Annotated in this window: 160 protein-coding genes, 1 tRNA gene and 2 pseudogenes (1 of these 163 only partly in view); 78 read left to right on the top strand and 85 right to left on the bottom strand. The window is 53.9% G+C overall.

Annotation, left to right across the window (positions count from 1 at the left end):
- Window positions 1–121 precede the first annotated feature (121 nt).
- The 13 genes from MKJ04_RS01510 to MKJ04_RS01450 all read right to left on the bottom strand — a co-directional run bounded on the left by MKJ04_RS01510 (window position 122) and on the right by MKJ04_RS01450 (window position 20081).
- Complete coding sequence (locus tag MKJ04_RS01510) at window positions 122–1279, bottom strand: glycosyl hydrolase (protein ID WP_241638572.1); 1158 nt, start codon at window positions 1277–1279, stop codon at window positions 122–124.
- Window positions 1280–1815: 536 nt separating this feature from the next.
- Entirely contained in the window at window positions 1816–5220 is a 3405-nt protein-coding gene (locus tag MKJ04_RS01505; RefSeq protein ID WP_241638570.1) for a PA14 domain-containing protein, read from the bottom strand.
- 609 nt (window positions 5221–5829) lie between these two features.
- On the bottom strand, window positions 5830–7053 hold the full coding sequence (locus tag MKJ04_RS01500) for a glycosyl hydrolase (RefSeq protein WP_241638568.1): 1224 nt from the start codon (window positions 7051–7053) through the stop codon (window positions 5830–5832).
- The gene (locus tag MKJ04_RS01495) at window positions 7054–7893 is read right to left on the bottom strand and encodes a glycosyltransferase family 2 protein (protein ID WP_241638566.1); all 840 of its coding nucleotides are present in this window, start codon (window positions 7891–7893) and stop codon (window positions 7054–7056) included.
- An 18-nt stretch (window positions 7894–7911) separates the two neighbouring features.
- On the bottom strand, window positions 7912–9153 hold the full coding sequence (locus MKJ04_RS01490) for a glycosyltransferase family 4 protein (protein ID WP_241638565.1): 1242 nt from the start codon (window positions 9151–9153) through the stop codon (window positions 7912–7914).
- A gap of 12 nt (window positions 9154–9165) precedes the next feature.
- Entirely contained in the window at window positions 9166–10095 is a 930-nt protein-coding gene (locus MKJ04_RS01485; RefSeq protein WP_241638564.1) for a nucleotide-diphospho-sugar transferase, read from the bottom strand.
- Window positions 10096–10135: 40 nt separating this feature from the next.
- Complete coding sequence (locus MKJ04_RS01480) at window positions 10136–11455, bottom strand: O-antigen ligase family protein (protein ID WP_241638563.1); 1320 nt, start codon at window positions 11453–11455, stop codon at window positions 10136–10138.
- Between the two features lie 45 nt (window positions 11456–11500).
- Window positions 11501–12682: a glycosyltransferase family 4 protein gene (locus MKJ04_RS01475; protein WP_241638562.1), complete on the bottom strand. Its 1182-nt coding sequence runs from the start codon at window positions 12680–12682 to the stop codon at window positions 11501–11503.
- A gap of 9 nt (window positions 12683–12691) precedes the next feature.
- Window positions 12692–14245 (bottom strand): lipopolysaccharide biosynthesis protein, encoded by a 1554-nt coding sequence (locus tag MKJ04_RS01470; protein WP_241638561.1) that lies wholly within the window; start codon window positions 14243–14245, stop codon window positions 12692–12694.
- An 86-nt stretch (window positions 14246–14331) separates the two neighbouring features.
- Window positions 14332–16707, bottom strand: coding sequence for a GumC family protein (locus MKJ04_RS01465; protein ID WP_241638560.1), 2376 nt, complete (start codon window positions 16705–16707; stop codon window positions 14332–14334).
- Window positions 16708–16711: 4 nt separating this feature from the next.
- Window positions 16712–17479, bottom strand: coding sequence for a polysaccharide biosynthesis/export family protein (locus tag MKJ04_RS01460; RefSeq protein ID WP_241638559.1), 768 nt, complete (start codon window positions 17477–17479; stop codon window positions 16712–16714).
- Window positions 17480–18065: 586 nt separating this feature from the next.
- Window positions 18066–18293 (bottom strand): hypothetical protein, encoded by a 228-nt coding sequence (locus tag MKJ04_RS01455; protein WP_241638557.1) that lies wholly within the window; start codon window positions 18291–18293, stop codon window positions 18066–18068.
- A gap of 567 nt (window positions 18294–18860) precedes the next feature.
- Window positions 18861–20081 carry a glycoside hydrolase family 88 protein gene (locus MKJ04_RS01450; protein WP_241638555.1) on the bottom strand — a complete coding sequence of 407 codons (1221 nt, stop codon included), beginning with the start codon at window positions 20079–20081 and terminating at the stop codon, window positions 18861–18863.
- A 367-nt stretch (window positions 20082–20448) separates the two neighbouring features.
- Between MKJ04_RS01450 and MKJ04_RS01445 the strand changes: the two genes are divergently transcribed.
- The 6 genes from MKJ04_RS01445 to MKJ04_RS01420 all read left to right on the top strand — a co-directional run bounded on the left by MKJ04_RS01445 (window position 20449) and on the right by MKJ04_RS01420 (window position 28764).
- The gene (locus MKJ04_RS01445) at window positions 20449–22227 is read left to right on the top strand and encodes an aminopeptidase P family protein (RefSeq protein ID WP_241638553.1); all 1779 of its coding nucleotides are present in this window, start codon (window positions 20449–20451) and stop codon (window positions 22225–22227) included.
- 421 nt (window positions 22228–22648) lie between these two features.
- A complete protein-coding gene (locus tag MKJ04_RS01440; RefSeq protein ID WP_241638551.1) occupies window positions 22649–23347 on the top strand; it encodes an exonuclease domain-containing protein in 699 nt (232 codons plus the stop codon).
- Window positions 23344–25251 (top strand): DUF294 nucleotidyltransferase-like domain-containing protein, encoded by a 1908-nt coding sequence (locus tag MKJ04_RS01435; protein ID WP_241638550.1) that lies wholly within the window; start codon window positions 23344–23346, stop codon window positions 25249–25251. The genes MKJ04_RS01440 and MKJ04_RS01435 overlap by 4 nt, the downstream gene beginning before the upstream one ends.
- Window positions 25252–25271: 20 nt before the next feature.
- A complete protein-coding gene (locus MKJ04_RS01430; RefSeq protein ID WP_241638548.1) occupies window positions 25272–25955 on the top strand; it encodes a 2'-5' RNA ligase family protein in 684 nt (227 codons plus the stop codon).
- A gap of 184 nt (window positions 25956–26139) precedes the next feature.
- Window positions 26140–27714 (top strand): T9SS type A sorting domain-containing protein, encoded by a 1575-nt coding sequence (locus MKJ04_RS01425; protein WP_241638546.1) that lies wholly within the window; start codon window positions 26140–26142, stop codon window positions 27712–27714.
- Between the two features lie 138 nt (window positions 27715–27852).
- On the top strand, window positions 27853–28764 hold the full coding sequence (locus MKJ04_RS01420; protein ID WP_241638544.1) for an AEC family transporter: 912 nt from the start codon (window positions 27853–27855) through the stop codon (window positions 28762–28764).
- Window positions 28765–28970: 206 nt separating this feature from the next.
- On the opposite strand, the gene MKJ04_RS01415 is transcribed toward MKJ04_RS01420, so the two are convergent.
- The gene (locus MKJ04_RS01415; RefSeq protein WP_241638542.1) at window positions 28971–29588 is read right to left on the bottom strand and encodes a hypothetical protein; all 618 of its coding nucleotides are present in this window, start codon (window positions 29586–29588) and stop codon (window positions 28971–28973) included.
- 225 nt (window positions 29589–29813) lie between these two features.
- On the opposite strand from MKJ04_RS01415, the gene MKJ04_RS01410 reads away from it, so the two are divergent.
- The 6 genes from MKJ04_RS01410 to MKJ04_RS01385 all read left to right on the top strand — a co-directional run bounded on the left by MKJ04_RS01410 (window position 29814) and on the right by MKJ04_RS01385 (window position 33521).
- Window positions 29814–30353: an RNA polymerase sigma factor gene (locus tag MKJ04_RS01410; protein WP_241638540.1), complete on the top strand. Its 540-nt coding sequence runs from the start codon at window positions 29814–29816 to the stop codon at window positions 30351–30353.
- A gap of 31 nt (window positions 30354–30384) precedes the next feature.
- The gene (locus MKJ04_RS01405) at window positions 30385–30660 is read left to right on the top strand and encodes a hypothetical protein (RefSeq protein ID WP_241638538.1); all 276 of its coding nucleotides are present in this window, start codon (window positions 30385–30387) and stop codon (window positions 30658–30660) included.
- Entirely contained in the window at window positions 30653–31132 is a 480-nt protein-coding gene (locus tag MKJ04_RS01400) for a periplasmic heavy metal sensor (protein ID WP_241638537.1), read from the top strand. The genes MKJ04_RS01405 and MKJ04_RS01400 overlap by 8 nt, the downstream gene beginning before the upstream one ends.
- A gap of 112 nt (window positions 31133–31244) precedes the next feature.
- Window positions 31245–32027, top strand: a complete 783-nt coding sequence (locus MKJ04_RS01395) for a YHYH protein (protein WP_241638535.1) — start codon at window positions 31245–31247, stop codon at window positions 32025–32027.
- 91 nt (window positions 32028–32118) lie between these two features.
- Window positions 32119–32655 (top strand): toxin-antitoxin system YwqK family antitoxin, encoded by a 537-nt coding sequence (locus MKJ04_RS01390; RefSeq protein ID WP_241638533.1) that lies wholly within the window; start codon window positions 32119–32121, stop codon window positions 32653–32655.
- Window positions 32656–32900: 245 nt separating this feature from the next.
- Window positions 32901–33521 (top strand): SCO family protein, encoded by a 621-nt coding sequence (locus MKJ04_RS01385; RefSeq protein WP_241638531.1) that lies wholly within the window; start codon window positions 32901–32903, stop codon window positions 33519–33521.
- Between the two features lie 472 nt (window positions 33522–33993).
- On the opposite strand, the gene MKJ04_RS01380 is transcribed toward MKJ04_RS01385, so the two are convergent.
- Window positions 33994–34521 carry a CopD family protein gene (locus MKJ04_RS01380; protein WP_241638529.1) on the bottom strand — a complete coding sequence of 176 codons (528 nt, stop codon included), beginning with the start codon at window positions 34519–34521 and terminating at the stop codon, window positions 33994–33996.
- Window positions 34522–34898: 377 nt separating this feature from the next.
- On the opposite strand from MKJ04_RS01380, the gene MKJ04_RS01375 reads away from it, so the two are divergent.
- Together MKJ04_RS01375 and MKJ04_RS01370 are read left to right on the top strand one after the other, a co-directional pair.
- Entirely contained in the window at window positions 34899–36020 is a 1122-nt protein-coding gene (locus MKJ04_RS01375) for an alanine racemase (RefSeq protein WP_241638528.1), read from the top strand.
- A gap of 34 nt (window positions 36021–36054) precedes the next feature.
- Complete coding sequence (locus MKJ04_RS01370; protein ID WP_241638526.1) at window positions 36055–36888, top strand: glycoside hydrolase family 25 protein; 834 nt, start codon at window positions 36055–36057, stop codon at window positions 36886–36888.
- 78 nt (window positions 36889–36966) lie between these two features.
- On the opposite strand, the gene MKJ04_RS01365 is transcribed toward MKJ04_RS01370, so the two are convergent.
- From MKJ04_RS01365 to MKJ04_RS01340, 6 genes are all read right to left on the bottom strand, one after another.
- A complete protein-coding gene (locus tag MKJ04_RS01365) occupies window positions 36967–37821 on the bottom strand; it encodes a hypothetical protein (RefSeq protein WP_241638524.1) in 855 nt (284 codons plus the stop codon).
- 195 nt (window positions 37822–38016) lie between these two features.
- Complete coding sequence (locus tag MKJ04_RS01360) at window positions 38017–38289, bottom strand: acyl carrier protein (protein ID WP_241638522.1); 273 nt, start codon at window positions 38287–38289, stop codon at window positions 38017–38019.
- A gap of 127 nt (window positions 38290–38416) precedes the next feature.
- Window positions 38417–41596 (bottom strand): efflux RND transporter permease subunit, encoded by a 3180-nt coding sequence (locus tag MKJ04_RS01355; RefSeq protein ID WP_241638520.1) that lies wholly within the window; start codon window positions 41594–41596, stop codon window positions 38417–38419.
- Window positions 41597–41814: 218 nt separating this feature from the next.
- Entirely contained in the window at window positions 41815–42867 is a 1053-nt protein-coding gene (locus tag MKJ04_RS01350) for an efflux RND transporter periplasmic adaptor subunit (protein WP_241638518.1), read from the bottom strand.
- 19 nt (window positions 42868–42886) lie between these two features.
- Window positions 42887–44242: a TolC family protein gene (locus MKJ04_RS01345; RefSeq protein ID WP_241638516.1), complete on the bottom strand. Its 1356-nt coding sequence runs from the start codon at window positions 44240–44242 to the stop codon at window positions 42887–42889.
- Between the two features lie 79 nt (window positions 44243–44321).
- On the bottom strand, window positions 44322–44798 hold the full coding sequence (locus tag MKJ04_RS01340) for a GbsR/MarR family transcriptional regulator (RefSeq protein ID WP_241638514.1): 477 nt from the start codon (window positions 44796–44798) through the stop codon (window positions 44322–44324).
- Between the two features lie 356 nt (window positions 44799–45154).
- Here MKJ04_RS01340 and glgP point away from each other — a divergent pair, with 356 nt between their 5' ends.
- Window positions 45155–46822 carry an alpha-glucan family phosphorylase gene (gene glgP, locus MKJ04_RS01335; protein WP_241638512.1) on the top strand — a complete coding sequence of 556 codons (1668 nt, stop codon included), beginning with the start codon at window positions 45155–45157 and terminating at the stop codon, window positions 46820–46822.
- Window positions 46823–46940: 118 nt separating this feature from the next.
- Here glgP and MKJ04_RS01330 read toward each other — a convergent pair whose 3' ends face one another.
- Window positions 46941–48404, bottom strand: coding sequence for an aminoacyl-histidine dipeptidase (locus MKJ04_RS01330; RefSeq protein WP_241638510.1), 1464 nt, complete (start codon window positions 48402–48404; stop codon window positions 46941–46943).
- A gap of 294 nt (window positions 48405–48698) precedes the next feature.
- Between MKJ04_RS01330 and MKJ04_RS01325 the strand changes: the two genes are divergently transcribed.
- Window positions 48699–49820 (top strand): glycoside hydrolase family 43 protein, encoded by a 1122-nt coding sequence (locus tag MKJ04_RS01325; protein WP_241638508.1) that lies wholly within the window; start codon window positions 48699–48701, stop codon window positions 49818–49820.
- Between the two features lie 334 nt (window positions 49821–50154).
- Here MKJ04_RS01325 and MKJ04_RS01320 read toward each other — a convergent pair whose 3' ends face one another.
- On the bottom strand, window positions 50155–51822 hold the full coding sequence (locus MKJ04_RS01320) for a cation:proton antiporter (protein WP_241638506.1): 1668 nt from the start codon (window positions 51820–51822) through the stop codon (window positions 50155–50157).
- Window positions 51819–52646 (bottom strand): universal stress protein, encoded by an 828-nt coding sequence (locus tag MKJ04_RS01315; protein ID WP_241638504.1) that lies wholly within the window; start codon window positions 52644–52646, stop codon window positions 51819–51821. The genes MKJ04_RS01320 and MKJ04_RS01315 overlap by 4 nt, the downstream gene beginning before the upstream one ends.
- Before the next feature lie 309 nt (window positions 52647–52955).
- Here MKJ04_RS01315 and mgrA point away from each other — a divergent pair, with 309 nt between their 5' ends.
- Complete coding sequence (mgrA, locus tag MKJ04_RS01310) at window positions 52956–53948, top strand: L-glyceraldehyde 3-phosphate reductase (RefSeq protein WP_241638500.1); 993 nt, start codon at window positions 52956–52958, stop codon at window positions 53946–53948.
- A gap of 127 nt (window positions 53949–54075) precedes the next feature.
- Here mgrA and MKJ04_RS01305 read toward each other — a convergent pair whose 3' ends face one another.
- The 4 genes from MKJ04_RS01305 to MKJ04_RS01290 all read right to left on the bottom strand — a co-directional run bounded on the left by MKJ04_RS01305 (window position 54076) and on the right by MKJ04_RS01290 (window position 58700).
- Window positions 54076–55140, bottom strand: coding sequence for a ferredoxin--NADP reductase (locus MKJ04_RS01305; RefSeq protein ID WP_241638498.1), 1065 nt, complete (start codon window positions 55138–55140; stop codon window positions 54076–54078).
- 131 nt (window positions 55141–55271) lie between these two features.
- Window positions 55272–55661, bottom strand: a complete 390-nt coding sequence (locus tag MKJ04_RS01300) for a VOC family protein (protein WP_241638496.1) — start codon at window positions 55659–55661, stop codon at window positions 55272–55274.
- Window positions 55662–55910: 249 nt separating this feature from the next.
- The gene (locus tag MKJ04_RS01295) at window positions 55911–56735 is read right to left on the bottom strand and encodes a glycoside hydrolase family 16 protein (protein ID WP_245402572.1); all 825 of its coding nucleotides are present in this window, start codon (window positions 56733–56735) and stop codon (window positions 55911–55913) included.
- A 258-nt stretch (window positions 56736–56993) separates the two neighbouring features.
- Entirely contained in the window at window positions 56994–58700 is a 1707-nt protein-coding gene (locus MKJ04_RS01290) for a mechanosensitive ion channel family protein (RefSeq protein ID WP_241638492.1), read from the bottom strand.
- Between the two features lie 633 nt (window positions 58701–59333).
- On the opposite strand from MKJ04_RS01290, the gene MKJ04_RS01285 reads away from it, so the two are divergent.
- The 9 genes from MKJ04_RS01285 to MKJ04_RS01245 all read left to right on the top strand — a co-directional run bounded on the left by MKJ04_RS01285 (window position 59334) and on the right by MKJ04_RS01245 (window position 73410).
- Window positions 59334–61691 carry a hypothetical protein gene (locus tag MKJ04_RS01285; RefSeq protein ID WP_241638490.1) on the top strand — a complete coding sequence of 786 codons (2358 nt, stop codon included), beginning with the start codon at window positions 59334–59336 and terminating at the stop codon, window positions 61689–61691.
- A gap of 94 nt (window positions 61692–61785) precedes the next feature.
- On the top strand, window positions 61786–64383 hold the full coding sequence (locus MKJ04_RS01280) for a BamA/TamA family outer membrane protein (RefSeq protein ID WP_241638488.1): 2598 nt from the start codon (window positions 61786–61788) through the stop codon (window positions 64381–64383).
- Between the two features lie 275 nt (window positions 64384–64658).
- Complete coding sequence (locus MKJ04_RS01275; RefSeq protein WP_241638486.1) at window positions 64659–65135, top strand: GbsR/MarR family transcriptional regulator; 477 nt, start codon at window positions 64659–64661, stop codon at window positions 65133–65135.
- Between the two features lie 59 nt (window positions 65136–65194).
- Window positions 65195–66547 (top strand): TolC family protein, encoded by a 1353-nt coding sequence (locus tag MKJ04_RS01270; RefSeq protein WP_241638484.1) that lies wholly within the window; start codon window positions 65195–65197, stop codon window positions 66545–66547.
- A gap of 29 nt (window positions 66548–66576) precedes the next feature.
- Window positions 66577–67668 carry an efflux RND transporter periplasmic adaptor subunit gene (locus tag MKJ04_RS01265; protein WP_241638482.1) on the top strand — a complete coding sequence of 364 codons (1092 nt, stop codon included), beginning with the start codon at window positions 66577–66579 and terminating at the stop codon, window positions 67666–67668.
- 53 nt (window positions 67669–67721) lie between these two features.
- The gene (locus tag MKJ04_RS01260; protein ID WP_241638480.1) at window positions 67722–70853 is read left to right on the top strand and encodes an efflux RND transporter permease subunit; all 3132 of its coding nucleotides are present in this window, start codon (window positions 67722–67724) and stop codon (window positions 70851–70853) included.
- A 50-nt stretch (window positions 70854–70903) separates the two neighbouring features.
- Complete coding sequence (locus MKJ04_RS01255; RefSeq protein WP_262918038.1) at window positions 70904–71815, top strand: oxidoreductase; 912 nt, start codon at window positions 70904–70906, stop codon at window positions 71813–71815.
- Window positions 71816–72114: 299 nt separating this feature from the next.
- Window positions 72115–72987 carry a TIGR02587 family membrane protein gene (locus tag MKJ04_RS01250; RefSeq protein WP_241638476.1) on the top strand — a complete coding sequence of 291 codons (873 nt, stop codon included), beginning with the start codon at window positions 72115–72117 and terminating at the stop codon, window positions 72985–72987.
- A 6-nt stretch (window positions 72988–72993) separates the two neighbouring features.
- On the top strand, window positions 72994–73410 hold the full coding sequence (locus MKJ04_RS01245) for a hypothetical protein (RefSeq protein WP_241638474.1): 417 nt from the start codon (window positions 72994–72996) through the stop codon (window positions 73408–73410).
- A 50-nt stretch (window positions 73411–73460) separates the two neighbouring features.
- Here MKJ04_RS01245 and MKJ04_RS01240 read toward each other — a convergent pair whose 3' ends face one another.
- From MKJ04_RS01240 to MKJ04_RS01230, 3 genes are all read right to left on the bottom strand, one after another.
- Complete coding sequence (locus MKJ04_RS01240) at window positions 73461–74084, bottom strand: protein-tyrosine-phosphatase (RefSeq protein ID WP_241638472.1); 624 nt, start codon at window positions 74082–74084, stop codon at window positions 73461–73463.
- A gap of 77 nt (window positions 74085–74161) precedes the next feature.
- A complete protein-coding gene (locus MKJ04_RS01235; protein WP_241638470.1) occupies window positions 74162–75007 on the bottom strand; it encodes an arsenite methyltransferase in 846 nt (281 codons plus the stop codon).
- A 48-nt stretch (window positions 75008–75055) separates the two neighbouring features.
- Window positions 75056–75388, bottom strand: coding sequence for an ArsR/SmtB family transcription factor (locus MKJ04_RS01230; protein ID WP_241638468.1), 333 nt, complete (start codon window positions 75386–75388; stop codon window positions 75056–75058).
- 212 nt (window positions 75389–75600) lie between these two features.
- On the opposite strand from MKJ04_RS01230, the gene MKJ04_RS01225 reads away from it, so the two are divergent.
- The gene (locus tag MKJ04_RS01225; RefSeq protein WP_241638466.1) at window positions 75601–75888 is read left to right on the top strand and encodes a hypothetical protein; all 288 of its coding nucleotides are present in this window, start codon (window positions 75601–75603) and stop codon (window positions 75886–75888) included.
- Window positions 75889–76050: 162 nt separating this feature from the next.
- Here the strand turns inward: MKJ04_RS01225 and MKJ04_RS01220 are convergent, their stop codons facing one another.
- Window positions 76051–77037 carry a helix-turn-helix domain-containing protein gene (locus MKJ04_RS01220; RefSeq protein ID WP_241638464.1) on the bottom strand — a complete coding sequence of 329 codons (987 nt, stop codon included), beginning with the start codon at window positions 77035–77037 and terminating at the stop codon, window positions 76051–76053.
- Between the two features lie 110 nt (window positions 77038–77147).
- On the opposite strand from MKJ04_RS01220, the gene MKJ04_RS01215 reads away from it, so the two are divergent.
- From MKJ04_RS01215 to MKJ04_RS01205, 3 genes are read left to right on the top strand one after another with little or no spacing between them, the layout of a single operon-like run.
- Window positions 77148–77960: a TonB-dependent receptor gene (locus MKJ04_RS01215; protein WP_241638462.1), complete on the top strand. Its 813-nt coding sequence runs from the start codon at window positions 77148–77150 to the stop codon at window positions 77958–77960.
- 3 nt (window positions 77961–77963) lie between these two features.
- A complete protein-coding gene (locus MKJ04_RS01210; RefSeq protein WP_241638460.1) occupies window positions 77964–79583 on the top strand; it encodes a TonB-dependent siderophore receptor in 1620 nt (539 codons plus the stop codon).
- A gap of 49 nt (window positions 79584–79632) precedes the next feature.
- Window positions 79633–80856, top strand: a complete 1224-nt coding sequence (locus MKJ04_RS01205; protein WP_241638458.1) for a PepSY-associated TM helix domain-containing protein — start codon at window positions 79633–79635, stop codon at window positions 80854–80856.
- 313 nt (window positions 80857–81169) lie between these two features.
- Here the strand turns inward: MKJ04_RS01205 and MKJ04_RS01200 are convergent, their stop codons facing one another.
- The 5 genes from MKJ04_RS01200 to MKJ04_RS01180 form a co-directional block, all read right to left on the bottom strand.
- Complete coding sequence (locus MKJ04_RS01200) at window positions 81170–82243, bottom strand: NADH:flavin oxidoreductase/NADH oxidase (protein WP_241638455.1); 1074 nt, start codon at window positions 82241–82243, stop codon at window positions 81170–81172.
- 250 nt (window positions 82244–82493) lie between these two features.
- Entirely contained in the window at window positions 82494–84767 is a 2274-nt protein-coding gene (locus MKJ04_RS01195) for a TonB-dependent receptor (protein WP_241638454.1), read from the bottom strand.
- 270 nt (window positions 84768–85037) lie between these two features.
- Window positions 85038–86378 carry a tetratricopeptide repeat protein gene (locus MKJ04_RS01190; protein ID WP_241638452.1) on the bottom strand — a complete coding sequence of 447 codons (1341 nt, stop codon included), beginning with the start codon at window positions 86376–86378 and terminating at the stop codon, window positions 85038–85040.
- A 64-nt stretch (window positions 86379–86442) separates the two neighbouring features.
- Complete coding sequence (locus MKJ04_RS01185; protein WP_241638450.1) at window positions 86443–88497, bottom strand: DUF4331 family protein; 2055 nt, start codon at window positions 88495–88497, stop codon at window positions 86443–86445.
- Between the two features lie 733 nt (window positions 88498–89230).
- Entirely contained in the window at window positions 89231–90694 is a 1464-nt protein-coding gene (locus MKJ04_RS01180) for a M48 family metalloprotease (RefSeq protein WP_241638448.1), read from the bottom strand.
- Window positions 90695–90907: 213 nt separating this feature from the next.
- Here MKJ04_RS01180 and MKJ04_RS01175 point away from each other — a divergent pair, with 213 nt between their 5' ends.
- Complete coding sequence (locus MKJ04_RS01175) at window positions 90908–91369, top strand: DUF4268 domain-containing protein (protein ID WP_241638446.1); 462 nt, start codon at window positions 90908–90910, stop codon at window positions 91367–91369.
- Between the two features lie 32 nt (window positions 91370–91401).
- On the opposite strand, the gene MKJ04_RS01170 is transcribed toward MKJ04_RS01175, so the two are convergent.
- Together MKJ04_RS01170 and MKJ04_RS01165 are read right to left on the bottom strand one after the other, a co-directional pair.
- A complete protein-coding gene (locus MKJ04_RS01170; protein WP_241638444.1) occupies window positions 91402–91716 on the bottom strand; it encodes a peptide-methionine (R)-S-oxide reductase in 315 nt (104 codons plus the stop codon).
- Window positions 91717–91924: 208 nt separating this feature from the next.
- Complete coding sequence (locus tag MKJ04_RS01165; protein ID WP_241638442.1) at window positions 91925–93763, bottom strand: PAS domain-containing sensor histidine kinase; 1839 nt, start codon at window positions 93761–93763, stop codon at window positions 91925–91927.
- 700 nt (window positions 93764–94463) lie between these two features.
- Here MKJ04_RS01165 and MKJ04_RS01160 point away from each other — a divergent pair.
- Together MKJ04_RS01160 and MKJ04_RS01155 are read left to right on the top strand one after the other, a co-directional pair.
- Window positions 94464–95657 (top strand): hypothetical protein, encoded by a 1194-nt coding sequence (locus MKJ04_RS01160; RefSeq protein WP_241638441.1) that lies wholly within the window; start codon window positions 94464–94466, stop codon window positions 95655–95657.
- A 180-nt stretch (window positions 95658–95837) separates the two neighbouring features.
- Entirely contained in the window at window positions 95838–96776 is a 939-nt protein-coding gene (locus MKJ04_RS01155; protein WP_241638439.1) for an NADP-dependent oxidoreductase, read from the top strand.
- Between the two features lie 91 nt (window positions 96777–96867).
- Here the strand turns inward: MKJ04_RS01155 and MKJ04_RS01150 are convergent, their stop codons facing one another.
- Window positions 96868–97830 (bottom strand): NAD(P)-dependent oxidoreductase, encoded by a 963-nt coding sequence (locus MKJ04_RS01150; protein WP_317246691.1) that lies wholly within the window; start codon window positions 97828–97830, stop codon window positions 96868–96870.
- Window positions 97831–97952: 122 nt separating this feature from the next.
- Window positions 97953–100427 carry a penicillin-binding protein 1A gene (locus MKJ04_RS01145; protein ID WP_241638435.1) on the bottom strand — a complete coding sequence of 825 codons (2475 nt, stop codon included), beginning with the start codon at window positions 100425–100427 and terminating at the stop codon, window positions 97953–97955.
- 357 nt (window positions 100428–100784) lie between these two features.
- On the opposite strand from MKJ04_RS01145, the gene MKJ04_RS01140 reads away from it, so the two are divergent.
- Entirely contained in the window at window positions 100785–102113 is a 1329-nt protein-coding gene (locus MKJ04_RS01140; protein WP_241638433.1) for a sugar porter family MFS transporter, read from the top strand.
- A 54-nt stretch (window positions 102114–102167) separates the two neighbouring features.
- A complete protein-coding gene (locus tag MKJ04_RS01135) occupies window positions 102168–103049 on the top strand; it encodes a carbohydrate kinase family protein (RefSeq protein ID WP_241638431.1) in 882 nt (293 codons plus the stop codon).
- A 57-nt stretch (window positions 103050–103106) separates the two neighbouring features.
- Here MKJ04_RS01135 and MKJ04_RS01130 read toward each other — a convergent pair whose 3' ends face one another.
- Window positions 103107–103472: a hypothetical protein gene (locus tag MKJ04_RS01130; protein WP_241638429.1), complete on the bottom strand. Its 366-nt coding sequence runs from the start codon at window positions 103470–103472 to the stop codon at window positions 103107–103109.
- A 478-nt stretch (window positions 103473–103950) separates the two neighbouring features.
- Between MKJ04_RS01130 and MKJ04_RS01125 the strand changes: the two genes are divergently transcribed.
- Window positions 103951–104472, top strand: coding sequence for a DinB family protein (locus MKJ04_RS01125; protein WP_241638427.1), 522 nt, complete (start codon window positions 103951–103953; stop codon window positions 104470–104472).
- A 130-nt stretch (window positions 104473–104602) separates the two neighbouring features.
- Here MKJ04_RS01125 and MKJ04_RS01120 read toward each other — a convergent pair whose 3' ends face one another.
- On the bottom strand, window positions 104603–107209 hold the full coding sequence (locus MKJ04_RS01120; RefSeq protein ID WP_317246690.1) for a M1 family aminopeptidase: 2607 nt from the start codon (window positions 107207–107209) through the stop codon (window positions 104603–104605).
- A 131-nt stretch (window positions 107210–107340) separates the two neighbouring features.
- Here MKJ04_RS01120 and pxpB point away from each other — a divergent pair, with 131 nt between their 5' ends.
- The 4 genes from pxpB to MKJ04_RS01100 are packed head-to-tail and all read left to right on the top strand — an operon-like array spanning window position 107341 to window position 111041.
- The gene (gene pxpB, locus MKJ04_RS01115) at window positions 107341–108084 is read left to right on the top strand and encodes a 5-oxoprolinase subunit PxpB (RefSeq protein ID WP_241638425.1); all 744 of its coding nucleotides are present in this window, start codon (window positions 107341–107343) and stop codon (window positions 108082–108084) included.
- Entirely contained in the window at window positions 108074–109081 is a 1008-nt protein-coding gene (locus MKJ04_RS01110) for a biotin-dependent carboxyltransferase family protein (RefSeq protein WP_241638423.1), read from the top strand. Before pxpB ends, MKJ04_RS01110 begins: the two co-directional genes overlap by 11 nt.
- Entirely contained in the window at window positions 109078–109857 is a 780-nt protein-coding gene (locus MKJ04_RS01105; protein WP_241638421.1) for a LamB/YcsF family protein, read from the top strand. Before MKJ04_RS01110 ends, MKJ04_RS01105 begins: the two co-directional genes overlap by 4 nt.
- Window positions 109854–111041 carry an NRAMP family divalent metal transporter gene (locus MKJ04_RS01100; RefSeq protein ID WP_241638419.1) on the top strand — a complete coding sequence of 396 codons (1188 nt, stop codon included), beginning with the start codon at window positions 109854–109856 and terminating at the stop codon, window positions 111039–111041. Before MKJ04_RS01105 ends, MKJ04_RS01100 begins: the two co-directional genes overlap by 4 nt.
- Before the next feature lie 300 nt (window positions 111042–111341).
- Here the strand turns inward: MKJ04_RS01100 and MKJ04_RS01095 are convergent, their stop codons facing one another.
- Window positions 111342–112370, bottom strand: a complete 1029-nt coding sequence (locus tag MKJ04_RS01095) for a patatin-like phospholipase family protein (protein WP_317246689.1) — start codon at window positions 112368–112370, stop codon at window positions 111342–111344.
- A 444-nt stretch (window positions 112371–112814) separates the two neighbouring features.
- Here MKJ04_RS01095 and MKJ04_RS01090 point away from each other — a divergent pair, with 444 nt between their 5' ends.
- Window positions 112815–113210, top strand: a complete 396-nt coding sequence (locus tag MKJ04_RS01090; RefSeq protein ID WP_241638417.1) for a hypothetical protein — start codon at window positions 112815–112817, stop codon at window positions 113208–113210.
- Between the two features lie 266 nt (window positions 113211–113476).
- Window positions 113477–114628, top strand: coding sequence for a glycoside hydrolase family 26 protein (locus MKJ04_RS01085; RefSeq protein WP_241638415.1), 1152 nt, complete (start codon window positions 113477–113479; stop codon window positions 114626–114628).
- Window positions 114629–114726: 98 nt separating this feature from the next.
- Here MKJ04_RS01085 and MKJ04_RS01080 read toward each other — a convergent pair whose 3' ends face one another.
- Window positions 114727–117804, bottom strand: coding sequence for an adenylate/guanylate cyclase domain-containing protein (locus MKJ04_RS01080; protein ID WP_241638413.1), 3078 nt, complete (start codon window positions 117802–117804; stop codon window positions 114727–114729).
- A 444-nt stretch (window positions 117805–118248) separates the two neighbouring features.
- Here MKJ04_RS01080 and MKJ04_RS01075 point away from each other — a divergent pair, with 444 nt between their 5' ends.
- The 5 genes and pseudogenes from MKJ04_RS01075 to MKJ04_RS01055 form a co-directional block, all read left to right on the top strand.
- Complete coding sequence (locus MKJ04_RS01075) at window positions 118249–118638, top strand: hypothetical protein (RefSeq protein ID WP_241638411.1); 390 nt, start codon at window positions 118249–118251, stop codon at window positions 118636–118638.
- A 70-nt stretch (window positions 118639–118708) separates the two neighbouring features.
- Window positions 118709–119116, top strand: coding sequence for a hypothetical protein (locus MKJ04_RS01070; RefSeq protein WP_241638410.1), 408 nt, complete (start codon window positions 118709–118711; stop codon window positions 119114–119116).
- 633 nt (window positions 119117–119749) lie between these two features.
- Window positions 119750–120001: pseudogene (locus MKJ04_RS01065) on the top strand (SDR family NAD(P)-dependent oxidoreductase); the annotation flags it as partial.
- A gap of 65 nt (window positions 120002–120066) precedes the next feature.
- Window positions 120067–120942, top strand: a complete 876-nt coding sequence (locus tag MKJ04_RS01060) for a polysaccharide deacetylase family protein (protein ID WP_241638409.1) — start codon at window positions 120067–120069, stop codon at window positions 120940–120942.
- A gap of 451 nt (window positions 120943–121393) precedes the next feature.
- Window positions 121394–121615: pseudogene (locus MKJ04_RS01055) on the top strand (fumarylacetoacetate hydrolase family protein); the annotation flags it as partial.
- A gap of 147 nt (window positions 121616–121762) precedes the next feature.
- Here MKJ04_RS01055 and hrpB read toward each other — a convergent pair.
- Window positions 121763–124318: an ATP-dependent helicase HrpB gene (gene hrpB / locus MKJ04_RS01050; protein ID WP_241638408.1), complete on the bottom strand. Its 2556-nt coding sequence runs from the start codon at window positions 124316–124318 to the stop codon at window positions 121763–121765.
- Window positions 124319–124653: 335 nt separating this feature from the next.
- Between hrpB and MKJ04_RS01045 the strand changes: the two genes are divergently transcribed.
- Window positions 124654–125121 (top strand): Hsp20/alpha crystallin family protein, encoded by a 468-nt coding sequence (locus MKJ04_RS01045; protein ID WP_241638407.1) that lies wholly within the window; start codon window positions 124654–124656, stop codon window positions 125119–125121.
- Between the two features lie 115 nt (window positions 125122–125236).
- On the opposite strand, the gene MKJ04_RS01040 is transcribed toward MKJ04_RS01045, so the two are convergent.
- On the bottom strand, window positions 125237–126262 hold the full coding sequence (locus MKJ04_RS01040; RefSeq protein ID WP_241638406.1) for an LLM class flavin-dependent oxidoreductase: 1026 nt from the start codon (window positions 126260–126262) through the stop codon (window positions 125237–125239).
- 358 nt (window positions 126263–126620) lie between these two features.
- Between MKJ04_RS01040 and MKJ04_RS01035 the strand changes: the two genes are divergently transcribed.
- Window positions 126621–127493 (top strand): aldo/keto reductase, encoded by an 873-nt coding sequence (locus MKJ04_RS01035; protein WP_241638405.1) that lies wholly within the window; start codon window positions 126621–126623, stop codon window positions 127491–127493.
- Between the two features lie 393 nt (window positions 127494–127886).
- Here the strand turns inward: MKJ04_RS01035 and MKJ04_RS01030 are convergent, their stop codons facing one another.
- Window positions 127887–129452, bottom strand: a complete 1566-nt coding sequence (locus tag MKJ04_RS01030) for a protein adenylyltransferase SelO (RefSeq protein ID WP_241638404.1) — start codon at window positions 129450–129452, stop codon at window positions 127887–127889.
- 66 nt (window positions 129453–129518) lie between these two features.
- A complete protein-coding gene (gene msrB / locus MKJ04_RS01025; RefSeq protein ID WP_241638403.1) occupies window positions 129519–130004 on the bottom strand; it encodes a peptide-methionine (R)-S-oxide reductase MsrB in 486 nt (161 codons plus the stop codon).
- A 229-nt stretch (window positions 130005–130233) separates the two neighbouring features.
- Between msrB and MKJ04_RS01020 the strand changes: the two genes are divergently transcribed.
- The 5 genes from MKJ04_RS01020 (at window position 130234) to MKJ04_RS01000 (ending at window position 133438) form a co-directional block, all read left to right on the top strand.
- Window positions 130234–131163, top strand: coding sequence for a 2-hydroxyacid dehydrogenase (locus tag MKJ04_RS01020; protein ID WP_241638402.1), 930 nt, complete (start codon window positions 130234–130236; stop codon window positions 131161–131163).
- 1 nt (window position 131164) lies between these two features.
- Complete coding sequence (locus MKJ04_RS01015; protein ID WP_241638401.1) at window positions 131165–131578, top strand: VOC family protein; 414 nt, start codon at window positions 131165–131167, stop codon at window positions 131576–131578.
- 141 nt (window positions 131579–131719) lie between these two features.
- Window positions 131720–131935 carry a hypothetical protein gene (locus MKJ04_RS01010; protein ID WP_241638400.1) on the top strand — a complete coding sequence of 72 codons (216 nt, stop codon included), beginning with the start codon at window positions 131720–131722 and terminating at the stop codon, window positions 131933–131935.
- 122 nt (window positions 131936–132057) lie between these two features.
- Window positions 132058–132516: a hypothetical protein gene (locus MKJ04_RS01005; protein ID WP_241638399.1), complete on the top strand. Its 459-nt coding sequence runs from the start codon at window positions 132058–132060 to the stop codon at window positions 132514–132516.
- Between the two features lie 316 nt (window positions 132517–132832).
- A complete protein-coding gene (locus MKJ04_RS01000) occupies window positions 132833–133438 on the top strand; it encodes a MarC family protein (RefSeq protein ID WP_241638398.1) in 606 nt (201 codons plus the stop codon).
- A gap of 51 nt (window positions 133439–133489) precedes the next feature.
- On the opposite strand, the gene MKJ04_RS00995 is transcribed toward MKJ04_RS01000, so the two are convergent.
- From MKJ04_RS00995 to MKJ04_RS00985, 3 genes are read right to left on the bottom strand one after another with little or no spacing between them, the layout of a single operon-like run.
- On the bottom strand, window positions 133490–134365 hold the full coding sequence (locus MKJ04_RS00995; RefSeq protein ID WP_241638397.1) for a universal stress protein: 876 nt from the start codon (window positions 134363–134365) through the stop codon (window positions 133490–133492).
- 11 nt (window positions 134366–134376) lie between these two features.
- Window positions 134377–136017 (bottom strand): BCCT family transporter, encoded by a 1641-nt coding sequence (locus MKJ04_RS00990; protein ID WP_241638396.1) that lies wholly within the window; start codon window positions 136015–136017, stop codon window positions 134377–134379.
- Window positions 136018–136037: 20 nt separating this feature from the next.
- Window positions 136038–137186, bottom strand: a complete 1149-nt coding sequence (locus tag MKJ04_RS00985) for a hypothetical protein (RefSeq protein WP_241638395.1) — start codon at window positions 137184–137186, stop codon at window positions 136038–136040.
- Window positions 137187–137796: 610 nt separating this feature from the next.
- On the opposite strand from MKJ04_RS00985, the gene MKJ04_RS00980 reads away from it, so the two are divergent.
- The 5 genes from MKJ04_RS00980 (at window position 137797) to ppsA (ending at window position 146005) form a co-directional block, all read left to right on the top strand.
- A complete protein-coding gene (locus tag MKJ04_RS00980) occupies window positions 137797–139227 on the top strand; it encodes an FAD-binding oxidoreductase (RefSeq protein ID WP_241638394.1) in 1431 nt (476 codons plus the stop codon).
- A gap of 83 nt (window positions 139228–139310) precedes the next feature.
- On the top strand, window positions 139311–139754 hold the full coding sequence (locus MKJ04_RS00975; protein ID WP_241638393.1) for a cupin domain-containing protein: 444 nt from the start codon (window positions 139311–139313) through the stop codon (window positions 139752–139754).
- A gap of 225 nt (window positions 139755–139979) precedes the next feature.
- Window positions 139980–140324, top strand: coding sequence for a hypothetical protein (locus MKJ04_RS00970; RefSeq protein WP_410896802.1), 345 nt, complete (start codon window positions 139980–139982; stop codon window positions 140322–140324).
- Between the two features lie 382 nt (window positions 140325–140706).
- Entirely contained in the window at window positions 140707–143436 is a 2730-nt protein-coding gene (locus MKJ04_RS00965) for a cation-transporting P-type ATPase (protein WP_241638391.1), read from the top strand.
- A 160-nt stretch (window positions 143437–143596) separates the two neighbouring features.
- A complete protein-coding gene (gene ppsA / locus MKJ04_RS00960; RefSeq protein ID WP_241638389.1) occupies window positions 143597–146005 on the top strand; it encodes a phosphoenolpyruvate synthase in 2409 nt (802 codons plus the stop codon).
- Window positions 146006–146197: 192 nt separating this feature from the next.
- Here ppsA and MKJ04_RS00955 read toward each other — a convergent pair whose 3' ends face one another.
- Window positions 146198–147034, bottom strand: coding sequence for a restriction endonuclease (locus MKJ04_RS00955; protein ID WP_241638387.1), 837 nt, complete (start codon window positions 147032–147034; stop codon window positions 146198–146200).
- 393 nt (window positions 147035–147427) lie between these two features.
- Here MKJ04_RS00955 and MKJ04_RS00950 point away from each other — a divergent pair, with 393 nt between their 5' ends.
- From MKJ04_RS00950 to MKJ04_RS00925, 6 genes are all read left to right on the top strand, one after another.
- Window positions 147428–149050 carry a hypothetical protein gene (locus MKJ04_RS00950; RefSeq protein ID WP_241638385.1) on the top strand — a complete coding sequence of 541 codons (1623 nt, stop codon included), beginning with the start codon at window positions 147428–147430 and terminating at the stop codon, window positions 149048–149050.
- 20 nt (window positions 149051–149070) lie between these two features.
- A complete protein-coding gene (locus MKJ04_RS00945; protein ID WP_241638383.1) occupies window positions 149071–149412 on the top strand; it encodes a hypothetical protein in 342 nt (113 codons plus the stop codon).
- Window positions 149413–149424: 12 nt separating this feature from the next.
- Window positions 149425–151050, top strand: coding sequence for a DUF4396 domain-containing protein (locus MKJ04_RS00940; RefSeq protein ID WP_241638381.1), 1626 nt, complete (start codon window positions 149425–149427; stop codon window positions 151048–151050).
- Entirely contained in the window at window positions 151047–152285 is a 1239-nt protein-coding gene (locus tag MKJ04_RS00935; RefSeq protein WP_241638379.1) for a hypothetical protein, read from the top strand. The genes MKJ04_RS00940 and MKJ04_RS00935 overlap by 4 nt, the downstream gene beginning before the upstream one ends.
- Window positions 152282–152590 carry a hypothetical protein gene (locus tag MKJ04_RS00930; RefSeq protein WP_241638377.1) on the top strand — a complete coding sequence of 103 codons (309 nt, stop codon included), beginning with the start codon at window positions 152282–152284 and terminating at the stop codon, window positions 152588–152590. Before MKJ04_RS00935 ends, MKJ04_RS00930 begins: the two co-directional genes overlap by 4 nt.
- A gap of 155 nt (window positions 152591–152745) precedes the next feature.
- Complete coding sequence (locus MKJ04_RS00925; protein WP_241638376.1) at window positions 152746–153567, top strand: formate/nitrite transporter family protein; 822 nt, start codon at window positions 152746–152748, stop codon at window positions 153565–153567.
- Window positions 153568–153640: 73 nt separating this feature from the next.
- Here the strand turns inward: MKJ04_RS00925 and MKJ04_RS00920 are convergent, their stop codons facing one another.
- The 6 genes from MKJ04_RS00920 to MKJ04_RS00895 all read right to left on the bottom strand — a co-directional run bounded on the left by MKJ04_RS00920 (window position 153641) and on the right by MKJ04_RS00895 (window position 156585).
- Window positions 153641–153913, bottom strand: a complete 273-nt coding sequence (locus MKJ04_RS00920) for a c-type cytochrome (RefSeq protein WP_241638374.1) — start codon at window positions 153911–153913, stop codon at window positions 153641–153643.
- A gap of 18 nt (window positions 153914–153931) precedes the next feature.
- Window positions 153932–155080: an OprO/OprP family phosphate-selective porin gene (locus MKJ04_RS00915; RefSeq protein WP_241638372.1), complete on the bottom strand. Its 1149-nt coding sequence runs from the start codon at window positions 155078–155080 to the stop codon at window positions 153932–153934.
- Between the two features lie 230 nt (window positions 155081–155310).
- Window positions 155311–155721: a c-type cytochrome gene (locus tag MKJ04_RS00910; RefSeq protein WP_241638370.1), complete on the bottom strand. Its 411-nt coding sequence runs from the start codon at window positions 155719–155721 to the stop codon at window positions 155311–155313.
- A gap of 66 nt (window positions 155722–155787) precedes the next feature.
- Window positions 155788–156069 (bottom strand): DUF5676 family membrane protein, encoded by a 282-nt coding sequence (locus MKJ04_RS00905; protein ID WP_241638368.1) that lies wholly within the window; start codon window positions 156067–156069, stop codon window positions 155788–155790.
- A 5-nt stretch (window positions 156070–156074) separates the two neighbouring features.
- Entirely contained in the window at window positions 156075–156344 is a 270-nt protein-coding gene (locus MKJ04_RS00900) for a hypothetical protein (protein WP_241638366.1), read from the bottom strand.
- A gap of 13 nt (window positions 156345–156357) precedes the next feature.
- The gene (locus tag MKJ04_RS00895) at window positions 156358–156585 is read right to left on the bottom strand and encodes an SHOCT domain-containing protein (protein WP_241638364.1); all 228 of its coding nucleotides are present in this window, start codon (window positions 156583–156585) and stop codon (window positions 156358–156360) included.
- A gap of 211 nt (window positions 156586–156796) precedes the next feature.
- Between MKJ04_RS00895 and MKJ04_RS00890 the strand changes: the two genes are divergently transcribed.
- Window positions 156797–157834, top strand: coding sequence for a type II glyceraldehyde-3-phosphate dehydrogenase (locus tag MKJ04_RS00890; RefSeq protein WP_241638362.1), 1038 nt, complete (start codon window positions 156797–156799; stop codon window positions 157832–157834).
- Between the two features lie 244 nt (window positions 157835–158078).
- Here the strand turns inward: MKJ04_RS00890 and MKJ04_RS00885 are convergent, their stop codons facing one another.
- The gene (locus tag MKJ04_RS00885; protein WP_241638361.1) at window positions 158079–159083 is read right to left on the bottom strand and encodes a potassium channel family protein; all 1005 of its coding nucleotides are present in this window, start codon (window positions 159081–159083) and stop codon (window positions 158079–158081) included.
- Between the two features lie 296 nt (window positions 159084–159379).
- Between MKJ04_RS00885 and MKJ04_RS00880 the strand changes: the two genes are divergently transcribed.
- The 3 genes from MKJ04_RS00880 to MKJ04_RS00870 all read left to right on the top strand — a co-directional run bounded on the left by MKJ04_RS00880 (window position 159380) and on the right by MKJ04_RS00870 (window position 163941).
- Window positions 159380–162172 (top strand): multicopper oxidase domain-containing protein, encoded by a 2793-nt coding sequence (locus MKJ04_RS00880; RefSeq protein WP_410896801.1) that lies wholly within the window; start codon window positions 159380–159382, stop codon window positions 162170–162172.
- Window positions 162173–162458: 286 nt separating this feature from the next.
- Window positions 162459–163256: a hypothetical protein gene (locus tag MKJ04_RS00875; RefSeq protein WP_241638359.1), complete on the top strand. Its 798-nt coding sequence runs from the start codon at window positions 162459–162461 to the stop codon at window positions 163254–163256.
- Between the two features lie 73 nt (window positions 163257–163329).
- Window positions 163330–163941, top strand: a complete 612-nt coding sequence (locus tag MKJ04_RS00870) for a DUF2911 domain-containing protein (protein ID WP_241638358.1) — start codon at window positions 163330–163332, stop codon at window positions 163939–163941.
- 184 nt (window positions 163942–164125) lie between these two features.
- Here MKJ04_RS00870 and MKJ04_RS00865 read toward each other — a convergent pair whose 3' ends face one another.
- The 10 genes from MKJ04_RS00865 to MKJ04_RS00820 all read right to left on the bottom strand — a co-directional run bounded on the left by MKJ04_RS00865 (window position 164126) and on the right by MKJ04_RS00820 (window position 174185).
- Window positions 164126–164752, bottom strand: a complete 627-nt coding sequence (locus tag MKJ04_RS00865) for a DUF305 domain-containing protein (protein WP_241638356.1) — start codon at window positions 164750–164752, stop codon at window positions 164126–164128.
- 306 nt (window positions 164753–165058) lie between these two features.
- Window positions 165059–165523: a hypothetical protein gene (locus MKJ04_RS00860; protein WP_241638354.1), complete on the bottom strand. Its 465-nt coding sequence runs from the start codon at window positions 165521–165523 to the stop codon at window positions 165059–165061.
- Window positions 165524–165576: 53 nt separating this feature from the next.
- The gene (locus MKJ04_RS00855; protein ID WP_410896800.1) at window positions 165577–167700 is read right to left on the bottom strand and encodes a copper-translocating P-type ATPase; all 2124 of its coding nucleotides are present in this window, start codon (window positions 167698–167700) and stop codon (window positions 165577–165579) included.
- A gap of 65 nt (window positions 167701–167765) precedes the next feature.
- Window positions 167766–168434: a DUF2231 domain-containing protein gene (locus tag MKJ04_RS00850; RefSeq protein ID WP_241638352.1), complete on the bottom strand. Its 669-nt coding sequence runs from the start codon at window positions 168432–168434 to the stop codon at window positions 167766–167768.
- Window positions 168435–168582: 148 nt separating this feature from the next.
- The gene (locus MKJ04_RS00845; protein WP_241638350.1) at window positions 168583–169182 is read right to left on the bottom strand and encodes a helix-turn-helix domain-containing protein; all 600 of its coding nucleotides are present in this window, start codon (window positions 169180–169182) and stop codon (window positions 168583–168585) included.
- Window positions 169183–169399: 217 nt separating this feature from the next.
- Window positions 169400–169891: a hypothetical protein gene (locus tag MKJ04_RS00840; RefSeq protein ID WP_241638348.1), complete on the bottom strand. Its 492-nt coding sequence runs from the start codon at window positions 169889–169891 to the stop codon at window positions 169400–169402.
- A 591-nt stretch (window positions 169892–170482) separates the two neighbouring features.
- On the bottom strand, window positions 170483–171598 hold the full coding sequence (locus tag MKJ04_RS00835; protein ID WP_241638346.1) for an MBL fold metallo-hydrolase: 1116 nt from the start codon (window positions 171596–171598) through the stop codon (window positions 170483–170485).
- 1 nt (window position 171599) lies between these two features.
- Window positions 171600–171845, bottom strand: a complete 246-nt coding sequence (locus MKJ04_RS00830; RefSeq protein WP_241638345.1) for a hypothetical protein — start codon at window positions 171843–171845, stop codon at window positions 171600–171602.
- A gap of 614 nt (window positions 171846–172459) precedes the next feature.
- The gene (locus tag MKJ04_RS00825; protein WP_241638343.1) at window positions 172460–173368 is read right to left on the bottom strand and encodes a helix-turn-helix domain-containing protein; all 909 of its coding nucleotides are present in this window, start codon (window positions 173366–173368) and stop codon (window positions 172460–172462) included.
- A gap of 175 nt (window positions 173369–173543) precedes the next feature.
- A complete protein-coding gene (locus tag MKJ04_RS00820; RefSeq protein ID WP_241638341.1) occupies window positions 173544–174185 on the bottom strand; it encodes an MEDS domain-containing protein in 642 nt (213 codons plus the stop codon).
- A 715-nt stretch (window positions 174186–174900) separates the two neighbouring features.
- Here MKJ04_RS00820 and MKJ04_RS00815 point away from each other — a divergent pair.
- A complete protein-coding gene (locus MKJ04_RS00815) occupies window positions 174901–177960 on the top strand; it encodes a PAS domain-containing sensor histidine kinase (protein ID WP_241638339.1) in 3060 nt (1019 codons plus the stop codon).
- The gene (locus tag MKJ04_RS00810) at window positions 177947–178342 is read left to right on the top strand and encodes a response regulator (RefSeq protein WP_241638338.1); all 396 of its coding nucleotides are present in this window, start codon (window positions 177947–177949) and stop codon (window positions 178340–178342) included. Before MKJ04_RS00815 ends, MKJ04_RS00810 begins: the two co-directional genes overlap by 14 nt.
- A 212-nt stretch (window positions 178343–178554) precedes the next feature.
- On the opposite strand, the gene MKJ04_RS00805 is transcribed toward MKJ04_RS00810, so the two are convergent.
- On the bottom strand, window positions 178555–179880 hold the full coding sequence (locus MKJ04_RS00805) for an MFS transporter (protein ID WP_241638336.1): 1326 nt from the start codon (window positions 179878–179880) through the stop codon (window positions 178555–178557).
- A gap of 454 nt (window positions 179881–180334) precedes the next feature.
- Here MKJ04_RS00805 and MKJ04_RS00800 point away from each other — a divergent pair, with 454 nt between their 5' ends.
- A complete protein-coding gene (locus MKJ04_RS00800) occupies window positions 180335–180844 on the top strand; it encodes a hypothetical protein (RefSeq protein WP_241638334.1) in 510 nt (169 codons plus the stop codon).
- Between the two features lie 347 nt (window positions 180845–181191).
- Here the strand turns inward: MKJ04_RS00800 and MKJ04_RS00795 are convergent, their stop codons facing one another.
- The 5 genes from MKJ04_RS00795 to MKJ04_RS00775 form a co-directional block, all read right to left on the bottom strand.
- Window positions 181192–181710, bottom strand: coding sequence for a transposase (locus MKJ04_RS00795; protein WP_241638332.1), 519 nt, complete (start codon window positions 181708–181710; stop codon window positions 181192–181194).
- Between the two features lie 63 nt (window positions 181711–181773).
- Window positions 181774–183519: an ATP-binding protein gene (locus MKJ04_RS00790; protein ID WP_241638330.1), complete on the bottom strand. Its 1746-nt coding sequence runs from the start codon at window positions 183517–183519 to the stop codon at window positions 181774–181776.
- Window positions 183520–183542: 23 nt separating this feature from the next.
- On the bottom strand, window positions 183543–184568 hold the full coding sequence (locus tag MKJ04_RS00785) for an SIR2 family protein (RefSeq protein ID WP_241638328.1): 1026 nt from the start codon (window positions 184566–184568) through the stop codon (window positions 183543–183545).
- A gap of 94 nt (window positions 184569–184662) precedes the next feature.
- Window positions 184663–184893 carry a hypothetical protein gene (locus MKJ04_RS00780; protein ID WP_241638326.1) on the bottom strand — a complete coding sequence of 77 codons (231 nt, stop codon included), beginning with the start codon at window positions 184891–184893 and terminating at the stop codon, window positions 184663–184665.
- A gap of 390 nt (window positions 184894–185283) precedes the next feature.
- Window positions 185284–185355: transfer RNA gene (locus MKJ04_RS00775), tRNA-Glu, on the bottom strand.
- Between the two features lie 196 nt (window positions 185356–185551).
- Here MKJ04_RS00775 and gap point away from each other — a divergent pair.
- The 4 genes from gap to MKJ04_RS00755 all read left to right on the top strand — a co-directional run bounded on the left by gap (window position 185552) and on the right by MKJ04_RS00755 (window position 188912).
- Window positions 185552–186544, top strand: coding sequence for a type I glyceraldehyde-3-phosphate dehydrogenase (gene gap, locus MKJ04_RS00770; RefSeq protein WP_241638324.1), 993 nt, complete (start codon window positions 185552–185554; stop codon window positions 186542–186544).
- A 175-nt stretch (window positions 186545–186719) separates the two neighbouring features.
- On the top strand, window positions 186720–187565 hold the full coding sequence (locus MKJ04_RS00765; RefSeq protein WP_241638323.1) for a universal stress protein: 846 nt from the start codon (window positions 186720–186722) through the stop codon (window positions 187563–187565).
- 103 nt (window positions 187566–187668) lie between these two features.
- Window positions 187669–188568 carry a diacylglycerol/lipid kinase family protein gene (locus tag MKJ04_RS00760; protein ID WP_241638321.1) on the top strand — a complete coding sequence of 300 codons (900 nt, stop codon included), beginning with the start codon at window positions 187669–187671 and terminating at the stop codon, window positions 188566–188568.
- A complete protein-coding gene (locus MKJ04_RS00755) occupies window positions 188565–188912 on the top strand; it encodes a translation initiation factor (protein ID WP_241638319.1) in 348 nt (115 codons plus the stop codon). The genes MKJ04_RS00760 and MKJ04_RS00755 overlap by 4 nt, the downstream gene beginning before the upstream one ends.
- A gap of 91 nt (window positions 188913–189003) precedes the next feature.
- On the opposite strand, the gene kdsB is transcribed toward MKJ04_RS00755, so the two are convergent.
- The 5 genes from kdsB to MKJ04_RS00730 form a co-directional block, all read right to left on the bottom strand.
- On the bottom strand, window positions 189004–189741 hold the full coding sequence (gene kdsB, locus MKJ04_RS00750; RefSeq protein ID WP_241638317.1) for a 3-deoxy-manno-octulosonate cytidylyltransferase: 738 nt from the start codon (window positions 189739–189741) through the stop codon (window positions 189004–189006).
- Window positions 189742–189833: 92 nt separating this feature from the next.
- Window positions 189834–190169 (bottom strand): hypothetical protein, encoded by a 336-nt coding sequence (locus MKJ04_RS00745; RefSeq protein WP_241638316.1) that lies wholly within the window; start codon window positions 190167–190169, stop codon window positions 189834–189836.
- Window positions 190170–190281: 112 nt separating this feature from the next.
- Window positions 190282–190575, bottom strand: coding sequence for a hypothetical protein (locus MKJ04_RS00740; RefSeq protein ID WP_241638314.1), 294 nt, complete (start codon window positions 190573–190575; stop codon window positions 190282–190284).
- 86 nt (window positions 190576–190661) lie between these two features.
- The gene (locus MKJ04_RS00735) at window positions 190662–191462 is read right to left on the bottom strand and encodes a 2OG-Fe(II) oxygenase (protein WP_241638312.1); all 801 of its coding nucleotides are present in this window, start codon (window positions 191460–191462) and stop codon (window positions 190662–190664) included.
- Window positions 191463–191607: 145 nt separating this feature from the next.
- Window positions 191608–192960, bottom strand: a complete 1353-nt coding sequence (locus MKJ04_RS00730) for an NfeD family protein (protein WP_241638311.1) — start codon at window positions 192958–192960, stop codon at window positions 191608–191610.
- Window positions 192961–193011: 51 nt separating this feature from the next.
- Between MKJ04_RS00730 and MKJ04_RS00725 the strand changes: the two genes are divergently transcribed.
- Window positions 193012–193839 (top strand): DUF4905 domain-containing protein, encoded by an 828-nt coding sequence (locus MKJ04_RS00725; RefSeq protein ID WP_241638309.1) that lies wholly within the window; start codon window positions 193012–193014, stop codon window positions 193837–193839.
- A gap of 9 nt (window positions 193840–193848) precedes the next feature.
- Entirely contained in the window at window positions 193849–194796 is a 948-nt protein-coding gene (locus MKJ04_RS00720; RefSeq protein ID WP_241638307.1) for a LysM peptidoglycan-binding domain-containing protein, read from the top strand.
- Between the two features lie 683 nt (window positions 194797–195479).
- Here MKJ04_RS00720 and MKJ04_RS00715 read toward each other — a convergent pair.
- The 4 genes from MKJ04_RS00715 to MKJ04_RS00700 form a co-directional block, all read right to left on the bottom strand.
- The gene (locus MKJ04_RS00715) at window positions 195480–196478 is read right to left on the bottom strand and encodes a beta-ketoacyl-ACP synthase III (protein ID WP_241638305.1); all 999 of its coding nucleotides are present in this window, start codon (window positions 196476–196478) and stop codon (window positions 195480–195482) included.
- A gap of 142 nt (window positions 196479–196620) precedes the next feature.
- Window positions 196621–197562 carry a phosphate acyltransferase PlsX gene (gene plsX / locus MKJ04_RS00710; RefSeq protein WP_241638303.1) on the bottom strand — a complete coding sequence of 314 codons (942 nt, stop codon included), beginning with the start codon at window positions 197560–197562 and terminating at the stop codon, window positions 196621–196623.
- 52 nt (window positions 197563–197614) lie between these two features.
- Window positions 197615–197812, bottom strand: a complete 198-nt coding sequence (gene rpmF, locus MKJ04_RS00705) for a 50S ribosomal protein L32 (RefSeq protein WP_241638302.1) — start codon at window positions 197810–197812, stop codon at window positions 197615–197617.
- A 48-nt stretch (window positions 197813–197860) separates the two neighbouring features.
- A protein-coding gene (locus MKJ04_RS00700; RefSeq protein ID WP_241638301.1) for a YceD family protein crosses the window boundary here: on the bottom strand, window positions 197861–198034 show its final stretch. 369 nt of this gene lie beyond the right edge of the window; the window shows 174 of its 543 coding nt (coding positions 370–543); its start codon lies off the right edge, out of view; the stop codon is at window positions 197861–197863.

The following is a 198034-nucleotide window of genomic DNA, read 5'->3' as shown; positions in this document are numbered from 1 at the left end:
GCAAGTATTCGTCTATTATTGCATAGACGAACACGTCCTGTAAATCGGTGGCGGTAAAGTCGGGCATGGCGGTAATAGATTTAGTTTGGTCACTAAATATTACGTGCCATGCCTTTTTTATTCATAGGATCTCTACCACACAACTTGGGTTATAGTAGTCTTTACTCCAAAAACCAGAGGTATACATCTTAAATCGAGAGCCATCTTCAAACGTAGCAGAATTTACAGCCCTATTGTTATGATAATGGATATTATTACCAGAGGCAATCCCCATACTATAATTTCCAAGATTTACCAGTTGGTTGTTATATGCTTCTACAAATGCAGTACAACTGGATGCATCTCCATCGCCATCACTAAGAATACCACCTCCTGAATATGATATACTAGTAGAAGGAATTGGATATGCCCCTTGAATATAGTTGTCATGAATTTTGATAGGAGAACTAGCTGTTCCTTTTGAGTTGTGAATGCTGATATTATCTTCAACTCGGGATAAGTCCGGACTGTTAATGATTTGATTCCAAGCTATTTCTGCATTAGGTAAATTGCCTCGGAAATTAAACTGGACAAATTGAGAATGATCTTCATTGCCACCGTACACCCGACTATCAATGTTCTTGGCTATGTTGTATCGAATCTTTATTGTTTCATTAGGAGTACCATTGCCTTCATACATTGTCCCTGCATATATACCAGCTGTCTGTTCAAGATAACAGTTCTCGATTACAAGGTTTTTAAAGTTATTTACCGTAACGAATCGTCGTGGCTTTTTGTAGTTTTGGTAAGGAGTTGGAGGTAAGCCATACCCACTCGTGTTGCGAACAACTAAGTTTGCAGAATTGTACCAGCTTTTAATAAGATAACCAGCACCACGGATATTCGAATTCAAGATAATTAATGGTTCAGATGTTTTTATTTCCACAGCTGACACTTCAGAGTCATTGGATTCCCAGTTACCAGTATAGGTCCCTCCTTTAGTGATAACAATAGGACCACTATATGTTTGAGCCTTTAGCTGAAAAGGACATAAAGCTAATGCTATCAAAAATAGCATTAGATAAGACCATACATTATTATTGAAAGATTTCGTCGTTGTGTTTTGATTTGTATAATACTTTGAATTTGTTTTGACTGATATTCCGATCGAATACCTTTGCGAGAGTAGGGTTATCTTTGAATTTAATGGAATATTAGTCCTGAGACCCCTTAAAGGTGCTGAACCATTCAATAGTTTGTTAGAATTTTCTAGCAAATTGTTTTCATAGAAATGTTGCATAAATATTATATTTAAGTTTGTGAATAAAGCATGTCCATGTATTACGAAAATTTGTATAAAAGTTTACAACTGTTGGAGTATATAAATTGAGTTATTAAAACACCACAATAAAATCAGTAAGGGAAATAGATTTTATTGTAATGGACAATTTTATTGCCCTATTTTACAGCAGTCAGGTAAAAAAAGAGATCCATTCTACCTCCTCTCGGTTTAAATACTACGATAGCTATTGATAACCTGTAGACTTTAAAGTTTCATTCCCATCGTTTTTTATACTCAGTTCCTATAGTTTTTTCGCCTGTGCTGTTTTCTCTAATTCATGCGTGATCAGTGCATAACTCTATCCTTTCTGAAGGAGTCAATACCAGAGGCATTAACCGATGCACATTTACCAAAGATTGAAAATGATTCGAAGTAAAAAACAGAACCTCCAAAGAGAGCTTTGGAGGTTCTGACAAAGTAATTATTTTTAGACTAAACTTTCAGAATAGCACATTCAAATCCTATAGGTCTTTATTGCAATCAATAGGTCATTGTTACTTTTTGATGACCTTGATACTGTTTGTCATGCCTGTGTTGTCAGTGTATCGCAGTATATAAAGACCTCTTCTGAGATTGAGGCCGCTGACATTCACTTCAAGCTTATTGTCTACCAGGGTAGGCTCACTTAATCTGTATACCAACTTGCCATCCTGTCCGAAAATAGCTACTTCCGTTAATTCCATACCTGTAGCAGGTAAGCTCAGCGTCAACACATCCGTGAATGGGTTCGGATATGCGGAAGCAACAGACGGTAACGTGTCAAATTCGATGGGCTGTATGGCTTGCATGGCGGCTGCTTTTGTAACAGGCGATAGCCTGTTACCGGCGATCGGTCGCTCCATGCTTCCGTTAGGCAGTTGCCATCCCACGGCCAGGTTGTCTCCGCCAGCCTCTTCCTTGCCCAGGGCCTCGATGTAGTAGCGCTTGCCCGCCTCCAGGGTCACCCTGGCCGACTTCTGGGAGGAGTACTTGTCCCACTCGCGGGGGTTTGTCCAGCCGTTGACGTAGGCGAGCTTGACCTTTCCGCCCGCGTCCTCTGTCGTGCTCAGCCACAGCTCGGCGTTGTTGTCGCCGGCCACCCAGAAGGTGTAGGTGCCCGAGGCGGGGGCGGTGACATAGCCCCGGATGCGCTGCCCGTAGTTGTCGGCCACGTTAGCCGGTGCCTCAAAGGAGGTGAGCTCGGTGGTGGAAGAGGGCGTTTTGGCAAGCGGAATATCGCTTATGCTGCTTCCCTTCACATTCAACCAGGTCTCTCTTATAATCTTGCCTGTTGGCACAATGCTCACGATAGGTGTTGGCACACTCGGCTGCGTTGGAACCGTGCTCTGTACAGGCGATAGCCTGTTTCCAGCGATCGGTCGCTCCATGCTTCCGTTAGGCAGCTGCCATCCCACGGCCAGGTTGTCTCCGCCCGCCTCTTCCTTGCCCAGGGCCTCGATGTAGTAGCGCTTGCCCGCCTCCAGGGTCACCCTGGCCGACTTCTGGGAGGAGTACTTGTCCCACTCGCGGGGGTTTGTCCAGCCGTTGACGTAGGCGAGCTTGACCTTTCCGCCCGCGTCCTCTGTCGTGCTCAGCCACAGCTCGGCGTTGTTGTCGCCGGCCACCCAGAAGGTGTAGGTACCCGAGGCCGGGGCGGTGATGTAGCCCCGGATGCGCTGCCCATAGTTGTCGGCCACGTTGGCCGGCGCCTCGAAGGAGGTGAGGGCAGTAATAGTTGTGGGTGTTTTGGTAAGCGGAATATTGCTTATGTCAGAGCCATTTACATTCGCCCAATATTCTCTAGTGATCGTGCCTGAAGCCGCAGGAGTCGGTGTTGGAGCTGGCGCAGGAGTAGGAGTAGGAGTAGGAGTAGGAGTAGGAGTAGGAGTAGCTGGAGTAGGAACTGTCGCTACCTGGCTTCCAATTGGAGAAAGTCGATTTCCAGCGATCGGTCGCTCCATGCTTCCGTTTGGCAATTGCCATCCCACGGCCAGGTTGTCTCCACCCGTCTCTTCCTTGCCCAAAGCCTCGATGTAGTAGCGCTTGCCCGCCTCCAGGGTCACCCTGGCCGACTTCTGGGAGGAGTACTTGTCCCACTCGCGGGGGTTTGTCCAGCCGTTGACGTAGGCGAGCTTGACCTTTCCGCCCGCGTCCTCTGTCGTGCTCAGCCACAGCTCGGCGTTGTTGTCGCCGGCCACCCAGAAGGTGTAGGTACCCGAGGCCGGGGCGGTGATGTAGCCCCGGATGCGCTGCCCATAGTTGTCGGCCACGTTGGCCGGCGCCTCGAAGGAGGTGAGCTCGGTGGTGGAGGAGGGCGTTTTGGCGAGTGGAATATCATTTATGCTGCTACCCTTCACATTCAACCAAGTCTCTCTTGTTATCTTGCCGCTGCCGATGGAAATTGATGGAACTGCTGCTGCCTCCTGTGCTACCACAGGCACAGTTATGGTTACTGTAATTGCTTTTGAGGTTGACAGTGCACCAGTGTTATCATATGCTCTCGCCGTAAGGTTATAGCTGCCGGCGATTGCCATGTTCCACGTAAGGGTATACGGTGCGCTTGTGTCTTCCCCTATTTTGTCTGCACCAAGGTAAAACGCAACTTTAGAAATACTGCCATCGGAGTCTGATGCTTCTGCTGCCAGCGATAACGCGGTACCAAGAGAAAAGGTCGCGTTGGTTACTGGAGTTGTAAGGCTAACGGCGGGTGCCTGGTTTGGCGGCAGAACCGGTGCTGTGGATCCTGGGCCAAGGGTAATATTGCTTTGCTGCAATTTTTGCAGCCATCGTGTATACTCGTTCTTTTCAGACTGAATAGTTATCGGGTTTGGCAGAAACATATTGTCTTTGAAAGAGGCGTTTTCGGCCACCGATATATCATTGCGGTTTTTGATGTACCCCCAGGCTACAATCCCGATCACATTGTTGTCGATGGAATTGGAGAAAGTGGTGTTCAGACGATAGTAGTCCTTGCTCCACAAGCCTGAGGTATACATGTTATATTTTGTACCATTCTCGAAAGTAGCGGCATTCACTGCTCTATTATGGTGATAGCGGATGTTATTGCCCCCGGCTATACCCAAGGAGTAATTACCCAGGCCCACCAGGTGGTTGTCATACGCCTCTATATAGGCCGGGCATTCAGAGATTCCTGCATTGCCGTCTGTGATGATGCCGCCGCCAGAGTAATTCGTGCTGGAGGCTGATACCGGGAAGGCTCCCTGTATGTAGTTGTTATGAAGACGGATAGGAGAGTCAGCTGTGCCTCTTGTGTTGTAGATATTAATGTTGTCCTCCACAGCTGAGTTGTTAGGCGTGTTGATTACCTGATTCCAGGCTACTTCAGCATGACGGATGCTTTTTCTGAAGTTGAACTGCACAAATTGGGCAAAGGTGGTCCCTCCATAAACGCGGCCATCAATGTCTTTGGCGATGTTGTAACGTATCTTGATCGTCTCCGAAGCAGACCCGTTCCCTTCGTAGCTCTGGCCGATGTAAATCCCTGCGGTGTTCTCCATGTAGCAGTTCTCCACTACCACATTCTTAAACACATCTATACCCAGAAAGCGGCGGGGCTTCTTGTAATTTTTGTACGGGGTTGGCGTAATGCCATACCCGCTTGAATGGCGAACAGTGAGGTTGATTTTGTTGCCAAGGCTTCTGATGAGTGGTCCGGCACCGCGAATGTTGGCATTCTCAATGATAACGGTTTCGCTTGTCTTGATTTCCACGGCAGCCACCTCTGAGTCTCTGGACTCCCAGTTGCCGCTGTACGTGCCGCCTTTGGTGATCACCAGCGGGCCGCTGTAGCTTTGGGCCACTGCGGACTGCGTGGAACATAGTACTAGGGTGAGTGTCAGGAACTGGGCGAGCAAGGCTCCGCCAATCCTCCTGAATTTAGGGGTTACTAAGGATTTCATCTAATTTGGCTAAAAGGTGAAATTGTATTTTAAAAATAATGTCTTTTCTAAAATATCGCTGCTAGCCTCCGTTGGCGCGTTAACAGGCAGAAATTTAAAAGAATCAAAATGTAAACTTGTCTAGCTGGGTATTTTCTGTTTTCGCTTCAAGTATAAGTATGACAAATATATAGATGTAATTTTTATAATAGTATGTGTACACATGCAACCACTGCAAATATTTTAAAACCATAAAAATATTTATATGGTTTAGTTCTTATAAACCCTTGTTAATTGATATATGGTCACAATATGGCTTTTTTAAAAGTTGCAAATTATTTTAGTTTATTGATTTTGTTATAATATAAGCTGTTTTGTAGCTGTGTGCAGTAATTGCATAATGTTTAAGCTGTGTTAGGTAGGGTTTTTGGGAGGTAATTTGGCGGGCTTGATATTAAATTGGGAGTGCCTGAGCCCCTAATGTGTTAAGTAGGTTAATAGGAGGTAGCGGTCTGTTAATAAGTGAATTGGATATGCTGGATAATCAAAATTAAGCTATATAGAATTATATACTAGGCAGGGATTGTTAAGTGTTATAGTTGTAACACGGGTTGTATGGCTGCAGTGGCGCTACTGGATGGGGCCGAGCAGCAGCTGGTGTTTTCGCAACTTTTGCTGCCAGTGCGCATATTCTGCTTTTTCCATGCTTTTGGTTACCGCACCAGGCAAAATGGTGTTGCCATACGTCTCGGCGGCCAGAAATGTGCTGTCCATGATCTCGTTGCGCCAGGTACCCGTCTTTCCTACCACGGCCAGCGTGTTGTGGTGCATGCTGTTGGCAAAGGTGTTTTGCATTTTATAGTAATCCTTCGCCCAAATGCCACTCGTCCAGAAATGATAGGGCTTCTCGTCAGGGAAAGTGGCCGCGACTACGGCCCGGTTGTCATACATCTCGATGTTGTTGCCGCCTGCTATACCCAGGCAGTAGTTGCCGAGGCCCACCAGCTGATTGTTGTATACCTGCACGTAGGCAGTGGATGTTAGCGAGTCGGTGCCGGGAGAGTCCATGATGATGCCCCCGCCGGAGTACTCTGTGGCAGCCAGAGGCATCGGGAAGGCCCCCTGAATGTAGTTGTCGTGAATGCGGATAGGGGAGGCGGGAGTGCCCCGGGAGTTGTAAATATTAATGTTGTCCTCCACGGCAGATGCACCTGGGGCGTTGATCACCTCGTTCCAGGCCACCTCGGCGTAAGGCACCTCACCCCGGTAGTTGAACTGCACAAACTGAACCCGGTCTTTGTCGCCGTATACCCGCCCGTCTATGTTCAGGGCCTTGTTGTACCTGATCGTGATGGTCTGATCAGGGCTGCCGTTGCCCACATACTCCACTCCAAGGTAAATGCCGGCCGTCTGCTCCAGGTAACAGTGCTCTACCGTCACATTCTTGAAAACATCCACGGCAACAAAGCGGCGCGGTTTCTTATAGTCGCTCCATGGGGTGGGCGTGATACCGTAGCCGTTGGTATGCCGCACCGTAATGTCGGCACGATAACCCGCGCTTCTGATGAGCTGGCCCGCGCCCCTGATGTTGGCATTCTCGATGATGACAGGCTCTGCGGTGCGTACCTCCACGGCAGCCACCTCCGAGTCGCTCGACTCCCAGTTGCCGCTGTAGGTGCCCCCCTTCGTGATCACCAGCGGACCATCATACCCGGCAGTAGCCATGCGGGGTGCAAACGGCAGTGCCCGCAGTAGACTCAGAGCACCTATCATACCGAACACCACCACTGCAAACAGCAGCCAGCCTTTGGCTGGGGTATGCGCAGCAGGTGTTATGGATGGCGTGTCCTGCATTTATTTAACCAGGTAGCCGATAATGCGCCGGGCGTAGCCGTTGGCAAGGTAGTATGGGATGTATGGCTTCGGGCAATTCTTCAGCGTGAATCTGGTAAAGTCGCGCAGATTGCCCCCGCCTTTGATATCGAAGAGGTGGTTGTAGAAGTTTTTGATGGATTTGCTCTGCCTGTTCTTGCGCTCGCCGCTTTCCTCGGGGTAGGTATACAGCCGGGCGTCGTAGCTGCAGTACAGTTCAAATCCGTTGCGAAGCGCGGTATGGGTAAAGTCGTAGTCGGCCAGATAGTGCGGAAAGCGGTCCTGGTCAAAAAGCCCGATCTTCTCGAAAACCGGTTTCGGGATGAGGAGGCCGCGGCCCGGAAGCTGCGTGACCTTGTGCAGCCCCACCTGCTTCTCCTTGGACAGCTCCTGCAAGACATAGCGCACGGTGTTCGTCCTGAAGTCGACCACTTCGCCTCCGAAGGCGGGCTCGCGGGTATTGGCGTCCATCTCCAGCGCCCCAATCACAGCCGCTGGTTTCCGGGCCATCCACTTATAGGTGCTCTGGATAAAGTCCGGGGCTACCTCCAGGTCGTTGTTCAGCGTCATCACGTAGTCGGCACCCTGCTGCAAGGCGTGTTTGATGCCCATGTTCACGCTGGCTGTCCAGAAGAGGTTGCCGGCGCTGGTCAGCACCTCCACCTCCGGAAACTCCTCGCGCAGCATGTCGGCTGTGCCGTCTGTGGAGCCATCGTCGACTACGATAGCCTTGTAGTGCTGGTTGGTGCCCCGCTGCAGCGAGAGCAGGCATTCTTTGGTAAAGTGCTTGCGGTTGAAAACAGGTATTACTATATAAATCATCTTCAGGTAAGGGTTGTGTTAAACAGGTTGTTGCTCAGGGTGCGCCTGGGTATACGTACTGTAGAACGCGTTAATGTGTTGTGTTTTGAGGGCCCACGTCTGGGTTTTGGAAAAGGCGTAGCCTGCCTGGCCCATTTGCTGGCGGAGTTCGGGGGCTTGGTAAAGCCGTTCCACAGCAGCGGCGATACGCCCGACTGTCTGCTCCGGCGTGCTCACGGGCACTTTTATACCTGCGGTGTCGGGCACCAGGTTTTTGCCCCCGTGCAGGTCCAGCGTGACGATGGGCAGGCCATAGGCCATGGCCTCGAGGAACTGGGCGGCGCTGGAGTCGCGGAGGCTGCAGAACAGAAACAGGTCACTTTGGGTATACTGGCGCTTCACTTCTTCCCACGGCACCTGGCCTTTCCAGTTCACTTTGCCCTGCAGGCCATACTGCTCCACCCACCCTGGCACATAGTCGTGCATGGGGCCGTCGCCGAGTATGGTCAGCTCGAATTTGGTTGCGGGGGGCAGTTTGCTAAGAGCCTCCAGTACCAGGGGCAGGCCTTTGCGGGCAAACAGACGCCCTACCCACAAGATCTTCAGCATCCCGGACGGAACGCGTACGGGGTATGCCGGTGGGTAAAAGCTTTCGGGCAGGCTGGTGTCCAGAAACATCCGGGCATTTGGCGCGCCGATGCTTTTCGCCATGGTATAGGTGTCCTCGTTGGTGGTGAGCACCAGCGCGGCCTGCCGCATGGTCTTATTCACGTCCGGGTTCACGGCAAGCAACAGTTTGCTGATCCAGGAGCGAACGACCTCTTCTTTCCACCAGGAGTAAAAGTATTTCTTAAAGGCTTTCGGGGCTTCCTGCCCACCACCGGCGGGCCCGAAAATGAGCGGCTTTTGCAAGCGCCACATCGCCGTGCCGAGTTGCAGACTGCCAATCGTGACGTGGTGTACCAGATCAAACCCTATTTCCTTATCCAGTTCTTTGGCTTTGCGGTACGCGTACTGCTGCCATACGATGTAATGCAGGTAAAAGCCCAGGTGGTACTCAAAAGCCTTGTCGACAAGCGGGGGCACGCGCACGAACACGATGTGCAGGTTCGGCAGGTTGAGCCGTTCCACCTCTGCCTCTATGGCCGCTTTCCCCTCTACCGTTGTCAGGCACCATACCTCGTGGCCGAGCAGGGCCGTGTTCAGCGCCCAGTTCCAGCCGTTGCCGAGTTCCGTGCCGCGGTTTGGCTCACAGGCGTATGCGGATAAGAGTAACTTCATAGCGGTATGGCTTTAGAGGCTGAAGCTGAACAGGTTTTTCAGCTTGGCGCTCACCTTGTCGCGCATCATGTAGTTAAAATTGCGGCGGTCAGAGGCGACGTCACGGATCACGAATTTGGGATGGCGCAACGGAAGCTCTATTTCCTGCTCTTTGATCTGCGCCTTCTTGTCGTGCAGGTTGAAGGTATGGGTGGCATCCTCCCCAAACCCGATGTTGCGCACCAGGTTTACCTCGGGCACAATGCAGAGCCCGGAGTTGCTGTATACCGTAAACTCCCACTGGTAATCCCACACATCGCCTTTCTGGATGTTTGTATAGGTTTCATTGAGTTTGCTGAGGCGGTAGGCTTCCTCCATTTTGTTCAGGAAGAGGCCGCTCAGATAGCCCTTCTGCTTCAGCTCGGGGTAGTTGGAGAGCTTGAAATCGTAGTGCTGCCAGGCGCGCCGCCAGGTGGCCCATCCCCAGCTGTTCACCTTGTCGGAGAAGTAATAGGAGTAGTCGGAGTCGCGACGCCAGCCGTTGAGGTAGTTGTTGCCGCTCACGTGCATCACGCGGGTATCGTGCCGGTACTTCTCCAACACCTCCTGGCAATACCAGAAAAAGCTTTTGGACGGCACGCAGTCATCCTCCAGGATGATGCCTGTCTCCTCGTTCTCGAAAAGCCAGGTGATGGACTTGGCAGGCGACACGCCGCAGCCCTGGTTCTCTACCTGAAATAGGGTTTTCACCTCGCAGTCCCAGTCTACCTGGTCCACAATGCGGCGAGTCTCGGCGCAGCGTTCGGCATCGGTGGCATTGCCGGGGCGTGGCCCGTCGGCGGCCACGTACAGCTTTTGGGGCTTTACCTGCCGGATACGGTCAAATACTTTCTGGGTGGTTTGGGGGCGGTTGAATATAAGCAGCAGCACCGGGGTGTGCAGTGGTTCAGTAGGAGTACTCATACAAGTAATAAGGGTTTTATATATAACAGTACTGCTATTTTCAGTGTGGGGTTACTGATCGGAGGTCACTTATTTTGTTTGCCCGTGCATTGCGCAGTGCTTCTTTCCTGCGTCTGACGGATTCCAAGACAAAAGAGTGGTGTGGGACAGCCTGTTCGAGGTATGCGATGGCCAACCCCAGGAACGCGTAGAAAAAATAGGGGAGGATATAGGACACACCGTAAACAAAGCCACTAACGATGAAGGCGAGAATCACGATTTGCTTTTCGTTGAGGACGTTTCTGCCGAACCCTTTTTTGACTACGTAAAACTGCATCATCATGAAAAGTACCATGCCTGTCAGGCCCACGTAAAACAGCACATCGACATAAAAACTATGAAAGTGGTGGCCGTTTCCGTCTTCAAACACAGGCGCATCGATGTCATCGCGGTAAAACTGGATAGGGAGCTCAAAGCCTTCGAAGCGCATGCCCATAAGGAAATTGTCCTGTATAAAAGGCAGATACGACAGAAACTGGTTGTAGCGCCAGCCGCCCGTGGTGCCCTGGCCGCTGGGGTTCTCTATATCGGAGAAGTTCTCCTGGATTTTCGCGATGATTTCGGGGTGTGTGGAAAAAAGGAACGCGCTACTTACCATAGCCAACACCACGATGACAAACGCGATCGGCACTAGCTTTCCGAAGTTTACAGATGTTTCGGCTTTAAACTTAACCAGGTATACATACAATGCCAGGATGCATACCATGCAAACCCATACCGTTCGGTGCTGGAAGAAAATGATTGCCAGTACAACTATAAAGCTCATCGCTAGATTATAGATGCCTCCCTCGAAGAGGTATTTGCTGGCGAAGTACAGGAAAGGTATAACCAACATGTACATGGTGGTGGCGTTCACCCCCCTTTCGTGATGCGTAAAAGATGAAATGCTGAGTGCGTCCGGGTGGATCAACACGACATTGAGCACAAAGCCTATCAGTATAAAATTGATAATATAGCGCAGCTGCAGGTAGTCGTTGTTCTTATAGAAGGTATAGATAAAGAAAACAAAGTAAAACAGGAGCAGCCTTAGAAACACGTGCGGGTATATGAAAAAGCTATTGTACTTATAATAAGACTCCATGCACATGCCAAACACATACAGCGTGATCAACACAAACACGAGGCGCATATATGGCGACATGCTCTGGAACCGATACGCACTATAAAGGAAAGCGATGCCCGCATTCAATTTTACCAAAACGCTTAGAACCGAGCCTAAAGTAGCCTCATCGTTGCCCGACAAAAGCTCCAGGTACATGGGATCAAGAAACATGATCATCATGAGCGGAATGGCAAATATGATACTGTAATTGAACTTCATAATTCTCAGGGTGCTAAAACAGCCGGTTAGGCGGCAGCTTCATTTCTATTTTTGTAATGTGGCAACTGGGCTACAGGCGTTGTTTGTGCCTAGAATCGTGCTGTACAGACTGAGGTGCTTCTCTATCACAACCTCTTCAGAAAAGTTTGCCTTTGCAAATGTGTACGCCTTCGAGGTGATAAGCTCCGCAAAAGAAGGGTCCTTGATCAGCCGCTCTACGCTTTTTGCCATCTCTTCTGCTGAGTTTATGTTGCAGAGAACGCCAGCATCGCCGTTGTTAAGGAGATACGGAACAAAGCCGCTATACATGCCACCTACCACGGGTGTGCCCACAATCATAGACTCAAGCACTGCCATACCGAAGGATTCCTCGACTGAAGGATGCAGCAGGACTTTGGCTGCGGCTACCTGTGGTATAATCTCGGTATGAGCGAGAGGCCCGACGAACTGCACGCCATCCTCCAGGTTATGCTTCCGGGCATACTTTTGCGCGGCTCCCCCCGGTTCCATATCGGCCCCGATAAGGCGGTACTCAAGAGAAGGGAACTTTTGCCTGAGCAAGGCAAACGCATGCAAGGCTTTGGGTATACCCTTGCGCTCGGTAAATCCCATTACCACCGATACGATATAATTTTCTTTTACAACGTTGGCCGGTTTTAAGGTGTCGAGGTATTCGGTGTAAAAGTTATTGAGAACAACCGTTTTCTTTTTATCGCTGGCTGAAAGCTGAGCGTACGTATACATGGAATTGGCAACCAGCCATTTGGCTTTTTGCATGACGATGTAGTTCATGAAAAAGCGCACCAGCCGAAACATATCTGGTTGCTTGAGCAGGATTTTATGCGCGATATCATGTATGCTCACCACTGTAGGGATACCGCTGCTGAGTGCGGCCCAGGCAAATTCATAGGTCCAAAAAGCATAGATGATGTCTGCCGGATGCTCTTGCATGAGTGCCTGCAACTGATCCCGCTCATATTTGAAGAATCTCCGGCCTGGCTGCGGCTTGGTGCAGCCTATGCATACCGTCACCTGCTCGCTTTTTAACACTACAGGCTCCGTGATATCCCCAGAATTGGTATAGGCTATAACAGAGTGGCCGCGCTTGATTAGCGCATTGATAAAATGCGAGGTAAGCGGAAATGAATTTGTTTTGGGTACTGTTTCGTTCTTAAAATCACAGTCTAATAACTCGATGTCGACAGGCCCAGATATTCCTATAACCATAATATTATCTCAGTCTATTCTTTCGGTACTTTTGATTTCCTCTTCGCTGTATCTCAAAAACATTCTGCCATAATAGCTGGATGAGTTTTTGGTGATACCAAACTTTGAAAGCAACATGTGAATCTGCGCTTTCAGGATTCTGTGGGGGAAAAATAGTGTCAGTATAATAAAAAGCAGTGCGCCTGTTGTTATCTGGCAGGCCAGTACGGCAAGATTCGGTAGCGCCATGCTTCGGAGTGCGACGCTAAGGGCATATATAACTGCTGCGATGAGCACGCCGTTCACCAACCCAGGCACGTATACCTTAAGTTGCTCCAGGTAAGACAGCTCCAGAATGCGGTTGAGGACGGTTTGGTAAAAGCCGATCCGAACCAGCTCGCCTGCCAGTATGGCAAACGCAAACCCGATCAGCCCGTACTGCCTCAGCACAAAAAACAACCCGGCTATCACACCGATAAAAACCAGGGTAAGCACAATCTTGATGTTCAGTTCAGCTTTCGCATCGCATACGATTCCCGCGAACATCGTGATAAAGCTCAGCGGGATCGCAAGGCAAAGCACCTGCAACACCGGAATAGACTCTCCCCACTGATCTCCGAGCAGGATGTACACTACCTCTGGGGCAGCAACCATCAAACCGAAGCATGTGGGTATGATAATAGCGGCTAAAAGGGTCGTGCTGGATATATAGGCTTTAGCCAGCTTTTTTGTTTCAGCCTGTAACTTGCTGAAAGAAGGGAATATGACGCGGCTGATCGTGCGGGTTAGCATGTACATGGGCAGGTTAACCAAGCGGTGGGCCCTGTCATAGATACCTAATTTATAGGGGCCGAGTGTCTTGCCGATGAGTATCGTTGCCATGTCCTGGCTCAGGAACTCCAGAAAGCTGATAACAGACATCTTGCTGCCGTAATTGAACAAGGGCTTGTATGCTTCCCACTTTAACAGCGGAATTACATTGTGCCGCGCAATGAGATATGCCCCCAACGCAACAAGCGCAGTTTGGGTGAGGGTGGCGTATACAAGGCTCCAAACGCCGAAGCCCAGATAAGCACATATCACACCTACCCCTAAATAAGAGATGACATACGAAGTTGTTTCCACGATGCTTAATTCCTTAAACCGCATGTTTCGCTCTGATAAGCTCAGTGCCGTAGACGACAGGCCGTTGATGAGGAGCGAGAAAGCCATTATCCGTACAATTGGTGTTACCGCCTCGCTTTGGAACGAGGCATTGTCAAAAAACATGGTGGCAAAAGGAGCTAAAAACCATATCAGCCCTAAAAAGGCTAAACCGAGAAGCGTTGATGAAGTGAAGGCCGCCCGGACGTTATCCTTTGTCAGCTCCTCCTTCTGTATAATTGCCTGCGAGAGGCCCAAATGCGCAAAATAACTGCCGAAACGGAGCACGACGCTGGCGATGGCCACCAGACCGAACGCCTCCGGAGCCAGCAGGCGGGCCATGGCAGAGGTGTAGCCGATCTGCATTACGGCGTTGGCCAGCGTGGCCGCCGATCCCCATTTTAATCCACTGACTGCTTTTGAGGCAATTTCCTTACTCATGCGCTGTATAACAAAGGGCTGGGTGAACCAAGAGCCGGCAAAATGATGCTGGCTCTTGGGGGTAGTATGGTTTCAGGTGAGCGCGTTTAGGCGTAATAATAACTGCCTTTTTTCTTATAACCGTACTCGTAGGTTTTGTCGTAGTTCAGGTCGTTGATGATCATGTACATGTTCTTCACCCGTTTGTCGGCGTACAGCTCGTTTACCTGGTCGAGCAGGTTCTTCTCGGTGTACTTGTGCTTCACAACATACAGGTTCACGTCCATGTGCTGCATCATGATGAAGTATTCTGACACAAAGCCAATCGGGGGCGTGTCAATCACAATGTAATCGTAGCGTTCCTTTAACTGCGCGATCAGCGCATGCATCTTGGGCTGTTCCAGCAACTGTATGGCGCTGACAGGTATCGGGCCGCATGAGATCACATCCAGATTGTCCACCTCAGATGGCTGAATCACGTCCTCCAGCGGCAGATCGGGCTGCGAAAGGAAGGACGACAGGCCCAGGGCATCCGACACGTTGAAGTACTTGCCGAAAGTGGGTTTGCGCATATCCGACTCGATAAGCACGACCCGCTTGCCGGCCATGGCCAGCTCTGAGCTCAGGTTAACCGAGCAGAACGTTTTACCCTCTCCCGAGATGGAGGACGTAACCCCGATGACCTTAAAGCTCTTGTTCCCCATCAGGTACTGCAAATTGATGCGGAGCGACCGGAAGGACTCAGCTATAGCCGACTTCGGGTTGTTCTTCACCGCCAGCTTGTCTGACTTGGTGCCATGTGCCACCACACCCAGGAAAGGGATGTTGGTGATGTTGCCCAGATCATCCTTGCCCTGTATGGTGTTGTCTGCGTTGCTCATCAGCACAATCAGTCCGGCAGGTATGGCCAGGCCAATCATCAGGGCCAGCAGGTAGATCATTTTCGGCTTCACGTTCACGGGGGCGTTGCCCGCCATCGACGCGTGGTCTACCACTTTTTTGTCTGTCGTGTTGGTTGCCAGCGAGATGGCCGCCTCAGCGCGCTTCTCCAGCAGGAAGTCATACTTCTTGTCGATGAAGTCCGACTGGCTCTGCAGGTCGGTCAGGCGGCGCTCGTTCTCCGGCATCTGCGCGATGGCACTCTCTGTTTTGGTGATGCGGTCGTTCACGTCAGCGATGGAGATGTCGGCGGAGCGGATGAGGTTCTTCAGGTTTGCCTCAATGGCCCTGCGGGTGCTAAGGATCTCACTCTCCAGCTTCACCAGTTTCGGGTTGTTCTCCGTTGCGTTCACCTGTATGCCCGCCTTCTCTTTGTTCAGCTCCGAAAGCTGCAGAAACAGGGTGCTCAGGATCGGATTCTGGATGCCGGCCACAGAAGGGGATACAGACTGCGCGATGCCGTTTCCGTTCTGCACCTGGTCCAGGATCGTCTCGAAGTAAGACTTGTCGGTGCGCAGGCGGGCTTTCTCAGACTCCAGCATCGAGAGTTTCTCGAAGCTGATGTTGGACTGCATGCCTACGTTAGAAATGCGCTTGTCGGAGCGGAAAGAAGACAGCGCCTGCTTGCTTTGGTTCAGCGAGTCTGAGAGCGAGGCCAGCTGCCCGTCGATAAACTCGAGGGTTTTGCGGCCGTTTCGGTTTTTCTCTTCCAGGTCGTTCTTCACATACTCCTGCAGCAGCGTGTTCAGGAAGTTTATTTGCTTGTCGGGGATGCTGCCCTTGCTCGTTACCCGCAGCATGCGCGACTCGCGCTCGATCGGGGTGGCCTGCAGCGTGCCCTTGTATTGGTTCACGAGGCTCTCCAGGCTGTTCACCACAAAGTAGTACTTCTTGCCCGGCGCAATCATGCCTGCGTCGCTTTTCTCCAGCGTAAAGCTCATGTACTTGTCGCGATAGGGCTTGCCGAACTCCAGCACTTTCGTGAAGCTCACTTCCGGCAACGATTCCACCACGGTATGGTCTTTCAGGTTATAGCGGGCGATGTGCTCGCCTTCGGCCGTCAACTCATACTGCGTGTCGTTGAGGATACGCACCACCAGCGGCAGGTCCACAAGCTGGTAAGAGGCAGTATCCAGCTTAACGGTATAGGGAGATGACTCATACTGCTCTTCCACCTCAATGTCGGAGATATTATTGAGCCAATGGTTGGTTACCTTATAATAGGCTACGGTATAGTCGAGTTTCTGCAGGGCCTGCTTTACCATCTCATCCGATTGCAGCAGACCGATCTCGTCCTCTACTTTTATCCCTTTGCTCTGCACCTGCAGCACTTCCAGAAGTTCCTGCGCCTTTTTTGAGCCAGTCTGCTGGTCGCCGAGGAGGAGGGTGGCGCTAAAGGCATATACCCGTGGCGACGCTTTTACATATACATATCCTGCCGCCAGTGCCAGCACGGCGAAGGCAAGGAAGAGGTACCACTTCGACTGGAACTTGAAAAGCCAGCTTTTTATATCTATCTCGTGTTCTTTTTTATTTCGTTTCATGCGACTATTTCACAAAAAAATTGACCAACAAAGCCGCCGTCGACACCACACCCAGCACCGCGCTAACAATCACCAGGTTATCGCGCTTCAGCTGCGTTTGACGAGGCTCTACATAGAGGACATCATTTGGCTTCAAGTAATAATATTTTGATTGTACGAGGTTAGGGTCTGTCAGGTCTAAGAGCACAACCTCGTTACCCTCAGGGGTTTGGCGAATCAGCTTCACGTTCTGGCGGTTCGCCCCCCGCGTCAGGTCACCGGCCATGCCCAGGCCCTCCAACAGGTTGGCCCGCTCACTGTAGATATAGAAATATCCCGGTCTGCTTACATCGCCCAACACACTTATCTTAAAGCTGATCATCTTCACCACTACCGTTGCATCGTTTATATAGCGGCTCAACCCGCGCTGTATCAGGTCCTGCGCCTGCGTTGTCGTCATGCCCGCCACCTGCAGCTTGCCCACAGTTGGCAGGTTGATAGACCCCTCGTTGTCGATCGAGTAACCGCTCAGATACATACTGCCCGGGTCCGAAACGCCAAATGCGCTCGAAGGGTTCACAATGTTGAACAACTCAGACATCTCAGGGTCAACGCTCAGCACCTTGATGGAGAGGACGTCGTTTGCCTGTAGTTTGTAGCTGCTGTAAGGTGTGTTGAAGGCAGTGGGGGTTTGCTCTTTCAGGTTGGAGTTTTGCATGTACACGATTTCCTTTTTTGTAAGGCACGAGGTAGTTACAAGCAAAAGCAAGAGAAAATAACAGATACTTCTCATTTTATGTGTTTAAGGGTGGTGTTTGGGTTCAACACAGTTGAAACGTGTGAACGTTGTACAGATAATGTTTCGGACTTAGAATTTTACGGATACCAAAAATTGGTGTAGCCATATATACTTTTCCTTTTCCAAAAGGATACCGTTTTAGATGAAATATTTTAAAGTTTGTATATGTGCCTGTCCGTAGGCCGTGCAGACGCAGTTTTGGGGAGGATATAATGTGCCGGGCGTTTGGTCTGCCCCGATACTTTCGGGTTGCATCGGTCTGCCTGGCGGTGCGGTGTTATTCGGCGATTCGGAGCTGGGTGCCCCTGTTTTTTTGCACAGTTTTTCATGAGGGTGCGCACAGCGTTATCCCTGGCCTGGCGCAAGCAACCTGCAGGGGGAATGTGCATAAATGGGTGTGGGCGGCTGCTGTAAGCTGCCACTATCGCCCGCATAGGGATAAGACAAAGAAGACAGGGAACTGCCCGGGAAGAGAGGGAAGTGAACGGAGAAAGGCGTAAAAAAACCATCTCCAAGCTTTCTTCACGAAAAGACAAGGCCGGAAATGGCTCACACTTTGGCTAAATGTTACGGCAAGGCACTACTCGATCCACTTGGTGCGCCGCTGGCGGGCCGGAGCCTGCACAGGATGCTGCGCGTACTGCTGCTGCAAGCGGATACTATCTTTTGGATGGCGCACGATCTGCTGTGCGTATCCCTTGGTATGCTCCAGAATGGCGCCTTTCAACTTCCAGCCCTTCGGTATAAAGCCTGCTACTTCTGATGCTAATATCTCTAATGTCGGGGCGTTGATAATGTTGTATTCCATGATCTTAAAGCTAACTGATGATCTAAGATAGAGAATAAAAACATAGGTTGTATGGTATCGCTACGAAAAAAATAAAATATTGGCCATATTCTTCTTTATTTTCATGTATTGGCACTAATATTTATACATTTGATAATTTAAATCAATTCAAATTCTTTGTTATGCAAATAAATGTATACTGTATTGAAAATTTAATTTTTGTATATTTCAAATGAATGTATAACCTTTCATATATAAAGCCATACCCTCACGCTCCCCAGACAAGCGAGGAATCAGTGAGAAGTAAGGCTTTGGATATAGGATTAAAATTAGTTGGTGGTAAAATGATTTGCGCCTTTAGTAGCATCTGGCAGCAAAAGCCAGTGCCTGTTTCGGCACATCTACCCCGGCCAAACGCGCGGACAGCCCCAGGATCCGCTATTTGTAGTACACGACCAATTTAATCACCAGAATTAGCGATTGCTTTTATTAGCGATTGCTTTTATATGAATAGAAACGGCTTTTATACCTCATTTTCTAATTCTTGAATTTCTAATTTTTAATTTGGCGAAGCACTAGCTGGCAGCTTTACTCAGCAAGTTTCTTGTTGCGTTTCAGTGCCTCTATATAATAGTAGTCGCCGTAGGTAAGCGGCACGTCTACCTCGGTGCCCCCAGGCAGGTGGCCCACGCTGTGCTTCAGCAGGAAGCCGCCATTGGTGCCGGGAGCAGCTTTATACCTGTCAGCAGACAGGTGCTGCAGGATAGTTTCTGCGGCGCTTTTATACTCCTGGCTTTTGGCCTGCTCCACATACTGGCTCAGCTCAAGCAGGGCAGAGGCCATGATGGCGGCTGCTGAGGCGTCGCGCGGGGCATCCGGTATGTTTGGCGCGTTGAAGTCCCAGTACGGGATCTTGTCTGCTGGCAGGTTGGGGTGCTGTAGCATGAAGTCGGCGATCTGTTGGGCCTGCTGCAGGTATGCCGCATCTTTGGTGGCCCGGTACGTAGCGGTATACCCATAGAGTCCCCAGGCCTGCCCCCGTGCCCAGGCCGATGCGTCGGCTGCGCCCTGAGCCGTTTTTTTCTGCTGGACTTCCCCGGTGGCGGGATTGTAGTTGATGACGTGGTAGGAGCTGTAATCGGGGCGGAAGTGGTGCTTCATGGTGGTGTTGGCGTGCGTCACCGCGAGTTCGTAGTATGCGGAATCCCCTGTTACTTCTGTGGCCCAGAAGAGCAGTTCCAGGTTCATCATATTGTCAATGATCACCAGGAAGTCTTCAGGCTTCGAGTTCCAGGAGCGGATGGCGCCTACCTTCGGGTTAAAGCGGGTCGACAGCGACTTGGCACTGTTCAGCAGGATCTGCTTGTAGGCAGGACTAGGGCTGATGCGGTTGGCATTGCCAAAGCTGTCGAACATCATAAAGCCCAGGTCGTGGGTAGCGGTGTTGAACTGCTCTTTTTCCAGCAACTGCAGCACGCGCTGTGCCTCCTCGAGCAACGCTTTGTCTCCTGTCTCCTCATAGAGGTATAGCAGCGTGCCCGGGTAAAACCCGCTGGTCCACCACCCTGAACCACTGGTCTCGAGCGAGTCGCTTTTCTGATAATAGGTTTTCGGCAACCGGCCTTCGGGCAGCCGTGCCATCAGTACCTTGTATTGGTCAGCGGCCTCCCTAAAGCCTGATTCGGCCATTGTCTCGCTTGCCTGCGTGAGGGGCTGGCCGGTCATCGCTTTGTTTTCGCTGCTGCTGCAGGCCGTGCTCAGGCATACAGCGCTAAAAAGCAGGGCATTGAGGTATAGATTTTTGCTCATCGTGGATTTATAGCGTGCATTATATAGGTTAACAGAAAATTAGTCTAAGAACATGCTGCTGGTGAAGCTACAAAAAGCCAGTGACAGCTATGCCTTGCACCTACGCTGATTGCCTAAAGCCCTCCATCACAGAATCAAAGCAGAAAAGGCATCGAATATCTAATATAGCTTTTTCTCTTCAACTCCCCGCTATTTTTATTTCGGTTGCAGTTATGCTTAGCTCAAAGCGCAGGTATAGCATTCATTGTTTGGAGGCGACTTTTATACCTGCACTGAAGCGAAGCCGCGTAAATTGCCATTAGAAGTGCTTTTGTGCGCATTTCCGCCCATCTTTTCTTAATTTGCCTCAAACCGAAAAACTGAGCAAATGACATATCCAGAAAAATTAGCTGCCATCCGGAGTCAGATGAAAGGGGAGGGCGTTAGCGCATACATCATACCCTCGGCCGACCCGCATATCAGCGAGTACCTGCCAGACCGCTACCAGTGCATAGCGTTTGCCTCCGGGTTTAGCGGCTCGGCAGGGACGCTGGTGATCACCGACGACTTTGCCGGGCTCTGGACCGACGCACGCTATTTTGTGCAGGGCAAGGAGCAACTGGCTGGGAGCGGCTTCGAGCTGGTGCCCCTGCAGCAGCAGCAAGCCCCGGAGTACATCACCTGGCTCGCCGACCGCCTGCCGGAGGGTGCCACCGTCGCTTTCGACGCCAAGCTGATTTCCGTGGGACTTGCCCAACTGCTGGAGGCACAGCTCTCGCCGCGCGGCATCCTGCTCAGCAGCGACCGCGACTACCTCGACCCGATCTGGCAAAACAGGCCCTCCTTGCCTGTTGCCCCGGCCTACTTGGTGGGAGAGGAAACCGTTGGCGAGTCGCTGCAAAGCAAGCTGGAGCGGCTGCGCACTGCCCTGAAAAAGCAGCGCGCCGACTATCACCTCCTCTCGTCGCTCGACGACATGGCCTGGCTCTTTAACCTGCGGGGCTCAGACGTGAAGTGCAACCCGGTGGTGCTTAGCTTTGCCCTCATCAGCCAGGAGGCGGCCATCCTCTTTATCAACACATCCAAGTTAAGCGCCGAAGACCAGCAAACCCTGATCGCCTCGGGCGTGGAACTGGAAGCCTACGAACTGGTGGAAAAGGCCATTGCCGCCCTGCCCGACAAGGCCAGCGTCTTCATCGACCCGAAGCGAAATTGCTATGCCTTATATAAGGAGTTGCCGAAGTCGGTGCGCGTGGTGCAGGATACAAATCCCACCACTTTCTTCAAAGCCGTGAAGAATGAGGTGGAGGTTGCCAATACCCGCAAAACCATGATCAAAGACGGCGTGGCCCTGACCCGCTTCTTCAAGTGGCTGGAGGAGAACATCGGCAAAACCCGCATCACGGAGCTGTCGGTGGCCGACAAGGTGAGGGAGTTCCGGGCGCAGCAGGAGGGTTTTGTGGGCGAGAGTTTCGACACAATTGCCGGCTACAAGGCGCATGGTGCCCTGCCGCACTACCGCGTAACCCCCGAAAGCGACGCCGACCTGCAGCCGGACGGCCTTTTTCTGGTGGATTCGGGCGGGCAGTACCAGACCGGTACCACCGACATCACCCGCGTGGTATCGCTGGGCAACCTGACCGAGGAGGAGCGTATTGATTATACCATGGTGCTGAAAGGCATGATTGACGGATCCACGGCGCGTTTCCCGAAAGGCACGCGCGGCTACCAGATCGACGCCATCACGCGCAAGCCACTCTGGGACCACGCCCGCAATTACGGTCACGGCACCGGGCATGGCGTGGGCTTCTTCCTGAACGTGCACGAAGGGCCGCATGTCTTCAATCCGTCTCCAACACCCGTGGACATTGAGTTGGGTATGATTTCGTCGGTGGAGCCGGGCATTTACCGCACCGGCAAGCACGGCATCCGCATCGAGAACCTGGTACTGACCGTGGAGGATGAGGCAAACGAGTTTGGGCAATTTTATACCTTCGAGCACCTCACCATGGCCCTGGTCGACACCACGCCGGTGAAGAAAGAGTTACTGGAGGCGCACCAGATCAAATGGCTGAACGACTACAACCAGCAGGTAGTGGAGCAGCTAGGCCCATACCTGGATGCGGAGGAACTCGCCTGGCTGAAAGAGAAAGCGAAAGCTATTTAGTTGCTGGTAGTGGGTTGGCAGTAGACTGATTTATATATAAACGTTTCAACCTGTCGATAAAATTAATGCCGCTTTTCCTGCTCATTGAGTGCAGGCAAAGCGGCATTTTGTATGCCTTAATTCAAAAAGCCACCTAACTTTCAGCTATCATAAATACCCCAGGACTTTCGCATCTAATCTAAACACGGAGCGAACGCAGTCTTCAGCCTGCCGTTGTTGTATGTTCTCACCAACAACTTGTTGGTCAAAAGACGCAACAAGGGCAGCTATGCGAAAGTCCTGTACCTAACTCCTGCCAGCCATACTATATTTCCCTGTTTGTTAGCCTATTTTCCTGCCAACTAAGATAAAGACATTTCTGTGTATCTGGTAAATCCGCTGCTCATTTTTCACTTGCCGAATTTATACCTACTTTAAGGCCGTGAGAGAGTATTTACTGTTTATTGATACCGAAACAACCGGTATACCCCAAAACTGGAACGCCCCGTACGCAGACAACACCAACTGGCCCTGCTCGGTGCAGGTGGCCTGGGCCATTTATACCAGGGAGGGAAAGGAGGTAAAGGCGGTGAACTATTATGTGCGCGATGAGGATTTCGAAATCTCGCCGGTCTCTCTCAAAATACACGGCATCACGCAGGAGTTTATACAGGAGCGGGGCGTGCAGCGCGAAGAGGCGCTCCTGCAACTCACCGCCGACCTGCAGGAATACCAGCCGTTGGTGGTTGCTCATTTCATGCAGCTGGATTACCACATGGTGGGCGTGGGCTATCACAGGGCCGGCATGCCAAATCCGCTGCTGGGGCTGCCGCTTTTTTGCACCATGCTCGCCTCCACCGACTTTTTGCTGCGCCCGCATCAGCGTTTCCTGCGTTTGGGGGAGATGTATGAGCGACTCTTCGGGGAGCCCTTCGAGAACCAGCACAATGCCTTGTTCGACGCCAAGGCGACGGCCAGGTGCTTCTTTGAGCTGGTGCGTCTTGGCGACATCAACGACGCCCTGATCGACAGGCAGGAAGCCGTGCCGCCCAGAAAGGATTCCTTCAAAAATAAGACGGGCTGTGGCCTTGTCTTCTTGTTAGTGTTCTTCATCACGCTTTTTATTAGGTACTGGATATGACGGATCAGCTTGAGTTTCTGAAAACGGTGCAGCCCTTCAACGTGCTCTCCGAAGACGTGCTGCTGGGGGTAGCCGAGTTGCTGCAGGAGGTGCGCTATACCAAAGACACGCTCATTTACCACCAGGAGGTGACGAAGATGCGCGGCGTGGACATCATCGTGGACGGGGAGTATGAGGCCTTCTTTTACGACTCCGACCAAAACAAGCGCGTGATCGAGCTGCACCACAAAGGCTACTGCTACGGTGGCGTCTCGGTGCTGCTCAATCGCAAGAAGTCGCTCCGCTCCGTGATCGCCAAGAAGGGCACCTGCGTGTATTTCCTGCATCGCCGCGACTTCCGGGCGCTCTGCCAGACAAACGAGGCGTTCTTCCAGTTCTTCACCGGGGAGTTTGGCAAGCGGATGATGGACGATGAGTATGCCCACTTCGTGAAGAAACCCACCAACTTCGAGCAGAACTACATCGTCTCCGATCAGCTGTATTCGCGCAAGATTGAGAGCATGGAGTATCGGGAGCTGGTGCACTGCCTGCCCGACACGCCTGTTTACCAGGTGGCCAAGCTGATGGCCGAGCAGAAAGTAAGCTGCCTGTTTGTGCAAGACGCGCAGGGCCGGGTGGCTGGCTACGTAACGGACATTACGCTGCGCGACAACGTGGTGGCGCAGCAAGTGGATGTGCACAGCCCCGTCAGCAGCATCATGGACAACCCGATTGTCTCTATCAATACGCAACGGTATGTGTATGAGGCGATTTTGCTGATGTTCCGGACGCAGACGCGCTACCTGCTGCTGGAGGAAAACGGCCAGTATCTGGGCTTTATCAGCCGGAACAAGCTGTTGAGCGAGCAGGCGCAATCGCCGTTCATGTTCATCCAGTCGGTAAAACTGGCCCGTTCTGTAGACGAGTTGCGCCGGCGCTGGCAGAAAGTGCCGGAGATTGTGTACCAGCTGCTGAACCGCGGTGTGAAGCCCGAGATCGTGAACCAGGTCATCACCACCGTGTCGGACACCATTGCCCTGAAGGTGATTGAAAGCGTGATCGACGAGATGGGCACACCGCCCGCCAAATTCGCCTTTATTGTGTTGGGCAGCGAGGGCCGCAAAGAGCAGACGCTCAAAACGGACCAGGACAACGCCATTATCTACGAAGACAAGGCCAACGAGCAGCGCGAGCTGGTGCGGGAGTACTTCCTGAGCTTTGCCGAAGAGGTGTCGGACAGGCTCGACAAGATCGGGTTTAGCTTCTGCACCGGCGGCTACATGGCCAAAAACCCCAAATGGACGCACTCGCTCTCGCACTGGAAGCGCAACTACGTGAGTTGGATGAAAGAGCCGGACCCCGACAGGGTGATGAAGTTCGCCGCGTTTTTCGACTGCCGCTTCATCTTCGGCGAGGAAGCCATCATGGACGAGCTGCGCGGTTTTCTGGACGAGGAGATGCAGAAGCCGCTGGGCCGCTTCCTATACCATATGGCCAACAACGCCATACAGTACGAGCCGCCGCTCACCTACTTCAAAAACATCCGCACCTTTACCGTCGGGAGCCAGGAGGTATTTAACATAAAAAAAGCAATGACGCCCATCGTGGACCTGGTGCGGGTATACGCCCTGCAGCACCGGATCTTCAAGACCAACACCGGGGAGCGGCTGGAGGCCCTCATGCAGAAGGGGGTGTTCACCGAGAACGAGTACCACGAGCTAATGCAGTCTTACTACTACCTGATGAGCATGCGGCTCAAAAAGCAGGCAACCCAGATCATCAGCGACAAATCGGAGCCGGAGAACTTCATCGTCATCCGGAGCCTGACCAAGATTGAGCAGGTAACCCTAAAGGAGATTTTCAAGACCATCGCCAACTTCCAGACCAACATCAAGGTAAAGTTCACGAACGCGCTGTTTGGGTAAGACGACCAACAGAAGAGGCCATGGAGTTAGAGAATCACTATGCCGCGCTTTGGGAAAATTCCCTCCAAGAATTCCGGCTAGGCAGATTTGAAATCGACCCATACCTGACATCGGCGCACGACGACAGGTATGGCATCACGCAGCTTTTCCGGCCGGAAGATGCCGTGAAAAAAAATATCGCAGCGTTCCTGCAGGAACTGAAGCAACTGGAGCCAAACCAGTATTATTACCCGTCCTCCGACATCCATACCACCGTGCTGTCCATTATCTCGTGCCATACCGGCTTCCGGTTGGAGAGCATTGAGGTGGGGGAGTATGTGGCTGTTTTGCAGGAGTGTATGACCGATGTTGCCCCGTTCAGGATTGATTACCGCGGAGTTACGGCTTCTCCGGCCTGTATCATGGTGCAAGGGTTTCCGGAAACGGGCCAACTGAACGCGCTCCGCGACAGGCTGCGGCAGCGCCTGAAAAGCTCCCCCCTGCGCCACAGCATCGACAGCCGGTACGTGTTGCAGACCGCGCACAGCACGGTAGTCCGGTTCAGGGAACCCCTCCGAAATGCGGCGGCTTTTTTAGAAAAGCTTCAGGAGTTCAGAGCCCACGCATTCGGGAGCACGCGGGTGCAGCAGGTGGAGTTGGTGTACAACGACTGGTACCAGCGGCAGGAGGAGGTGCGGAAACTGGGCGTGTTCCGTTTTAAATAACGCTCCGGCAGCGCAACCTTTCTCCCCGATTTGAATACAAGTAGGTGTCCTTCTAGAGGCACCGCGTCACGTTCTTAAATTTTTCCAGGCTATAAAGTGGGTATAAAACACGGCTTGTACGTGTTTTAGAGTGATGGATTGTCTTCTGTCGTGCTGTTTGCTCACTGTTTTACACGTTTTGTCTATGCGTTTCAAGTACTTTCTGACCATACCCCTGCTGGGGCTTACCTTGCTTTCTGCCGCCGCGCAGGCCCAGACTGCGCCGCCTACGGCCTCTGTTACAGTAAAATTGGCCGTGCCGGAAGGTATGCGGGCGGCGCCTTTTAACGTAGACCGCTTTGCCACAGTGCCGCAAAACTTTGGGCTGGAGGTATACGCCCGCGTGAGTGGCGCCCGCTTTATGGCCGTGGCACCCAACGGCGACCTTTTTGTGTCGATGCCCTGGGATGGCAAGGTGCGGGTACTGCGCCCCGATGCAAGCGGCAATATCATCAGCTACGACTACGTGAGCGGGCTGCAGCGGCCACACGACATCGTGTTCCATCAGATCGGGGAGACGCAGTATGTATACATTGCGGAGAAAAACCAGATCAACCGGTATACCTATACCCCCGGCGACCTGTCGGCAAAAGGCCGGGAGATCGTGGTGGCCAACCTGCCGGATGAAACGCTGTCGGAGTTGCAGGGGACGTATGGCCACGTGCTCAAAAACATCGCCCTCGACCGCAACCACAAGCTCTACGTCTCCATCGCCTCTACCTGCAACGCCTGCACGGAAGACACCCAGAGCAACCCGAAGCGCGGGGCCATTTATATGTATGATGCGGACGGAGCGAACCGAAGGCTGTTTGCCGAGGGAATCCGCAACGCCGAGGGGCTCGATTTTGTGCCCGGCACCAACAACCTCTGGGTCACGATCAACAACCGCGACCAGATTGCCTATCCCTTCGATGACGCCTCCGGGATGTATGGGAAGGTGGTGCAGTCGTACGTAGACAATAATCCGCCGGAGGGCTTTACGCTGGTGCGCGACGGCGGCAACTACGGTTGGCCTTTCTGCAACTCCGACGGGCGCAACGGCCTGGACAACATGCCCTTCATTAACGACTACCAGCTTAACCGCACCGGCACCGTGGACTGCGCCGCTATGGATCGCTTCGTGAAAGGCATCCCGGCACACTCTGCCCCGCTCGGGTTCAACTTTACGCAGGGCTCCGCCTTGCCGCAGGCGTTCCGCAACGGGGCGCTGGTGGCCCTGCACGGCTCCTGGAACCGCTCGAAGGCCACGGGATACAAGATCATCTACTTCCCCTGGCAAAACGGCACACCCGGAGATCCGGTGGATGTGGTGGGAGGGTTCCTGAACAGCGACTCTACCGAGGCCTACAGCAGGCCCGTGGACGTGGCGATCGGGAAAAACGGCGAGCTATACATCTCCGACGACAAAGCCCACGCCATTTACAAGCTCACGTATAATGCCCCGCTGGGCACCCAGAACGAAGCATTGGAGCGCGCCATACAGGTATACCCGGTTCCCGCTTCCGGGCAGCTGCAAATTGCCCTGAAAAACCTGAGCGGCCGGGAGGCCCGTTTTATCCTCACAAATGCGCAATCGGCCAACGTGCTGGATGTGCGTAAGTCGCTGAAAGCAGGCGAGAACAGCATCACCCTGCATACCGAAAAGCTGGCCGCGGGCGTCTATTTCCTGCGCATCCTTTCCGGCGACGCCCAGGTAGTGAAGCGCGTTGTGTTGCAGTAGAAAACGAAAGGTATACCATATAGGTAGGGCAGCCCTCTGGCGGGGGCTGCTTTTTTTATACCTCCCTTGTGCGATTACTAAAGGCCGGGGCGTACCTTTGGGTATGATTTGCGCGTTGCACCAGCTATTGACACATGCATGAGTAGTATAATCCTGTTGGTTGGATGTCTGGCGCTGGGCCTTCTGCTGCAAAAGGTCCGTGCCTTTCCGATAAACTCCCCGCTGGTGCTCAACCAGTTCATCATTTATATATCGCTGCCGGCGCTGGCCCTGTATTTCATACCCGAGATCGTGCTGGGCAGGGCGGTGCTGGTACCTGTGGGCGTTGCCTGGATCTGCTTTGCCGCCTCAGCGCTTTTCTTCTGGACGTTGGGGAAAATGTTCGGGTGGTCGCGCAAGTTGGTTGGCTGCCTCATTCTCACCGCCGGCTTGGGCAACACTTCCTTCATCGGCTTCCCCGTTATCGAGGCGCTTTATGGGGCCGAGGGACTGAAAACGGCCATCCTGATTGATCAGCCGGGCACGTTTGTGGTGCTTTCTACCTTTGGGGTGGCGCTGGCCGCCATTTTCTCCAAGGGCCAGCCCGACGTGAAAGCCATCACCCGGAAAGTCCTTCTCTTCCCGCCCTTTCTCTGTTTTTTCCTGGCGCTGCTGCTCAACGTGCTACACATCAGTTTTCCGGACGAGATCAAAGACGTGTTGCAGCGGCTGGGCAGCACCGTGACGCCGCTGGCCCTGGTGTCGGTAGGGATGCAGTTGCGCATCGAGCGGCGCAGCAGACACTGGGGGTTTCTGGTCCTGGGGCTGACGTTTCAACTGGTGCTGGCGCCGCTTCTAATCTACCTGCTCTATGTAAAGGGGATGCGGATAAGCGGCAGACTTGCGCAGATTTCGGTGCTGGAGGCAGCCATGGCCCCCATGATCTCGGCCAGTATCGTGGCGGCATCCTACGGCCTCAAACCCCGGTTGGCCAACATGATGGTCGGCATCGGCATCCCCCTGTCTTTCCTCACACTCGCTGTCTGGTACTGGTTCCTGCAGGGGGTTTAGTTTTTCGTTGATCGTTGTTGGTTGATCGTTGTTCGTGTTTCGTTTTTCGTTTTTCGAGAATTATAGTATTGCATAATGAAGGCTATACCCCAACAGTATAATTTATGCCCTCATTCTGAATACGAAGCACGCGCAACAAATTCAGATCATCCTTATTTTCGAAAAACGAAAAACGAACAACGATCAACGAAAAACGAACAACGAAATCAAAAATGTTTGATCTTTTCAATCAGGAGGTAGTTTTTGAACTGGTGGATGAGGCGGTCCATCTCTTCTTCCTTTTGCCTGAGCGCCTCCACCTCCTCATCAGACTGCAGCAGCACGGGGCGTAGCCGGAACAGGCTGTCCTGAAGCTGCGGGATGGCGGCCTCGATGTGTGGACGCATACCTTCGGGCAGTTCTGTCAGCAGGCTCTGCTCCAGTTCGGCAATGTAGCTCTCCAGAAAAGCCACCATGTCCCAGGGGTTGTTGGGGCGGTTCCAGGTGAAGGTGGTGTTGCAGCGGCGGCAACGGTAGGTGTTGCTCTTCCAGCCCTGGGCATTGCTGGCGACACCATTTTTCTTGAGCAGGTCTGCCTTTTGGCATTTGGGGCACTGTGCCTTGTCTTCTATTATTTTCTCCAGCTGCGCGCGTTTACCCTGTATGGCTGTGCGGTTTTCTGCGTGGTGGTATAGCTGCTTCTCTAAGTTTTGGCAGGCCTCCGACAGTTGCGCGTGCTGCGCACTCAGCTCACCGGAAACGCCTAGCTGCGCACCCCGCTTGCTGAAAAAGCGGATCAGTTTTATCAGTTCTCTCTCGTTTGGTTTCAGGGCGGCGTGGTTCATCCGGCAAAGGTAGACGGAATAAACACGAATTACGAATGCAGTATGAGGAGAATGCGCTGCAGTGTTTCGGTCAGTACCTTAAATACGGGTTGCACTTGCTCCATATTTAAGACAAAGACAAGTGTGAGATCTATCCTCCGTATGGATTCAAAAGAGTTCGAAATCCCATTAATTTTGTATACTTAGGCTCTCCTTTGAAGCAAGAAAATCAATGCTGTTTTAAGAATGACAAGCCAAGCGGAATTCGAGTCCATCTACAGCGAATACAAGAGCCTTGTCTTCAACGTTTGCCTGCATTACGTTTTGAACAGAGAAGATGCCCAGGACCTTGCTCAGGAAGTTTTCGTGAAGATTTATCACCACCTGGGCCAATACGATTCGGAGACGGCATACCTGAAGACCTGGATTTACCGCATCGCCATCAACCAGTCGCTCGATTTTCTGAAAGCGAAGAAGAGGAAAAAGCGGTTCGGGTTTATTACCTCACTTTTTCATCCCGAGTCAAATGAGTTGGCACATGATGTGGCAAAGGTCAGCCACCCCGGTGTGCCGCTGGAAGAGCAGGAGAGTATGGAGGAGCTTTTGCAGATCATTTACGCCTTGCCAGAAAAGCAGAAAACAGCCATCATTTTAGCGAAGATCGAGGATAGGCCGCAAAAGGAAGTGGCCGAGATCATGCACACCAGTGTGAAAGCCGTGGAGTCGCTGCTGCAGCGTGCCAAGCAGACAATCGAGAAAAAATTGAAAGGCAGCGAAGGATTTTGAGTAATAGGTCGTACTACTTATTTTAAATGCTATGGACATCGACAAGAAACTGGATTCACTGAAAAGGATACAACCTGTGGATCCGCCCCCGTTTTTGTACACCCGCATCATGGCGCGCATCGAGTCGGCTGGCAGCCTCCCAGCACCATTTGCCTGGAGGTGGGCTTTTGTTGCGGTATTCATCTTGCTGCTTTCGCTTAATTTTTCTGTCCTTCTCAAGACTTCCGATGAGCCAACCAGCCCGGGTATTGAAGAAGTGATTTACGCAATGGATTTATCCACTACAAACGATTTATACCGTGAGTAAACTAAGGCTGCTGAGTATCGCTGTGATAGGTTTATTGGTGATGAACCTGTTCATGGTCGGATTTTTATTTTTCCGTCAAAGCCCGCACCCGGGAGGAGGGCGGCCACCGTTTGCGCAGGAAGGGCCGAAGCAGAGGATCATCGAGCAGCTGCACTTTGATAAGGCGCAAGTCCTGCAGTATGAAAAACTTATTGACCAGCACAAAAAGGCTATCAAGGGTTTAAATAATCGTGTGAGGGAGACAAAAAGCGAGCTTTACCAGACATTAACTGAAGAGAACACTAGCACCAAAGACTCTCTGATCAAGGAATTGGGGAGATTGCAGCAAGAGATAGAAACAGTGCACTATAATCATTTTGCTGACCTCAGGAAGCTTTGCAAACCTGACCAATTAGGGTATTTCGAGACGTTGACAATCAGCCTCGCGGATTTCTTCGATCCGGCAAAAATTGCCCCCAGGCGTCCGGAATAGCTACTTGCCACGTCTCTGAATAGTCATTTAAAATTAAATTAAAAAAATAAAGTGTCGGGCGAAGGATTGCTTTGAAAAGGTAGTATTCATCTTTATAACAAATCATATACTGATGAAAAACCTCCGTAAACCCTTTGCCCTAACAGTTGCCATGAGCGCGTTGGCTGTCGGCATACTTGTCTCCTGCGACACCGACGACGACGAAGTAACACCTACCACGACCGCTTCGGCCGGAACTGTTTCGATAACCGATGCCGTCAGCTCGAATTTCAAAAGCGCGGTTACTATTTCAGTGGGCACAAACAGTATCGTGCTGAAATCAAATGGAGTGCCTGATCACGTGAGTCCATACTGGGGAAGTGCAAGTGCTTTATACGAGGCGCCTACCTTGACCGGGCAGATTGTAAACCCCGGCTCACTTCAGGAGCAAACATTTGTGATGACAATCCCCATTTTTCCAGCGGAGGCTTCTACTAAAGAGGAGACTTCACTCGGGCCGATAGGTATGGCGCTGAATGGCGTGGCGATTTACAATGATCGGGAGGGTGGCAATGTTCCGGTGGATGCCGGTACCCTTCAATCGTTTGACAGGAGCGGGGCGCACAGCGGGCCAGGTGGTTTATACCACTATCACTTTAACGGCGATTTCACTTCCCTTGACGATGCCAACCTTATTGGGTTCTTAAGAGACGGGTTCCCAATTTATGGGCGTCAAGACAAAGACGGTACCTACCCCTCAGACTTGGATACCAACGGCGGCCATACAGGCGTGACGGCTGATTTCACAACGCCCATCTATCATTACCATACCTCGAATGTCAGCTACCTGGATTCGCGGTTCTATGTTCTAAAGGCAGGCAGTTACAATGGCACAAAAGGCACATTCACGTTTTAGCGTTTTTCCATACAGCCTATTTCTCGTTCTGTTGTTTTGCGTAGGCTGTGCGGAGGATAAAAAAGAAGCAGTCGCAGTTAATTTCGAGAAAGTGGATACCTCTAAAATTCCTGCGGATACTGTTTCTGTTCTTGCACCTGAACTGGCTCTGACAAATGGGGTATACTTTTTCCATGATAAGCCCTTTTCGGGGTTTATCGTGGAGAAGTATGAAAGCGGCGTCCTGAAATCTGTCGGCTCTTATTATCAGGGAAAGCAACATGGGCACACCAAAACCTATTACCCCAACGGAAACCAGAAAGACATCAGAAGCTACCGGGAGAATGTGGGCTTTGGCCGGCATTATGGGTATTGGGAGAACGGGAACATGAAGTTCGATTTCACTTATTACCATGATAAGCGCGAGGGACTTCAAAAGCAATGGTATGAAAGCGGTAGCCCATACGCCTTCCTGAATTTTAAAGACGACCAGGAGCACGGGATGCAACAGGCCTGGCGCGAAAACGGAAAGCCATACATCAACTACGAAGCCAGGGACGGCTTTCGATACGGGCTGCAAAAATCTGCTTTGTGTTATAGCTTAAAGGATGAGGCAGTAAAATTGAAAGTGCTGCAAAAAGCGAATTGAAGCTACCGCTTGCTTATACTTTGAAGAAAACAGCTGCGCCAATTCCCAAAAAGCAACACCGAAAGCCGGTTTGCTGTGAAGAATGTAAGACATATTCTGTCAGGACTTTTGCATCTAATCGAAACACGGAGCGAAAGCAGTCTGCAGCCTGCCGTTGTTGTGTGTTCTCACCAACAACTTGTTGGTCAAAAGACGCAACAAGGGCAGCTTTGCAAAAGTCCTATCTGTATAAAATCGAATACTACATGAATCGTTTAATTGTCCTCTTGTTTACCCTCGTGATGTTCTCCTGCCAAAAATCAGGTAGAGTGCTCCCATACTATGATTCAGCTGACTTCACACCAAAATGGGAATTGCCCGCCAACAAAGAATTTCATCAAATCCGACCGTTTAGCCTGATCAATCAGGAAAACCAGGAATTTACGGAGGCAGACATGGAAGGGAAGATAAGCGTTGTGGATTTTTTCTTCACCTCGTGCCCGGGCATTTGCCCTAAGCTGACCAGCAGCATGACCGATTTGCAGCAGGAGTTTTTAGACAATGACGACATTCTGCTGCTCTCTCACAGTGTAACCCCAGACTACGACAGTGCCGCCGTACTGAAACAATATGCCATTGACAAGGGAGTAGACTTTAAAAGGTGGAAACTGTTAACAGGAGATAGAAGCGAGATCTATGACCTGGGAAGAAAATATTATTTTGTGGAAGAGGATGAGGGTAAAGCGATAGACGAAGATGTGTTTTTGCATACCGAAAACTTTGTGCTCATCGATAAGCAAAGGCATATCCGGGGGATTTATAACGGCCTCGACCCGAATAGTATACAATCCCTGATAGCAGATATTAAGGTGCTTGAATTAGAATAATAACGTGAACTTAGGAGTATTGCGGTTATTTCAAAACTAGAAACCGGTTGTTTCATAGCTTGCTTTGCGCTCCACGCCCGCTGGGGCGCGTTTTCCCGCTCGGCACTGTGCCGTGTCCCTTTGCTCGCTGCGCTGCGCAATACCTCACTCCGTTCGGTACCGGAACCCGCCAAGGTGCCTCTCAGAAAAACTGGGAATCATTTTGCCTTGATCTGACAGTAAAATATCCTCAATGGCAAGAAACTTCATTTTGGGGTTACCTAAACTACAATAATTCCCCAGATGAAGTAATCGAGATGAAGTAATAATGAGTTCTAATTCCAACTCAGAAACGAAAGCGTCCTCTGTAAATCAGCCAGAATAACATGAGTGATTTACAGAGGACGCTTTCGTCATTTTTGTAGCTAACTTTCGCTACACGGCATAGTCAAATTGCCGATTTGCAATTCCCCCTTTCACGTTCCATTATCGCTCATACTTCCCTGACTCTCTTGTAAATCCGGATGGCGAGCATGAGCATGGCCGAGAAGAGCAACAGGCCCAGAATACCCCACAGCATACTCAGGGAGCTTTTGAGCACCACCAAAAACACGATGCTGATCAGAAACAGCGTGGCCACCTCGTTCCAGATGCGCAGTTGGGTAGAGGTATACCTCAGGATGCCCAGTTGCTGCTGTCTGAAAATGCGGTGACAAAGGAAATGGTAGACGTATAGCCCCGCCACAAAGCAAAGCTTCCAGACGAGCCAGCCGGGGATGCTGCCATACAGGTATAGCATGGTTAGCCCGAAAACGAGCGTGAGCAGGGCAGAGGGCCACGTGATGCCATACCACAGCCGCTTTTGCATCAGGGCAAACTGGCGCTGCAGGATGGTTCGCTCCGGCTCCGGTTTCCCGTCTGCCTCGGCATAGTATATAAACAGCCGCACGATGTAGAAAAGCCCGGCAAACCAGGTCACGACAAAAATGATGTGCAGCGCCTTCACGTAGAAAAAACTCATGGCTGTGGTGCTTGTTTTCTGCAAAGGTAAGGCATCCGGCAGAAGCGCACTTCTAAGCGCCTGTATAAATTCTAGGTTTTCAGGTATAAAGTTGCTGCCTTTCTTCTGATTGGCCGCTTTCCCGTTCCGGACTTTCCTGCTGAATGAAGCACGGGGATGCCCGGGTTTTTGCAGCGGACGCTCTCTTTACATTGAGATCTGATATATTAAAATCTGAAAATATTTTTTGGCTAATTACCTGAATTAGCTGCGGCGTAAAGCTGTTGTGCGGGCGGCAGGCAGTGCCGTTTGTCGGGTTAAAGTGCTGCCAGGCGTGACTTTTTGGCTAAACCTGTGTAACTTCACAAGATTTGCCACAAAAACAGTGTTTTTGAATTATGAGAATAACCACACCTACACTACTACTGGATAAGAGGAAGGCCCTGAACAACATCGGCAGGATGGTGCAGAAGGCGAAGGAGAACGGCGTCCGGTTACGACCGCACTTTAAAACGCATCAGTCGGCGCAGGTGGGTGCCTGGTTCCAGGAGTTTGGGATAGACGCCATCACAGTTTCCTCCGTGAGAATGGCCCGGTATTTTGCCAACCATGGTTGGAAGGACATCATGATCGCCTTCCCGGCCAATGTGCTGGAAATGGACGATATGAACGAGCTGGCCACCCGCGTGAACCTGCATCTGCTGGCCGTGAACGTGGAGACAGTGGAGGCGCTGTCCATCGGCCTGAAGCACCCGGTGCAGCTTTGGGTGAAGATAGACACGGGCTACCGGCGTACCGGCGTGCTGGCCAACAACCACAAAGAGCTTGATCGCCTGCTGGGCCAGGTAAAGGAAAGCGGCAACCTGCATTTTGCCGGCTTCGTCGCCCACGACGGCCATACCTACAAGCAAACCGATATATACGCCATCCAGACCATACACAACACCTCGGTATACCTGCTGCAACTTCTGCGCAAGCGTTACAAAGGCCAGTTTCCGAACCTGCAGCTTTCCATCGGCGACACCCCCTCGTGCAGCATCCTGAGCGACCTGAGCGGCGTGGACGAGATAAGGCCGGGCAATTTCGTGTTTTACGACCTAACCCAGCAGCGCATCGGGTCCTGCGGCTTCGATGACATTGCCGTGTGTATGGCCTGCCCGGTAGTGGCCAAGCACCCCAAGCGCGGCGAGATCATTATCTATGGGGGCAGTGTGCATTTCTCGAAAGACGCGCTGGCGCAGGAAGACAGCTCCGTGCTGTATGGCCGCGTGGTAGAGCTCACCAACGACGGCTGGACCACCCCGGTAAACGGCATCGACCTGGTGTCGCTGTCTCAGGAGCATGGCGTGGTCAAAGCCTCGTCCAGGCATTTCGAAAAGTACCACGTCGGCGATATCATCGGGATATTGCCTGTGCACTCCTGCCTCACCGCCGACCTGATGCGGGGCTACATGAGCACCGAGGGAGCGTGGCTGGAGCACCTTTCGGGGGTGCCGCGCCAGGAACTGGTTTTGATATAACGCGTCTGTCTAAGCAAAAATCCCCGGAATAGGTATGGGCATTCCCTCGAACCAGCCAGCGAAACGCGTGCCTCGCCCCAAAGCACAGGCGAAGCCGTTGCCGAAGCAACTTGTAAAACCCAAAGCCAGGCCGAAGAAGAAGCAGAAAAAACCTGTGCCTTACGGTTTCTGGATTGGCCTGGCGGCACTGGCAACGCTGGCGCTGGTGGTGCTGTATGTGGAGTTTTTCGTGGACAAGCCCGTGCCCGTATGGCCTGAGGGACATACAGTATATGGCGTGGACGTGTCGCATTACCAGCGGGAGATTGACTGGCAGCAGGTGCGGGAAAATGAGGTTTCGTTTGCCTTTGTAAAGGCCACAGAGGGCAAGTCGCTGAAGGATAAGTGGTTTGCTGACAATTGGGAGGGTGCCGGGGCGGTGGGCATCGTGCGGGGCGCCTATCACTTTTACCTCCCGTACGTGCAGCCCGAGAAGCAGGCAGAAAACTTCATCTCGATGGTGAAACTCACTTCCGGAGACCTCCCCCCGGTGCTGGACGTGGAGGTGCGGGGCCGGCGGCCGGTGGCCGTGCTGCGCCGCGATCTGAAGGTATGGCTGCAGCAGGTGGAAGCGGCCTACGGCGTCAAACCCATTATTTATACTAACTATACCTATTACAAAGACTATCTGGCAGGGCACTTCGACGGCTACCCGCTCTGGATCGCGCATTACAAAGTGCCCAAGCTGCTGCTCGAGAAAAGCGATACCCTGAAGCTGGCGTTCTGGCAGCATACCGATGGCGGGGCCATCAAAGGGATTGAGGGCGCGGTGGACTGCAACGTGTTCTACGGCAGCATGCGCGAGCTGCGCAGCGTGTGTATCCCATAAATCGGCAAGCCGAGCCAGACACAAAAAAGCGGCGCTACCATTTCGGTAGCGCCGCTTTTTTGTGAAGTAGCCATAGCGCTAATAGCGCTCGCTGTAGTTCCGGTCACGGTCTACGGTGCGTCCTCTGTTTCGGCTCTCCAGGTAGTTTCTGTCTGCGTAGTTGCTGTCGGAGCTCACAAAGCCGCCCTGGGAGTTTCTGTCGCCGTAGCCGCCGCTGTAATAGCCGCTTATTCCATAGGGCTGGTCGTTGCTGTAGCCGCTGTCGCTTCCCCCATACATATCCTGCGCACGGTAGTCAGGGCGGCTTCCGCCATACTCGTGGCGGGAGGTGCGGTTGTAGCCGCTGCCCGTATAGTTGCCCTGCGCGCCGCCATACCCCCTGTGCTCACCACGGCGGGATTCTGTCGCGTCAAAGTTATACCGACCATGGCCCTGGCCCTGAAACCTGCGGGAGGTATCGTCTCCGTACAGATCGCGGTTGTCTCTTTGCTGGCTTCGTGAACTGTTGTAGTCGCGGTGCTCATACCGGTCAAAATCGCTGTCTCCAAAGTGGCTGCGTCCGCTGCCGCCCTGGCCCGATCTGCCCATACCGCTGTAATCGTTGTAGTTGGAGGTGATGCCCTGGGGGCGCTGTGCGGAATAGCCGCCTCTTGCCCCTCCAAAGCCCTGGGCTCCGCCGTAGCTGCCCATGCTGCCAAAGCTGGAGGAGGAGCCATACGCACTGGATGGCTGGTTGCGCCTGCCTGTGTTGCGGGAGCCGCCCATCTCGTTGCCCTGGTTGCCCCAGGTGCCGGCATTGCCCTCGTTTCCGTAGCCGCCGCGCGCCGAAGTGCCATAGTCATCAAATCTGTAGTCGTCCTGTTCCGGGTGTCGGTAACGGTCGGAGCGGTGCGTTTGGTAGTTGCCCCCTCGACCTGAGAAATTACTGTTCATAGCTGCTTTCGTTTAAAAGTGGATAAAACGCTATGGCGCATGTTTAAATTTCGCTTTCAAAAAGACGGATTTTAAACATGCGCCTATAGTAGTCTAAACGAACGCAGCGAGTAGGGGTTAAGCCAGGGCGGGGAATTCTGGCTCGCCGTTCGGTATAAATATTCCCGGCGGCATGCCTGGGTAAGGGTATAGCCGTTACACGCAGGCTTCGCTAAGGGCAGGCTGCTGCTGGCTCTGGATATACCCCACAAAGTCGTCTACAGAGTATACCGGCACCTCGTCGGGGATATTCAGGTGGTAGATTTTCTCCAGTTTCAGGATCACATCCACCACATCCAGGATACTGAGGCCCAGGCTGGTCAGGTCGCGGACTTGCAGGAGGCGGTCAGGCGACACTCGGGTCACGGAACTGATTACTTTCACAACTTCTTTCTCGATCGCCTGTTGGGTGTAGTTTTGTGTATGCATGGCTGTATGAGTTTAATGAAATTATTGCTTTGGCTTGTGCGGCTGCGCACGGGTAGTCCGAAAATGCTGTGCTTTGCGGAAGCCGGAAGCCTCCGCAAAGCACAGGTATACATTCTGGGGGCAGGGCTTAGTACGCGTGGGCGTGGTCCATCTTCTGCTCCTCGAGCAAGGCAGTCTCCCGCTCCATTTCCTCCATGGTTTTGTCTTCCAGCTCAATCACGTTTTTCTTATCCATACCTAACTTGGCCAGGATGCGGTCGAAACCATAGTAGATCACGGGTACCACGATCAGGGTCAGGAACATGGAGGAGCTCAGGCCACCGATCAGAGCCCAGGCCAGACCGTTCTTGGTGGCGGCCACGGAGCCACCAGCCAGGGCAATCGGCAGCATGCCAATCACCATCGCCAGCGTCGTCATCAGGATCGGGCGGAAACGGATTCTCACCGCTTCAATCAGGGCGTCTTTCACAAACACACCTTCGTCCTTCAGCTTGTTGGTGAAGTCTACCACCATGATCGCGTTCTTGGCCACCAGACCGATCATCATGATGATACCCAGGATAGAGAAGATACTCAGCGTCTGGGCAGCCAGCGCCAGGGCCAGCAGGGCACCAATAATAGCCAGCGGTATAGAGAACAGCACCACCAGCGGATACACGTAGGAGTCATACAGTGCCACCATGATCAGGTACACGAAGACGATGGAGGCCAGCAAGGCTAAACCCAGTGTACCGAACCCTTCGCTCTGGTTTTTCAGGTTGCCGCCAAACTCGATACTCACCCCGGCAGGCATGTTCACTTCAGCGATTTTAGCCTGGATGTCGGCACCTACCGAGCCCGACGGACGGCCGATTACCTGTGAGTTCACGTTCACGGAAGTCACGCGGTTATACCGCTCCAACTGCGACGGACCGGTAGACTGTCGGATATCGGCGAACTGCGCCAGGCGCACCAATTGCCCCTGGCTGTTCACAAAAGACAGGTTGCCGATGTCGGTTACGCTGCGGCGGTCAAACTCGTCCAGGCGGATGTTGATGTCATAGTCTTCGGTGCCGGAGCGGAAGGTCACGTCGGAGTTGCCGCTGAAGGCCAGCTGCATGCTCCCGCCCACGTTTTCCAGCGAGAGGCCCACGTTGGCCATTTTATCGCGGTCCACCACCACTTCAATCTCCGGGTTACCGCCCTCTACCGACATGTCCACGTCTACCGTACCGTCCACGCTTTCCGTGATAGCCATCACTTGCTGCGCGAAAGTCATCACCGAGTCCAGGTTTGAGCCAGAGACGATGAGCTGGATCGGCGCCTGGGCGGTTCCTACCAGACCTACCGGAACCGGGGTCACCTCCACATCCGGCAGTTTGCTTTCGATGTCTGCTTTGGCCTGGCGGCTGAACTGGTCGGTGCTGAAGCTGCGCTCCTTCACGTCCACCAGCGTCACCGACACATCGGCTTTATACGCGGTGTTTTGCCCAGCCTGCGAGGAGGAGGTGGTGCCTACCGTGGTAAACACTTTCTCCACTTCAGGTATCGCCTCCAGGTACTTTTCCACTTGCCGGGTGGCAAAGTTGGTCTGCTCTACCGTGGCGTTCTTCGGCAACTCCAGCTGAAGGCTCACCTCACCGCGGTCGCCGGCAGGTATAAACTCAGAACCGATGAAGCCATATGGCACCAGCATAAACGACCCCACCAGCATGAGCAAGGTTACGGCCAGCGTGATAAACTTGTGGTTGAAGGCCCACTTCAGTGTAGCCGTGAAGCCGTCGATGATGCGATCCAGGAAACGCTCGAAAGCAAGTATAAACCTGCCGAAGACGTTTTTATCTGAGATATGCTCCAGTCGTGAGAAACGGCTGGCCAGCAGCGGAATCAGGGTAAAGGCCACGAACAGCGAAATCATGGTTGCCACAGCCACCACCACCGCGAACTGGCGCAGGATGTCCGATACCAGGCCGGAAGAAAGCGCGATTGGTATAAACACAACCACGATTACAAGCGTGATGGATGTTACCGTTGCCATGATCTCCCGGATACCGTCGTAGGCAGCCTGGGCGGGCTTCTTACCCATCTCCATGTGGCGGTGTATGTTCTCGATCACCACAATGGCGTCATCCACCAGGATACCCACCACCAGCGAGAGGGCCAGCAGGGACATCAGGTTCAGGGAGTAGCCAAACAGGTATATAACGATGAACGTGGCCACCAAAGAGGCCGGGATGGAGATCATCACAATCACGGCGTTGCGCAGCGAGTGCAGGAAAAGCAGCATCACCACGGCCACCAGTATAACCGCAATCAGCAAGTCGTGCATCACGGAGTCAGCGGCTTCCAGGGTGAAGTCAGAAGAGTCGCTGGCAACGTTGAAGTGCAGGCCCTGGCTGGCATAGCTTTGCTCCAGTTTGGCAAGCGCTTCCTTTGTCAGGCGGCTTACTTCCACGGCGTTAGCGTCGGACTGCTTCTGAATCGTGATACCCACCGATGGGGCCGAGTTTACGCGGGTCAGCACCTCCGTGTCCTTTTGTGTGTCCTGTACTTCCGCTACGTCTGCCAGGCGCACAATCCCGTTCTGGTCTTCGCGGAGGATCAGGTTACGCAGCTGCTCCAGCGACTGGAACTTACCGGCGAGCCGGATCTGTGTCTGTCCGCTTTCCTGCTTGATCTTACCGGTTGGGAAGTCGAGGTTGGAGTTGCGGATCTTCTGCTGCACCTGCAGGATAGACAGGTTATAGGCCTCCAGTTTGTTGGCGTCGATGTTCACTTTGATCTCACGCTCCTGTCCTCCCAGAATCTTGATGGCTGCCATACCCGGTACCCGCGACAGCTCCGGCTTGATCTTCTTGTCGATCAGGTCATAAAACTCCGTGGCCGACATATTCGCCGTGGCCCCCATTTTGATGATCGGAAGGTCGTCGAAGTCGAACTTGTTCAGGGTAGGGGCGTCCGCGTTTTCGGGCAGCTTGGCCAGGATGGTGTTGATCTTCCGCTGTGCATCCTGCAAACTCAGGTCCACATCGGTGCCCTGGTTCAACTGGATGGTGATGATGGAGAAACTCTCCAGAGAGGTGCTTTTCATCTCCTTCACGTTCTCCAGCGACGACAGGGCGTCTTCAATCTCCTTGGTTACCGAGTTCTCTACCTCGTTTGGCGAAGCGCCCGGATAGATGGTGCTGATGGTGAGCACCGGTGGGCTGAACTTGGGCAGCAGCTCGTAGTTAAGCGAATTGTAGCTGGCAACCCCGAGCAGCGTGAGGACGGTAAAAACCACCACGACCAGAGTAGACCGCTGTATGGATAATTTGGTTATGTTCATTTTATTGAGTTCTCTTGAGAAAGAAGTTATTGCTTTTACAGCTTTAGACATACCGCCAGTTTGAGCGTAGCGGTAACTGGTGGTTGCTATTAGCCGCCAGTTTGTAACTGGCATATTCCTAACTATAGTTTAGCCAGTTACAAACTGGCGCTATGCTCAGCCACAAGTTGCGCTGACGCTAAACTTGCGGCATAGGGGATGATTTTGATGCCGATAAATTAAAGCACCGATACTTTTATACCTTCGCGCAGGTTAATCTGGCCACTTTTAACAATCTGCTCTCCGGGCTGCACACCCTCCAGCAGCTCTACCTTGTCCTGTGTCACGATGCCCACTTTTACTTTGCGTAGGGTTGCTTTCTGGTCTTTCACCACGTACACGCTGGGGTTCTGGATGCTGCCGACAATGGCTTCGCGCGGTAACAGAATGGCCTCGCGCTGATCTGCAACGGCAAATAAGGCGGTACCATACATACCGGCTCTCAGGTTGTTGTTGGCGGCGTTTTTCACTTCTATTTCCACGTCAAACTTCAGGGTAGGGTCCGCTTGTGCGGCGATGGCGGTCACCACGCCCTCATACTCCTGTCCTGCGCCTGCGTCGGCTTGCACCGTCACCTTGTCTCCCTTGTTGATCAGCAGCACTTCGCTTTCTGAGGCTTTCACTTCCAGCTTCAGCTTGTCCACGTTCACGATGTCGTACAGCTTAGTGCTCATACTCAGGTAAGCGCCAACTTCTATGTATATGTTGTTGATTTCGCCGCTGATAGGGGCCACAATGCGCGTTTTGTTCAGGCGCTGGCGGGCAGCTACCAACTGGCCTTGTGTAGACTTCACCGCCATGCGGGCGTCTTCCAGTTGTCTTTGCGTAATGGCATCGCCGGCAGCCAGGTTCTCAAAGCGCTCCAGGTCGCGTTTCGCTTTCTCGGCGTTGGTCTGGGCAGTTGCCAGGTCAGCAGCCATGGTGTTGTTCTCTACCAGCAGCAGCAGCTCCCCGGCCTTCACCTTATCGCCCTTGCGCTTATACACTTTTTGGATCTGCCCCTGTGTCTCCGACAGAAGCGTCAGGCTCTGGATAGGGGCGAAGTTACCCTGTGCCGTGAAAGACTTGTCCAGCTTTGCCGTTTCGATCTCCGTCACGGTCACCGGAATGGCGTCGCTCCTGATTTCGGCTACGGCTGCGTTTGCGGCCATCTGCTCTTTGTTGCTCATCAGCTTAAAGCCAATAGCGCCCAACGCAACAAGTACGACTACTATATAAATTACCTTTTTCATTTTCGTGTATGGTGTGTTTTTACTTGATTAATGTGTTTAGCTCTCCTGTTGCCTGCAGATAGTTCAGCTGGGCGATTTTATACTTCAGTACCTCATTGTTGAGGTTTGTCTGCGACTCCCGCAGCGACACCTCTGACTCCAGCAGGTCGGTGAGCGGCGAGAGGGCCTCTTTGTACAGCTGGTTGGTGGTGTCGTACACCTCCTGGGCCAGGTGCACGTTCTGCTCCTGCGCCTTTATCGCATCCTGGCTGTTTTGCAGCTGGCTGACGGCGTTGCTGAGGGTAGTGGCCGTGTTGGCAGTGAACTTGTCGAGGTCTTCGGTCAGCTTCTTCTGCTCCAGTCGCGATTGCCGGATCTGGGCGTTTTTCTTAAAGCCGTCGAAGATCGGGATGCTCACCTGCAGGCCCACAACCGAGGACTTGAAGTAGGGTATGGAACTATCGAACAGCTCGTTTCGCTGGGTCTGGTAGCCATACTGGCCATAAGCCGAGAGGGTAGGGTAATAGCCCGCCCGGAGGTTTTTCTCCTGCAGATTGGTCAGCTGTTTCTGGGTGTTGAGTAACTGGAACTGTGTTTTGCGGGTAGCGGCAGTGGCGGCGTCCACAGTGCCCGGCACCACGTTTTCGAGCGGGATCACCGCGTCCTGCAGGCTAATCTCCTGCTCCAGGGGCATACCCATGAAAAACTTCAGGATATTCTTCTGCTGCTCAAAAGCGGTTTGCAGGCTCTGCTGCTGGTTCTGCAGGTTGGTGCGGCTCACCTTAATGCGGTTCACGTCTACCTTCTTCACCAGGTCGTTCTCATACTGCAGCTGCATGATCTTCTCCAGTTGGGCCAGCCTTTCCAGGTTCGCCTCGATGGTGTTAAACTGCGCTTTTGTCTGGAGTGCCTGCAGGTAGGCCGCGCCGATATTGTAAATCAGGTCTTCCTGCACCATGGTTTTGCGCAACTGGTAAAGCTCCTGAGTGGTTTTGGCGGCCTGCAGCCCCACAAAGTACGACTTGTTAAAGAGCAGCTGGTTGACCTGCACGGTGCCTTTTACATTATAGTCCTTACCAAACTGCACCGGGATGTCTGTGCCCGGCTGGCCCGCGAGGGCACCCGGCAGAATCTGCGTGGGCAAGGCCGGGAAGTAGTCGAGGCCGCCGCTTGCCGTAACCTGCGGCAGGCCCACGCTCTTCGTCTCACGGATTATCTGGTCAGCGATTTGCTCGTCGTAGCCCGCTTTTTTCACGTCTTGGCTATGCTCCAGGGCGTATCGGATGCTCTCCTCCAGGGTCAACTCCATCGCAGGGTGGTCAGCTGCAGGGCCCTGTGCAAACGCTGGTTGCAGGGAGAGAAGCATCAAACTGATAAAAAAATATTTCTTAATCACTTTGGGTATTGTTTTAAACTGTTTATATTTTATTGTTTGGTTCTGAAATAAAAGAACTATATAGGCTTAAAAAAAGAGGCTACTCTTTTCCCCTGGATTTTTCCCAACGCTGCAGAAGTGACGGAAAGTCTTTGTACAGAAACTGCAGGAAGCTCGTGAACTCCTCTATGTTGCAGTTGAAGTTTGCTGTATTATCTGCCTTTCTTACCTCCAGCACCTCCTGCAGCACATAGCTTATTTTCACCATGTGCTCCATTTCTTCCTGTATCACCTCTCGCCAATTGCCCAGTTTAATCCGGAAGTAGCGCTTGCGGTCGCCTGAAAAGGTGGTATAATCGACGCGGCCCATGTGCATAAGCAGGTTAAGGGCTGTGCTGGTGGCGCTCTTGCTGATGTTCAGGGATTCCCGTATCTCGTCGAAAGTAAGTTCAGGGCGCGGGGACACATACAGAAGACCCAGGATGCGGCCTGCAACCGGCTGAAATCCTTTTTCCTCATTTGCAATGCCGAGCTTCTCAATCAGCGCTTTTCTCCTGTCGTCGAGTTGTATGTTCATAAAGCAGTATCTTTTGTTCTGTTATCCGAACAGTGCAAAGGTAAAGATAGTTCTGTTAGTTCCAACTTTTGAGAACCAAAATTTTGATATACTTTTTTTGAGGCGCAAGAGCAAGAAAAGAAGCCCTGAAGGCATATATCGGAATAATGTAAGGGGAGGAGCAGGTGGGAGGGAATCAGACCGGCAACCAACTACCACCATAAAACCGTAGGCATATACCTGGTAAATGCGTAGGTTTAAGCTATTTATCAGGCCGGTTGAAATTTTATGCCCGAGGCATCGTTGACCGATAGCTCCAGAAAGGCTTTCTGCCCCGGTTTATACCTGACACTTAACAAAAAAAGAAAAGACAGCTTATGGCTTCATCCTATAACAGGTGGTATCACCCCTACGACGCAAACGAGAAGTACACCCGCCGCGCAGCGTATTTCTGCATGGAGTTCGCTATTGACCAATCCCTGAAAATTTACTCCGGGGGCCTGGGCTTCCTGGCAGGCTCGCACATGCGCAGCGCCTTTGATTTGCGCCAGAACCTGGTGGGTATAGGGATGCTCTGGAAATACGGTTACTACGACCAGGAGCGGAACGAGGACCAGAGCATGCGCCCGCACTTCACGCAGAAGTTCTACAGCTTTCTGGAAGACAGTGGCATTACGGTGCGCGTGCTGGTAAACAACCACCCGGTGCTGGTTAAGGCGATGGTGCTGAAGCCCGAAACCTTTGGCACAGCCCCGATATACTTCCTGACCACTGACGTTCCTGAAAACGACCACCTCGCCCGCACCATCACCAACCGGCTCTACGACCCGGAGCCGACCGCGCGTATTGCCCAAAGCATTGTACTGGGTATCGGCGGAGCCAAGGTGATCGAGGCCCTCGGCGGAGCCGAAACATACCATATGAACGAGGGGCACGCGCTTCCGCTCGCCTTTCACCTGTACCAGGAGTATGGCAAGAAAGACGAGGTGCGCCGCCGCATGGTGTTTACCACCCATACCCCCGAGAAGGCGGGCAACGAGGAGCACGACATCCAGATGCTCCACAACATGAGCTTCTTCAACGGCCTTGCCCTGGAGGAGGTGCGGGAACTGACCACCACGCCCGGGCAGATGTTCAACCATACCCTGGTGGCCCTGCGGCTGTCGAAGGTTGCCAATGGCGTGTCCGCTTTGCACGGCGAGGTGTCGCGCGGCATGTGGTATGAAAACGAGAACATCTGCGAGATCAAGTCGATCACCAATGCCCAGAACGTGCCTTTCTGGATGGACAAGCAGCTTTGGGAAGCCCAGGAACACAACAAGGACATGACCATGCAGCGCCGCAAGGCAGAGCTGAAGCGCAGTCTCTTTGAGGAGGTGGCAGACCAGACCGGGAAGCTCTTCAAGCCGGATGTGCTGACTATCGTGTGGGCGCGGCGCTTTGCCGCCTACAAGCGTGCCGACCTGCTGGTGCGTGACCTGGAGCGTTTTGTGAAGTTTGTGAACAAGCAGGATATGCCAGTGCAGGTGATCTGGGCCGGAAAACCATATCCTTTCGATCATAACGCAGTGCACGTGTTTAACAAGCTGGTATACATCTCGCAGAAACTGGACAATGTGGCGGTACTGACGGGGTATGAGCTGGCCCTGTCGCGGAAACTGAAGCAGGGTGCCGATGTCTGGCTAAACACGCCGCGCAGACCTCGGGAGGCGTCCGGCACCAGCGGCATGACGGCAGCCATGAACGGGGCCGTTAATTTATCGGTGCAGGACGGTTGGCTGCCCGAGTTTTCGCGCCACGGGGAGAACAGCTTCGTGTTTCCGGTGGTCGATACCTCGCTGCCCGACGAGCTTCAGGACCAGGAAGATTACGAGAACATGATGAAGATACTGGAGCAGCAGGTGGTGCCCACTTACTACCGCGACCGCGAGCGCTGGATGCGCGTGGTGAAGCAGAGTATGCGCAATGTGGTGCCGCAGTTCGACTCAGACCGCATGGCCCACCAGTACTATGAGCTGATGTATAATTACCAGATGCGAAGCTAGCATCACAAGGCAACCTTTGTCACCATAAGTACACTTTTATACTAATGCGAAAGCCGCTCCGTGCAAACAGAGCGGCTTTCGCATTAGTAGAGTGGTATAAACTCTCCTATTTGTTGGCTCAGGCTTTTTCGGGAATGCGTTGGAGCGTAGCCAGCAGAAAATCCCAGTACTTCTGGACTGAGCTGATCTGCACCTTCTCGTCCGGGGAGTGTGCCCCGCGGATGTTTGGGCCGAAGGAGATCATTTCTATGGCAGGGTAGTTTGCCCCCAGAATGCCGCACTCCAGTCCGGCATGGCAGGCGTTCACGTCCGGTTCGCCGTCGAACTTGGCGCGGTACAGGTCGCGCATCAGCTGTATGATGGCGGCGTCCGGCTTTGGGGCCCAGCCAGGGTATGATCCGCTTAAGGCCACCTGTGCCCCGGCCAGCTCCAGCGCGCACTGAATCGCCTGGGCGAGGTCTGCCTTTTCGCTGTCTACGGAGCTTCGGGTAAGGCACAGGATGCTGTAGGCACCTTCCTTCACCTCTACGCGGGCCAGGTTGTTGGACGTCTGTACCAGCCCTTCCATCTCCGGGCTCAAGCGGTGTATGCCGTTGGGGCAGGCGTAGATCGCCTGCAAGAGCGTGGTAGCGAAGGCGGCGGGCAACACGTTTTCTGGCGCCGCTGTCCGAACTGCGTGTACCTGCAGCTTCGGGTCGGTGATGCGGTACTCTTGCTGCACCACAGCCGCCTGTTCCTCTACAAAACGCTCGAAAGCCCCGGTGTCCGCGTCTGCCACGGCTACATGAGCTGTTGACTCACGCGGGATGGCGTTGCGCAGGCCGCCGCCGTCAATCGCCCCGATCTGCAGCGCAAACTGCCGAGAGGCACCGTACAGCAGTCGGTTCATCAGTTTGTTGGCGTTGGCGCGGCCCAGTATAATGTCCATACCGGAGTGCCCGCCGGCAAGTCCCTTTATGGTAAGGGTATAGCCGGTGCTGCCTGCCGGTGTCTTCTCCGGGGTATAGCTGCCTGTGGCGGTCACGTCTATCCCGCCAGCGCAGCCGATGGTCAGTTCCCGGTCGTCTTCCGTGTCGAGGTTCAGCAGGATGCTGGCCTGTAGCAGCCCCCCCTTCAGCCCGAAGGCACCTGTCATACCCGTTTCCTCGTCAATGGTGAAAAGCGCCTCCAATGCCGGGTGTGGAATATCCTTGGCGGCCAGCAGGGCCATGATCGAGGCAACCCCGATGCCGTTGTCAGCGCCCAGCGTGGTACCTTCTGCCTTTACCCAGTCACCGTCCACGTGCATCCGGATGCCTTCAGCGTCAAAATCAAAAGTTGTGTCGGCGTTTTTTTGGTGCACCATGTCCAGGTGGCTCTGCAGGGCCACTGTTTGCCTGTTTTCCATACCCGGCGTGGCTGGCTTCCGGATGATGACGTTGCCTGTCTCATCCTCGTAAGTGTCGAGACCGAGGCCCTGGCCGAAGTCTTTTATAAACTGAATGACCCGTGCCTCTTTTTTGGAGGGGCGGGGGACGGCGTTTAAATCGGCAAAGTTTTCCCAGAGCGCCTTCGGCTCCAGGTTCCGTACTTCTGAGCGCATAGTATCGTTCGTTTAGTGTCCGTGTATGGCGGCCGCAGCCGCAAGGCCAAAGGTACTACTTTCAGCCAGAAAAGCGGGCACAGGCAGGCTGTAGTGTCCGAAGCGTTACCGAGTTGGAGGAGGGAGGGGATGGGGCCTTGCCGCTAAATTTGCATGAAACCTGTCTGTTGGCTTGCAACCGATTTCACAAAGTAGTATGTTTGGAAACAGGCAGCTGCCCCGGGCCTCCGGCCAAAGGTTGAAACAGGGCGTTTTACTGCCAACTACCAGTACCGCTAACCAACAGATTGACATATGAAAAACAGATCCTATTTCAGGAAAATGACTTTTGCCCTGATGGCCGCCACAGTTTTTTCCGGTGCCTGCCAAAGCAATACCCAGGAAGGTGACGCGTCGGAAAACCAGGATGCAGTGGCTGAAAACCAGGATGCTACGGCTCAGGATGGGCAGTATCTGACGCAGCCACTGGTATCGGATATCTATACCGCCGACCCTTCTGCGCACGTGTTCGATGGCAAGATCTATATATACCCTTCACACGATATAGACGCGGGTGTGCAGGAAAAAGACGATGGCTCGCACTTTGACATGCGCGATTACCACATCTTCTCGATGGACGACCCCAACGGTACAATCACCGATCATGGCGTGGGGCTCGATATCAAAGACATACCGTGGGCGGGAAGGCAGTTATGGGCACCCGACGCGGCTTTCAAAAACGGCACCTACTATCTGTATTTCCCGGTTAAGGACAAAAAAGACGTGTTTCGGATTGGGGTAGCCACAAGTTCCTCGCCCACCGGCCCGTTTACGCCGCAACCGCAACCGATTGCACAAAGCTACAGTATTGACCCGGCCGTGTTTACCGATACAGACGGAACGAGCTATATGTACTTTGGCGGGATATGGGGCGGTCAGCTGCAGCGCTGGAGCTCCGGGGCCTACACCGAAAACGACGAATACCCAGCTGACGACAAGCCAGCCCTTATGCCTAAAGTGGCGCGCCTGAGCCCGGACATGCTCAGTTTCAGCGGAGACGTGCAGGATGTGCAGATCCTGGACAAAGACGGCAAACACCTGCTCGCAGGCGACAATGAGCGCCGCTTTTTTGAGGCCGCGTGGGTGCACCAATACAACGGCAAGTACTACTTCTCATACTCCACCGGAGACACGCACAACATCGCCTACGCCATCGGCGACAGTCCCGTTGGTCCGTTTACCTACCAGGGTGTGCTGCTGAAGCCGGTGCAAGGCTGGACGAACCACCACTCCATTGTGGAGTTCAAGGGCAAATGGTATCTCTTCTACCACGACACGCAGCTGTCCGGCAAGACGCATCTGCGCAACATCAAAATGACTGAGCTCAAGTATAACCCGGACGGTACCATCCAAACCATTACAGCTTACAACGAATAAGCAACCGTAGTTATACACAGAATCCCTGCCCGACTTTATATGCCGGGCAGGGATTTTTTTGCAATAAATAGCCTCTTTATGGCGCAAGCGTCCGCTTGTGCCTCGCATTCCACCCTGCCGGGATTTGCTGATCCCTGTGGTTCTGCTAACGCGGATTAGGAAATCCGCTTCAGGAAAAGTTTCGGATGAATAAATCAGAAACATCTGGTAATTAGATTCTTATACCCTGTGATTTGAGCGCGCATACCTGCTGCACTCAATTTAGTAGCTAGAGGTATAAGCACATTGTTAGGCGCATTGTTATACCTGAATGCAAACGTATACCTCATACCAGTTAGTTTGGCGTGGCGTGTTGGCTGGCCAGTGCGCTCAGGCGATCGACAATGCCGTCGGCGGCCATCGTCAGGGGCACAAGCACGTCGTCTGCATCCTGCTTGCGAAGGCGGGCGGCACTTTTGGCCGTTTTGGCCGTCACCAGTATTTTCCCGGTATAGCCCCGGGTGCGCAGGTGTTTGAGCATGCTTTTCGCCAGGCCCTCATCGGGCACGGTGTTGATGATGTAGGCAGCGGTCTGGCATGGTAGCCGATCAAAGATGTCCGGGTCCTCCAGGTCGCCATATTCCACATCAAAGCCTGCCTCCCGGAATTGCTTAACCACCTTGGGGTCCGTATCGACGCCCAAAAGATTGATCCCGTGCCGGCGAAGGTTCTCCGCAATGGCGCTCCCAAACCTCCCCAGCCCGATAACGAGCGCCTTGTACGGCTCCCTGGTATTCAACGCCAAGACATTTTCTTTGTATGGGCTTTTTCGTTCGAACACCTGCAGCAGCGGGGCAAGCCAGCTATATAAAATATGCGAATAGAGAATCATATAGGTAGACAGGCCTATCGTGATGAGCCCCACCAGCGTGATCAGACCGACCACCTCGGCGCTGATGTGCCCGACGTTATACCCCATACCCGCCAAAATCAGGGAAAACTCGCTGATCTGTGCCACTGTGAGCCCTGCCAGGAAAGAGGTGCGCTTGGTATAGCCCATCACCCCCATGATGATCAGGACAATGACCGGATTGCCAATCAAAACAAAAAACGAGAATACGATGGCCGCGGGCACCTGCGCCTCCAGGGTGGAGAGATCAAGCATGGCCCCGAGGTTGATGAAGAAAAACAGCAGCAGGAAATCCCGCAGGCTTGCCAACCGGGCACTGATAGACTCGCGGAAGGGCGTGGAGGCAAGGCTCACCCCGGCAAGAAAAGCCCCCACCTCGCTGCTGAATCCCAGCAACTGGCTTGCAGAGGCCAGCAGAATGGCCCATGCGATGGAAAACAGCGTGAGTAGCTCCTGCGATTTCGCCAGGAACGTGGTTATAGCCGGTATCACCCACCGCATGAGCAGGTAGATGCAGCCAGCCAACAGGGCGCCCTTCAGACCCGTCCGTGAAAAATCCTCTACCAGCGAGGCGCTCTCGCCTTTGCTGAGCGTCGAGAGCAGGATCATGATCAGGATTACGACCAGGTCCTGCACAATCAGGAAGCCGATGGCGATCTGGCCATAAAGCGAGTCAATCTCCTTTTTATCGGTCAGGAGTTTCACGATGATGATGGTGCTGGAAAACGTGAGCGCCACCGCGATGTACAGGCTGTGGAGTGCCGGGAAACCGAGTGCCAACCCGATCAGGTACCCTGCCACCGACGTGAAGATAACCTGCCCCAGTCCGGTGAACAGCGCTGTTTTGCCGATGGACCTGACCAGCTGCAGGTCCAGGCGGAGGCCAACGATGAATAGAAGCAGCGCAATGCCCACCTCAGCCAGCAAGTGAATTTGGGCCTGCGACTGTATGATGTTCAGGGCCGACGGCCCGATAAGTATACCCAGGGCGATGAACATGACGATGAGGGGCTGCCGGAGGAGCTGCCCCAGGCTGCCCGCCGCCGCCGCCAGAAAAAGGATCACGGCAAGCTCCAGAAACGGGTCCCGGAGGATGTTGGCCAACGAGCTCATTCGGGAAGGATGATCAGGGGCAGGCTCGCGTCGTGTACCAGTTCATTGATGAAGAACTCTCTGAACATATAGTCCGTCATCGCCCTCGACCTCTTCTGCACCACCAGCACCCCATCCGTCTGCGCCTGCATATAAGTCTTTACCTGGTCGAGCGGTTCATTGCCCTCAAAAAGACAGGTATGTACGGCAGGGTGGTCGGAGAAAGTGGCTTTGAGGCTTTCCAGATGGCTGGTCGCCTGCGGCCTGTCATCGTCTTCGGTCAGCACCGACAAAAACACGAGCTTCTCCGCCTTGTCGCCCATGAGTTGCAGGAACTGGTGGAGCGCGCGCGAGTTGAAGGTATAATGATAGTTGACGCTGATATGCAGGGCAAGCTTCTGAAACACGGGCACGTTTTTCGGTATGGTCACGATCGGGACACGCACCATGTCCAACAGCCGGAGAATGGTGCTGCCGATAAAAAGGCGTTTCAGTGTGCCGCGATCGTTCAGGCCGGCAAACAGCAGTTGGGCGTTGTGTTCCCATAGCAGCTGGTTCACGGTTGTGGCCAGGCTGTTGATGGAGATGTGCACGTTTACCGGGTTTATTTCCTCATCTGTCACTTTCTTAAAGCTGCGCTGCACCTTGTTGAACGCCTCTGCCTTGGAAATGGCATGTACCTGCTGCCGCACTTCCTGATCGGACATGGCAGGGGCATAAGAGCCCTCCAGGTTATGCAGCAGGTGCAGCTCAGCCCCCGACCAGGTTGCCCACAGGTGCGCGACGCGCAGCGCCTGCCGGGAGCCGGGAGAAAAATCGTAGAGCACTAAAACGCTTTGGGACATAGGCTTGCTGTTCTATCGGTCATCCATATGGTATACAATTATTTGCTGAAGGCACCTGGTAGCACTACCGCGTTATGGGTGCAGCGCATGGGCAAAAGCACTGTGGCGGGCTGGCGCGACTGATACAGGTTGCCGTTCGGTTATAGGTATACGGTATCTTTTTTTGTTGTTGCCATACTTTTTTGGGTTAATTGTTTGGTTTTGTGTATGTTTTGATGGGTTGGTGCAGAGTAAAGCCAGGGAGTTTTGGCGGAAAGCAAATAATCCCTTAATTTCCCTTTCTCACCTCAAACCTTACATTCGCGATACATGACTTATACCCCAAACCCGGAGCGCTATACCTCCATGGAGTACCGCCGCTGTGGCAAAAGCGGCCTGAAACTGCCTGCCCTCTCGCTGGGCCTGTGGCATAACTTCGGCCACGTGGACGTGCTGGAAAATTCCCGCCAGATGCTGCGCGACGCCTTCGATGCCGGTATCACACACTTCGACCTTGCCAATAACTACGGGCCACCCTATGGCTCGGCGGAGGAGAATTTCGGGAAGCTGCTGAAAGACGATTTCCGGCCATACCGCGACGAGTTGATCATCTCCTCCAAGGCGGGGTACGACATGTGGCCCGGCCCTTACGGCGACTGGGGCTCCAAGAAATACCTGGTGGCCAGCCTCGACCAGAGCCTCAGGCGCATGGGCCTGGACTATGTGGACATCTTCTACCATCACCGCCCGGACCCGGAAACCCCGCTGGAGGAAACGATGGGAGCTCTTGACCTGATCGTACGGCAGGGGAAAGCGCTGTATGTGGGGCTATCCAACTACAAGCCCGCCGAGGCCGCCAAAGCCATCCAGATCCTCCGCGACCTGGGCACGCCCTGCCTGATTCATCAGCCCAAATACTCGATGTTTGTGCGCTGGGTGGAAGAGGAAGGCCTGCTCAGCCTGCTGGAAGCAGAGGGGGTAGGGTGCATTCCGTTTTCGCCGCTGGCACAGGGCCTGCTGACCAGCAAGTACCTGAAAGGCATCCCCGCTGACTCGCGCGCCGCCAAGTCTACCGGCCATTTGCAGGAGGAGGACATCACCGACGAGAAAGTGGGGAAAATCAGGCAGCTGCACGAGATGGCGCAGGCACGCGGGCAGTCGCTGGCCCAGATGGCGCTGGCCTGGCTACTGAAAGATGAGAGGGTCACTTCCGTGCTGATCGGGGCAAGCTCGCCTGCCCAGCTTGCCGACTCCCTGCAAAGCCTCCAGAACAAGCACTTCTCCAGCGACGAGCTGGCACAGATCGAGCAGATTTTGAAGTAGTAATCTGAAGTAGTAAAAGGAGGCATCCATCTGTCCTTCCGGCCAAGGGGTATACCAAGCGCTATACCCTCTTGGCCGGAAGGATTTTTTTATGGCCAGGGGATTGCGCTATACCCAAAAGCCAGGGTCACATTACCTCCAGCACGGCATCGCCGCCCACCGGATAGCCCACACACGAGAGGGTGAGGCCCTGGGCGAGGTCTTTCTCCGTCAGCACCTCGTTGTACGACATCCATACCTGCCCTTGGGTGCAGTGTGCGGCGCAACTGCCGCATTTGCCGGCCTCGCAGCTGTAGGGCAGCGGAACGGAAGCCTTGCGGGCCGCCTGCAAAATCGTCTGGGGATATTGCACCTGTACCCGGTACTCCCGCTGCTTCAGGCGCAGCACCACGGTATGGGCGTCGGTGTCGGGGGGGAGGAGCGGCACCTGCACTTTCGTGGTACTGAAGTTCTCGCGGCGGATATTGTCGTTGGGCACATCCAACTGGCGCAGCGCGTAAAAGCACATGCGCATGTAGGTGGAGGGGCCACAGAGGTAAAAGAGCGCCTCCGGGAAAGCGGCCGCGGCATGCTGGCGCACCAACTGCTGGAGCAGGTCTTTGTACAAGCGGGCCTTGGCCAGGTTGGGGGATACGCTGTAGAGCATTTCCAGCGTAAAACGCTCCGGGTAGCGCCCGGCCAATTGCTGCAGCGCATCCCGGAAGGCCGCCCGCTCGGGCCTGTTGTTGCTGTATATCAGCACCACCTTCACATTGGGGTGGCTGTGCAGCAGCGTCTTGAGTAGGGAGAAGATAGGGGTGATGCCACTGCCCGCCGCCAGCAGAAACACCTGCCTGTAACGGGGCATATCGTTAGGCAGCGTAAAGAGGCCCGTGGCCCCGATGGTATACAGCTGGTCGCCTACCTGCGCCTGATCTATCAGCAGTCTGGAGAAGAAGCCGTTTTCGATGCGCTTTACACCGATGGCCAATGGCTCGTGCAGGTCAGGTGAGGAGGTGATGGAATAGGAGCGGCGCACCTCGCCGTGGCGGGTCTGGTGGGCGAAGGTCAGGTACTGCCCCGCCTCATATGGGATGTCTTTGGCCTCGTCTCCGCCAAAAACAAAGGTTTTCATACCGGGCGCTTCCTCCCGTATTCCGGTGATCGTGATGGGGGTATAGATTGGGTTGACTGGGGTTTCCGCTATTTCCATATGGTACTGACGTACGGGGAATTCCTGAAAAAAGGTCGGGTCAGAACCCGGCAGCCCCAGGTTTTGCGCAGCGCCGGAACAAAGCCTGCAGCACCCGGAAAGTAAAGGGGCATTTCCGTCAGGAGCTGGATTTATACCTCATAGAGTTCCAGCGGCAGTTCGTCCGGGTCGGCAAAGAACGTGAAGCGCCTGCCAGTGTACTCATCCACCCGGATCGGCTCCGTCAGGACGCCGTGCTGCTTGAGTTCCTCCACGGCCACATCCAGGTTTTCGACCGCGAAGGCCAGGTGCCGCAAGCCCGTAGCCTCCGGGCGCGAGGGGCGCTTCGGCGGGCTCGGGAAGGAGAACAGCTCTATCACGTAGCGCCCCTGCAGGGCCAGGTCCAGTTTGAAGGAGTTGCGCTCCTCTCGGTATACCTCCTGCAAAACCTCCAGCCCCAGGATGGCCGTGTAAAAATGCTTTGACTTCTGGTAATCGGAGCAAATGATAGCGATGTGATGGATGTCGTTGAGGTGTAGCATGAGTGAAACGCGTAGTGGTTTTGTTTTATGCCAGTGAGGCAAGGTACGGTATACATTTCAGGAGAAAGTGTAGTAGATGTGCCCTTAGAGCATGTTTAAAATTCATTTTTTGGGCTACAAAACGTCCATCAAGGAACCTGACTTCACCTTTTTATCGCCCCATAGCGCTGCTATGCGGCTCAAAATACGCTTCGTCAGAACCCTTCCTGAACATTTTTCGCTTCCAAAAAATGAAATTTAAACATGCTCTTACTTCTGAATCATGTCATATACCCGGACGTAGTCTATCTCCATGGTTTGCGGGAAGACACCCGGGTCAACGCCCTGGGCTCCGCCCCAGTTGCCACCCACGGCGATGTTCAGCAGCAGGTGAAATTTCTTGTCGAAGGGCCAGGCGCTGTAGCCGGAGCCGTTGTTCACGAAATCGAACATGAGCTCATCATCTATATACCCCCTGATGGCATACGGCGTCCAGTCTACCCGGTAGCGGTGGAATTCGGTGCTGGCGGTTTCAACTAGCTTGCTTTTGCCCCGCTGGGTGCCCTTGGTGTGGTTGTAGGCATCGGTATGGACGGTCACGTGCACCCTGTTTTGGTCGTAACCCACGTGCTCCATAATGTCAATCTCCCCGGACCTCGGCCAGCCGCCGTACGCCGCGTCTGTCGGCAGCATCCAGATAGCGGGCCAGGTGCCGCGCCCGGTGGGCAGCTTGGCCCTGATCTCGAACCGGCCATACAGGAAATCCCCCTTGTCTTTCGACACCAGCCGCGCAGACGTGAACTGCTCGCTGCCCATCTGCTCGATGCGAGCCGTGATGGCCAGCTTCCCGTCCGCCACGCTGGCGTTGGCCGGGTTGTCGGTGTAGTACTGCAGCTCGTTGTTTCCCCAGCCGTTGCCGCCCAGGTCGTAGCCCCATTTGGCGGGGTCCGGCTGGCCGGTGTAGTCGAACTCATCGGCCCAGACCGGCGCCGTTTCGAAGGCCCAGTTTTTGTCCTCTGGCGGTGCCTGCGTTTTCGGAGGAGGGGTTACGGGGCTTGGCGACTCTGCCGACGTGCTGCAGGAGGCGACAAGCATGGCCACCGAAAACAGGAGGGAGAGATGCCTCGCTGCGTGTTTTCCTGCACTTTTTGTTGGGTATAGCATACGAAAGGTCTGGTAAAATCGGTCGGACGGCCACTGCCACTGCGGCTGGCTCCCCGTCTGGAAAGCGCCGCGCTCTTTCACAAGATAGCACATTTAGCGGTGCGTTCCACAGCAGCGGGGCGTTAATTTTTCGGCTTCCGGGGGTATGGATGCTGCGCCACGCTGTTTGCCCCTGCCGTTTTCTGCGCGCTAGGGGGTGGTTGTCTCGGCCCCGTTGGGAGGGTATACGATGGTGTTACGGAGGTTCTGAATATGGTCGTAATCGAAATTGGGCAGCTGCATCTCTCCCTTCTCACGCCAGTGCTGCACCTGCTGCTCCGCCTCCTTGGCTTTGTCGGCAGGGAGCCCCTGGTCCTGGGCAATGTAGAGCGTTTGCGACGGGAAGGCGAAGCCGCTTCCGCTGGCCTCCACCACATCCATCATGCGCAGCAGCAGGTCTTCCTGAACCTCCAGAAACTCGTTGAAGTCGCTGGCGTGCACGTAGGCGAATACCTCCAGGTTCAGGGAGTGCGCCCCCAACTCCGTAAAGCGCACCCGTGCCGGGTTCGGGTCTACTTTGGGGTGCGCGTACAGGATGGCGCGGAGCTCCACCAGCAGGTAGCGGATCTGGTCGGGCGTGGTTTCGTAGCGCAGCCCAAACACCGGATGAAACCAAAAGCGGTCGCGGTGGGCGTAGTTCTCGATATTGTTGGAGGAAAACTCCCCGTTGGGTATGGTGACGATGGTGCGGTTGAGGGTGCGGATGCGCGTGGAGCGCATGCCGATCTGCTCCACGGTGCCCACGGTGTCGCCCACCTTGCAGAAATCCCCCACCCGGATCGGCTGGTCGGCAATCAGGGTCACGCTGCCCACAAAGTTCTCGATTGTTTTCTGCGCACCCAGGGCCAGGGCCAGGCCACCGATACCCAGGGCGGCGATACCGGTGGTTACATCCACCCCAAACGTGCCGAGCGCGGCAATGATGCCGAAGGCTATCAAGGCGAACTTCAGGCCGCGGCGCAGAAACAGCACAGCCGAGATGCCCGCCATGTTGCCACGACGGGTCAGGCGCTTCTCCCCAAAAATGGTCAGCGTATCCACCAGGCGCCACAGCAGCAGCAGAAAAGCCACCAGCCCGATAATGATGGTCATGTCGCTGAAACTCTGCCGCACGACAATGGAAACGCCGATGGCCTGGCTTGACACTACGAAAATCCATACCGCCAGGTAAATCCGGATGGGCAGCGCAAAGGCCCGGATGATGCCCACTGTAGGCTCGGTGGAGGCCTTGTGCCAGGCAATGCGGAGTGCCCATTTGATGACGTGGATGATGAGCAGCGCCAACAAATAGGAAAGCGCCACCAACACGAGCATCAGCAGCCAGTGCCCAATGGGCACGCCGCCCCATTTATTATCGAGCAGGGCTTGGGGCATCAGTTTGTCGGCCATAGGGGCTTCCACAACCTCGTCCACATTAAGCGGCACGCGCTTCACCGTCTGAGACGAGAAGAGCCAGATGGGGCTGCCATCCGGGGCGGCTGATTTCTCCAGCATCAGCTCAAAGGACTCGCCGCTGATGGTGGCCGTGCCCACACGGTCCAGCTCCGCCCCGAGGTTGTCGCCGGTGAGGCCATCTGCCTGGTCGCTGATCCAGGAAAGCGGCATGAGCTTGCCGCTTTTGTCGAGGAGGCGTTGCAGGGCCATGGCATGCGCGGCCGCATCCTCAGCGCTGGCAGTAGAGTCCATTTTCAGGAAACGGGAGGCTCGGGCATAGTTTTCCTCTGCTACCGCACTGATAAAGCCATCGACTGTGCCACGGGGCGTGCGCCTGCCCAGCGAGTCGGGGGCCAGTGCAGCCACCGTGGCGGCACCGGCTGTGTCGGGTGCTGAGGGGAGGAGCTGTGCCTGAGAGGGCAAAAAGGCAACTAATTGTAGAAGTAAGATTAAGCTAAATGAAAACAGGAAGGAAAAGGGGTATGCTTGCTTCTGAATACGTGACATGAACAAATGATATTTCTTAAATGTGTATGTAAAAAATGGGGAAACAGGTTCTGCTTCGGTAGCTTGCGGCCCCTTCCGTATACGCGCCTCCCGGCACTTTTATTGCCTTAATTTCAGGCCTCAGCACCGCACCTCCATTTCCGGGAGCGTATACGGAAAGGAAGCGCTAGCCCAAATCCGTGTACCCCGGAGGTATGGCCGGGGCAACGGAACACGCTCCCGGCCAGCGGACCATTCATGGCGCGATGACATGGGCTCCGGGAACCGTCACCTTCCCTCCACTCAAAAATAGAGAATCAGCAATTAAGCTGCGCCAGGAATCGCTGCAAAAGTATACCTTCGTGTAGGGAACAGGCAGGCTCAGCGCACGCCTGAGAACGCAGCCAAAGCGGCACGCAGTTCCTGGGGCAACAAACAGACGGTAGAAATGTTCTTAATCTGATGCGCTGCGGCCAAAAGGCTATCACAACACAGAAGCGGTTGCGTCGCGTACAAGAAGGCATGTTCTCCTGCGTCAGCGTGCCCTTAACCCATTAACCACAAGACCCATTGAAAAACGAACTGCTTTATACCGGCGCTAACAAGGTGGGGCACAGTCCTGTGGTCGCCACCTTGTCTTTCCGCACGTTTTGGGACGATGTGCGCGCGCAGCGCCATGCCAGCGGTTCGGCACAAGCATACCTGCAGCAGCACCTGTTGCAGGAGCTGGATCAGCACCCGGACTGGCTCGGGGACATCCCCTTGGCGGACAGCAGTGCTTACAAACCTCTGTTCCGGTTGGTGCAAGCCTATCTGCTGCCTCCTTCCATACCCCCCGATGCGCTGCTGTGGGGGCTCGGGCTGCCCATGTCTCCCGCCGTTTTTTTCGGCACCGATGCCCTGTACCGGCTGCTGCACCACTCCCATACCTCTAAAATCTTCTCGGCGGTGCCCGTCCAGGGTATGGAAAACGCGGACCAGCTGAACCTGTTCTACCTCTACTCCTTCCTGCTCGAGCGGTTCTACAACTACGCCTCCAACCTGTCCGAGAAAATTGTCTTCACGCTAAACGAGGAACACACGGGGCTTGTCAAGTACTATAGCCTGGCGCTGAACCTGCAGTTTGTGGAGGTGGAGGTGATAGGCGAGCTGCCTGAGCTCGACCTCAAGGATGTCTATATGGTGGGAGCGTCCTCCTTCGCCTATTTGCAGGAGGTGCTGCCGCTGGGCATGTTCCACTTCAGGGGGTTCACCACCCTCACGGCTACCGACGAAACGGCCCATTATGTGGTGGAGGACATCAAAACGAGCATCATCGGGCAGGATACGGCGTCCTTTATTGAAACCTCGCAGCACGTGCTGAAGTTGTTGCAGGCGGTGGTGGGCACCGACAAGGTCACGTTCGGGCTGCTGCCGTTCGTGGAGCTGAACCACAAGCTGATCGGTTTCCACGACGGGCACCCGCTGAGCCTCCTGATGCAGTGGGGGAGCCCGGACGCTGGAAGCCGCAGCGAGCTGATGGCGTTTCTGGAGGATTTCCGCAAAAAGCCCGCGTGGATGTTCTTCCAAGCCGGCAATGAAAACGCGCATGCATACCCTTTTATCGCCACCATGCTGCAGGAGCGGCAGGGGGCGGGTCTCGTGTTGCTCCCCGTTTTCCGCAACACCCGGTTGGTGGGCATTCTGGAGGTCACTTCGGCTGTGCAGGGCATGCTGAGCGACAAAACGCTGAGTCGGCTGGGGCAGGTGATTCCGTTGCTGGCCGAGCTGCTGCACCGCAGCCTGCATGAGTTTAACGTGCAGCTGGACCGCGTGATCAAGCAAGAGTTCACGCCGTTACAGCCATCCATCCAGTGGAAAGTGAACGAAGTGGCCTGGGAGTACCTGAAGGCCCTGTTGCGGGAGGAAGAGCACCCCGAGATTGGGCCCGTGTCCTTCAGCGAGGTATACCCCCTGTACGGCGCCATCGACATGCGGGACTCTACGGTGGAGCGCAACAGGGCCCTGCGCGCAGACCTGGAGACTGAGTTCGAAATGCTCATCCATACCCTCACCGACCTGAACGGGCATTTCAAACTGAGCATTCTGGACGAGAAGATCGCGACGTGCAGGAAATGGCTCGACAGCCTCTCCGAGTTTCTGAAAATGGGAAGCGATATCGGCATCAACGCCTTTCTGGAGCAGGAGATCCGTCCGCTGTTGCGGCACTACAGGCTGCACTACCCCGAAACGCAACAGCTGATGGAAGCGTACTTCCAGCACATCGACCCGGAGCAGGGAGCGGCGCACCAGCACCGCAGCAGCCTGGAGGAGTCGATGCAGCGCATCAACAAGGCCGTAAACCGCGAGGTGAAGGCCTTTCAGGAGGAGCTGCAGCAGTCGTTCCCCTGCTATATCGAGTCCTTCCGGACAGACGGTGTGGAATATGACGTTTACATTGGCCAGTCCATCACGCCAGCCCGGCCCTTTGCCCTGCTGTACCTGCACAACTTCCGGCTTATGCAGATGGGTTTTATGGCCCGCGTCACCCGGCTCACGCATTCGCTGCTCCCACAGATGCAGGTGCCGATCCGGACCACGCAGCTTATCTTCGCGCACGGCAGCACCATCGACATCAGCTTCCGGAAAGACGAGAAGCGCTTTGACGTGGAGGGAGCCTACAACATCCGGTACCAGATGGTGAAAAAGCGCATCGACAAGGTCCACATCAAAGGCACGGCGGAGCGGCTGACGCAGCCCGGCAAAATCGCGATCGTGTACTTCAGCAACGAGGTGGCCGAGGAATACAAAAGGTATATCGGCTACCTGCAGGAGCGCCAGCAGCTCACCGGCGAGGTAGAGCACCTGGAACTGGAGGAACTGCAGGGCGTGAGCGGCCTGAAAGCCATCCGGGTGAGTGTGGCCACCGATGAGGCGGAAGCGGTATAACCGCCGGGATACAAAAAGAGTATGCCTTATGCAACAGTTAGTCGGCTTCTATATAAATTGAATGCAAATCACGCGACCATCAACCCAAACTACAATGCCCATTCATCACCTGAAAGACACGGTAAAGCGCTGTGTTCTATACCTGTTCCTGTTTGCCTTAGGCGCAACCAGCGCTCCTGCACAACCGCTTGCCCCCGACAGCGTGACCCTTGCCATCGCACCCGAGTATGACGCGGTGAGCCGGGCGCACCGCTTCTGGTTCGGGGAGAATTACCGTGCCCTGTGGGCCACGCCGGTGCAGATGCGGGTTTTCCACCTGAGCCAGGAAAAAGGAGGGATGAAGATCCTGAAGAAAGGCGGGGGCCAGCAAACCAGGTCGCTGCGCCTGCAGGATGCCGCCGGAAACGAGTGGGTGCTGCGCACGGTTCAGAAAGACCCCGGGCTGGCGCTGCCCGAGAACCTGCGGGCCACCGTGGCCAAAGCAATCGTGCAGGACCAGATCTCGGCCTCCCATCCCTTTGCCTCCCTGGTGGTGCCACCGCTGGCCGAGGCCCTGAACGTGCCGCACGCCAACCCCGAGATTGTATACCTGCCCGATGACCCCGCGCTGGGTGAGTACCGGCGGGAATATGCCAATCAGGTATACCTGTTTGAGGAGCGCGAGCCCCTGACGGCCAGGGACACCGACAACACCGAGAAGGTGCTGGAGAAGCTGGAGGACGACAACGATAACCGCGTGGACCAGCGGCTGGTGCTGCGGGCCCGCCTGCTCGACCTCGTGATCGGGGACTGGGACCGCCACGCCGACCAGTGGCGCTGGGTAGAGACCGAGGACGAGGTGGGGGACATGTACCGCCCGGTGCCCCGCGACCGCGACCAGGTGTTCTTCGTGAACACCGGCGTGATCCCCTCCATCGCCTCCCGCAAATGGATTATGCCCAAGTTTCAGGGGTATGACAAGAAAATTAGGGACGTGAAGGGCCTGAACTTCAACGCCCGCTACTTCGACCGCCTGTTTCTGCAGAGCCTGGACGAGGAGGCGTGGCGCGAGGAAATTGGCCTGGTGCAGCAAACCTTGACCGATTCCCTGGTCTACGAGGCAGTGCACCGCATGCCCGCTGGCATCTACGCCCTGTCCGGCGACAAGATTGCCCGCACCATGATCGCGAGGCGGGATAACCTGGAGAAAGTGGCCCTGGACTATTACCGCTTTCTGGCCAAAACCGTGGACATCCCCATATCCGACAAACGGGAGCGTGTGGACATCAACTATACCCAGGCAGACGGGAGCGTTGCGGTAACTGTGCACGATCTTAAAAAAGACGACAGCAACGGCAGGCTTTTATACCACCGCACGTTCCTGCCAAGCGTCACCAAAGAGATCCGGGTTTACGGGAGAGGCGGCGGCGATATTTTCTCGGTGGCGGGAAAAGAGCACTCCCCTATAAAAGTGCGGGTCATCGGGGGGGGCGGCAAAGACGACTTCCGGGTGGAAGAGGGGTTCCGCAACAGCGGTAGACTGCTCCTATATGATCGCTCAGACAAGGAAAACACGTTCCCGAAGGCCTCGCTGGCTACCATCAAGGCCTCCGCCGACACCACTGTGAATGACTACGAACCCAACACATACCAGTATGACATCCTGATGCCGCAGGTGACGGCGGGGTATAACCTGGACGACGGGGTGTTGCTGGGCGCCGGATTCCTGTATACCAAGCACGGGTTCCGGAAAGAGCCCTATGCGGCGCGGCACCGCCTGATGGCGGGGCATGCACTGGCAACCAAAGCCTTCTTTTTTGACTATTCAGGGGAGTTTACCGACGCGATCGGGAAGGCCAACCTGACGGTGGACGTGAATGGGAAGGCACCGAACAACACCAGCAATTTTTTCGGGGTGGGCAACGAGACCGAGTATGTGGAGGTAGGGGATAAGCCGATCCGCTTTTACCGCACCCGCTACGATTTCATCACTTCGCAGGTGCGGCTGCACCGGTCCCTGGGTGAGCACTTCAGTATAAATGGCGGCGTGGCAGCCCAATATTACAGCAACGAGGCCGACGAAAACAACGGGCGCTTCATCATTTCATACCAGGAGGAGAACCCGTCGGAGGCCATCTTCTCCCGGAAGTTCTTCACCGGCCTGGTGGCGGGCCTGGAGTATGACACCCGAAACAACAGCCTGCTCCCGTCGCGCGGGGTGCACTGGAGCACCTCGCTCACGGGCATGCAGCAACTGGACGATAACCGGGAGGCGTATGGGCAGGTACAGTCCGCGTTCAGTTTTTACCTGAGTCCCGGGAGCAGCGGGAACCTCGTGATCGCCAACCGCTTTGGCGGGGGTGCCACCGTGGGGGAGCCGAACTTTTACCAGCTGCTTTACCTGGGCGGAAGCAACAACCTCCGGGGTTTCCGCAACTACCGCTTCGCGGGCGAGCGCATGCTATACCACAACCTGGAACTGCGCCTGAAGCTCTTTGATTTCAGCTCATACCTGTTCCCGGGCTCAGTGGGCCTGCTGGGTTTCAACGATGTCGGCCGCGTGTGGGTCAAGGGAGAGGACTCCGACAAATGGCACGACGGTTTTGGGGGAGGTTTATACCTCATACCGGCCAAGCTCATTCTGCTGCAGGGCGTGATAGGCATCTCCGAGGACGACGTGCTGCCGCATGTGTCGGTGGGGTTTAGGTTCTGACAGTGGCCGCAGCAGCATGTAGAGGTATAACTGGCAAACCTATCGCAGAGAACCTGGCTGCGCGCAGTATAAGCCCAGCCAGGTATAGGTATCTCTTTCTTTTCCGTAACGCGCAGCGCATGGGTAAATTAGCTTATGAAGGCGAAATTAACCCATGCGCTATGGAAACGGACACCAAAAACACGTCACAAAACAGTTATTTAGAAATATAGTTAGTTCAATACTTTGTGAACTAAAAAAACTTTCGTATATTTGTAGCACTAAAGGGAAACAATATGTCTGAAAATAGCATAAAACTTAGGGTAGAGCAAATTGAGCTGTTGGAGAAACTTGCCGTCTTGCTTGAGAAGGAAGGTTTCCAGCCAGCCATGGCTAAAGTGGTGGCCCTTCTGTTAGTAAGCGACCAGACCGAGCTGACTTTCGATCAGATCCAGGATACGCTTAGTATCAGCAAGGGGGCCACCAGTCAGGCGATCAACCAATTGCTAAGTGCGAACAAGATAGAGTATAAAACCAAACTGGGTGAACGCAAGCGCTACTTCTGTAGCCGGGTGATGAGCTGGCAGGAGGACGTGAAGGCGGACCTGAACAACATATCAAACTTTAACAATATTCTGAAGCAGATTTTGCAGCAACGCCCGGACCATACCAAGAACTTTAACCAGAGTATGGAAAGGCTGGTCCAGTTTATGGATTATCTGAACGAAGAGCTGCCTGTGCTGTATCGAAAATTCGAGGAGCAGCACAGTTAAATTTTTTGCCCAGTTTAGTTCACAAAATACTGAACAAAATAAAATAAAAAAACACATATATGAAAAAGAAATTATCTCTGTCACTCTTCCTGCTGCTGCAGCTTTGTCTGCAAGGCTATGCACAGCAAGCAGACACGTTGCGGCTCTCGCTGATTGAGGCGGTGAACCTGGCTGTGGAGCAAAACCCGCAGCTGAAGAGCACTCAGCTTAACGAGGAGAAGAACCGTTACCGCATCAAGGAGGTGAAGGCGGCGGCGCTGCCCCAGCTGAACGGTGACGCCACGTTCACCGACAACTTCCAGCGGGCCACCCAGATTCTGCCCGGCGAGGTTTTTGGACAGCCCGGCACTTCGGTGGCAGTGCAGTTCGGCACGCAGTACCAGATGGGGGTAACGGCACAGGCATCTCAGGTCCTTTTTGATCCCTCGCTCATCGTCGGGATTCGGGCCGCCAAAGAGAGCCAGGGGCTGTACGAGCTGCAGACCTTCCAGACCAAGGAAGACCTGATCTATAATGTGGTGAACATCTATATGCAACTGCAGATGGTGGAAAAGCAACAGGAGCTGGTGAAGGGAAACATAGACCGGATGCAGCAGCTGATCTACATCACCAACGAGCAGTTTAAGGAGGGCATCATCAAAAAAGTGGATGTGGAGCAGCTGAAGGTAAATAACACCAACCTGCTGACCCAACTCTCCAACGCCAACAATACCTATGTGCAGCTGATCAACAACCTGAAAACGCTGATGAGCGTGCCCGCCAGCCAGCCGGTTGCCATCACCGAGGTTGGGGCAGACCCCATACCAGTGCTACAGCAACTGAACCTGGAGGCCAACACCGAACTTGCCCTGCTGGACTATCAAATGAACCTGCAGCGCCTGAACACCAAAAACATCCAGGCCGGGTATCTGCCCAAGCTGTCGCTGATCGCCAACTACGGCTGGCAGGGGCAGACAAACGAGTTGTTTGAGACCGGACAGACGCAGGGCTTTAAGTCCGGTTTATATGGCCTGCAGCTCAGCATCCCCATCTTCGACGGCTTTGCCAAGCGCAGCAGGGTAGTGCAGAGCAACATTGAGCTGCGCCAGCTTGAGCTCAACAAGCAGTACCTGGCCAGCAACATCACCAACGAGTTTGTGACGGCCCGAAACAATGTGCTGCAGAACCAGCGGGTGCAGGAGGCCCAGCAGGAAAACATGAAGGTGGCCGAGGAACTCTACCAGGTGGCCAAGCTTTCCTATACCGAGGGCATTGCGCCGCTCTCCGAGCTGATTAACGCCGAGAATGGCCTCAAAGAGGCCCAAACGCAGTACCTCACCGCCATGCTGCAAATGAACCTGGCCGAGCTGGACCTGATGCAGAGCAGCGGGCAGCTAAGCCAGATCATCAAGGAGACATCCCCAGTTAAGTAACTCATCCATAAAAAGATAACCCAGCGACCATGACTAGCACGAACAAAAAAACCAAGACATCCACTTACGTAGCCATCGGGATCATTGTGGTGGTGGTGGGCTTCATCATCTTTAAGCTCATCGGCAACAAGCAGGTGATTAACGAACGGGCCGAGGCGGTGCCGCAGGGCGTGGAGGCGATGCCCGTAAAAGTGGCGACTGTCACCGAGAAAGAGCTGAACAGCGCCATCACCCTCCCAGGGTCCTTCGAGGCACGCAAGTCGCTGCCCCTGGTGGCTGAGGCGCAGGGCTCCATCATCCAGCTCAACATTGCGGAAGGGCAGCAGGTAAGACGCGGGCAGGTGGTTGCCCGGATTGACCCTACGGCTATCCAGTCGAACCTGGCCACGGCACGCGCCTCTTACAACAACGCCGTGAAAAACAAAGAGCGTTACGAGCGATTGGTGCAGGCTGGGGCCATCAGCCAGAAGCAGTATGAGGATGTGGCGCTGAACGTGGAGAACGCCCGCGCCAACCTGACCGGCATTGAGCAGCAGATGAAGTATGCGGTGGTGTATGCCCCCATGTCGGGCATTGTGGGGGAGGTGAAAGTGGAGCAGGGAAGTTTCGCCACCACAGGCATGCAGCTGGGCAACGTGATCGACATCTCGAAACTGAAGATGGTGCTCAAAGTGCCTGAGGAAGACGTGATCAAGGTTAAGGAGGGCCAGCCTGTCAAGATCATCACCGAAGTATACCCGAACCATACCTTCACCGGCAACATCACGCTCATTAGTGTGCAGGCAGATGCCGGCCGGAAGTATGACGTGGAGGTAGAGGTGGACAACACAAGCCAGTTCCCCCTAAAGGCAGGCATGTTCGGGACCGCCATGCTGAACGCTCAGACAGGAGAGGACAACACGCGGCTGTTTGTGCCCCGAAGAGCGCTTGTGGGCAGCGTGAAAGACGCCAAGGTGTTTGTGCTGCAGAAAGACAACACCGTGGCGCTGCAGGCCATTGAGGTGCAAAACGTGTCTGGGGAGGACGTGATTGTGCTTGGCGGCCTTTCCCCGCAGGAGAAAGTGATCATATCCGGCCAGATAAACCTGCAGCCAGGGGATAAGGTGCGCGTAACGGAGTAACCGGTATCCGCCTGCCCCGCAAATTGATGTTCAGAACCTAAAGAATTGAAATTATGAGTATTACAGACGTTGCCGTAAAAAGACCCACGCTGGTAGTGGTGATCTTCAGCATACTGGTGCTGCTGGGCCTGATCGGGTACAGTACCTTAACCTACGAGCTGCTGCCAAAGATCAGCTCGCCGGTGATCACCATCACCACCATCTACCCGGGCGCTGCGCCCTCCGAGGTGGAGACCGCCGTTTCGAAGCGGATTGAGAGTGCCGTATCGACCCTGGAAAACCTGGAGAGTACCCAGGCCATCTCGCAGGAGGGGGTGTCGGTGGTGGTGGCTACCCTGCTGTACGGCACCGATGTGGATGTGGCCCTGCAGGAGGCGCAACGCAAGGTGAACAGCATCAAATCCACGCTCCCGGATGACGTGGACGACCCGAGTCTGGGCAAGTTCTCCTTCGACGAGATGCCGATCATGCGCATCGGGGCTACCTCCGATATGGATGAGCGCGCCTTCACCACACTGTTCGAGAAAACCGTACAGCCTGAGCTGGCCCGTATAGAGGGCGTGGCGCAGGTGAACATCATCGGGGGCGAGAACCGCGAGATCAAGATCAACGTCGACAACGACAAGCTGCGCTACTACAACCTCTCCATCCTGCAGGTGTCCAACGCCATCTCCCGCGCCAACCTCAACTTCCCGACTGGCAGTCTGAAGAGCACCCAGCAGGACGTACTGGTTCGCCTGAGCGGAAAGTTCACGAGTGTGGACGAGCTGGCAAACCTGGTGGTGGCAACCAACACAGATGGCAGCCAGGTATACCTGAAAGACGTGGCCGAGCTCTATGACACCAAGGAGGAGGCCAGCTCGCTGACGCGCATCAACGGCAGAACCTCCCTGGGTATCCTGATCACCAAGACCAGCGATGGTAACACCGTGGGCATCAGCGACGATGTGAAGGAGGCGATGGCCGAGCTGGAGCAGCGTTACAGCGCCGAGGACATGCAGTTCACCATTGCCAACGACAGTGCCGACTTTACGCTAGAGGCGGCCAACTCCGTAATATTTGATCTCATCATCGCTATTATCCTGGTGGCCTTTATCATGCTCTTCTTCCTTCACAACATCCGCAACGCCCTGATCGTGATGGTGGCCATACCGGTCTCTATCGTGGCAACGTTTGCCGTGATGGCCCTGCTGGGCTTCTCGCTCAACCTCATGACGCTGCTGGCCCTCTCGCTGGTGGTGGGTATCCTGGTGGATGACAGCATTGTGGTGCTCGAGAACATCCACATGTACATGGAGCAGGGTAAGAGCGCCATGCAGGCGGCCATGGACACTTGGAAAGAGATTGGTATCTCCGTGACGTCCATCACCCTTGTGATCATTGTGGTGTTCTTGCCGATTACCTTTGTGTCGGGCGTTGTGTCCGACCTCCTGTTCCAGTTCTCGATCACGGTGGTGGCGGCCACCATTATCAGCTGGCTGGTGTCCTTTACGCTCACCCCGTGGCTGTCAAGCCGCTTCACCAAGCTCTCGCACCTGAGCAACGACAGAATGTTGGACAAACCGCTGATCTGGTTTGAGAGCATGATCAACGGTTTTCAGAGCTTTTTCAAAACCATACTGCTATGGGCGCTGCACCACAAGCGTGTCTCTTTCGCCGCGATCATAGCGCTGGTGATCGCTTCGTTTACACTGATAGGCGGCGGTTTCATCGGCGTGGAGTTTGTGGCCAACGGCGACAACGGCGAGTTTCAGCTGAAAGCCGAGCTTCCAAAGGAGACCCCGCTCGAGCAAACCAACTTCCTGACCCAGCAGATAGAGGAGAAGCTGTTGAATGACCCGAACGTGGTCAATGTGTTTACCACCGTGGGTGCCTCTGGCGGCGGTAGCGTGAGTGCCGGTTCCAGCCCATACATTGCGGAGTTGAACGTGAAGTTGGTGCCTGCCGAGCAGCGCACGCTCTCCAGCAGCGAGTACGCGGCCAAAACCAAGCTGGCCTTGCAGGAGTCGCTGCCAGGTGCCAAGTTCACGGCCGCCCCGGTAAGTATGGTGGGTGGGGCCGGAGCCGCGCCAATCCAGTTCCAGGTGCAAGGCGCCAACCTCGACACGATCCTCGCCTTTAGCGAAAAGCTGATCGCGACCGTGAAAACAGTGTCTGGCACCAGTGAGGTGAAAGCATCCGTGGAGGGGGGTAACCCGGAGATTGCGGTGCAGATAGACCGCCAGCGGCTCGCGGAGCTTGGCTTGTCGCTGGATGTGGTGGGTACCACCATGCAGAACGCCTTTACGGGCAACGACCAGAGCAAGCTGCTGCAGGGCGATGACGAGTACCCGATCCGGGTGCAGCTCGACGCTTTTGACCGCCGCAACATCAACGATATCCGGAACCTCACTTTTCAGAACGATAAAGGCGAGTTGATCAAGCTCAACCAGTTTGCCAGCATCGTCTCCTCGTCCGGCCCCTCCAAGCTGGAGCGGAAAGACAAGATCCCGACCGTGACCGTGGAGTCGCAGGTGGTGGGCCGGCCGGTGGGCACCGTGGGCCAGGAGATACAGGCGCTGATCGATGAGATGAACCTGCCGGAAGGCGTGAACATCAGCGCGGCCGGCGACTTGAAAAACCAGACGGAGGCGTTTAGCAGCCTGCTGCTGGCCCTGATGGCCTCTATTGTGCTCGTATACCTGATCATGGTGGCCCTTTACGATAACTATGTATACCCGCTGGTGGTAATGCTGGCCGTGCCGGTTGCCATGATCGGCGCCTTCCTGGCGCTGGCCCTGACGCTGAGTAACCTGAGTATCTTCGGTATGCTGGGCCTGATCATGCTCGTGGGGCTTGTGATCAAGAACGCCATCCTGATTGTGGACTTTGTAAACCAGCTCAAGGCGGAGGGCATGCCCTCGTACGAGGCGCTGGTGCAGGGCACGATGGCCCGTTTCCGCCCGATCCTGATGACGACCATCGCGATGGTGATTGCCATGATTCCGATTGCCATTGCCACGGGGGCAGGCGCCGAGTGGAAAAACGGCCTGGCCTGGGTGCTGATCGGTGGCCTGACCAGCTCCATGCTCCTCACCCTGATTATAGTGCCGGTGGCCTACCTGGCCGTGGACGTGATGAAGGAGCGGCGCGCTGCCAAAAAAGAACGAAAAGCAGAAAAGAAGCTGGCCTTCCCGAATGCCTAAATATACTGGCGAGCTCCCGCGCGGGCTCCTAAAAATAAGTTTAAAATCCAATGAAAGACAAAACCATGAGAACAGCGATCATAACGGGTGCCAATGTGGGCTTAGGGTATGAAACAGCGCTGGACCTGACGGGCCAGGGGTATGCCGTGGTCCTGGCCTGCCGAAACCCTGAAAAGGCCGCTGCCGCAAAAGAGCGCATGCTCAAGCGAAACCCCTGGGCAACGGTGGAGGCGATGGAGATAGACACCAGCAGCCTGGCTTCCGTAGAAGCCTTCGCCGCGGCGTATCAGCGGCGCTATACCACCCTGGACCTGCTGATAAACAACGCAGGGGTGATGATGTCGCCCTATCAGGTGACGGAAGACGGCTTTGAGAGCCAGCTGGCCACCAATTACCTCGGGCATTTTGCCCTGACAGGCCGGTTGCTGCCGATGCTGCTGCAAACCCCGGGCTCGCGGGTCGTGTCGCTGAGCAGCCTGGCCCACCGCTGGTCGCCCATCCAACTGCACGATCTGCACTTCCAGAAGGGGTATAGCAAGCGCAAGGCCTACGGGCAAAGCAAACTGGCCTGCCTGATGTTTGCCTACGAGCTGGACCGGAGGCTGAAGGAGCACGAGCACCGCACGCTTTCGGTGGCGGCACACCCCGGCCTCTCCGATACTAACCTGGCGCAGCACATGCCGCCGATGCTCAAGTGGCTCAGCCCGATGATCGGGCAAAGCGCTGTGGCTGGCGCACAACCCACGCTATATGCCGCGCTGTCGCCCAACATAAATGGCGGGGAGTACATCGGCCCGAACGGTTTTCAGGAGTGGCGGGGCAAGCCTATTGGCGTACCCTCCAAAGACACCTCGCACGATGAGCGGATGGCAAGCGCCCTCTGGGAGAAATCCGAGGAAATGACGGGCGTGACGTATGGCTTTACACAGCTGCAGCAGCAAAAATCCAGAAAACGACAGTAGAACGTTTCCGGAGCGAAGGAAGAGTCAATTTAAACATCAGCGAGGAAACACGAATGTGACTGAGAATTAGAGGCTAATGAATATTCTTGATTATGAACATCTGGAGCCATCAAAGCCTTGAAGGGATGCCCAGACAAAACTAAAGCAGCCACCCGGCAGAAGGGGCTGTTTCTTAAAATTGGGGTATGGCATAAGCGGCTTTCTGCTAAAGGTATGTTTTCCGCCACGCTGATTGGCTGTAGTGGTGCTGATTGCGTATAGTGACGCGTACATATTTAACAAAAGCGTAGAACTGGTATATGAAAACAAACAGCCTGAGCCGACCGGTCTCGCAATCGCTGAAGGAGTATGCCCGCGGGGTAGCCGGCGGCTTGCTCTTTAGCTTTCCGATGCTGTACACCATGGAGGTATGGTGGGCAGGCTTTATCGCCACTCCCTTTCAACTGATGGTGCTGATTGTGGTCACGTACCTGTTGCTGCTGGGCTACAACCGATATGCCGGCATGCGGCCCGATGCGTCGTGGCGAAGCGTTTTCGTGGACTCCGTGGAGGAGATGGGCCTTGGTGTCATCCTCTCGTTCGGCATCCTGCTGATGCTCAACCGCATCTCCCTGCACGGCATGTCGGTGGAGGAACTGATGAGCAAGGTGATCATTGAGGCCATGGCGATTTCCATTGGCGTGTCGGTGGGCACGGCGCAGTTGGGTGTGGAGCCGGACGATGCGGAAGAGGAAAACGGAGAAGAACAGGACCGCATCAGGCAGGAGCAGAAGCGAGGCTCCGGGAAAATGGCCACCGCCGTGATCGCCTTGTGTGGGGCGATACTGGTGGGCGGCAACGTGGCACCCACCGAGGAGATTCTGATGATCGCCGTCGAAGCCGAGCCCGTGCACATCCTGTCTATGGCGCTCGTGTCACTGGTGCTCAGCACGGTGGTAGTTTCCTTCAGCGATTTTCGCAACACGTCCGCTGTGCTCAACGGCAACGTCGTCTTTAACATACTTTACGATACCTGCATCTCATACCTGATCGCGCTGGCGGCCTCGGCTTTCTCGCTGTGGTTTTTTGGCCGTTTCGATGGGGTGAGCTTCTGGATTGTCACTGCACAGTGCATCACGCTGGGCGTTATCGCCACCCTTGGTGCCTCCGCAGGCAGGCTCCTGATAAAATAACACCCGATGGAAGTAACGAAAGAGAAAGAAAACAAGGAAACAAAGGATCCCAAAAACCTGCTGGAATGGGGCGTTTTCACGGTGGGCCTGGTGCTGGTGCTGGCTATCTTCGCTTACCTGGGCTACGAGACGTACACGCACGCGCCTATGTCTCCGGAGCTTTCGGTGGAATACTGGCCCGCCCCAACCAAGGCGCAGCCATACCGCTACCACGTGTTGGTGCGGAACACAGGGGGAGAAACGGCGGAATCAGTGACCTTGGAACTGGTGATGCAGCAGGGTTCCACTGTTATCGAGCGCTCTGAACTGCAGATCATGTATGTGCCGCAAGAGTCGGAGCGGGAGGGGTGGATAAACTTTTCGCGCAAGCCAGCCACAGCCAACGCCGTTTCCGCCCGGATCATGAGCTATCAGAAACCCTAACCTCAGGAAACGGGCGCTCCGGCCATACCCATACCTGCAAAAAACTCAAATCAGCTGCTGACGGTTTGGAAGGCATACAGCAATTCCCGGCCTATCTGCCGCGCCCGCTCTACGTATTTGGCCTGCTGCTCCGCCGTGCCGTCAAACGCCTTGGGGTCCTCGTAGGTGAGCGGGATTCGGATCTCCGCGCCTGGTATAACGGGGCAGTTTTCGTCGGCGTCCGAGCAGGTCATGATGGCGGCAAAGTTGCTGGAAGGGTTTACCGCGTCCGTCACCTCTTTCGACCATACCCGTGCGGCAGGCAGTTCTGGCGCATACCGGATGCTGTAAACGGGATTGGCCCCCTCGTCAGTTTTCTCAATCCTGAAGCCAAGTTGCCGCATTGCCTCCACGGCATTGGGGTTAAACGCCGTGGCCTCGGTACCCCCCGAAAAGCAGGCAACCGGACCCACGTCATGTTGTGCCGCGGCGGCCAAAGCCCACAATTGCGCCATATGGCTGCGCCGGGAGTTATGGGTGCATATAAAATTAAGCTGTGCGGGCTGCCCACTGGCCTGCTTTTGCCGCACGTACCGGGCCAACTGCTGCAACTGTTGCTTCCGGTTTTCGGGTATCTGGTTGTACTCCTGCTCCAGTTCCTGCACTGTTGCCGAGAGTTCGGGGTATAGCTTCATGTTTTTGGGATGGGTTTCTGTGGAAGATAGGAAAAAAACTTCCCCCGCAGTATAAAACAGTGCGGGGGAAGTAGTAGTTAGCAGCAGCCAGAGCCTGGGGTGCAGCAGGCCGCGCTGGCGGGTTTGTCGCCATACACCGTGATGCTGAAAATGCCGGTGTTGCTGGCGCGGAAAGCGCTTATCTCGTCTTCGCTCAGGTAGTCCTTCAGAATCTCATCGGGCACCAGGATTGCCTTCTCCTTTTGCACCGTCACGTTCTCAAAGCCCGCTTCGCGGATGATCTGCAGGTAGTCGTCTTTCTGGATAGCGCCCGAAACGCACCCGGCATAGAGTTCGCTCGCCTGCACCAGACCTTCGGGCAAATTGCCCACGAGCACCACATCCGAAATGCTGAAATGGCCCCCTGGCTTAAGTACGCGGTACGTTTCGGCAAAGGCTTTCCGCTTGTCCGGCACCAGGTTCAACACACAGTTGCTGATAACCACATCGGCCCGGTTGGCGGCGATGGGCAGATCCTCGATCTCGCCCTGCCGGAACTCCACGTTGTGGAAACCCAGCTTCTCGGCATTGTCACGGGCTTTGGCAATCATGGCGTCCGTCATGTCCACGCCCATCACCTTGCCCGAGTCGCCTACAATGGCGCGTGCCACAAAGCAGTCGTTGCCGGCGCCGGAGCCAAGGTCCAGCACCACATCGCCGGGCTTGATCTGGGCAAACTCCGTTGGTACGCCACAGCCCAGGCCCAGGTCGGCATCAGGGGTATACCCGTCCAGTTGGGTATAATTGTCCGCAAAAATGGCGTAGTCCACAGTGCAACAGCCCGTTGCCCCACAGCAGGAGGTCTCATTCTGCTCTTTGCTCTGTAGGGCAATCTCACTGTACTTTTCTTTTACAAGTGCTTTTAGTTCTTCAGGATTTTTCATGATCTTCGGTTTTAATCGTTTTATTGCGATTGGTTTAGGTAAATTTTTTTAACAGCAGCCGGTTTGGCAGGGGGTATAAGCGGTGAAGAATGCCTGTAGCAGGTGCTGTGCCTGCTCCCAGGCCCGAGCGTCTATACAGTAACAGACCTTCTTGCCGTCGATGTCGCCCTGTATCAGTCCGGCTTCTTTCAGCTCCTTGAGGTGCTGCGACACCGTTGACTGCGAGAGGGGAAGCTCCTCCACGATGTCGCCGCAGATGCAGGCGCGGCGCTCCAGCAGGAGGCGCAGGATAGCCACGCGGGCAGGGTGCGCCAGCGCTTTGGCGTATTTCGCCAGCACAATGTCAGTTTCGGTGAAGGCCTCGGTTTTGCTTGCTCCCATGATTTGGTTTTATGATCGTAATACTACGATTAAAACGCACTACTTCCAAAAATGTTTGCAGAAATCTCTGTTTTTTGCGCAGCCGTTCTGGAGTCCACTGGTGGTATAGGAAAGCCCGGATATTGGGTATGATCAAGGGAAAATCTTATTTCCGGGTGTATAACTACTTTCAAGCGCTGCCGTATTAAATATAGTATCAATACAATAAATACATGAAAACATTGACCCGATTATACTCAAAGGCAGCGATGGGCGCTGCGGTCCTGTTCTTTCCGGTGCTGGTAGGTTGCTCTGCATTTGGCGGGAGCGGCAGTTTGTCGAACAGCCCGGCTGTGGCAGCCCAGCAGCAGGAGATTGAAATGCTGCAGAGGGAAGTAGACGAGGCGGAGCGCTATAGAAAAGAGGCAGAGCAGCGCGAGAAGGCCGCCAAGAACAGACTGAAGGCCGCTGAGCATGAGCTGAAGGCGCTTGAGTCGCAGGCAAAGGCCAGAGGATATTAACTGTAAAATAATGCAATTTGAGAAAGGGCAGGAGATTAATTTCTTCTGCCCTTTTTTGACGATATTTACCTTTATGTAAGGCATTGCTTTTCTGCGAGAAAGCGTCCATCCGGGACCAACTTACCCCACAGGATACAGAGCGTCAGGTTTACTGCTGCTGGTTCACCGTTTTATCTCGCTCGGCAAAAAGCCGTAGTGCTTTTTGAAAGCCGCCGTGAAGTGCGCCGCTTTTTTATACCCCACCGCATAGGCTATTTCGCCAATGCGCTGCTGAGACTGCCGTAGCAAGTGCCTGGCCTGCTGCATCCGGAGCCATACCACATAGCCGTGCACGGTGTGGTTGTAGCAATACTTGAAGCCTTGCTTCAGGTTGTGCTCATTTATACAAACCAGGCGCGCCAGTTCCTGAATCGTGGGCGGCTTGGCGAAGTTCTCCTCCAGTATGGCTTTGGCCTCTGCGATTCGCAACTCATCATCACCGCGGAGCATCGGGCGGCGCGGCTGCTGCCACTGCTGCCATTGCTCCAACTGCAACACCAGCAGTTCGGCTACTTTTGCTTCTATATACAACCGTTTGAGGGTTGCGCTGTGCTGGCAGTTGCAGATGTCCTGGATCACCCACTTCATTTCGGCCGTAATGTGCAGGGGTTTGCTGCTGAGCCAGGTGTGCCGGCCTTGCAGTAGCTGTGCCGTAAATTCCTGGTGCGGCGAGTTGTGCCGGTGCAGCAGCCGGAAATAAAACTCTTTTGAGAGGATTACCAGGAAATAGTGGTGCCGCGTGGCTGGCTGCAGGGTATACACTGCCTCGAGCTGCGGTGTGTAGCAGATGTGGTGGGCATTGGGGCGGCACGGGCTCTTTTTACCGAACCCCTGGAAGGTGGCTGAAGCGTCTCCTTCCAGGCAAAACGCCAGCATGATGCTCTCGCCGGTTACCTTCAGGTGATCCTGCACCTGCTGCGTAAAGGTCATTTTGGTGTTGATGATAAACAGCCCGCCGCCGCATACCTGAAAGCTTCGCAACGAGGAAATTGCCTGCCCCTGTAGCAGTACCTCCTTTTCCTGCAAAGGCTGGCTGTTGTCGTACCCCATCGGCATATCCGCGCTGCAAATCCAGGCATCCACAGCGTCTACTTTAGAGGTGATCATCATATACATCCTTTTTCGATATTCTTTCTTCCTTTTTCGATACCAGCACGTGCCATCTGTGACCTACTTTTGCCAAAAGTAATTATTTATAATTAGTCTAAATAAAAATAACGATGAAAAATTTTACATTAGCTATATTTCTCCTGCTGTTTTCACACAGCCTTTGGGCGCAGCACCTCGGGGCAACGTTGTATGGGCGCGTGCAGGGGGAGAACGGGAGGCCCGTGGCTGCGGCCAGTATAGTGCTGGAAAACACGCGCTTCAGCACGATCTCCAGCGACAATGGCAGCTTTGAGCTGACGCGATTACCCGAAGGTACCTATCAGGTGCATGTGGTGGCCATCGGGTTCGAAAGCCAGACGGCTCAGGTGACGCTGCGCCGCGGCAAGTCGGAGGAAATCATCCTGTCGCTGCTGGCGAAGGCCAACCAGGTGGCAGAGGTGGAGGTGTTCGGGGAGCGCGACAAGCAGCCCGAGAAGCTCGATGCCATCACGCGCCTGCCGCTCAAGCCCAGCGAGCAGATCCAGAGCATCTCCGTGATATCGGACCGGCTGATAGCGCAGCAGGGGGCGCTGAGTGTACTGGAGGGAGTTCGGAACGTGCCGGGTGTTTATACCTATGCCACGTACGGTGGCGTGCGCGAGAGCATTTCCTCGCGTGGCTTTCGTGGGATCCCGACGCTGAAGAACGGTGTGCGGGTGATGACTGACTTCCGGGGCCAGGGCTTCTCCACCGACATGCAGGGTGTGGAAAGCATTCAGGTGCTGAAAGGCGCAAGTTCCGTAACCATGGGCGCTGCCACCGACCTGGGTGGCCCGGGCGGCATTGTGAACATCGTGACAAAGACACCCAAGTTCGAGAACACTGGCGCTTTGTCGTTGCGAGTGGGCAGCTGGGGCCTTATCCGGCCAACGTTTGATGTGTAGCGCGTGGTAAACGAATCCAAAACGCTGGCCGTGCGCCTGAACGGGTCTTACGAGAACGGCGGAAAGTTCCGGGACCACATGCCCAACGAATCCTATTACATCAACCCATCGGTGGAGTGGCGCCCGAACGCCAAAAGTACCCTGACGCTGGAAATGGATTACTTCGACGAGGCCCAGGGCATCGATGTAGGCACTGTGAACCTGTCGGTGGGCAACAAGAAAAACGAGATATATGACTTGCCGTCGAACCGGTTCCTGGGGTTTGAGACTGATGTGACTGATGTGAGGCACAGCACTTACGCCGCGCGCCTCAAGCACAACCTCAACAACAGTTTATACATACGCGCCGCCGCTTTTTACTCCAGTTACAACGCCGACGCGATTAAAAGCAATCTCTCTGCGCTGAAAACCGATGAGGAGAACAACATCAACGTGGAGCAGCTGAACTGGTATAACCGCTCCATCTCGCACAACTCCAGCCGCGAAGACAAGAACACGGTGCTGCAGCTTGACCTGGTGGGGCAGCAACTGAACACCGGGTTTTTGCAGCATACCTTCCAGATCGGGGCAGATTACCGGTATATGGACCTGTATCAGCCCACGTACAACTCCATCGGCATCGACGTGATCAATGTCTTTGACCCGCAGACCATTCCCAACACCTTGCCGGAAGGCGTGCCCGCTTTTTCGCTTACCAATGAGAATCAATCCTATGACCATCGTTTTGGCGTGACGCTGCAGGATGTGATGCAGCTGACGGAATGGGCGCGGGTATATGGCGGCGTGCGCTACAGCACCAACAAATCCAGGTCAGGCGGGGAGTCTACGTCCACCACCGCGTTCTGGAACCCCCTGGCCGGCGTGATGTTCACGGTACAGAAGAACATCAATATTTTCGGCTCCTACACCAACAGCTCCAACCCACGGTCGGCCTCTCGCCTGGACGCGAACGGCGACCCGCTTGGCTCGGAGCGCATCGACCAGTTGGAGGCGGGTATTAAGTCGGAGTGGTTCAACAACCGCCTGCGCTTTAACCTGACGCTTTACCAGATCAACAACAAAGACATGAACCTGGAAGTGTTCCGGGTGGATGAAACAGGCGCGGTGGTGTCTGCGGGTTACTATACGAAGGGCGGCAACGACGAGCGAAAAGGCGCGGAGTTGGAACTGACCGGCCGCCTGCTGCCAAACCTGGAGATCGTAACGGGCTATGCCTACATCAATGCGCAGTATAAAGAGCACACCACGTTTGTGCCGGGTTCTGCGCCGAACAACACCCCGAAGCACACGGTTAACGCCTGGGCCTACTATACGGTGCCGGAAGGGGTGCTGAAGGGACTGAATGCCGGATTAGGGGCCTATTACCTGGGCAAGCGCCCATACAACGACTGGACACAGGACGGGGTGCAGTACCATGCCATCGAGCCAGACACCGCCCCGTGGTATAACAAGGCCTATACCCTGGTGAACGCGCAGGTTGGGTATGAGTTCCGGCAGCACATCGGTGTTCGGGTGCTCTTCAACAACCTCCTGGACGAAGTAGGGTATGATGCCTACCGTTCCAACTATATCGACAGTGTGCAGCCACGAAACTTGTCTGGCGTTGTAACTTATCGCTTTTAAACTTTTTGTAGATTTTTCACTGATTCTATACAGAATATTGTCTTAACCCATGAAAAGGACCTTCACCTGGCGCAAGCTTTTTAACGACATACACCTCTGGCTGGGCATTGGCAGCGGACTTGTGCTTTTTATCGTGTGCCTCAGCGGCACCATTTACACGTTCCATACCGAAATAGAGCAGTTGCTGGAGCCGGAGAAGTACACGGTGGAGGCGCAGGCACACGTGCTGCCGGTGGATGCGCTGGTAAAGCAGTTGGAGAAGGAACTGCACGGTAAGGTAGTGAGCCTGGATATTCCGGTGGACAGCGAAAGCACGTACCGCGTGAGCGTGGCGCAAGCGGAGCCGGCAGGTAGCGCAGCGGAAAGTCATGGGCCAAGCGGGAACGGTAAAAATGCGCAAGCGGGCAGAGGCGGGCACGGCGGGGGCAACCGCCCGACCACGTACATGGTGGACCCTTATACCGGTGCGGTGAAGGGCACCACAGAAGGCCCGGCCACTGGCTTTTTCCAGACGATGATGCAGCTGCACCGCTGGTTGTTGATTGAAGGGGGTATAGGCAAGATGATTGTGGGCATCGCGACGATTATATTTGTGTTCCTCACCCTGACGGGTTTGGTTTTATGGTTTCCGGTGAAGCGTAAGAACTGGAAACAGGGCTTAAAGATCAAAACCAACGCCAAATGGAAGCGCGTGAACCACGACCTGCACAACACACTCGGATTCTACGCTGCTCTGCTGCTGCTGATTATGGCACTGACGGGCCTTTGCTGGTCGTTTGAGTGGTACCGCAACGGCCTGAGTAGCCTGATGGGCGAAGAGGTATTCAAGGGGAGGCGCGAAAAGCCCATGGCGTCTCATAGGATGGCTGGCCAAACAGCCACGCTTACCTTAGCAGGTTATATATCACGAGCAGAAGCCATTCTTCCGGGAGACGGTAATATCCGCGTGGCTTTGCCGCAGGATGACACAACGGCCGTGGTAGTGACGAAGTCTGGGGCGGGTTTCTTCGCCTTGGCTGCCTCCGACAAAGTACAACTGGACCAGCACACCGGGGAACCGCTGCTCGTGGAGATTTTCTCCGAAAAGCCGCTGAATGTGCAGCTCGTTTCGCTCATCCGGCCGCTGCATCTGGGCGAGGTATACGGCACGTTCTCTAAAATCCTGTACTTTATCTCCTGCCTCATTGCCACCAGCCTGCCCGTTACCGGTACGTTGATTTGGATTAACAAACTGAAGAAAAAACCGAAGAAGAGACTGGTCAACGCCTCGTAATTCGAGTGCGGTCTGGGCGGTTATATATAGCGGTTATATATAAAAGGGCTGAAGAATCATTCTTCAGCCCTTTTATATATGGCCAGCCACTAACTTATACCATTACTGAATGGATTTTGCGGACTGGAGTATTTTTACTTCGTGAATTTGGAGGCGACTAACACTGGCGCAAGCGTCCGCTTGTGGGGCGATGTGCGGCAGGTTGGAATGCGAGGCACAAGCGTCCGCTTGCGCCATAAAGAGGATCTATGCGCTCACATCAATGATATTGGATATACCATTCTCATTGATGTAAGCGCATTGCCTGTATAACCTACCGTCTTGGCTTGGCACGTTCATACTGAACCGGCCATGGGATATCCGCACCAAGTTCTAGGGCGGCATGGAGCGGGAAGTAGGGGTCACGCAGCATCTCGCGCGCGAGGAGCACCAGGTCAGCTTTACCCTCCGCCACAAGAGCCTCGGCTTCGGCAGCGCTCGTAATCATCCCGACAGCCCCCGTCATGATCCCGGCTTCGCGATTCACCTTTTCGGCGAACGATGCCTGATACAGCGGCCCAACCGGGATCTTGGCGTTTGGCACGTTGCCACCAGTGGAGCAGTCAATCAGGTCCACGCCTTTTTCCTTCAGCACTTTGCCCAACTGCACAGAATCATCGCCTGTCCAGCCCCCTTCGGTCCAGTCGGTGGCCGAGATGCGCACAAAAAGCGGGTACTGGGCCGGCCATACCTCCTGTACCGCGGCCACTACTTCCACAAGCAGGCGGATGCGGTTTTCAAAAGAGCCGCCATAGGCATCGGTGCGCTGGTTGCTGAGCGGGGAATAAAATTCGTGCAGCAGGTAGCCGTGCGCCGCGTGTATCTCGATCACTTTGAACCCGGCAGCGAGGGAGCGTTGCGCGGCCCCCCTGAAATCGTCGATCACTTTTTGAATGCCCGCCTCGTCCAGGGCAGTGGGTATGGGCTCGCCTGCTGTGAAGGGCAGGGCGCTTGGGGCCACGGTTTGCCAGCCTTTTTCATCGGAGGGGGCAATGGCAGCGCCGCCTTTCCAGGGGCTTTGGTGGCTGGCCTTGCGGCCAGCGTGGGCCAACTGCACGCCGGGCACGGCACCTTCCGCCTCCAGAAAAGCGGTGATGCGCTGCAGGTTGGCAATGTGGGCGTCTTTCCATATCCCGACATCATCTGGCGTGATGCGGCCCTCCGCCGACACGGCGGTGGCCTCTACCAGCACAAGCCCGGCACCGCCCACGGCGCGGCTTCCCAAATGCACGAGGTGCCAGTCGTTGGTGAAGCCGTCCTCGCTGGAGTACTGGCACATCGGGGAGACGGCGATTCTGTTCCGGAAAGTAATATCTTTAATGGTTAAAGGGGAAAATAATCTAGACATTCTAAACAAGCTCTAATGAGAAAATACGCCGCCCTGCTTGCCCTTCAGGCAGCAGGGCGGCATGTATACCATAACTGCCGGGTGTCCGGAATTGCGGTTATACCAAAACAAGGCCTGCCAGGCAGCTAAAGATAAAATACCGTTTCGCGCCTGTTTTGTTTGGGACAGCTGGAAATCGTAGGTTAGGTATAAAGAGGGTTTGAGGGCCGCGCCCTTTTCAAAATGTGCTGCTTCGGCAGACCTGGCTGGGTTAAAACTTGTATGTGGCGCTTGCCTTTAAATAGAACGGCGTGCCCGGGGTGAAGTGGATTTCGGTAACCGATTCCGGCTCGTTGCGCAACCTCGACTCGGTCTCGAACTGCGCCTCTTTCCACTTCTCGTTCAGCAGGTTCTCCGCGGTGAGTTTCAGCTCCAGGCTTTTAAACGTATAGCCTGCCACGGCATCCAGCAGCAGGTAGCCGGAGGCGGTCAGGCTATAGTCTTCGTTGGCAGGGCGGCTTTTGAGGTAGCGGTAGCGCAGACTCCCGAAAAAGCCATTATCGCTGCGCCTGGTGAGGCCGCCAGTGCCGGTTATGGAAGGAGCCAGGGGGATATAATTACTTCCTTCAGCCGCCTCGCGGGCGCGTGGCCGGGCCAGGCTGACATCCGCGTCGGCGAAAAGAGTGGGAGCCAGTTGATACCGGGCGGTCAGGTCGAGGCCGTAGCGGCGGGTTTTGCCGATGGGCTCCACAATCCCCTCATCCCCCACATACACAAACTCCTGCTCCAGGTCCAGAAACCAGACAGCCGCCTGCAGCACCGCAACCGGGACCGGCTTGTATACAAAGCCAAGGTCAGCGCCGAGGGCCGACGGCAGAATCTCGTTTCGGGCAGCCACCACCGAAACACGCGTGTCGTTGGAGTGGAAGCCCTTGCCGGCACTGGCGTACAGCTGCAGCTGCGGCGAATGGGTATAAAACAGGTTGAGTTTCGGGCTGGCCTTGTGCTGCTGCGCAGTCTGGTGCCTGTAAAGAGAGTCTTGGGTGAGCTTGTCCTGGAAGCCAAACAGAAACTGGTCGAAGCGCAGGACGGCGTTCAGGCTCCAACGCGGAGTGAGGGCAAGGGTATGGCTGGTATAGGCCGCGGCATTCACCTCCTCTATGTCGCCCTTTTTTACCTCTGACAAGGTTACGCGCCTGCCTTTGGTGCGCGACAGCTCAGAATCCTGCACCGCGTCGTAGCGCAGGCTGATGCCTGTCTCGCTTTTGAGTGTTTTCCCGAAAAGCTCACCGCTGTGGCTGTAAGTGCTGCGGTAGCCGTAGATTGACCGGTCTTCCCGCTGCCTGATCTGGTCGCCGTTGCGGCTGTCGCGGAGGAAGAACGTGAAGTTGGAGTATAGCTCAAAATCATACTTCACGAAGTATACCTGGTTTTCCAGCGTCGCCCCGTTGGGTAGGATGGAAGTCAGGATGGCGTTTGCGTTCTGGCGTGATGTTATACCCCCCTCCGTGTCGTCGATGGAGCCGAAGCGGCTGATGGTGCCGTCTTTTATGGCGCGGTTGGGCACCTGGCCGGAGGCATCCCAACGGCTCCGGAACGTGGACAGGGAGACGGACAGGAGCTTGTTGCTGCCAATCATTCCCTGGTAGCGGCCCATGAGGTTGATGCGGTTGAAATTCTGTGGCGATTCAAAATAACCGTTTGTGAACATATACTCCGTGGCCAGGTAAGCGTGCTGCTGCTTTTGCCCGGCGGCTTCGCCAAGCAAATCGAACAGGCCAGCCGCCCGATAGGTATCGAAGCGGCCCGCCTCCAGCGTGATGCTGCTGTTGCTGAGAGAGGGGCGCGTGGCGAAACTGGCATACCCTGCCGTGGCAAAATTGCCCTGGCTCGCCTGGTAAGGGCCCTTTCCATAATCAATCGACTCAATTGTTTCCGGGATCAGGAAATGCAGGTCGGCGTAGCCCTGCCCGTGCGCATGCGACACCATGTTGACGGGCATTCCGTCCACCGTCAGGCGCATGTCGGTGCCATGGTCTACATCGAAACCCCGCAGGAAGATCTGCTCTGCCTTGCCGCCTCCGGCGTGTTGCGCAATAAAAAGCCCCGGCACGCTCCGCAGCACATCCTGCGACGAACGGACAGGGCGCATGGCCACGTCAATGGCGCTGATTGCGTTCAGGGGTTTTTCCTTTCCTCCAGACACAGTGATCTCGGACAGGTCAAACATGCCGCGCTCCAACCGGGGGTGCAGAATGGTGGTTTCCCCGTCCTGCACCTGCACTGTGTACGTGGCGGCGGTATAGCCTATGTAGGAAACCCGAACGGTATATGTACCCGTGGTCAGGTTTGTCAGGGCATACTCCCCGAAGACATCCGTTGTGGTGCCGATACTATGGCTTACAACTGAAACCGAGGCCCCCGCCAAAGGGGTATGATCGGCTTGCCCACGCACGTTGCCTTTTATTATGCCACTGTGGATAAACGCCAGTGCTGACGTGTGGTATAGCAGGGATAAGAATAGAAGTAAGGGTAATTTTTTCACATAGAGTAGGGTAAAAAGGAACTGGGAAATCAGCCTAAACAATACAGAAAATCCTTCTGCGATACATGAGCCAGAAGAATAGATGATATGATGCGGTCGCACTGTTGTTGGGTATCATACCCTAAGCTATCTCAGGCAAAAGCATGGCCGCAGAAAGAAAGGGAACCGCTACCGGTAGAGGGAGACAGGGGAGGAGGGCACCGCCAACTGACAGTAGCGCCTCCTTTATCCTGATGTATACTCCATTGCTTATACCTACCGACATGTTTATTACAAACTTGAAAGCGCGTTGCCCAGGACTTTCTTACCCTCCTTGCTTAGGCTGTTATTCTGGAAAGGGTCCAGCGAAAAGGATTTCTGAAGCAGTGCCTGTCCGGTGGCTTTGTCGCCTTTTTTAAACGTGATCAGGCCATCCAGACACAGCGTGGCGGCGTCCTGCTTTTGGGTGCGCATGGCGCGTTTCATATACGTGTCCGCTTTGGCGTAATCCTGTTTTTTGTAGTAGATCATGGCCAGGGTATTGTTCACGTCAATATTGTTGGGGCGGCGTTTGTACTCTTTCATGGCATAGCCCATGGCCTTGTCATAATCATCGCCCAACTCGGTATGGATGCGTGCCAGCTCCAGGTCTACCACGTGTCCGGCTTCCTGGTCTTCCTCCAGCCCGGCCAGCAGTTGCTTCATCGTCTCAGCAGCCTTCTCTTTCTGTCCGGTTTTCTGGTACAGGCTGGTCAGTTCCTCCTGAAAGGAAAACTCAGGCAGGGTGTTGGCCGCCTGCTCTAAGAGCGCAATGCCTTCCTTATAATTGCCTTTTTTGGCTTCAATTCGACCCAGGCCGCCAGTGGCAAAGGCATAAGACGGACGCTCCTCCAATGCCTGCCGGTACGTAGCCTCGGCCAGCTGCAACTCGCCTTTTTTCTCATAGAGTTGCCCCAGGGTACACTTGGTCCAGGCAGTTTGCTCCAGGCTAGGAGTTCCGGCGCGTGCGGCCATCTCCATCGCCTGTATGGCCCCTTCCAGGTCGCCGTGAATCTCGCGGAGGTATGAGATGCGCGCATACGACTTTAGGTCGGGGCGGATGGCCACCATCTGGTCTGCCATTTCAATAGCCTCGTCGTAATTTCCCAGCTCCACATTGGCGTCGCATAGCACACCGTACACGGTGGCTCTCTTGTCGTTAAGCTTTAAGGCCTCCAGGCCAGTGGCACGGGCTTCCTCAAACTGGTGCAGCGACAGCTGGATGCTGGCTTTGGCTATGATTGCCTCGTAGCGAATGGAAGGGTCCGCGTTTTTACGGTCCAACACTTCGTCCACCAACTGCAGGGCAGCCGGGTAATAATAGGGATGCTCGCCGGTAACGCGGGCTTCCTGCATGTAGGCCAGCGCAAGCAGAAGCTTGCTTTTGGTGTCGTTGCTGTTCTTTCTGAGTTTATATTGCAGGCCCTCAATCGCTGCTTTGGTGTTCAGCCACTCGCTGGTTGTGGAGATGGGGCCGTGACGTTCTTTTAGGGGTGGTATGGGATCTTCGTGGTTTCTGCTGTATAGGTATACACCGGAACCGGCCAGGAGCAGAATAATCAGTACAATGGAGTAAAAAGTCCCTCTTTTCATATAAACATGGTTTAAGGCAGGATAATAAATGCAGGCCAGCTGTTCACTGGCCTGCATTTTATTTTTATTTAGATACTACAATCTTAACGGTTTGTGACTTTCCTTCGCGGTTTTGCATGGTGGCGTAGTAAATGCCGTTACCGAGCTTGCTCACATCGAGGGTCACTTCGTGTACTCCAGCTTTCAACTGCTTGTTGCGCAGCGGCGTAGCCACTACACGTCCGGCAGTGTCAAACACTTTCATCGACACCGCTGTCTCGTTCACGAGGTTGTAGCGGATCGTGGTGCTTTCTGAGGCTGGGTTCGGGTAGGTCTTGATCTCCTCCATCACGATGCCAGCAGGTGCCAGACCCAGGTTCATACCCTGGATGCTCTGCGCCTCCATCATGCCTTTGTCGCCACAGTCGCAGTCGTTGCCCTGCAGGCCGGTCCATGGCTGGGCCACAAACGGGAAGCCTTTCAGGAACTCGGTGTCGTTGGCGTTGATACCGTCGTTAGCCGATGTCAGCACTTTCAGCAGGTCAGGAGTAACAGGGTTCGGGTCACCCGGAGTATAGTCGTCATACCACAGTCCGATAGCGGCCAGCACCACGCCACTCACGGCCATGGTCGAAATATCCACTACGTCATCCTCCAGGCGTCGGCCGTTCGGGAAGCCGTCCATGTTCGGAATGTTCTGGAAGTCAGCGTTGGCGTTAAACCGTGGATCTGTAAGACCCAGCACTGCTGCCTGCACCAGGCCCAGTCTGCTGAAGTCCGGGGAGTCGCGTGGCGTAACCGGCGTAGAAACGTTGATACGCAGCATGTCGCCAAACACTGGCAGGAAGTTGTTTACAAAAGGCTTTCCTTTGGCGAGCGGGTTACCGTTTTTACCTGTGGCCAACTGGTAAGGGGCCAGGTTCGGCACACCTGTCATGAAGATAGGCAGTAAATCCACGGAGCGCGGCGCGGCCTTGCGGAGCAGGTAGTTGCCAAACAGCGCAGGGTCCAGGGCAGTGCCCTTCACAGCCGGGTTGTTCAGCAGCGGGAACAAACCATCCTGTCCGTTGCGGAAGTCATACACGCCCAGCGATTTTGTCTGGAGCGGTAACTGACCCAGTTGCGGCACGGCGTCTCCGAAGGCAGTGTTGTCAATGTAAAGCGCCAGCTCAGGGTTGGTGAAGTACTTCTCGTATTTCGTGTCGTCCTTGTATGGGTTGGCAGAGTTCCACTCATCCTTGCGGCCAATCGGAATAATCACCTCGTTGGTGAGCGGCATACCCAAACGCGACACCTGAACCATCGGTCCCTGGTGCCTCATCTTGCCATTCGGCTCACGCACAGTGATTTTCGGACGGCTGGCAGATGCCCAAACGCCTAACACGAAGTCAGAGTCGAGGATGCTCTTAGCCTGATCCGGGTGCTTGCCGTCTTTCTGCAACACAGAAATCGGGATGTTAAGAGCTAGTGTGTGCACATTGTGGCAGCGAAGGCCGTCCACGGCTTTGTCTGGCCGCAGGTTGCCCAGGTCAGCAAACGCGCCGATGTCGATGAAGAAAGGATCGTCTACCGGACCTACGAAAACCTTTTCGCCGGAAGAAGCGCGCTCGATGCCTTCGATCAGCGACTCCTGGTGGTAGTTAGAGTTCAGACCCACTTTCTCGTTGATAGTGCGGGGACCGGCATAGTATGGAGGCACGGTGCCTTCGGCAATCACTGTAGTGAAGGTGTTTCCGCCGTCTGTACTCTTGCTCAGGGTATACGTCTGCTTCAGGTTCTGCTTGCCCAACCGCGCATAGAAGAAGGTGGTTGGGTCCTCGTTCATCGTCTTGAACTTGAACCGGTACATGATGTCATCGCCCTTTGTGGTGGCGTTGTTCTTGATGTGGATGTCATACGCTACGTCATCTCCGAAGAAATAGTAGTTAGGACCTCCCTGTGGCAACTGAAACGGAATGTAGTTCGCGATGATCACGAGCCTGCTTGGGTCCGTCGGATTCCGGAAGGCATACAGGTCGGTGTTATCCGCCTGCGGGTCGTTGGCGATCATAGGGGCCTCCCTATGACTTGAGGATTCCAGGTAGTTCGTCTGGGAGGCGAAAGCCCCCAGCCCGACCACGGCACATAATGTCAGCCACATCTTTGGACTAACTTTTGTAAAGTTTTTCATAGAATAACATTAAAAATTTAAAATATAAAAATAAAGTGATGCAGCGCTTACCAGAGAAAGGGATATAACTAAGGTAAACTAGGAGGTATAATAGCTTTGGGTGATTGTGTGCTTACTTACGGCGCCTACTCGCGATCAGATTTGGTGGTATAAAATAAAATCTTATAAAGAATTGTTTGTAGATGGAGGGGATTCAGGTAAATATTTTATCAAAAGCTATATATACTTAGTGAATGTAGAATAATATAGGGTGTATGTGGTCTGAATGAAGACTACGAGCAAGAAAAAATATTTTTCAGAGAAAAAAAATCTTAAAAAAACTACACCTTAGCGGCATAACTTCGCTCTTCTGGCAGGTGCAAAGTCATTGACATATAATATTTTATTCATGTCACAGCCATCTCCAGCTGGCATTTTCAAAATGAAGGCATGCTCTAGTTAGGTAGATGGGAACGTGAGGGACCATAAATACATATAGATAGAATAGTATATAATTTATAAATATACATCCAGCAAGAATTAGGTTAGCGGTTGTTAAGTATGAGAAAGCAGAGCGATGTAATAGACCGCTTTACGGGTATCCCACCCTCAATGCACCTGAAGCTGCGGTGAGTCCATGACGCGCACAGTATATAAACAACAAAGGCGCTGTCGCATTTGCGATAGCGCCTTTGTAAGAAATACAGGCCAGGGTATGGCGCTGTTACTTTTCGATGACTTTGATCAGTGTTCCTTTTTCTACCTGGTCGGTAAGCTGCATGCCGTTCAGTATGGCCAGCTCCTCCATCCGGGTGTCTTTCACGTTGTAAGTGCCCAAAACCTGCGCCAGGGTCGCCGTGCGCGGCACCGTTTTGATGCGCACCCGCTCCGGCTTACGATTCAGCTTGTCGGGGTCGCTGAGGGCTTTGAAGGACTCCATGGTGCCGGTAAACGCCGGGAAATAAGTGCTGAAGTTGGCGGAGCTTGATACCCCCAGCAGGTTGTAAATGTTGCCTCCGTACTGGATCAGGTAGAGCAGCACCTTCACATCCTGCTGTTGCTGCTGCTGCTGCTGCTGCTGTTGTTGCGGTTGCGGTGTGGCAATGATCGCGAGCGCGGGGAGTCCGTTTACGGTCAGTTTCTTCGACTCCGTGGCCTGCAGGCCATACCCTTGCAGCTGCTTTTGGGCGGCGGCCTCCAGAGTTTCGCCCGAGGCCAGGGTCAGCGACATCATGGCTTTGCCGTCCTTCGGGGCCATCTGAAACTGCTGCGGGGAGTTCTGGTGGCCCCAACCGTTCGGGATCGGGAACTGGAACTTGAGCTCCGGGTGATAGAACGTGCTGTTCTCCACAAAACCCTGCTTCGGGTCCTCGCCATACACAATGCCGTCTATCATGCGCAGGTAACTGTTGCGGTTTACCTCCGGTTTGGTCAGGTTGAGCTTTTTCTGCCACTCGGCGGCCAGCTTGTTCACGGTTGTATACCGGTCAGCGGGGTTTGGGTGTGTCGACAGGAACCCAGGGATAGCCTGTCCGTTGCCCTCCTGCTGCCGCTGCAGTGTCAGGAAGAAGTCAGCCATCTCATCGGCATCATACCCAATCTTCGAGGAGTACTCTACCCCCAGTTGGTCAGACTCGCGCTCATCGTCGCGGCCAAACTTGAGGAACAGCAGGCCCAGCCCCTGCGAGGCAGCGTCGCCGAGTTGCGCCAGCTCCGGCGAGATGACCATACCGGCAATCAGCCCCACCTGCGCCAGCGTGGACTTGCTCTGCTGCTGGACCGAGTGACGCGCCGTGATGTGCCCGATCTCGTGCCCCAGCACACCGGCAAACTGCGCCTCGTTGTTGAAGTGCGCCATAATGCCACGCGTGAAATAGACGTAGCCGCCCGGCACCGCGAAGGCGTTGATCACTGGGGAGTCCACGACGCGGAACTGATACTCGAGGTTAGGGCGATGTGAGACGGCCGCCATGGCCTGGCCTTTCTGCTGGATAAAGCTTTGGAGCTTCTCGTCCTGGTATAAACCGAACTGGGCCAGCACCGCCGGGTCCGACTGCGCCCCCAGCGCAATCTCCTGCTCCTCCGACATCAGTACCAGGTCTTTTTTGCCCGTGACGGGGTTGGTGGCGCAGGAGTTAAACATAAACAATATGGCGGCTGCGTAGCCCGTGATGGTGAATTTTTTCATGTCAGTTGGTTAGAGCTTTAATGCTGCTGCCTTTGTAGCGAGCAGTGCCATTAAGTAGCCTTCATCCAACGTTTGCGCAAGTTTATTGGTTACAAGCGGTTGCGCCGGTTGCCGTTACCCCGACCTTTTGCGAGTTTATGGCGTGTGCGTTTGCCATGGTGCGGGAGGATACGCAGCTGTGTTTTTTAGAGGCAAATTATTTATCTTGCCCGGATGTATAAGAAAGAGCAAGCGGCACAGCTCCGGCAGGCTTTCTGGACCGCGCTGGGGCAGTATATCGCCCCGCACCCGTCGGCGGATGGCGAAAAGGTAAACTGGCTGAACTACAAAACAGGCCAGAAGCACGTCTATTTCCGGATGCAAGCCGATACCCGCACAGCCTCCATTGCCATCGAGCTCACGCACCCCGACACAGAACTGCAGGAGCTTTACTTCGACCAGTTCAGGGAGCTGAAACGTGTGCTGCACGAGTATCTGGGTGAGGAGTGGGAGTGGGTGTTGCACACCACCGACGAGAACGGAAAAACTGTCACCCGGATATATAAGGAGACAGGCCCTGTCAATATATTCAACCAGGACGACTGGCCACAGCTGATCACGTTTTTTAAGCCTCGCATCATTGCCCTCGACGCGTTTTGGAGCAACGCTAGGTATAGCTTTTCCGGTTTGTGGTAGCGGCAGGTTTATACCCCCGCCAGGCGCATCTGTTATTTCCCTTCTTTGGAGATGGCCTGGGCGCTGATGCAGTAGCGCAATTTAGAGGGAGTGAGCGCATGGGGGAAGAGGTGACCCAGGTGCGTCCCGCACCGGCTACACACCAGTTGGGTTCTGGTTCTGCCATAGCTGTCGAGCTCCTGTTGCCGCACATTGGCTTCGATATGAGCCCAGAAGCTAGGGAAACCGCACCCTGCCTCGAACTGTTTGTCAGCGCTAAAAAGGGGGTTGCCGCAGGTGCCGCACGTGTACTGGCCACCCGCGTTAGCTTGAGGCTGTTTAACATTAAACTTATGCCCGATGCTCATGTGTAAAGATTGGATCTTGAAGCGTAACAGCCAACTTATGCAGAAGATTCCGTCAGGGGCAACCGACCTGAAAGCCGAAACCGGCCCCACCACAGAATCGCTTGGGAATCCTATGAGGGGGCCGACTTCAAACTCGCTTGCCGTGCATTGCTGCTGAGGTAGCGGGCTTTACCGTATCCATACCTGTTTCTCTTGTATAAAAGCGGCGTTAAAAGAGCTCTTTGTTGAAGCGCAGGTAAAATGTCGTGCCTTCGCCAGGTGTGCTTTCCACATTGATGCTGCCACCTAGCGTCTCGATCTGTGCCTTTACCATATACAGGCCAATGCCGCGGCCTTCTGTCTTTTTATCAAACTTGCCATACAGCTTAAAGAGGCTGTTGCCAAAGCGCTGCAGGTCCATACCCATCCCATTGTCACGGAAGATGATGACGTGCTGATCTCCCTCGGTTTTGTAGGAAATGCTTATCCGGAGCTGGCGCTCCAGGTCGCGGTATTTGATCGAGTTCGAAAGCAGGTTATGGAAAATGCTGTACACGTATGCCCTGTTCCCGTGAATGCACACGTCTGCGGGGATGTTCTCGTAAATCTCGGCCCCGGTGGCCTCAATCCGGTCCTGCAGGCTGTGCACCACCTCACCGCATATGTTGTTCAGGCATACCACCTCGCTCAGGCCGCTGTTGTTGCTGTCGCGCAGCGAAAGAATCTCGTCCAGGTCCCGGATCACCATGTCGAGGCCATGGGAGGTCTGGCGGAGCTTGGTGAGTACTTTCACGAAGTTCGCGTTCTTCTCGTCCATGTGCTCGAGCAACGACACCAGGCCCACGATGTTGGCGACGGGTGCCCGCAGGTTGTGCGAGACGATGTAGTTGAACTGCTGCAATTCGCGGTTGTGCCGCATCAGATCCTCAGAGAGCAGGAGCATTTTCTTCTCCGCCTCCTTCCGCTCCGACACGTCATACTGGATGGCAAAATACTGTGATACCTGGCCCTCGTCGTTGAAAATGGGGGAAATGTCCATATGGAACCAGAACTTCTCGCCGTTTTTGCGGTAGTTCAGAATCTCCAGCGAAATAGGCTCGTGGTGGTAGAAGATCTTTTTCATCTCCTGGATGGCGTTCTGGTCGGTTTCGGGGCCCTGCAACAGCTCCCCGGGCTTTTTGCCCAGCGCCTCCAGCATGCTATACCCCGTCACGCGCGTAAACTCGCCGTTTACCCACTCCATTCTTCCTGCAGCATCTGTTATGACCACGCAGCTCACGGCCTTGCTGGCAATGAGCGACAGCTTTTCCAGCTCCTTCAGCGCGATCTTCTCGGCGGAGATGTCTTTGGCGATCACCAGAATGCTCGTAAGCGTATGGTCAGTGCATACCGGTATGAGGTCGAAGTTGAGCGTCCGGACCTTGCCATACTTGTTCACCACTTTCCCTTCCAGCGAGGTCTGCTCGCAGTTATGGGCCCTGCTGATCGCCTTGTTGGCCTCAAAGAAGAAAGACGTCGCGATGAACTTGGTGAAGTGGTCCCCGATAATCTCGGCCTTGCTGTACGACAGGATCTGGCAGATATGGTCGTTCACGTGCTCGAAAATGCCGTCGGGCGTCAGGGTGAAAACGGCGTCCGGGTGCTTCTGCAGGATCGAGTTGTAGAAGTTCTGCCCTCTTTCGAGCGTGTGCTGGGCTTTTTTGTCCCCGGTCATGTCACGGGCCTCGATCACGTAACCGTTCACCTGCGGGTCATCGGTCAGGTTCGAGAGCGTTGCCTCCATCCACCGCCAGCCGCTGTCCTTGGTCCTGAACCGGAACAGGGGCACCTCTACGTCATGTGTTGTCCTGAGCTTGTCAAATGCAGCCTTGATGGTCTGCAGGTCCTGGCTATGGACATACTCCATAATCGTTTTGCCAAGCAGCTCTTCTGGGTGATACCCCGTAATCTTATGGGCTGAATCGCTGATGTATTTGTAGACCCCTGAAACCTCGACAACCGATATAAGGGTTGTGCTACGCCTCACCAATGTCTGGTAGAATTCCGGAGACAGCATTTCCTTAGTCATTTGTTGGTTCATTTGGTCATCCCTTCTTCCGGAAGCATGTGTAAAGATCAATTGTGATTATTAAGCTATTATTTTATTGATTTTGATAAGGTATGGAAATAATGTATAAATAACATATCATACAGCATTACTGCGAGTGAATGTGGAATGTTTTTATATTCGAATAATAAAGTTTTAAGATGTTTAGATGATATTTTTTAAGTGTTGATAATCAAAGGTATATATGGACTATGGGTACAGTTTCTTGAACAATTAATCTGAATTTTGCTGCATAGGCCGTCATTAGGATTCCGCTTCGGGCAGTGGTATGGGGCCGCGTATGTTTAACAGCCAATGCTGTTTTTTCTCTTGCTAAATACAGATTTTATTTGCGGGGAAAGCCTGCATGTTGCGTTTGCCCTTGCTACGGCGGCGCATCGAACTCAAAGCAGATCCGGGCTGTTTAGGCTAAGAGCATGTTTAAATTTCGTTTTTGGAAGCGAAAATTGTTCAGGAAGGGTTCTGGCGAAGCATTTTTTGAGCCGCATAGCAGCGCTATGGGGTGATAAAAAGGTGAAGTCAGGTTCCTTTAGGAACAATTTGCAGCCCAAAAGATGAATTTTAAACATGCTCTAAAGGCAGCAAGGGCATGCTTCCGCTGGGCAGCTATCAAATTTAACAGTTTCAGGCGGCCTACCCAAACCTCAACCTCAAGCACTTCATGAAAAACCGCGCCATTACCCCATACCGCCTTTCAACACCGGGAAAGGCGGTTTATACTCTCCTCCGACTGCTTCGGGCGGCTGTCGCCGCCGCGCTTTTGCTTCTGCTCCAAACGCTGTCAGCTCCCTTGCACCTGGCGGCCCAGTCAGCCCCCATCGCCCTGAAAGCCGAGCCGCTCCCTTTCGTTCCGAAGGAATTTTACATTGCCGATGTGGTGGACGAGCGCGGGGCAGGGAAACCCTTCGCCTATCTGCTCCCTTTGCCTGCCTCGCCCACCAGCCCGCCAGGGAAACCCGTTCCCGTGGAGTTGGCGGGCGGCGGGCTGAAGGCTGTCCGTCAGTTTCTGCAGCAAGGCGCGCCCCGGCAACAGGCGCTGCGCCCGGTGGTGATCCGGGTGAAGGAGTGCCAGGTTACCGAAAAACCCGGAGCCCGCCCCGGACGGGTGGAGGGCCAGATAACTATGGACATGGCCTTTGAATACCAGCGGGGCGAGCAGGTGGTGCCGCTGATGGCCTACCGCGGCGGGGCCCGTTACGACAGGCCCACCACGCAGCAGGACGTGGTAGCGCCCACTCTGCAGCGGGTGCTGGCGGATGCCCTGGTATACCTGAACACCTGGATGGAGCACGAGGCCGGCAGCAACGAAAAGCTGGCTCGGGCACTGCAGGTTACCTTCCGGGACCACACGCACGATGCCGGGGACGACTCTGTTTTCTATAGCCCTGCCCGCCCGCTCGCCTGGGCCGACTTCAAGGGACAGTCCACAAAGCCCACTAAGTTTGCCGCTGCCGTTTTCCCGAGCTTCTCCTACGAGGGCCGCCCCCAGGTTATTGACGGCGTGATCCAGCTCGAGCTGCTGCTGAAAGTGTATGTGCTGAAAAGCTCCTCGTGGGTGAAAGAGCCGGCGCGCAATGCCTATGGCCTGAACCACGAGCAGCGCCACTTCGATATCGTGCGGCTGGTGGCAGAGCGCTTCAAGCAAAAGCTGCACCCCGGCCGCCTCACTCTGGAGGATTATAACAGTATCATCCAATACGAGTACATCGAGTCGTTCCGGGAGATGAACCGCCTGCAGGAGCAGTACGACACCGAAACCCGCCATGGCCTGGACGAGGCCGCCCAGGAGCGGTGGAACAAGCGCATCTCGGAGGAGCTGCGCGCCATACCGCTGGGGCAGGCCTCCTCACAATAGCACGGCGGTTGCGTTCGCGAGGCAGGTATGGCACTTGAAAGAAGCCATTTGGCTGGCAACCGCGTAGGGATATAACGACTAAGCCCTGCAACAGTGCCCGCGCTGGAGCATTGTGCCCGCGCCGCTCTTTCGTAGCACACTTTATCAACACAAAACAAACTTATACTTATGCGAAAAAACATGAAAACAGCCACATACGAAGCGTTTGGTGGACCAGACAAAATAAAAGTAACCTCGCTGGAGGTACCCGAGCTGAAAGAAGGGGAGGTGCTGGTGCGCATCAAAGCAGCCGGGGTGAATCCCGTGGATGCCCTGGTGCGGGAAGGCTACCTGAAGGATTTCCTGCCGTACGAGTTCCCTATTGTTCCGGGCTGGGATATGGCCGGCGTGGTGGAAGAGCGGGGATTCAGTGCCCGGCGGTTTAAGGTTGGCGAGGAAGTATATGCCTATGCCCGGCGCCCGGTGGTGCATGGAGGCACCTTTGCCGAGTACATCGTGCTTCCCGAGAGCTACCTGGCCAAAAAACCGCAGCGCATTTCCTGGGAGGCAGCCGCAGGTATACCCCTGGTTGGCCTTACTGCCTATCAGGCGCTGTTTGATGCCGGGCAGTTGGAGCCAGACCAGACGGTCTTGATTCTGGGGGGCTCCGGCGGCGTGGGAAGCATGGCCATCCAGCTGGCAAAGACGAAAGGAGCCAAGGTGATCGGCGTGGCAAGCCAGAAAAACCATGCCTTCATGAAGGAAAACGGCGCGGATCATGTGCTTGATTACAAAGACACGAATGTAGGCGAAGAAGTGAAGAAGCTATACCCCGCCGGGGTAGACCTGATTTTTGACTGCGCCGGTGGCGATACTCTGCAGCAGAGCCTGGCTGGGTTAAAGCCGAACGGTACTCTGGTCTCTATTGTGCATCAGGGAGAGGGGCTGGACGACGGCATCAACTTCCACTATGTTTTTGTAGAGCCGAACGCCAGCCAACTGGATCAGTTGCGGGAACTGGCCGAGTCTGGCCAGCTGAAAGTGCATGTCAGTGAGACATACCCACTGGAGGATACCGCCAAGGCACTGGACCAGATACTGTCGGGCCATACCACAGGCAAGATCGTGATTGTGCCCTAACGGAGGTTCTTTCACCGGCTGATCGCTAACCGAAAGCGGCCGCCCCTGTATGGGAGCGGCCGCTTTTTGTTTCTGCTGCTTTCAGTTTCTGCTATTGATTCTCCCCGTCATCCGGGAGGTATAGCCGGTAAATGGCCGACAGGTCCTCCTCGCCGAAGCCCTGCTGCTTGGCCTGGGCATACAGCTCTTTCGTGACTTGTAGCGAAGGGAGGGCCACGTTCTGCTCGTAAGCGGAGATGCTGGCCAGATGCAGGTCTTTGTGCATCCACTCCAGCGGAAACTCAGGCGAGAAATCCCTTTTCAGGAGTTTGTCCTGCTTCAGTTTCAGGAAAGGGGCGGCGGCAGGGGTGTTCAGCAGCGTCTGGCAGAGTGTCTCCTCCGAAATGCCCAGGGCAGTGCCCAGCCGCAGCGATTCGGTGAAGGCTGCCATCGCCTGGGCCAGCAGCATGTTGATCACCATCTTCATACTGGCCCCCTGCCCGTTTTCCCCTACATGCACCACGTTTTTGCCCATTACCTCCAGCAATTCCCGCACCTGCGCCAGGTCTTCTTCCGGGCCTCCCACCAAAAAGATAAGCTCGCCTTTCTCCGCCGGTATCAGCGACCCGGAAACGGGGGCATCCAAAAAGCGCAGGCCCATTTTGCGGGCCTGGTGAGCCATCTTCTTCGTGAACGACGGGTTTACGGTGCTGCAGTCCACCCAAAGGGAGTTGCCGGGCAGGGCGCGCAGAAAGCCGTCGGGGCCAACGGCGGTTTCTTCCACCGCATCAGGCGTGGCCAGCATCGTGAATACCAGGCGGCACTGCCTGGCCACCTCTTCTGCCGATGCTGCCCGAACTGCCCCCTGGGCCACCAACTCATCGGCTTTGGCCTGGGTGCGGTTGTATACCACCAGTTCGTGGCCGGCGCGCTGCAAGTTTGTCGCCATGCGGCTCCCCATTATTCCGAGTCCTATAAATCCTACTTTCATCTGTTTATTTGTATATTTTTTTGATATGTCAGGAACAGCTTTCTTCCTCAGGGTACGCAGTGAAGGTGCCTGTGGGTTATACACTGCCGATCGAAGGAGGAATGTATCGTATGCTTCTTTCGGATAAGCAAATCATACTGCCCAAAATCTATAGGATAGTGGGTAATCCTGAACATATGACTGCACTGTTGCTTGCCTGGCTTGCACTACTTGTTTTTCCTGCCGCGTTTCTTTTCTTTCCGGCGTTGCTTCCAGTCTTCTTTCCAGCCTTTGTAGGTCTGCACAGCCTTGTCTTTCACACTGTCAAAAATGCGGTCCACAAAGTTTTGGGGCGGGGCCTCGGCCCGGAAAGAAGCGCAGTCGAGCTGGCCCTGCAGACTAGGGGCGAGCGGTTCGAACTGGCTTTTCATATACCCTGGATAGGCGGGGTCCAGGGCAATGCGGCGCATGAAATCACCCCAGACAGGCAGGGCCGTGCTGGAACCCTGGCCAAGGGCCAGCGTCCGGAAGCGCACCTTCGGGCTCTCGGCACCCACCCATACCCCCGTCACCAGCTTCGGGGTAATGCCGATAAACCATCCGTCTGCGTTGTCCTGCGTGGTGCCCGTCTTGCCCGCGATATCCATCTGCAGGCCAAACTCGGAGCGGAGCTTTGCCGCGCTGCCTTCTTCCACCACGCCCTGCATCAGCGCCAGCATGACAGCCGCGTTTTTGGGCGAGAGGACCGATTTGCCATACCCGTCGGGGCGGTGCTGGCGGATGACATTGCCGCTGCGGTCCGTTATTTTTTCGATGTAAACAGGGGCTACATGGTGGCCATCGTTGGCGAAGGTGGTATAGGCGCTCACCATCTCCAGCAGCGACAAGTCGGCCGTGCCCAGTGCCAGCGACGGCACGGCAGGCAGCTCGTTCTCGATGCCGAACCTGTGCGCCAGGGCCACCGTGCGGTCCACGCCAGCCTCCAGAATCAGCTGAGCAGACACCGTGTTGACAGAGTGTGCCAGTGCGCCCCGCATGCTGTACTCGCCGCCATACTGCCCGGTGGCGTTCTGGGGCGACCAGTTGTCGTACTCCGGGTATGTCTTGCGCACGTTGGGGAAGAAGGTGCAGGGGGCAATGCCTTTCTCCAGGGCGGCGGCATACACAATGGGCTTAAACGTGGAGCCCACCTGCCGCCGGGAGCGCACATGGTCGTACTTGAAAATGTCGTGGTTGATGCCGCCCACCCAGGCGCGGATATACCCTGTGTGGGGTTCCATGGCGAGCAGGCCCGTGTTCAGGAACCGCTCATAGTAGGCCAGCGAATCCATCGGGGTCATTTCCCGCTTGGTGCTTCCTTTCCAACTGAACACGTTCATGGCCACCGGTTGCCCGAAAGCATCCCGGATATCGTTTTCAGAAACACCGGCTTTCTGCATTTTGCGGTAGCGGTCGGAGCGGTACATGGCCGCCTGCAGCACTTTGCTATCCCGGCCCCACGGGGCCCTGCCTTTCCAGTGCTGGTCGAACTTCTGCTGCAGCAGCGCCATGCGGCGGCGTACCGCGCGCTCGGCATGGCGCTGCATGCCTGCGTCCAGGGTGGTATAAATCTTCAGCCCGTCGGTATAAAGGTTATAGGGGTCGCCGTTTCTATTCTTCTGCCGCACGCACCAGTCTTCCAGCTCCAGGCGCAGCTGCTCCCGGAAGTAGGGGGCCAGGCCGTCGTTGTGCGTCACGTAGCGGTAATTGAGCTCCAGGGGTAGTTTTTTCAGCGAGTCGGCGGCGGCTTGCGGAAGGTAGTCATACCGGGCCATCTGGTTGAGGACCACGTTGCGGCGGTGCTGCGCGCGCTCCGGGTTCAGGCGAGGGTTGTAGGTGGTGGTGGCCTTCAGCATCCCGATCAGCACAGCGGCCTGCTCCGTCCTGAGCGAGTCGGCTGAGGTGTTGAAGAAGCGCCTGCTCGCCCGCTCGATTCCGTAGAGGTTGCCGCCCATGGGCACGGTGTTCAGGTACAGCTCCAGCAGTTCCTCTTTGGTATAAATCCCCTCCAGCTTGCGGGCGATGATGATCTCGCGCAGCTTGTTCACGGGCATGTCCCAGAGCTTGTAGTCTTTGCGCGGGTATAGGTTTTTGGCCAGCTGCTGGCTGAGGGTGCTTCCGCCGCCCGCGCTCTCCTGCAACAGCACCGACTTGATCAGCACCCGAAACGAACTCCTGACATCCACGCCGCTGTGCTTATAGAAACGGGCGTCCTCCGTCGCGATCAGGGCCTGGATGGCCGCCGGGGCGATGGCATCGTAGGAAATGTTGGTGCGATCCTGGATATAATAGCGGCCCAGCAGCACGCCGTCAGAGGCGTATACCTCCGAGGCGGTGTTGTTCTGCCGGGCTCGCAGTTCGCGCTTGGAGGGCATGTGGCCGAACACACCCATGAACACGGCCATGTAAAAGAGCGTGAACAGCAACAGCAGCACCAAGCCACCCTTGAAAGCAACCCGGAAGAGGTATAAAAAGTCTGAGCGTTTGGCATCCTTTAGCCTGAAAGCGCGCACCCGGTTCCATTTGTGCTGCCAGTAGGCGCGCGTGAATTTGGACTTTTGGCTCCCGAAAAACAGTTTGAGCTCCCTTTTCAGGAACAGCGTGACCGGAAGGATGATGGTGTAAACTATAAACTTGATGATCTTGATGAGCACACGCTTCATGTGTTGTTTTTATACCTGTTTTTATCGCGCCGTAGCGTCGGCTGCCTCCTTTACCTCAGTTTGAGACTGCGAGTTACAAACGTTTTCTGATTCCCGAAAAATAGGACGGCTTTCCGGCTATCCGCCGAAGTGGCTGGCAAGAATTGCGCCAGACCCTGGGCCGGGGCGGCGGCACGTTTCCCCTATGGTATGCCTTTGGGGCTTCACGCTGCGTGAGCAGTTAATTTCTGCCACAGGAGGGGTATACTCCGCAATTGTTTCCTATCTTGGTTACCAGTTGCAGGCACTGCGCCGTGTTCCGGGCAGCGCGGGCTGGCACACGAAAAAGTATGTGAAGGTATATATAAGCTGATTCAGATGAACAAAAAAGTTTTCTTATGGTCGATTGTGGTGGCCCTGGGCGGTTTCCTTTTCGGCTTCGACACAGCTGTGATTTCCGGTGCGGAGCGGGCCATACAGCAGGTATGGGACCTCGATGTGTTTGAGCATGGGCTCACGGTGTCCATCGCGCTTTTCGGCACCGTGCTCGGCGCGCTCCTCGGCGGGATTCCCTCGGACGCCATGGGCCGCAAGAAAACCCTGTTCTGGATCGCCGTCTTTTACTTCGTCTCAGCAGTGGGCTCTGCCATGGCCACCGACTGGTATCTCTTTTTGATGTTCCGATTCCTGGGTGGGCTTGGCGTGGGTGCCTCGTCGGTAACGGCGCCGCTGTATATCTCCGAGATCGCCCCGGCCAAATCGCGTGGCAGGCTGGTTGCCCTTTTTCAGTTCAACATCGTGTTCGGTATCCTCGTCGCCTTCCTGTCGAACTACCTGATCAGTGGCTCCGGGGCAAACGACTGGCGCTGGATGCTGGGGGCCGAGGCGTTCCCAGCCATCGGTTTCCTGGTCGGGGTGCTTTTTGTGCCCGAGAGTCCGCGCTGGCTTATCCTGAAGCGTAACCGGGTGGAGGAGGCGCAGCGGATACTGCAGATCGCCAACCCCGAGACGGATGCCTCCAAAACCGTGATGGAGATCCTTGTCTCCGCCAAAACGGACGTGACGAAACCCAAGGAGCCCTTCTTCTCCAGCCGCTATCGCAGGCCTATCACGCTGGCCGTGCTGTTTGCTTTCTTTAACCAGCTATCAGGCATCAACGCCATCATTTACTACGCGCCGCGCATTTTCGAGATGACTGGGCTGGGCACCAGCTCCGCCCTCCTTTCCTCGGCGGGCGTGGGTCTCGTCAACTTCCTGTTCACGCTGCTGGCCCTTAACTTCATCGACCGCTTCGGGCGGCGCACCCTCATGTTCATCGGCTCCGTCGGGCTCATCATCACGTTGGGGCTGGTAGCTGTGGCTTTCTACACAGAGAGCTTTCAGGGGTATGCCGTGCCCATTTACCTGTTCGTCTACATCGCCTTTTTCGCTTTCTCGCAGGGAGCAGTTATCTGGGTGTTCATCTCTGAGATCTTCCCCAACCAGGTGCGCGCCTACGGGCAGGCGCTGGGCAGCTTCACGCATTGGCTGCTGGCTGCCGTTATCGCGTTCGCTTTCCCCTATGTGGCCGAAACCCTGGGCGGCGGAACCACCTTCCTTATTTTCTGTATGATGATGGTGCTGCAGCTGGTGTTTGTGTGGCGCATGATGCCGGAGACGAAAGAAACCTCGCTGGAGGAGATCGGCCGGGAGGTGGTGCACCAGTAAGGGAGCTGCCTGGCCCTAAAATTGATTTGATTCGATCTTAAAATCTACTGTGCTATGGATCATAAAATTGTTTGCTTCGGAGAGATGCTCTGGGACATGCTGCCCAGCGGGGAGCTGCCGGGTGGGGCACCCATGAACGTGGCCATCCATATGCGGTACCAGGGCCTGGAGCCAGTGGTGGTAAGCCGCGTTGGCGACGATGCGCTGGGCGAGAACCTGCTGGCTTACCTCACACAAAAGGGAGTGCAAAACCAATGGGTGCAGGTAAACGAGGGGCACAAAACAGGCGTGGTGCTGGTAAACGTGAGCAACCGGAGTGAGGTGAGCTACGACATCGTGCAGCCGGTGGCCTGGGATTTCATACAGTTGCAGGACGGCCTGCGGGAGCACGTGGCCCAAAGCGACTTTTTCATATATGGCAGCCTCGCGGCCCGCAGCAAAACCTCACGCGACACGCTGCACGAGCTGTTGAAGATCGCCAGGCTAAAAGTGTTTGACGTGAACCTGCGCCCGCCATACTATAGTCGGGAAGTGCTGGAACCGCTGCTGCAACACGCCAACATCGTGAAGATGAACCACCACGAGCTGATGGAGATCACGGAGTGGCACCACCCCTTTACCGACGAGCAGGGGTGCATGGCTTTTGTGCGGGCGCATTACGGTGTGCAAACCATCATCGTGACCCGCGGCGAGAATGGCGCGGCCGTGTTGTGCGACGAGGGCTATTTTGAGCAGGATGGCTTTCACGTGGAAGTGGAGAACACCATCGGGAGCGGCGATGCCTTTCTGGCAACGTTTCTCGCCAACCACATCAAAGGCAAAAGTTATCTGGAGGCGTTGCGGCAGGCCTGTGCCGTCGGGGCGCTGGTGGCCACGCAGCGGGGCGCCACACCTGAAATCGCGCCCGAGGCTGTGGCACATCTGTTACAGGGCTAAATGTGGCGCACAGCACCTGGGCCTGGAGCTGTGGAAAAAGGTATGAGCGGAGTGGAGTCAGTTGCGGGCTTTGTTGTATTTCCGGAGCACTTCCAGGTAAGGGATGTTTTCGCCGTAAAACTTGCAAAGCGACTGCCATATCACGGGATGTGGCAGGGCCTTAAATTCCTGGCGCAGCGTAAGCGTGTAGGCCTGCAGCAGCGAGAGCCCCTCTTCCTCCTTCAAAACCGCCAGGGCATAAGCCACCGCCCTGCTGATACCGGCACCGGAGGCAATCAGCACGTTTTTGCCTAGATGATGCTCCAGCAGTATAAAATCCACGCCTCTCCGAAAATCCTTAAGCGAAAAAGGAACATCGTTCTCGGTGGGGATATAAAGGGTATGTATACCCGGGTATTGCTCCAACTCCTCTAACTCCAGCATGGCTTTGATACGATGTGCGTATAAGCCCGGAAGGTTGTGCGTATCCCGGTACTTCCCTATAAATAACCATGGCCGTACAGGATACATAACAGGTTGTTAAAATCACGAAACGGTAGTTTAAGGTGGATGCTCGCTGTTTAAAGGCATCCGCTTATTACTATATACGTGTTTTGGGGTTAAATAATACAATAAATACTTAAAATAGATATATACTATAAGCAGGCTTCGTGCCAGGTATGCCCTGTTATGAAAACCACGGCAATTATTTGCCTGCAAAGCGGCAAGAGAAGGTATTGTGCCACCTTACCAACGCGTTTAACTGCGCGGAACCTGCCTGCCAGGGGTATAATAACCCTTCGAGCTGCAAGATGCGTTTGCGGTATAACGTATGCCAGTCAGCAAGCCTGTGGCAGGTTGTGTTGTTTCTGGCTGCTTGTCAATTCGGTAAGACCGGGATCCTTAAAAAATCAAAACGAAAATGACCTCTGACCCAAAACCTGAAGTATGGCTACGCGGACCGCTGCCCGATATGCCGCCGTTGCTGCAGCCTGTGGCCCATGCGCTGCTGCAGGCCAAAGAAGAAGTAAGCACGCTGATGCTGGGTTTCCCGGACGAGCTGCTTTGGAAACGCCCCGCCGGCGTGGCCTCCGTTGGGTTTCATCTGCAGCACCTCACGGGCGTGCTCGACCGCCTGTTGACCTATGCCCGTGCCGAAGCCCTCAGCCATACCCAGTTGGAGGCACTGGCAACAGAGGGGAAATGCCCAATGCCCACCTGCCATATCCTGGGCCTGGTGCAAATCTTCGACCGGCAGGTAGACCGGGCCTTGAAGCAGTTGCGCCATACCGATGCGCAAACGCTGCTGGAGCCGCGCGGCGTTGGGCGCGCACAGCTGCCGTCTACGGTGCTGGGCTTGCTGGTGCACGCCGCCGAGCATACCCAGCGGCACGTGGGGCAGCTGAGTGTTACCGCCCGCGTGGTGCGCAGCAGGGCGGAATAAAGCGGGTCCTTCCGTTCTGGGAGCCCGAACGTTGCGGTGAACTCTTTGCGACGCTCAGGCTTCCTGTGGCTCCTCATATTTTCACTGGTGGAGGTAGCATGCCATTTCGAGTTATACCCCTTTCCGAAGCTTATAATTCTCCTTGTTCCTGCAACAGCTTCTCAGCCCGGAACAGGTTGTCTGCGGCCTGCAGAATCTTGGCTTTCAGCTTCGGATTATAGTTAGGGTGCTCCGCTAAAAACTCGCGCACAGTCTCGGCGGCGGTAGTGGTCTGGTAGCCTCCAAAAGTAGCCTGGAGCCAAGCATACGGGAAAAAGATGTCGCCTGTCTGCTGAATCTCCTCCAGCAGGTCGAGGCTTTCTTTCAGGTACTTTTCAGAGGTGCTGGCCCGCAGCTGGTGGTGCAGGTATGCCAGCGCGGCGTTCACCCACGATTCCTTCTCGCGGTTTTGCGCCAGTTTCAGCGAAGCGAAAAAGGCGTCCCGCTGCCCTGCCTCCGCCGACAGGGCAGGCATCAGGAACTCCAGGCGCTTTTTGCGGTCCGGGTTTTTGATGCGGGTGAGTTGCTGTAGCAGGATGTCGCCATCGGAAACTGTATAATCCCGCACGGCCAGGGCCAGGGCCAGCGCTGTGTAGTCATCTTCGGTTAGCTTCACGCCGACAGGGGCTTTTTGCTGTTGCCATACATGGTATAGCCTGTCCTTCGCCTCCTGGGTCAGCGCAATGTTCTGGTAAGCCTTGAACAGGAGCTTTTTGGCATTGGTGTCCGTCTGTTGGTGCAGGGCTTTCCAAAGCTCAGCCTCCAGCGTTGGGGCCAAGACGGCGCGTGTGGCAGGCGTGCTGAAATCCCAGAAAATGCTGCCGAGCTGGCTGGTCAGAAGCTTCAGGTTAAGCTCCTCCTTTTCCATAGAAAGCCCTGCCCGGTATACCTCCAGCAATTGTGCTGGCCGTACCGACCGGCCATTCAGCATGTTCTCGTACAGGGTGATGTAGGCCGATGCGCGCGCCACCGGATCCTGGATGGAAAAGAGGGGGGGCAGCATGCGCGCATCCACCGGGAAAACGCCGTAGCCCTGCCCCGAGCTGTTGAAAAGGATATACTCCGGTGCGGCCATACCCGCTGCCGAATCCACGGCAACCGTGCGCTGGCCCATGTGCACCGTCAGCTGCTCCTGCCGATCCGGGTATACCAGCGTGACTTCAAAATACTGGGGCCACAGGCGGTCTGACCCGTCCTCACCCTGCTGCGTTATCTTTAAGCTTTTAATTTTTCCGTTTGCCTCGTTCAGGGTATAAGCAAACTCCGGGCGGCCCGGCTCGTTCACCCATACCTGGTTCCAGGCCTGCAGGTCGGTGGGGGTGCGGGCGTCCAGTATCCGGATCAGGTCGGCCCAGGTGGCGTTGCTGTTCGCATAGATTTTCAGGTACTCCTGCAGGCCCTGCCGGAAGTCGGCCTCCCCCATCAGGCGCTCCAACTGGCGCATCACCACGGGGGCCTTGTGGTAGATGATGCTGCCATACAGCGAGCCCGCGTCCTGCAGGTTACCCAGCGGCTGCCGGATCGGGTTGGCGCCCTCCGTACGGTCCACGCCATACGCAGCCGGAAAATGGTCGATCAGAAACTTGAGGTCATAGTTGGCATTGGCCACCGACACCTGCGTGACCTTGTCGGCCATAAAGTTGGCGAACACCTCCTTCATCCATACATCATTGAACCACTTCATCGTCACCAGGTCCCCAAACCACATATGCGCCGTCTCGTGCGCGATCAGGTTCGAGCGCGCAATTTTCTGGTCCTGTGTGGCTCCTTCGTCCAGAAACAGGGAGGACGCCTTGTAATCAATAGCACCCACGTGCTCCATGCCGCCATACTGAAAGTCGGGTATGGCAATGAAGTCGAACTTCTGAAACGGGTAAGGCAGCTGGGTATACGTTTGCATGAACTCCAGCGCATCGGCGTGTATCCGGAAGATCGGGTCGAGGCTCAGGGCCAGCTTGCTCGCGTCTGTCTCGCGGTGGTAAAAGCGCATTTCCCGGCCATTCATCTCTCGTGTCACCATGTCGAACTTTCCGGCTGCAAACGAGAACAGGTAGGTGCTGATGGTGTCGGAGGGGCCAAAGCGGTAGGTTTTGGCCGAGCCGGTAGTCAGGGTGTCAAGCAGCGGGCCGTTTGCCAGGGCATTCCAACCTGTTGGCACCGTAAGCGTGAGCTTGAACGTAGCTTTCAGGTCCGGCTGGTCGAACACCGGGAACACGGTGCGGGCCCTGTCGGGCACAAGCAGGGTATACAGGTAGTCCTCGTTGCGGTTCAGGGAGAGGTCCCCGGCTAGGAATTCGATGGCGACCTCGTTGCGGCCTTTGCGCAGCCGTCTCGCGGGCAGCACAAGGTGTTCCTGCTGATGTATGATGTCCACCTGCCGTCCGTTTACCGACACGCTTTTCAGATTGGCGGTCGCTTCTTTGAAGTCGAGTTGCAGCGGCGCGGCGTTGTCCTGGAGGTGAAAGGTTATGGTTTCGCTTGCCTGCACAGGCTCCTTTTTTTCGGGCGGTATGTTCAGGTTAATTTCATAGGCAAGCTGGCTAATGAGGCGTTTCCTGTGTGCGGCCAGCGCCTCGGTCACGCCAGTTTCGACGGCGGGGGCATCTGTAGGCGGCATGGTGCGGGGGCTGCAGGAGCAGAGGGCGGCACTGGCGAGCACAAGCCCTGCTGCCAGGCATCGGATCGGTTTTTTCTTCATCGTACCCCAAAAATAGAATTTATATTACATTTACGTGCCCCCACGGGCCACTAATCCGCTGGCCGGACAAAACCAAGCGCACCTGTACCCGTTCGATTGGGAGAAACCAGGTATGCAGCAGCACAAGAACTATGAGAAAGCTGAAAGAGAGCGATATCCCGACCGTACGGCTATACCCCCTCGGAGACGCGGCCGTGGTGGTGCACTTCGGCGACGCGATCGGGGAGGAGACGCACCGCCAGGTGCGGGCGTTTGTGGCCTGTCTCGAGGAGCATCCGTTTGAGGGCCTGGTGGAGTATGTGCCCGCCTTCACCACGGTTACGGTATACTACAACCCCTGGGTGATCAGTGAGAAAGGGGAACTCAACCCTTATACCAAGGTCACCGGGTTTCTGCAGCGGATGCTGCCCCTGATGGGCAAAGGCAGGGCTCCGCTGGCGCAACGGGTGGTGGAGATCCCGGTGGCGTATGGCGGGGAGTATGGGCCCGACCTCGACGCGGTGGCCGCGCACACCGGGCTGCAGCCCGGGGAGGTGATCGCGCTGCATACCCAGCCAGACTACCGGGTATACATGATTGGCTTTGCCCCCGGCTTCCCATACCTGGGCGGAATCTCAGAAAGGCTCGTTACCCCACGCCGAAGCTCGCCACGGCCGGACGTGCCCGCGGGCACAGTGGGCATCGCCGGGAACCAGACCGGGGTATACCCGCTGCAGACACCCGGCGGCTGGCAGCTGATCGGCCGCACACCCATTCCCTTGTTCAACCCGGCCAACACCCCGCCCAGCCTGCTGCAGGCCGGTGACCTCGTGCGGTTTGTGGCCATTTCGGCAGAAAAATACACGGAGATGAGAAAGGAGCAACATGAGTCTTAACATCCTGAGCCCCGGCCTGCTCACCACAATCCAGGACCTGGGGCGGTATGGCTACCAGAAAGACGGGATGGTGGTGAGCGGTGCCATGGACCCCTTCGCCCTGCGTGCCGCCAACCTGCTAGTTGGCAACGAGGAAGGCGAGGCCAGTATAGAGATAACCCTTCAGGGGGCCAAAATCTTCTTTCCCAAAAAGCAGCTGATCGCCATTACGGGCGCAGACTTGTCGCCGACGATAAACAGGAAGCCGGTGAAAGGCTGGCGCCCCCTGCTGGTGGAGGAGGGCAGCATCCTGGAGTTTGGGGCACCGCGCAGCGGCTGCCGGGCCTACATCGCCGTGGCCGGCGGCTTTGACCTGCCTGCCGTGCTGGGGAGCAAGTCCACGTACCTGCGCGGGGGCATCGGGGGGCTGTCGGGAAGGGCGCTGCAGCGCGGCGACACGCTGCTGTGCCGCGACTTCCCCGCCAAGATGGAGGCCTTCCTCCGCGGCCTGACCACCGCGCTGCAGGAAAACCCTCTGTCGCAGGCCAACTGGTCCGTCGACGTGTCGTTGCAGGTTACTTACGATGGCCCGCAGGTTGTCCGCGTGGTCCGGGGACCGGAATACCTGCTTTTCTCAGAACAGAGCCTCCTCGATTTCTGGCAACTGGCCTACCAGGTCACGGCGCAGTCGGACCGGATGGGTTACCGCCTGCTGGGCACCCGGCTGGCGCTGGCCTCCCCTGAAGAGCTCATTTCCAGCGCCGTGACATTCGGCACGGTGCAGGTGCCGCCCGACGGCAACCCGATCGTGCTGATGGCCGACCACCAGACTACGGGAGGATACCCCCGCATCGCGCAGGTTATTTCCGCAGACTTTTCTAAATTGGCGCAGCTCGTGCCGCGGCATAAAATCCATTTTAAGGAAGTGACCCTGGAAGAGGCGCAGGCGCTCTATATCCGGCAGGAGAAAAACCTGGAGAAGATACGGGCAGCCCTTCATTTCAAAACCAAACCATGACGACACACCTTGCGGTAGACCTTAACTGCGATTTAGGCGAAAGCTTTGGGGCCTATCAGTTGGGCAACGATGCCGAATTGCTCCAGTACGTGACCTCCGCCAACATCGCCTGCGGCTTTCATGCCGGCGACCCGGTGGTGATGCGCCGCACCGTGCAACTGGCGCTGGCCCAGGGCGTGGCCATCGGCGCGCATCCCGGCTTACCCGACCTGGTGGGCTTTGGCCGCCGGGAGATGGCCGTAACGCCAGAGGAAGCCTATGCGCTGATGGTCTACCAGATCGGGGCACTGGCGGCGTTTGTGCGGGCCGAAGGAGGTGAGCTCCACCACGTAAAGCCGCACGGGGCGCTCTACAACATGGCTGCCGTGCAACCAAGCCTGGCACAGGCCCTGGCCGAGGCCGTGTATGCCACGCAGCCGGAGGCCATCCTGTATGGGCTGGCGGGCAGCTCCCTCACCGCCGCCGGGGAGCGGATCGGGTTGCAGGTGGCCCACGAGGTATTCGCTGACCGCACTTATCAGCAGAACGGCACCCTGACATCCAGGAAATTGCCCGATGCCCTGATCAAGGATGAAAAGCAAGCCATCAGCCAGGTCCTCCGGATGGTACAAGAGGGGAAAGTGGCCTCGCAGCAGGGGCCGGATGTGGCGATTCAGGCAGACACCGTTTGCATCCACGGGGATGGGCCGCATGCGGTGGCCTTTGCCCGACAGATACAGCAGGCACTCCGCGAGGCGGGCATCGTGGTTCAAGCAAAAGGCAGGGTTTCCGGATGAGGCCAAAACGAAACTGGAGCGTGCTCCTGGGCGCGGCGTTTCTGATGGCGACCTCTGCCGTAGGCCCCGGCTTCCTGACCCAGACCACTGTTTTCACGCAGTCGCTCTCCGCCAGCTTTGGCTTCGTGATCCTGATCTCGATCATCATCGACATTGGCGTGCAGCTGAATGTATGGCGCATCATCGCGGTGTCCGAGAAACGGGCGCAGGACATTGCCAATGCCGTGCTGCCGGGGCTGGGGGCTTTTATCGCTGTGCTTATCGTGCTGGGCGGACTGGCGTTTAACATCGGCAACGTGGGCGGGGCCGGTCTTGGGTTTAACGTGCTGCTGGGCATCTCCCCTGAAGTTGGGGCTGTGCTGGCCGCCGCCATTGCCATCGCCGTGTTTTTAGTGCGTGAGGCTGGCAAGGTGATGGACCGTTTTGCACAGGTGATGGGCCTGCTGATGATCCTGCTGATCGTGTTTGTGGCCATCACCTCGGCACCCCCGGTTGGGGAAGCCTTTGTGAAAACCTTTGTGCCGGATGAGCTGGATGTGATTGCCATCATCACGCTCGTGGGCGGCACCGTGGGCGGCTACATCACGTTTGCGGGAGGCCACCGGCTGCTGGATGCCGGGGTGAAAGGGGAGGCCGCGCTCCCCGAGGTGAACACCAGCGCCGTGATGGGCATCTCGGTTGCCTCCGTAATTCGTATTTTCCTGTTTCTGGCCGCGCTGGGGGTTATCAGCAAAGGGCTGACACTGGACGCCGCCAACCCGCCCGCCTCTGTGTTCCAACTGGCAGCCGGAAACCTGGGGTATAAATTGTTCGGCGTCGTGATGCTCTCAGCAGCTGTCACCTCCGTCATCGGGTCGGCTTATACCTCCGTGTCCTTTGTCAAGTCGTTCCACAGCGGCGTTGCCCGGCACGAGAACTGGGTCATCATTGGCTTTATCGCTGTCTCTACGGTTATTTTCGTCTTCGTGGGCCGCCCCGTCAAACTGCTCATACTGGCGGGAGCGCTCAATGGTCTCATCCTTCCCATCACGCTGGGCACCATCCTGATCGCGGCATACAAAACGAGGGTGGTGGGCCTGTACCGGCATCCCGTTTGGCTCACTGTATTCGGGGTGCTGGTGGTGCTGGTGATGGCCGGAATGGGCGGTTATACCCTTTGGCAGCAGTTGCCAGCCCTGTTTTAACAATAGCATGGAGAGCATAATTAAACTTCAGCTCGGCTCCGCTCGGCTCTTTCGGACTTCCAAGTCCGGAAGCCACCTGCAGGGGATTTCCTAATCCCCGTGGTCCTACTCACGCGGATTAGGAAATCCGCAGCAGGAAAAGTTTCGGATTAAGAAATCCGAAACAGCGGAAAAGACCGGATTAATCCTCTCCTTTCACATTGTCATTACTGAAGTTACAAAAGTTTAAAATTGTACTTCAACTTGTTGCTGTAAATATATGAGTTCACGTCGTCTTTTATGATGTTAAGGCCCACGGCCTTATTCCGGGTTTCTCGCGTGCAGGTAGGCGGCGGTATGCGCCCGGCCGCTGCGCAGCAGGAGTTCTTTCTGGTTGTGTGTCAGTCGTTTTACGCGTGGCGTGATGCCGACAGAAGAAACGGAGATAGTTCTGTCCCAGTCTGCGGCCAGCAGTTGATTGCGGTTCAGGTTCTCGAGGGCAAGGATGTAGAAAGCCGAGACATAGGCCTGCAGGCTGTTAATCTGTAGCGGCACGAGCTCCCGGGTCAGCGCATCGTTTTTGAGCTGCTCATCGGAATCTATCCGCACTCCGAGCGTCTCGCTGTTGGGTATGCGCGACGTCTGGTGGAGTGAATCTGTTGTGATCTGGTCGAACAGCGTGATGGGGAAGTTGCCGAGCAGGCCGCCATCCACCACTATATCCAGGTCATCGTGCGGCTGGCCGTGCTTTTCGTGCACTTTCCCGGTGCTGTCGATAAACACCGCCTCAAAGTAGAGCGGCACCGACATGGAGGCCCGCACCGCGTCTCTCACTTTCATGTCGGGGTAGGTCTCGTGCGAGAACACGTAGAGCTTTTGCCGGTTCAGGCAGGTGGCTGTCACATACAGGTCGGTATAGCCCAGGGCATGCAACTCCCGGAAAGTGATGTCAGGGTTGCCTGTTTTCTGCGCGACGATATTGCCCAGCCAGTCCGCGAATTTCCGGGTGCGGTACCAGCCAAAGCTGCGGTGCAGGCGCAGCAACCCACCGATAAAGAAAAACCTGCCGTCGTTGAACTGCTGGAACTTGGTGTTGTAGATAATGCGCTCCATCTCCGCAGGGGTATACTCCAGCGAAACCATCAGCGCGGTGATGGCGCCAGCCGATGTGCCGCCCACTTTCTCAATGTCCTGTAACACGCCTTGCGCACTGAGTTCCTCCAGCACACCCGCGTAGGCAAGCCCCCTAATGCCCGCTCCCTCAAATACCAGGTTCTTTATTTTCGTATCCTGCGCACAGGCCACGCGAAAGGCAAACGTGAGGAGGCAGAGCGCCATTGTCTTTTTCATAAGGGGTATGTTTTCAATGGATTCGGGTATGGCGTTAGCATGTACAATTGCCGGGAGTAGCCATACTGCAGCCAATCCGGAAGGCAAAGGCAACTGCCGCTCACTGGTTTATACAGGGAATTAACGAATTAAATTAGGAATTGTCATATATTTTCCGTATACTATAGTTATAGGTCGATTCTCGTCAACAATTTTTCGGTTTCACCAGGCCCCAGGCAGTGCCATCCTAAAGTAAAGCGTATACTTTTCGGCAATGCCAGCGTATCTCTAACAGGGGTTGTACCTCCATTACAATTCTTTTCGCACCACTGCGGACGCTGTCAGTCCTGCATTCCGGCGTGCGTTTCTCTGGTCAAACTGGCTATGGAAAAGGGTTCTTCCTATTTATCATACCTGTTGGCATGGTGCCGGCAGCATAATTATTTTTCACTTAAAAAACCATACATGTTACAGTCACGGAAAAAAACAGAGGATTACAATTCATATGCAGAACAAGTTATCAAGTTTGCCCAGAAATCAGGCTACGATAATATCAAGGCCGACTTTACGGGGTATACCTCGCCAGCATCTTTGAGCATGGTGAACACCGACCTTACCTTAACGCCCGATTTCACGGCGCGGCGCGGAAACGACAAGTATTACTTTGAGTTGGTGGTGAAAAACGATCATGAGGAAGAGCAGCGCACCCTGATCAGCAAATGGAAAGTACTCGAATCCGTGGCCCGCATGAAAGGTGGTTGTCTGCGTTTGTTTGTGCCGCGTGGTAGTTACAGGTTCGCCACTACGCTGTTGCAGCAACACAACATCGAGGCGCAGCTGACCAAGCTGGACGATTTATAAGATACCCTCAGCCTCCAAAGTCGGGCTGGAGTTTGCGTGCAAAGGAGCCTGTATTTCAGGATTTCTCCTTTGTACTTCAGTTCAGCTTCAGATTTTACAGAAAGAAGTCCCAAGAGCGCATAATAGTATTTTAGCATACTTTAGTATATACTTTGTATTTTGGCATTAATCCATTTTGTTATTGTGATTTAATGGGATGATAGATGCCTTGGCTTCGTGGATGCCTTGTTAAAAAGCGCGTGTGGTGGTACCTTAACTGCCTCAACATGCAGAAAGCATTCATGAAAAAGCTATTTCTCCTGCCTTTACTGGCCGCGCTGTTTTTGGTGGGCTGCAGCGCCTCTAAACCAATTGACGCAGCGGCTACCAGCGAAACCAAAGCCCTGTACCAAAATTTAGGCAAGCTCTCGAAGAAGCATACCCTTTTCGGGCACCAGCACGCCACTGAGTATGGCCACGGATGGTCCGGCGACCAAAACCGCTCCGACGTGGCTTCCGTCACGGGATCGCACCCTGCGGTGGTCGGCGTTGATTTCAGCGGGTTTTCCGGGCGATCTCCCCAGGCCATTGCACAGGCCAAAGAGGCGGTGCGGCAGAACGTGGTGGATACCTATAACCGTGGCGGCGTGACCACCGCGGCCTGGCATTTTTCGAACCCGGTGTCTCCGGGCGGGTTCTACTGGGTCGATTCGCTCTCGCTGCCTGCCGTGCGCTACATCATACCTGGTGGCGAGGCGCACGCGCAATACAAGGAGATACTGGACGGCATCGGCGCGTGGGCGCACAGCGTCAGAGGGGCCGACGGAAAGCTTGCCCCTGTTATTTTCCGTCCTTTCCATGAGTTTGACGGCGGCTGGTTCTGGTGGGGTAAGCCCTATGCATCCCGCGAAGAGTTTATCTCGCTGTGGCAATTCACGGTGTCCTACCTGCGCGATAGCCTGGATGTGCACAATTTTATATATGCCTTCACCCCGGATAACAAGTTCCGGACGGAGGCCGAGTTTCTGGAGCGGTACCCCGGCGACGCGTGGGTGGATATGGTGGGTATGGACAACTACGGCGACATGGGCCGCGACCGCTATGCTGTCGACACAGCCGCCATGAAGCTGAAAATCGTGTCGGACTACGCCAAAAAGGCCGGAAAGCTGGCGGCCTTCACCGAAACAGGCCTCGAATCCATACCCGATACCGCGTGGTGGACCAACACCCTGCTCAGGACCATGAAGCGCGACGACATGCGCCTTTCCTATGTGCTGGTATGGCGGAACGACATCAGAAGCCCAACGCATTATTACGCCCCTTACCCGGGTCAGGTGAGCATCCCGGATTTCATGAGGTTTTACCACGATGACTATACCCTGTTCGAGAAAGACCTGAACCACATCTACGAAAAGAAGAAGTTTCTGGGCCTTTTTTAACCGAGTCTTTTCCCAAACTGTCCGCAGCCGTAGCTTTCAGAATAATCCCCACCGGATCTCATTTCGGTGGGGATTCTTTGTGTATGGGCATCAGAAGATTAGAGCAAAACAGGGTGCGGCACGATGGCCTCCACAAAGTACATGTCGATGTCGCCTTTGTTTTTTGCCTCTACCTTGCCGCGGTAACTGCACCTGAAATCGTCTTTGATCAGGGTGTAGGTGGCCCCCGAGATATTCACTTTGCCTACCTCGCCGCACGACTCCATGCGGGCTGCCGTGTTCACGGTGTCGCCCCAGATGTCGTAGGCGAACTTGGTGGTGCCCACGATGCCCGCCACCACCGGCCCGGTATGGATGCCGATCCGGATCTCGAACTTGTGATGTTTCAGCCGCTTGTTATCGGGGTTCAGGTTTTGCACAAAGTCCAGAATCTCCAGCCCAGCCTTCACCACATCGGTGGGGGTGTTGGCCCCCGGGTTCGGGATGCCGCCCGCGCACATGTAGGCATCGCCAATGGTTTTGATTTTCTCGATGTTGTACTTGGTGATGATGCGGTCGAAGGCGCAGAAGTAGAAGTCGATGACGGCTACCAGTTCTTCCGGCGTCAGGTGCTCGCTTATTTTTGTGAAATCCTTGAAGTCAGTGAAGAGCACGGTTGCGGCCTTATAGCTGCGGGCCAGGGCACGGCCTTTGGCCTTCAGTTCCTCAGCGGTTTCGGAAGGCAGGATGTTTAGGAGCAGGTCGTCAGACTTCTTCTTTTCTTCCTCCAACTGCGCCGTGCGTTCATGCACGACTTTCTCCAGGCTTTTTTGGGTGGCGATCAGGTGGCGGTGTTTGATCTTAACGAAGCCCCAGATCACCAGGCCATACAGCACCACATACAGGGTATAGGCCCACCACGTCCGGTAAAATGGCGGCAGCGACGTAAACGCAAACGTCGTAGGCTGGTTTACGGTGCCATAGATATTCTTCGAGCGTACCTTAAACACATACGTGCCCTCGTCCAGGCCAGTGAACTCTCTTTTCGTCTCAGTGGTCCAGAGCGACCATTTCTCATCCTCCCCCTCCAGCATATAACTGTAGAGCAGTTGCCCGGGGGCGTCGTAGGAAGTAGCGGTATACTCAAAGCTGATTGATTTAACGGCATGAGGCAGCACAAACTCAAATTGCGGGGTCTGTGCGACGGTGGCTGTGCCTTTGTTGGCAAACGCCCCGTAGAAAACGGTGGAGTCGCCGAGCAGATTGACTTTACGAAGTAAGGTTTTCTGCTGTGTTCTGTAATTCTTCGGCACAAAAGGGTTATAGCTGAAAATGCCTTCGGTGGTGGCCAGCCACACCACACCGGCTGCGTCCGGGTATATGGTCCACACATCCACGCGGGGTACCCTGCTGAGTGGGATGGTATCCCAGGTATAGCTGTTCTGTGCCGTTTTGCGCAACATTCCGGTTCTAAACTCAGAGGTAAGCCATACATTGCCGTTGCGGTCTTCGGTCAGGTTAATGGCCTCCTTGGTGCCGCCTGCAAACCTTTTTCCAAAGGTGGCATCGGGCAGTAAGCGGTATTTCTGGCCATCCTTTTTAAAACTGTAGAGACCTTTGCTGGTGCCAAGGTAAATTTTACCTTTCACAGCATACAAAGGCAACTGATCAAAGTCATTCAAGATGCGTTCCGACAGTTTCAGGTTCAAGACAGGAGGTTTGAGCCCATATTCCTTTGCATCGGCTATAATGGAGATACTGGTATCGCTGGACGCCCAGATTTTGCCTGCCCTGTCCTGCACCAGCGAGGTTACCGGATGTTTCACGGCTTTTATGTTTCCCTCCCATTTCCATTCGCCACTCCGGTGGGTTAGTAAGGCGAGGCCGCCTGAAGTGCCAATGTAAAACCGGGCCGGGTACACGGTGGAGCGGTGGATTGTTTTGTAAGTGATATTCCCCCCAACCGGCGAGACACGGTGCAAAGAACTGTCCGCCAGGGTATAGATGCCTTTTGAGTTGGCAAGCAGCAGGGTATCGCCCGCATCCACTATTTTCCATACCTCCTTCTGCAACAGCGGTAATTTTCGGAAGGTAGGTGTCGGGTCCAGTTCACTCGCAATATGAACTCCGGAAGAAGTGCCAACATACAGTAAGGGGCCTTTCTTGAGTATGTCCAGCACAATGCCGTCGAGTCCGGTGGATTTGTTAAGGTAGGAAATCGGGGAGGGGTAGTCGATGCGGCTGATGCCCTTGTTCAATGCTGCCCAAAGGCCGCCTTCCTGGTCTATGCACAGCGCCATCGCGGTATTATCGTTCAGGCCGGTTTCCTGATCGATCACTTTTTTTACTCGTCCTTCCTGGTCCAGAATCAGTATGCCGGCACCCTGTGTAGCCAAAGCAAAGGTCCCGTCGGACAAACTGATGCCGTGCAAAAAAGATATCTCACTCATAATGGATGTGGGGCTCAATTTTTCCAGGGTATGGTCTCTGTACCTGTACAAACCGCTTTCGTATGTGGCGATGAGAAAATTAAGCGTAGAGGCTTTGGTGGCAGGCAAAGGCAGTAAAGCCGATACCATCAAGCCCTTTATTCCTTCACTACCGGGCAAGGTAAGGAAGCGGTCGTGCTCCAGCAGGAGGATGCCTTTTTCTTTTTCAACCACATAGAGCCTGTTGTGGATCGAGAAAATACGCGAGTAACCCGCTTCGCTGCGCCAGATCCGAAAGTGAGTGCCGGTCCAGCGGAACAGTTTGTTCTCTGTGAGAAAGTATACATCGCGGCTTACGGCAGCCGCTTTTTTAAAGTCGAGGTTGGCCTGATCTCCTCGTAACCGGGGGAGCAAAGAAACAAATTGCATTTTGCCGGCGGAGTCGGGGCTAAGAAAACCCATATCCGTGCTGCTGCAGGCAAAAATCTTTCCTTCGCTGTTCCGGGCGAGCTGGGTGCGCCCAAGCCCCGCCGTGCCAGCCACCATGCGCCAGTTCAGCCCATCATACTCCAGCACACCGCTTGTGTTACTCACATAGATGATCCCACGGTTGTCCTGCACGATGCCCCAGTTCTGCGGGCTCGAGATATAGGCATAACTTTGGTAAGCCGTCGGTGGGAAACTTTGGACGAAAGGGTTCCCTAGCTGTGCCAGCACATAGGTAGACACTAACACGAAAAGGAGAGTGGCAACTATATGTTTTAACATTGTAATATCCTTTGAAGTAATTATATTAAATGTATACTAAATTTATACAAAAATAGGTATCATTTTGTACTTTTAACGTATAAGCAGAAAATACAGCCTGAATATCAGGAGTTAACTATCTAAATATTTGTATTATGCCACAAGGAAAAGTAGTGCCCGTAAAGCCAACAATGACCTCAAGAGTTAGTCAGACAGACGAAGAATCCGTGCAGAACAGCAGCAACACACAACCGACTTCTCCCATAAATAAGTTGCCGGGAACGACTAACACCACAACCAATCCGACAGGTGCGAAGGACGTGGAATCCTAAGACCCAGGCCCTTTCCTTCAGTATCCGAATACCTGCAATTCAGCAGCGGTTTTACCGGCAGTCTGCCTGCCGGATGAGCGTACGCATGCCAATTCTTATGTAAAAATTATCTACTAACTAAAACTATACAGCTATGCCTAGAGGAGTCGTTATTGCCGTTACACCTGGTAGAAAAAAAAGTAAAGATGAAAAAGAAGATAAAGAAGAAATGAGCACAGATTGGATTGAAGGTTTTTTAAGGTTCCTCAATAATAATTTGGATTCTGAAGATGAGCAGCCATCAATATTTGAAAAAACTGAAGAAAATTTGTTAAAAGTAGGTTATGTCGAAAGTTGCGAAGATCATCCTGGTGGTTCTGGAAATTCGCCTGTTCGAAAAAATGAAATAATATTATTTGGTGTTGATGCAAGTCAATACCCTGAAATTTCTTCCGGTTTACCCTGTTCTGATTCTAACTCAAAAAAAATTAATTTTAAAGCGCGAAGGTACAATGTGAAGATAGTTTATGAGATAAAAATGTGAAAAGTAAGTTTTAAATCATATAACGTAAATTTACTTCTAGCTTCATTTAATATATTTCATATCTACCGCCATGCCACAGGGAAAAGTCATTGCCGTTAAACCGTCCTATAAAAGTGTGCAGTTTGCCTTTGAAAACGAGGGTAGGCTATACGAAACCGTCGCATCTGAAAGTACCGAGGACGCATCTCGCAAATCAAACCTGATCCTGATCGGGGTATGCAAGGACGACATTGCCTCGTGCGACACAAGGAAAGTAAAGGCTGTAGTGTGGTATGAAGATGACAAAAACGAATTCGATGTCGGGGACTATGTGGACTTTGACGATGACAAAACGAAGAAGCTGACCTTCGAGGGCGCGAAAAATGTAAAGAAAATAAAACACGGGAAATTCAGGATCCCGGCGTTTCTGTTGTCCAATATTGCCCTGCTGGCATCTGTGTTCCTGATCGGGATGTTGGTAAAAGACAGCAGAAGGTAACAGTTTCGCCCAGTACCCAAACGGCACGAAGCTACCTCTTACCTTTCCAAACCGGGTATGGAAAGGTATAAAGGTAGGAGTTGAGTTCCCGGCGCTCATACCTGGTTTGCCCAAGTGCCCCTACAAGTTTCAGAAGCATCTGGCCTGTATATGCGAGTATACAGGCTTTGTTATGTATGGCCTTCTTGCAGGGGCACCAACATTAGCCGCTATTCATTTACATACACTGCCCCTCATACCTTATCGGGGTTTACAACTTATGCCTACCTACAGGCGCCACTGATTGACTTTTCCGCTAGCGTTTAGGGTTGCTGGCGTTCTTCTGTAAATTTTCCGCTGCTACAATATTATGCTTATATTAGAGCAGGTATAAATCTGATTTTGGAAGCGGGTATTGTTAAGCCAGAATTTTGGCGAAGCATTTTTTAAACCGTATGGCAGCGCTTTGCGGCGATAAAAACATGATTCAGGTTCTATAGCAAATGGCAATTTTTCTCTTTGAGAGAGCATGTGTCATCAGCGTAAACAAAACGAGACTATGTTTCAACTGACGAACCAGTTAGCCGCAGTTTCGGGTGGCGGGAGTGGTATCGAAAAAGCGGAGGCACTTGCCTTTGCCCGGCAGGGGGGCACGACAACATCCGCTGCAACAGTATCTCACCGGCACGGGTCCATACCCCCTTCGTCGACGGTTTTCTGGCCAAAAACTATCCCGGTCAGAACGAGGAGATGTTCGGGAAACTCTCGAAGTCGCAGCCTATCGGCCGCATGGCAAGGCCCGAGGAAATCGCCGGGCTTTTCCTATACCTCTGTTCCGAAGAGGCGGCCTTTATCACCGGAAACGATTACCCGATCGACGGCGGCCTCATCAAACTGAATAGCTAGCCGGCAGAGCTGGATATAAATAATAGGCACCCGGTAAAATAGCAGTGTTAGCAAGATTCAGCTTTATGAATAGGAACTTAGAGCAGGCAGAATACTCCAAAGACGTTAAGTGGCTGATCGTGCATGCCGATGATGCCGGGTTATCATGCTCCGAAAACAGGGCAACGGTACAGGCCCTTTCATACGGCGTGGTGAATTCATACAGTATCATGATGCCTTGTCCATGGGCTCTAGAAATGGTCGATTTCGCCAGAAGCAATCCCCGGTATGATTGCGGCATTCACCTGACACTTACCTGCGAATGGAAGTTCTATAAGTTCAGACCGGTTTTGCCGCCGCAGGAAGTGGCAAGCCTGGTAGACCCGCATGGATACTTCCACAGCAGCCGGGACGCGGTAAAGCGCTATGCAAAACCAGAGCATGTCAGAAAAGAGCTGCGGGCGCAAATCGAGAAAGCCATCGGATTAGGGTTGCGGCCAACGCATTTAGACACGCACATGTTTGCTTTGGGGGCAAGTTCTGAGTTGCTTCAGGTATACAAACAGCTGGGCGAAGAATTCGATTTGCCTATCCTTTTGAGCAGACAGCATCTGGCCGGTTCTGACGAAGCGTTGGGGCTAACTACCAGCAGTGCCGGACTTAGCGTTGACCACCTGTATGTAGGAGAATACAAGTGGTTTGAGAATGAAGGCTTGGCCAGCTACTATGACCAGGTTTTAGACAATATGCAGCCGGGGTTAAACACCATCCTGATCCATCCGGCATTCGACGATGCGGAAATGCAAGGACTCTGTGTGGAGCATCCAAATTTCGGTGCCAGTTGGAGACAAGCTGATTTCGATTATTTCACAAGCGCGCGGTGTGTCCAAAAAATGGCCGCCAATAACATACGCCTCACAACCTGGGCCGAAACACAAGTGCGCCAGGCCAAAACCATATAGCCCTAAACGGAGCAGACAGGGGCAGTTTGATGTAAGAAGTATAAAGCATATATAAATCATTTAAAAAAAGCCTTCCCACCGGAGGAAGCCTAAAAGCAACACGATGAAACTGATATGGAGAACCACCTAAAGAGAAAACAGGAGTAATCCTTGATGATGTGCCCTACGATACAAGCGCGTTTGGGGAAAATTATACCATTATCGAATGGATTCAGCGTACTGGAGTTTTTTCATTTCGTGAATTTTGCAACTGTAAACACTGGCGCAAGCGTCCGCTTGTGCTTTCATATGAAATGCGGCAGATGGGATGCATTGTGAGTCACAAGCGGACGCTTGCGCCATAGAGCGGATCTATGCGTACCAATCAATTGATAATGGTATTAAAATAGACATTTTTTTGAGACCAGCGGCATGGCCCGGCTGGAAGAGTTTCTGGCTGAGCACGAAGACAGGCACCACCGCCAACTTCATCTTCAGAATTCCTTTTCTGGTTTTCTACGTCAGCCAGTTCATGACCCTGCTGCCCGGCGACATCATCTCAACCGGAACACCGGCTGGCGTGAGGCTGGGCATGAAACCGCCGCGCTACCTGAAGCCGGGCGATCTAGTGGAGTTAGGGGTAGACGGACTGAGCAGCTTCAGGCAAGGGGTCAAGGGGTATACCAAAACGTAACGCGTAGCGGCAGGAAATTCAGGCTTTTCTGACTTCTTTATACATAATCAAGGATGTATGATGCCATTATATAAGACAGTAAACCCCCTCTGAAAAGGCAGAAAGCCCCCAGTTGTACCTGTGGGGTATGGCGCAAGCCACTGCATCTTACCGATTCCCTTCCGGGCGCTTTTTTGTGCCTCTTATAGGCGGGGCCGAAAGCGGGTCTTCGGGCCAATGGTGCTTGGGGTAGCGGCCACGCAAGTCTTTGCGGACCTCAAAATAGCCCGATGCCCAAAAGCTCCGCAAGTCGCGGGTAACTTGTACGGGCCTGGAGGCGGGGGAGAGCAGGTGCAGAAGCAGGGGGACGCTGCCCCCGCCAATTTTTGGGGTATCGAGCAGGCCAAACACCTCCTGCAAGCGCACGGCTAAAACGGGCGTTGCCGGGTCTGTGTAATCCAGGGCAATGCGCGAGCCGCTGGGCACCTGCAAATGCGTCGGGGCAAGGCGGTCCATTTCCTGCCGTTTCTCCCAGGGGAGCTCTGCCAGCAGCAGCTCATTAAAATCCAGCCTGGCTACCTGCTCCAAAGTGTGTAGCCCCGGCAGATGGGGCGCAAGCCATTCCTCCAGCGTGTCAGCCAGGGCAGCATCCGATGCATCTGGCCATTGGTCTGGCTGCAGCTGGTTCAGGAAGGCGAGGCGCTGGCGTGTTCGCAGGGCCTCCGCCGACCAGGGCAGCCGGTCTATTCCTTTTTGCTGCAGGGCCTGCAACAAGGCGCGCGCCACTTGCTCCTGGTCAGGGTTTGTTTTCAGCATTTCCTCCAGCACCAGCGCTCCCAGCCGCGTGACCTGCCGGGAGATCACCCGTCCGGTGGTCTCTTCCCAACGAACCTCCTGCACATCTTCCACCAGTTCCTGAAAGTGCAGCAGTATATCCGCTTTGGCGATCGGGGCGGCCAGCAGCACGCGGGCTTGCTTGCCTGTCTCGAGATGGGCCACGGCATAATAATCGCTTTCGCCGAACAGCTCTGTGGCCAGGTTTGCCCGCTGGCCGCTCACTAACCGCACCCGCCCCGACGACTCCCGCTGCGCCAGCCGGTCGGGGTAAGCAAGGGCCGTGAGGATGCCTGCCATCTCGGGGGCCACTTTGCCTGCCGCCTCGCGCAGACGCTGCCGGAGGTTCTGTGCTTGCTCGCGTACCCGACGCAGGGCGTTCTCGTCCGTCACAAAGCCGGGCGTGGGCAACCGCCGACCAGCAAGCAGCTCCAGGCGCAGCGCGAGATCAGGCAGCGGGCTGCTGTAGGGCTGTTGCATTGGTTTCAGGATGTCGCGCTCCGAGAGCAGCGAGGCAAGGGCGCAGGCCGTGGCGCCATACCCCAGGGCGTAGCCGCGCACCACCAGATGCCCCAGCCGGGGCGACAGACCCAGGGCCGCCAGCGCTTTTCCGTGGCGCGTCGCGTTTCCCTGAGGGTCTATCGCCTGCAGCCGGAGCAGCAAATCCTGCGCCAGCGACATCGCCGCCGCCGGCGGGATATCCAGCCAGGATAAAGACGATGCATCCTTCACGCCCCAAATGGCCAATTCCAGGGCAAGGCCGGTCAGGTCGGCCTCGCGGATTTCGGGTACTTGCCGGTCGGGGAGTTGCAGCTGATCAGCGGAAGACCATAGCCGGTAGCAGACCCCGGGTCCCAGACGGCCTGCCCGGCCCCGACGCTGGTCTGCCGCAGCCCTCGAGACAGCGGTCGTTTCTAAGGTGGTGAGCCCGGTGCGCGGAATAAAGCGTGGGGCGCGGGCATAGCCGCCGTCAATCACCACTTTCACTCCCTCTATGGTAAGGCTCGTCTCGGCGATGCTGGTAGCCAGCACCACTTTGCGCTTTCCGGCAGGGGCAGGCTGAATGGCAGCTAGCTGCTTGCTGAGGGGCAGGTCGCCGTGCAGCAGGTGCAGGTCCGTGGCAGCGGGCAGCCTGCCTTCAAGGCGCTGTTCCACTTTGCGCATCTCGCCCATACCCGGCAGAAACACCAGCACATCGCCGTCTGGCTCGGCTGCCATGGCTTGCCGGATGGCCGCGGGCACCAGGTTAGCGAGCCGTTCTGCTGGCCACTTGCCCGCTCCGGCAGCCTCAGCTGGCGTCAGGTAGTGCGTCTCCACGGGGTATAGGCGTCCCTCGCTCCGGATAACGGGCGCTTGCAGCCAGTTGCCCACTGTGGCGGCGTCCAGGGTTGCGCTCATCACCAACAGGCGCAGGTCCGGGCGCAGCACCGCCTGCGCGTCCAGGGCAAGGGCCAGCCCGAGGTCGGCCTGCAGGCTGCGCTCATGAAACTCATCGAAAATAACTGCCGCAACGCCCTCCAGGGCCGGGTCGTCCTGCAGCAGGCGGGTCAGGATACCCTCCGTCACCACCTCGATGCGGGTTTTGCCGGATACCACGTGCTCCATCCGCACCCAATACCCCACCGTTTGGCCCACAGGCTCCCCCAGCAGGTCTGACATGCGCTGGGCAGCTGCCCTGGCCGCCAGCCTGCGTGGCTCCAGCACCAGAATCTTTCCTGTCCGGCACCAGGCTGCCGCCAGCATGGCCAGCGGCACAAGGGTCGTCTTTCCTGCTCCGGGCGGAGCCTCCAGCACAGCCTTCGGGTGGGTGTCCAGGGCGGCCAGCAGGCGTGGCAGCGCTTCCTTTACCGGCAATTCAGGCAGGGTAGGGTAGTTTTCTTGGGATGTCATGGTCCCCCAAAGTTCAGCATTCTTTTCTGAAACTACAGCCCTCCCGTCCGATTCTGTGCAGCTGGCCCGCGCTGCCTTGTGACACCAGTAAGGGTGAGAGGCTGAAGCCAACGCGACACCCATATCCGTATAAAGCCCCCTGCGTGGTAGGGTATACCGCCCACCTGTATAGTGTTGCTAACCTATTGGCTGTGAAAGAAATGTGTGATTGGTTCAACCAAAGTAAAAACCAAATCGTTAAAATAAATATACCTCATGGTATAAAATGCCCTTCGGTACAGCTGTGTTTTGATGATTGTGTAACTATGTTTTTTTGATCTTAAAACCTGAGAACGATGGCAAATTTAATGAAACGAGAGGGCGGCGTTGGAACACCTGCCCGCTCTATATTTTCGGACTTTTTCTCGGATGTGGACCGCATCTTTGACAATGACATGTTTTTGATGCCGATGCCATGGAAGAGAATGGATGCTGGCAGCGTGCCAGCCGTCAACATTAAAGACAATGAGAAAGATTACCTGATCGAGGTGGCTGCCCCCGGCATGAAAAAGGAGGACTTCAACGTGGATATGGACGAGGGTACTCTTACCATCAGCAGCCAGAAGCAGGAAGAGAAAACGGAGGAGAAAGATAACTTCAAAAGACGGGAGTACAATTACAGCTCTTTCAGCCGTTCGTTTGCCCTGCCCGATAATGTGAAAACAGAGGAAATTAAAGCCCAGTATACAGATGGTGTATTACGCCTGACAGTGCCAAAGCGGGAGCAGCAAGAGCGTCCAAAAAAACGAATCAAGATAGACTGAGGGAGGTATGGATTGAGTAAAAGCCGGGGCGGGCGCATGTCATATGCGTCCGCCCCGGCTTTTTTAGCGGCATAAGCACTTTGCAGAAATGCCTTACGAGGGTATGGCCCAAAGATTATACTGCTGGTTGTTTACCCATAAGCTGCGACAGCAACTCGTAGGAATGCAGGCGCGCCGCATGGTCATACACGTTTACAGCTACCATCACCTCGTCTACTTGCGTGGCTTCCACAAAAGCCTGCAACTGCTTTTCCACCGTCTCTTGCGAGCCGATGAAGGTATAGCGCAGCATTTGCCGTACCGCATACTCCTCTGAGGCATCCCAGTGTCCTTCCATGCTTTCTACAGGCGCTTGCATCGGCTTTGCCTTGCCCCGGATCACGTTAAGGAACGAGAGGTAGAGCGAGGTGGCCAGGTGCTGCGCCTCCTCGTCGGTGTCGGCGGCTACCACGTTGATGCCCGCCATGGTGTATGGCTTTTCGAGGCTTTTGGAAGGCCGGAAATGATCGTGGTATACCTCCAGGGCCGAATGGAGCATGCTCGGGGCAAAATGGCTGGCGAAGGCAAAGGGCAAGCCCCGGATGCCGGCCAGTTGCGCACTGAATGTGCTGGAGCCCAGCAGCCAGATCGGGACGTTCAGCCCTTGCCCGGGCACCGCCTTCACGCGGGCCGAAGGGTTGTCGGCCGAGAAATACCCCTGCAGTTCTGCCACGTTCTCCGGGAAATCCTCCCCAGAGCCCCGCAGGTCGCGGCGCAGGGCCATGGCCGTTACCTGGTCGGTGCCGGGCGCGCGGCCCAGGCCCAGGTCAATCCTGCCGGGGTATAGGGTCTCGAGCGTGCCGAATTGCTCGGCCACCACAAGCGGGGCGTGGTTCGGGAGCATGATTCCTCCCGAGCCTACCCGGATGGTGGAGGTGCCACCGGCTATATGCCCGATCAGCACGGAGGTGGCGGAACTGGCAATGCCAGGCATGTTGTGGTGCTCGGCCATCCAGTAGCGGGTATAGCCCCAGTCCTCTACGTGGCGGGCAAGGTCCAGGGTGTTGCGGAACGAGTCGGCCGGGGTCTTGCCATCGAGTATGGGCACCAGGTCCAGAACGGAAAAACGGGTATCAGAAAGATTTTTAGTTGGATTGCTCATGCGGTATACTGCCTATGTTTGACGGTTTTTATACGATGTTTACGTTACGTGCGGAGCGAATATGAATCACGTGGCCAGCCTCCGCATACGCTGCCGTATCCCTATCAACCCAAAAGGGGCGTAATGGTTTTCAACCGGCCGGAATAACCGCCGTAGGAACAAGAACTGAATTTTTAACCTAGAGCATGTTTGAAATTCATCTTTTGGGCTGCAAATTGTTCATAAAGGAATCTGACTTCGCCTTTTTATCACCCCATAGCGCTGCTATGCGGCTCAAAAAACGCTTCGCCAGAACCCTTCCTGAACAATTTTCGATTTCAAAAACGAAATTTAAACATGCTCTCAAAACAACTGAACCATGACAGAAAGCACATCATATACCCAAACGTTTACACTGGGCGGCGAGATGGAGGTAAACCGGATGGGGTATGGCGCCATGCGGATTACCGGCGACGGCATCTGGGGGCCACCTCAGGACAAAGACGAGGCGATCCGGGTGCTGCAGCGGGCGGTAGCGCTAGGCATCAACTTTATCGACACGGCAGATAGCTATGGCCCGAACGTGTCGGAAGAACTGATTGCGGAGGCGCTGCACCCATACCCCGACAACCTGGTGATCGCCACGAAGGGCGGCCTGCTGCGCACCGGCCCCAACGAGTGGCCCATTAATGCGAACCCTGACCATTTACGCGAGGCGCTGGAGGGCAGCCTGCAGCGCCTGAAACTAGACCGCATCGATCTGTACCAATTGCACCGCGTAGACCCCGAGGTTCCGTTTGAGAAGAGCCTGGAGTTTTTGCAACAGGTGCAGGAAGAGGGCCTCATCCGGCACATCGGGCTGTCGGAGGTGTCGGTGGAGCAGATAAAGAAGGCGCAGAAGTACGTAAAGGTGGTGTCGGTGCAGAACAAGTATAGCGTAGACAACCGCGACTGGGAGGATGAACTGGTATACTGCCGCGAGCAGGGTATGGCGTTCATTCCGTGGTATCCCCTGGGTGGCGGAAACCTGGACGCGCTGAAAAAGCTGGAAGCCGTTGCCCACGCTCATGGCGTGACCACCCATCAGGTTGCCCTCAGCTGGCTCTTGCACCACTCCCCAAACATTCTGCTCATACCGGGCACCTCCAAGGTAAAGCACCTGGAAGAGAATTTTAAGTCTGCCACGATTACACTATCGGAAGAGGAAATGCAGACGCTGAATAAAATCAGCGCGGCGCAGGTGTCGGGTTGAAAGGGGAAGTAGTTTGAGTACCCGCCGAAGGGTATAAAACGGAAAAGCGCGTGAGTATAGATTAACTTATACCCTCAATTAAGGTGAACTTGGGCATATAGCGGTTATTTCGACACTCGAAACACCTTGTTTCATAGCCTACTTTGCGCTCCACGCCCGCTGGTGCGCGTTTTCCCTCTCGGCGCTGTGTACATTTCCTGCCTAACGGCTGCCACTGACGTGGCACCGGAAATATACAAGGCGCCTCACGGAAAAACTGGAAATCATTTTGCCTTGATCTAGCTAAACTTTACTTCTCCAAAGCAGAAAAACTTATTCAAAAGCAGGTTAACCTACAGCTATGCCCAAGTTCACGTTAGTTTAGGTTCACGCGCTTTTCGGGTTTTAGAGAGGTCAGGAACTGCAGGAGAGCATGGAGCACCCGGCCTTTTGCGATGCCCATTCCGGGCGCTTCGCGAAAAAGGCGTCCGCATCGGTGGTATACGGCGTTTTGATCGCCTCCTGAAGCTGTCTGAAAAGCTGGTCTTCGCCTCGCTCCAGTTCCTCAATGGCCTGGTGCAGCAGGTAGTTGCGCAGAATGAAGCGCGGGTTGCTTTCCTGCATTAGCTGCAGCGCTTCCGCAGGGGTGCAGATGTTCTCCTGTCTTCGGGCGTCATACCGTGTCATCAACCTGAACAAGGCTGTTGCTCCCTCGTGGTTTGGGGTCTGGTAAAAGCTCTCTGAAAAATGATCGAGCACCGCCTGTGCGTCTGCGGGGTGGGGCGGGAGCGTCATGAGCAACTGGTAGAAGATGGTCATGTCTGGCTTCAGGGTAGCCAGAGTTTCCTCGAACTGCTTGATAAAGGCTTTGTCAGTGTCGCGTACCTCGTCCAAGCCCAGCTTGTTTCCCATCATGGCGTAGTAGTGCCGGTAGAAGCTCTCGCGGTAGGTCTCCAGGGTGGCCACCAGTTTCTCGGTGTCGGGCAGCAGCGGGGCCAGGGCACTGGCCAGGCAGCCCAGGTTCCAGTAGCCGATGGCGTGTTGCTGGCCAAAGGCGTACCTGCGCCCAGGCAGGTCGGTGGTGTTGGGCGTGAAAGCGGGGTCATAGTCGTCGAGAAAAGAGAACGGGCCGTAGTCGATCGTTAGCCCCAGCACCGACATGTTATCGGTGTTCATCACGCCGTGCACAAAGCCCACCCGCAGCCATTCCACCATCAGGCGCGCCGTGCGCTCCACCACTTCCTCAAACCACGCCAGCAGCTTTTCGTCGCGCCCGCCTTGCAGGTGCGGGAAGTACCGGGCCATCGTCCAGTCGGTTAGCTGCCTCAGGTTGTCGAGCTCTTTTCTGGCTGCCAGCAGCTCAAAATTGCCGAAACGCAGGAAGCTGGGGGCCGTGCGCAGCACGATGGCACCCGGTTCGTGGGCCGCGTTGCCGTTGTAGAACATGTCGCGCAGCACTTGGTCTCCGGTGCGCACCAGGCTCAGGGCCCTGGTGGTGGGCACCCGAAGGTAATGCATCGCCTCGCTCATGAGATATTCCCTGACGGACGAGCGCAGTACCGCCCTACCGTCGGCCCTGCGGGAGTAGGGGGTAGGGCCCGCGCCTTTCAGCTGCAGTTCCCAGCTGTTGCCCGGGCTCACTTCATGCTCTCCCAGGGTAATGGCGCGGCCATCGCCCAGCTGGCCAGCCCAATTCCCGAACTGATGCCCGGCATAGCAGGCCGCATACGGCTGCATCGAGGGGGCCAGCCCGTTGCCGGCCAGCACAGCGATGTCTTCCTGCGTGGCCGGTTTCAGTATACCCAGTTCGGCGGACAGCGCATCAGACCACGCCAGTAGGGTGGGGCCGCTTACAGGCGTCGGGCTGACGCGGCTATACAGGACCCCGGGCGTCTGGCGGGGCTGTTTCTCTCCGCTTTCATCGCCAGGGAAGGATTTTACAAACTCATTTTTATACGCAATGCTGCTGATGTTTTGCATGGAATTCTGTTTGATGTATGGGTAGGGCAGGTATGCCACCCTGACCCAAAGGTACCAGGTATAAAATTAACGTATAGTTTCGGCATCTTGGCAGTCGGGTGTCAGGCCGGGGGGCAGCTTGACCAAGCTTGCCGAGTTAATGCAGTAGCGAAGCCCGTGCGGCGCAGGCCCGTCATGGGACACATGGCCCAGGTGGCAGTCGCAGACGTTGCACATCGCCTCGATACGGTGCATCTTGTGGCTGTCGTCGAAAGCGTATTTGAGCGCACCCTTGCTGGAGGGCTGCGTAAAGCTGGGCCACCCGGAGATGGCGTTGTATTTTTCGGAGGCCTGGAAAAGGACGCTGCCGCAGCCCACACAGGCATATGCCCCGGGGGTATACACGCGGCAAAAAGCATTCCGGTAAGCCCGCTCGGTTCCTTTCAGGCGGGTAACTGCATACTGCTCCGGGGTAAGGTGCCGCCGCCATTCCTCCTCCGTTCGCTCAAGGCGATGCACAGGCTCAGGATTTCCGTATTTGGCGTAGGTGATGATGTCTTTCCAGCGAAGCATAACGGGTCGATTGTAAGCAAAGTCGCTGTTGCTTCAACAGAAAACTGCCCGCTATGTTCCAAACGTATATCCTGGCAAGCGGACGGATGGTTGTGTTCCTGCTGCGTTCAAGTTGCCGATCGGGCTTCTTCTGGCCGTTTTATACCCAGGGAGTAGGCCATAAGCCCGGCAGGGGGTATAGAGAGTGACGCATTTTATTTGTACCATTGTGCTAAAGTAAAACAGTAGTATGTCGATTATGATTTTCAGCCAGCGGAAGGATGTGCGTCCGTGGCTCAAAGCATTACAGGATGCAAGGCCTGATCTGGATGTAAGGGTATACCCCGATAAAAGGGACAACAGCGAAGTGACGTTTGCCCTGGCCTGGAACCATCCGATGGGCGCTTTCCGTGATTTCCCCAACATTAAATGCATTGCCTCGATGGGGGCAGGCGCAGACCACGTGCTCAAAGACCCCGAGCTCCCGCAGGATGCGGTTGTCACCCGGATCGTGGACGAGAACCTGACCCACGACATGGGCACGTTTACCCTTGCCCTCGCGCTGAGCCACTTACGGGGCCTCACGGGGTATAAAGTGCACGAGCGGTCGCATGTATGGTGGCCCCAGCGCTACAAAAGACCCGCCGACGTAACGGTTGGCGTGATGGGCCTGGGCGTGTTGGGCGCGCACGTAGCCCAGACGCTCCGCCTCAACGGCTTTACGGTGAATGGCTGGGCCACCGCGGCCAGGCCTTTGGACGGTGTCCGGACCTTTGCCGGGGCGGAAGCGCTGCCTGACTTTCTGGCGCAGGCCGATATCCTGATCTGCCTGCTGCCGCTCACCCCATCCACTGCCAATATCCTGAACAAAGAGACGTTTGCCAAGCTGCCCCAGGGTGCCTATGTGATTAACGTGGCGCGGGGCGAGCACCTGGTAGACGAGGACCTGGTGGAGATGCTAGACAATGGCCATCTGGCTGGCGCTAGCCTGGACGTGTTCCGGCAGGAGCCGCTGCCCGCCGCACACCCCTTCTGGAGCCACCCCCGGATTGACATTACCCCGCACATCGCCAGCACCACAGAGCCCGCCTCGGTAGTGGGCCAGATATTGGCAAATTACGACAGGCTTCAGCGAAACGAGGCCCTGCACCATGTGGTATCACGACAAAAAGGCTATTGACATGAACCCCTTCCACCTCGCTTTCAAAGTAAAAGACATCGCCTCTACCCGCAGGTTCTACATCGAGATCCTGGCTTGCCCCGAAGGCAGGAGCACCGCCTCCTGGATCGACTTCGACTTTTTCGGGCACCAACTTTCCGCTCACGTCAGCGACAGCCGCCCCGCCCTGAATTATTGCGGCAAAGTGGATGGCGTGAGAGTGCCGATCCCGCATTTCGGCTGCATTCTGGAGCAAGCGGAATTTGACCGGGTGCAGGAACAGTTGCTGCGGCACGACATAGCATTCATCATAAAACCACAGACGCGATACGAGGGGCAGCCGGGAGAGCAGCGCACCATGTTTGTGCTGGACCTGAGCGGCAACCCCATTGAGTTCAAATCCTTCCGTGACAAAACCGCTATTTTCGCCACCTGACGCTCCGCCTTCTGCGGCATGCCTCAGACAGAAATTTGCCTGGCAGCCGGGTGCGGTTACCCGTTGGAAAGTGCCGTAGCCCATGCCCACTCATATCTATTCTGGCGGTGCACACGTACGCTACAAAAAATGTATATAGCTATGAGCAAAGAAACATTCCCAGACATTCTGAAAAATCTCCTGAAGGACCCGGACCAGATAACAGAAGTGCTTAACAATCCGGGCAAATTCGGGATGGAGTTATACGACTCGCTGACCACCCGCCAAAAACAATACATCATCTTCGCCGCCGCTGCAGGGCTGGTTGTATATGGTTTTTCACTCGGGGGGAACAGCAGCGAGGAAGAGGCAGTATAATACAGCGTTTATACCTTTCGGCAGGGGCAGGATGCTGCAGAAGCTTATTTTATTCATGAGACGGGTGGATGTATACCATGCCGTCGCGTCGGAGCAGCACTATACCCGTATCCCTCAAATTTATGAAACCATACCCCCTCCAATGGCTGTTGGGGTTTGCACTATTGGCAGGTTGCCAGCCAAGCGCGGATAAACAGCCCGTAGCGGAGGAAACAACGCATTCTTCCGTAACTTCGTGCTACCAGTACCTTCAGGGCAACGACACCGTTTCGCTGCGCCTGGTACAAACAGGATTGCTGGTGACAGGTGACCTGACGTATAACCTCTTTGAAAAGGATAAAAACCGAGGCACAATTAAAGGGGCATTTGCCGGTGATACCCTGTTCGCTGATTATACCTTTCAGTCTGAAGGTATGGAGTCAGTTCGTGAGGTTGCCTTTCTGAAACAAAACTCAGCACTGGCCGAAGGGTATGGCGAGATAAAGGAAATAGACGGGAAAATGCGGTTTACAGACAAGTCTCAACTATCTTTCGAGCACGTGCAGTTGCGAATCATACCCTGTGAAGCTGTAAAATTTTAAACGGTTAAACACCTGATGTATACCTGCTTGCATTAGCACAGAGGTATACCTTACAGAGAAAGAAAATGCGCAGGACTTTCGCATCTAATCGAAACACGGAGCGAAAGCAGTCTTGAGTCTGCCGTTGTTGTGTGTTCTCACCAACAACTTGTTGGTCAAAAGACGCAACAAGGGCAGCTTTGCGAAAGTCCTGATGCGAATGAGCAGCCACTGGCAACGGAGGCTGCTTTTTTATTATATTACCCACAAACGTCTTTTGTGCTCCGATTAACCTGGATACCCTAGATCGTAAGCTTTTTACAATTTATCATACCCTATGATTGCAGCAATTTTTAGTTTTCTGGTGATGCTGAACCCTTTTGCCCTCTTTCTTTACCTGAGACCCGTGATGCAGGATTTGTCGGAGGCTGATTTCCGAGCGGTTTTCCTGAAAGCGACGACCATATCTTTCTTTATCTTCATGGTGTTCCTGCTTTTCGGGGATGTGGTGTTTGAGAAGGTTTTCCGGATCAACTTTGAGTCGTTCCGGATCTTCGGCGGCATCGTGTTGTTCTCGCTGGCGTACATCTTTATCGTGCAGGGCAAGAAAGCCTTTATCCAGATCAAAGGCGACCTGCATGACCTTGCCTCGGAGATTGCCTTGCCGTTCATGGTAGGGGCGGGCACCATTTCGCTTACGGTGCTGATGGCGGAGCAACTGGAACTTTGGCAGGGTATACTTTCCCTCGTCCTGATCATGTTCACCAACTTTGCCGTGATCATGGGCCTCAAGCAAATACGGCGCAGCATGAACTCCAAGAAAGTGCAGACTGCGTTCGACAAAAACATGGAGTTGCTGCTGCGCATCAACGGTTTTTTTGTGGGCGCTATCGGCGTTGATATGGTGGTGACCGGTATAAGTAACCTCATGCGGGCGGCATAAAAATCCTGACGCCATAAAAAGAGGGAAGCTAAACCAGCTTCCCTCTTTTTATTACTTGATCACTTCTTCCGAATAAACCATCCAGATCGGTACGGCAATATCCATGTTATAGAGCTTAGTCGGCACGCTGCCAAGGCTTAGCGACGGGATCGGGTTGTTGCCTTTCAGGCCGAGCACCAGCAGGCCGTGTTTCCCTTTCTGGAGCTGTATACTGATACGGTCTGCCACGCTCTTGCCGGCAGCGCGCACCAGGGTATAAGGCACACCGGCAATCTCCGGATGCCGCTTTTGCAGGTCCTTGAACTTGCCTTTCACCACCTCCTCGGCCTTGTTAATGGCTTTTTCCTCTGAGATGAGCGGGAAATACTGTGTCGGCAGTTTATACACGTGCATGATCTCCAGGTCGAGGTTCAGCTGGGCCACCAGGCTTTTGCTAAGCCGGAGCGCATGCTCCGATGCCGCTGAGAAGTCGATGGGCGTGAGGACGTGGCTAATGTCAAAGCTCGCCGTTTCCGGGAAGACCAGCACACTGCACGGCAGGATGCGCAGGAGCTTCGTGCCGAGTGCCCCTGTGCTCTTGTCGCTCATGCGCTTGCCCAGCAGCGTCAGCTTCACGTTATACCGCTTCACCAGGTCCGCCATGATCACCTCGGTGTTGGGCTCCTCGCTTACCAGTATCTCGTAGTCGGCGGCATTGGCGAAGTTCTCCGTCACGGTATCCGCGATGCTGGCTTCAATCTCCGAGCCCAGGTCCACATCCCCGAACACATCCCGGAAGTCGTCGCTCAATTCTGAGGTCCGGATATTGTGCACAAAATACACCTTTCTGACCGGTAGGCGTTCGCACATGGAGCGGGTAAACTTTACCAGCGTTTCGTCTATATCGCTGAGGTCCAGGCAGACCATCATAGAGTCGATTGCAATCATAACTGTTCGGTTTAGGGAGTTTCTTTTTTTGCTTCTACCGCCGCCTCATGCTTCGCGGCGCGTTTTGTCAGTGCCTCGGCCACCAGCTGTTGATAGGCTTTCCGCTGCTGCGCCTTGCCCAGTTTGTTCTCCTCTTCCAGCTCCTCACTCAAGCCCCTATAGAGGCTGTAGCACATAATGAGCAGGATGATGGCAAAGGGCAGACCCGTGATAATTACGGCTGTTTGCAGTGCCTGCAAGCCACCTCCGATCAGAAGAACGGCGGCTATACCACCCTCGGCCAAGGCCCAGAAAACACGAATGCCCACAGGGGAATCGGCTCTGCCGCCTGAGGTCAGGCTATCCACTACCAGCGAGCCGGAGTCGGAGGAGGTTACAAAGAACCCGGCCACCAGGATAATGCCGATGATAGAGAGGGCCGTGGAGAAGGGGAGCTGCTCAAAGAACACGAACAGCGCCGTGGACATGTCTTTGGTGACGGCTTCGGCTACGGCTGTCTCGCCGCCCAGCACATCGCGCAGGGCAGTGCTTCCGAAAACGGTCATCCATAGGAAAGAGAGCAACGACGGCACGATCAGCACCCCCAGCACAAACTCGCGGATGGTGCGGCCTTTCGATACGCGGGCAATGAAAATACCCACGAACGGCGCCCAGGAGATCCACCAGGCCCAATAAAACACAGTCCAGCCGCCTTGCCAGTTACGGGTAGAGTAGGCCTCGTTCCAGAAGGAAAGCTGCATGAAGTCGCCGATGTATGACCCCACGTTCTGGACATAGGAGCTCAGGATGAATACGGTAGGGCCTAGAATCAACACAGCTAGCAGGAGCACCAGAGCAATGCGGATATTCCACTCGCTCAAAATTCGCACGCCTTTATCGACACCGGTTACCACCGAAATGGTGGCAATACCCGTGATGACAGCGATCAGGATAATCTGGGTCGTGACGTCGCTGGCAATAACCGGGAACACATGGTGCAGACCGGCTGCCACCTGTTTCACACCCAAACCCAGCGAGGTTGCCAGACCGAAAAGCGTGGCGATCACCGCCAGGGTATCGATGATGTCGCCGATCACGCCATGGATGCGCTCTCCCAGGAAAGGGTAGAACACCGAGCGTATGGTGAGGGGCAGCTTGCGGCTATAGGTAAAATACGCTAGCGACAAACCCACCAGGGCATATATGGCCCAGGCATGGAAACCCCAGTGCAGAAACGTGAAGTTCATGGCTTGCCGTGCCGCTGCAGGCGTGCCGGGCTCCCCCAAAGGAGGCGTCTGGAAATGGTTGATCGGCTCGGCGATGCTCCAAAACAAAAGGCCAATACCCATACCTGCGCTGAACAGCATGGCAAACCACGAGGAGGTGCTGAACTCCGGTTTGGCCTCTTTGCCGCCCAGCCGTATGCCGCCGAACTTGCCAAAGGCCATGTAGAGGCAGAACGCCACAAACACGTTCACGCTCAGGATGAACAGCCACCCCATGTTAGCGGTAACTGATGCCTGCACCTCACTGAAAAACGCCTCTGCCCCCTCCCTGAAGATCAGGACAAGCGCAATGCTTATCACCAGTATCACGATGGAAGACCAGAAAACGGGGCCGTTTACTTCAAGCCCCAACGACTTCCTGGTATCACTCCTAGCTACTTTACTCATCAATTATATATTTAGAAGTATTAGAAATAGTATCCCATGTTTATGTTAAAGCGCAGGTGCCAGTCGGTGTCGCCGGGCGTGCCGCTGGCAAAGCCATTCTGCCACTGCGGGCCCAACCAGGGCTGGTTATACCCAAAGGCCGCGTCGGTATAGATGTACATAGACCCTGCGGTAAAGAGCGCGCCCAGCACGTTCATCTGCGAGTCCTCGAAGCCGCTTACCCTTTTGTTGTAATAGCCATAGTTGTCGTAGAGCGTGATGCCCTGCAGCAAGCGCGACTCAATGGGCACGTGGTAGGAAACACCCGCCGTGTATACTTCCCCTTTGGTGGCTACGTTGTAATTCGCGCCGTAGGCACCCATCTCGATAAAGTCGAGGTCGTTGTCAGCGGCGTACTTTGGGTTGATGCGGTAGCGCATGGCTTGCAGCTTCACGTTCCAGGGGCTATCGATGGGTTTGTACTCATAGTGCAGCGCCTCGGCATGCCGCGTGCCGTTCATTTCGGTGTCCAGGTTATAGATCAGGCCGCCCTGCACCGAGGCACCCAGTTCATGTTCCCGGTCCTCGCCGCCGCGCCGGAGCACCTTCAGGTTGAGCTGGTTGTTCTCTTTGTTGCGGCCCGTAATGTCATACGAATACCGGTTGGGGCTCGCCTCCGAGGAACCGAAGACAAACTCCTCCGCACTCTTGTAGTAAGCCGCCTGCCACTGCCAAAGGCCCGTGTCGTGGATGTACTTTACCCCCATGTCGTGGTCGTCCTCAAAGCCAATGTAATAGGTCAGGTTGAAGAACCAGTTGTGGGAGTTATACTGCTGTATACCAAACGGAACCTGGTTCAGGCCGACCTGGATCTGGGAGACGTCCGAGAAATCGTGCTCAAACCAACCCTGCTTCAGGAAGCCGCCGCCAAAGCCCTGGGAATACAGGCGGTACTCGGCGTTCAGCTTAATGCCTTTGTAAGCCGACTGCACGTTGATCCGGAACAAGTCGTAGCCGAAGTCGCCGCCACGTTCCAACTGGTCTTTTTTCCAGGTCGAGAGATTGTAGTTAAAACGCAAGGCGCCCCCGATCGTCAGTGTCGGCTTGTCCTCCGGCTTCTCGTCCGGAGCCTGCGCAAAGCAGGTCAAACTTGTCAGGAAGGCTGTTAGAAGTAAAAGTGTTTTATGCATCTTTATGTAAGAGAGTAGGGATTTAGTTGTTACACGAGTCCTCCTGTAGTTCCACGATTTTCCGGGTAAATCGTTACTTCCGGAATGCCCACAAAATTGTGCTGGTACGCTCCATTACGCTATGTGGCACATGCTACGGATGGGGGAACTACAGGCCTATGCAATGCAAAAATGACAGGCCGTGGACGGGCGCTACATCACGTGTTATGCTCCACGGGTATCACGCAGTATTTTGACAAAGGTAATGGTTTAAGTGGGCCGGGTGGGTATGAACACGGAAGGATGCTATATTCTCGTCTCATTGTGACAGTCTCAGCTACAAACAGCATAAATGCACTTTTCAATATACTTAGAAACAGACAGCATTTCCTTTTTATAGTGCAGGATGCGTGCGCCACTATCGTACAGAAGTTAGGTATTCCTCCTCATTAAATGGATGGGTTAACTTAATATATACAATTGTTAAAGTGCATTTATTAATTGTATACGTACAAAACACTGCACTTTCTGCGCAATGAGGGATGCATGGTAAAGCGGCCAGTGGCTGGCGGAAGAAGAGCGCCGGGGGTGCTAAAGTTGAAATTAGGTATAAGAACTGGAGGAGAAACAGATGAGCACATACGCAACAGGATCACTAGGAGGGGCTACCTCAAAAATTTCAGAACAGGATCTTTCACATTTCAGGGATTCGCTGCACGGCGATTTGCTAACGCCAACCTCGGAGAAATACGACGAGGTCCGGACGGTATGGAACGACATGATAGACCGGCACCCAAGCATGATTGCGCGATGCACCACCGCAGAAGATGTGATGCACGCGGTGTCTTTTGCCAACTGGCACAAACTGTTGGTGGCCGTGCGGGGCGGGGGGCACAATATAGCCGGAAACGCGGTCTGCGACGATGGCCTGATGATTGACCTGCAGCAGATGCGTCAGGTCCGGATCGACCCCAACGCCAAAATCGCGCACGTGGAGCCAGGCTGCACGCTCGCAGATTTCGACCGTGAGGCCCAGGCATTCGGGCTCGCCACACCCACAGGCATCAACTCGACCACCGGCGTTGCGGGGCTTACCCTCGGGGGCGGTTTTGGCTGGCTCAGCCGGAAGTATGGCCTTACCGTAGATAGCCTCCTCTCCGCGGAAGTGGTGACCGCCGAGGGCAAACTCCTGCACGCCAGCAAAGACGAGAACCAGGATTTGTTTTGGGCCATTCGGGGCGGCGGAGGCAACTTCGGGGTGGTTACTTCCTTCGAGTTCGCGCTACACCCCGTTGGGCCTGAGGTCCTGTCCGGGCTGCTGATACACCCGCTGCAAGACGCGAAAAACGTGCTGCAGCATTACCGCGAGTGTGTGGCTACGTTCCCCGATGAGACGTCGGTATGGGTTGTGTTGCGCAAGGCGCCGCCCCTTCCGTTTATACCCGAGGAGTGGCACGGCAAGGAGGTTGTGATACTGGCAGCGTTCCATGCAGGCGAGATGAGCGAGGGAGAGCGGATTCTGGAGCCCCTCAGAAAATTCGGAAACCCCATTGCCGATGTGATCGGGCCGCACCAGTACGCAGAATGGCAGCAGGCATTCGACCCGCTGCTTACTCCCGGTGCCCGCAACTACTGGAAGTCCCACAACTTTGAAAAGCTGGACGAAGCGTTACTGGACCTGCTGATCGTGTCAACCCAAAACCTACCCTCCCCACTCACAGAGATTTTCATTGGGCAGATGGGAGGCCAGACAAACCGCATCGCCAGCACCGACACCGCATACCCGCACCGCGACGCGAATTTTGTGATGAACCTGCATGGCCGTTGGGAAGACCCCTCCGATGACAAGAAGGTTACGGATTGGGCACGCGAATTATTCAACGCCGCAGCGCCCTATGCCACAGGCGGGGTATATGTCAACTTCCTGACTGGGGAGGAGTCTAACCGTATCCGTCTGGCGTATGGCCCCAACTACGACCGCCTGGTGAAAATTAAGACAAAATATGACCCGAACAACCTGTTCCGGTATAACCAGAATGTCCGGCCCGACACCGAAAGTTAACTAAACCTACTTTCAGGGCACCCCATGGGATGTTTTTGCAATTAGCAAGGCATCCATACTTCGGGCATTGCAGAGCTGCACGCATGAAAACTACTATAGAACCGCGCTTTGTGCTGGGCCACAAGGTATGCCTGATTCATACCCCCGGCGACTTCGACATGGCTCTGGTCCATACCATGCCCAACGTAAAAGGCCCGCCGCCGCATTACCATAACCACCTGGCTGAGCTGTTTTATGCTGTGAAGGGGCAGTTGGAGGTGATGGTGGAGGGAGAGTGGCATACCCTGAGCCAGGGAGATAGCCTCGTCGTGCCAAGCGGCAAAGTGCATACCTTCCGCAACAGTGGGCCGGAAGAGGCAGAGTGGCTGACAACCTGGAGCCCCAAGGGATTTGGCCGATTCTTTGATGCGTTCGGGGTTCCTACCTCCAGAAAGCATGCCTTCGAAGCATCTACCGCACCCAAGCTGGTAGAGCGGTTCAGGCAGCAGGCCATTGACTACGACATGATTATTACCCAAGAAGAGTAAGGCTGTTTTGTTGAAGCAACTAAGGTGCACGCTCTTAGGCACGTCCGGGTATTTCAGGGGCTTATCTCATCATTGCGCTGTTTTTTCCCTTCCTCCTACACAGCAAGTGCGAGAAAGTCTACAACCCCTTGAGCGTAGCGATTGCTTCCAGCAAAACATCTATGCGCTTTCCATCAGAGAAGATGCTCCTAAAACAGGGTCTGTGTTACCCATCCATCTAACAAGTTGCGCTATGTCATGGGCGAAACTAAAGATCAGTTTGTGCCTCTGGAAAAGGAATTACAGTACCTGGACAGCTTTGTTGAGCTCCAACGCGAAAGGTTAGACAATGTAACGGAACTGCCCTGTGTAAATACCGGTAGCCCTGATCCAAAGCTTAAAATAGCTTCGCTGATACGGATTCCCTTTGTCGAGAATGCTTTCAAGCATGGCGTCAATCCGGAGGAAGCCTTCGCATTCATTACCAGCATCCTTAAAAGGGGCAAGCAGCCCCGGGTTGGTTGTAAACAACAGGAAATTGGCCCCAAACCTGGCACGCCAATAAACCCGTTTGTTCCTAATCCCAACTAAAACTGGCAAGTAGGGTGTCATAATCATCACAATTTGGCTTTACCGGCATGGGCAAATAAATTTAAGGAAGTGCGATGCCATACATCAGGCATCAGGCTTTTGTGCTGTGGATGGGTGAAGGCGGGTTTTGAGTTGTAGATGGCAAAACAAGTGGTAAACTATCCTGCCGGTTTGTAGAGCTTTTGCAGTGATTTTTTTTAATAATAAATATTATTTGATAAGTTATACGTATGAGTAGCTAATTAGTCAATCTACCTCATATTTATACGGTTGCGCTTATACCCTGAGGGTATGATTCGATAGCCGAAACACACGATATCCTACTTTCAGTAGGAACGGCTTTTAGTTAAGCGCCCATCATCAATCAAACCAATCAAATGATATGCAGCACGAGATGAAGCAAAACTGGCACAGCCTCAGCAAAACGGAAGTGGAGGGGCAACTACAGGTGTTAGAAAACACTGGCTTAACAGGTAGCGAAGCTGAGGCCAGGTTAGCACACTATGGCCCTAATAGCATCACGGCAAAGCAAGAGCAAAGTGCCCTGATCAGATTCCTGCTCCAGTTTAATCAGCCTTTAATTTACATCTTACTCGTCGCCACTGTGGTTACGTTATTCCTGGGGGAGTACCTGGACGCACTGGTCATTTTTGCCGTCGTTTTCATCAACGCGATCATCGGGTACATTCAGGAGTCTAAGGCGCTAAAGGCGATAGACGCCCTTTCGAAGAGCATGGCCTTGCGGGCTGTGGTAATTAGAGACGGTGCAAAAAAGACTATAGATGCCCAACAGCTTGTGCCGGGAGATGTGGTGGTGCTGCAATCCGGGGATAAGGTTCCGGCTGATGTGCGCTTTATACATGTCCGGGACCTTAAAGTAGACGAGTCGGCATTAACCGGAGAATCGCTGGCTGTCGAGAAAGACACGGAGCCTGTAACGGCAGACGAAGTGTTAGGCGACAGGTTTTGCCTGGGTTATGCCTCCACAGTGGTTACCTATGGCCAGGGGAAGGGCATCGTTGTGGCCACCGGAGACGCTTCGGAAGTAGGGAAGATACAAAAATCCATCCTCGGGGCCGAGGACCTGCAAACTCCTTTAACTATTAAGATCAGGAAGTTCAGCCATTTGCTTTTGAAGGTTATCATGGCGCTGTCCGTCATTGTTTTTGGCATAGGGCTGTTACGGGGCGAGACGGCCGGGGAGATGTTTATGGTGGCCGTGGCCCTGGCTGTTGGTACCATTCCGGAGGGTTTGCCTGTGGCCGTAACGATCATGCTGGCGCTGGGCGTGTCTAAAATGGCAGCCAGGAGGGCCATCATCCGCAAACTAGTTGCTGTGGAGACGTTAGGCAGTACTAACGTGATCTGCTCCGACAAAACTGGCACGCTCACCGAAAACCAAATGACCGTTCAGGAGATTTTTGCCGGAGGAAGCTATTATACAGTTTCAGGTTTGGGGTATCAGCCAACTGGGGATGTTGTGGGGGATGAAGCAGCTGTAGACAAAAATCTAAATATAGCGCTTGATCAGTGCCTGAAGGCAGGGATGCTGTGCAACGATAGTGCCTTGCGGCAGCAGGAGGACCGATGGCAGATTGATGGAGACCCCACCGAAGGTGCCTTGCTCGTGACAGCCCGTAAATGGGGTTTTCAAGAGGAAAAACTACAACTGGAACTTCCACGCATTGACACGATTCCTTTTGAGTCTGAGTATCAGTACATGGCGACGTTACATGCCGCTAACCGGCCTGTTATGTTTATCAAGGGCTCCGTAGAGGCCATACTGGCCCGGAGCACGCTTGTGATGCATCCGGATGGTGCGCTTGCCGCCATCGATAAAGACAGTGTTAGCGCTGAAGTAAACCGCATGGCTGCCCTCGGCTTACGCATCCTGGCTTTTGCTACCAGGGAGGCCCCTGCAAACCAAGGTGCCATTCACCATGCTGATGTAGAAGACAGCCTCATTTTTCTGGGCCTGCAAGGCATGATAGACCCACCCCGCAAAGAAGCGATCGAAGCAGTAAAGCTATGCCAGAAAGCAGGTATAGACGTTAAAATGATCACCGGAGACCATGCTGTAACGGCCTCCACCATTGCAGGGCAAATTGGCCTGCAGGGGAAGCACGAGAATGGAAGACTGGTGGCCGTAACAGGTAGAGAAATCCAAACGCTGGGAGATCAGGAGATAGAGGAACTTGTAGCGCATACCTCTGTTTTCGCCCGTGTTGCCCCGGAGCAGAAGCTTCGGCTGGTAAAAGCGCTGCAGGCCCGCGGGAAGATAGTAGCCATGACCGGGGATGGCGTAAACGACGGCCCTGCCTTAAAACAGGCGAATATTGGCATCGCCATGGGCATTACCGGGACAGATGTAGCCAAGGACGCCGCTGACATGGTGCTGACCGATGATAACTTCTCTTCAATTGAGGGAGCCGTGGAGGAAGGCCGTGGCGTGTTTGATAACCTGACCAAGTTTATCGCCTGGACGCTGCCAACTAACCTGGGCGAGGGGTTGGTGATCTTAGCAGCCATCGCTTTCGGCACGAATCTGCCTGTGCAGCCGGTCCAAATACTGTGGATCAACATGACCACAGCCGTGTTTTTAGGCTTAATGCTGGCGTTTGAACCAAAAGAACCTGATATCATGGACCGCCCTCCACGACCCGCAAATGAGCCCATCCTTAACTATGAGTTAATCATGCGAACACTCTTGGTTGGTTTTTTACTGTTATTCGCAGCCTTTGGGTTATATATGTATGAGTGGCGTGTACTCGGAGCTTCTCTAGCAGAGGCCCAGACAGTAGCTGCCACGGTGTTTGTCGTGCTTGAGTCTGCCTATCTTCTAAACTGCCGTTCGCTTATCAGGCCACTCCGTCAGATAGGTTATTTTTCCAACATGTGGATATACTACGGTATTCTGGCCATGTTTTTCTTTCAGGCACTCTTCATCTATGTCCCTTTTATGAACACGCTGTTCCATTCCAGCCCGATTGGGCTCATGTCCTGGCTACGGATTGTGGGGGCGGGAGTGTTGCTGTTTACAATCGTATCCATAGAAAAACTCATCCGGTTAAAAATGGCAGACAGGCCAAGCCAGGCCAATCCTCAAAACTAGGTATGAAAATACCCGTTATCCTTAGTAAGATAATGCTATACCTACCGCGTCTACACGCAGCCCGAGCACACCCTCCAGCACTCATTTCCGGAGTAGTAACCTGACACCCGGTGTTAACCTGAAATACGCGTTTTGTTTTCTTCGTCTAACCTGCAGTTATATGGCACACTTCATCAAGCTATTCAACGAGATCAGTTATAATGACTTAAGTAAAGTAGGGGGGAAGAATGCCTCGCTGGGCGAGATGTATAACCAACTGAACCCGAAGGGTATAAAAGTGCCCGACGGGTATGCGACAACCTCAGACGCCTACTGGTTTTTTCTGGATCAGAACAACCTGCGGGAACAATTGAGTACCGTGCTGGATACATTGGATAAAGAGCATTTCGGCAACCTGGGGGAGGTAGGGCAGCAGACGAGGGCGCTCATGCTGGGGGCCAGGTTCCCGAACGAAATCCGGAAGGAAATCGAGGAGGGCTATACCTATCTGAAGTCGAAATACGGGGAAGAAATATCGCTGGCCGTTAGAAGCAGCGCCACCGCCGAGGACTTGCCCAAAGCCAGCTTTGCCGGCCAGTTGGAAACCTACCTGAACGTGAGCGGACTGGAAAACCTTTACAAAGCCTGCCACCACAGCTATGCATCCCTGTTCACGGACAGGGCCATCAAGTATAGGGTCGACAACGGCTTTGAGCACATGCAGGTGGCCTTGTCGGTGGGGGTGCAAACCATGGTCCGGTCCGATGAAGCCTGCTCCGGCGTCATGTTCACCCTCGACCCGGATTCGGGCTTTAGAAACGTCGTGGTGATTTCCGGCTCATGGGGCTTAGGGGAGAACGTGGTGCAGGGGGCCGTCAACACCGATGAATTCGTGGTGTTCAAACCCATGATCGATAAGGCGAGCCAGCCGATCATCTCCCGTAAACTCGGGAGCAAAGCCAAGACGATGGTATACGCTGCCAAAAGCGAGGGCGAATTGCAAAGCCCCACCGATGCCATCGTGAACCTGGACACACCGCCCGAAAAGCAGGATGAATTTGTGCTGCAGGATGCCGAGGTGATTCAGCTGGCCAAATGGGGAAACGACATAGAGGCGCATTACAAGCAAGCCATGGACATTGAGTGGGCAAAGGACGGCCTTACTGGCGACTTGTTCATTGTGCAGGCACGGCCAGAAACGGTGAAAAGTCAGCAGCAGGACCAGGCTAGTTTTACTGAGTATACCCTAAAGGAAGAAAGCGAGGTGCTTTGTTCTGGTATTGGTCTGAGCAACCGCATCGTGTCGGGCATTGCACGCATTCTGAACTCCCCCAAAGAGATTGATAAACTGCAGGAAGGCGAGGTGCTCGTCACCACCAAAACAGACCCCGACTGGGACCCGATCCTCAAGAAAGCCAGCGCCATCGTGACGGAGCAGGGCGGCCGCACGAGCCACGCGGCCATCGTGGCCAGGGAAGTTGGGGCCGTGGCGGTGCTGGGCACCAACAACGCCACCAGCGCCATACAGGATGGCCAGGAAGTAACGGTGTCGTCGGCGGGGGGCGAGACCGGCTATGTATACGAGGGCCGTTTGGAGTGGGAAGAGAAAAAAACTGACCTCAGCAAACTCGGCAAGCCCCGCACCAAGGCCATGCTAATCCTGGGAGACCCGGAACAGGCGTTCAAATATTCCTTTCTGCCGAATGACGGCGTTGGACTGATGCGCATGGAGTTCATCATCAACAATTCCATCCAGATTCATCCGATGGCGCTTAAGCATTTTGACCAGGTGGAGGACCCCGAAGCCAGGGGAAAGATAGAGCAGCTTACCCACCACTACCCAAATAAAGAAGACTACTTTGTGGCCAGACTGGCGGAGGCCACCAGTATCATCGCGGCGGCATTTTACCCAAAGGATGTGATCGTGCGCATGAGCGATTTCAAATCCAACGAATACGCCAACCTGATAGGAGGCAGGAAGTTTGAGCCCGAGGAGTCGAACCCGATGATCGGTTTGCGAGGCGCATCACGTTACTACCACCCGCTATACCAGGAGGGTTTTGAACTGGAGTGCAGGGCCATGAAAAAGGTGCGCGAGGAGATGGGTTTGACCAACGTAAAGCTGATGATCCCGTTTTGCAGAACCGTGGAGGAAGGCAAGAAAGTGATTGACCTGATGGCGGGGTATGGGTTGAAACGGGGCGAGAACGCGCTGGAGATTTACGTGATGGTGGAGATACCGAGCAATGCCCTGCTGGCAGAGCAGTTTGCCGAGCACTTCGATGGCTTTTCCATCGGCTCCAACGACCTCACGCAACTCACGCTGGGCGCAGACCGCGACTCCAGTTTGCTGAGCGATATCTTCTCGCCCTTTGACGCGGCGGTGCAGCAACTGATCGTGATGACGCTGCAAAAGGCCAAGCAAACTGGTAAAAAAGTCGGGCTGTGTGGCCAGGCCCCAAGCGATTACCCTGAGTATGCCTCCTTCCTTGTAGCGCATGGTATAGACAGTATCTCCTTTAACCCCGATGCCTTTTTCCGCGGTGTCGAGAATATGCTGCAGGCAGAGAGCGGGCAGGTAAAAAAGTAAGCCGGGGCACATCCATTGCTACCCATCACCTCAGTAAGGTATACCAGTTCATCTATGTACTCTTGTCAACGAAGGTACTAAGAGTGGTGCGGTCATACTGGTGGTGATGGAGCTGTTTAAATTAGTGAAGCGGCGCAGGGCAAAGGCTGTGGTGCATGAAGATCTGGCCAATGGCAGCAAAGTGATTCAACTTTAACCGCCACACAGGTTCTCCACCTCGTCCAGCACCCCCTGCTGGTGCGATTCTTTCACGCCCGCCCGCGCCAGTGGTTTTTTGTTGTGCCGGAGTTCTTTGCACAGCACGATCCTCATGTCCAGCAATTCCTGCTTCTCGGCTTTAGAGAGCGTGGTAAGGCAGGTGAGGGGGTATAAGCCATACGAGTCCACCATGTCCTTCAGGCCAGCCTTCGTCGGGAAGTCCCACCCTATCAGGTGCAGGCGCATACAGGTGGCATAACGTATCGCATCGTCGGTGAAGCGGGTATTGGTCACAACCCAGGCCTGGTGGAAGCGAACTACTTCTCCCTGCCCCGAACCGGGCTCCATCTCCACATCCTTGAATCTGGACCGGATGTACATCGGGATCCGGACATTGGACTTGGTGGTGTGCTGGTTGTGGTATTTGCACTCTATCATATAGCGTTTCCCGTCCCTGGCCGCGATCACATCAATCTCGTGCTGCACACACTGTCCCGCCACAAAAATACCGATCTCGGTGGTATAGCCCTGCGCCTTCAACAGCTCAGCCACAAATTTCTCGAACGGAAAGCCGGAGGGGCCGAGCTGCATGATCCCTTTCTTCAGGCTATACCGGGCGGCTGAGGGCTTAGACTCCTTTTTCAGGATGGCATAGGCGTTTTTGTAAATTTTCTTGGTTGAGATGCCTTCATACAGCGTGGGCTCCAGTTCCTGCAGCACATCCTGTATCACCGCCTCGGCTGCGCCCGATCTGCGTAGTGAAGTCTTCAGTTTCTCAACCGAGAAAGGGGCTTTTTCGCCGGAGGCTTTGGTTACTGTCAGCTGGTTCATGGGCAAGGCTTTTTAGGGGTTCCAGTTTTCTTTTGGGGCGAAGAAGGGCGACACACAGCAAAATCAGGGTCTTGGCTAACGTAGCGGCGGCTGCTCTTCGCGGTTAGATATACCTGATACGCGGCAGGGCCCGGAGGAGGTATAACCGCTATCCTTTAGGCTCTGAAATGAGCCGGTGACAAACGTTTAACACAGGCTCCCGTGCCATTAATCTATAAAAATCACGCAGGAATATATAAAACAACTTTCATATGTGGGAGGTATAAACTTGGCAAACACGGGCGCTCTTTATACGACGGCATAACAAAAAGCCTTGGGCGATACACCAGGAAGTATCACGCTTTAAGCCCACAATGTTTTCCAGGATTTCTTCACTTTAAAGGACCAATGAACATGAAAAAGTTATACCCCTTAAAATGGAAGTTTGTTGAATGTTTAGTTTTTCTGTCCTCGGTCACGTTGCTGTTTTCCTGCTCCGGGAAAGACAAGACCCGGGGGGAGGAAGGGGGCGAGGTGGCCGCAGTGCAGCAGGAGAGCAAGCGGCCGCTCAACCCCGCCGACATTGCCGTGCCAGCGGGCACAACCATAGAGGCAGTGGCCACCGGGCTAACCTACCCCGTAGATGTAACCTTCGATGAGAAGGGGATCGCTTATATCGCTGAGGCAGGCGGCCATACCTATGGCACCAAGCCCGACCAGGCCCCGGAGGCCCGTATTTTGCAACTCATGCCCAATGGAACCACCACCGTACTCTATGACAGGGTGGTGCCCATGAATAATATCAGAGACAACGCCTCGTCCGCCGACATGGAGGAAGGCCTGATCCCACCCCTCACGGGCGTAACCTACCACGACGGTAAACTCTACATTTCGCACCGGTCACGCTACTCCACCTATGACCTGGCCACAAAGGAGTTTAAGACCATCGTCAACGGGCTTCCCTCGTGGGGAGAGTTCCTGAACGCCAAGCCTGTTTTTAAAGATGGTAAAATGTACTTTTTCCTCTCCACGCAGGGCAACTCCGGCGTGCAGGAAAAGCACTGGGTAGACGTAATCGACACTTTTAACAAACCAGAAGCACACGAGATACCCGGGGAAGACGTGACCCTGACTGGGCAGAATTACTGGGTGCCCACCGACAAGATGAAACTCGTGGAGGCCGACTCGGTAGAAACGGGCGTGTATGTGGCGCTTGGCCAGAAAACCAAAGCGGGGCAGGTGATTAATGGGGAGGAGATCTGCAACGGCGCTTTTTACAGCTGCAACCCCGACGGCAGTGACCTAAAACGCATTGCCTGGGGCTTCCGCTCCAGTTTCGGCTACCGCTTCTCGCCAGCCGGAAAACTGATCACGACCATGAACAGCGCCAACCCCATGCCGCCGCGCGGCCTGTACTTCGACTATGAGCCGGTGTACGAGGTGGTGCCCGGCGAGTGGTATGGCTGGCCCGACTTTTACAGCGGCATCCCGATCACAGACAAGCGCTTCGAGGTAAAGGAAGACGTGCGCAAGTTTGCCCTGACCGACGCGACGCACCGAAAGCTGCTGAAAGGGAAAACCAAACCGCGCCAGCCAGTCGCACTGCTGCCGGTGCACAGCGCCGCCGAGGGTATGGTGTTTGGCAACAGCAGCCTCGGTGTGCCGGAGCAGGACATTCTGGTGGCTGAGTTCGGCGTGATCGTCCCCTTCTTCAAGGGAAAGGACTTCCACCCGAAGCTGCCGAAGGGCGTGCCGCAAGAAGAGGATGCGCCACCGGGGGTAAAGTATAACTGGCCAGGCTTTAAAGTGCAGCAGGTAAACCTTGCCACCGGCGAGGCGACCGACTTTATCTATAACAAGAACAACCTGCCCGCCTCAGCCAAAGGCACGGGCGGCCTGGAGCGCCCCATCCAGTTGGAGTGGAGCCACGACGGTGCCCTGTATATTGTGGATTTCGGGGTGGTGGAGTTCGATGACAATGGTATGAACGCGCACCCTTTTACCGGCGTGCTCTGGAAGGTGAGTAAATCAAAATAACCGAAACAAATAATCACAGAATGGAAATAGCCGCAGTCATCTTCCTCTTTATAGCCATGCTAACCGGAGCACTTCTCTTGCCGCACGTGCTTCAGGGGAAGCCGCTTACCCAAATGCTGGTGAAGGTCCATACCCTCACGTTTGCCCTTGCGCTTGTGTCGCTTATACTCTTTGCCATCATCACAGACAAGCCTGAGAAACAGTTGGATACCATCGTCGTGCTTTTGGTTACGATCCTAGTGGGCGGTTACCTATACATGGGGCACAAAAGGAACGGCGCTATCCGGAAATGGTTGGCCATCGTTTACCAGGCGCTCGGTATGGGAGGCCTGATCTGGCTTTTGATCTTCGTGTTAAACTAAAACCGTTTGCTTATGAAATGGACATACCCGGTCCTTGCCTTCCTAATCTTGCTGATACTAGGCTTTGGGTTGCTAAATATACTAAAGGAAGACCTCGAAGTGGCTCCCTTCACGGAGAAGGGCGCTATGGAAGGCCGGATGATGGGACACACCAAAAACGTGACCCGCCTTGTAGCTGCAAATGCCGCCGACCTGCATGGCTATCTTAAAACGGCTATACCCTACCAGGAGGCACAGGTAGCCCCAACTGCCCCTACAGCGGAAAACTGGGCTGATTTTGTAAAAGCAAGCATTAAACCCAACCTCGAGCCAAAACATGTCGTGGTGCTGCCCACGGGCAACGAAGAAGCCCTACGCTGGGCTTTGCCCGCCGTGTACTATGCCTTTTACTATGGCTCTCCGGTCGTGTTTGTGCAGAACGGCCAGGTGTCGGCTCAGGACCAGGCAAAGTACAGCAACCTGAAGGCTTTTGTCATCGGACCGGAGTCGTTTATACCCTCAGCGGTAGCCAACGGCTTTAAAGACGCAGAGCGAATTGCGGGAAAGGACCTTGCTGACCACGCGGTGAAGATGGCTGAGTTCCGGGACGAGCTGCATGAGTTTGGCTGGGGGCGCACCAACACCCGAAACACCGGCTACTTTCACTATGTGGTCACCACGCCTTCGGATGCGCTGCTAGGGTTGGCCGCGTTGCCTTACGCCGTCAGCAACAATGCCTCCCTGCTTTATGCCGGCGAGGAGGGGGGCTTGCCCGCTGCGCTGGACCGCTATGTCTGGTCGCAGCGCGCAGACTGGTTCGTAACACCGGCTGAAGGTCCCTTCAGGCACTTTTGGGTAGTGAGCCCAAAGGTAAGCTATGGGGCGCAGGGCCGGCTGGACTTCTCAGTGGAGAAGGCAGATTACGCCAGTATGGGACCCATCGGGTTGGGGTATATGGAGGGGCTGGCCATCATGCTGCTGGTACTCGGTATCGCCTCAGGCATCTTCGTGATGATCCACAGCAGTTATACCCTGCCCATGGTTCACATGCCCATTAAAATCGCCTGGGGCATGACCGCGCTTATCGTGCCGGTGCTCGGGCCGATACTCTACATCAACGCCTACGGCAGACCAGCCTATAAAGACGAAGATGGTAAATGGCACTGGCTGAGGCCCCAGAATATCCAGAGTGCGGCGGCAACCGCCATGGGCATTGGCTATGGAGCCCCGCTCATGATCGCGATCGGGTTTTTGCTGGTGTGGTTCGGTTTTCCGCTATTTTTCCCGGAGTGGATAGAAGGGCCTTTTTTCTGGCTTGGTGCGGGCATGCCCATCATGATGATCGCCATGTATGTGCTGAGTGTGCTGATCGTGTGGCCGATGGTGCAATACCCGATGAAGCAGATGATGATGGACATGCCGAAGCCGAAACTCATCCGGATGGCGTTTGTCACCACGGCATTGAGTATGCTGGCCGTCAGTCTGGGCATGATGACCACCGCCTGGTGGACCCTCATGTACCACATCCCGATGATGCCAAAGGAGGATGATATCCTTTGGTTCGGGGTGATGTGGCTGGCTTCGTTCGTCGGCTTTCTTGTGGCCTGGCCCTTCAACTGGCTCATGATCCGATCTCACTTAAAACCAGGAAACGTATGATACGACTATTTTATACCTGCTCCATCGCTTTGCTGCTGGCCCTGACGGCGTGTGGCACCACAGAAGGACCGCCCGGTGCGGGCAACTTGCCCTTGCAGAACGAGGCGAACTTTACCGCCTATACCGTGCGGCTGCCCGGAAGCACCCCGGAGGAGCAAGCCATACTCCTGACGCAGGCAGTATACCCTGCCACCCGCGAAGACAATGCCGTTGGAGCAATATTGCTTTGCCCGCAAGACGAGAAAATAGCTTTTACGGCCATGCACCGCATCACGCACATGCCTGTGAATGCACCCTTGCTGTATCTGACAAAAGACGGACATATCGCAGAGGCCACGCTCCGGGAGATGAAGCGACTGAAGCCGGATGGTGTGCTGCAGGACGGGCGGATAGACGTGTACGCGGTGAACGTGCCCGCTGCGGAAATCAGAAAGATAAAGGAGGTTTTAGGGTATAAAGTCAGAGCCTTCAACGCCGACGATCCCATACAACTGGCAGAGGTGCTGGATCGTTGGCAGGCGGCCCTAAAGGCAGACCACCCGGATGAGGTGGTGCTGACTGCCATCGATCACCCGGACGGACTCAGACACGGCCTTGGAACGATGGGCTGGAATGCGCACATGGGTAAGGGCTTCGCCTGGGTCTACAAAGACTCTATCCCAGCCGTCACTAAAAAGATACTGGAAAGGCGATCCGGAGACCATGGCGCATACATTTACCTGACAGGCGGAGCCGACGTGATAGCAGACAAAGTGGCCAAAGAGTTGGGGCAGTATGGGCTTGTGAGAAGAATAGCCGGCAAAAACTACTATGCCTCCAACACCGTGAACGCCGGGTATAAGGACTTCGGCCGTAACTACGGCTGGTGGTGGAACTGGGAGTCCAGAGGTTTTGGATGGGGGATTGCACAGGCCGGGCACAACTATGTGATCGGAAACGCAAGCGATATGCTGGGGATGATTCCGGCTGCTGTGCTGGGGCACATGGGCAAGCATGGCCCCATGCTGATCGTGGCCCAGGATAGTGTGCCTAAAGCCGTGGACGCCTACCTGACCATGGTGAAGCCGTTCCCGACAGGCCCCCAGGAGACGATCCTGAACTATGCCTGGATTATCGGCGACACGGCGAAAGTGTCGAAAGCCACACAACAGCAGGTGGACTTCCTGCTATCGCCATTTCAGAACCCTCAGGCTCAAAAGCCACTTTCACAAGCAGATACACTACAGAAGAAATGAACAACCATTCGAATAAAAAAGACGCGGAATTAGTAGTGGGGTATGTAAACCACGACCCGGAGGGGCGGCCGGTGTATCACCCCATCATTGCTAAATTTACCCTTATCGGGGCAGTTTTTTTGGGCGTTTTGCTGGGATGGCTGGCCTACATGGTAGCCTCCGGGGTATGGCCCATACGTGATCTGGGGCAGTTTTCAGCCTCCGACAATGTGGTTGCCACCTTTGTCGGGGCGTCGGTTGGGGTGGCCCTTGGAGGGCTGATTGGCAGTATAATGGGTGTTTTTAGGATGTTACATAAAAGCTGAAAACCCACAACGCCTGCAGGTATACCTGTGTTTTACGCATTTGCACGTAAGCTATCTTGTGCAAACCCTACAAAGATGCCCTCAAAGAGTATTGCTGTGTATAGCCCAGCGCCGCACAGGAGGGAACAGACAGTTTATAGCGGGATTTCCCTCAAATGATGAAAGAAGAAACAACTGATACCACCGGCCAGCAGGAGGCAGGCCTGGATCATACGCCCTCTGCCCGGACTATACATGATATCGTGTATGAAGAAGCCGAATCCGAGCTGGAACGCCCATCGGGCGCCCTGTTCTGGTCAGGCCTGGCTGCCGGCCTGTCGATGGGCTTTTCCATGATTTCGGAGGGCTTGTTGGAGGCTTATTTGCCCGATTCAGAGTGGAGTATTTTGGTTTCCAGTTTCGGGTACAGCATCGGCTTCCTGATCGTGATCCTGGGCAAGCAGCAGCTCTTCACCGAAAACACCCTCACGCCCATACTCCCCCTCCTGCACCGCAAAGACATGGCTACCTTCTTAAATGTAGGGCGGCTTTGGGGCGTGGTGCTGCTGGCCAACCTTTTGGGGGCATTGCTCATTGCCCTGGTCGTTGCCCATACCTCCGCCTTCGACCCGCACGTGCTGAAGGCTTTCGAAGAGATCGGGAAAAAGGCGATGGAGCCCGGTTTTGGCACCACGCTGCTACGCGGAGTTTTTGCCGGCTGGCTCATCGCCCTGATGGTATGGCTGTTGCCCTACGCGGAAACCGCGCGTGTCTGGGTGATCATCATCATTACTTACATTGTGGGCGTGGGACATTTTAGCCACGTGATTGCGGGTGCCGTGGAAACGTTCACGCTTGCTGCCTTGCAACAGGCTACCTGGCTGGAGGTGCTGGGCAATTATATCCTCCCCACGCTGATCGGGAACATACTTGGGGGCGTAATATTGGTGGCGGCTATCAACCACGCCCAGATAATGGCGGGCAAAATAAGAAGCTAGCTGCCCCACTACCGTAAGTGGTGCCAAGTGCCTAACTGATAATCGCTTCCGAAAGATTGATTCTTGACATACGCTAATTTGACTCCTGCAGGAAAGCGACAATTTTGTCAGCTTCCTCCTGGGTAATATTCGCCCGTATTTGCATGTGCGTAACAACTGCATCCCATTGCTTGTCATCATAGACAAGTGGCGGAGGGGTGTTGTGGCAACGCTGGCAGTTTTCAGCCCAAAGCTGTGCCCCAGGCTTGCCGGACACTTCAGCCGAAGGCGCACAACTGTTTACAAATAAGATAAGAACCAAGACTGTGGCTGTGAAAATGACTATAATGAGATTGCCCGTTTTCATTGTATGATTTTTTACTTGTTAAAAACCGAGTGCAAACTGAATGAAGAACCCATTCTCAGAATCACTTCCTTCTATATCCTCAATGGCATAGTTTACTTTTACAACAGAGCTCCAGGATAACCAGTAATTTATCCCGAGCGTTGTTTGCTTTTGTTTTCTGTGCCATTCGCTACCTTCTGGTGTTTTGAGCCTTGAGTATCTTCCGGTAAGCTCGACGTTTTTTAGAATGTCCGAATCAACGTTCACAGGCCTGAGCGACACCTGCAGAAAGTAGGCGGATGAGTTGTTGTCAAAAGAATAGGAATTGCCCCTAAGGTCGGAGTAGTCGGTTCTTTCAACATGCAGGTAGTTATACTGCCCCTTCAAGTCAAGCACACTTTTTATGCTTTTTGCATGCCATATATAAGAAAGATCGCCGGCATACATAGCCGCTCCAATCTTTTTATAGGGGCTTTCCCTGTCGCCCACTTTTGCAAACTGACCCGAGGCGCCAATTTCTAACGATGAATTAGAAAAAGGCAGGAAACCGATTCTGCCACCCAGCGCTTTGTTCAGGTTATTGTCTCCGAGGTTGTTAAAATCCAGTTTGCCTGCTTCGTCTCCGTCTGTCAACAAGCCTGGGCCGTTGGCTATGTAAAATGAGTAGTTGATTTTTGTGTTTCCGAGCGGTGCGCCGCCCCTTGCCTGCGCACCCAGCGATGTCATTGGGCCAACCATACCTGTTTCAGAGCTAAAGCCCAAGGGTTTCTCCGCCATTTTGTTAATCCAGGCGGGGTGCAGCCGTTCACTGAATATGCCAAAAGGCGTCAGGAATTTGCCCGCACCAACAATGAGGAAATCGTTCAGCCTGTAGTAGATAGAAGCGTATTCAAGTCCAATATCAAATTCGCCGTCTTCTATCTCTGCTTCCAACTCTGCCTCAAAAAACAGTCGATCCGTTTTCTTCCAGAGGAAAATAGGTGAAAACCCGAGTGGGCCGAAAGTGCTTTCATCACCCTTTTTTTCGAAGCCCGTGAAGCCATACCCAGACAATAAGAATTTTGTCTCACCAGACTCCTTCAACCTGTTTTCGTTCATCTGTGACTGTGTCTGATTCGCCTGGCCGAAAGCAAGGGATGGAATAAACAGTATACCGATGCAGACGCTGACTATTTGTGCTGTTTTCATAGTGCTGTGTTTTTAGGAGACCGGCAGCATAAAATCGTTTGTTCCGGAGAAAGCAGTTTAGCCAGCGCTGTTCTCAGCACCGGGCAGGCAGGTTTAGGGTGCAACCGTAGAGTCGTGCTGGAGCCGGACTGCTTGATCTCGGGGCCAGCGGAAGGGTGAAGCCGCGTAAGAGGCAATGATGCGGTTGGCTGGAGAGGAGGACTTAGCAGGAATCAGGTTAAACCCGGCTTTTACTTTCCTTTCAAAGTTCTGATGTAGTTTACCAGTTGCCACCGTTGCGCTTCGGTAAACGTATTTCTGTAGCCAGGCATGGGCGAACGCCCTTCAGAGATTTTCCAGAAAATAGCCCCGTCCGTCTGACTGGTGAATTTTTTAGCCACAAGATTTTTAGGGTGAGGGTTTAAACTTACCGCTGCTATACCATCCCCTTTCCCTTGCTCTCCATGGCAAACAGTGCAATTCTGTGAAAATAGCTTCTTGCCGCTCTTAGCAGCTTCGGCACTGCCGGGAAAAGGATTTGTCAGTTTGTCTGCTTCCGGTGGTGCTTGCCAATCTTTTGTCTGATAGACTGAAGGTCCATACAGCACTATCAATCCGAAAATGAGCAGTATGGGTAATGCAGCTTTTGATTTTGTATGCATAACTGTTGGTTTTGCTATGTAGCAATACTGCCTAACCTGAAAAAGCAGCAAGATAAAAAAGCGGAGCTACGTTGTCCGTTGGCTCGAGGCAGCGTTATAGACAGCCGCAATGCAGGCCCCAATCAGCCAGCCCAGGATAAAGGTTTGGGCTATACCTAGGGCTGCCTCCCAGACTGGAACATCCATGCGGATAACAGACGAGACGTCGAGCCCGTGAAGCAGACTGTTAAAGAACTTTACGGTACCGGTGTGGCCTACTGTGGCCATGAGCAGAATGCATCCCAAATACAGTATGGCTCCCGTTGCGCCAAAGGCCAGCCCGAGCTTCTTGACATCAATGTGGTTCATAGGCTTCAGCTATCGTGGTTCAGGTAAGGTTTATGTTGCCCGTGTTCAGGCCCGCCATCTTTGCTTGTTTTGATCTCCTGTGATTGTTCTCCTTGATTATGCTGCCCATGTTTAGGCCCGCCATGGTGCATCGGCATCAGCAAATGGCAGGCGAACATGACGATGATAAAAATGAACAACGATACATTGCCACTCAACCACAGAGCCGGAGCCAGGAATATCAGCAGGAGAGGAAGCGTACAGCCGATGATCATCCAGAGTAGGTGCTTTTTCATAGGCATAGTCTAGTTAACGGCCTCTTTCCAGCTCTCTTTTCCTGGTGTTGAATTCCTCAGTGTCAATCTCCCCCGCAGCGTATCTTCTCTTCAGAATATCCAGGGCCGATTCCCTTTCTTCCTTTTGTCCTGGCCTTTTTCTACCGACTGCATTCGCAAGCCAATAGAAAAACATCAAAGTAAGTATGACGAAGAGAATCCACCAGAACCAGTGCATTCCCCAGTAATGCCCATCCCCCATATGCCACATTTTGTGTTTTATTTAAGTTATATATGTATTTTTTTACGTTAAAAGAAGTGTAAAGATGTGCTTTGTTGAAGGTGAGCACGTAAAAGAGAGTATCTGCGATAGGAAGTGCATGGGGTTGGGCGTATTGCCATCCTGTTTGAAAAGGAGAAATTGTGGCTGTCCCGGTGGATAAAGCATGAATCAAGTATAACGTTTCCAAACTATGAAAGACAAAGTAAAAGTAGCCATCAATGGGTATGGCGTCATTGGCAAACGGGTGGCTGATGCCGTTCGGCTGCAGGATGACATGGAACTTGCCGGCGTGTGCGATGTGATTTCAGACTGGCGCATTAAAGTGGCGGCACTTAAAGGTTTTCCGGTCTTCGCCTTCGACGGCACAGCCCGGGAACAGATGGAAAAGGCGGGCATTGAAGTGCGCGGAACACTCGCGGAGCTATTGAAAAGCTGCGACCTCGTGGTAGACTGCACACCCAAGAAAATCGCCGCCCAGAACGTGGGGAAGTATAAAGAGGCGGGCCTGAAGTTTATTCTGCAGGGGGGCGAAAAGCACGAGACCACTGGCCATTCATTTAGCGCCGAAAACAACTATGACACCGCTGCGGGGCGGGAGTCCACGCGGGTGGTATCCTGCAACACCACCTCTATTGTTCGTACCCTGACTGCCCTGAAACACGCAGGCCTGCTGAAGAAAGCGCGGGGCACCCTGCTTCGGAGGGCCACAGACCCGTGGGAGAGTCATCTGAACGGGATCATGAACACCCTGGTGCCGGAACAGGAAATCCCGAGCCACCAGGGGCCTGACGCGCAAAGCGTAGACCCGGAACTGGATGTGATCACGGCGGCGGTTAAAGTGCCGGAAACCCTGAGCCACCTGCATTACTGGAACGTGCAGCTAACCAGAGGTGCCAGCAAGGAGGAAGTTTTACAAGCTTTCGGAAACTCCTCCAGAATTGCCCTGATCAACTACCAGGACGGCCTGTCGGCAAATAACACGGTGAAAGAGCTGATGCTGGCTTTGGACAGGCCGTATGGCGACATGTATGAAGTGGCTCTTTGGCAGGATATGCTGAAAGTGGTGGGAGATGAGTTGTTTTATGCCTATCTGGTAGACAATCAGGCCATTGTCATTCCCGAAACTATTGATGCGATCAGGGCGCTGACTGGCCTCGAAGCTGACGCGCAAGCCTCCATTCAGAAGACAAACGCCAGCCTTGGGGTGCGGCAGGGGGCATTCATCTAATAAGGCTCTGGAGCACTCCACGCCTCACAGTAAAATGGTGCTTATACCTAAGAAGCTGTTTTAAAACCTATTCGAGAGCTATTTTAGAAGCAGAGACTATAATCATAAAGGCCATTTCTGCGGCATTTAACCACTTTTAAGGATTTCTACTTTCCCGCTTGAATAGGTTTTAAAACAGCTTCTAATGCTTCAGAGCCGTGGAAGAGTATTTAAAAAAACTGCTTCCATATTTACCGAGTTTATGTCAAGACGGGTACACCTCTGCCCAGCCCCAGCCATCTTTCTCGAGCAGTACTGTCAGCATTTTTCTGCGTTCCTTCAGTTCCTGGCTTTTGTTGCCCCTTGCCTCCTGAAGCGGAATACCTGCCTCGGTTAGTTGATGTAAGCCAGGAGATGGCGCGGTTGCGTTCGCTTCCGCCTGCTTCAGAAAGCGGCCTTGCACCATATCCAGGTAGGCGTTTAAGGTTGACCGAAGCATCGACATTTTGAGCATATCCTCTTTTGCGTCCTCAGCGACATAGTTCTCCAGCAGCTGGTACGTTTCATCCAGCAGCACAATGGCCGGGGCAATGGCCAGCCTGGGCTTGCTGTTGTGGAAGTAATGAATCACGGGGTATGAATGGTGGTTCATGGTGTGCTGTATCAGCATCTGGCACAGGTCAGAGGTCGTGTCAAAAAAAGACGAGAAGTCTTTGCCGTTCCAGCTATTGGCCAGAATCTGCTGGGGTGTGGTGCCCATGCCGCTGATGTATAAACTCAGCCTGCTCTGAAGCCCCACCGCCGACAGAACCGGGACAAAATAGGTGATGGAGGCCGTGATAAAAACCAGCCCAGAGTACGCCGCCACATTGGTGACAACCCGCCAGAAATTAGTGGAGGCAACGTAATCGCCGACGCCCAGGGTAGAAAGCGTGTACCCCGCATAGTATAGTTTTTCCAGGGCACCGGTGCTTGCCTTCGTGGTGCTTTTAATTACAGAGTCAGCATCAGAGAGCAGCATCAAAAACAGTCCGGACCAGAGCCCCGTTACCCAGGCCAGCAGCACCATCATGAGCACGGCGGGGCCTGCATACTCCAACACCTTCGAGCGCCCGTTTTTTCCAGCCGAAAAGAAGAAGGTTTTCCAGACGGCTTTTGATACCATATTTGTCAGCAAGCCCCCGCCATTCGATGAAAAAGTGGTTTTGATGATATCCAAAGCTGTGAAAACAAACAGTAAAATGCCAAAGGTCAGGTAAAGAACGTGCATAAATACAGGGGATAAGTAAACGATTCCTACTAAACGGAAAGGATTGCCCGGAGTTTGCGGATACTTTCGGCAGGTGGCGATTTCAGGGGAGGTATAAATTTATACCTGCGCTCGTCGGCATAAAGCAGCCATTCAGTTTCTGTGAATTTTATAACAGCAGGGGAGGTATATATAAAACATGCGTTTTCAGAACAAGGTATACATAAAGCACCCATGTGTAGCGCTGTTTTTGAATGGGGCCTCCGGGGTGCGGTTATCATATTCCGTATACATATAAGACATTACACACCCACACCTTGAAAGTATCAAAAACGAATACCCTGCTTATCCTTCTGTTTGCTTTCCTGAATTTTGCCGGCAGTAAGGCTTTCGCGCAACGCGACACAGTTATCTATGAGCTTACCATCAACCAGAAAGAAGTAAACATCGCCGGCAAAAAAACGATGGGGATGACCATCAACGGAGACATTCCGGGCCCTACCCTGCATTTTACCGAGGGCGACTATGCCGTGATGTACGTCAAAAACGAGATGGATGTGGAGACCTCCGTGCACTGGCATGGCTTACTGGTTCCCAACTTCTTCGACGGTGTTCCTTACCTGACAACGCCGCCCATCAAACCCGGGAAAACGCAGAAATACGAGTTTCCGCTGAAGCAGGCGGGCACCTACTGGTACCACTCCCATACCGGTTTGCAAGAGCAGTCAGGGGTGTATGGCTCTATCCAGATTGAGCCCAAAGAAAAGACGCTTGCCTACGATGCCGACCTGGTGATCGTGCTGTCTGACTGGACCTATGAGAAACCCAAAAACGTGCTCAGGACGCTTAAAAGGGGATTGGAATGGTATGATATTAAAAAAGGCACCGCAACGCCGCTTAACCGTGTGATAGCCCGGGGCGCTCTGGGTGCTCAGTTCAATTTCTGGCGACAGCGCATGGATGGGGCCGACATCGCGGATATATACTACCCGGCCTTCCTGACCAACGGACAGCCTACGCGGGAGTATCCCGAGTTTGAGCCGGGCCAGAAGGTAAGGCTGCGCTTTATCAACGCTGCGGCCTCCAGCCAGTTCTGGCTTACTTTCGGCGGGGAAGACCCGCTCCTGGTAGCCGCCGATGGCCTGGATGTCGTGCCCGTTCGGCGCAACAAAACCTTCATCGCCGTTGCCGAAACCTACGATTTTATAGTTACCGTGCCGCAAAGCGGCAAAATGGAAGTGCGCGCCTCTGTGCAGGATGGCTCAGGACAAACCTCCGCCTTTCTGGGCAAGGGACAGGTGGTAAGTGCACCGGATGTGCCCAGACCCGATAAAATCGCCATGATGCAGCAAATGGCGGCTATGGATATGAAGATGGGAGCACCCGCTATTAAGTTCAGACCCTCAAAGGATGAAGCCCACGAGATGATGCAGGAATATGGTATGCAGATGGACGACATGCAGGGGATGGACGAGATAGACCAAAAAGGCACGAATGAAATGGACCACTCCCAACATGAGGGGATGAAGCAGATGGGGCCAGAAACAGGCGGGGAGAAGAAAGACACGGCGTCGATGCAACAAATGGAGCATATGAACCATCAGAAAATGGGCGAGATGCAGCCGGATACGACAGCATCCCATAAAATGGATCATACCCGGATGAATCATACCATGGGGGAGATGAAAAAAGACACGGCTGGATCCGGTAAAATGAACCATGCACAGATGCACCAGCAAGGCATGGAAAAAACAAAGCCGGACACCCACAAAATGGGAGAAATGAAAAAGGACACCGCCGCTAGACAAATGGATCATTCCAACATGCACCCGCCTATGGGAGAAATGAAAAAAGCGATGTCGGCAACCAAACAAGATACCACAAAACATAACCCGGCAAATATGCACCACGAGGGCATGCAGGAGGCAAAGAAAGACACAGCTGCGGCCGGAAAGAAGATGCAGGGACATATGCAGCACGATATGGGCAAAGCAGAGCCCGGGATGCCAGCCATGGATATGCAGCAGGAAAAAGGCAAGTCTATGGCCGGTATGCAGGGGCACGGGGACATGAAAGGAATGGATATGTTTGCCGAGTATAACTACGACTACCTGCGGTCTCCTGAGAAAACCGATTTTAAGGACGACAGACCCACGAAAGAAATCCTTCTGAACTTAACAGGCAACATGGTGCGCTACATCTGGAGCATGAATGGGGTGCCGCTGAAGGAAGACGACAAAATCAAGATAAACAAGGGCGAGGTTACCCGCGTCACGCTGAACAACCTCACCATGATGCACCACCCCATGCACCTGCACGGGCATTTCTTCCGGGTGATCAACGAGAACGGGGAGTACTCGCCGCTCAAGCATACCGTAAACGTGGCGCCGATGCAGAAAGTGGTGATCGAGTTTGACGCCAACGAGTACGGAGACTGGTTTTTCCATTGCCATATCCTGTATCACATGGATGCGGGCATGGCCCGGATTTTCAGCTACGACACTCCGAGGGATGAAAGAATGAAAGGCTATCCGGTGAGCATCCTGACCAACGAAAGCAACCACTACTTTACCTGGGGAATTGCGGATGTCGCCTCCCACATGACTGAGTTGAACCTGGTGACTTCTAACCTTCGGAACCAGTTTAACCTGAGTGCGGAGTATGGCTGGAATAAGAACCTGGAGGCCGAGTTTACCTACGAACGGTACCTGTATGATTACCTGCGGGTTTTTGGAGGGGTGAACGCTGAAAACGAAACCGAAGACAGTATGGACGATATTGAGGTGACGGCCGTGGCGGGTATACGGTATCTAACGCCATACCTGTTTAACCTAGATGTGCGGATAGACAACCTGTTGCGCCCGCAGATCAGCTTCAGCCGGGAGGTCATGATTTTCCCTCGCACGGCCTTGTTCGGAACGTATGAGTATCAGGCTGATTTTGGCTGGCGAAACGAGTTGCCGAGAAATGAGTCTGGCATCGAGGACAACTTCAAAAAAGAAGTTACCTGGAACCTGGGGCTGGAGTATTTCCTGTCCAAGAATTTCTCCCTGACCGGCAGTTACGACAACCGCTTTGGGGCCGGGGGCGGACTCTCGGCCCGATTCTAATATTTAGCTATTTTTGTTTTGTCTTAACTTTACCAAATTGCCATTTCGACTCCTTTGCGAAATGGCAATTTGGTTTACGCCCTGGGTATGAATTTATACCACTGTAAATACCCTCTTGGGAGGGGTAGGTGTGGGTTGCATTTGCTTCTTCCGGTTAAGCAGGCTTAAAGCACAAACCGGTTTGATAGTGGTATCATAAGACTGAATTAGACAAATAGTGAATTTTATATAAGTCTGTTTATATCTGCACTGGGTAATTTAAAAAATATAATTAGCTTCGCTCGGTATGGCCAAAAGCAAAAACTACTACATCCGTAAATCCCATCGCTACCTTGGAATTGTGTTAGGCATTCAATTCCTTTTCTGGACACTCGGAGGACTTTATTTCAGCTGGAATAACATTGACGAAGTGCATGGCGATCATCTCCGCAAAGAGAAGAAATTCATCCCCGGCACGGTAAAGCTGGTTTCGCCGCAGTTGGCCTTGGATAGCCTGCAGGCCTCCACCAAAGTTGATTCGATTCACTCGATCCAACTGATTGATATACTGGGCGTGCCTACCTACCAGATCCGATATTTTACGGGAGGTAACGCAGCCGATGCCGCTCAGGAAGCTGGCGCGCACAGCATGGGGCAAAGCAACGTGAAAGTACAGTTGGCAAACGCAGCATCCGGGAAGCTGTTGGCTCCGCTTGGCAAAGAGGTGGCCGTTGAGATTGCGAAAAGCAATGTGATTGCGCCCGCTGCCATCGAACGGGTGGAATACCTGACAGAGGTCGGTTCGCACCACGAGTACCGCGAGCGGCCGTTGCCCGCCTGGGCCATTACCTTTAGTGATCCGAATAGCACCGTTTATATCTCGGCCGAACACGGCACATTCCAGGCAATCCGCCACAACCAATGGCGCATGTTTGACTTTCTGTGGATGCTGCACACCATGGATTTTGAGGGAAGGGATAATTTTGGCAATATCCTGCTGAGGGCATTCTCGCTGTTCGGAGTGTTTACCGTGCTCTCGGGATTTTTCCTGTATTACGTTTCATCCCCTTCCGTTCGAAAGGTCAGAAAGAAGCTCAGTAACTAGGGGCAGTGTAGCTTTATGCAGGAGTCCAATCAATATAAAACCAAATTTTACTAACTCGCTAAAACTAAAATCAATGAAGAGAGCATTTCGGCTACTGGCAATGGTAGCAACCACGTCGGCTGTGTTTGTGGCCTGTACAAATGGCAACGAGGAAACAGCGCAGGAGCAGCCGGCTGCACCGGTGGCGGTAGAGGCACAAGAAAACACAGCGGCCTTGCAGGACACCATTAAAGGCAGTATTCCATCTGAAGCCACAGGCAACATTGGGGAGGCAAACCTAAAGCTGGCATACCATGCGCCCGGCGTAAAAGGGCGTACCATCTGGGGCGGGCTGGTGGCCTATGACCAGGTATGGGTGACGGGTGCGCACATGGCCACTACCCTGGAAACAGATAAGGCGCTCGTGATTGGCGGGCAGCAAATACCGGCCGGTACGTATGCCCTGTTCACGATCCCGGGCCGTGAGGAGTGGACCGTGATCCTCAACAAAAACTTTAAGCAGCACCTGGCGGATAACTATGATCAGAAAGATGATGTTGTGCGTGTTCAGGTAAAACCTACCGCGCTGCAGCAGCATCAGGAGAGGCTGAAGTATGAAGTAAACAGCACATCAGATGCGGCAGGCGCCATCCGGATTTCCTGGGACAAAGTAGGGATTGAGCTACCGGTGAAATCCGCCTCTTAATCTCAGGCGGACAGGATGCTGCCAACTTCGACAGATTCAGGAATCTGGTATTTTTGTGCGGCCAGACCATGTATAAAAAAAGCGGCAAAAGGGAGAGCGCGTTTACATCTCATACCCTTTTACCGCTTTTTTTATAGCTGACACTTTTATCCGTTAGCCAAGCAAGCTGTATCGTGGAAAGCAATTAGCGGGGCTGGCCGTGTTCGTTTCTGAACTTGCCGAGGTCCACGATATCTTTCTGTTGATGTTCGATAATCATTTTTGCCTCGTTAAGGGCAGGTTGGTCTTTGCCATGCTTTAACTCGATCTGCGACATGTCTATCGCCCCCTGGTGATGGTGGGTCATGGTTTCAGCAAAGTCGTAGTCCGGATCGTTCGACATGTTGTAGGCTTTCATGTTTTGGTTCATCTTCATCATCGCCTGCTCCATTTCCTGCTTAAACTCCGCCCCAGCTGACGGTGCCGGGGCGCCGTGTGCATCCAGGAAAGCCTGCAGCCTGGCCTTGCTCTCGGTATCTCCATCGATAAACTTCTGCGCCATTTCCTTGAGCTCCGGATGCGTGGCATACTTCAGCACGATGGTCGACATGTCGATGGAGCCCTGGTGGTGGGGCAGCATCATATGGGCAAAGTCAACGTCTGGGTCCATGGTCATCTCCACAGCAGCCATACCCTGCTCCATCTTTTGCATGGCAGCATCCATCTCCGCATGAAAAGCCATGCTTCCCGGGGTAACGTCCTCATCCTTGTTACAGGCCACCGAGAACAGTGCCGTTAAAAGCACTACAGTGTAAAATTTAAGCTTGTTCATAGTCTTGTTTTTAGTTAAACACAATGACATTACGCCAAACGAAAACCAGAGTTTGTGCTAAACCTGCGGTGCAATAATTATGTAAATTTTAATCGGCTTTCTATAAAAACATCTTCCACAGATACAGGATAATTAGTGATTTTAGCAGTACGATTAGGCTGCCTGAGGTATAGCGTCCCGCTGGGGGGGTAGGCTGCTGTGGTGCAAAAAAAGGGTGGCTCAGGAATGGCTTTCACCGTTTTCCCTGGCCACCCTTTTGAGGTTTATACTATGAAACGCCGTTTTACAGCTGTCTCATCGCCTGCTTTACTTTTTCATCTGGCTCATGTTGGACATCATTTTCTGGTAGCAGCCTTCGTCCATCATGCCTTTCTTGCGCATCTGTTGCATCATATGCTGCATCATGCTGCCGTGCTGCATCATCATGCCCGACATCATGGTGCAGTTGGCTGTGTCTTTGGCACAGTCGTCCATCATTTTTTGCATCATCATCTGCATTTGGCTCTTGTCCATGCCAGCCATCATGCCGGCACTGTCACCCATCATGCGGCCCTTGCCCATCATACCGCCATCACCCATCATGTCGCCCATGTTTTTGTCACGCATGGTCTGCATCATCTCCTGGTGCATCTCGTCGTTGTCTAATATCATGTTGTACACTTCTTTGCGTTGGGCCTCATTGTCCATCACGGTTTGCACACTGGCTTCCGGCTGGCAGGCAGTTGCACCGATTACTAAAATCACGAAGGTTACTAAAATTGCATTTCTCATAGCTATATAAATTAAGGTAGGAAAATCCTGTTTGTCTAATTGCCCCGGGGCAGTTACTTGATCTGTTTGCGGAGCAGTTGGGCATTAATGGCCACGATGACCGTACTCATACTCATGAGGGCAGCGCCTATGGCAGGGGAGACCACAATGCCCTGCTGATACAGCACACCGGCAGCCAGCGGAAGGGCGATGACGTTATACCCGGTTGCCCAGATCAGGTTCTGGATCATCTTTTTATACGTAGCTTTTCCAAAGAGTATGAGCGAGGCAATGTCCTGGGGGTTGCTGTTGACCAGAATGATGTCCGCTGTTTCAGCGGCCACGTCGGTGCCGGAACCCACCGCGATGCCCACATCGGCCTGCGCCAGGGCAGGGGCATCGTTTACGCCGTCACCGGTCATGGCCACAAATTCGCCTTTGGCCTGCAGTTCCTTCACTTTCTCCTGCTTTTCGTGGGGCAGCACATTGGCGATGTAACCGTCCATACCCAGTTTGTCGCTCACGCTCTTGGCCACGCGTTCGTTGTCGCCGGTTAGCAGCAGGTTTTTGATGCCGTTCTCTTTCAGTATCCTGATTGCTTCCGCAGACTCCGGCCTGATCTGGTCGCGCATCGTGATGTAGCCAGCCACTTGCTGCGCAACCATAATGTAGACCACCGTTTCCACACCTTCCTCGGCCTGGCTTTCGGGCACCTGCACGCCAAACTCCTTGATGTAATTCGGGCCGACCACCTTTATATCCTTTCCTTCCACAATGCCCTCCAGGCCTTTACCCGGCAGGTAGTTAAACTTAGTGGAGGCAGGTATGGCTATCCCCTCAGCTTTCACTTTGCGCAGGATGCCCTGCGAGATATAATGCTCTGAATTTTGCTCGATGCCAGAAGCAAGTCGAAGGAGCTCCTGCTCGGTATAGGCCTTGTCGAACACCACCACCTGCGCCACCTCATGTGAGCCCTGGGTGAGGGTGCCGGTTTTGTCGAAAATGATGGTAGTAATCTTTCTGGAGTTCTCAAAAGCTGTCCGGTTACGGATCAGGAGGCCGTTGTTTGCTGATACGGCTGTGGAGATGGCAACTACCAGGGGTATGGCCAGGCCCAGCGCGTGGGGGCAGGAGATGACCATCACGGTAACCATACGCTCCAAGGCAAAGCCGAACGTAGAGCCAGCCAGTATCCACCAGGCAAACAGGGTGGCAAAGCCAGCCGTGAGCGCTATAAACGTCAGCCATTTCGCAGCTTTGTCGGCCAGCCGCTGCGTCTCTGATTTTGTCTTCTGGGCATCCTGCACCAGTTTAATCACTTTGTTCAGGTAGCTGTCCTTACCGGTAGTCTGCACGCGCACCTGCAGCGAGCCGTTGCCGTTTATCGAGCCGCCGATCACCTTGTCGTCAGCCTTCTTTTGTACCGGTTTGCTTTCCCCGGTCAGCATGCTCTCGTTAAGGTAACTCTCTCCCTGCGTCACCACGCCGTCGGCGGGCACTTTCTCACCGGGTTTTATCAGGATAATATCGTCTGGCCGGAGCTCGTCCACACTTACCGTAACTGTCTCCCCGTTTCGGATCACCTGCGCCTCGTCGGGCATCATACTGACCAGCAACTCCAGTGCTTTGGAGGCCCCAAGCACAGAGCGCATCTCAATCCAGTGGCCCAGCAGCATAATCACGATCAGGGTGGCCAGTTCCCAGAAAAAGTCCATACCCTCCAGGCCAAAAGCCACGGCTGTGCTGTAGAGGTAGGCCACGGTAATGGCCACCCCGATCAGGGTCATCATGCCGGGTGCGCCTTTCTTCACTTCCTCGGCCAGGCCCTTTAAGAATGGCCAGCCGCCATAAAAGTAGATGATGCTGGAGAGGGCAAAGGAAATGAACATGCTGAAAGGAACATCCAGCGTATACCCCACAATGCCCTGTATCATTGGGCTCAGGACAACCACAGGTATAGATAGCGCAAGCGAGATCCAAAAACGCTTCTTGAAGTCCTCGATCATCATGCGGTGATGGTCGTGGTGGGCGCCCCCGTGCTCCGCATGCTCGTCTTGCGGCGGATGGTGGCGGGTGTCCTTGTGCATGGCCTCGGTATGGCCGTGCAGGGTTTTCTCCTCCAGGCGTTCCTCTATCTTGTCAACTTTCTGTTCGGCTTGATTTTTAGAATTCTGGTGATGCGTATGGTCCTTGTTCATAGTTTCGTGTAAAGGTGATAGGAATTGCCAAATGCCAGACAATGAAGCTGGCAGCAAACACTTTGTTAGTGCCCGTGTTCAGCCTCCAGGTAATTTCCCTGTGGGCCAACGCCTTCAATATGTACGAGTTGTGCCCCGTAATGCCCGGCCATGGAAACGAAATAGGCAGCCCCGGCCAGCAGAAGCGTCACCGCGATGATGCTCCAGCGCTTTCCTTTAAATAGAAACTGATTCAGCAGTTGTCCCCCCGCCGCGATGCCGCTTAGGTAAATGGTCCATTCGGCGTAAAAGTCGTGCTGCTCCAGCACCTGCTTGGCGCGTTCGGTAAGCCCCGAGGTATGCGGGTGTGCAATCTCAGCCACATAATAGGCCATCACGAAACTAACGATAGTAAGGCTCGTGGTGATCCAGTCCAGCTCCTTTTTCAGGAAGATCGTGTTGGCCAATTGCACTGCAGCCGCTACTAACAGCAACACTATCGGAAAATGCACAAACAAGGGGTGCCTGTTCGGGAAATCATCCAGTGCGGCGCGCACGTTTTCCGCATCCTGGCCTTGTGCCGGCTGTGCCGCTGCCGTGACTGTGGGTTGGGTATGGGTACTGTCTGGCGGGAGGACTTCCGCTGCGGTGCTGGCTGTTTTTTCGTGTTTCTCGTCGCCGTGGGCATGGGCGGTGCTACAACTGAGCAGGGTATACAGTAAAGCAATTAGTGGCAGATACAATAATTTTTTCATAAGGTAAAGATTTATCCCAGAGGGAAGTAATGGTTGAGGCATACGTTTAGAAATAGTAATGCGGTAAATCCCCCGGAACCTGCTTTTTGTACTTAGGCACGCAAGTGGTTGTTTTACAGATTCGTGGCGGAGTTTTACAAAATTGTGGCTATGGGAGACGCACGTGCAGGTTGTCGATGGTTTGCCTGCCAAGGCCGCCTTGTTTGCGGTAGTAGTTTGGCGAGACGCCCGTTATCTCTTTAAACTGACTTGAAAGGTGCTGCATGCTCTTATACCCCAGTTTGGCGGCAATGCTGCTAATGCTGTCCTCGTTGTAGGTGAGGAGCTCTTTGGCATGCTCTACCTTCTGCAGAATGACATACTTGCTCAGTGCGACTCCCTCTGCTGCCTTAAACAGCGTGCTCAGCGTAGCATAGTCTTTCCCGAGCGTATCCGCCAAATAGGTGGAGACAGAGATGTTGAGTGCCGCCAGTTTATTCTGGTAAATCAAGTCGATTACTGCCAGCTTGATGTGTTCCACCAACTCCTCCCGCTTGTCGTGGAGTAGCTCAAAGCCGTTTTTTTTCAGGGCCGCCTCTATCGCGTGCATGGGTACCGCGTCGTTGGTTACGATGATTGCGCTGCCGAGCAGCACTTCCTCCACTTCAAGGCCAAGGGCACTGAGGTCGTCCTGCACCACTTTAATGCAGCGCGGACAGACCATGTTCTTTATTTGCAGCACCTGCAGGTGCTTGTTCTCCTTTTCCATATGCACAATTTGTATTGCGTGGCCAGGCAGCTGTTTATACACAGGCGCATGGCCAAAACTGATCTGATATTCTTTATTCGGACGGGCTTGCCAGAGACAGGTATGCGGGTGCAATTCGCTAAAATAGCATAGCGAAACTGCGGTTCATGGCAAGGCCGGGCGTTCGGGACAGGGCACAATGTTCCTGCCTTAGCCGCGGGACAGGCAAAGGAGAATATCAGATAAGGAAGGAGTGCAAAAATATCCTGATGTCAGGGATTTTAGGCGGGGGGGCTTCTGGCGGGGAATGAGACACCGCACGGGAAGCGATTCGGTGCTGCAGGTGCAGCATCGCCAGATACAACTGCGTAATGAAAGGAGCCACAGCTTGCGCCGGAGCCAACACATACACCGACACGGAGGTCTTTACAAAGGGGGCATACTGCTGCTCAGCGCAACAGTGCCCGTCTGCCTCAGATGACTCAGCGTGCGCGTCGGTGGTATGGGTATGGGCATCGCCATGGTGCTCCGCCGTTGCAGTATGGGAGGCGTGTGCATGGCCCTCCTCGTGTGCTTTTCCTTGCACAGCGGTATGGGCAGGCACCGGCTGAAGCTTCTGTGCCAAAAGGGGCAGGCTGCAAACAAACTGCACCAGATACAGACTCACGAACACGGCTAACAGGAGCAGTGTCGGAAGGCTGGTTTTCTTGTTTTGTCTGGTTCTTTTCATGCAGCAATCACAGGGGTACAGTATAGGTATATACTTCAACCAAGACAAATATAGTGAAAATCCTGAAGTTTTGTTCGGGGAGGGTGCTGTCAATAAACCGCTGTTTAACGATTGATATACCGTTCCTATAGCTTTTATGAAGTAGGCCAGATCATGCTAAGCGGCTCAATTTCAGCCAGCGGATAGATCGGGAAGAAACCGAGAGCCAGTATAAATCGCTCACGCTGCCATTTCCCATACCTTAACCCCGCCCCATCAGGTTCTACCCAATCAACTTTACCGACAGCTTACCTTCTTCTAACAGCTCTGTCAGAAAAGTAAGGGTATGCCGCAGCGTTCAAGAGGTTCGTGTTTTGAAGGTATCCGCATACCTTGGCGCAAGCGTCCGATTGTGCCGCTATTAGGCGGCTTGTTAGATTGCATTGTTAGGCACAAGCTGACGCTTGCGCCAGGGAGATTTCATTTGCATTTGAGCAAGTGACTTGCGTGCTCATCAATGGATGCTGGTATTATACCATACCCCACCAAAGCCGCCACAATTAGCGGCCATGGTGGGGGTACAGAGATAAAAAAGTCAGGAGCTCCTGGGGCTTACTCGTGTTGCTGCCACCAGTAAGTTTGCCCTGTCGTGTCCGGGGCTTGGATAACTTCCCCGAGACGGGGCATCATGATCGGGACGCCTCGTCTTTCCGCTTCCGCGCTGAACCGCTGCACAGGGTCTTTCCAGTCGTGGAGGGAGAGCGTAAAAGCACCCCAGTGTATCGGAATGCTGGTCTTAGCCTTCACGTCAATGGCCGCTTGCACCGACTCCTCCGGGTACATATGGATATGGTGCCAATGTTTGTTGTACTGGCCACACTCCAGAAACGCCCAGTCGAAAGGCCCGAGTCTCGCCCCGATCTCCTTGAAGTGCTCGCCATACCCGCTGTCGCCACTCCAGTAGACCCTGCTTGCGGCAGTGCTGAATACCCAGCCGCCCCAAAGGCTCTCCCCACGGTCTGACAAGCCACGGCCCGAGAAATGGCGTGAGGGCACAAACGTGACGTCTATACCTGCCACCGAGGCCGCATCCCACCAATCCAGCTCTGTTATTTTATCGCTGGCGATGCCCCAGCGCAGCAAATGGCGCTTTACACCGAGCGGCACGTAAAAGTGGCCCACCTTTCCGTTCAGCTTCCTGAAGCTGTCGTAGTCCAGGTGGTCGTAGTGGTCGTGGGTGATGAAAACGGCGTCAATCGCGGGCAGTCTGTCGAGGATAAAGAGGGTGCTGTCGGAGTACCGCTTTGTCTGAAAAGGCGCGATGGGAGAGGCATCCGCCCCGAACATGGGGTCGATAAGCAGGTTCTTGCCCGCCATTTGCATCAAACCCGTGGAATGGCCAAACCAGATAAACCGGGTTGCGGACGTATCGTTTACCCAGGCTAAACTGTCGAAGCGCTCCAGGGGCAAGGCTTGCTTCGGCGCACGCTTCTCTTTGTCAGTGAAGTTCGCTTTCAGCAAACCAGGCAGCGTGCCCAGGCTAATGTCCATCACGGTGGTGGTCTGGTTCACGAACTTGTCGCCGTCCCACTGGGCCGAGCGGGTATACCGCTCTTTTTCTTCGGCGCTGATGCGGCCTCCGAACTGGGGGTTTAGGTAGAGGTAGCCCACGCTTAAGCTGAGGATGCTTCCGATGAGTATAAGTATCATGCTGAATATGGCGTTCATGTTAGTTTAGCTGCTTGAGGATGTCCTGGTTCTCCAGGATTTCGTATGGCGCGCCCCGCAGGCCTACCCTGAAAATGGCGGCTGCAAGCTCGGTGCTCTTGATGCTGTATTTTTCACCGAGGAGCCGGAGGACAGGGTATAGCCTTCGCGACAAACGGTATTGGGCGATCTCGTCGCTTTTGAGGCAGTGTTGCAGCACCCGGCTCCCTGCCATGCCTGTGGCCCCGGTGATAATAGCGTTTTTCATTGGTTTATACATCTAAAATTTCAGCCCGTCCGGGTCCGGTATACCCTGGCAAGCGCAGCCGGGAGGTATAGCGCTCACCTGATTTTGTTTAGTCGAGCCCAATCCGCTGTTTGATCATTTTCACAAACCGCGTCCTCATCCAAGCTCTTTCTGGCACTGATTAGCTGCTCAGCATCTGCGCTAGCCCGGTAGCGCAAGGTGACGCTTTCGTCGGTGGCCGCTGTGTAGGAGCCCCCCCTCAATGAAGCTTAGGTCCAGCACATTCAGCTTTGTAACCAGCACGTTGTCCAGTTTGTTAAGTTCTTCTTTTTCGGGGGTGTGCATGGTACCACCACGTTTCAGCCTTTCACCCAGATCAATTTGGCCATTGCTTTTTCCAATACCGGTACTTGCTACTGTAATGATAACATAGTCTTGCTCATTTCCGATGGTTTTTGTTCAGTGTCAATTGTTGTAAACCTTACCCTACAAAGGTCTGCAGGAATAAACCCGGAAAAGAACACGAAACACGGAAGGCAAAACACATTTTACTGAATCGCACCGTAGGTACTGTAGCACAGAAAAGGAAGCTTTCGGGCTTCCTTTTCTGTGATTTGGTAACGCGGTAGGGTATGCTATTTCTGCTCCCGGTAGCTTTGGGGGGTATGGCCCGTTTTTGTTTTGAACAGGCGGCTGAAATAATGCGGGTAGTTGAACCCGAGGCGATAGGCGATCTCACTCACCGTGTCGTTGCTGTTGAGGAGCAGGTACTTGGCTTTGTCAACCAGAAAGTCGTTGATATGGTCTTTGGCGCTTCTGCCGGTCTCTTTCTTGAGCAGGTCGCTGAGGTAGTTTGGGGATAGGTGCACTTTCTCGGCCAGGTAGTGTATGGTTGGCGTCCCGGACTCAGCCATCAGGTCTGCGGCAAAGTAACTTTTGAGGAGCCGGTCAACCTGCGAGACGATATCCTTGTTTTGAGTGGTGCGCGTATTAAACTGGCGCTCATAAAAGCGCGCGCAGTAGTTTAGCAGTAGTTCCAACCCAGACACGATCACGCGCTGGCTGTGGTTGTCGATGCGCTGGTCGTACTCCTGCCGGATGTTGGCCACCAGGTCGGTCAAGGTCTTTTTCTCCTGCTCCGACAAATGCAGCGCCTCGTGCGCGTCGTAGGAAAAGAAGGTATACTCCTCGATATGCTCCCCGAGCGCGGAGGTGCGAATCAGGTCGGGATGAAAGAAAAGCATCCAGCCCTGCCCGGCGTCCTGCGCTGAGTTTTCGGTGGCGGTTACCACCTGGTTAGGGCCTGTGAACACCAGCACACCCTCTTCAAAGTCATAGTAGTTTCTGCCATACCTCATACCACAGCTGCCGCTCTTCAGGGCCACCGAATAGAGGTTTGCAGAGAGCCGCAGCCCAATCATTTCCGGGGTGATCTGCAGTTTGGACACATCGATGATGCTCACCAGCGGGTGCTTTGGCTTTTCATACCCCAGCATCTCGTGGAGCTGGCTAATTGTGTTTATCCGGATAATTTCTTCGGCCATACCTGCTTTATTTAAACTTCCGCCACAAAGCTACAGGCACGTTTTCGAAAGCTGCACACGCAACCCGTAAATGCCAACACTTTTTACGGATATAGCATGTGACGGCATAGCGTAAGTGTGCCGTGTGCAGGATTAAGCAGAGGTTTTTGCGCGGTTATCCGGGGCAGCTAATGTTTCAGGCCCGAAGCCCGGGAGTAGTCGTGTTCTGATAAGACACATCGAACCGGGGCGCGCCGACGTTGGAGATGATTTTGGCGTGCGCGCTGCAAATGCAGGAGAGAGAGGAGGCTGCCTCGTTAGAAAATTCGCTTTTGGGGTATGCGCAGAAAAGAGCGAACGACTCTTTTTCGAAGAAAGCGTTCCACATATTCTCCAGGCGTATGGTGGCTTCGCGGTTGTTCTGTTCCCATAAAATAGCCACCATCTCCCCAAAAACGCGGATGTGCCGTTTGCTGTTGCGCACATTGTCGAATACACCGGTGACCGCCTGGATAAATAGTTGCTCGTCCGGCATACCCTCCCGCATAAACCTGGATAGCATCTCGTCTGCACTGATGGCGATGAACTTGTTGGAACTGCACAGTTTTTCGAGATCCAATCCATCTTCACGCAGTCTTCTCTTTAGCTCGGCCAGGTGTTCAGGCGTGGCAATAACCATCACCGTGTCATCCACCGAAAAGCCGCCTACAGCAAAGTCTTCCAACAGGTTCAGCAGTGCCTCATCGTCTTCATAAAGCTGTAGCACGTGCGAGCAGGGAGCCACTTCTCCCCAGAACGTTTCAGAGTTGCATTGTTCCCAATCGTTGTCTGTAGCCATAGTAATAAGGGTTAAGAGGTGAAACAAGCAAATAGAGGGCAGGCACCTTGTTGGCAGAGATACCGGGATGGGTACATGTATAAGTTACTGTTGAAATTTAAATCCGGCACCCAAATAAAGCTGGCATGCAGTTGCGCTGGCACTGCTATCTATTTATTTGCAACGTGGTCAAATAGGTTAGGTTGTTATCAAAGAGACAAACACCGCGCTGTATAAAATGCTGAAATGCACGGCCATACCTACGGATCGAAAGATGAAGATGCAATTTTCTTTGGGAGTTTCCCTCATATAAAAATGATTTCATGTGTAGACAGTCTTTTCGATGATGAAGAGGTCATATTCTTGGGTATAGCTAATAGCTATTGTTACGCATTTCACTTTTTGTCATCCTATGAAGCTAATCTTGAAGGGGAAAATCTATAAACCGCCAATGAACAAAGTAGAGGCGCTCTTCTTTTTTAGCATAGGAAGTAAAAACTAGCGCTGTTTTATATTAAGATAATTTTTATTTTATCCTTTCAAGATAAGGCCTTACGGTATTATACCCCTCCAGGCTATTAAAAGAGACTATATGGGGCGTTAACTATCATATTAATAACAATAGATATAGTTAATTTCCGATTAATGTTGGAGGTAAAATTGAATTGAGTATTTTGAAACTCAATTTGCAGCTGTGCTGGCAGTTTGCGCAATCTAATTTTCAACGGGAGTGGTGATGAAAGAAAACCTCGACAACATGCTGCAGGAGATGAATGTGGCATCCTTTAACCTGGAGGCAGCTATGGACGGGCTGTGGGTGCTGGACATTGAAGAAGTGAACAATAGCAAGGTGAGTGAAAATTTCTGGGCCACGCTCGGGTATACATCCGATGATCTGGCGGTGCAGGAGCCGCAGCTGCTGGATGCCATACTCCCGGAAAAGCTAAAACTACTGGTGGCAGATTTCCTGCAGCCGAGGCGCAGCATGACCCGTGACATCGAGCTGAAGGGCAAGTTCGGTGCATCCTTCTGGACACGGGCAACAGGCAAGCTCATTTACAACGAAACCAATACGCCCACTCACATCGTGGTATACCACATCGACATCACGGACCTGAAACGACAGGCGCAGGCGATGGAACGGTGCAACGCGGCTGCCAAGGTGGGGTACTGGGAGGTGGACCTGCCTACTTCTGCGGTGCATTGGAGCAAGGTAACCAAGGAAATCCATGAAGTACCTGAAGACTATGAGCCAGACCTGGCAACAGCCCTGACCTTTTATGATGATGAGCAGAGTATCCGGAAAATAAACAAGGTTGTGGCGCGGGCAATAGAGCACGGCACGCCCTACGACGTGAAGGTGCGTATTCGCACCCACCAGGGCCGGTCCAGGTGGGTGCGGGCCATCGGGCAGACGGAGTTTGCCGAAGGAAAGTGTACCCGGCTCTACGGCACGTTTCAGGACGTTAATACCGAGAAGGTAGCCAAAACAGCCTTGCTTCAGGAAAAGGAGAAGCTACAGCATGTGCTGCAAGGCACAAACGCCGGCACCTGGGAGTGGAACGTGCAAACCGGCGAGACGGTGTTCAACCAGCGGTGGGCGGCTATAGTAGGGTATACCCTGGAGGAATTGAGCCCGATCAGCATCCAGACATGGATTGACCTGTGCCACCCCGAAGATATGGAGCTTTCCAACAAGCTGCTGAACGAGTGCTTCGAGAAAAAGTCGGAGTACTATAACTGTGAGTGCCGCATGAAACACAAGCAGGGGCATTGGATATGGGTGCTGGACCGAGGCAAAATAACCAGCTGGACCAACGACGGAAAACCCCTGATGATGTTTGGCACGCACGTAGACATCACGCAAAGCAAAACCGCCGAGCAGGCACTGCTCGAAAAGCAAACCCTGTTCGAGACGGTGCTGGAAAACATCAACGTCGGGATTGTCGCCTGCAACGCAGAGGGCGAGCTTACCTTGTTTAACCGGGCCACGCGCGAGTTTCATGGGCTCCCGCTTCAGACCATACCCCCTTCTGAGTACCAGGCCCACTATAGCTTGTATAAGTCTGATGGCGTAACACCCCTGAAAAAAGAGGAGATCCCGCTTTTAAAGACGCTATGGGAAGGCAACCTCGTGGAAGAGGAGATTGTGGTGGCCCCACGCAACAAGCCTGCCTATACCCTGTCGGTGCAGGGTACCCAGCTCCGGCAGCCAGACGGGAAGGTGCTGGGGGCTGTGGTGGCCATGCACGACATCACGGAAAGGAAACAGACCCTGGAGCAGCTGCGCATTAACGAAGAGACTTTCCGGGGCAGCTTCGAGAACACCGCAGTAGGTATGGCCCTGCTCGACGCGCACGGAAAGTGGCTGAAGGTAAACCCAAGCCTGTGCGCTATGCTCGGGTACACGCAGCGAGAATTGCTGAAGACAAACTTTCAGCAGCTGACCCACCCGGATGATCTGGATGCGGACCTGGTTTTGCTTAGCGAGCTAATCCATGGCAAACGGTCCTACTATCATCTGGAGAAAAGATATTTCCACAAAAACGGCAGTATCGTTTATATCATTCTGGCTGTTTCGATGGTGAAGAACGAGGCAGGCAAACCGCTCTACTTCGTGTCCCAGATCGTGGACATCACGTCGCAGAAGCAGGCGGAGAAAACGCTGGAGGAGGCTGTATCGAAGATGCAAAGCCTTCTGGACGCCAGCACACAGGTTTCCATTATCGGCATGGATGTGGATGGTGTGATCACGTCGTTTAACAAGGGCGCCGAAAACCTGCTGGGCTACGGAAAAGACGAGCTGCTCCACCAGGCGTCTGCCGACAGGCTGCACGTGCGGGAAGAGCTGGAGCAGCGTAGCGCGGAGTTGTCGGCCCACAGGGGGCAGTCCATCGAGGGGCTCCAGACGCTCTTAGCGGTAGCCGACGAGAGGGGGTTCGAGACAAGGGAGTGGACGTTGGTGCGCAAGGACGGCTCGCACTTCCCGGTGCAGCTCACGGTTACGGGCATCCGGGTGCAGCACCAGACCGTGGGCTACCTCGCTATCGCCACCGATATCAGCCATATAAAAAAGGCGGAGAAAGAGATACAATCGCTGCTGGACGTGACCAAAGACCAGAACGAGCGGCTCCGCAACTTCGCCCATATCGTCTCCCACAACCTTCGATCGCACTCCGGCAACATCGTCATGCTACTGAATCTGCTGTTTAAGAAGAACCCCGAGCTCGCCCAACTGGAACTCATCAAGCTGCTCTCCAAAGCCTCGTCTAACCTGGAGGAAACGATCGCGCACCTGAACGAGGTGGTCCAGATCAACCTGTCGGTGAGCGACAGCGTCAGGGGTATAAACCTGAACGAGGCAGCCGAGAGCGGGATTAAAAGCATAATTGCGCTGGCAAATGAGGCGGGTGTCACTATTTTTAATGATATTGATCCTAGCGTCACGATACTGGGCATACCTGCCTACGTAGACAGTATTTTGCTCAACTTCCTGACGAACGGTATAAAGTACCGCGCTGACGAAGCCGACAGTTTTATCAGGCTGTCTTGCGCTGCCGAAAATGACTTTATAGCCCTAAGGATAGAGGATAACGGTTTGGGTATAGACCTGTCCAGGCACAGAGAAAAGCTGTTTGGCATGTATAAGACGTTTCACGACAGGCCTGACTCGCGGGGAGTGGGTCTTTTTATCACGAAAAACCAGATCGAGGCAATGGGCGGAAGGGTAGAGGTTTCCAGCGAGGTAAATAAGGGAACAGTATTTACGATATATTTAAAACATGAAAAAAATTGACATCGCCTGTATCATCGATGATGACCCAATCTTCGTCTACGGCACACGGACTATCATGGAAATGGCCCAGTTCTGTGAAAGCTTTATGGTTTTTCACAATGGCAAGGATGCCTTCGAAAACCTCAAACGCATCATGCTTTCTGGGGAGAAGCTGCCAGACCTGATCCTGCTGGACCTGAACATGCCGATTATGGACGGATGGCAATTTCTGGATGAGTTCATCCAAATCCCGAACTCCAAACCAATCTGCATTTTTATCGTGACAAGCTCTATCGACCCGGTGGATATGGAGAAGGCCAAGCGATACAGTGAGATCAACAATTACCTCATCAAACCCATCTCCATCGAGCAATTGCAGGCAGAGATTGAGCGCACTGCGTAACATAACCATCCTTCGGGAGTAACAGATTCATACCGGCGCTTCCCGATCTTTCGAGCACCCTTCATCATACCTCCGCGCTGTACCCTTGCAGGCGGGAAAACTAAAAATCCCCGGTCCGCTGGCTTCTCACGCAAAGGTGAAAGGCAACGGGCCGGGGATTCAATTTTAGCAATTAAGCTTTACGCCACAAAGGAGGTATGGCAAAGTCTGGTTTAGGCGCGGTGCGCGTCCACGTCTTTTACAATCAGCGTCAGAAAGCCGCCCAGGATCATGGAGCTGCCCCCCAGCACCAGGGCAAAAATTGCCTCGCCCCCGAAGAACCTGTCCATCATAAAACCCAGGATGGAGCCAGCCACAATCTGCGGAATCACGATAAAGAAGTTGAACACACCCATGTAATAGCCCATACGCTTAGCAGGCAAGGCCCCCGCCAGGATGGCATAGGGCATAGAGAGAATGCTTGCCCAGGCAATGCCTACCCCCACCATAGACACGAGCAGCAGCATGGGGTTGGTGATGAAGTATATAGAAATCAGGCCGATGCCCCCCAGCACAAGGCAGATCAGGTGGGTGAGCTTGCGGCTGGTGGCCCTGGCCAGGAAGGGAAGCAGCAGCGCAAACACCGCAGACACGCCATTGTACACGGCAAAGCAAACGCCCACCCAGTCGGCCCCCTCGTTATACAGGGCAGAAGTAGGGTCCGTGGCACCGTACACGTGGCTGGTCAGGGCGCTGGTGGTATAAATCCACATCGAGAAAAGGGCAAACCAGGAGAAAAACTGCACGGCAGCCAGCTGCAGCATGGTTTTGGGCATCTTAAAAATACCCACCACTGCTTCCCGGATGCCGTCGCCGAAGGTGGTGTTGCGCTTCTCGGCCTCAAACTCCTCCATATCCTCTGGCGGGTATTCCTCCGTTTTAAAGACCGTCCAGAGCACGGCAGACAGGAACACCACGCCGCCCACATAGAAAGACCATTTCACGGAGGGAGGGATGACGCCTTCAGGGGCAGTGTTCGAAATGCCAAACCAGTTGGTGAAGATGTAGGGCAGCAGCGACGCCACCACGGCGCCAACCCCAATGAAAAAGGTCTGCATCGCGAACCCAAGCGTCCGTTGGCTTGAGGGGAGCAGGTCGCCCACCAATGCCCGGAAAGGCTCCATGGAGATGTTGATAGACGAGTCCAGGATCCAAAGCATCCCTACAGCCATCCAGAGCACGGAGGCGTTCGGCATCACGAAAAGGGCCGCAGAGGCCAGTATGGCACCTATCAGGAAGAACTGCCTGCGCCGGCCGAGTCTGGGGTGCCAGGTGCGGTCGCTCATATACCCGATTACAGGCTGCACAAGTAGCCCCGTGACGGGAGCCGCCAGCCAGTATAGTGCGATTTCGGTGCCGCCCAGCGTCTCGAAGATACGGCTGACGTTGGCATTTTGGAGGGCGAATCCGAACTGGATGCCCAGAAACCCGAAGCACATGTTCCAGATTTGCCAGAAGCTGAGTCGCTTTTTCTCGAGTGTTAGTAGTGTTTGTGTCATACGGGCTGCTTAAGAATAATGGAGATGGCAAGAACGGGGCTCTGGCAACACAAGCGTATTGATTAAGCAGTTACTCACTCAATTTCAGACAAATTTAAATAAAAAAAGTTTCCTGCCGCGGCCAATAATTCCACTCCCGAAAATACTTACTCAACCCAAGGAAAATCACTGCAATCCTGAACGCATGAGGGGCACAATGCCGTGCCGCATCTTCCGGAAGGCCTTTTCATTTCATCAGAAAACAAAGAGAGAGGATATATGAAATAGAGGACCACGACAGCAGGCGGAACGCAAAGGGATAACCTGAAAAAATTAGCCCGCCTGATTTGTCTTGATTAGGGGTATGGATTGAAAAATCGCTTAATTTTGGCCCAGCACGTGCCCAATCCGCAAAATCCAGGAGTATATTTGCGGATTGGGCATTTCACTAAATCAGTTAACGCTACACGAGACGATGGCAAACAGTAAATTTTTCTCCATGCGCATAGTGCACCGCTATTTGGGCTTTTTCCTGGCAGGGATTATGGCCGTATACTCGCTCAGCGGAATTGTGCTCATCTTTCGGGATACAGATTTCCTGAAGCAGGAAAAACTAGTGACGAAGCAGGTCGCACTTGGTATGGATGCAAAAGATTTAGGAGAAGCCCTGAAAATTCGGCAGCTAAAGGTGCAGAAAGAAGCGGGAGATCTCGTTTATTTCGAGAATGGCACGTACGACAAACGCACCGGGGAGGCAGCGTACACGACAAAGGAACTTCCCTCCGTTTTGGACAAGATGACCCACCTGCACAAAGCCAAATCCTCGGACCCGCTATACTTCTTAAACATCTTCTTTGGGCTCTCGCTCTTCTTCTTCGTGATTTCCTCTTTCTGGATGTTCATGCCCAAAACAGCGATTTTCCGCAAAGGAATCTATTTCACGATCGGAGGCATCGTACTGACGCTGATCCTGTTATTCGTATAAGGCACTTCATGTGTTAGCCGAGTGGCGGCAAGTCTTTGCCGGGGACTGGTTGAAAAATCGGGCAACCTGAAAACAGCTAGCGTTAAGGTTCATCATCCAATACGATAGGGTTTGTTGCATACCCCACCAGTTTCAGCCCTGCAGTTCTAGGCATTTCAGCGAAGGTGTAGAGACGCAATATTTTGCGTCTCTACTGCACGCGCAGAACTCAAACACCTATAGAATATCTATTGTATACTACTGCACTTGGTTGTAGGCGGCCTCCACGGTGGTGTCCTGGCTCAACAGGTTTTTGAATTCGCCGTTGTTGGTGTTCTCAGCAACAACTTAGTCGGCGAGCCACCGCTTTAGTCCCTATAGTGCGTCAGGAATCCGAATTCATCCACATTCTCAAAATAATAGCGAGCGGATGAGTAGGGATACTCCTCCGGTAGCGCCGCCAAGTGCCACTTCTCCTGAACTGGGTTGTTGTGAATGTAGTCCAGTTTCTGTTCTGTAACAGCAGTAGAGTAGAGGTAAACCGAAAGCGGGTTTCGCTCCCATAGTTGGTGCTGGCGGTCTTTCGCCCCAACTCTGAACTTCTCAAGCACAGCAGGATGATGCTTGATGAGGTCAAACTTTATCTGCTGTGCCGTGTACTTCAAGAAATCCCGCTGCACGTCTTCTCTTTTGTGCGGCTCCTCCAGCTTCCAAAGTAAATGGATGTGGTTCGGCATGATCACGAATCCATAAATTTTCACCTGTTTGTTCTCTACCAGAAACCGCAGGCTTTTCAGAATGATATCTTTATACTTGTACGGCTTCAGCAGGTGTTTCCACTCCAGTATGGTGGCGGTGAAGAAGGCTATATGCTGATGCTCAAACATTTGGGGCTAGCGTGAGTTAGTTGTTGGTGATAACACCAACAACGGCGGAAATATATGAAGATGTCAAATTTTAGACTGCCTGATTAAACTGTTAACAGCAACAGTAATTTCTTGCTTATTGGTATCCTTGCACCACTCATCCCAAAATTTAACAGTAGCACTTTCAGGTTTTAAAGTAGGTTCATTAAGATGAATTCTGGTTGGAAGTAATGAAGCATCACCAACTACTAATGCCTCGCCGATATCAAGTACTGGTAGTGCATCAGTTAGGCCAGCAAGATTATCAGGAAGTAGTTTTTTGATTACTGCTTGGTCCTCAGCATTAGATAGTCGTAAAGAAATGAAGTTATTGCATTGGCTGAGCACTGTTCTGTTTACTTCAGCAGGCCTTTGACTAATTACAACAAGACTAATTCCATACTTCCTGCCTTCTTTTGCAATTCTTTCAAAAGATTTCAAACCTAGCTCGGATGCAGAATCATGATTAATTCTTTCAGGTATATATAGATGTGCCTCATCACATAGAAGTGAAATTGGATGTTGCTGAGCTCTCATAGTCCACTGTTGAACCGAAAATACAAGTCTCGCAACTAGTCCTACAACAAGGGGCAATATATCAGATGGAACTTCGGAAAAGTCAATAATTTTAACTCCCGCATTGATTGGATTTTGAAGGCTACAGGCCATTAAGCTAATTGAAAGCCTTTCTAGCCAATTAGTTTCAATTTCATCTGTGGTAAGATCAAATAAAAACCCAAGTCTCTTATCTTGGCTCTTAGATTCAAGCCGTTGAATAAATCTGGTAAGTTTGCCAAAAAATGCACCTTGCTTTTCAGCTCTTGCCCCTGCCACCATTTCTTCATCCAACCTTTTTAATTCATTAATTACATTTTCGATCTTATAAGGAACAGGGCTATCAATTGTAATTATATTGGCTAAGGTTGATTCACCATTGGAAGTCAAGTATTCTTGTTTTTCCTTAAAAACTATTTTGGAAAATAACATTGCTTGATTTGGGGCATTGCTGTCACTTCTGTCAAGGAGCATTGCTAGCATTTCCTCATAAGTGAGCAACCAGTAGGGTAGCATTAATATTCCTTTTTCTAATCTTGAATCTTGAGTTAAATCAGATGGATTTGCTATTCTAAAATGTTGAATACCATTTGCTTGAAAACTTGGAGTACTATATTCTCCGTGTATATCAAATAGAATACAATTAGCCATCGGCAACTTAGCAATTTGCTCTATCAAGTTTGCCACACACCAAGACTTACCTGAACCAGTACTTCCCACAATTACTGCATGCCTTTGAAAAAGTTTATTACCATCTAGATAAGCATGGGCATTTTCACTTATTGAATATCTGCCAATTTGTAAGGGAATTGTGTAGTTGCTTGTTGAAGAAATAGTTTGCATAAATTTTGTAATATTATCTCCTTCAATTGAAAAGCAAAGAGCTTCAATTTCTGGAACTGAATCCAGATTTCTCTTGAACACATTTGTTTTTGTGCCTATTCTGTCAATTAAAGTTCCTATCAAGTTAACTTTTAGGATATTTTCGGTATTGGAAAGCCCGCTAAATTCCAAAAGTTCCCCATCTTCTTTTCCTTCATCTGCTGTTTTTCTTGTAATTCTATTTATAATTCCTATTAGAGATTGGCCTGCCTTTGCACTTTGAATAGCAACTAAGTGATTAACTTGAAGTTTCCGTAACTTATCAAGTTCATTCACTTTTACTATTAAAGTGGCAGTATCCACACTATATACAGAGCCAATAGACTCTTCGGTATTAAAATTCAGTAAAGACATTGCAACGTAGGTTAATGACAAGGTTAAATTACAAGGGTTAAGTATTGTTGGAGATTCCAATATGATGAATCTTCAAAAGTTTGCTCACCGAATTGTGATGAGTAAACTTTTGTATGTGATGGATTTGTATCTTCTTCTAGCAGAATATAGTTATTGCAATTATGTCCAATAATCAATTCCTTGGTCATAGGGGTTAATTTCTTTGTGATAACTATAATCGGTTTGCTTTCTCTAATCTGTTTAATGAGCCTTGGTTGGACATGCTCATCATTGAAGCCATAACCTATACATAAAAAGCCAGAGGCCACTTCTATCTCTTGATCAGATTGAGCTATGATAGTTCTGTATGGTTCATTGTGTGTGTGTTGGTATTTGCTAATTCCGGGTGTAACAATTGATGGTATGAAAGTGGTAGGAATGTTTGGAATTAGAGGAAACTGTTTGTGATCTTCTGAACTGGTTTTAAACCAATCTAATGAACCATGCACCTTCCAAATATTTACATGTCCATTAAAACCTTGTATTTTAGAAAAATTATTCTTAAGTATTGAGGAGGAGAAAGAGCCAATAAAATTGTGAGAGAAACCGGTACATATAAATGCCCCAGCAATACAAGCAGCATATTCCGCAATCCTGTCATAATTTGTTGTGACAATTGCGACACGTCTACTTGCTGTATTAAGAAGATATTTAATAAGTTTTGCAAGGATAATCTCATGGGTTCCGTCAATTATTTTATTATAAGCATATAAATCACGCTGATTAATAAGCTCCCATGTTTTGGAGACAATTTCAGATTCGACTTTAGGGTTAACTGTTACCTCAGAAAGAGCCTTTTCTAAATCATTATTAGTTGTTATATGTGCTTTGAATGCATCAAAATGATCTTGGGAATCTTTATCACTAAAAGATATAGAACTACAAAGATGATCTCCTAATTCCCACATAGTAGGTAAGTTATATGGCACAGAGGCTCCACTTCCTAGTATTACTAAAGGAATTCTATTAGTCCAATCTTGTATCTGTTTTATAAGATGTTCCTTGTCCATTTGAAATATTAAATTATTATAAACCTAATCTCCTCAGATTCTCCCAAATCCGCTTTTCCAGCAGGAAGCTTTCTTCAAACTAAACACCGTTGTCTCACTCGGCTTCTGAGCTCACGTCGCGACTTTGCGGAAGCAGGCGGTTTACGCTCTTTACCTGGTACAACAACCCATCTTCCAGCACCAGTGCTAGCTGCTGTTGTTCTTCGCGTGGTAGAGACGCAAAATTTTGCGTCTCTACCACTACGGAATCCGTGAATAGGGATTGCTGCAGTTCCTGCTTGTGCCGCATGTTGGCTGCATTCCAGAGTCCGTTTTTCAAATGCATATCCTCCTTTGCTTTAGCGGTAGGGGTAGTATTTTGGGTCACGTAGGGATTCTCGTTGTTAAAACAGCCTTTAAGGTACAGAAAATCATACAGTATTTTATGAGAATTATATAGATTTCTGTAAATGCGCTATTTTGTCTTCAACAGGTTGGTTGCCAGCGGGAAGCCAGTATAGCATCAACCAGCGGGTGCCTCAATTCCAGTGGCTTCTTTACTTACTTCGGCGTTTTGGCCTGAGGTTCTATAAGGCTGCAAGTGTAACAGGAGTGATAATAGGGGGCTGAGGATTCTGAAAAGGGGTATGATTTTAAACCAGCTATACCTTCTGAGTATTTGGTGTCCGAAGTGCATAAAAAAATCCCCTCAGAATTAACTGAGGGGATTTTCCTGTAGCCCGTAGGGGAATCGAACCCCTGTTACCAGAATGAAAATCTGGCGTCCTAACCCCTAGACGAACGGGCCGTTCTGCCTAATTGTGGTGCAAATATACGGCTCTTTGACAACTTGCAAAACGATGGCGCAGATTTTTTTTGTCAAAAACGTAAACTATTCGCGCAATTTCGTAAACTATTATAAATCAGTTTGTAAAAAAATATTGGTTTTACAATATGGGATATTGTAACTTCGCAGTATAAATAAAACTCAAAAACTAGATATCATGTCTAAAATTAAAGTTGCAATCAACGGTTTTGGCCGTATTGGCAGGCTTACGTTTAGGGCGCTGCTTGAAAAAGAAAACGTAGAGGTGGTTGCCATCAACGACCTTACCGATACAAAGACGCTTGCGCATCTCCTTAAATATGACTCTGTACACGGTCGTTTCAATGGCACGGTAAAGGCCACAGAAACCGGTATCGTGGTAAACGGTACGGAGATCCAGATCACAGCGGAGCGCGATCCGAAAAACCTGCCTTGGGGCAAGTTAGGCGTAGACGTAGTGCTGGAGTCCACAGGTCGTTTTGTGGATGACGTGAGCGCAGGTGGCCACATTGAGGCTGGCGCACGCAAAGTAGTGATCTCGGCGCCTGCCAAAGGCAACGTGAAAACTGTGGTACTGGGCGTAAACCAGGACGTGCTGAACGGCGATGAGCAAATCGTTTCGAACGCATCCTGCACCACCAACTGCCTCGCGCCAATGGCGAAAGTGCTGGACGACAAGTTCGGCATCGAGAAGGGCTACATCACCACGGTACACGCGTACACTGCTGACCAGAGCCTGCAGGATGGACCGCACAAAGACCTGCGCAGAGCCCGTGCTGCCGCGCTTTCTATCGTGCCAACGTCTACGGGTGCTGCCAAGGCGGTAGGCCTCGTGTTGCCGCACCTGAAAGGCAAACTGGATGGGGTAGCCATGCGCGTGCCTATTCCGGATGGCTCTCTTACTGACCTGACGGTTGTGCTGAAGAAGGCTGCCACGAAAGAAGAAATCAACGCTGCCATGAAAGAGGCTTCTGAAGGTTCTATGAAGGGAATCCTGGAGTACACAGAAGATCCAATCGTGTCTGTGGACATCATCGGCAACACGCACTCTTGTATCTTCGACGCAGAGATGACCTCTGCTAACGAGACACTGGTGAAAGTGGTGGGCTGGTACGACAACGAGGCTGGTTACTCTAACCGCGCCGCTGACCTGATTGCCATAATCGGCTAAGAAACAGCAGTTTCAGGACATATAAAAGCAAGAGCCCATCCGATATCGGATGGGCTCTTGCTTTTTATACCCGTATAAGACAAAACAGACGTTCCTGCTGTGCAGGGGCCTCATTTCGCGCAGTCGCCTTCTGGTTTCCGCGCACTTACGTCCACCACTAAACACACTATCTGTTATGAAACGCATTCTTGTTCCCACCGATTTTTCAGAGCAGGCACACTATGCCTTCGAAGTGGCTGTAGCCATCGCCCGCAGAACCGGGGCGGCCATCAAGCTGCTGCACGTGATCGAAACGCCCGCCATGTCAGACTTCAGCGCGACGGGCGATGTCATCCGGCCGGGCAACCTGCAGCAGGTGTATGTTCTGCAGCTTCTGGAAACCACGAAAGGGCAGATGAAGCAGCTGGCCGCGTCGGTGAAGCACGAGGGGGTGGACGTGGTGCAGGAGGTGGACGTAGACAAGCCGATCAGCAAAATCAGGCGCACCATACAGCAGGACAATGTGGATCTGGTGGTGATGGGGTCGAAGGGAAGCAGTGGCCTGGATGAGTTCCTGCTCGGCTCGAACACCGAGAAGGTGGTGCGCACCGCCGAGTGCCCGGTCCTGACGGTAAAGCACCGGCACCTGCATTTTGATGTGCGGGAGATTGTGGTAGCCTCAGATTTTAAGCGGGAGATAAGCCATGCCATGGCGCGGTTCAAGCATTTTCAGCAACTGTTCGGTGCCCGGCTTCACCTCGTCTACATCAACACGCCCGGTGCGTTTGAGTCGAGCGGCAACCTGCACCTGAAGCTGGAGGAGATCGCAAAAAAGAACATGCTCCAGAACTATACCACCAATGTGTATGATGATGTGCTGGAAGAGGAGGGAATTATGCACTTCGCGCAGGACATCCGGGCCGACCTGATCATGCTGGCCACCCACGGCCGGACAGGCTTCTCGCACCTACTCAGTGGCAGCATCGCTGAAGATCTGGTTAACCATACCAGAATTCCGGTGCTTACCTTCCAGCTCAAATAGCAGCGAAGCACTTCGTTACGAAAGCCTGATGTATACCAACACCAGGCTTTTTTATTATTCGGCCGGAAAGGGTAATTTTGTAGAAAGCCCCAAAACACGACTTATGCCCAAACGCCCACATGTCAGGTTTATCATCAACCCCACCTCGGGGCCCCGGCGCAAGGTGGACGTTTCGGCGCAGATCCTGCTGCACCTGGACCAGGAGAAGTTTGCCCACGATATCGTATACACTGAGTACGCCGGGCACGCGCCTGAGCTGGCGCGCGCGGCCGCCGACAGCGGCTGCGCCATCGTGGTGGCCGTGGGTGGCGACGGCACCGTGAACGAGGTGGCGCGCGGCCTGCTGTATACCGACACGGCGCTGGCTATTTTGCCCAAGGGCTCCGGGAACGGCCTGGCGCGCCATCTGCTGGTGCCCATGGCGCTGGATGGTGCGCTGCGGGTGCTGAATCAGGGGGAAGCCACCACTATCGACAGCGGCAGCATCAACGGGCACCCGTTTTTCACGACTGCGGGCATTGGGTTTGATGCCTACATCAGCTCGGTGTTTGCCGGGAGCAAAAAGCGCGGGTTGCAGAGTTACGTGGAACTGGTGATGAAGGAAGTGCGCCATTACAGGCACCAGCCCGTACGGGCGAGCATCAACGGGAAGGTGATCGACACCGACTGTTTCGTGATGGCCTTTGCCAACGCCGCCCAGTACGGGAACAATGCATACATCGCCCCGCAGGCGGATATCCGGGATGGGCTGCTGGATGTTTGCCTCGTGCGCAGGCTCGACTTCATCAAGGCACTTAACCTCAGCTACTGTATGCTCACCAACCAGCTGGCGCACGCGGGCAGCGCTGAGTACTTTAAGACATCCTGTGTGCAGGTAGAGACGGAGGAGCCGATGATGTTCCACGCAGACGGGGAGTTCAGGGGCAAAGCCTCGGCGTTCGACGTGCAGATACAGCCCCTCTCGCTGAAAGTGATTACACAGCAATTAAAAAGCACCTCATGAAAGACAACAGCAAAAAAGGCCGCCAGGGCGTGGTATACTCCACCAACACAGACTTCAACTACGATTACGAGCCAGATCATACCGCAGAAACGCTGCCGCCACAGCAGCAGAACCTGAAAGTCATGCTCGACAAGAAAGCGCGCGGGGGCAAGCAGGTGACCCTGGTGGCGGGGTTTGTGGGTACCGAGGATGATCTGAAAGACTTAGGCAAAACCCTCAAAAGCAAGTGTGGCGTCGGCGGGTCAGCCAAAGACGGCGAGATCCTAATCCAGGGCGATTTCCGCGACAAAGTGGTACAAGTGCTCCACGCTGCCGGCTACAAAGCCAAAAAAGCGGGGGGGTGAGATCAGTTCCGAGTTCCGAATTATGAGTTCCGGGTTAATGCTTGCTGAATTTTAAACTCGGAACCCGTAACTCGGAACTCGGAACTCGGAACTAAAGAAGGTGCGGCAGCACCTTTTGCAAGTCTTCGGGGGTATCGATGCCGAAGGTTTCGAAGGTGGTGAGGGCTGTGGTGATGCGGAAGCCGTTCTCCAGCCAGCGCAGCTGCTCCAGCGACTCTGCCAGTTCGAGGCCGGAGGGAGGCAACTGTGTGATCTGCTCCAGAATATCGGCCCGGTAGCCATATATGCCGATGTGCTTGAAATAGGTATGCTGCTGGTGCCAGATGTCGTTGGGGATGTTGCGGCAGTAGGGGATGGGCTGCCTGCTGAAGTACAGCGCCTCTTTTGCCAGGTTCAGCACCACCTTGGGCGAGTTGGAGTTAAAGAGCTCTTCGGCCGTCTCTATTTTCTTCACCAGCGTGGCCAGCTGGGTCTGCGGGTTCTCAAAGCAAGAGGCCACCAGGTCAATCTGCTCTGGCTGGATAAAGGGCTCGTCTCCCTGAATGTTGATGACATACTCATACGGCACATTATGCAGTTGATAGGCCTCAAAGCAACGGTCGGTGCCGCTTTGGTGGTGCGCAGCCGTCATCACTACTTTCCCGCCAAATGCTTCCACATGCGTGCGTATGCGGTCATCATCCGTCGCAACCAGTACCTCGGCCAGACCGGCCATTTTCGCCTGCTCATATACCCGCCGGATCATGCTTTTGCCGTGGATGTCGGTGAGGGGCTTTCCGGGGAAGCGGGTGCTGGCGTAGCGGGCGGGTATGATGCCGAGGACTTTCATCGTGCTTACGGGTTTAAGTGAACCGTATCGGTTATACCCTAAAGGTACACAAGCGACGGCAGTATACCAGCGCTACAGGCCACGCTTTTGTGTTACCGCTTGCTAAGCTCCAGCACTTTCACGCTTTTCATCTCAACCCCAGCCTGGCACACCCGCACATTTTCACTGTAGTGGAGAATTTGCACGTTTACGTCAGTGATAGGCGGCTGCTTGTACGTGTCTGGAATATCCTCCTCATTTTTCGGCTTATAGTCTGTGTCCCCAATCGTCAGGATATAACCGCATCCGTCCAAGGCATAGTCGCCGGTCCAGTGCAGGGTCGCTTCGATTGTTTCGGGCACGTAACAGCCATCGTCGTCTTTGTTGCAGGAGGTGAACAGCAGCAGGGCAGTCAGTAAATGTACGCTCAGTAGAAAAAGTCTTCTCATGGCTATTTTCATAGGTATACCCCGATGACCCTGTGGTGAACCAAAGGGTTGCATGCCGCGCCAACAAAAGCTGCCAGGTATGGTATAGGGCACGATGCCAAGCCGCGGGTCCTTAGCGCGGACGGATCGAAATAATCCGGATGGCATCCATCACGCGGGGTTGCGGCACCATGCCACAACGGCGGTCGATGGGGTCGGGCAGGCGCTCAAACGTAAGCTCCACCTCTGTGCGGGCGTTTGCCTTATACCGTGCGTCAATGGCGTCTTCGTTTTCCGGCAGGTATTTTCTCCCATCGAGCAGTACCTCAAACCCGCAGCCGTCCGCCGCAAGTTCGCCGGTCCAGAGCAGCGTGGCCGTTGCCACCTCCGGGTTTTTATCGGTAGTTGTGCTTGTTTGGCATGCCATTAAACTTATGCTTAGCACGAAGGCTGTCAGGCAGAATATGTTGCGCATAGGGGTAGGTATGGAAGAAGGTATAAACTGAGCTTTTGTTAAAATTTCGTTCTGACGCGCTCTAAGAGTGCCTTGAGTCCGGATTTTAGGCGTTTGAACTGCCCGTTTATACCCTCTGTGTTCACAAATAGCGTGTTGTGGGCCGCCTTTAGTTCGTGCTGCGGCCGCGTGGGGGTATAATAGTAGGTGGCGATGGATTTACGGCTGACGCCCCGGGGAGTTTGCAGTGGTTTGGGATGGCCGTGGTACGAAACATGATTGGTCTCGAAGACAACGGCGCGGTTGAAACCAGGCGCTATCTCATCGAGCAGCTGGTGCTGCTGCATGTCCCACAGTTCCAGGTTTCCCCCATACCCTTCCTGCCAGCCCCTGTTCATGTATACCAGCAGATTCAGGCGGCGATGGTACTGAGTTTGGGGATGCAGGTTATAATCCACGTGCACGTTTAAGAAGGCCCCTGTGGTAGACTGATGCAAGCCACCGCCAAAAAGTGACGGGTCGCTTTGCAACTGCCTGATCCCGGTAACCTGCTCCAGAAAATTCAGGAACGCGCCTGAGTTCAGTTCTGCGAATATCTCATCAAACAAAGAGCCCTGGTCAAACACACGCTGCTGGAACTTGTTTTTTTGGTCGATATAGGTCGTGCCGTCCCAGTGGCCCTGCGTGAGGGAAGGGTATGCCAACTGTATACGCTCAGCCTGATCGTCTCTAAAGAAATCCTCGATAACGGCATACCGGAAAACAGGTTTTGAGGAGAAGTCTGCCCGTATGGCCGCTCCTCTTTGTTCCAGCGAGGGGAGATCAATGTAGTTCATGTATACCTGTTGATAGAGAGACAAGCTATGGTCGGGCTAGTGGGCGCGCCTGGTGCAGGCTACTGTAGTGCTTCGCCAAATTAGAAATTGAGAATTAGAAATGAGGTATAAGAACCGTTTCTTTTCAAGTAAAAACGAATGCTAATTCTGGTATTAAATTGGTCGAGTGCTAGCCTAGCTTTTTCACGCGCAGCGAGAAGGTGCTCTGGTCAATCACCTCGATGGTGTCGCCTTTTTCGATGAAGCCGTCGCGGGCCTGGGCGTCGTAAATCACCGTGTCGATCATCACGCGGCCCGTGGGGCTCATGCGGGTATGGGCGATGCCTTTTTTGCCCACCAGATGTTCTGCCGAGGTGGTGGAGCGATAGCCCTCGTCGCTTTGAAAGCTGTTCCGGAGCACCACGCGGTCCATGGCCTTGCTGCTAACCAGCCGGTTCCAGGTGAGGGCGATCAGCACGCCCGCGCCCACCATACCCACCACCACCGAGATAAGGCTTTTCATGAGGTCCTCAGACGGCACGAACGTGAAGTCGAAGTTATAATTGTTGACCATCATGAGCACCAGCGCAAACACGGCCAGCAAAATGCCGCTGATGCCTGTGATGCCAAACCCCGGAATGACGAACACCTCCAGCAGAATCAGGATAAAGCCCGCCACGAACATGAGGATCTCCCAGTTCTCGGCCAGCCCGTTCAGGTAGTAGGGCACAAGGTAAAACATGCCAGCCACAATGGCGGCCATCAGCGGAAAGCCCACACCAGGCGTTTGCAGCTCAAAGTAAAGCCCCCCGATGATGATGAGCAAAAGAATACCGCTGATAAAGGGGTTCAGGAAAAAGGAGATGATTCCATCGGCGGTGCCAGGCTGGAAGTGTATGACCTCGGCGTTTTGCAGGTGCAGTTGCGCCAGCACGCCCGTCACGTCGTTGGCCACGCCGTCGCAAAAACCGTACTTCACGGCCTCCGTCGTGGTTAGTGTAAGCACCTGCCCGGCAGAGAGCGTGCTGTCTACGCTCGCTTCTACCATCGCCTCGGCCATGTGCGGGTTCCTGCCGTTGGCCTCTGCGGTGGAGCGCATGATCGAGCGCATGTAGCTTTGGTATTTGCCGGGTGCGGCCGCACCGTCGGCCCCCACCACGGTGGCGGCACCGATGTTAGACCCCGGCGACATGTAGATGCTGTCGCATGCCAGCGAAATCAGGGCCCCGGCCGAGGCGGCGTTGTTATCGATAAACACATACACGGGTTTCGGGTAGTTCAGTATCCGCTTCCGGATCTCGTCGGCATCGTTCAGGGCCCCGCCAAAGGTGTCCAGCACCAGCAGCACATGATCGGCGCCGGCCTCGGTGGCCGCCTCGAAGGCAATCTTGGTATAGCGGTTGGTGCGCGGGTCTATCTCAGACTTCACTTCCATCACAAACACCTTGGGCTTGCCCTGCGCGAACGACAGGCTGGGCAGCAGCAGGAGGGTGAGAAGCAGATACAGCGCCCGGAGATACTGATGCTTTGGATTGGTTTTCATAAATTTGTGTGCTGGTGAAGGCATTTATACCGGCAATAAGTTACTAAAAAATTGCAGCATATACTTCCCTTACGCTTTACCTACGATTTTGGCGCGCCCGTGTGGCGCATCCGCCTCGACACTGCCGCCCGCCGCCTGGCCCTGGAGGTGCGCGACGCGGACCTGCTGCTGGCCCACTTTTATACCCTCCAGACGGAGACCCTGGCGTTGCAACAGTTGCCTGTGCCGTCGGGCAAGGCGTGGTGGCAAGGGTTGGAGGATGCCCAGCACGGCCATGTATACCTCCATGGGTATGGCGACCGCAAGCTAGGCCAGCACAAGGGCATCACGGCCCTGGAGGCTGCCACTCTTGCCGTCGCCTGGGACGAGCCGGGCCTTGCTTTTTATGGGATGGCGGAGGAGGGCGTGCTGGCCTATACCGCCGACGCGCCGGAAGCCGCCTTTCAGGAATTGCAGGCAGCCACGGGCGCGTGCCTGCGGACGGACCTTACGCAGCAGGAGGCCGCCGAGGCAGTGGCCCGCTATAGTGCTGCGCGTTTCCGGCAGGCTGTCTATCCGGTGCTCTACCTGGAGGGGGAGGACTATTTCACGCAGGTGCAGCAGTTCCTGGAGTCCCGGCAGCTGCACGGCGCAGCACTCGCCATCGAGTATGCCGAAACCGGGGAGGCCATTATCATCAGCTCGTACTGGCGCACGCCCGGGGGCAGTTATCAGAATTGCATCGTTGTGTTCGACCATACTGGAAGTTTATGCCTGAAAGCGGTCCTCGCTGACGGATTAACTGGGATCGGTTCGGATACTTTTTTTATCTTTATGGACGATTTATATTTCCTGAAGGATAAAGCCCATCTGGAGGTATACCGTCTTTTAGCCTGTTAATTTTTACCCATGGTACGATCCTTTTTAATCACGCTTGCCCTAGCACCTGTAATTTCTTTCTCAGCCAATGCCCTGGGCGTTTCCGCTGTCCGCGATTCCGTTGGAGTGGAGCGAAAGAATGGGAAACTTTATGTGCAGCACAAGGTAGATCCGAAAGAAACGCTATATGCGCTCTCCCGAAAGTACAGCGTGCCTGTTTCGCAGATTGTAGAGGCAAACCCAAGCGTGGAGACCACGATCAGAATAGGGGAGATTGTGCTGATTCCGCGCAAAGCCAGCGCAGTGCCCGCACCGATGGCCTCTACGGCCAAAGCCGTGCCCGCCAGCAACCGCACCTACACCGTAAACAACACGGGCAATAAACTGCATACGGTAGAGGCGCGGCAAACGCTCTACTCCATCTCGAAGATGTATGGCGTGGCGGTAGAAGATATCCGGCGCTGGAACGGACTGGCGGACAACAGCATCAGCATCGGCTCCAGCCTGATTGTGGGCAAGGGCACTGCCCAGCCTACCAAACAGCCGGTATACGTGCCCGAGGCAGACGATGAGATGGCCAAGCCAAGGACAACAGAGAACGTGCCCACCACCCCAGCCCCGGTATCTAGACCGGTGGGGGATACTGCCCCGGCCGAAGCGGATGCTGCCGGCGATGCCTCTGAGGCAGAGGAAAGCAGCACGGGCCTAAAAAAGATTATAGAAAGCGGTATGGCAGAGATGATCGACCCGAAAGCGGACTCAAACAAGTATCTCGCGCTGCACAAGTCAGCTCCCGTGGGCACGATTATGCAGGTGAAAAATGCCATGAACGGACAGGTAGTGTATGTGCGCGTGATCGGCAAGCTCCCTGACACAGGCTCGAACGACAAAGTGCTGGTGCGCCTGTCGAAGAAGGCATACCAAAAGCTGGGTGCCATCGACAACCGCTTTCGCGTAGAAGTGTCGTATATGCCCTAAACGTTAAACCCTGAAATTTTTCCCGCACTGGCGGAAACCTATAAACGGCACAGCCCCTCGTTTTACATAGCGAGGGGCTGTGTTTTTTTAAGGCTTAATACGCTAGATGCTTGGCAATTGGCTTTGCTCTCTGCCATTGTTGGTGTTTTTCACCAACAATACGTTCCTGGGCATCACCGGCACTTTGGCTTCTAGGTGAACACACGCAGCAAGGGCATATGAGGTGTATGTATTCTTAACCTGACCTGAATTCGGGAATTATTGTAGTTCAAGTAACTTCAAAATGTATTTTCTAGCCATTGAGGATATTCTGTTGTCAGAACAAAGCAAAATGATTCCCAGTTTTTCCGGGAGGCACCGGGGGTAGGGGCCCTCTATTTGTATATTTCCGGTGCCATGCCAGTGGCAGCCGATAGGCAGGAAATGTACACAGTGCCGAGCGGGAAAACGCGCCCTAGCTTAAGAAGGGCCCCTACCCCAGGCGTGGAGCGCAAAGCAAGCTATGAAAACAAGAAGTTTCAAATCTTGATATCACCGCGATGTTTCCGAGATCACGTTAACCTGTCAATAAAACCTTTCAAAATGGAATGTATGATAACTGGTAAGCACGGCTGAGCCATACATAGGCAATAAAAAAGGCGACTATAGAAAGTCGCCTTCGGTATGTTCATCAGGATGAATGCTTATTTAGGATCGTACGCCCATTTCAGGTATATCGAGCCCCAGGTAAACCCGCCGCCAAAAGCTGCCAGTATCACGTTGTCGCCTTTCTTCAGCTGGTCCTCATACTCCCACAGGCAAAGCGGAATAGTGCCGCTGGTGGTGTTGCCGTATTTGTGGATGTTGAGCATCACTTTGTCGGAGCTCAGTCCCATGCGGTTGGCAGTCGCCTCAATGATGCGCTTGTTTGCCTGGTGCGGCACCAGCCAGGCCACATCGTCGCCGGTCAGGTTGTTGCGCTCCATCACCTCCGCCGACACGTCGGCCATACCCTTCACGGCGAACTTGAACACCTGCTGGCCTTCCTGGAAGGCGAAATGCTCCCGTCCCTCCACCGTTTCGATGGTAGCCGGTCTGCGGCTGCCGCCTGCCTTCATGTGCAGGAACGGGGCACCCGTGCCGTCAGACTTCAAAATCTGATCCTGCACGCCGAGGCCCTCGGTGTTAGGCTCCAGCATCACGGCTCCGCCGCCGTCACCGAAGATGATGCACGTCGTGCGGTCGGTATAATCCACGATGGACGACATCTTGTCTGCCCCAACGATGATGACTTTTTTATACTGCCCGGACTCCACGAACTTTGCGCCAGTGGCCAGCGCGAACAGGAAACCGGAACAGGCCGCCTGCAAGTCGTAGCCGAAGGCGTTTACTGCGCCCACTTCTGCCGTGATCAGGTTGGCGGTGGCCGGGAACACCATGTCCGGGGTGGTGGTGGCGCAGATCAGCATGTCCACTTCCTCGGGCTTTGTGTTCGTTTTTCTGAGAAGTTCCTTTACTGCCGGTATGGCGATCTGGGAGGTGCCCATGTTCTCGCCCTTCAAAATGCGCCTTTCCTTTATGCCGGTACGGGAGGTGATCCATTCGTCGTTCGTATCAACCAGGGTCTCCAACTCCTTGTTCGTCATCACGTATTCCGGGACGTAGCCACTCACGCCAGTTATGGCAGCAGTAATTTTACTCATTTTGATCCTTCTTAGGGTGATTATGTTTTGTGGAGGGCAATTTAATAAAAAAAACTTGGCATAACCTGCCGGTTCCTTAAAAAGAATCCCCGGTGCAGACTATGCCAAGACTTATGTTGCGAAGCGCGTGTAAACGTGACTGTTACACGCTGTAGTTTTTCTTGAAGCGCTCAGAAATGTTAGAGGCCACCATCTTCTGGGCCTGCAGCACCATGTTGCACACCGCCCGGGGGCTGGATACGCCATGGCCGATCACGGCATTGCCGTTGATGCCCAGAATCGGGCTTCCGCCCTCCGCCTCGTAGTTAAACTTGTCGAAGAACGGGTCGCTGATTCCTTTTTCATTCAGGATGTCGTAAAGCGACTCAGCCATCTTCACGATGATGTTGCCGGTATAGCCGTCGCACACAATCACATCCGCCTTGTCGTTGAAGAGATCGCGCCCTTCGATGTTGCCGATAAAGTTAATGTCTTTGTTTGCCTTCAGGCGCTGGTGGGCAGCCTGCGTGTTCACGGTACCCTTGCCTTCTTCCTCGCCAAGGTTCATCAGGCCCACCTTGGGGTTCTGGATATCCAGCACGTACTTGGCATAGATAGAGCCAATCTCCCCAAACTGCTCCAACACTTCCGGCTTGCAGTCGGCATTGGCCCCCACATCCAGAATAACGCCCAGGCCCCCATTCAATTTAGGCACAAAGCCCGCGATAGACGGCCTCAGGATCCCCTCAATCGATTTGACGCTGAACATGGCACCCACCAGCATTGCGCCGGTGTTACCGGCACTGCAGAATGCGTCAGCTTTCTGCGCCTTCAGCAAGCCATACCCTATGGCAATGCTTGAGTCCGGCTTTTGTGTAAGTGCTTTGGTAGGGTGTTCGCCCATTTCAATTACCTGCGAAGCATGCCTCACCGAGATATTGCTGCCAGTGTAACCGTACTCGCGGAGCAGATTGTGAATGACGTCCTCCTTGCCGATAAGCAGGATTTCCTCGTCCTCTCTGAGCTCCTGAGCAGCCAGTACTGCACCCTTTACAATTGCCTCAGGTGCAAAATCGCCGCCCATAGCGTCTAAAGCGATTCTCATTTAGTGGGGGTGTTATGGAGTATACAGAACTATAACTTGAGCAGGCTACTGCTTACTGCGCGTTAGCTGTATAGTTTTTGATTGCCAGTTTGCCTTTGTGGAACAGGTCTCCTTCTACCACATAAGCGTGGTGGTACAGGTGGGGCGTGTCCGTGGTAGGGCAAATTGCAATGGCTTTCTCAGAGAGCTTCTGGTGAGTTCTTCTCTTATCTCTTCTGGTCTTCGAAATCTTACGTTTAGGATGTGCCATTTTTAGTTAATAGTTTACTTTGGTTTATGCTTATGTTTCTGTAATTCACTAATTTAAGTTGCGAAGCGCATCCCAGCGGGGGTCTGCCTCATCGTCGTCATCGTCCTCGCTGTCGTCTTCACTTCCCCGCGTTCCGGAAGTGTAGATCAGGATATCCTGATCGTCATCCGCATCGGTTTCCTCCACAAAGCGCGGGTGCAGCTTCTTCATCGGCACGGCCAG

This window comes from Pontibacter sp. E15-1 (assembly GCF_022601975.1).
In the GTDB taxonomy this organism is placed as follows: Bacteria; Bacteroidota; Bacteroidia; order Cytophagales; family Hymenobacteraceae; genus Pontibacter.
Note: the sequence above shows the minus strand (reverse complement) of the source record. Positions and strands in the feature narration are given on the sequence as shown.

Excerpts from the sequence above, each read along its gene's own strand:
- MKJ04_RS01375 (WP_241638528.1), top strand. The coding sequence starts at position 34,899 with ATGAGAATAACCACACCTACACTACTACTGGATAAGAGGAAGGCCCTG.
- MKJ04_RS01510 (WP_241638572.1), bottom strand. The coding sequence starts at position 1,279 with ATGCAACATTTCTATGAAAACAATTTGCTAGAAAATTCTAACAAACTA.
- MKJ04_RS00875 (WP_241638359.1), top strand. The coding sequence starts at position 162,459 with ATGGCCAAAAGCAAAAACTACTACATCCGTAAATCCCATCGCTACCTT.
- MKJ04_RS01155 (WP_241638439.1), top strand. The coding sequence starts at position 95,838 with ATGAAAACAGCCACATACGAAGCGTTTGGTGGACCAGACAAAATAAAA.
- MKJ04_RS00850 (WP_241638352.1), bottom strand. The coding sequence starts at position 168,434 with ATGAAAAAATTATTGTATCTGCCACTAATTGCTTTACTGTATACCCTG.
- MKJ04_RS00800 (WP_241638334.1), top strand. The coding sequence starts at position 180,335 with ATGGCAAACAGTAAATTTTTCTCCATGCGCATAGTGCACCGCTATTTG.
- MKJ04_RS00885 (WP_241638361.1), bottom strand. The coding sequence starts at position 159,083 with ATGCACGTTCTTTACCTGACCTTTGGCATTTTACTGTTTGTTTTCACA.
- mgrA (WP_241638500.1), top strand. The coding sequence starts at position 52,956 with ATGACTTATACCCCAAACCCGGAGCGCTATACCTCCATGGAGTACCGC.
- MKJ04_RS01165 (WP_241638442.1), bottom strand. The coding sequence starts at position 93,763 with ATGACTAAGGAAATGCTGTCTCCGGAATTCTACCAGACATTGGTGAGG.
- MKJ04_RS00740 (WP_241638314.1), bottom strand. The coding sequence starts at position 190,575 with ATGGCATGCCAAACAAGCACAACTACCGATAAAAACCCGGAGGTGGCA.
- MKJ04_RS01490 (WP_241638565.1), bottom strand. The coding sequence starts at position 9,153 with ATGAAGTTACTCTTATCCGCATACGCCTGTGAGCCAAACCGCGGCACG.
- MKJ04_RS01105 (WP_241638421.1), top strand. The coding sequence starts at position 109,078 with ATGACGACACACCTTGCGGTAGACCTTAACTGCGATTTAGGCGAAAGC.
- MKJ04_RS01405 (WP_241638538.1), top strand. The coding sequence starts at position 30,385 with ATGGACATCGACAAGAAACTGGATTCACTGAAAAGGATACAACCTGTG.
- pxpB (WP_241638425.1), top strand. The coding sequence starts at position 107,341 with ATGAGAAAGCTGAAAGAGAGCGATATCCCGACCGTACGGCTATACCCC.
- glgP (WP_241638512.1), top strand. The coding sequence starts at position 45,155 with ATGGCTTCATCCTATAACAGGTGGTATCACCCCTACGACGCAAACGAG.
- MKJ04_RS01020 (WP_241638402.1), top strand. The coding sequence starts at position 130,234 with ATGTCGATTATGATTTTCAGCCAGCGGAAGGATGTGCGTCCGTGGCTC.
- rpmF (WP_241638302.1), bottom strand. The coding sequence starts at position 197,812 with ATGGCACATCCTAAACGTAAGATTTCGAAGACCAGAAGAGATAAGAGA.
- MKJ04_RS01060 (WP_241638409.1), top strand. The coding sequence starts at position 120,067 with ATGAATAGGAACTTAGAGCAGGCAGAATACTCCAAAGACGTTAAGTGG.
- MKJ04_RS00940 (WP_241638381.1), top strand. The coding sequence starts at position 149,425 with ATGAAATGGACATACCCGGTCCTTGCCTTCCTAATCTTGCTGATACTA.
- MKJ04_RS01505 (WP_241638570.1), bottom strand. The coding sequence starts at position 5,220 with ATGAAATCCTTAGTAACCCCTAAATTCAGGAGGATTGGCGGAGCCTTG.
- MKJ04_RS01240 (WP_241638472.1), bottom strand. The coding sequence starts at position 74,084 with ATGAAGCTATACCCCGAACTCTCGGCAACAGTGCAGGAACTGGAGCAG.
- MKJ04_RS01470 (WP_241638561.1), bottom strand. The coding sequence starts at position 14,245 with ATGAGTAAGGAAATTGCCTCAAAAGCAGTCAGTGGATTAAAATGGGGA.
- MKJ04_RS01295 (WP_245402572.1), bottom strand. The coding sequence starts at position 56,735 with ATGCTTGTCGCCTCCTGCAGCACGTCGGCAGAGTCGCCAAGCCCCGTA.
- MKJ04_RS01360 (WP_241638522.1), bottom strand. The coding sequence starts at position 38,289 with ATGCATACACAAAACTACACCCAACAGGCGATCGAGAAAGAAGTTGTG.
- MKJ04_RS01085 (WP_241638415.1), top strand. The coding sequence starts at position 113,477 with ATGCAGAAAGCATTCATGAAAAAGCTATTTCTCCTGCCTTTACTGGCC.
- MKJ04_RS01420 (WP_241638544.1), top strand. The coding sequence starts at position 27,853 with ATGAGTAGTATAATCCTGTTGGTTGGATGTCTGGCGCTGGGCCTTCTG.
- MKJ04_RS01255 (WP_262918038.1), top strand. The coding sequence starts at position 70,904 with ATGAAAGACAAAACCATGAGAACAGCGATCATAACGGGTGCCAATGTG.
- MKJ04_RS00995 (WP_241638397.1), bottom strand. The coding sequence starts at position 134,365 with ATGATTGCAATCGACTCTATGATGGTCTGCCTGGACCTCAGCGATATA.
- MKJ04_RS01380 (WP_241638529.1), bottom strand. The coding sequence starts at position 34,521 with ATGAGTTTTTTCTACGTGAAGGCGCTGCACATCATTTTTGTCGTGACC.
- MKJ04_RS00825 (WP_241638343.1), bottom strand. The coding sequence starts at position 173,368 with ATGGCCGAAGAAATTATCCGGATAAACACAATTAGCCAGCTCCACGAG.
- plsX (WP_241638303.1), bottom strand. The coding sequence starts at position 197,562 with ATGAGAATCGCTTTAGACGCTATGGGCGGCGATTTTGCACCTGAGGCA.
- MKJ04_RS01395 (WP_241638535.1), top strand. The coding sequence starts at position 31,245 with ATGAAAAACCTCCGTAAACCCTTTGCCCTAACAGTTGCCATGAGCGCG.
- MKJ04_RS01270 (WP_241638484.1), top strand. The coding sequence starts at position 65,195 with ATGAAAAAGAAATTATCTCTGTCACTCTTCCTGCTGCTGCAGCTTTGT.
- gap (WP_241638324.1), top strand. The coding sequence starts at position 185,552 with ATGTCTAAAATTAAAGTTGCAATCAACGGTTTTGGCCGTATTGGCAGG.
- MKJ04_RS00895 (WP_241638364.1), bottom strand. The coding sequence starts at position 156,585 with ATGGGGGATGGGCATTACTGGGGAATGCACTGGTTCTGGTGGATTCTC.
- MKJ04_RS01495 (WP_241638566.1), bottom strand. The coding sequence starts at position 7,893 with ATGATTTATATAGTAATACCTGTTTTCAACCGCAAGCACTTTACCAAA.
- MKJ04_RS00715 (WP_241638305.1), bottom strand. The coding sequence starts at position 196,478 with ATGAGTAAAATTACTGCTGCCATAACTGGCGTGAGTGGCTACGTCCCG.
- MKJ04_RS01225 (WP_241638466.1), top strand. The coding sequence starts at position 75,601 with ATGAAAACATTGACCCGATTATACTCAAAGGCAGCGATGGGCGCTGCG.
- MKJ04_RS01040 (WP_241638406.1), bottom strand. The coding sequence starts at position 126,262 with ATGAGCAATCCAACTAAAAATCTTTCTGATACCCGTTTTTCCGTTCTG.
- MKJ04_RS01465 (WP_241638560.1), bottom strand. The coding sequence starts at position 16,707 with ATGAAACGAAATAAAAAAGAACACGAGATAGATATAAAAAGCTGGCTT.
- MKJ04_RS00965 (WP_241638391.1), top strand. The coding sequence starts at position 140,707 with ATGCAGCACGAGATGAAGCAAAACTGGCACAGCCTCAGCAAAACGGAA.
- MKJ04_RS01330 (WP_241638510.1), bottom strand. The coding sequence starts at position 48,404 with ATGCGCTCAGAAGTACGGAACCTGGAGCCGAAGGCGCTCTGGGAAAAC.
- MKJ04_RS00935 (WP_241638379.1), top strand. The coding sequence starts at position 151,047 with ATGATACGACTATTTTATACCTGCTCCATCGCTTTGCTGCTGGCCCTG.
- MKJ04_RS01365 (WP_241638524.1), bottom strand. The coding sequence starts at position 37,821 with ATGAACAGTAATTTCTCAGGTCGAGGGGGCAACTACCAAACGCACCGC.
- MKJ04_RS01340 (WP_241638514.1), bottom strand. The coding sequence starts at position 44,798 with ATGAACATACAACTCGACGACAGGAGAAAAGCGCTGATTGAGAAGCTC.
- MKJ04_RS01000 (WP_241638398.1), top strand. The coding sequence starts at position 132,833 with ATGATTGCAGCAATTTTTAGTTTTCTGGTGATGCTGAACCCTTTTGCC.
- MKJ04_RS00910 (WP_241638370.1), bottom strand. The coding sequence starts at position 155,721 with ATGCATACAAAATCAAAAGCTGCATTACCCATACTGCTCATTTTCGGA.
- MKJ04_RS00990 (WP_241638396.1), bottom strand. The coding sequence starts at position 136,017 with ATGAGTAAAGTAGCTAGGAGTGATACCAGGAAGTCGTTGGGGCTTGAA.
- MKJ04_RS01200 (WP_241638455.1), bottom strand. The coding sequence starts at position 82,243 with ATGTCTAGATTATTTTCCCCTTTAACCATTAAAGATATTACTTTCCGG.
- MKJ04_RS01070 (WP_241638410.1), top strand. The coding sequence starts at position 118,709 with ATGCCACAGGGAAAAGTCATTGCCGTTAAACCGTCCTATAAAAGTGTG.
- MKJ04_RS01140 (WP_241638433.1), top strand. The coding sequence starts at position 100,785 with ATGAACAAAAAAGTTTTCTTATGGTCGATTGTGGTGGCCCTGGGCGGT.
- MKJ04_RS00820 (WP_241638341.1), bottom strand. The coding sequence starts at position 174,185 with ATGGCTACAGACAACGATTGGGAACAATGCAACTCTGAAACGTTCTGG.
- MKJ04_RS01100 (WP_241638419.1), top strand. The coding sequence starts at position 109,854 with ATGAGGCCAAAACGAAACTGGAGCGTGCTCCTGGGCGCGGCGTTTCTG.
- MKJ04_RS01500 (WP_241638568.1), bottom strand. The coding sequence starts at position 7,053 with ATGCAGGACACGCCATCCATAACACCTGCTGCGCATACCCCAGCCAAA.
- MKJ04_RS01090 (WP_241638417.1), top strand. The coding sequence starts at position 112,815 with ATGTTACAGTCACGGAAAAAAACAGAGGATTACAATTCATATGCAGAA.
- MKJ04_RS00765 (WP_241638323.1), top strand. The coding sequence starts at position 186,720 with ATGAAACGCATTCTTGTTCCCACCGATTTTTCAGAGCAGGCACACTAT.
- MKJ04_RS01185 (WP_241638450.1), bottom strand. The coding sequence starts at position 88,497 with ATGTGGCTGACATTATGTGCCGTGGTCGGGCTGGGGGCTTTCGCCTCC.
- MKJ04_RS01275 (WP_241638486.1), top strand. The coding sequence starts at position 64,659 with ATGTCTGAAAATAGCATAAAACTTAGGGTAGAGCAAATTGAGCTGTTG.
- MKJ04_RS01315 (WP_241638504.1), bottom strand. The coding sequence starts at position 52,646 with ATGTCCCAAAGCGTTTTAGTGCTCTACGATTTTTCTCCCGGCTCCCGG.
- MKJ04_RS01460 (WP_241638559.1), bottom strand. The coding sequence starts at position 17,479 with ATGAGAAGTATCTGTTATTTTCTCTTGCTTTTGCTTGTAACTACCTCG.
- MKJ04_RS00915 (WP_241638372.1), bottom strand. The coding sequence starts at position 155,080 with ATGAAAACAGCACAAATAGTCAGCGTCTGCATCGGTATACTGTTTATT.
- MKJ04_RS01350 (WP_241638518.1), bottom strand. The coding sequence starts at position 42,867 with ATGAAAAAGGTAATTTATATAGTAGTCGTACTTGTTGCGTTGGGCGCT.
- MKJ04_RS01305 (WP_241638498.1), bottom strand. The coding sequence starts at position 55,140 with ATGGAAATAGCGGAAACCCCAGTCAACCCAATCTATACCCCCATCACG.
- MKJ04_RS01265 (WP_241638482.1), top strand. The coding sequence starts at position 66,577 with ATGACTAGCACGAACAAAAAAACCAAGACATCCACTTACGTAGCCATC.
- MKJ04_RS01450 (WP_241638555.1), bottom strand. The coding sequence starts at position 20,081 with ATGAGCAAAAATCTATACCTCAATGCCCTGCTTTTTAGCGCTGTATGC.
- MKJ04_RS01160 (WP_241638441.1), top strand. The coding sequence starts at position 94,464 with ATGAAAAACCGCGCCATTACCCCATACCGCCTTTCAACACCGGGAAAG.
- MKJ04_RS01260 (WP_241638480.1), top strand. The coding sequence starts at position 67,722 with ATGAGTATTACAGACGTTGCCGTAAAAAGACCCACGCTGGTAGTGGTG.
- MKJ04_RS00790 (WP_241638330.1), bottom strand. The coding sequence starts at position 183,519 with ATGTCTTTACTGAATTTTAATACCGAAGAGTCTATTGGCTCTGTATAT.
- MKJ04_RS01325 (WP_241638508.1), top strand. The coding sequence starts at position 48,699 with ATGAAAAACAGATCCTATTTCAGGAAAATGACTTTTGCCCTGATGGCC.
- ppsA (WP_241638389.1), top strand. The coding sequence starts at position 143,597 with ATGGCACACTTCATCAAGCTATTCAACGAGATCAGTTATAATGACTTA.
- MKJ04_RS01235 (WP_241638470.1), bottom strand. The coding sequence starts at position 75,007 with ATGAAAAATCCTGAAGAACTAAAAGCACTTGTAAAAGAAAAGTACAGT.
- MKJ04_RS01120 (WP_317246690.1), bottom strand. The coding sequence starts at position 107,209 with ATGAAGAAAAAACCGATCCGATGCCTGGCAGCAGGGCTTGTGCTCGCC.
- MKJ04_RS01030 (WP_241638404.1), bottom strand. The coding sequence starts at position 129,452 with ATGCAAAACATCAGCAGCATTGCGTATAAAAATGAGTTTGTAAAATCC.
- MKJ04_RS01280 (WP_241638488.1), top strand. The coding sequence starts at position 61,786 with ATGCCCATTCATCACCTGAAAGACACGGTAAAGCGCTGTGTTCTATAC.
- MKJ04_RS01215 (WP_241638462.1), top strand. The coding sequence starts at position 77,148 with ATGAAAAATTTTACATTAGCTATATTTCTCCTGCTGTTTTCACACAGC.
- MKJ04_RS00945 (WP_241638383.1), top strand. The coding sequence starts at position 149,071 with ATGGAAATAGCCGCAGTCATCTTCCTCTTTATAGCCATGCTAACCGGA.
- MKJ04_RS00845 (WP_241638350.1), bottom strand. The coding sequence starts at position 169,182 with ATGGAAAAGGAGAACAAGCACCTGCAGGTGCTGCAAATAAAGAACATG.
- MKJ04_RS00860 (WP_241638354.1), bottom strand. The coding sequence starts at position 165,523 with ATGAGAAATGCAATTTTAGTAACCTTCGTGATTTTAGTAATCGGTGCA.
- MKJ04_RS01385 (WP_241638531.1), top strand. The coding sequence starts at position 32,901 with ATGAATCGTTTAATTGTCCTCTTGTTTACCCTCGTGATGTTCTCCTGC.
- MKJ04_RS00930 (WP_241638377.1), top strand. The coding sequence starts at position 152,282 with ATGAACAACCATTCGAATAAAAAAGACGCGGAATTAGTAGTGGGGTAT.
- MKJ04_RS00780 (WP_241638326.1), bottom strand. The coding sequence starts at position 184,893 with ATGCATTTGAAAAACGGACTCTGGAATGCAGCCAACATGCGGCACAAG.
- MKJ04_RS01430 (WP_241638548.1), top strand. The coding sequence starts at position 25,272 with ATGGAGTTAGAGAATCACTATGCCGCGCTTTGGGAAAATTCCCTCCAA.
- MKJ04_RS01095 (WP_317246689.1), bottom strand. The coding sequence starts at position 112,370 with ATGAAAAAGACAATGGCGCTCTGCCTCCTCACGTTTGCCTTTCGCGTG.
- MKJ04_RS00730 (WP_241638311.1), bottom strand. The coding sequence starts at position 192,960 with ATGAAAACCAATCCAAAGCATCAGTATCTCCGGGCGCTGTATCTGCTT.
- MKJ04_RS01190 (WP_241638452.1), bottom strand. The coding sequence starts at position 86,378 with ATGAAAAGAGGGACTTTTTACTCCATTGTACTGATTATTCTGCTCCTG.
- MKJ04_RS00785 (WP_241638328.1), bottom strand. The coding sequence starts at position 184,568 with ATGGACAAGGAACATCTTATAAAACAGATACAAGATTGGACTAATAGA.
- MKJ04_RS01220 (WP_241638464.1), bottom strand. The coding sequence starts at position 77,037 with ATGATGATCACCTCTAAAGTAGACGCTGTGGATGCCTGGATTTGCAGC.
- MKJ04_RS01005 (WP_241638399.1), top strand. The coding sequence starts at position 132,058 with ATGAAACCATACCCCCTCCAATGGCTGTTGGGGTTTGCACTATTGGCA.
- MKJ04_RS00980 (WP_241638394.1), top strand. The coding sequence starts at position 137,797 with ATGAGCACATACGCAACAGGATCACTAGGAGGGGCTACCTCAAAAATT.
- MKJ04_RS01170 (WP_241638444.1), bottom strand. The coding sequence starts at position 91,716 with ATGAGCATCGGGCATAAGTTTAATGTTAAACAGCCTCAAGCTAACGCG.
- MKJ04_RS01125 (WP_241638427.1), top strand. The coding sequence starts at position 103,951 with ATGACCTCTGACCCAAAACCTGAAGTATGGCTACGCGGACCGCTGCCC.
- MKJ04_RS01010 (WP_241638400.1), top strand. The coding sequence starts at position 131,720 with ATGAGCAAAGAAACATTCCCAGACATTCTGAAAAATCTCCTGAAGGAC.
- MKJ04_RS00755 (WP_241638319.1), top strand. The coding sequence starts at position 188,565 with ATGAAAGACAACAGCAAAAAAGGCCGCCAGGGCGTGGTATACTCCACC.
- MKJ04_RS00835 (WP_241638346.1), bottom strand. The coding sequence starts at position 171,598 with ATGAACGCCATATTCAGCATGATACTTATACTCATCGGAAGCATCCTC.
- MKJ04_RS00810 (WP_241638338.1), top strand. The coding sequence starts at position 177,947 with ATGAAAAAAATTGACATCGCCTGTATCATCGATGATGACCCAATCTTC.
- MKJ04_RS00920 (WP_241638374.1), bottom strand. The coding sequence starts at position 153,913 with ATGAAAACGGGCAATCTCATTATAGTCATTTTCACAGCCACAGTCTTG.
- MKJ04_RS00720 (WP_241638307.1), top strand. The coding sequence starts at position 193,849 with ATGGTACGATCCTTTTTAATCACGCTTGCCCTAGCACCTGTAATTTCT.
- MKJ04_RS01355 (WP_241638520.1), bottom strand. The coding sequence starts at position 41,596 with ATGAACATAACCAAATTATCCATACAGCGGTCTACTCTGGTCGTGGTG.
- MKJ04_RS01455 (WP_241638557.1), bottom strand. The coding sequence starts at position 18,293 with ATGGAATACAACATTATCAACGCCCCGACATTAGAGATATTAGCATCA.
- MKJ04_RS01205 (WP_241638458.1), top strand. The coding sequence starts at position 79,633 with ATGAAAAGGACCTTCACCTGGCGCAAGCTTTTTAACGACATACACCTC.
- MKJ04_RS00865 (WP_241638356.1), bottom strand. The coding sequence starts at position 164,752 with ATGAACAAGCTTAAATTTTACACTGTAGTGCTTTTAACGGCACTGTTC.
- MKJ04_RS00815 (WP_241638339.1), top strand. The coding sequence starts at position 174,901 with ATGAAAGAAAACCTCGACAACATGCTGCAGGAGATGAATGTGGCATCC.
- MKJ04_RS01485 (WP_241638564.1), bottom strand. The coding sequence starts at position 10,095 with ATGAGTACTCCTACTGAACCACTGCACACCCCGGTGCTGCTGCTTATA.
- MKJ04_RS01110 (WP_241638423.1), top strand. The coding sequence starts at position 108,074 with ATGAGTCTTAACATCCTGAGCCCCGGCCTGCTCACCACAATCCAGGAC.
- MKJ04_RS01080 (WP_241638413.1), bottom strand. The coding sequence starts at position 117,804 with ATGTTAAAACATATAGTTGCCACTCTCCTTTTCGTGTTAGTGTCTACC.
- MKJ04_RS00925 (WP_241638376.1), top strand. The coding sequence starts at position 152,746 with ATGATGAAAGAAGAAACAACTGATACCACCGGCCAGCAGGAGGCAGGC.
- MKJ04_RS01130 (WP_241638429.1), bottom strand. The coding sequence starts at position 103,472 with ATGCTGGAGTTAGAGGAGTTGGAGCAATACCCGGGTATACATACCCTT.
- MKJ04_RS01075 (WP_241638411.1), top strand. The coding sequence starts at position 118,249 with ATGCCTAGAGGAGTCGTTATTGCCGTTACACCTGGTAGAAAAAAAAGT.
- MKJ04_RS01145 (WP_241638435.1), bottom strand. The coding sequence starts at position 100,427 with ATGAAGCGTGTGCTCATCAAGATCATCAAGTTTATAGTTTACACCATC.
- MKJ04_RS00795 (WP_241638332.1), bottom strand. The coding sequence starts at position 181,710 with ATGTTTGAGCATCAGCATATAGCCTTCTTCACCGCCACCATACTGGAG.
- MKJ04_RS00975 (WP_241638393.1), top strand. The coding sequence starts at position 139,311 with ATGAAAACTACTATAGAACCGCGCTTTGTGCTGGGCCACAAGGTATGC.
- MKJ04_RS01370 (WP_241638526.1), top strand. The coding sequence starts at position 36,055 with ATGGGCATTCCCTCGAACCAGCCAGCGAAACGCGTGCCTCGCCCCAAA.
- msrB (WP_241638403.1), bottom strand. The coding sequence starts at position 130,004 with ATGCTTCGCTGGAAAGACATCATCACCTACGCCAAATACGGAAATCCT.
- MKJ04_RS00760 (WP_241638321.1), top strand. The coding sequence starts at position 187,669 with ATGCCCAAACGCCCACATGTCAGGTTTATCATCAACCCCACCTCGGGG.
- MKJ04_RS01045 (WP_241638407.1), top strand. The coding sequence starts at position 124,654 with ATGGCAAATTTAATGAAACGAGAGGGCGGCGTTGGAACACCTGCCCGC.
- MKJ04_RS00830 (WP_241638345.1), bottom strand. The coding sequence starts at position 171,845 with ATGAAAAACGCTATTATCACCGGGGCCACAGGCATGGCAGGGAGCCGG.
- MKJ04_RS01410 (WP_241638540.1), top strand. The coding sequence starts at position 29,814 with ATGACAAGCCAAGCGGAATTCGAGTCCATCTACAGCGAATACAAGAGC.
- MKJ04_RS01175 (WP_241638446.1), top strand. The coding sequence starts at position 90,908 with ATGTATAAGAAAGAGCAAGCGGCACAGCTCCGGCAGGCTTTCTGGACC.
- MKJ04_RS01245 (WP_241638474.1), top strand. The coding sequence starts at position 72,994 with ATGGAAGTAACGAAAGAGAAAGAAAACAAGGAAACAAAGGATCCCAAA.
- MKJ04_RS00855 (WP_410896800.1), bottom strand. The coding sequence starts at position 167,700 with ATGAACAAGGACCATACGCATCACCAGAATTCTAAAAATCAAGCCGAA.
- MKJ04_RS00985 (WP_241638395.1), bottom strand. The coding sequence starts at position 137,186 with ATGCATAAAACACTTTTACTTCTAACAGCCTTCCTGACAAGTTTGACC.
- MKJ04_RS01135 (WP_241638431.1), top strand. The coding sequence starts at position 102,168 with ATGGATCATAAAATTGTTTGCTTCGGAGAGATGCTCTGGGACATGCTG.
- MKJ04_RS01035 (WP_241638405.1), top strand. The coding sequence starts at position 126,621 with ATGACAGAAAGCACATCATATACCCAAACGTTTACACTGGGCGGCGAG.
- kdsB (WP_241638317.1), bottom strand. The coding sequence starts at position 189,741 with ATGAAAGTCCTCGGCATCATACCCGCCCGCTACGCCAGCACCCGCTTC.
- MKJ04_RS01415 (WP_241638542.1), bottom strand. The coding sequence starts at position 29,588 with ATGAACCACGCCGCCCTGAAACCAAACGAGAGAGAACTGATAAAACTG.
- MKJ04_RS01475 (WP_241638562.1), bottom strand. The coding sequence starts at position 12,682 with ATGGTTATAGGAATATCTGGGCCTGTCGACATCGAGTTATTAGACTGT.
- MKJ04_RS00840 (WP_241638348.1), bottom strand. The coding sequence starts at position 169,891 with ATGAAAAGAACCAGACAAAACAAGAAAACCAGCCTTCCGACACTGCTC.
- MKJ04_RS01250 (WP_241638476.1), top strand. The coding sequence starts at position 72,115 with ATGAAAACAAACAGCCTGAGCCGACCGGTCTCGCAATCGCTGAAGGAG.
- MKJ04_RS00955 (WP_241638387.1), bottom strand. The coding sequence starts at position 147,034 with ATGAACCAGCTGACAGTAACCAAAGCCTCCGGCGAAAAAGCCCCTTTC.
- MKJ04_RS00745 (WP_241638316.1), bottom strand. The coding sequence starts at position 190,169 with ATGAGAAGACTTTTTCTACTGAGCGTACATTTACTGACTGCCCTGCTG.
- MKJ04_RS01300 (WP_241638496.1), bottom strand. The coding sequence starts at position 55,661 with ATGCTACACCTCAACGACATCCATCACATCGCTATCATTTGCTCCGAT.
- MKJ04_RS00900 (WP_241638366.1), bottom strand. The coding sequence starts at position 156,344 with ATGAAAAAGCACCTACTCTGGATGATCATCGGCTGTACGCTTCCTCTC.
- MKJ04_RS01435 (WP_241638550.1), top strand. The coding sequence starts at position 23,344 with ATGACGGATCAGCTTGAGTTTCTGAAAACGGTGCAGCCCTTCAACGTG.
- MKJ04_RS01480 (WP_241638563.1), bottom strand. The coding sequence starts at position 11,455 with ATGAAGTTCAATTACAGTATCATATTTGCCATTCCGCTCATGATGATC.
- MKJ04_RS00870 (WP_241638358.1), top strand. The coding sequence starts at position 163,330 with ATGAAGAGAGCATTTCGGCTACTGGCAATGGTAGCAACCACGTCGGCT.
- MKJ04_RS01445 (WP_241638553.1), top strand. The coding sequence starts at position 20,449 with ATGACATATCCAGAAAAATTAGCTGCCATCCGGAGTCAGATGAAAGGG.
- MKJ04_RS00950 (WP_241638385.1), top strand. The coding sequence starts at position 147,428 with ATGAAAAAGTTATACCCCTTAAAATGGAAGTTTGTTGAATGTTTAGTT.
- MKJ04_RS01230 (WP_241638468.1), bottom strand. The coding sequence starts at position 75,388 with ATGGGAGCAAGCAAAACCGAGGCCTTCACCGAAACTGACATTGTGCTG.
- MKJ04_RS01180 (WP_241638448.1), bottom strand. The coding sequence starts at position 90,694 with ATGAAAAAATTCACCATCACGGGCTACGCAGCCGCCATATTGTTTATG.
- MKJ04_RS00905 (WP_241638368.1), bottom strand. The coding sequence starts at position 156,069 with ATGAACCACATTGATGTCAAGAAGCTCGGGCTGGCCTTTGGCGCAACG.
- MKJ04_RS01425 (WP_241638546.1), top strand. The coding sequence starts at position 26,140 with ATGCGTTTCAAGTACTTTCTGACCATACCCCTGCTGGGGCTTACCTTG.
- hrpB (WP_241638408.1), bottom strand. The coding sequence starts at position 124,318 with ATGACATCCCAAGAAAACTACCCTACCCTGCCTGAATTGCCGGTAAAG.
- MKJ04_RS00805 (WP_241638336.1), bottom strand. The coding sequence starts at position 179,880 with ATGACACAAACACTACTAACACTCGAGAAAAAGCGACTCAGCTTCTGG.
- MKJ04_RS01320 (WP_241638506.1), bottom strand. The coding sequence starts at position 51,822 with ATGAGCTCGTTGGCCAACATCCTCCGGGACCCGTTTCTGGAGCTTGCC.
- MKJ04_RS01015 (WP_241638401.1), top strand. The coding sequence starts at position 131,165 with ATGAACCCCTTCCACCTCGCTTTCAAAGTAAAAGACATCGCCTCTACC.
- MKJ04_RS00890 (WP_241638362.1), top strand. The coding sequence starts at position 156,797 with ATGAAAGACAAAGTAAAAGTAGCCATCAATGGGTATGGCGTCATTGGC.